Genomic DNA, 230194 nt, shown 5'->3' on the forward strand with positions numbered 1-230194 from the left:
GCCGACCTGCTCCTGGGCCTGCTTGGAGTCGGTCCCCTTGGGGATGTTGACAATGATGTTGGCGCGGCCCTGGGTCTGAACCTCTGCCTCGGAAACGCCGAGCCCGTTGACACGCCGTTCGATGATCCCGACCGCGGTGTCCATGTTGGTCGGGTTGATCGCGTTCGGCTTGCCGGGCTGGTTCTGCGCTTCCAGAGTGATCGACGTACCACCGGCGAGGTCGATGCCCAGCCTCGGTGTGGTGTGTCCGGACAGGAACATCCCGCCGGCGAGCGCGACCATGGCAATGAGGATCAGAGCCAGGGCACGCCCCGGCCTTCCATGACCGCCGGACGGCCCTCGGCCCTTGTTTGGTGCTGCCACCTTCTCGTTTCTCCCTGTCCGACCGCGCCCAGCGTCGGGTGCCCGCTCGGGCGGCCATGAAGTGATGTGGGGGCCCACCCCCCGCCGACGACCTCTACGGCCCCGGGGACGCCGCGCGCCGATGGGCGCGCGACGTCCCCGGGGCCGTGAGAACTACTTGGTGTCGGTCTCGCCGTCGGCCTTGCCCTCGCCCTTGGCGTCCTTGACGTTCTTGGCCGTCGCGTCGTCCTGGGGCTCGGCGGCGTCGGCCGCCTCGTCCTTGCCCAGGTCGATCTTGGCGATGTCCGCCTTGTCCGCGTCGGGCTCACCGGTCAGGGAGGAGGCGTCGTCGGGAACGACCGTTCCGTCCGCGTCCAGCTCGTCGTCGTCGCCGTGCACGATGCGGTTGTACTCCGCGTCGTCCAGGACGGCGCCGACCGCGTTCTTCGCGTAGATGGCGTGCACGCCGGGGGCGACCTCAAGGAGCACGGTGTCGTCGTGGACTTCCTTGACGGTCGCGTACATGCCCCCGATCGTCCGGACGCCGGTACCGGGCTGCATGTCGTTGCGCATCTGCGCGGCCGCCGCCTGCTTCTTCTTGGCGGAGCGGGTCATCAGGAACATGGCCCCGATGAGCACGATGAAGGGGAGGAGAGTCAAGATATCCACGGGACGGGAATTCCTTCGCACGACCGCGCTGGAAATGCGGCCTCTATATACGGGGGTGGGTATACCGACCTGTAAGGGCGGCATCGGCGGAGTCTAAGCGAGTCCGCATCGTTGGAACAACGCCCAGCATGGCACCCCGGTTCCGCTCGAAGCCAACCTGTGACGCATCACGCCCCGAACAGACCCTGTTGTCCCTTTGCGCCGTGCTGCGGCGGAACGAGTCCCAGGTGGGCCCAGGCGGCCGGGGTGGCCACCCGCCCGCGCGGCGTCCTGGCCAGCAGTCCTTCCCGTACGAGGAAGGGTTCGGCGACCTCCTCGACGGTCTCGCGCTCCTCCCCCACGGCGACCGCCAGGGTGGACAGGCCGACCGGGCCGCCGCCGAACAGTTTCAGCAGCGCGCCGAGCACCGCGCGGTCCAGCCGATCGAGGCCCCTGGCGTCAACCTCGTACACCTTGAGGGCCGCCGCCGCGATCTCCCGGTCGATCGTGCCCTCGGCCTTGACCTGGGCGTAGTCCCGGACCCGGCGCAGCAGCCGGTTGGCGATACGGGGGGTGCCCCGGGAGCGTCCGGCGATCTCGGCGGCGCCCTCGGCGTCGATGCCGACGTCTAGCAGGCGGGCAGAGCGGTGGATGACGCGCTCCAGCTCGGTGGGGGCGTAGAACTCCATGTGGCCGGTGAAGCCGAAGCGGTCGCGCAGCGGGGGCGGGAGCAGTCCGGCCCGGGTGGTTGCCCCGACCAGGGTGAAGGGGGGCAGCTCCAGCGGGATCGCGGTGGCGCCGGGGCCCTTGCCGACGATGACGTCGACGCGGAAGTCCTCCATCGCCATGTAGAGCATCTCCTCGGCGGGCCGGGACATGCGGTGGATCTCGTCGAGGAAGAGGACCTCGCCCTCCTGGAGGGAGGAGAGGATCGCCGCGAGGTCGCCCGCGTGCTGGATGGCGGGGCCCGAGGTGATCCGGATCGGGGCGTTCATCTCCGCCGCGATGATCATGGAGAGGGTGGTCTTGCCGAGGCCGGGGGCGCCGGAGAGCAGCACGTGGTCGGCGGTGGCGCCCCGGGCGCGGGCCGCCTTGAGCACCAGGTCGAGCTGTTCACGGACCTTTTCCTGGCCGACGAACTCCTCCAGGTCCTTGGGGCGCAGGGCCGCCTCGACCGCGGTGTCCTCACCGTCCGCGTCAGCGTCGACCAGCCGGTCGTCGAAGACGGGCCCGGTGGGCTCGTCGGTCTCGGGTCCGGTCTCGTCCCAGTTCATTTCGGGGCCTCTTCGGTGGTTCGGTGCCGGTCAGCGTGCGCGGTTGAGAGTCTGCAGGGCGGCCCGCAGCAGCTGCGGCACGGGGGGTGCGGCACCCTCGGCGACGGCCGCCTCCGCCTGCGGGGCGACGGCGGTGACGGCCTCCTCCGCCTCACGGCTCGCGTAACCGAGGCCGATCAGCGCGGCTTGGAGCTGGTCGCGCCAGCCCGAGGTCGCGGGGGTGCCGGTGCCCTGCTGGCCGATGTGCGCGCCGACCGGGGCGCCGAGCCGGTCCTTGAGCTCCAGCAGCAGCTTCTGGGCGCCCTTCTTCCCGATGCCGGAGACGGCGGTCAGCGCCTTCTCGTCCCCGGTGGAGACGGCCAGGCGCAGCGCGTCGGGGCTGTGGGTGGCGAGCATGGCCTGCGCGAGCCGGGGGCCGACGCCGCTGGCGGTCTGAAGCAGCTCGAAGACCTGCCGCTCGTCGTCGTCGGCGAAGCCGTACAGCGTGAGGGAGTCCTCGCGGACGACGAGGGAGGTGGCGAGCCTGGCCTCCTGGCCGACGCGCAGCCCGGCCAGGGTCTGCGGGGTGCACTGGAGGGCCATACCGATGCCGCCGACCTCGATGACGGCCGTGGCCGGGGCGAGAGCGGCCACCGGGCCGGAGACGAAGGCGATCATGCGGCGGGGCCTTTCAGCGTGCGGGAGATGCGGGGGGTGTCGGGTGCGCCGGAGGTACGGGGGGCGGCGGCGGACGTGGAGGGCGGCGCGGGCGTGCCTGCCGTACGGGACGGGCCTGCCGTGCCTGCCGTGCCTGCCGTACGGGACGTGGTGGGGGTACGGGAGGTGGCGGACGCGCCTGGGATGCCAGCCGTACGGGAGGCGGCGGACGCGCCCGGCGTGCGGGATGTGACAGGCGTGCCGGACGTACCCGGTGTGCGGGACGTGCCGGACGCCGTACGGGACGTGGTGGACTCACCTGTCGTGCGGGAGGCGCCGGGGTTACGGGAAGTCCCCGGCACCCGGGCCGTGCCCTGGGTGCGGTGGGCCGCTACCGCCTGCTGGAGCCTGTTCTGCGCGGGGGCCCGCCAGATGTGGCAGATCGCCAGGGCCAGGGCGTCGGCGGCGTCGGCGGGCCTGGGCGGGGCGTCCAGCCTCAGCAGCCGGGTCACCATCGCCCCGACCTGGGCCTTCTCCGCGCGGCCGGAGCCGGTGACGGCGGCCTTGACCTCGCTGGGCGTGTGCAGGGCGACCGGGATGCCCCGGCGGGCGGCGCAGAGCATGGCCACCGCGCTGGCCTGGGCCGTGCCCATCACCGTACGGACGTTGTGCTGGGCGAAGACGCGCTCCACGGCCACATAACCCGGGGCGTACTCGTCGAGCCAGGCTTCTATGCCCTGCTCGACGGCGACGAGCCGGTCCCCCAGCTCCGCGTCGGCCGGGGTACGGACGACGCCGACGCCGAGCATGGTCAGCGGGCGGCCCGCCACCCCCTCGACCACGCCGACACCGCACCGGGTCAGTCCCGGGTCAATGCCCAGAACCCGCATGGAGCCCCCTGTCCTCGCTGCTCGCCACGCCCACTCGTTCATCTGTTCCCGCAGGCTATCGGCTCGCACTGACAAACCGTCGGAACCGACAAGACGGCGGGCCGACGGGGTGTCCCCGTCGGCCCGCCGTTCCGTGCTGTGCCGGCCGCGCCTCAGGCGTCGACCTTCTCCATGACCTCGTCGGACACGTCGAAGTTGGCGAAGACGTTCTGCACGTCGTCGCTGTCCTCCAGCGCGTCGATGAGCTTGAAGATCTTGCGCGCGCCCTCTTCGTCCAGCTCGACCTGCATGGTCGGCAGGAAGTTGGCCTCGGCGGAGTCGTAGTCGATGCCCGCCTCCTGGAGCGCGGTGCGCACCGCGACCATGTCGGTGGCCTCGCTGACCACCTCGAAGGTCTCGCCCAGGTCGTTGACCTCCTCCGCACCCGCGTCGAGCACCGCGCCGAGGACGTCGTCCTCGGTCAGCTCGCCCTTGGGGACGATCACGACGCCCTTGCGGTTGAAGAGGTACGAGACGGAGCCCGGGTCGGCCATCGAGCCGCCGTTCCGGGTCATCGCGACACGTACGTCGGAGGCGGCACGGTTGCGGTTGTCGGTGAGGCACTCGATGAGCACCGCGACACCGTTGGGGCCGTACCCCTCGTACATGATCGTCTCGTAGTCGGTCCCGCCCGCCTCGAGTCCGCCGCCGCGCTTGACGGCGGATTCGATGTTCTTGTTCGGGACGGAACTCTTCTTCGCCTTCTGGATGGCGTCGACGAGGGTCGGGTTTCCATCGGGGTCCACGCCGCCGGAACGCGCCGCGACCTCGATGTTCTTGATCAGCTTCGCGAAGAGCTTGCCGCGCTTGGCGTCAATCACGGCCTTCTTGTGCTTCGTCGTAGCCCATTTAGAGTGGCCGGACATCTGCCTTCTCCTTCGCGTCACCAAAATCGAGTCGAACCCGAGAGATCCTACCGGGGTCCGCTCACTTCACCGCGCGCACCATGTCCACGAAGAGCGCGTGCATACGGTGGTCGCCGGTCAGTTCGGGATGGAACGACGTGGCGAGGACATTCCGCTGCCGCACGGCCACGATGTGGCCGCCGTGCTCCGCGATGACCTCGGCCTCGGCCCCGACGGACTCCACCCAGGGGGCGCGGATGAACACGCCCTCCACCGGGCCGCCCTCGATCCCGGCGACCTCGACCGCCGCTTCGAAGGACTCGTTCTGCCGTCCGAAGGCGTTGCGCCGCACGATCATGTCGATGCCGCCGACGGTCTCCTGGCCCGAGCGCGGGTCCAGGATCTTCTCGGCCAGCAGGATCATCCCGGCGCAGGTGCCGTAGACCGGCATCCCGGCCCGGACCCGCTCGCGCAGCGGCTCCATCATGCCGAAGAGGACCGCCAGCTTGGACATGGTGGTGGACTCGCCGCCGGGGATGACCAGGCCGTCGACCTCGGCGAGCTCCTCGGGGCGCCGGACCGGCCTGGCCAGGGCGTCCGCCGAGGCCAGGGCGATCAGGTGCTCCCGTACGTCGCCCTGGAGCGCCAGGACACCGATCACAGGGGTGTCGCTCATCAGTGGTTACCAGCCGCGGTTGGCGTAGCGCTCGGACTCGGGCAGGGTGTCGCAGTTGATGCCGACCATGGCCTCGCCCAGGTTGCGGGAGGCGTCCGCGATGACCTTGGGGTCGTCGTAGAAGGTGGTGGCCTTCACGATGGCGGCGGCGCGCTTGGCCGGGTCGCCGGACTTGAAGATGCCGGAGCCGACGAAGACGCCCTCGGCGCCGAGCTGGCGCATCAGCGCGGCGTCGGCCGGGGTGGCGACACCACCGGCGGAGAAGAGGACGACGGGCAGCTTGCCGAGCTCCGCGACCTCCTTGACCAGCTCGTAGGGGGCGCGCAGGTCCTTGGCGGCGGCGTACAGCTCGTTGTTGTCGAAGCCGCGCAGCTTGGCGATCTCGTTCTTGATCTGGCGCAGGTGGCGGACGGCCTCGACGACGTTGCCGGTGCCTGCCTCGCCCTTGGAGCGGATCATGGCCGCGCCCTCGGCGATGCGGCGCAGGGCCTCGCCCAGGTTGGTGGCGCCACAGACGAAGGGGGTGGTGAAGGCGAACTTGTCGCTGTGGTTGACCTCGTCGGCCGGGGTGAGGACCTCGGACTCGTCGATGTAGTCGACGCCGAGGGACTGGAGGACCTGGGCCTCGACGAAGTGGCCGATGCGGGACTTGGCCATGACGGGGATGGAGACGGCCCCGATGATCTCCTCGATCATGTTGGGGTCGGACATCCGGGCCACGCCGCCGTCCTTGCGGATGTCGGCCGGGACCCGCTCCAGGGCCATGACAGCCACGGCGCCCGCGTCCTCGGCGATCTTCGCCTGCTCGGCGTCGACGACGTCCATGATCACGCCGCCCTTGAGCTGCTCGGCCATGCCGCGCTTGACGCGGGCGGTGCCGGTGGCGGGGGACTCGGCGGACTGCGGGGTGCTGGGAAGCGTGGACACGGGACCTCACTCGGTGAAAGACGCTGAATTACTGCATCGCCGAGCAAACGCTGTGGCACCGGTCCACAGCAAGGGCCAATAGGGAGGCTGTGGATCGTTTTGGCCCCGTATCCGCTCCCGGCCCGGGTGCCGGGGCGGTCCGGTGTCAGGTCCCCGGGCGGGCCGGGCCCAGGCCACTGGGCAGTCGGGCTCAGGCCCCGGGCGGTCCGCTCTCAGGTCCCCGGCGGTTCGCTCTCAGGCCCCGGGCGGTTCGCTCTCAGGCCCCCGGCCGGTCCGCCAGCGCCACCGGAGGGGCGTCGTCCATCTCGAAGGCGAGCGGGAACGGGGCGTGCCCGGCCAGCCGGAACAGCCGTACCGTACGGTGCCGGCGCAGGGCGCGGGCGGCGCGTACGGAGTCGTTGTGGAAGCGCCGGGCCATGGGTACGCGGCGTACGGCGGCGGCCAGTTCGGTGGCCGCGTCCTCGCCGCCGGGGACCTCCTTCACCGCCTCCACCTGGGCCGGTTCGCCGAAGACGGCGCGCAGGGCGGCGCTCAGCTCGCTCTCGGCGACCTCGCGGTGGTCCTCCTCGGCCTGCCGGGCGGCGTGCGCGGCCTCGTACAGGACGATGGAGGCGGCCGGGTCCAGGACGCCGGAGGTGGCCAGCTCCTGGGTGACCGAGGCGCGGCGCAGGAGCTGGGCGTCGAGTGCGGCGCGGGCGGCGTCGATCCGGGAGTGCAGGCGGTCGAGGCGGCCGGCGGTCCAGCTGAGGTAGACGCCGATCGCGACGAGGGCGACGACGATCCAGACGATGAGGGTTACGGTCACGGGCCCACACGCTACCGTCGCCGGGGCCCGGTCCTTTCAACGGGAGGCCGCGCCTCCTGGTTCCCACGGAAGGCCGCGCCCCGGAAAAGCGGGAGCCCGCGCCCCGGCACAGCCCGTACGGGCTCCTCAGTCCCGCGCCAGCCCGAACCGCGCCCGCAGCCCCGACCGTTCGTCCTCCGCGACCGACGCGGCCCCGTCCGTCACCGTCTCGTACACCGCGAGGATGTCGGCCCCCACGGTCCCCCAGTCGAACCGCCGTACGTGCGCCTCGCCCCGCTCCCGCAGTCCGGCCCGGCGCTCCGGGTCGCCCAGCAGCCGGATCGCGGCGGCGGCCAGCGCGTCGGCGTCCTCGTTGGCGAAGAGGTCGCCCGCCGCCCCCTGGTCCAGCACCTGCGCGAAGGCGTCCAGGTCGCTCGCGAGGACCGGGGCCCCCGCCGACAGGGCCTCCACCAGGATGATGCCGAAGCTCTCGCCGCCCGTGTTCGGGGCCACGTACACATCGACACTGCGCAGCAGCCGGGCCTTGTCCTCGTCGCTGACCATGCCGAGGAACTCCACGCGCCCGCGCAGCTCCTTAGGCAGCGATGCCACCGCCTCCTCCTCGTCCCCGCGCCCCGCGACCAGCAGCCGGGTCTCCGGGCGGGCCGCGATAATGGCGGGGAGCGCCTTCATCAGGACGGGCAGCCCCTTGCGGGGTTCGTCGATGCGGCCGATGAAACCGAGGGTCTGCCCCTGCCACTCGGCCTTCGGCTCGGCCTTGGCGAAGAAGCCGACGTCGACGCCGTTCGGGATGACCACGGCGTCCCCGCCCAGGTGCTCGACCAGGGTGCGCCGCGCGTACTCGCTCACCGCGATCCGCGCGCTGATCTTCTCCAGCGCGGGCTGGAGGATCGGGTACGCGGCGATCATCGCCCGGGAGCGCGGGTTGGAGGTGTGGAAGGTGGCCACGATGGGCCCCTGCGCGGACCAGCAGGCGAGCAGGCCGAGCGAGGGGGAGGTCGGCTCGTGGATGTGGATGACGTCGAAGGTGCCGTCGTGCAGCCAGCGGCGGACCCGGGCGGCCGACAGGAAGCCGAAGTTCAGCCGGGCGACGGAGCCGTTGTACGGGACCGGGACGGCCCGGCCCGCCGAGACGACGTAACGAGGCAGCGGGGTCTCGTCGTCGGCCGGGGCCAGGACGGAGACGGTGTGGCCGAGCCCGATGAGGTGTTCGGCCAGGTCCCGGATGTGGAACTGGACGCCGCCGGGGACGTCCCAGGAGTACGGGCAGACGATGCCGATCTTCACGTGCGCGCTCCCCGGAGTCCGGTCCTCATGTGCTCCAGCCGGAATCCGGCCCTCACGTGCTCTCGCCGGAATCCGGCCCTCACGTGCCCTCCCCGGGCTTCGGGCTTCACGCGCTCTCCCCGGAATGCGGTCGTCACGCGCTCTCCCCCCGGGGTTCCAGGTCGTCCAGCCAGAGCCGCTGGAGCATGTGCCAGTCCTCCGGGTGGTCCGCGATGCCTCCGGCGAAGGCGTCGGCCAGAGCCTGGGTCATGGCGGCCGTCTTCTCCGCCCGGGTGCCTTCCGCCGGTTCCTCGACCGCCGGGTGGACGCGGGCGCCCATCACCGGCGTGCCGTCGTACCAGAGGGTCACCGGCAGCAGCAGCGCGCCCGTCTGCTGGGCGAGCAGGGCAGGGCCTGCAGGCATCCGGGCGGTGGCGCCGAAGAACGACACCTCGACCCCGGAGGCGGAGAGGTCCCGGTCCGCGACGAGGCAGACCAGGCCGCCCGCGCGCAGCCGCCGGGCCAGCGTCCCGAAGGCCGATCCGCCGCTGTGCGGGAGGACCTCCATGCCCAGGCCCTCGCGGTAGGCGACGAACCGTTCGTAGAGCGATTCGGGTTTCAGCCGCTCGGCGACGGTGGTGAAGGGGACCTTCAGATCGGTGGTGACCCAGGCTCCGGCCAGGTCCCAGTTGCCCAGGTGCGGCAGGGCCAGGACGACCCCGCGTCCGCTGTCCAGGCCCTCAGTCAGGAAGTGGGCATCCTTGACGTCGATGCTCGCCCTGATGCGCTCCGGGGTCCAGGTGGGCAGCCGGAACGACTCCATCCAGTACCGCATGTACGAGCGCATCCCGGCCCGGGACAGCTCGGCCAGCCGCTCCGGGCCCGCGTCCGGGACCACCCGTGCGAGGTTGGACTCCAGGCGCAGCACGCTCTTGCCGCGCCGCTTCCAGACCCGGTCGGCGATCGTACGGAACAGGGCCTCGGCGGCGGGTTCGGGCAGCTTCTTCACCGCGCCCCAGCCGAGCCCGTACAGCCCGTCGGTGATCCGGCCCCTGAGCGCGCTCACCGGTCGGCCGGTCCGTTGGCGGCGGAGGCCGCGTCGGCCTCGGCGGACTCACGGCGTACGGTCACCACGCGCTGGATCAGGGTCACCAGGGAGCCCACGGCGACAATCCACAGGGCGATCGGGAGCAGGATGTCGATGTGCGGGACGCCGAACTTGTGGAGTCCGGCGAGACCCGCCGCGACCAGCGAGATGACGAGCCGCTCGGCCCGCTCCACCAGCCCGTTCACCGCGACGGGCAGCCCGATCGACTCGCCGCGCGCCTTGGTGTACGAGACCACCTGACCGCTCGCCAGGCAGAAGATCGCGACCGCGCAGAGGATGTTGTCGTCACCGCGGCCCGCATACCAGAGGGCGAACCCGGCGAAGATCGCCCCGTCGGCGACCCGGTCCAGCGTCGAGTCGAGGAACGCGCCCCACCGGCTGGAGATCCCGGCCTGCCGCGCCATGTTGCCGTCGACGAGGTCGGAGAAGACGAACAGGGTGATGACGATGGTGCCCCAGAAGAACTCCCCCATCGGGAAAAAGACCAGCGCACCTGCCATCACGCCGGCCGTGCCGATGAGAGTGACCGCGTCGGGGCTGACCCCGAGGCGGAGCAGCAGAGCGGCGAACGGTGTGAGGACACGCGTGAAAAATGCACGCGCGTACTTGTTCAGCATGGCTTTCCCGAGGGTTCGGCTGGCCGAGCGGCCCCATCGGCCACCGGCTGGCCCATCGTAGTCACGACCGGTGCCCGCCACCGGACGGGCACCCTCCGGCAGTGGTGTCACGGCGGGCCCACGCCCCTGTCCCCCCTGTATGGACGCGTCGGCGCCCGGGTGCCAAGCTCGAAGGACCGGGGCCGCCTCGGCGGCTCTCCCCGTACCCGCCGTCCAGCGCGGTCGGCCGCTTCCCTCCCGTACCGCGCCACCCACCGGGAGGCACACCATGGGCGAGAAGACGCACGCACACCCCGGGGCCGCCGGAGGCGTACCGGCGGCCGGCCACCCCTCCGACGTACGGAACGTGGTGCTGGTCGGCCACAGCGGATCGGGCAAGACCACCCTGGTCGAGGCCCTGGCCCTGACGGCGGGGGCCGTGAACCGGGCGGGCCGGGTCGAGGACGGGGCGACCGTCTCCGACCACGACGAGATCGAGCGGCGGCGACGGCGTTCCGTACATCTCTCGCTGGTCCCGGTGGCCTGGGACGGCCGCAAGGTCAATCTGCTGGACACCCCCGGTTACGCCGACTTCGTCGGGGAACTGCGGGCCGGTCTGCGGGCGGCGGACGCGGCCCTCTTCGTCGTCTCGGCGGCCCAGGAGTCCGAGTCCGTGGCGGCGACCACCCGGGCCGTGTGGGAGGAGTGCGCGCTCGTCGGGATGCCGAGGGCGATCGTCGTCACCCATCTCGACACCGCCCGCACCTCCTTCGAGGAGATGACCCGGATCTGCGCGGAGACGTTCGGCGGGGACGACCCCGATGCCGTACTCCCGCTCTATCTGCCGGTCCTCGGTCCCGAGGCCGCCGACGGGCACGCCCCGCTCACCGGGCTGACCGGGCTGCTCACCCGGCGCGTCCTGGACTACTCCTCCGGGGAGCGGGCCGAGCTGCCGCCCGCGCCGGACCAGGAGGAGCCGCTCGCGGAGGCCCGGGACCGGCTCATCGAGGGGATCATCGCCGAGAGCGAGGACGAGTCGCTGATGGACCGGTACCTCGACAGCGGGGGCGACAGCATCGATATATCGACACTGATCGCGGATCTGGAGCGGGCCGTCGCCCGGGGCACCTTCTTCCCCGTGCTGGCCGCCGCCCCAGCCGCCGAGGGCGCCCGGCAGGGCATCGGCACGGTGGAGCTGCTGGAGCTGGTCACCCGGGGCTTCCCGACCCCGCTGGAGCGCACCCCGCCCACCGTCACCACCCCGTCCGGCGAGCCCAGGACCGCCCCGGCCTGCGCCCCGGAGGGCCCGCTGCTCGCGGAGGTCGTCAAGACGTCGTCCGACCCGTACGCGGGCCGTATCTCGCTGGTCCGGGTCTTCTCCGGCACCCTGCGGCCCGACGACGCCGTGCATCTGTGCGGCCACGGTCTCGACGCGGCGGGGCGCGCGCCGCACCCCTGTCACGAGGCGGAGCTGCGGGTCACCGCGCTGACCACCCCGTTCGGCAGGCAGCAGCACCCGGCGGACCGGTGCGTGGCGGGCGATCTGGTCTGTGTGGGGCGGCTGGGCGAGGCGGAGACCGGCGACACCCTCTCCGCCTCCGGCGACCCGGTCCTCATCGAGCCCTGGTCGACCCCGGACCCGCTGCTCCCGACGGCCGTGAAGGCGCACGGGAAAGCGGACGAGGACAAGCTCTCGCACGCCCTGGCCCGGCTGGTCGCGGAGGACCCGACCCTGCGCCTGGAGCAGAACCCGGACACCCGCCAGGTCGTCCTGTGGTGCCTGGGCGAGGCCCACCAGGAGGTCGCCCTGGAGCGGCTGCGCAGCCGGTTCGGCGTCCGGGTCGACGCCGAACCGCACCGGGTCGCGCTGCGCGAGACGTTCGGCGGGCGGGCGGCCGGGCGCGGACGGCATGTCAAACAGTCCGGCGGGCACGGCCAGTTCGCGATCTGCGAGATCGAGGTGGAGCCGCTGCCTGCGGGCAGCGGTATCGAGTTCGTGGACAGGGTCGTGGGCGGTTCGGTGCCGCGCCAGTTCATCCCGTCGGTGGAGAAGGGCGTACGGGCCCAGGCCGCCCGGGGCCTGGCCTCCGGGCATCCGCTCGTGGACGTACGCGTCACCCTGCTGGACGGCAAGGCGCACTCGGTGGACTCCTCCGACGCCGCCTTCCAGACCGCCGGGGCGCTCGCCCTCCGGGAGGCGGCGGCCGAGGCCCGTATCCAGCTCCTGGAGCCGGTCTGCGAGGTCGCCGTGCTGGTCCCCGACGACTATGTGGGCCCGGTGATGAGCGATCTGTCGGGGCGGCGCGGCCGGGTGGTGGGCACCGAGCAGAGTCCGGGCGGGCGCACCCTCGTACGGGCCGAGGTGCCGGAGACGGAGATCGGCCGGTACGCGCTCGACCTGCGCTCCCTGACCCATGGCACCGGGCGGTTCGACCGGACGCACGCCCGGTTCGAGGCGATGCCGCCGCAGCTCGCCGAGCGGGTCCGCGCGGAGCGGGGGAACGGATCACCCGGCGCGTGACCGGCGCACTGTCGCACACACCGTCCGCTTCCCGGTGGGTGACGGACGGTGCGGGCGTCCGGACGATACGCTGTGGTCGCAGCTCAGAAGGTATGCCGCGTACGGTAGTTGGGCACACCGCAGGAGCAGACCGTGCGGCGAGTGGGGGCGACAGACAGTGGCCAACGACGTATTCGACTTCTCACCCGGGGCGCAGATCCCGATCCAGGGGTCCGGCGGCCAGTCGGTGGCGACCAATGCCCTGGCCTCGGCCGCGTACCGCGACAGCCCGGTGGAGACGATCCTCGACGCCAACAGCGAGTGGCACAAATCCACGGTGAAGGCGGGGGCATCCAAGCTCTTCAAGTCCGACTACTTCAAGCCGAACCTCGGCGAGGCGTTCTCCCGTGCCGTCCAGGAGCGGATGCTCGGCGGCTCCCGCGCCGCGCTCATCCAGTCCTTCGGCACCGATCCGCAGACCGTGGTGGAGCACTGCCTGTCGGCGACCAACCTCCGCAAGGCGCGCGACACCCGGCTCACGCTGATCACCGGGGTGTTCGGCTTCCTGTTCCTGCCGGGGATGATCCTCTGGATCATCGCCTTCCGCATCAAGGACGCCCTCGCCAAGTCCAAGGACGCCGCGTTCCGGGCGGTCGGCACGGTGCTGCTCGCCGCGTTCGGGGTCGGCGCGCTGGTCCTGCTGTGGAAGCTGCCGATGGACGGGTTCCTGAACCTCTACATCCGGTGCTCGATCGTCGCCCCGGTGATCGGCTGGTTCCTCGCGAAGAGGGTCGCGGAGACCTCCGCCCAGGATCTGCGGGCCCGGTGGGAGGGGCTGCTGTCCGGCACCGGGGTGATCGCCAAGATCCCCGAGGCGGTGCCGAAGAACCCCAACGAGACCGCGCGCGAGGCGCTGCGCCAGGGACTGGAGAAGCTCTCGGCGGAGCAGCAGTCCAACGCGGTCTTCTACGCCGGTCCCAAGGGCATCCTCGGCATGGGCACCCGGTGGGGCAGCTGGCAGCTGGCCGAGGAGCTGACGCCGAAGGACCCGACGAAGGAGATCCACCAGTTCCGCAGCTGGGACCTGATCCGGATCATCCACGACCAGCTGAAGATGCTGGAGCGCGGCCCGCTGAACACCGGCGGCTTCCCCAAGCCGTCCGTGAAGCACTGGATCGTCTCCCCCATCGGCGAGGGCGCCGACTCCGTCTCCCGTCCCGACGGGGAGGATGTCGCGACCTTCCAGGTGAAGCCGCACGAGATACAGCGGATCTGCAACCACCAGCAGTTCGGCAGCGGTGACCGGCACTACCTGGGCGTGCAGTTCACGCTCTGGGACGGCCAGCTGGTGATCACCATGATGATCACGGTCACCGTGCTCCACGAGACGCTGCGCATCGAGGTCACCGGCCATGCGCTGGGCCCGGTCCACGGCCTCTTCTTCGCCAAGCCCGCCGCCCGCACGAAGACGGTCAACAAGACCGTCAAGTTCTGGGAGACCCGGGACATCCAGCTGCCGGTGGTGGAGGCCAGGGAGGTCGTCCGGCTGGCGCTGCGGGCGCCCTTCACCTGGTATCCGCCGCTGCTGGACTACCTGGGCGGGAAGATCGTGCTGCCGGAACCCTTCGGACTGCGGCACGCCTGGGCGGCCAAGCCGTGGAACCACCGCTTCATGGCGGACGACGCGATGCGCGCGGCGACCCCGGTGCTGCGGGTGGTGCACTCGGCGGCGATGCGGGTCCTCGCGGAGAACGGCGTGGACACCGAGCGCTTCGACAACCGCTCGATGATACTGAGCGGCCTCGTCCAGGACCCGTCCCCGCGCAAGGCGGACGTGTACGACGCGTAGCGGATGCGCGTACGTACGGGAAGGGCCCCGCCGGAACGGATCGGCAGGGCCCTTCTTCAGGTACGGGACGGTTCGCCCGCCCCTTCCGGGTGCGTACCCCGTCCGCTCAGCCCGTCGGCCAGGCGTCGGCCAGCATCGTGCGGGTGTCGCCCAGCAGCTGCGGCAGCACCTTGGTGTGGCCGATGACCGGCATGAAGTTGGTGTCGCCGCCCCAGCGCGGCACCAGGTGCTGGTGCAGGTGGGCGGCGATCCCGGCACCGGCGACCGAGCCCTGGTTCATCCCGATGTTGAAGCCGTGCGCCCCGGAGGCGGCGCGCAGGGCCGCCATCGCGCGCTTGGTGAAGTCCGCCAGCTCCGCCGTCTCCGGGCCGTCCAGCTCGGTGTAGTCGGCCACGTGACGGTAGGGGACGACCATGAGGTGTCCGCCGTTGTACGGGTAGAGGTTCAGCACCGCGTAGACGTGCTCGCCGCGTGCCACCACGAGCCCGTCCTCGTCGGATTTCGCCGGAATCGAACAGAACGGGCAGCCGTCCTCGGCCCCCGGGCCGCTCGGCTTGTCCTGACCCTGGATGTACGCCATCCGATGGGGCGTCCACAGACGCTGAAACGCGTCCGGCGTCCCCACGCCGATCTGCTGCTCCGGCTCACTCGTCATGCCGATCAGCATATTGCTTCACCCGCGCGGAGCGTGTCGCCGGGGCCGCACCTCCCGGCCGCCCGCGATGCTGAGGCGATGAGCGACCGAGCCGCCCCCGAGCCACCCGCCCGGCTGACCCGCTGGGAGCAGCGCACGGAGGTGCCGCTCTTCCTCGCGGGACTGCTCTTTCTCACCGGGTACGCGGTCCGGGTGCTGACCCCGCACGAGGCCGAGCCCTGGAACGACCTCGCGCTGACCCTCGTCTGGTCGACCTGGCTGCTCTTCCTCGTCGACTACGTGGCGCGGCTGCGGCTCAGCGGTCTGGGCTCGCGTTTCCTGCGGGTCCACTGGCTCGACACCGTGGTCCTGCTCCTGCCGCTGCTGCGCCCGCTGCGGATGGTGCAGGTCTACCAGGCGGTGCAGCGGCGCCACGACCGGCCCCGGCTGAACCTGTACGCGCGCGTGATGGCGTACGCGGGCATCACCGTCGGCCTGCTCGGGCTCGCCGCCTCGCTCGCCGTCTACCACCTGGAGCACCGGGCCCCGGACGCCTCGATCCGGACGTTCGGGGACGCGGTGTGGTGGGCGTGCGCGACGCTCACGACGGTCGGTTACGGGGACGCCACCCCGGTCACGTTCTGGGGGCGGGTGGTCGCGGCGGGGCTGATGGCCTGCGGTCTGGCGCTGCTGGGCGCGGTGACGGGGTCGTTCTCGTCCTGGCTGATCCAGGTGTTCGCGCGGGAGGACGAGAAACGGCCCCCGGAACGCGGGTAGCGCTCCGGGGGCCGTTGTCCGCCGTACGGATCAGACCTGGACGCGGTCCTCGACGGCCTTGGCGATCTTGGCGATGGCCTCGTCGACCGGGATGCCGTTCTCCTGCGAACCGTCGCGGTAGCGGAAGGAGACGGCACCGTTGGCCATGTCCTCGTCACCGGCGATGATCATGAACGGGACCTTGTTCTTCTGCTGGTTGCGGATCTTCTTCTGCATCCGGTCCGAGGACGCGTCCACGTCCACCCGCAGCCCCTGCTTGCGCGCCTTGGCGGCGAACTCCTGGAGGTAGGGGATGTGGGTGTCACCGATCGGGATGCCGACGGCCTGGACCGGGGCGAGCCAGACCGGGAAGGCGCCCGCGTAGTGCTCGAGGAGCACGGCGAAGAAGCGCTCGATGGAGCCGAACAGGGCGCGGTGGATCATCACCGGGCGCTGCTTGGAGCCGTCGGGACCGGTGTACTCCAGGTCGAAGCGCTCCGGCAGGTTGAAGTCGAGCTGCACGGTCGACATCTGCCAGGTCCGGCCGATGGCGTCCTTGCACTGTACGGAGATCTTCGGGCCGTAGAACGCGGCGCCGCCCGGGTCCGGGACCAGGGGCAGCCCCTGCTTCTCGGCGACCTGGCGGAGCGTCTCGGTGGCCTCTTCCCAGGTGTCGTCCGAGCCGACGTACTTCTCCGGGTCCTTGGTGGAGAGCTCCAGGTAGAAGTCGGTGAGCCCGTAGTCGCGGAGCAGGTTGAGCACGAAGGTGAGCGTGCGGTCCAGCTCCTCCGCCATCTGCTCCTTGGTGCAGTAGATGTGCGCGTCGTCCTGCGTGAAGCCGCGCGAACGGGTCAGGCCGTGCACGACGCCCGACTTCTCGTACCGGTACACCGTGCCGAACTCGAAGAGGCGCAGCGGCAGTTCGCGGTAGGAGCGGCCGCGCGCGTCGAAGATCAGGTTGTGCATCGGGCAGTTCATCGGCTTGAGGTAGTAGTCCACCCCGTCGTCGAGCTGCATGGGCGGGTACATGCCGTCGGCGTACCAGTCCAGGTGGCCGGACTTCTCGAAGAGCTTGCCCTTGGTGGCGTGCGGGCTGTAGACGAACTCGTAGCCCTCCTCCTCGTGGCGGCGGCGCGAGTAGTCCTCCATGGCCCGGCGGATGACGCCGCCCTTGGGGTGGAAGACCGCGAGGCCGGGGCCGATCTCGTCGGGGAAGGAGAAGAGGTCCAGCTCGTTGCCGAGCTTGCGGTGGTCGCGCTTGGCGGCCTCCTCCAGGAACTCCAGGTGCGCCTTCAGCTCGTCCTTGGTCGGCCAGGCGGTCCCGTAGATACGCTGGAGCATCGGGTTCTTCTCGCTGCCGCGCCAGTACGCCGCCGCGTTCCGCATCAGCTTGAACGCCGGGATGAACCGGGTGGTCGGCAGGTGCGGGCCCCGGCAGAGGTCCTTCCAGCACAGCTCACCGGTCTTGGCGTCCAGGTTGTCGTAGATGGTCAGCTCGCCGCCGCCCACCTCGACGTTCGCGCCGTCGTCCGAGGAGGCGGAGCCCTTGATGCCGATGAGCTCCAGCTTGTACGGCTCGTCCGCGAGCTCCTCGCGGGCGTCCTCGTCGGAGACCACGCGGCGGGAGAACCTCTGGCCCCGCTTCTGGATCTCCTGCATCTTCTTCTCGATGGCCTTGAGGTCCTCGGGGGTGAACGGCTTCTCGACGTCGAAGTCGTAGTAGAAGCCGTCCTTGACCGGCGGGCCGATGCCGAGCTTGGCCTCGGGGAAGAGCTCCTGCACGGCCTGGGCCATGACGTGCGCGGTGGAGTGGCGCAGGATGTTCAGGCCGTCCTCGGAGGAGATCTCCACCGGCTCGACGCTCTCGCCGTCCTGGAGCACGTACGAGAGGTCCTTGAGCTCGCCGCCGACGCGCGCGGCGACGACGGTGCGCTGACCGGGGAAGAGCTCACCGGCGGTCGTGCCCGTCGTCACCACGTGCTCTTCCCGCTCGGAATCGCGTTGGATGATCACACGGACGTCTGACACCGGTCTCTCCTGACTGAGGGGGATGCCTGCCTTCATCTGGCTAAGCACTACGAATCGTACCGAGCCCTCAGCCCCCGATGCGAACGCCTTCCGGGCCGGGCTACGGCTCCTCCCCCGCGCACGCCTCCTCGAAGAAGTCCACGTTCTCCTGGAGCGACTTCATCAGCCGGTCCCGCTCCGCCTCGTCGACCTGGACGGGCGCGACCTGCGAGGCCCCGGTGAGCCGCCGGAAGCCGCCCCGCCGCTCAAGGCGCCCTTCCACCCGCAGCGGCAGCCCCACGAGGTGGGCGTGGCCCGCGATCCGGTACGCCTCCTCGTCCAGCTCCACCCGTACGTGCGCGACCTCCGCCCCCGCCAGCACCCGCAGCCGTACGATCCCGGGGCCGCGCGGCCCCGCGCGGCGCAGCCGGACCACCGCCCCGGTGATCCGGACGGGGACGGCGGGCTCCTCGCGGAGGTAGCGGGCCCCGGCCGAGCGCAGGGCGGGGAGGTCGCCCGGGGAGAACTCGACGGGCGCGGGGCGGGCCGGGCAGCCGTCCGGGGTGCCCGCCGCGGGCGCCCACCGCACATCGATCCCGGCCCCCTCGCTGCCGCGTACCAGGGTCACCAGGGCCTCGGTCAGCTCCCGGCTGACGCCCGCCGCCACCGCGCTGTCGAACGCCTCCATGCCCCCGGTCGCCCGCTGGTAGTCCACGGCCTCGCGGGTGGCGTGCAGGGCGTGGCAGAGCTGTACGGCGACGGCGCGTCCGGAGTCGACGGGGACAAACGCGGTGAGCAGGCGCCCGCCCGGCGCGGGCCCGATGAGCGTGCCGTCCAGCGCCGCCCGGGCCTTCCTGCGGTGCCGGGCCCCGTGGTACCCGGCCCGGCCCCGCGCGGCCAGCGCCCCGGCCAGCAGGATCTGCCGGGCCGCCGCGCGCAGCTCCTCCGCCTCGGCCCACCCCGAGGCGCCCGCCGCCCCGGCCGCCGATTCGGGGACCTCGCGCCACCAGCGGACCTCGTCGCTGGGGACGGCGAGGGAGACGAGGATGGAGCGGGCGGAGGGGGCGGCGCTGCGGGAGAGCGCGGTGAGCGCCTCGGCCAGCAGGTCGTCGGTGTCGGGGAAGGCCGCGTTCTCGGGGACCAGCAGGCTGGTGCCCGCGGCCGGTCCGGGCGGGGACCAGCGGCCGTACCGCCCGGCCGCTCCGCCGCGCCGCTGCCAGCCGTACCGGTGCAGGAGCGCGGTGAGCACCGCCGGGTCGGGCAGCGGGGTGCCGTCCCCGCCGGGCCCGGCGTACTCCCCGGGCGCGGCGGGGTGCGACCGGGCGCCGAACAGCTCGGCCGGGCCCGTGGGTTCGTCCATCGACCGGTGCATCAGGGTCTCCCTCCGGCCCCGACCCGGGCCATGATGTCGCAGAGTGCGCGGTCGTCGAAGATCCGTGAGGTCGGGATGCGCACGGTGGTCCGGTACCGGCCCGTCACCGCGTGGCCGGCCAGGTTGGTCCAGTAGCAGCAGTGCCGCAGATCGAGGCTGCCGGGCCCGGCGCTCAGCCACTCGTCCTGGCTGCGCGGCACGATCATCACCACGAGGATCTTGTGGACCGAGACCGGGGTGCGGGCCAGCTTGACGAGATGGGCGTTGTCGAGCGTAAAAGAGAACGCGCCGCCCGCCGGGTGCGGCGGTATCTGATAGGTGCACTTGAGCTGCACCTTGATGGTCACTTCGTCGTCGACGGTGTGGGCGGCGGCACCGTGGCTGACGTGCCAGTCGATGCCGTTGTCGGGGAAGGGCTGGGAGAGCGAGCAGCCCGCCGCCGCCGCGACGGCGTGCAGGTAGCCCACCTGGAGGGTCTCCATACAGGCGGTGGTGGCGAGGGAGCCGCGCAGCGGTGCGTTCCGCTGCTCCGCCGGACCGAACCCTTCGGCGCGGACGGGCGGGCCCCCCGGGTCGGGCTGCGCGAGCGCCATGGCTCCGTATGCCTTCCGGACGTGCCGTCAGAAGTTCAGAGGTGATGCCGGGGAGAGTGATGCCGGGGAGACGTGGGAGACGGCGCCGAGAAGACGGACGCCGAAGATGACCGAGGAGCAACTCCCCTCCCCCTCACCTGTGTTGTCACCGCAGGAGAACGCCCGCAAACGGCGTATCAGGCAAACAGCACGGGTATCACCGATATCGGGCAGAGGAATCACTCCATCTGCCGTGCAGGTGCGAGGAGTTCGGGGATGATGCACTGGTTCGAAGGGCCACTGGCCGCTTTTGACACGGAGACGACAGGCGTGGACGTCGAGCAGGACCGGATCGTTTCGGCCGCTCTCGTCGCGCAGGACACGACGGGCGGGCGCGTCCGCACCACCCGCTGGCTGGTCAACCCGGGGATCGCGGTCCCCGCCGGGGCGACCGAGATCCACGGTCTGACCGACGACCACCTCCAGCGCAACGGCCGTTGGCCCGCGCCGGTGATGGACGAGGTGGCCCGTTCACTGGCCGAGAGTTGCGCGACCGGCCGCCCGCTGGTCGTGATGAACGCACCGTTCGACCTGACCCTGCTGGACCGCGAGCTGAAGCGGCACCGGGCCTCGTCGCTGGCCGGGTATCTGGCGGACGTGCCGCTGCGGGTGGTGGACCCCCGGGTGCTGGACAAGCACCTGGACCGCTACCGCAAGGGCCGCCGCACGCTCAAGGATCTGTGCGAGCTGTACGGGATTCCGCTCGACGGCGCCCACGACGCGGCGGCCGACGCCACGGCCTCGCTGGAGCTGGTGCGCGCGATCTGCCGGCGCTTCTCGTCCCGGCTGGAGCGGCTCTCACCGGCCGAGCTGCACACCCTCCAGGCCGGCTGGCACGCGGCGCAGGCGCGCGGTCTGGAGGCGTGGTTCGCCCGGAGCGGGACACCGGAGGCGGTCGATCAGGCGTGGCCGCTGCGCCCGCGTCCGGAAGTGCCCGCGGCGGCGGCCTGAACGGCGCTCCGCGCAACGGCCGGGCAGCGGCCCGAACATGTGAAAGCCGGTCCGCCGTGATGCTGGCGGACCGGCTTTCCCCGGTGGGCGATACTGGGTTCGAACCAGTGACCTCTTCGGTGTGAACGAAGCGCTCTCCCACTGAGCTAATCGCCCGGGAACGGGTTGAACCATACAGGGCCCGGCGGGCTTCGTTCAAACCGCTTCCGCCGGGGCGGCTCCGGAACGTACACAGAAGCCGCCCCTCGGGAAACTCAGGAACTGAGTATCCGAGCGCATGTACGGGTCCGAGGGCCGGGGCCACACTCCCGTACATGGAACATGTGCCGCCGCCCGCCGAGGAACTGGCGCTCCTCGACCGAGAACTGGCCCAGCTGGACGCCCGCCGGGCCCATCTGCTGACCCGCCGCGCCTGGCTGGTCGACGTGGTGCGGGCGCAGGCCCCGGCCGCGCCCCCGTGGGGCCAGTGGGGTGCCCCGCCCGCCGGGCGGCCTCCGGCGCAGCCGTGGGGGGTCGCTGCGCGGCACCCGGCGTCGTCCGCGCCGCGCAGCGCGCAGAACGTGCTGCTGACGCTGGGCGGTCTGCTGCTGACGGTCGCGGCCGTCGCGTTCACCCTCGTCAGCTGGGGCTCGATGGGGATCGCAGGCCGGTCCGCCGTCCTGGCGCTGGTGACGCTGGCCGCGCTCGCGGCCCCGGCCCTCCTGCTGCGCCGGAAGCTGGGGGCCACGGCGGAGGCGCTGGCGGCGCTCGCGCTGGTGCTGACGCTGCTGGACGCCTACGCGGTCCACGCGGTGGCGGCTCCGGACACGGACGGGCTCGCGTTCACGGCAGGGGCGGCGGCGGTGCTCGCGGCGCTCTGGGCGGGCTACGGCCTGGCGCTGGACAAGCTGCACCTGCCGCTGCCCGCCGCCGTGTTCTTCGCCCAGTGGCCGCTGCTGCTGGGCGCCTGGGCCGCCGGTGCCCCGGCGGTCGTCGTCGGGTGGGCGCTGCTGGCGACGGCCGTGCTGGACGGGGCGCTCGCCCTGTGGGGCAAGGGCCTGGGGGTACGGGTCACGGCGGGCATCGGTCTGGCGGTGACGGGGTCCGCCGCGCTGCTGGTGGGGCTGGCGCAGTCACTGACGGCCGACGGTCCGCTCGGGGCCGTGCTGCCGGGCGCGCTGCTGCTGACGGCGGCCGTGGCGGCGCTGGCCGGTGCCTGGCACGCCCCGAACGGCTTCGCGCAGGTGGGCGGCGCGGTGGCCGGTCTGGCCGCCGTGGCGGCGGTCGGCGGGGTGCTGCGGACGGCGGTGCCGGACACCTGGCACGTTCCGGCGTATCTGCTCTGCGGCCTCGCCCTGCTGTACGTCGTACGGGTACGGCTGCCGCGGGGCGCCGGGCTCGGGGTGCTGCTGGCGGCGGGCGCGGTGGTGGCCGGTGCGCTGGTGTGGGCGCTGCCGCCGGTCGCGGCGGTGCTGCTGGGGCCCGTCCGGCTGGTCGCCGAGGTGTGGGCGGGGGCGCCGGAGGGGTTCCGGGGTGCGCTCGGCGAGTCGATGGCGTGGTCGCGGGCGGCCGGGGCTCCGGTGGTGCTCGCGGTGGTGGCCGGGGTGCTGGGTGCGGCGTACTACCGGTGGCCGTCGCTGGTCCGGGCAGCCGCTCCGCTGCTCTCACCGGGTGCGAAGGTGCGCGGTGCGGCGGGCGCGGGGGCGCTGGGCCTCGGCTGGGGGGCGGTGCTGCTCGCGGCGGCGACGCTGGGGGTGCCGTACCCGGCCGCGCTGGTCCTGGAGACGGCGCTGGTGGCGGGGCTGCTGGTGGTGGCGGTCCAGGGTGCGGGGACGGCCGGGAGCACCGGAGAGGGCTCCGGCTCCGGTGGCGGCCGGTCGGCCGTGACGGTGTGCGCTCTGGTGGGTGCGGTGGTCGGCGCGGTGAGCGTGGGGCTGCTGTCGCTGGCGGTGGAGGCGGCCACATACGCGGTGTTCGGGGCGCTGCTGGTGCTGTTCGCGGGGGCGGCGCTGCTGACCCGGGCGGTGGTGGCGCAGGCGGTGTTCGCGGTCGCCGCGGTGGTGTGGGGCACGGTCCTGACCGGGTGCGCGGCCCGCTCCCTGGGGCTCGCGCCGCACGAGGCCGCGCCGCTGCTGCTCGTGGTGCCCGCGCTGACGGTGGCGCTGGGGGCGCGGCTGCGGCTGCACCCGGTGGCGCTGCCGGTGGAGCTGGCCGGGGCGCTGGGCGCTCTGGTGGCCGTCGGGGCGGCGGTGCCGGACGCGCCGTTCCTGGCCCTGGTGCTCGCCCTGTGCGGGGTGCTGGCGGCGGGGGCCGCGGTGCGCCCGGAGCGGCGGCCGGCGGCGGGGTATCTGGCGGCGGTGCTGTTCGTGGCGGCCACCTGGGTCCGGCTGGCGGCGTCGGAGGTGTCGGTGCCGGAGGCGTACACCCTGCCGGTGACGGTGCCCGCGCTGGTGGTCGGCGTACTGCGGCGGCGCAAGGACCCCGAGGCGTCCTCCTGGACGGCGTACGGGCCCGGGCTCGCGGCCACGCTGCTGCCGAGCCTGGCCGTGGCCTGGACCGACCCGGACTGGGTGCGGCCGCTGCTGCTGGGCGTGGCGGCCCTGGTGATCACGCTGCTGGGGGCGCGGTACCGGCTCCAGGCGCTGCTGCTGCTCGGCGGTGCGGTGCTGGCCCTGGACACCCTGCACGAGCTGGCGCCGTACGTCGTCCAGGTGGCGGGCGCCCTGCCGCGCTGGCTGCCTCCGGCGCTGGCCGGGCTGCTGCTGCTGGCGGTGGGGGCCACGTACGAGCAGCGGCTGCGCGACGCCCGGCGGCTGAAGGACATCGTGGGGCGGATGCGGTGAGCGTGTCGCCCGGTCGCCCGGTCCCCCGGCCCCGGGGACCGGGCGACGCAGAGGCCCCCGAGACTTCGGAAAGTCTCGGGGGCCTCTGTCCGGGTGGGCGATACTGGGTTCGAACCAGTGACCTCTTCGGTGTGAACGAAGCGCTCTCCCACTGAGCTAATCGCCCGGGCGCACCGCAAACATTACCCCATGTCAGCGGTGCTCCCGGACCGTCCCGGCGCTACTCGCCGACCGTCCACGGCAGGGCCAGGCCGAACTTCCAGACGTAGATCCCGACCAGCACCGCCATGATCACCAGCCCCACCGTGGTGAGGATGATGTTGCGGCGCCGGACCTTGGGGTCGAGGGCCCGCTGGGCGGCCTCGGTGACCTTGCGCTTCGTCCAGCGCAGCACCAGCTGGGCCCAGACGAACTCGGTCGCCCAGATCGCCATGCCGCCGAAGATCACCAGCCAGCCGGGGCCCGGCAGCACCAGCATCAGCGCACCGGCCACCACGACCCCCAGGCCGACGACGAAGACGCCGACCTGCCAGCTCAGGTGCAACGGCCTGGACGCCTTGATGAAGCCCGGCGCCCGCGATCCCAGCTCACGTTCCGCCTTGGCCGTGCCCCCCGAAGCGGACCCCGTGGCCGCCTCTTCGGCGGTCTCGATCCGCTCGTCACTCTCCGCATTCATGGAGCTCAACCTACCCGACCCGTCCTCGTCACTTGATTGGGCGCATGACTCAAAGTTACACACCGCTGGGCGAGGGACCCGAAGCATCACAAATGGGTCAGAGGGGTTTACAACGCCACCGTAGGTGGCATGTCGATTTCGCCGACGTGCGAATCCCCGAGCGCACACTGAGCGAAAGGCCCTGGCGCTTATGAACACCACGGTCAGCTGCGAGCTGCACCTGCGCCTCGTTGTGTCGAGCGAGTCCTCACTGCCTGTTCCCGCGGGCCTGCGGTATGACACGGCCGATCCCTATGCCGTGCACGCCACCTTCCACACCGGAGCGGAGGAGACGGTCGAATGGGTTTTCGCCCGTGACCTCCTTGCCGAGGGGCTGCACCGGCCCACCGGCACCGGAGACGTCCGCGTCTGGCCATCACGTAGTCACGGTCAAGGCGTCGTCTGCATCGCACTGAGCTCCCCAGAGGGCGAAGCCCTGCTCGAAGCTCCGGCGCGGGCCCTGGAGTCGTTCCTGAAAAGGACCGACGCCGCGGTCCCGCCCGGCACCGAGCATCGTCACTTCGATCTCGACACGGAGCTCTCACACATCCTGGCCGAGAGCTGAGCCAGGCCGAGAGCTGCGCTACGCCGTCCGACTCGGGGAGACGGCGTCGCGCGGACAACCTCATAGGGCAGACACCGGCGCCGCCGCCGCGGAATCCACCGCGGCGACGGCGCCTGTGCGTGCGCCACGGTCCCGGGGAGCGGGCCGGGGGCCTCCAGGGGCGGCCGCTCCCCCGGAGGCCCGCACCGGGCCGGGCAGCGGCCCGGCGAGCCAGTAGAGTCAGCCGCCACCGGCAGGCGCCCGCCCGCCGGAAGGCCAGGGAGCGAAGCGTGCTGATCCCTCACGACACCCGGATCGCCCTCGACACGGTGGTCGATCTGGTGAACACCGCACCGGAGAACGAGCCGCCCGGGGACGGCCCGGCGGACGGACTCGTGGACGGCGTCATGGAAGGGCCCGAGGACGGGCTCCCCGATGTCGCCGCGCTGTACGCCTTCGCCGAGCGGCACCACATCAGCGGTGTCGGCACCCTCGGCGAGAAGGACCTGGCCGCCGTGCGGGACGTACGGAGCCGCTTCGCGGAGGTCTTCGCGGCGCCCGACGCCCGTACCGCGGCCGACCTCGTCAACCGGCTCGTCGCGGCGGCCGGGACCACGCCCCAGCTCACCGACCACGACGGCTACGACTGGCACGTGCACTACTTCGCGCCGGACGCCTCGCTCTCCGACCACCTCGCCGCCGACTGCGGCATGGCCCTGGCCTTCATCATCGTGGCCGGCGAGCAGGAGCGGCTGCGGCGCTGCGAGGCACCGGACTGCGGGCTGGCCTTCGTCGACCTCTCGCGCAACCGCTCCCGGCGCTACTGCTCCAGCCGCACCTGCGGCAACCGGCTCCATGTCGCCGCGTACCGGGCCCGGCGCCGGGAAGCCGGGACGTGAGCCGCCGGGAGGCCGGGCGCTGAGCGGCCGGGGTCATAACAGGAACAAGTCATGCAGCGCCGCCATCAGCAGCAGGCTCCCGATGACCGTCAAAAAGATCATCAGGGGTGGCTGGGAGAGCGCGAAGAGGCAGCCACGGGGCTCTTCGGCAGGGGGTGCGGGGGCCTCGCCCCGGGATGTGTCCACCATCTCGAGGCGATCATGACTCACCCGGGGCCCGGTTGGCGATCAACCTTCCCCATTACACCGGGAGTTCACCGTCCCGTGGCCCCCGGAATTCGCTCCGGCGTCCGAGCGGCCATCAGACATTCGGGCCCGGCCCGGCGAAAAGCGTGCGCGTTCAGGCGTACCCCCTGTGCCGCGCGCGCCCGGATGCCGTGTCCTCGTCGTTCCTCGGTGTTCTTTGTCGTTCCTCATCGCCCCTCGGTGCTTCTCGCTGTTTCTCGGCGTTCCTCGTTCAGATGCCGTGCTTCTTCAGGATCGCCTCGATGTCGCTGAAGTCGTCGGCGGGGGCGGCGGCCTCCTGCCTCTTCCCCGGCTTCGCCGCCGTGGGCGCGGCCGTCGGCCGGGCGGTCTGGCTTCCGGCGCCGAGCGCGGGCGCGGAGGCGCCCGGGGCCACGGCCTCGTTGCGCTCGGCGGCCCGTGCCGCCTTCCGCTCGGCGCGGGTCGTGCCGCTGCGGCGCTCGATGGCCCGGGTGGTCATGAAGAGCAGCCAGGCGAGGCCGAGCACCCCGAAGCCGATCCAGACGCTCGGCTTGAACGCGATGCCCGAGACCCACTGGACGACCCCGGTCAGAACGAGGCCGACCGGCACGAGGGAGTAGGCCGCGATCCTGGTCGCGGTGAGGAACCGCTTGCGGTAGGCGGTGATCGCGGCGATGCCCAGGCCCGCCGCCGACGCCGCGGAACAGATGGTCTCGGCAAGCATCAGGGCCTCCAGGCGCAGGGGAACGTCCCTTCCATCCTGCACCGACGACCGGTGTCGGGGCCACGGCGCCGGTCCACCTCAGGGACATTTCAGGGCCGTACTCCTCCGCAGGTGCCGGTCACGGCCACCGGCCGCGGGTGCGGATTGGGAGCTCTCCGACCGGCCTGGAAGACTGCCTCCATGAGCGATTCCCCCCTTGCCGCGCCGGTCGTCCTCGACCTCTGGTGCGATCTCCAGTGCCCCGACTGCCGCCGGGCCCTCAGCGATGTGCGGGCCCTGCGCGCCCGGTACGGCGACCGCGTCGAGCTCCGGCTGCGGCACTTCCCGCTGGAGAAGCACAAGCACGCCTATGCCGCCGCGCAGGCCGCCGAGGAGGCCGCGGCCCAGGGCCGGGACTGGCCGTACATCGAGGCGGTCCTGGCCAGGACCGAGGAGCTCGGCCGGACCGGGGAGCCGGTGCTGCTCGATGTGGCCCGCGAACTGGGGCTGGACGCCGAGGAGTTCGACACCGCGCTGATCGACGGCCGCCATCTGCTGATCGTCGACGCCGACCAGGCCGAGGGCAAGGCGATCGGCGTCACCGGCACGCCCACCTATGTGGTCGGCGACGAGCGGCTGGACGGCGGCAAGAGCCAGGAGGGGCTGCGCGAGCGGATCGAGGAGATCGTCGACCGGCTGCTGGCCGCGCGGGGCTGACACCGGCCGCGCGTCCTGCCAGGGCCCGGCATCCGCCCCGGCAGGACCGGGGCCGACCCGGACCCGGGACCGACCGGCCCCGGGGAGGCCCTACAGCGCCTTGGCCAGGTTGTACCGCGTCGTCGCGTAGCCGAGGGACTCGTACAGCCGCAGCGCCGGGGTGTTGGCGGCGAAGACGTGCAGGCCCAGCCGGTCGTGGCCCCAGGCGCGGGTGACGTCCTCGGCGAGGAGCATCAGGGCCCGCCCGAAGCCGCGGCCCCGGTGCTCCTCGCGCACCTCGACGTCGAAGACGAACCCGGCGGTGCGGCCCGGCTCCAGCTCCCGCAGGGCCAGCCAGACATGGCCGACCACCGCGCCGCCGTGGAGCAGCACCCGGAACCGTACGTTCTCGGTCGCGAGCCCGTCCGGGAGGTTCCCGGCGTGGTCGGCCTCGGACTTGAGCCGGGCCTGTTCGGGCGGTACGCCCCGGTCGGTCCACTCCCGCGCGTACGCCCGCACCGCCCCGCGCAGCCACTCGGCGTACTCCTCCTCGCTCATCGCCCGCGAGCCGAGCCCCTCGGGCAGCGGAGCGGGGTCCGGGCCGAGGGTCTTGACCATGTTGCGGCTGCGTTCGGTGTAGCCGAGGGCGGCGGCCAGCCGCCGGGCGGGCTCGTTCTCCGCCGGGACCTCGGCCCGCACATGGGTGCACCCCCACCCCCGCAGCACCTCCTCGGCGGCGAGGACCGCGATGATGCCCCGCCCGCGCCTGCGCTGCGGTCCGTCGACGCTCAGGGAGCGCACCACTCCGGCCGAGGCGCCGAACGCGTCGTCGGTGCTGATCGACACGGCGCCGACGGGCCGCCCGTTGTCGCACACGTCGTAACGGCGCGCCCGCGCTCCGTCGGCGCCTTGCTGAAGCGGCCCGGACGGCCGGAGTGTCGTGGTCATCAAGGGTTTGTATCCCCTGGACGGCAGCGCGTCACGCGCTTTTCCGGCCCGTCCGGAAAGGGCTCCGGCGGGGCCCTACGGGTCCAGGTCGTTCCCGGCCCGCTCGTCGAAGATCCGCATGGCCTTCGCCGTCACCGGTCCGGGCTCCGGCGCGAGCTCCCGGTCGTCGACGCGGTGCACGGCCTGGATGTCGCGGAGGGTCGAGGTCAGGAAGATCTCGTCGGCCTCGGCGAGCACCTCCATCGGCAGGTCGCTCTCCTCCGCCCCGGTCCACTCCACGGCCAGCGCGCGGGTGATCCCGGCGAGGCAGCCGGAGGCGACCGGCGGGGTGTGGATACGGCCGTCCAGCACGACGAACACGTTGGACCCGGTCCCCTCGCAGAGCCGGCCGGCCGTGTTCGGGAAGAGCGCCTCGGAGGCGCCCCGCTCGCGGGCCCGGGCGAGGGCGACGACGTTCTCGGCGTACGAGGTGGTCTTGAGCCCGGTGAGCGCGCCGCGTTCGTTACGGGTCCAGGGGACCGTGATCACCGCGGTGGTGTCCGGGCGGCGGCTCACCCCGTCGAGCGCGACGACGAGGCTGGGCCCGGCGGTGCCCCGGTCGGAGCCGAGCGGGGAGAGCCCGCCGGTGTAGGTGATCCGCAGCCGCCCCAGGGGGACGGGGTTGGCGTCGACGACCGCCGTGGCGGCGCGCCGGACCTCGTCCAGGTCGGGATCGGGCAGGCCGAGGCCGCGCGCGGAGCGGGTCAGCCGGTCGAGGTGCCGGGTGAGGGCGAAGGGCCTGCCCTCGCTGGTGCGGACCGTCTCGAAGATGCCGTCGCCCACGGTCAGCCCGTGGTCGAGCACCGACAGCCGGGCGTCATCGGCATCCCGCAGTCCGCCGTTGACCCAGATCCTCATGAAGCGGTCCTTCCTGTCTGTTCGAACCCTGTCTGCTCGAACGCGCCCGACGCTACAGCGAGCAGCCGCGACGCCTTCAGTTCGGTCTCGTCCCACTCGCGCTCCGGGTCGGACCCCCAGGTGATCCCGGCCCCCGTCCCGAACCGCAGAAGCGGCACGGGGCCGGTCCGGTCGATCCAGAACGTCCTTATGCCCACGGCCAGCGAGGCGGTGCCCCGGTCGGCGTCGACCCAGCCGACCGCGCCGCAGTACGGCCCGCGCGGGGACCGCTCCAGCTCCTCGATGATCCGCAGCGCGCTGGACTTCGGCGCCCCGGTGACGGAGCCGGGCGGGAAGGCCGCCGTGAGCAGCTCCGGCCATCCGGCGCCCCCGGCCAGTTCACCGCGCACGGTGGAGACGAGGTGGACGAGGCCCGGGTGCTTCTCGACCACGCAGAGGTCGGGCACGGTGACGCTCCCGGTCGCGCAGACGCGGCCCAGGTCGTTGCGGACCAGGTCCACGATCATCACGTTCTCCGCGTGGTCCTTCTCCAGCAGATCGCCCTCGGTGCGCCCGGTCCCCTTGATCGGCCCGGACTCGACGGTGCGCCCGTCCCGGCGGAGGAACAGTTCGGGGGACGCGGTGGCGACCTCCACCCCGTGTCCGGGCAGGCGGATCGTTCCTGCGTACGGCGCCGGGTTGCCGCGCGCCAGCAGGGCGGTCAGGGCGTCGACGTCGGCCCGGCCGGGGTCGGGCAGCGGTGCGGAGAGGACCCGGCAGAGGTTGGCCTGATAGACCTCGCCCGCCGCGATGTGTTCACGGATGCGCCGTACGCCCGCCGTGTAGGCGTCACGGTCCAGCGAGGTCTTCCACTCCCCGGCGGCGGGCCCGCGCCAGGCTCCGGGCACGGGGGCGGGCACCTCCTCCCTGCGTACGGAGGAGAAGCGAGCACAGACCGTACGGCCCTCGAAATCGGCACAGACCGCCCAGAAACCGGACGAGTCCAGGGCCGCGGGATCGTGGGTCACGTCCTGGAGGCCGGAGGCGACGAGGCCGCCGAAGCGGGCCATGGGAGCGAGGGGGAACACGCTGATGAGTCTAGGACCGCCCGCGATGACCTGCGTCGGGGCGACGGTACGGCGGCGGTACGGCGACCAGCTGCGCAAACGCGTTTTTGTACTGGCCCGGGAATCCGCTAGAGTTCAACACGTCGCCGGGACGCGCAAGCGGAACGGGAAAGACAAGCGGACGTAGCTCAGTTGGTAGAGCGCAACCTTGCCAAGGTTGAGGTCGCCAGTTCGAACCTGGTCGTCCGCTCGCAGAAGGTGGGGGATCTTCCCGAACCCCCATCCCTGGTGGAGTGGCCGAGAGGCGAGGCAACGGCCTGCAAAGCCGTCTACACGGGTTCAAATCCCGTCTCCACCTCCAAGGACGATTAGCTCAGCGGGAGAGCGCTTCCCTGACACGGAAGAGGTCACTGGTTCAATCCCAGTATCGTCCACTGATCCGCAAGGATCACCGGTCCGTAAGGATCATCCCGCGCGATTAGCTCAGCGGGAGAGCGCTTCCCTGACACGGAAGAGGTCACTGGTTCAATCCCAGTATCGCGCACGCAGTACACGGCGGTACACGCACGGTCATCCTGCGTTCCGGCGCGATTAGCTCAGCGGGAGAGCGCTTCCCTGACACGGAAGAGGTCACTGGTTCAATCCCAGTATCGCGCACCATCGAGAAACCCCTGGTCGTCGAGACGACCGGGGGTTCTTTCGTGCCTGCGGCTCGTCAGGACGAGAAGAGCATCCGGCCGAAGCCCTTCTGGCGGCGGTGGCCGTAGTGCCCGCCGTGCTGCTGCCCGTACTGCGGGGCTCCCCAGGCGGGGGCGTGGACGGGAGGGGCCGCCGCCGGGTAGGGCTGCTGCGGGGCGGGCGGCGGGGGCGGGGCCTGCTGGGCCCACTGGGACTCCAGGCGGGTCAGCGACTCCAGCTCGCCGTAGTCGAGGAATATCCCCCGGCAGCCGCCGCACTGCTCGATCTGGACGCCGTTGCGGTTGTACGTCTGCATCTGCGCATGACACTTGGGGCACTGCATCATCGGCTCGGCTCCTCGCCCTCGTCGTGCCGCCGCCGGAACGCCTGCCCGGCCGCGGTCCGTTCAGCCTACGACGCGGACCCGGGCGCCAACTCGGGTGGGAACGTAGCGATTCGGGCACAGGAATCGATCATCAGCTGCTCCATCTCGTCCGGTTGCCGGCCCTCGGCGGCGCACTTGGCGAGGGCGACGGCGGCGGTCTGGACCGTCAGCGCGCGGGCGGGGACGTCCAGTCGGGGCCAGGGGTCGTCATCGGCCCCGGCGGGCACGGCGGGGCCTCCGGCGGACCGGTAGGCGTCCAGGAACAGCAGCCAGTCGTCGGGGGCCAGCACCCCGGCCGCGAACCAGGCGGCGGGCCGGGCGAGGTCCCAGGCCGGATCACCCTCCCCCGCGTCGTCGATGTCGATGAGCAACCAGGGCCCGTGCGGGGCGGGATGGCGGACGAGCTGCCCCAGGTGCAGGTCGCCGTGGCAGAGGAATCCGGCCCGGTCGGCGGGCGGCGCGGCCTCCCCCCGGGCCCAGGCGGGCAGGGCCTGCCAGGCGGCCTGTACGGGGAGCACCGCGCCGTCCCCGGGGAGCGCGGCCGCCATCCGGGCGACCGCCCGGGCCGCCTTGAGGGGGCCGCGCATCGGCGGGAGGGGGTGCGGGGGCGGGGTCCGGTGGAGCCGGGCGAGCAGGACGGCGGCCTCGGCCCAGGGAGCGGCGCCGGGGTCGGTGGGGTCGACGGGGACGCCGTACGGCCAGAAGGTGACGGGACGGGGGACGGCCCCCACCGGTCCGGACGGGCCCGGAGCGGAGAGCGGCGGAAGGAGGACGCCCGCCAGCTGCGGGGCGGCGGCGAGGGCAAGCCGCGCCACCAGAGCCTCGCGCTCCGCGTCGGCGGCGTGCGCCTTGGCGACGACGGGGCCGCTGCGGACGACGGTGCCGTCGGGCCGGTCCGCCAGGAGCTGGGGCGGATCGCAGGCGCAGGAGGTGCCCGACGGGTGGTGGAGACGGTGCGCCAGGACGCCCAGGTCCCGGATGACCGAGTCGCGGATGACCGAGTCGCGGATGACCGAGTCGTGGGTGGCCGGGGCGGGGGTGGCCGGTTCATGGGCCGCTGAACCGCAAGGGGTGGAGTCGTGAGCGGCCGGCTCCCGGGTTCCCAGGTCACAGGCGGCTGTGCCACGGGCCGATGGCTCGCGGGCGGCTGAGGGGGTTCGCAATGGCTCCTCCGGCGGCGGTCGGGCCCGGCCCTGCCACCGGTCCTCGCCGAGCGTACGCGGCGGAGGGGGCCCGGGGCGGTGGAGCCGCACGCATTCGGGGGCCGTGCCGGGGCGGGCGACCGGGCCGTCCGCCGGGACGAACAGGCCCGGACAGCGCGATGCCCGGTCAGCTCCCCAGCTGACCGGACAAACGCTGCCGTCCGCCGCACCCCCGTCCCCACGGGGCTGTTGGCCCGATACCAGGGTCCGGACCGCTCTTCCGGACCCCGGGCGCCGCTCAGCGCCCCAGCATCACCGCCACGGACGACGCCTGTGTGACCACCGCGTCCCAGCCGCCGAAGACGACCGCGAGCAGGGCCGCCAGGGGAAGCACCATCACCGTCGCCACCAAGGGGTGGCGGGTGCCGGACGGGCGGGGGGCGAAGGCGGCGTACGCCTTGCGTCCCTGGGTGCGGATCATCGTCCGCGCTGCCGTGTCCGACATGGTTCCTCTCCTGACCTGAAAGTGGAGCGACGGGCGTGTGACCTCGGGGGACGAGTGCTGCGCCCGCCGCTTGACCTCAACATTAGGTAACCGGTGAGCACGGGGCGTCATGCCCGCGTACCGAATCCCGGGCCTCCCGGAGGATGAGCCGTCGGCCGTCGGCGTACTCCCCTGGGTGGAGACGGCCCACCCCGTCCTGGGGTCATCCCGGAGGGGAGGCAGGGGGGACACCCCCACCGGGAAGGCCCCGCCGGGTGACTTCACTCACTTCGTCCGCCCCGCGAGGGAGGCCGCCCGTCCCTCCGCGGTCGCGCCCGGAGCCCCCCGCCCCGTACGTCCGGGAGGTATCCCCGACCGCCACCACCGAACGGGCCCGGCCGCCCCGGCTCGGTCCAACGCCCCTTGTGAGGAAGCCCCTTGGTGTCCGGTGCGGGCCGACGGGCCCGGAACCGCCGCTCCCTGACCGCGCTTCACGTCCCGGCTGCGGCCCGGACAATCGAATATCCGGCGAGGGCGCGGCCTCTGAGCGCACCGGGCGCCGGGTACGTAAGCTGTGCCTCGTCAGGCGGACCAGGCAGCGGGGATGGGCAGACGATGGCGATGATGCGGCTCCGGCGCGAGGACCCGCGTCTCGTCGGCTCGTTCCGGCTGCACCGGCGGCTCGGCGCGGGCGGCATGGGCGTCGTCTATCTCGGCTCCGACCGGCGCGGCCAGCGGGTGGCGCTCAAGGTGATCCGGCCCGATCTGGCGGAGGACCAGGAGTTCCGTTCGCGGTTCGCGCGCGAGGTGTCCGCCGCGCGGCGCATCCGGGGCGGCTGCACGGCCCGGCTCGTCGCCGCCGACCTGGAGGCGGACCGCCCCTGGTTCGCGACGCAGTACGTCCCCGGCCCCTCCCTCCACGACAAGGTCGCCGAGGAGGGCCCGCTGGCCGCCGCCGAGGTGGCCTCGATCGGCGCGGCGCTCTCCGAGGGCCTGGTGGCGGTGCACGAGGCGGGGGTGGTCCACCGGGACCTGAAGCCGTCGAACATCCTGCTCTCCCCCAAGGGCCCCCGCATCATCGACTTCGGCATCGCCTGGGCGACCGGGGCCAGCACGCTGACCCATGTCGGTACGGCGGTGGGCTCGCCCGGCTTCCTGGCGCCCGAGCAGGTCCGGGGCGCGGCGGTGACCCCGGCCACGGACGTCTTCTCGCTCGGGGCGACCCTGGCGTACGCGGCGATGGCCGACTCCCCCTTCGGGCACGGCAGTTCCGAGGTGATGCTCTACCGCGTGGTGCACGAGGAGGCGCAGCTCCACGGAGTGCACGACGCGCTGGCCCCGCTGATCAGCGCCTGTCTGGCGAAGGACCCGGAGGAGCGGCCGAGCACCCTCCAACTGTCCATGCGGCTCAAGGAGATCGCCGCGCGCGAGGCGCAGGGCCTGCATGAGGGCCGGCCGCCCGTCCAGCGCTCGGCCCAGGACCCGGACCGGCCGACCGGCCGTCTCGACGGCCCGTACACCGAGCAGCAGACCCGCCGCGCGGAGGGCCCTTCGACTGGCCGCCCGCAGCAGGGCCGGCGTCCCGCGCCCGCTCGTTCGGGTGCTCCGCGCACCGGCGGGTCCCGGCCGCAGCGGGTGCCGCGCTCCACCACGGGTTCCGGGAAGCGGCCGGGCGCGACGAACGGGACGAACGGCAGGCCGGGAACGCGTTCCGGGCCCCGGACGACCTCGACGGGGCGGCGGCCCGCCAACCCCCGGCTGCTGCGGCAGCGGCTGGTGGTGTTCGTGGTCGTGACGCTGCTGGTGGCGCTGGGGATCGCGGCCGCGCAGGGGTGCCAGGGGCCGGCGCGTGGCCTGGGCGGGAACGTACAGCAGGAGCGGACTGTGGACCGGGCGGCGGAGCAGGCAGCGGACCGGACGCCTGGGGTGGTGCGGGCCGAGCCGTTCCGAGGGCTTGGAGCCGGGGCTCTCTGAGAGGGTCTGGGGCCTGGAGCCGGGGCTCTCTGAAGGGGGCCGGAGCCCTCCGAGGGATCGGCGCCGGACTCCCCGGGGGGGCGGAACCCTCCGAGGGTTCGGCCCCGGACTCCCAGGGGGCCGGGGCCGGGCTGACTCCCGGGAGCCGTGGCCCCGTCTCAGCTCTCCGGGCGGCCCGTCGCCACCGCGTAGAAGGCAACCGCCGCCGCGGCGCCCACGTTCAGTGAGTCGACCCCGTGCGCCATCGGGATGCGCACCCACTCGTCGGCGGCCATCAGGGCCTTCGTGGAGAGCCCCTCCCCCTCCGCGCCGAGCATCAGCGCGACCCGCTCCAGCCGGTGCGGGGCCGCCTCGTCGATGCTGGTGGCCTTGGCGTCGGGGGTGAGGGCGAGGAGCCGGAAGCCCGCTTCCCGTACGGTCTCCAGCGTCCTGGGCCAGGCTTCGAGGCGGGCGTACGGGACGGAGAAGACCGCGCCCATGGAGACCTTGACCGAACGCCGGTAGAGCGGGTCGGCGCAGTCCGGGGAGAGCAGGACGGCGTCCATGCCGAGGGCGGCCGCGCTGCGGAAGATCGCACCGATGTTGGTGTGGTCGTTGACCGACTCCATCACCACCACCCGGCGTGCGGTGGTGAGCAGTTCGTCGGAGGTGGGCAGCGGCTTGCGCTGCATGGAGGCGAGCGCGCCCCGGTGGACGTGGTAGCCGGTGACGCGTTCGGCGAGGTCGGGGGCGACGGCGTACACCGGGGCCGGGACCTCGTCGATGACATCGCGCATCACGTCGACCCACTTGGCCGAGAGCAGCATCGAGCGCATCTCGTACCCGGCGTGCCGGGCGCGCCTGATGACCTTCTCGCCCTCCGCGATGAAGAGGCCCTCGGCGGGCTCGCGGCGCCGCCGCAGCTCGACGTCGGTCAGTCCGGTGTAGTCGCTCAGGCGCGGGTCGTCGGGGTCGTCGACGGTGATGATGTCTGCCACAGGGTGATACTGCCTTGTCCGGTGTGTGGTGCCAACGCCTGGGATGCGATGCGTAACCGCGGGTTACTCGGTGAGGTCCGCTGTCATGCGGCCGACGGGTCGTCCGGCTGCGGTGCCGAGTCCGGGCCGACCGCGACGACCTCTCCGATGACGATCACGGCGGGCGGGCGCACGTCCTCGGCGACCGCCCGCTCCCCGACGTCCGCGAGGGTCGCGTCGACCCGGCGCTGCGCGGCGGTGGTGCCCTCCTGGACGAGGGCGACCGGGGTGGCCGGGTCCTTGCCGTGGGCGATCAGGGCGGCGGCGATGGCTCCGATCTTGTCCACGGCCATGAGGAGGACCAGGGTGCCGCGCAGCCGGGCGATGGCCGCCCAGTCGACCAGCGAGCGCGGGTCCTCGGGGGCGACATGGCCGCTGACCACGGTGAACTCGTGGGCGACCCCCCGGTGGGTGACCGGGATACCGGCCGCTCCGGGGACCGAGATGGTGCTGGAGATACCGGGGACGACCGTACAGGGAATGCCCTCGGCGGCGAGCGCCTGGGCCTCCTCCATGCCCCGGCCGAAGACGAACGGGTCGCCGCCCTTGAGCCGGACCACGGACTTGCCCGCCTTGGCGTGCTCGATCAGCGCCTGGTTGATCGCCTCCTGGGCCATGAACCGCCCGTACGGGATCTTCGCCGCGTCGATCACCTCGACGTGCGGCGGCAGTTCATCCAGCAGGTCGCGGGGGCCGAGGCGGTCGGCGATGACCACGTCCGCCTCGGCGAGGAGGCGGCGGCCCCGGACCGTGATCAGGTCCGGGTCACCGGGACCGCCGCCGACCAGGGCGACTCCGGAGGTGTGGTTGCGGTGGTGCGGGGCGGCGAGGGTGCCGTCGCGCAGGCCCTCGACGATGGCGTCGCGGATGGCGGCGGAGTGGCGGGGGTCACGGCCCTGGGAGGTGGTGGTGAGGACGGCGATCGTGACGTTCTCGCTGCGGCCGGTGGCCGGGGTCCAGGCGGTCGCGGCCTCGGCGTCGTCGGCCCGGACGCACCAGGTGCGGGTGCGCTCGGCCTCGGCGGACGCGGCGTCGTTGGCGGCGGTGTCGGAGGAGGCGACGAGGGCGTACCAGGTGTCGGCCAGGTCGCCGTCCTGGTAGCGGCGGCGCTCCCAGCGGATCTCCCCGGCGTCCGCCATGGCCTCGACGGAGGGGGTCGCGGACGGGGAGACGAGCGTGATGACGGCACCGGTGGCGATGAGCTGGGGCAGCCTGCGCTGGGCGACCTGGCCGCCGCCGATGACGACGGTGCGGCGGCCGTGGAGGCGCAGGCCCACGGGGTACGCGGGGTGGTCGGCGCTCTCGGAGTGACCGGTGTTCCCGGTGCCACCGGTGTTCTCGGCGTGACCTGCGCTCTCCGGGTGACCTGCGTGGTCTGCGTGCTCGGCCATGGCGGTGCGGGCTCCTCGGGCGGGGTGCTGCGTAGGGGCCGCTGCGGCGGTGGAGCGGCTGTGACGTGCGGAAGTGGGGGTTCCTGGGTGGGGAACACGATACGGGGTGGTGGGGGGTGGGGCCTGGGGGCGGGGGGCCGTGGGGGGGGCGGGGTGGGGGCGCCTGCGGCGGGCTGTCCCCTACCCGCCCCTTCCCGAAACCGGGGCTCCGCCCCGGGCCCCGGTTCCTTCGTCCTCAAGCGCCGGACAGGCTGAGGTTTCGGGGCTCCGCCCCGGACCCCGCTCCTCAAACGCCGGAGGGGCTGACATGGCGAACCCCGGAGGGGCGGGGTGGCGGACCTACTTCTCCGTCACTCCCGCCGCGTCGAACGTCGCCACCTCGTGCATCGCCCGCGCCGCGCTCTGCACGATCGGCAGCGCCAGCAGCGCGCCCGTGCCCTCGCCCAGGCGGAGGTCCAGGTCGACCAGGGGGCGCAGGCCCAGCTTGTTGAGGGCGGCCACGTGGCCCGGCTCCGCGCTGCGGTGGCCGGCGATGCAGGCCGCGAGGGCCTCGGGGGCGATGGCGCGGGCGACCAGGGCCGCCGCGCCCGCGCTCACGCCGTCCAGGACCACCGGCGTACGCAGGGAGGCTCCGCCGAGGAGGAAGCCCACCATCGCGGCGTGCTCCAGGCCGCCGACCGCCGCGAGGACGCCGATCGGGTCGGCCGGGTCCGGCTGGTGGAGGTCGAGGGCGCGGCGTACGACGTCGACCTTGCGGGCGTGCATCTCGTCGTTGATACCGGTCCCCCGGCCCGTCACCTCGGAGGCGTCGATCCCCGTGTACACGCAGATCAGCGCGGCCGACGCGGTGGTGTTGGCGATCCCCATCTCACCCGTGAGCAGCGCCTTGTTGCCCGCCGCCACCAGGTCGCGGGCGGTCTCGATGCCCACCTCGATCGCGGCGAGGACGTCCTCCCTGGTGAGGGCGGGGCCCGTGGTGAAGTCCGCCGTGCCCTTGCGCACCTTGCGGGGCAGCAGCCCCGGGGTCGCGGGCAGGTCCGAGGCCACGCCGACGTCGACGACGCAGACCTCCGCGCCGACCTGCGCGGCGAACGCGTTGCAGACCGCTCCCCCGCCGAGGAAGTTCGCCACCATCTGGGCGGTGACCTCCTGCGGCCACGCGGTGACGCCCTGGGCGTGCACCCCGTGGTCACCGGCGAAGATCGCGACGGCGGCGGGCTCCGGGATCGGCGGCGGGCACATCCGGGAGAGGCCGGAGAGCTGCGCGGAGATGATCTCCAGCATGCCGAGCGCACCGGCCGGCTTCGTCATCCGCTTCTGCCGCTCCCACGCCTCCCCGAGCGCCTTCGCGTCCAGCGGGCGGATGGCGGAGATGGTCTCCTGGAGCAGGTCGTGCGGCTCCTCGCCGGGCAGCGCGCGGCGGCCGTACGTCTCCTCGTGGACGACCCACGACAGCGGGCGCCGCTTCGACCAGCCCGCCTGGAGCAGTTCGGGCTCCTCGGGGAACTCGTCGACGTAACCGACGCAGAGGTACGCCACCACTTCGAGGTGCTCGGGCAGGCCGAGCGCCCGGACCATCTCGCGCTCGTCGAAGAAGCTCACCCAGCCGACGCCGAGGCCCTCGGCCCGCGCCGCCAGCCACAGGTTCTCCACGGCGAGCGCCGAGGAGTAGGGGGCCATCTGCGGCTGCGTGTGGCGGCCGAGGGTGTGCCGGCCGCCCCGGGTGGGGTCGGCGGTGACGACGATGTTGACCGGGGTGTCGAGGATGGCCTCGATCTTCAGTTCCTTGAACTGCTTCGCCCGGCCCTTGGGGAGCGACCTGGCGTAGGCGTCGCGCTGGCGCTGGGCCAGTTCGTGCATGGAACGGCGCGTCTCGGCGGAGCGGATGACGACGAAGTCCCAGGGCTGCGAGTGGCCGACGCTCGGCGCGGTGTGCGCGGCCTCCAGCACCCGGAGCAGGACCTCGTGCGGGATGGGGTCGCTGCGGAAGCCGTTGCGGATGTCCCGGCGCTCGCGCATGACCCGGAGCACCGCTTCGCGCTCCGCGTCGTCGTAGCCGGGCGCGGGCGGGGTGAACGGCTCCGCGGGGGCCGCGTCGGCCGCGGGCTGCTCGTCCAGTTCCGGGGTCTCGATGACCTCGGGTCCGGTGCCGTCATCGGGGTCCGTGGCGTCCGTTACGGTCGCGGGCTCCGTTACGGCTACGGGCTCCGGTTCGGCGGGGAGCTGTACGGGCTCCGGCGCCACCGGGGCCACGACCGGCTCGGCTGCTGCCGGTTCGGGCTGGGGCTGGGGCTCGGGCTCGGCGGTGGCGGCGGGCTCAGGAGCCTCTGCGGCTGCCACAGCCACCTCGGGCGCCGTCGGGGCCGGGGCTGTCTCGACCGTCTCGGGCGTTTCCGCCGCCTCAACCGGCTGTACGGGGTCGGAAACGGGCTCCGGCTCGGCCACGGGGGTCTGTTGCACGGGCGCCTCGGGCTCCGGGGCCTGGGGCTCCACCGGGACGAACTGCGCTCCGGGCTCGGCCGGGGCATCGGCCACAACCTCCGGCGCCGCCACGGTCTCCTCGGCGGGCTGTTCGGCCGGGGCCACGGCGAGAGGCTCGGCCGGCTCCTCGTCCTGAGCCGGAGCCGGGACCTGGACCGGAACCGGGACCGGCTCCGGAGCCACCGCTTCCGCCGGAGCCTCCGGCTGCGGCTGGGAAACCTCCGGCTGCGGGACGGCGACCGGCTCGGGAGCGACCGTTTCTGCCGGGGCCGTCTGCTCGACCGGTTCGGGCGCGGGAGCGACCGGCTCCACGGGAACCGGGGCCGCCTCAACCGGAGCGGCCTCGGGCTGAGGGGCCGCAGCCTCCACCGGAACGACCTCGGGCTGAGAGGTCTCAGCTTCCACCGGAGCGGCCTCGGCCTCAGCGGCTTCGACCGGAGCCACAGCGACCGGAGCGGCCACCTCCGGAACGACTGCCTCCGGCTCGGCGGCCACCTCAGACGTCTCGACAGCCTCGGCAGGCTGCTGCTCAGGCGCCTCGACAGCCTGTTCCGGCTCGGCGGCGGCCCCGGGCTCCCCCGCCACCTCCGCCTGCACGGGCTCCCGCGGAACGGCGGCCTGCTCGGGCTGCTCCACCGCCTCGGGCGTAACAGCCACCTCGCCCTCGGCCACCTCCTCCGCCTGCACCGACGGCTCGGACGCGGACGCGGCCGTCACCTCCGGCTCGGGCTGCGGCGGCTGCGGCGGGGCGCCCCACATGGCCGCGCCCTGCGGCGGGATCTCGCCCAGCTGCGGCCCCGGCAGGACCGGCGCCTCCGGGGACGGCGCGTCGAAGTACTCGGGTCCCGCGGTGCTCGGCGGGCCCCCGTGGCGGACGGGGGGCGCGGTCCTGACGGCTCCCGCGGGGCCCCGGTCGGCCAGCGAGCGGACCACGCCGCCCCCCTGCGTACCGCCGCCGTACGACGGGGCCTCGGCCGAAGCCGGACCCCGGTGCAGGGGGCGGCGGGCCGGGGCGGGGGCCGCCGCGTGCGCGCCCACCGGAGCGGGCGCCTGCACCGGGGCGGGGGCCGGAGCCGGGATACGTACGCCGTTGAGGTCGACGGAGCCCGTGTCACGGCCTCCGGACTCGTGCGTACCGTGCGCGGCGCCGGGCGCCTGGACGGCCTCCTGGCTCTGCGCGGGAACCTGCGGCTGTGCCGCGTACTGCGCCTGTCCCTGCGGCTCCGGCTGCTGGGCCTGGAGCTGCGGTGCCGCCTGCTCCGGGGCGGGCGCGGAGGCGGGAACGGGGGCGGGAACCGGAGCCGCGGCGGGGACCGGAGCCTGCGCGGCCGGAGCCGGGGCGGGGGCCGCCTGGGTCTGGACCGTCTGCGGGTCGCTCCACGCGCCCTGGGAGGCAGGCATCAGCAGGAGGTCGTCGTCCTCGGGGGCGTGCTCGGAGGGGTCGAGGAAGGTGTACGCGTCCGGGGCGGGGATGCCCGGCTGCTCCACCATGCCTGCGTTCTCCGGCAGTCCCTCACCCGGGATCTGGCCGGTGTCAGTCATGCGTACCCCTCGCCCATCGTCAGTGCTCCTTCGGCCCTTCGCCCGGGACGCCGAACCACGGCACGCCGGTGCTCGTCATGAAGAACGAGCGGGCTCGCCGCGCGGCACGAAACGCCCGCGGACCTCTCCTTATTCTCGCGGTCGTTCGCCGCCGCGACAGGCAGTTCCGCCACGGCTCGCTGTGGACTGCGCCACGTCGCGCGTCCCCCGGTCGATGCCGTACCACAGAGCGGAACAAAACAGTCCACTTTTCCGGACATTGACGAACGAAGCGACGAACGTCCGGGCGCGGTACAACAATCGGCCAGCCTACCTCCCGTACCGGGCCGAAAGGTCAGGGGGCGAGCTCCGAACGCCGCGCGGAGAGAAGGAACACGACGGACCGTTCACGCTCGGTCCACACCTCGGTGTCCAGGTCGACGGACTGGAGCAGCGAGCACTCGACGGTGTAGCCGTTTCCGGTGAGGGCCGCGCCGAGCGCCTCGGCCTCGTCCCGGGTGGAGGCGTGCGTGACGATGCGCTCCGGGCGCCGGTCCATGACCGCGGTGACCACCGGCACTCCCCCGCCCCCGATCCGTACGACATCGGGTTCGGGCAGCCGTTCCAGGACGTGCGGGGCCCGGCCGCAGACGATCTGGAGCGGTACGCCGAAGGCGCGGGCGGCGGCGTCCGTACGGGAGCACGCTCCCGGGTCGGCGTCCACCGCGAGGACCGCCGCGCCGAAGCGGGCGGCCTCCACGGCCAGGGCGCCGCTGCCGCAGCCGATGTCCCAGACCAGATCGCCGGTGCGGGGGCCGAGGATGGCCAGCTGGGCGGCGCGCAGGTTGGGGAACTCCCCCTCGCCGGAGTCCTGCATGCCCTCCGCCCCGGCCTCCCGGTAGGCGTCGGCGGGCAGTGCCCAGCCCCGGGTGCCCGGGGGCTGGGCGGGGCGGCGGCCGGCGATCCAGGCGCCGGTGGCGGCGGTCTCGGAGTTGCCGCCGACGGCGATGACGACGTTCGGGTCGCGCCAGGCGTGGTCGGCGGCCTTGTCCGAGGTGAGGACGGTGACGCGTTCGCGGTCGGTGCCGAGCTCCTCGCAGATGACGAAGGTGCGGTGGACGCCTTCGAGGAGGAGGGCCAGTTCGGCGGGGCCCGCGCCCGGTGAGGTGAGGACGGCGACCTTGTGGTGGGCCCGGCAGACGTTGACGGCGCGGCGCAGGGTGCGCGGGTGGGCGACGACGATCTGGGCGTCCTCCCAGGGCATCCCGGCCCGGGCGAAGGCGGTGGCCACGGCGGAGACGGCGGGGACGACCTCCACCTCGAGGCCGTGCTCGGGGGCGCGCAGGGTGCGGACGACGCCGAAGAAGCCGGGGTCGCCGTCGGCGAGGACCACGGCGCTGCCCCGGTGGCCGGCGATGCGGCGGGCGGCCAGGTCGACGCTGCCGAGGCGGATGCGCTCGGCGCCCTCGGGCACTTCGGGCAGTGCGAGGTGGTGGGCGGCGCCCGCGACGAGCGTGGCGGCCGAGAGCGCGGCCGTCGCCGCTCCGGGCAGTGGCGAACCGTCCCAGCCGATCACCGTGACCCGGTCGGCCATCGTCGTCTGTCTCCTGGGGTGTCGGAGGGAGCGAGGGGCGCCCGTGCGCATGCGGGCAGGGGTGACAGTACCTGGTCCGGGCCGGGGTCCGGCCGGTGGCCTCGGGGAGGCCGTACCGAAGGCCCGTCGTGCTCAGTTCCAGTCGTTGTACGTGCCGTAGCCGCCTGCGTCGGCGAGCTGCTCGGCGACGCCTTCGAGGTCCTCGGGGAGGAGCCCCCAGACGATCAGGTCGGTACGGATGTCGGTCCAGCCGCCGTCCTCCGTCCGGGTCCGGGCGATCCGGGCGTTGCGCAGGACGCCCTCGCTGATGCAGCCCAGCTTCTGGGCGACCTGCTGGGCGGCGGTGTTGTCGGCGGGGGTGCGCAGCTCGATGCGTTCGAAGCCCTGGTCGCGGAAGAGCCATTCGGCGACGGCCAGCACGGCTTCGGTGGCGTACCCCTCGCCGCGCGCCCAGGGGGCGGTGATGTAGCGGACCTCGGTGGCCAGGGTGCGCCAGTCGGTGTTGAGGAGGCGGACGGTGCCGACGAGCCGCTGGGTGAGGAACTCGGTGACGGCGAGGGCGATGCCGTGGCCCGACGTGCGTTCCCCGGGGGCGATCCTGCGGACCCAGCGTTCGGCGTCGACCTGGGTGTACGGGTGCGGTCCGTCGGTCCAGGCGGTGACCGTCTCGTCGTTCATCATCTCGATGTACGCGGGGATGTCGGCCATGTCGAAGGGGCGCATCACCAACCTGTCCGTGCTGATGGAGACGGACGGAAAGGTGGTAGTCATGCGCAGCTCCATGCAGAAGACCGGGTAAAAGCGAAGACCGGGTAAAAGCACAGCATGCAGCATCGGGTGTGCGTCGCGCATGGGCGGGTCCGCACGACGGAGCCCCGCGCCTTCCGGAGAAGGGGCGGGGCTCCGTCGGTCAAGTGCCCGACAGGGGTCAGGACTTGGCCGGGGCGCCGAAGGAAGCGACGATCGAGCCCTGGTAGGTGTCCTCGATGAACTTCTTGACCTCGTCGGAGTTGAGGAGCTTCGCGAGCTTCTCGACGCGCGGGTCCTTCTCGTTGCCGTCCCTCACCGCGAGGAAGTTGGCGTACGGGTTGCCCTCGGCCTTCTCCAGGGCCAGGGAGTCCTTGGCCGGGGAGAGCTTGGCCTCCAGGGCGTAGTTGCCGTTGATGACGGCGGCGTCCACGTCGTTCAGGGCGCGCGGCACGGTGGCGGCCTCCAGCTCCTTGAACTCCAGGCCCTTCTTGTCGGTGATGTCGCTCAGCTTGGCGCTGGTGCCGACGCCGTCCTTGAGCGTGATCAGGCCGTTCTCGGCGAGCAGCTGGAGGGCGCGGCCGCCGTTGGTGGTGTCGTTGGGGACGGCGATGGTCTGGCCGGCCTTGATGTCCTTGAGGTCCTTGATCTTCTTGGAGTAGAGACCGAGGGGCTCCAGGTGCACGTTGACGACCGGGACGATGGTGGTGTCGTTCTTCTCGTTGAAGTCGTCCAGGTAGGGCTTGTGCTGGAAGAAGTTGGCGTCGACCTGGCCGGACTGGGTGGCGGTGTTCGGCAGGACGTAGTCCGTGAACTCCTTGACCTCCAGCTTGAGGCCCTCCTTCTCCGCCAGGTTCTTCTTGACGAAGTTCAGGATGTCGGCGTGCGGCGTCGGGGACGCGGCGACGACCAGGGCCTTGGAGGTGTCGGCCTTGGCGCCGCCCTCGCTCTTGGCGGCCGGGTCGGAGTCCGTACCGCAGGCGCTGAGACCCAGGGCGAGGGCGGCGGCGGAAGCGACGGCTGCGGTGATCTTGATGTTCTTACGCACGAAAAGTGCCTCTTTCTCAACTGTGGTGGTGCGCCCGGACAAGGAGTTCGGGCTTGGTGGGGACGGGAAGTTCGGGGGCCGGGGGCCTACGCGGTGCGGCCTCGGCGGGCCAGCAGGCGCACGATGAGGTCGCCGATCAGCTGGATCACGCTGACGAGCACGATGAGGAGCGCGACGGTGATCAGCATGAACTGGTTGTCGAAGCGCTGGAATCCGTAGGTGACGGCCTTGGAGCCGAGCCCTTCACCACCGACCGCACCGGCCATCGCGGAGTAGCCGATGAGCACGATGAGGGTGGTGGTGACGCCCGAGACGAGCGAGGGCAGGGCCTGCGGGAGGAGCACCTTGCGGACGATGGTGGGGATGGAGCCGCCCATCGACTGCACGGCTTCGACGAGCCCGTGGTCGACCTCCCGGATCGCCGTCTCGACGAGCCGGGCGAAGAACGGGATGGCGCCGACGGCCAGCGGGACGATCATCGCGGTGGGGCCGATGAAGGTGCCGACGACCCAGGTGGTGAAGGGGATCAGGGCGATCAGCAGGATGATGAACGGCAGCGAGCGGCCGATGTTCACGATCACGCCGGTGACCTTGTTCACCGCGGTGTTCTGGAGCAGTCCGCCCTTGTCGGTGAGGACCAGCAGAACACCGAGCGGCAGTCCGCCGATCACGGTGACCAGGGCCGACCACAGCACCATGTAGAGGGTGTCGAAGGTGCCCTGGGTCAGCAGGGGCTGCATTTCGGACCAGGTCACTTGACGACCTCCTTGGTGATCGCGGCGGGCGTCTGCTCCGGTACGGCGACGGGGGCGGCGGGGGCCTTCGGGGTCCTCGGGCCCTTCTCGTCCTCGACGACCTCGGCCTGGAGCCCCTGCTCGCGCAGGAAGCCGATGGGCACGACGTTCTCCTCGAACCGGCCGGGCAGCTCGATGCGCATCCGGCCGATCTGCTTGCCGCCGACGGTGTCCATCGCCGCGCCGAGGATCGATATGTCGATGTTGTACGTACGCGAGAGCTGGGAGATCACCGGCTGGGTGGCGGCCTCCCCGTGGAAGGTGACGTCCACGACCGTACGGTCCGGCCCGGAGGCGGTCCCGCCGACCGGGAACAGCTCGCCCGCCAGCTCGGAGCCGGGGGTGGCGAGCAGTCCGCCGACCGTGCCGGACTCCACGATCCGGCCGCGCTGCATCAGGGCGGCGGAGTCGCAGATCGTCTTGACGACGTCCATCTCGTGGGTGATCAGGAGGATGGTCAGGCCGAGCTGCTGGTTGAGGTCGCGCAGCAGCTGGAGGATCGAGCGGGTGGTCTCGGGGTCGAGGGCGGAGGTCGCCTCGTCCGAGAGCAGCACCTTGGGGTCGCCGGCCAGGGCGCGGGCGATGCCCACGCGCTGCTTCTGGCCGCCGGAGAGCTGCTTGGGGTAGGACTTCCCCTTGTCGGCGAGGCCGACCAGGTCGAGGAGTTCCTCGGCCTTGCGGGTGCGCTCCTGGCCGGAGACCCCGAGGATCTCCAGCGGGAGCTCCACGTTGTCCAGGACGGTGCGCGAGTCCAGCAGGTTGAAGTGCTGGAAGACCATGCCGATCCGGGTCCGGGCCGCGCGCAGCTCCTTGCTCGCCCGCCGTCCCCGTCCGGCGAGGGCCGTGAGGTCCTGGCCTGCCACGGTCACCGTGCCGGAGGTGGGGCGCTCCAGCAGGTTGACGCAGCGGATCAGGGAGGACTTCCCGGCGCCGCTCTGTCCGATGACGCCGTATATCTCGCCCTCGCGGACATGGAGGTCGACTCCGTCGAGTGCGGTGACCTCACGGTCGCGCGACTGGTAGACCTTCGTGAGGCCCGTCGTGGTGATCACAGGGGGTTTCCGTCACTGTCGAGTGCGCGGCGCGGTGTTCCGCCGGGCACGGGGCAATCGTCTGAAGAGACTGGTTCGGGCTGGTCGGCCGGTTCACGTCTCAGCACGGCTGGATACGGCGGTCGGCCGGGGAACAGCGCATGCTCGGGCGGCTCGTTCACCGGGGGCGAACGGCACGGGCTCGGTCTCGCTTCGGGGCGCGAGGCTCAGGCGGGGGCCCTCAGAAGGCGCGCATTCGACACATACAACGAGCACCGGGCGTACAGATCGCCTCGGTCGCAAGGGTGCGGCTGCTCGTCGTGGTCATGGGCCAAGTAAAACAGACGTCCACCTGGGCGCGAACCCGGCTGTCCGCATACCGGACAGCCGTGGATGGTCGGCGGCGGCGCTCCGGGGCGCCCCGCCGACGTACAGCCGCAAGGCTCTGACCTGCGTTTACGGGGGTTTCCCAGGAGGTCGTACGGTCCTGGGGCCGGGCGTCCACGGGGCCGGTCCGGGCGGTCGTTGTGGCCAAGGCCACGATCGCGGGCACCGGACCGGGCAGGGCGGGGCCGCACGCGGGCGGACGGCGGGGCCGTAATACCCTCGCTACATGCTTGACGCCCTGACGGTCGCGGTCGCCGTGACCGCGCTCGCCCTCGCCGCCTGGTGCGGACACGCCGCCTACAAGGACCAGCCGACGAAGGACTGGCACTTCATCGGGATGGCCGTCGTGACCGTCCTGGCCCTGGCCCAGCTGGTGGTGGGCATCGTGCAGCTGGCGCGCGGGGAGCGGCCGGAGCAGGGGACGACGGTGTTCGTCGCCTATCTGATCGGCTCGTTCGCGACCGTGCCTGCGGCCGGGTTCCTGTCGCTGTCGGAGCGGACCCGCTGGGGCTCGGTGACGGTGGCGGCGGGCGCTCTCGTGCTGGCGGTCCTCGAAGTACGGCTCTACGACATCTGGGGAAACTGACGTGAGTGACACCGACCGCCCCGAGGTGGACACGGCCACCGGGCCCGCCTTCGAGCTGGGCACCGGGCCGGGCCGGGTGCTCGTCTGGTTCTACGGGGTCTTCACCGTCGCGGCGGCCTCGCGCTCGATCGTCGAGGTGGTCCGGGGCTTCGACCGGGCGCCGCTCGCCTACACGCTCTCGGCCTTCGCCGCCGTCGTCTACGGCTTCATCACGTACTCGCTGGTGCGCGGCGGCGAGAAGGCCCGCCGGGCGGCGCTGGTGTGCTGCGCCGCCGAGCTGCTCGGGGTGCTGGGCGTCGGGGCCTGGACGCTCGCCGATCCGTCGGCCTTCCCGGACTCCACCGTCTGGTCGGACTTCGGGATGGGCTACCTGTTCATCCCGGTGATCCTGCCGGTCACCGGGATGATCTGGCTGCGGCGCGCCCGGAAGTCCTGACGCCTCCTCATCGCCTGCCGGACGCCCAATAGGGCCCGTCAGGCGCTGGCCACGAACTCCTGCTGGGCCGTCGCTTCCTTCTCCAGCAGGATGAGCCGGACGCCGTCCGTGCCCGTCACATCTCCGACCTGGGCGTATCCGGCGCGGCGGTAGAGCCGGAGGTTGCTCTCGCTGCGGTGCCCGGTGTGCAGCCGGAAGCGGGTGGCCGCGCGGTCGGCCGCGAGGGCCGCCTCCGCCGCGTTCAGCAGCCGGGTGCCGAGGCCGTGCCCCTGGAGGCGGGGGTGCACACAGAGCTTGCCGATCTGGCCCGTGCCGTCCGGATCGGTGAAACCGCGTACCGAGCCCACGACTTCGTCGCCGAGACGGGCCACGAACACCAGGTCGTCGGCGACTTCGTCCCGTACCGCGTCGAGGGTCTGGACGAGCGGGTCGATCCGGTAGTTGCCGTACAGCTCGGCCTCGCGCTGGAAGCAGAGGTACTGGAGCCGGAAGATCTGCTCCACGTCCTGTGCCGTCGCCGCCGAGATGATCACGCTCATGCCCATGTGTGCACGCCTCCCGCTCACCTGTCCGCCCGGTTGCCTATCGCCCTCTTCCCCGCAGTTCAGGGACGGCAACCTCCGCCGCGAGCATTCTGCGCAGACATCCAAGGCAACGGGAACGGATCGGGCCCAAACTCCCCTGTGACATACCCAACTCCCCTGCGATTTCTCGGTACGTCGGGTCGGTAGGCGCCAGCATCGCCTCCAGCAGCCGGGTGCAGCGTTCGGGCAGCCGGGCCAGCGCGGCGCGCAGCGCCCGGCGTTCGGCCGCGCCGAGCGCGGCCCGCTCCGGACCGCCCGTGAGCGGAGCGGCGGGCTCCGTTCCGGCGTACGGGCGTTCCCGCCGGACCGTACGGCGTCCGCGCCGGGCCTCCGCCCGTACGGTGTCGCGCACCCAGCGGGCCGGGTCGCGGGGCGGCACGGCCCCGGCGGGGCGTTCCAGCAGCCGCAGCCACACGGTCTGTTCGAGGTCGGCGGGGTCGAGTCCGGCGGCGGGTGCCTCGGCTCTCGCCTCCGCGCGCACCAGGGGGTGTAAGGCGTGGACGACGCGGGCGGTGGCGGCGGCCGGGTCGGGTCCGGCGGCGGGAGCGGACCGGCCGGGTTCATGATCGAGAAGCGTCATGTCCCGGCAAACGGGGTGGCGGCGCGCCCGGTTGCCCCGCGCGGACGGCACCACCCGACCGGGGCACGGGCGGGCCGGGCGGCTGACGCGCGGAGACGTGGGTGTGCGCGCGGGGGCCGCCGGCCCGTCCCGTACGGCCGGGAGGTCAGCGGCCCTTGAAGTCCGCCGCCGCGAGCAGGGCGGTGTCCGGGTGGTCGGTGAAGATGCCGTCGATGCCGGTGGCGAAGTACGCGGCGTAGGCGCCGAACACGTCACCGTAGGCGTTGGGGTCGGTGCCGCGCCGGAAGTCGGCGGGCAGGAAGCTGTTCTCGTTGCGCAGGGTGTACGGGTGGAGGCGCAGGCCGCGGGCGTGCGCGTCCTTCACCAGGGTGGTGGGCCGGGTGAGCCGCCCTGAGGCGTCCTTGGGGATGACCAGGTCGAGCGTGGGGCCGATGCCCTGGGCGTAGGAGGCGATCCACTTCAGTCCGGCGGGCTTGACCAGGTCGGCCACCGTGCGCGGGTCGCCCGACTCGACGAAGTCCCAGGGGCGGCTGGTGGGGCCGGAGAGCAGGACGATGCGCGGGGTGTCGACCAGGCGGGCGAGGCGCTGGATCGAGCCGGGCTCGAAGGACTGGAGAATGAGCGGGGAGTTCCTGCGGTCCCGGCCGTAGCGGCGCAGGAGCCGGGCGAGGGGCTCCTCCAGGCCGAGGCCGAGCTTGCGGAAGTAGGTGGGGTGCTTGGTCTCCACGTACAGCCAGACGGGCTTTCCGCGCCTGCGGCCCTCCTGGTCGGCCCAGCGCAGGACCTCCTCGAAGGTGGGGACGGTCCAGCGGCCGTCGTAGAGGGTGTTGTCGGGGCGGTTGCCGGGGATGCGCTCCTTGGCCCGCAGGGTCTTGAGCTCGGCGAGGGTGAAGTCCTCGGTGAACCAGCCGGTGTAGGAGACGCCGTCGATGGTCCTGGTGGTCCTGCGGCCGGCGAACTCGGGGTGGTCGGCGACATCCGTGGTGCCGGTGATGTCGTTCTCGTGGCGGCAGACGAGGTGGCCGTCCTTGGTGGGGACGAGATCCTGCTCGACGATGTGCGCGCCCAGGTCCAGCGCGAGCTGATAGGAGCCGAGGGTGTGCTCGGGGCGGTAGCCGCTGGCTCCCCGGTGGCCGATCACCGTCGGCACGGGGAGGTCCCGCAGCGAGCCGTGGCCGCCGCCGGGCCCGCCGCGTCCGCGCTCGGCGGCCTGGGCCGCCGTTCCACCGAGGCCGAGGGCCGCCGTGGAGAGGGCGGCGGCGCCCAGAAGGGCCCGTCGGCCGGGACTGCCGGTCACACGCTCCGTCATGAATACTCCTCGCTCGGTACGGTCCTGGCTCTTCGGCACTGTCCTGTTGCTCCGTCGGGCGGGGCCGATCGTAGGCAGGCGGGCAGGTCCGGGGGGCGGCTCGCGGGCGAACACGGCGGAAACACACGTCAACACCGCGTATCCGCTCCGTGAACCCGATGTGCGATCAGCCCATACCCGCGAGTATCGTCCTCACCTGCACCGTCCAACACCTGGCACCACCGGACATCGCCCCGCACCACCTCATCCGACCCCGGCCGGCCCGGCCACGACACCGGAGGAACCCGTTGTCCCGTCTCACGGTCTTCAAGGCAGTGCTCGGACCGATCCTGCGCCTGATGTTCCGCCCCCAGGTGGAGGGCGTGGAGAACATCCCCGGGACCGGGCCGGTGATCCTCGCGGGCAACCACCTCACCTTCATCGACTCGATGGTCATGCCGGTCTGTGTCGACCGGCCGGTGTTCTACATCGGCAAGGACGAGTACGTGACCGGCAAGGGCTTCAAGGGCCGGCTGATGGCCTGGTTCTTCACCGGCGCCGGGATGATCCCGGTGGACCGGGACGGCGGCCGGGGCGGAGTCGCGGCGCTGATGACCGGGCGCCGGGTGCTGGAGGAGGGCCAGGCGTTCGCGATCTACCCGGAGGGCACCCGCTCCCCCGACGGCCGGCTCTACCGGGGCCGTACGGGGATCGCCCGGCTGACGCTGATGACGGGCGCCCCGGTGGTCCCGTTCGCCATGATCGGCACCGACAAGCTCCAGCCGGGCGGCGCGGGCCTGCCCCGGCCGGGCAAGGTCACGGTCCGCTTCGGCGAGCCGATGGAGTTCTCCCGGTACGAGGGCATGGACCGCGACCGCTATGTGCTGCGGGCGGTGACCGACTCGGTGATGTCCGAGGTGATGCGGCTCTCCGGCCAGGAGTACGTGGACATGTACGCGACGAAGGCCAAGGCCGCCTGAACCGCGGAGCCGGTCACGGGGGTCGAGGAACATCCGGACGGACCGGCGCCGATCCCTGGCGGTGCCCGGCGTGCGCCGTCGGCTTCGCGTCGGCGGACGGGGTCCGGTAGGCGCGAAGGGGCCCGTTGGTCACGGCCACGGCGGCGACCGCCAGGACGGCGGACAGTCCGCCGAGAACCAGGGAGAAGGAGGCCGAGGTGGCTGACGCCACCAGGCCACCGCGGAAGTTGCCGAGCTCGGGGCCCGCGACACCGATGACGTGTTCCACCGAGGAGACCCGCCCCCGGTAGGCGTCCGGGGTCTCCAGCTGGACCAGGGCGCCCCGGGTGACGACGGAGACGGTGTCGGCGGCGCCCGCCACGGCCAGGCAGCCGAGCGCAAGCCACAAGGGGTCCGCCAGACCGAAACCGGCCAGCGCCAGGCCCCAGACCACGGCGGCGGACAGCTGCACCAGGCCGCCCCGGCTCAGCCGCGTCACCGTACCGGAGAAGAGACCGGCCGTGATCCCGCCGACCGCGACGGCCGAGAGGAACAGCCCGAGGGTCCGCGGATCTCCCCCGAACCGGACCTCGTTGACCAGCGGGAAGAGCGCGATCGGCATGGCGAGCAGCGTCGCGGACAGGTCCGTGGCCATCGAGCCCCACAGCGTCGGGCGGCGCAGGACGATCCGCCATCCGCCACGCCGCGGCCGACGTCGGCCGCCCGCCGCTTCGACGCCTTCGGGCCGCATGGCGGGCAGGCGGATCACCGCGGGCAACGCGATGACCAGGGCCACGGCCTGGGCCGCGTAGGCGGCGGAGAAGTCCCAGCGGGCGATGATCAGCCCGGCCGCCGCGGGGCCTGCCAGCATCGCCGTCTGGAACGAGACGTTGGTCAGCGCCAGTCCGGCCGCGACCTGGTCGCCCGGCAGCAGCCGGACCGGGAGGGTGCGCCGGGCGGGCGCCCCGAGAGCGCCGCAACTCGTCCCGATGGCCACCAGGGCGAGCAGCAGCACCACGTTGCGGTTGCCGGCCACGGCCTGGGCCCACAGCCCCGCGGCGGCCAGCAGTTGGCCCACCGCGGCGGCCCGCACCACCGTCCGCCGGTCGACGGTATCGGCCAGCGTGCCGCCGAGCAGCCCGAACAGCACCATCGGCAGGCCGGTGGCAAGCCCGATGGCCCCGGTGCCCACCGGGCTGCGGGTCAGGTCCCAGACCTGGGCCAGCACCGCCACGGTGGCTATCTGTCCGCCGAACTGAGAGACCGAGGAGCCGATCCACAGAGCGCGGAACGACCGGCTGCCGCGCAGCGGGCGGATGTCGAGGAAGCGGACTCGCCACTTCACCGCGGCGGCTCGGTGAGGTGGTGGAGTATCCGCTGCCGCATCGACCGCCGCTCCAACGCCTGCCGCACCTCCTCGACCACGGTGGTCATCGCGTACGGGACCTCGCGGTCCAGCTCGGCGACCGCCTCATGGGTGGCGCGCCACTCCGCCTCCAGGAACGGAACCAGCGACCGGCCCCGCTCGGTCAGGTCGATCCGCCGGGTACGGGCGTCGGGCCCCGGCTCGGAGGTGACCAGGTCCTCCTTGCGCAGGGCGGCGACGGTCTGGCTGATCGCGGAGTGCGAGCGGCCCAGGGAGTGCGCCAGCTCGCGGATGGTGAGCGGTCCGGTGTGGGCGAGCCGGATCAGCGGATAGGCGAACCGAGGCCGCACCCCCTTGATGCCGCGCTCGACGTAGAGCTGTTCGATCTCGGCGTCCATGGCCGCCAGGAGCTCGTGCAGGGAGTGCCAGGGATCGGGCACCGCTGTGGGATCTGAATTTGTCACAGCGCTAATATAACAGCACTGTGACAGTTGCGGCCGCGCCCTGACCGGTGAGGCGGGCCTGTCACACGGAAGGGCCCGCACCCCCGGGAAACGGGGTACGGGCCCTTCCTCGTACGACGTCCTACGGGTGCTCGACGCCGTCCTCCAGCTTCTGGCCGCGCAGCAGGAACCAGGCCGCGACGGCTGCCGCCAGCAGCACCACCGAGCCGACACCCGCGGCGGACCGCATCCCCTCGACGAACGCCTCCTGGGCCGCCGAGATCAGCGGGCCGGCCTGGGCGGCGGGCAGTGCGGTGGCCGCTTCGACGGCTCCGCCGAGCGACTCGTGGGCCGCCCCCGCGACATCGGAGGGGATGCCCGCCGGGGTCGGGAAGCCCCGGTAGACGCCGGTCACGATGGAGCCGAGCAGGGCGATGCCGAGGGCGGCACCGAGCTCGTACGCCGTCTCCGAGACGGCGGAGGCGGAACCGGCCTGCTCCTTCGGGACGCTGGAGAGGATCACGTCGGCGGTGACCGTGAAGGAGAACCCGGCGCCGACGCCGACGACCAGCAGCATGGAGCCGAGCAGCGGGTAGCCGGTGTGCTGGTCGAGCAGGGTCACCGTGCCCAGCGCCAGACCGACCGCGCCGAGCCCGCCCGCCACGACCGAGCGCACCGAGAACCGGCGGGCGGCGAACCCGGCCAGCAGACCGGCGGCCACCGCGCCGATGGCGGCGGGCAGTTCGGCGAGCCCGGCCTCCAGCGGCCCCCGGCCCTGCACCAGTTGCAGGAACTGGGAGAGGAAGAAGACCAGACCCGACAGACCGAGGATGGTCAGCAGGTCCGCCAGGACCGCCCCGGAGAAGCCCCGGTGGTGGAAGAGGCGGATGTCCAGCAGCGGTGCGGGCAGCCGGAGCTGCCTGCGGACGAACCAGGTGAGCGCGCCGACACCGAGGACGGCGGCCGCGCCCGGCCCCCAGCCCAGCCCGTGCGAGGCCGTCTCCTTGATGGCGTACACGACGGCGATCATGCCGACCAGCGAGAGCCCGACGCTGAGCATGTCCCACGGGCCCGGGGCCGGGTTCTTGGACTCGGGGATCAGCTTGATGCCGACGACCACGAGCACGGCCATCACGGGCAGGTTGATCAGGAAGACCGATCCCCACCAGAAGTGTTCGAGCAGGAACCCGCCGACGACCGGACCGACGGCCGCGCCCGCCGAGGCCGCCGCACCCCACATCCCGATGGCGAGGCTGCGCTCGCGCGGGTCGTGGAAGAGGTTGCGGATCAGGGCGAGGGTGGACGGCATCAGGGTGGCGCCCGCGACACCGAGCAGCGCCCGGGCCACGATCATCATCTCGGGCGTGGTCGCGTACGCGTTGAGCACGGAGACCGCGCCGAACGCCACGGCACCGATCAGCAGCAGCTTCTTGCGGCCGATGCGGTCGCCGAGGGAGCCCATCGACACGAGCAGACCGGCGATGACGAAGGAGTAGACGTCACCGATCCAGAGCAGCTGGTTGCCGGTGGGCGCGAGGTCCTCGCTGAGGAACGGGGTCGCGAGGCCGAGGACGGTGGCGTCGACGGCCACCAGCAGCACGCCGAGGACGAGCACGGAGAGCGCGATCCACCGCCCCGGGCGGCGTACCTCGTCCATGGTCTTCGGGTGCTGGTCGATGCTGGTCACTGCTCCACGCTCCGGCGGGCTCCGCCGAGCAGCAGCTCGACGATCATGTACTGGAAATCCTGTGCGGCGACCCGGCCCGCCTTGACGGACCAGGCGCCGGTGCCGACGAGCCCGTAGAGGGCCTCGGTCAGCCAGGCGGGGGTGAGGTCGATACGGAACTCACCGCGCTCCTGGCCGCGGCGGAAGAAGGCGGAGACCCGGGCATCGGCCCGGTTCCAGCCCTCGTTGACCTGGTCGCCCTCGAAGAGCTGGTTCTCGTTGACGAGGAACGACAGCAGCCCGGCACTGGGCTCGACGGCCGCGATGAGGCGGCGCAGCCCCTCCTCGGAGGTGTCCTCGTCGAGCCGGGCGGCGTCCAGGGCCGCCTCGAACTCCTGGAGGCCCAGGTTCTCCAGCGCCTTCACGAGCGCGTCACGCCCGGCGAAGTGGCGGTGCAGGGTGGCGCGGCCGATACCGGCTGCTTTGGCGACCTCGTCCATGGTGGCGGTCGATTTATGGGTCAGCAGGGCGGCGGCGCTGCGCAGCACCTGCTCACGGTCGAGAGTCATGAGACGACCATAACCCAGGTGAGACATGATTGTCTCATCGATATATATGCAGAGAGCCCGGGGGCCTGGTCGACAGGTGAGGTGCACGGCATCGGCCGCGAGTCACGCGGGGTCTGGAGCCCTCGGGCGGCGGGGATCGGCAGGAGGCCAAACCCACTCCTTGCCACTCTTAACTTATAGCGGATGGGGGGTCTTGCCGCAAGGCCCCCCAAATGCCGCAGAATCGACGGCCGAAGCCGGGATCAGGAGCGCCTGCTTCGGGAATTCGACGTCGACAGGGGCGGAATGGTGATGATCGACGTAATCGTCGTCGGCGGTGGACCGACGGGCCTGATGCTCGCCTGCGAACTGCGGCTGTCCGGGGTGCGGACCGTGGTGCTGGAGAAGCTGGCCGAGCCGACCCGGGAGAGCCGGGGGCGCGGTCTGCACGTGCGCAGCGTCGAGGTGATGGACCAGCGCGGGCTGCTGGACCGGTTCCTCGCGGTGAGCGAGAAGTTCCAGGTGGGCGGGTTCTTCGGGGGCATCCAGAAGCCGTGGCCGAGGCTGCTGGACACGGCACACCCGTACGGTCTCTCCACCCTCCAGCCGGTCACCGAGCGGCTGCTCCGGGAGCGGGCCGTCGAGCTGGGCGCGGAGATCCGGCCCGGCCGCGAGGTGGTCGCGGTGGGCCAGGACGCGGAGGCGGTGACCGTCGGACTGGCCGACGGAACGCGGCTGCGCTCGCGCTTTCTCGTCGGGTGCGACGGTGGCCGGAGTGTGGTGCGCAAGGAGGTGGGCATCACCTTCCCCGGTGAGCCCGCCACGGTCGAGACGCTGCTCGGGGACATGGAGCTGGCCGAGGACCCCGAGGTGGTCGCCGCCGTGGTGGCGGAGGTGCGCAAGAAGGAGCTGCGGTTCGGCACCATCCCCAACGGGGACGGGACGCACCGCGTCATCGTGCCCGCCGACGGGGTCTCCGAGGAGCGGGCGGGCGCGCCGACCCTGGCGGAGTTCAGGGAGCGGCTGCGGGCGGTCGCGGGCACCGACTTCGGCGTCCACTCCCCCCGCTGGCTCTCCCGGTTCGGGGACGCCTCCCGGCAGGCCGAGCGGTACCGGGTGGGCCGGGTGCTGCTGGCGGGCGACGCGGCGCACATCCACCCGCCGACCGGTGGGCAGGGGCTCAACCTCGGGGTGCAGGACGCGTTCAACCTCGGCTGGAAACTGGCCGCCGAGGTCAACGGGTGGGCGCCGGAAGGGCTGTTGGACACCTATCACGCCGAACGCCACCCGGTGGGCGCCCGGGTGCTGGAGAACACCCGGGCCCAGATCACCCTGCTGGGGACCGGACCGGGGGCCACCGCCCTGCGCGAACTGCTCGCGCGGCTCATGGACTTCGATGAGGTCAACGCGTACATGACCGGTCTGATCACCGCCGTCGACATCCGCTACGACCTCGGCGAGGGCCACGCCCTGCTCGGCCGCCGCCTGCGGGACGTCCGGCTGACGCGGGGCCGCCGCCTCTACGAGCTGATGCACGAGGGCCGCGGCCTGCTGCTCGACGGAAGCAGCGGAGGCGGCGGAGGCGATCGGGGCCGGGAGGGAGGCGGGCGGCTCCCGGCGAACGGCTGGGCGGACCGGGTGGACCACGTGGTCGACGCGGTGGAACCGGCCGAGGAGTTCGGCGTACCCGCCGTCCTGCTGCGGCCGGACGGCCATGTGGCCTGGGCGGGGGCGGGCGACGACCAAGAGGGGCTGACGGCCGCGCTGAAGCGGTGGTTCGGCGCACCGGCACCGACCGGCTGAGCGGTCCCGTACACCCGGCGGACCGCCGACCGGCTGAGCGGCCCGTACACCAGCAGACCACCGACCAGCTGAACGGCCCGTACACCAGCAGACCTCCCCACCCAGCAGAACGGAACGCACACCGTGACCCCCACCGCCTTCCATCTCCCCGACCGCCTCTCCACCAAGGCCGACCCGGCGCTGATCGCCGCCGACGAGGAGCACTTCGCGGCCCTCGCGCGGTCCCTGGAGGAGTCGGTCGCCGAGCTGACCGGCCGCCTGGACGCGGAGCGCAGAGCGCCCGGCGGCACGGGGCGGCAGGCGATGGACCGGGACGCCGAGATCCACCGGCTGACCGCCCGTCTGCGCACCCTGCACCGCTTCGGCCTCGACCTGTGCCTCGGGCGCATGGTGGGTGAGGACGGCTCCGCGCCCGTGTACGTCGGCCGGCTCGGCCTCACCGACGGCGAGGGCCGGCGGCTGCTGGTCGACTGGCGCTCCCCCGCCGCCGAGCCGTTCTTCGGCGCCACCCACGCCCGGCCGATGGGCCTGGTGAGCCGCCGCAGATACCGCTGGACCGGCGGCCTGATCAGCGACTACTGGGACGAGGTGTTCGCCCCGGACGCCCTCGCCGGACACGGGGCGCTCGACGACCAGTCGGCGTTCATCGCCAGTCTCGGTTCCCACCGTTCGGAGCGGATGCGGGACGTGCTCGGCACCATCCAGGCCGACCAGGACGCCATCATCCGCGCGGGCTCGCGGGGCGCGCTCGTCGTGGACGGCGGGCCCGGTACGGGAAAGACGGTGGTGGCCCTGCACCGGTCCGCGTACCTCCTGTACTCCGACCCCCGGCTGAGCCACCACCGGGGCGGGGTCCTGTTCGTCGGCCCGTCCCGGCCCTATCTGGGGTACGTCTCCGATGTGCTCCCGAGCCTCGGGGAGGAGGGGGTCCGGACCTGCACCCTGCTCGATCTGGTGGCGGAGGGCGCCACGGCGGTGGCCGAGACCGATCCCGAGGTGGCCCGGCTGAAGTCCTCTGCCGGGCTGGTGAGGGCGGTCGAGACGGCCGTCCGGTTCTACGAGGAGCCGCCCACCGAGCCCCTGACCGTCACGACACCCTGGTGCGACCTCCGGGTGACCGCCGCCGACTGGGCGGTGGCGTTCGGGGCGGCCGGGCCCGGGGCCGTGCACAACGAGGTGCGCGACCAGGTGTGGGAGGAGCTGCTCACGCTCCTCATGGAGAAGTACGAGAGTGACGAGGCGGCTCCCGGCCTGGTCCGGAAGGCGCTGGGGCAGGACCGGGAGCTGCTCGCCGCCTTCGACCGGGCGTGGCCGCTGCTGGAGGCGGCCGATCTCGTCGGTGACCTGTGGTCGGTGCCCGCGTACCTCCGTATGTGCGCCCCCTGGCTGAGCCGGGACGAGGTCCGGCTGTTGCAGCGCGCGGACGCGCAGGCGTGGACCGTGGCCGATCTGCCGGTCCTGGACGCGGCGCGGCAGCGGCTCGGTGACCCGGAGGCGGCCCGGCGCGGGCGTCGTCGGAGGGCGGCCGAGGCGGCCGAGCGCGCGGGCATGGACCAGGTCATCGACGCGCTGCTCGCGGACGAGACGCTGGCCGACGCCGATGTCGACAGCGAGGGCGCGTTGGTCATGCTGCACGGCCGGGACATGAGGGACGCCCTGGTCGACCCGGGCGCCTTCACCGGCACGGAACCGGACCGGCTCGCGGGCCCGTTCGCGCACATCGTGGTGGACGAGGCGCAGGAGCTGACCGACGCCGAGTGGCAGATGCTGCTGGTGCGGTGCCCGTCGCGGAGCTTCACGGTCGTCGGGGACCGTGCCCAGGCCCGGCACGGGTTCACCGAACCGTGGCGGGAGCGGCTGGAGCGGGTCGGGCTCGACCGGGTGACCCTCGCCTCCCTGACCGTCAACTACCGGACACCGGAGGAGGTGATGGCGGAGGCCGAGCCGGTGATCCGGGCCGTGCTGCCGGACGCCAATGTGCCCGCCTCGGTCCGTTCCGGCGGGCTGCCGGTCGTATACGGCCGCGTGGCGGATCTCGACGCGGTCCTGGACACCTGGCTCGCCGCGCACCCGGACGGGATCGCATGCGTCATCGGCGATCCGGCGTTCCGGGCGAGGCCCCGGGTGCGGTCGCTGACGCCGGAGCTGGCGAAGGGGCTGGAGTTCGACCTGGTGGTGCTGGTGGAGCCGGAGGCGTTCGGGGCTGGTGTGGCGGGCGCGGTCGACCGGTATGTGGCGATGACGCGGGCGACTCAGGAGCTGGTCGTCCTGACCGGCTCCTGAGTCCCGGCGGTCCGCGCTCAGTGCCAGGGCAGGGCGGCCCGGTGGCGCCAGTACGACTCCGGCTCCTCCACCAGGGCGTCCAGCCGGGCCCGCTGCTCCTCGTCCAGGTCGACGACGGGGGCGTGCAGATTTCCGGCGAGCTGGGTGGCGGTGGCGGCGCCGGAGAGGACGACCCCGGCCCACGGCTGGTGCAGGACGAGCGCCAGGGCCACCGCGTCGCCGCCCACCCCCGCGTCGGCGGCGATCTCCTGGAACACGGCGGGCGCCTCGTCCCCGGCCAGGCGCCCGTTGGCCATGCCCTCCTTGACGATCACGGTGAGCCCGGCGTCATGGGCCTCGGCGAGGGCGGGCGCGGCGGAGGTCTCCAGGGCGTTGTAGGTGGCCTGGACGGTACGGAAGAGGGGGTCGCCGTCGACCGTGAGCGCGAGGGCGGCCCGGATGGCGTCGGCCTGGGCGGGTCCGCTGGTGGAGAAGCCGATGGCGACCCCGTCGGCGGCCAGGGCGGCGAGCCGCTCGTGGAGCTCCTTGTCGGCGAGGGCCGGGCTGTCAGGGGTGAGGGAGTGGATCTGGTAGAGGTCGAGCCGGTCGCCGAGGAGTTCGCGGGTCTCGGCGCGCTGGCGCTCGAAGGTGGCGAGGCTGTGGTCCTTGACCTCGTGGGTCCCGGCGTCGGTGCGCCAGTCGGCGGTGTAGGTGTACCCCCACTTGGAGCCGACGACGAGGTCGGTGAAGGAGGGCCGGGCGTCCAGCCACTCGCCGAGGAACTCCTCGGCGCGGCCGTAGGAGCGGGCGGTGTCGACGTACCGGACGCCCTGCGCGTACGCCGCGTCCAGCAGTTCGTGCGTACGGGCGCGCAGGGCATCGGCGTCCCGGCCGTCGGGAAAGTCCCGGTCGCGGTGGAGGTTGATGTATCCGGGCCTCCCGACGGCTGCGAGACCCAGTCCGATGTGGGCGGTCGGGGTCGTCGCGGTGGCCAGGGCGGTGAAGGGCATCGCGGGCTCCTCGGGGTCGGTTGCGGATACTCCTACCCCGGTCAACGTAGCCCGCGACATCCTTCGTGCGCCTGTGGCGGCACCGTACGTACGGGGGCACCACCCCCGTACGTACGGTGCCGGGCGCGCTCCGGCCTACCGGCGGGCGTCGGCCCACGCCTGCTGGGCCTCCAGGTCCTTCTTCACCTCGGCGAGCTGGACGGCGACGGCGGAGGGGGCCGTGCCGCCCCGGCCGTCGCGGGAGGCGAGGGCGCCGCGCACGTTGAGCACCGTGCGGACCTCCGGGGTGAGGTGCCCGGAGATCTTCGCGAACTGCTCGTCGGTGAGCTCGTCCAGCTCGATGCCGTGCTGCTCGCACTCCTTGACGCAGGCGCCCGCGACCTCGTGCGCGACCCGGAAGGGCACGCCCTGCCGGACCAGCCACTCCGCGATGTCGGTGGCGAGCGAGAACCCGGCCGGGGCCAGCTCCTCCATGCGCTCACGGTTGACGGTGAGGGTGGCCATCATGCCGGTGAAGGCGGGGAGCAGGACTTCGAGCTGGTCGCAGGAGTCGAAGACGGGCTCCTTGTCCTCCTGGAGGTCGCGGTTGTACGCGAGCGGGAGCGCCTTCAACGTGGCGAGCAGGCCGGTGAGGTTGCCGATGAGGCGGCCGGACTTGCCCCGGGCCAGCTCCGCGATGTCCGGGTTCTTCTTCTGCGGCATGATCGAGGAGCCGGTCGAGAAGGCGTCGTGGAGGGTGACGAAGGAGAACTCCTTCGTGTTCCAGATGATGACCTCCTCAGCGATCCGGGAGAGGTTGACGCCGATCATCGCGGTGATGAACGCGAACTCCGCGACGAAGTCCCGCGAGGCGGTGCCGTCGATGGAGTTGCCGACCGAACCGTGCTCGAAGCCGAGGTCGGCGGCGACCGCCTCCGGGTCCAGCCCGAGCGAGGACCCGGCGAGGGCGCCGGAGCCGTACGGGGAGACGGCCGTGCGCTCGTCCCACTGGCGCAGCCGCTCGGCGTCCCGGGACAGGGACTGGACGTGGGCGAGCACATGGTGGGCGAAGAGGACCGGCTGGGCGTGCTGGAGGTGGGTGCGGCCGGGCATCGCCACGTCCGGGTGGGCCTCGGCGAGGCCGACCAGGGCGCCCTGGAGGTCGGCGATGAGGCCGCCGATGATCCGGGCGTGGTCGCGCAGGTACATCCGGAAGAGGGTGGCGATCTGGTCGTTGCGCGAGCGCCCGGCCCGCAGCTTGCCGCCGAGGTCGGGGCCGAGCCGCTCCAGGAGCCCGCGCTCCAGAGCGGTGTGGACGTCCTCGTCGGCGATGGTCCCGGTGAAGGAGCCGTCGGCGACATCGGCTTCGAGCTGGTCGAGCCCGGCGAGCATCCGGGTCAGCTCGTCCTCGGTGAGCAGGCCCGCCTTGTTCAGGACGCGCGCGTGGGCGCGGGAGCCGGCGATGTCGTACGGCGCGAGCCGCCAGTCGAAGTGGACGGAGGCCGACAGCCTGGCCAGCGCCTCGGCCGGTCCGTCGGCGAAACGCGCGCCCCAGAGCCGGACGTCACCGTTGTTGCTGCTCACTGCGTGCTCCTCAAAGGGCGAAGGTGCGGATGTGCGGCCGCCTCCCCGCCGGGTGTGCGAGGGGAGGCGGCTGTTCAACGAAGGGGGCGGGCCGAGGGTGTCCGGGCTATGCCTGGAGATCGCGCCTGGCCGCGATCTTCGAGGAGAGGCCGAAGATCTCGATGAAGCCCTGCGCCTTGGACTGGTCGAAGGTGTCGCCCGAGTCGTAGGTGGCGAGGTTGAAGTCGTACAGCGACTCCTCGGACCTCCGGCCGGTGACGACGGCGCGGCCCGCGTGCAGGGTCATCCGGATGTCGCCGGTGACGTGCTGGTTGGCCTCCTCGATGAAGCCGTCCAGGGCCCGCTTGAGCGGGGAGAACCAGAGACCGTCATAGACGATCTCGCCCCAGCGCTGCTCGACCTGCCGCTTGTAGCGGGCCAGTTCGCGCTCGACGGTGACGTTCTCCAGCTCCTGGTGGGCGGTGATCAGCGCGATCGCGCCGGGTGCCTCGTACACCTCGCGGGACTTGATGCCGACGAGCCGGTCCTCGACGATGTCGATCCGGCCGATGCCCTGCGCTCCGGCCCGCTCGTTGAGCTGCTGGATCGCCTGGAGGACGGTGACGGGGCGGCCGTCGATCGCGACGGGCACGCCCGCCCTGAAGGAGATGACGACCTCGTCGGCCTCGCGCGGGGTGGCGGGGTTCGCGGTGTACTCGTAGATGTCCTCGATCGGCGCGTTCCAGATGTCCTCCAGGAAGCCCGTCTCGACGGCGCGCCCGAAGACGTTCTGGTCGATGGAGTACGGGGACTTCTTGGTGGTGGCGATCGGGAGGTTCTTCTCCTCGCAGAAGGCGATGGCCCTGTCCCGGGTCATCGCGTAGTCGCGGACCGGGGCGATGCACTTCAGGTCGGGGCCGAGCGCGGAGATACCGGCCTCGAAGCGGACCTGGTCGTTGCCCTTGCCGGTGCAGCCGTGGGCGACGGTCCCGGCGCCGTGCTTCTCGGCGGCGGCGACGAGGTGCTTGACGATCGCCGGGCGGGAGAGGGCCGACACCAGCGGATAGCGGTCCATGTAGAGGGCGTTGGCCTTGACCGCCGGGAGGCAGTACTCCTCGGCGAACTCGTCCCGGGCATCCGCGACCTCGGCCTCGACGGCACCGCAGGCGAGCGCGCGCTTGCGGATGACGTCCAGGTCCTCGCCGCCCTGGCCGACGTCCACGGCGACGGCGATGACCTCGGCGCCTGTCTCCTCGGCGATCCAGCCGATGGCGACGGAGGTGTCAAGACCGCCCGAGTAGGCGAGTACGACGCGCTCGGCCACGGGTTTCTCCTTACGGTGCAAGCACTGGTAGGCATAACTATGCGCTCCACCGTATGTTTTGTCAAAGCGGGGGCTCAGAGTGGGGCAGGGAGGCGCGGACGGCGGCGGCAGGCTGCCCCGGACGGGCCACCGGGCCGCGCACGGGGCCGTACGGGGCAGGTCCGGTGGGCCGTACGGAACAGGTCCGGTCCGGTGGGCTGTATGGAGCAGGTCCGGTGGGCCCCCGCCCCCGGCGGCCGTACGGTCCGGAGCATGCGCCGACCTCTGCTGACCCTCGCCGTACTCCTCACCCTGGCCACCGGCTCCCTCGGGGCCGCCCCCGCCGACACCCCGCCGCCCCTCCCGTACCGCCTGGCGGACACCGGCGGCGGCTCCCAGCTCATCACCGCCGAGGCCCCGGACCCCGCCTCCACCACGGGCACGGTGACCTGGTGGGAGCGGCGCGGGGGCCGGTGGGCGGAGGCGGGGTCGGCGCCCGCGCGGTTCGGGGCGAACGGGCTGGCCGAGGGCGCCACCCGCGAGCAGGGCACCAGCACCACGCCGACGGGCCTGTACGACCTCCCGTACGCCTTCGGCATCGAGGACGCCCCGGCAGGGACCCGGTACCCCTACCGCAAGGTGACCGAGGACTCCTGGTGGTGCCAGGACAACGCCTCGCGCGCGTACAACCGCTGGGTGGAACCGCGACCGGACCACTGCCGGGCGGACGAGGCCGAGCATCTGGTCGCGTACGGGACCCAGTACGCTCGCGCGCTGGTGATCGGCTTCAACTACGACCGTCCGGTACGGGGCCGGGGCGCCGGGATCTTCCTGCATGTGAACGGGCGCGGGGCGACGGCCGGGTGCGTCTCGGTCCCGGCGGACGCCATGGCGGAGATCCTGGCCTGGGTGCGGCCCGAGCGGCGGCCGCACATCGCGGTCGGGACCTCGTCGGGCCCGACCGCGATCACGCGGTACTGAACACGCGCACTGCCGGGAACACGCGAACACGCGCTCCTGAACACGGCGGCTCAGCGGTCGTTCTGAGCGAGCCTCAGCAGATGGTCGGCGAGCGCCTGGCCGCCGTTCGCGTCGCGGCTGATGAGCATCAGCGTGTCGTCGCCCGCGATGGTGCCGAGGATGTCGTGCAGTTCGGCCTGGTCGATGGCCGAGGCGAGGAACTGGGCGGCACCCGGCGGTGTACGCAGCACCACCAGGTTGGCCGACGCCTCGGCCGAGATCAGCAGTTCGGCCGAGAGCCTGCGCATCCGCTCCTCCTTGGCCGAGCCGCCCAGCGGGGCCTGCGGGGTGCGGAAGCCGCCCTCGCTGGGCACCGCGTAGATCAGCTCGCCGCCGGTGTTGCGGATCTTCACCGCGCCCAGCTCGTCGAGGTCGCGGGAGAGCGTCGCCTGGGTGACGCTCAGCCCGTCGTCCGCGAGGAGCTTGGCCAGCTGGCTCTGCGAGCGGACCGGCTGCCGGTTCAGGATGTCCACGATCCGGCGGTGGCGGGCGGTGCGGGTCTGCGGCACGGACGGTCCGCCGTGCTCGGTCTCCTGCGCCTCGGTCATCGTCGTCGCCTCATTCTCCGGAGGGTCATGCTCCGGATCGTCCGTCCCCGTGTGCCGCGTCGAGAGCGCCCGGCAGGATCTCCAGGAACGCGTCCACCTCCGCGTCACCGATGATCAGCGGCGGCATGAGCCGTACGACATCGGGGGCGGGCGCGTTCACCAGGAGGCCGGCTCCCTGGGCCGCCTGCTGCACCTGCGGTGCGAGGGGTCCGGTGAGCACGATACCCAGCAGCAGGCCACTGCCGCGGACGTGGGAGACCAGGGGGTGTCCCAGCGCCTCGACTCCGTCGCGGATCTTCTCGCCGAGCCGCTTGACCTCGTCGAGCGCGCCGTCGGCCGCGAGCGTGTCGATGACGGCGAGTCCGGCGGCGCAGGCGACCGGGTTGCCGCCGAACGTGGTGCCGTGGTGACCGGGCTTCAGCAGGTCGGCCGCCGGGCCGAACGCGACGGCCGCGCCGATCGGCAGCCCGCCGCCGAGCCCCTTGGCGAGGGTGACGATGTCCGGCTCGACGCCCTGGTGGGCCTGGTGCTCGAACCACTGGCCGCAGCGGCCGATCCCGGTCTGCACCTCGTCGAGGACGAGGAGCGTCCCCGTGGCCCGGGTGATCTCCCGGGCGGCCTCCAGATAGCCCTTGGGCGGCACGACGACACCGTTCTCGCCCTGGATCGGCTCGATGACGACCAGGGCGGTGCCGGTGGTGACGGCCGCGCGCAGGGCGTCCACGTCCCCGTAGGGGACATGGGTGACATCACCGGGGAGCGGGCGGAAGGGCTCCTGCTTGCCGGGCTGGCCGGTCAGCGCGAGCGCGCCCATCGTCCGGCCGTGGAACCCGCCGTCGGTGGCGACCATATGGGTGCGCCCGGTGAGCCGGCCGATCTTGAAGGCGGCTTCGTTGGCCTCGGCGCCGGAGTTGGCGAAGAAGACCCGGCCCGGGCGGCCGAACAGCTGGAGCAGCCGCTCCGCGAGCGCGACGGGCGGCTCCGCGATGAACAGGTTCGATACGTGGCCGAGGGAGGCGATCTGGGTGGAGACGGCCGCCACGACGGCGGGGTGGGCGTGGCCGAGGGCGTTGACCGCGATGCCGCCGACGAAGTCGAGGTAGCGGGTGCCGTCCTCGGCCCAGACGTGGGCGCCCTCGCCGCGGACGAGGGGCAGGCGGGGGGTGCCGTAGTTGTCCATCAGCGCGCCCTGCCAGCGCGAGGTGAGTCCTGCGGTCCCGGTCATGATTCCCCCTGGTGAGGCCCTGTGTGTACGTCGATGGGGGCGTCCGGCACGACCATCGTGCCGATGCCCTCGTCGGTGAAGATCTCCAGCAGGATCGAGTGCTGGACCCGGCCGTCGATGACGCGGGCGGTCTCGACACCGTTGCGCACGGCGTGGAGGCAGCCCTGCATCTTGGGCACCATGCCGCTGGACAGTTCGGGCAGCAGCTTCTCCAGCTGGCTCGCGGTGAGGCGGCTGATCACGTCGTCGCTGTTGGGCCAGTCCTCGTAGAGCCCCTCGACATCGGTGAGGACCATCAGCGTCTCGGCGTCCAGGGCGGCGGCGAGCGCGGCGGCCGCGGTGTCGGCGTTGACGTTGTAGACGTGGTGGTCGTCGGCGGAGCGGGCGATGGAGGAGACGACCGGGATGCGGCCGTCGTCCAGCAGCGCCTGGATGGCCCCGGTGTCGATCGCGGTGATCTCGCCGACCCGGCCGATGTCGACGGACTCGCCGTCGATGGTGGGCCGGTGCTGGGTGGCGGTGATGGTGTGGGCGTCCTCGCCGGTCATGCCGACGGCGAGGGGACCGTGCTGGTTGAGGAGGCCGACCAGTTCGCGCTGGACCTGCCCGGCGAGGACCATCCGTACGACGTCCATCGCCTCGGGCGTGGTGACGCGCAGCCCGGCCTTGAACTCGCTGACCAGGCCCTGTTTGTCGAGCTGGGCGTTGATCTGCGGGCCGCCGCCGTGCACGACGACGGGCTTGAGTCCGGCGTGCCGCAGGAAGACGACGTCCTGGGCGAAGGCGGCCTTCAGCTCCTCGTCGACCATGGCGTTGCCGCCGAACTTGATGACGACCGTCTTGCCGTGGTGCCGGGTCAGCCAGGGCAGCGCCTCGATGAGGGTCTGCGCCTTCGGGAGGGCGGTGTGTTTCCGCGCGGCGCTCATGAGCTGTACGCGCTGTTCTCGTGGACGTACTCCGCGGTGAGGTCGTTGGCCCAGATGACGGCCGACTCGGTGCCCGCGGCGAGGTCGGCGGTGATCCTGACCTCCCGGTAGCGCATGTCGACGAGGTCGCGGTCCTCGCCGACGCGGCCGTTCTTGCAGACCCAGACGTCGTTGATGGCGACGTTGAGCTGGTCCGGTTCGAAGGCGGCCCGCGTCGTGCCGATCGCGGAGAGGACGCGGCCCCAGTTGGGGTCCTCGCCGTGGATCGCGCACTTGAGGAGGTTGTTACGGGCGATGGACCGGCCGACCTCGACGGCGTCGTCCTCGGTGGCCGCGTTGGTCACCTCGATCCGGATGTCCTTGGAGGAGCCCTCGGCGTCCCCGATGAGCTGCCGGGCCAGGTCGTCGCAGACGGCCCGTACGGCTTCGGCGAACGCGTCCTGCTCCGGGGTGATGCCGCAGGCGCCGGAGGCGAGGAGCAGCACGGTGTCGTTGGTGGACATGCAGCCGTCGGAGTCGACCCGGTCGAAGGTGGTCCGGGTGGCGTCGCGGAGGGCGGCGTCCAGCTGGGGGGCGGGCACATCGGCGTCGGTGGTGAGGACGACGAGCATGGTGGCGAGGCCCGGGGCGAGCATGCCCGCGCCCTTGGCCATGCCGCCGACGGTCCAGCCCTCGCCGCCCGCGACGGCCGTCTTGTGGACGGTGTCGGTGGTCTTGATGGCGATGGCGGCCTTCTCGCCGCCGTGTTCGCTGAGGGCGGCGGCGGCCTGCTCGATGCCGGGGAGCAGCTTGTCCATGGGGAGCGGGATGCCGATGAGCCCGGTGGAGGCGACGGCGACCTCGCCCGCGCTGTGGCCCTCCAGGACCTCGGCGACCTTCTCGGCGGTGGCGTGGGTGTCCTGGAACCCCTTGGGGCCCGTACAGGCGTTGGCGCCGCCGGAGTTGAGGACGACGGCGGTGACCTCGCCGCCCTTGAGGACCTGCTCCGACCAGAGCACGGGGGCGGCCTTGACGCGGTTGGAGGTGAAGACGCCCGCGGCGGCGCGGCGGGGCCCGTGGTTGACCACGAGGGCCAGGTCCGGGCTTCCGCTCTCCTTGATTCCGGCGGCGATGCCCGCCGCCGAGAATCCCTGTGCTGCCGTGACGCTCACTGCATCTCCTCGTTCGCTTCTGCGGCCGCGCGGCGCGACGGCGCGGCGTGCGTGTCCCTCCGCAGCCCGGCGGCTGCGCGCTGGTCGCTCACGGTGCGACTCCGATCGTCGAAAGACCTGTGTCCTCGGGGAGCCCGAGGGCGATGTTCATGCTCTGGAGGGCGCCGCCCGCGGTGCCCTTGGTGAGGTTGTCGATGGCGGTGACGACGATGATCCGCCCGGCGGCGGGGTCGTACGCGACCTGGACCTGTACGGCGTTGGAGCCGTACACCGAGGCGGTGGCGGGCCACTGTCCCTCGGGCAGGAGGTCGACGAACGGCTCGTCCGCGAACGCCTTCTCGTACACCGCCCGCAGCCCCTCGGCGCTCACGCCCGGCTTCGCCTTCGCGCTGCACGTGGCGAGGATGCCGCGCGGCATGGGGGCGAGGGTGGGCGTGAAGGAGACGGTGACGGGCTGCCCGGCGGCGGCGCTGAGGTTCTGGATCATCTCGGGCGTGTGGCGGTGCCCGCCGCCGACGCCGTACGGGGTCATGTTCCCCATCACCTCGGAGCCGAGGAGATGCGGCTTGGCCGCCTTGCCCGCCCCGGAGGTGCCGGACGCGGCGACGATCACGGCCTCCGGCTCGGCGAGGGAGGCCGCGTACGCCGGGAAGAGCGCGAGGGAGACGGCGGTCGGGTAGCACCCGGGCACGGCGATCCGCTTCACCCCGGCGAGCGCGGCCCGCCCGCCCGGCAGCTCGGGCAGCCCGTAGGGCCAGGTCCCGGCGTGCGGGGAGCCGTAGAACTTCTCCCAGTCCCCCGCGTCCTTGAGCCGGAAGTCGGCCCCCATGTCGACCACGAGCACCTCGTCCCCGAGCTGCTCGGCGACGGCGGCGGACTGCCCGTGCGGCAGCGCCAGGAAGACGACGTCGTGCCCGGCGAGGACCTCGGCGGCGGTCGGCTCCAGCACCCGGTCGGCCAGCGGCCGCAGGTGCGGCTGGAGCGGGCCGAGGGCCTGTCCGGCGTTGGAGTGTCCGGTGAGGGCGCCGATCTCGACCTCGGGGTGGACGAGGAGGAGTCGGAGCAGCTCACCACCGGCGTATCCGCTCGCCCCTGCCACCGCTGCGCGTACCACCATCGGAACCCTCCTCGTCGATGGCATGACTATACGCAGGACCGCAGTTTTATGCAATCCTGGAATCCTATTGGGCCGAGGAGCACTTCAGTCGTCTCGAGGGCACCACCCCCAGGATTCTCCGCCGGACCGCTGCCGACCGCCTTGTCCACTGGGTCTCCGGCGGCCCCCTGGGTGCAGCAGCCGAGTTCCTCGGGTTTTCTCCCGGGCGAATGCGGTTCACTCCGGCCAACGATGCGTACCGATGGGCACGCGTACAACAGGGCCCGGCAGCCTTCGAGTTCGCGCTTCACGGTCTCGCCGATCAGTTGGCCGCCCAGGCAGATCCGATCGGCTGTCACTGTCGTCGTTCCGTCCTTGAGGACAGGCACTCGCCCGTGGTGAGCGGCAAGCCCTGGTCAACCGTCCGCCCCCGAGTCCGGAATCCGCCCCCAGCCGGTGCTCGCCGATCTTCAAGGCTCCACTCCGCAGCCGGTGCCCGCAGCAGCCCTCGGTGAGGTCCTCGGCATCCGAGACCGTGGCGACCACACCGCGATGGCCGTCTGCCGACACACGTACGGCGTCCTCACCGAGGAAGCCCGGACGGATGGGCAAGAGACCGACTGCGCGGCCGGGATCACGGCGACCGAGTTCGAACGCGTCCGGGCCTCGGCCCGTGAAGGCATCACCTGATGGCGCCGCCGACCGAGGAGTACCCGGAGTGCACACAGGCTGCCGATCAGCGAGGCCGTCCAGTTCCCGCGGGATGAACTGGACCACGGACACCACGAGCTCGCTCGGCTGACCGCGCGCGACACCTGGCAGGCGTTCCAGAGCTTCGGGGCCTCAGCCGCGCGGGAGGGAAACGCAGATGCTGAATCCCGTCCTTCCCAGGCAAGATCTCGGCATGTCGACCGATGTCAGCGGAATGATCGAATGCCGGCCAGGCGCCCGGCTGTGGGGCCCCGACGACGAGGACTCCCTGTGGGAACCCGCCATCGATCTCTTCCTCCTCAACAGGGGCAACGCCTACGACGGCCTGGCCTGTCTCTTCGGAGTCCGCAACACCTTCGGCTTCCGCCCGCTGGCGGAAGGCCGCGGCTTCCCTGACGATGCCTCAGACGGGCTTCGAGGGGAGTTCACCGCCTATGGCGGCCCCCACGACGTGCACGGGACCACCTGGCTGACCTGGGACGAGCTGAACAACGCAGACTGGCAGGAGACCGACGCCTCCGGCACACGTAGCCGCGCCTCGGCCGCAGGGGCCGACACCGACTGGGGCCGGGTCTGGAGCGTCATGCGCATCCTCAGCGAAGTCCATGGAGCCGAGAACGTACGCCTCGTCGTCTGGTTCCACTGAAAGGCCCCGCGCCTGCTTCTGGCCGGGTCGCTCCGGATGCGGTATCCGGCTGAGCGCTCCCGCGCGAGAGGGGCTGAAGCTCGGCATAATCCGGAAGCGATCCAGGCAAGGGTGCGGAACACTCCACCGCGTGATCGTGATGCAGCCCGTCCTGGAGACGTACGCACCTGACGGCTTCGCCCTCTGGCCTGTCGCCGGGGTCGAGCCGTTCGGCTTCCTGCCTCTCAGCGGCGAACTCTCACCCGCCGAGGTCGGGTCGGCGGTGATGCGTATCACCGACTGCAACGACATCGACCCCGACGGCGACCGCCCGCCCCGTCCGGCCGACGCACATGGCTCGTTCCTCCACGGGCTGCTGACGCTCGGCCACCTCTTCGCCGCCGGTGGCCTGCGGGTCACCGACACCTCCACCGGGGTCGCCTTCCTGCCCGGCTGCTGTGACGGACTGGAGGACTGGCGCGACTGGTACCGGCTCATCGACGACGGCGGTCCGCTCGGATTCGGCCACGCCCCCGTGTCACCGGTCGCGGAGCGCTTCGGTGACACCGTCCGGCTCACGGTCAACGCCGAGCAGAGCGACAGTCCGGTGATCGAGCTGTCCGTCACCGCATTGCGCGACCTGCTCGCCGGGGCCGAACGCGATCTGGCCGAGTTCCTGGCGCTGGCAGCCGATTGGGCCTCCAGGCACCTTCCTGACCACCGCGCTCCCGTCACGGCCGCCCTCGCCCGCCTTGTCGGCCTTCCCGCGCCCGGCATACCGCCGGAGGGGTAGGGCCGGTGGGTTGGCTTCGTCGGCCTAAGAGGCCGCGCGGACAGGGATGCGGTCATGGTCGGTGGTGCCTGCCGGATCAGACTGCGTACGGTGATGGTTATGTCGGCGAGGTCGGAGAATGCCTCGATGACGGTGGTGTGCCGCTCGTAGCGCCGGGCGAGAAGACTGCTTCGGTAGCCTGGATGACAAGGTGTGCTCGTCATTCTGGAGGAGAGAATCCTCGATGGGCGTTTTCTGCGGCTGATCCGGCAGATGCTCAAGGCCGGGTATGCGGAGGACTGGCTGGCGGTGGAACGCCACGCTCCGCAGTGCACCACAGGGTGGCGTGGCCTCCCCGATCCTGTCCGGCCTCTACCCGGATCGGCTCGATCGCTCTGTTGAACAGCACCTGCTGCCGGGCAGGCCGACTACCTGGCGCGCCACGCCCACTGCTTCCTGGCGGACCGCCCGCCCGCCGTGTCCGTCCTCAGTGGACCTCCCGCACTCTCGCAGCGGTCCGCTCGGCGAGCTCGCGGATGCCGTTCGCGGCGTTCTCCGAGAGCTCGCCGAGTATGGCGTCGGCGGCCGTGAGGAAGGCCCGGGCCTCCTCGGGGCGGCCCGCGTCAGCCAGGGCGAGGGTGAGCCGGTAGTGCTCCTCGGCGATGTAGCGGCCGAGGTTGACCTGCTGCCAGCAGCGCAGTGAGTCGTCGCCCGGGGTGGCCAGGGCGGCGCGCACGGCGGCCAGGCTGTCCGCTGCCTGCGGCAGCCGGCCCGCCTCCCGCTCCAGGCGGGCCAGGGTGCACCGGGCCGAGGCCCGGTCCCATGCTGTCTCCTGAAGGGCGGCGTACAGGTGCTGGGCGCGCAGCGCCTGGGGAAGGTCGCCGAGTTCCTCGAAGTCCCGGGCGAGCCCGCTCAGCGGAGCCGTGTCCAGGCTGTGGGGCGCCTCGGGGCGGCGGAGTCTGCTCTGGTCCATGAAGATGTTGTCGAGTTCGCGGATCAGCGTGATCCGCGCGAGGTCCGTCATCCCCTGGTCCCGCGCCAGGTCGGTCCATGTGGAGACCGGCTCGTCCGACGGGTCCGTCCCGAACGTCGACTCGTCGAGTGCCCGCGCCCACTGTTGCAACTCGTCCGCGCTTGCACCCGGTTCCGGCATACCGCCCAGGCCGCACGCCGTGTCGAAATCCGTCTCCCGGACCTCAAGCAGCAGGGGCAGATCTCCGGTGTCCCCGCGCAGCCCCACCAGCACGGCCGCGAGCCGCAGTTCGTGCGTCATCGACGACCGTGTCTCGTGCCGCAGCAGGTGCCGCAGCAACTCCAGATCGCCCTCGGCGCGGTCGAACTGCGCGGCCCGGAGAGTGATCCGGCGCCGCACCGGGTCCTCGGCGACTTCACGCCATGCTGTGCGGTCGCCCTCCCGCAGCCGGGCGAGATCGGCGCGGCCCGCCGCGAGCACTGGCTCCCACAGCGGGGGACCGGCCGGGCCTATCCGGTCGTACGCACACCCCTCATCCGCGTTGAGCAGTACGAAGTCCGGCTCGGTACGCAGCAGCGCGGCACGTAGCCTGCCGACCAGCTCGACCGGGGAACGTTTCGGGAAGCCAAGCGCCGCACGGAGCTCGGCCCGCTTCTCGTCGATTCCGTAGCATTCACGGATCTCGTCCTCAGTCTCCGCGACGCACGCCAGGATCTTCTCCTCGCCGTCGTCTGGCGACAGACGTGTGTAGTCGCGCCAGCCGGGCAGGCCGATCACGAGCTCCAGGGTCTCGTCGACGCTGGAGCCGATGATCCCCGCGGCGCCCTCCGAGTCGGCGTAGAGCACTGAGCCGTCCGCGCACACGAAGTACGTACCGCCGGTATCGTCCCCGGCTACCGTCTCCAGCGGCCCGCCCGAGGCGAGGCGGACCTCCTCGACATGGCCGTGGGCGGCGCGGTCCAGGTCGAAGTCGAAGGGGAAGGCAGCCAGTTCGGCCAGGCGGCGGTCCTGCCGCAGCAGCCATAGCGCGCGATCGGTCATGTCACAGAAAGTAGCACCGCCCGCTGACAACGGACTCGCGGCTTCTGTAGGAGGCCGTGCGGATAAAGCGCGGTTATGGTCGACGGTTCGTGCGTTCGCCCCAGCGGTGGGTCGTCCATGCCTGCCGGATCAGACTACGCACGGTGATGATCGTGTCGGCGAGGTCGAAGAATGCGTCGATGACGTGGTGCGCCGCTCGTAGCAGCGGGCGAGGCGGCAGAAGGCGTTCTGCCAGGCATGGGTGCGTTCGACATGCCAACGCCTACTGGCCTGGATGGGCGCTTTCTCACCTTTGTGTGCGATGCGTCCGTGCAGGTCGCGTTCGCTGAGTAGCGTGCGGGTCTTGTCCAAGTCGTAGTCGGCGGCCGAGCAGGTCGTGTCGGCGATCGCCTCGTAAGAACAGCCGAAGCGCAGCAGTTGAAGGAGCTCGTCGAAGATGATCCGGTCGCTGATGCGTCGGCGGTGGCAGCCGAGTGGACGGTCCGGGTGGAACTCGGGGCGCTCCGAAAGGAGTGCCACGAATTGGTCCCAGAGCGGTTCGGTGAGCCTTGGTGGCAGCGCGGGCACAGGTCTCCTCGTGATCACGGAGCGTCGCAACTCAATGATCACCGGGACCTGTGCCTGTTCTGTTGCCGGGCCCCCAAACCACGCCTGTCCACGCGACCTCCAAGTGTTGTTCCGTGAATGACCAGTGATCTCGGATTCGCCTGCTCGTGCTGTGGCGCCCCCCCTGGGCCACCCATGAACTACATGGCCGAAGCCCCAGCTGTCTGGGATGCGACCTTCGCTGACGCCGACGACTGCCTGCTCTCGTCAGACCAGTGCGTGATCCAGGCGCAGCACTACTTCGTCAAGGCTTGATCGAGATACCGGTGATCGGTAGCGACGAGGTGTTCTCCTGGGGCGCCTGGGTCTCCCTCAGTCGCGAGAACTTCTCCCGCGCGGCGGACGTGTGGGAGACACCGGCACGAAGATCAAGGGCAGTGCCGTCGATGAGCTGGACCTTGACGGGTTCGAGCCGGTACCTGAGGTCCAGGGCCTCGCTGACACCTGGTGGCGGGGCAGGGATTCGCTGGTCGCCGTCCACCGCGGCGAAGCCTCAGGCTTTGACGCCCCCCACTTGCTGAGGGCCCATGTCTACGGCGGGCTCGATGCATGGGGCCTCAACGGCAGTTGACACACACATGGCCGAGCTCTCCGGGCTGGTGCCGTCAGCTGGGCAGCTCAGGTGGTGCCGTTCGCCGAGTGCGGTGCGCGGTCCGCTGCCGCGCTGTCGACCGCGCCGTCCGCCCGGCGGGATCATCCGCCGAGCGTGGTCGGGCCGAGTCCGGACGGCAGTTGGCGCACCGCCACGGCCACGGCCTCCTGCGCTGTGGCGAATCGGTCGCCATCCTGGCTCATGAGCCCGCGTACTCCGTACGTGCCGTCACTGCCGGCGCTCAGGATCGGCCCGACCAGGGTCAGGGCCGGGCGGGTGCTGGTCGAGAAGCGCAGGGCCCAGTGGCTGGTGAAGGGGTAGAGAGCGCGCAGCGCCGGAGCGGCGTACGCCGCCTCGATCAAGTTGTGGTGCGTCTCCTGCCAGTCGGTGTCCAGTTCGGCCGCCTCCTTGCGCAGGTGCTGCCATTCGGATTCCGTCAGACGCGCGGGATCGTTGTCGGGCACCTCGAACCGGCCGGTCAGGTGCGCGAAGGGGGCCACCTGGCGGATGCCGTCGAGGGGTACCCCGTCGTGCCACGCCCGGGCGGCTCCGGCGATCTGCGCCAGGTCGTCCGTCCTGCCGTCGACGAGAGCCATGCCCTGGAACGCTTCCTCGCCCCTGATGGACCACCCCCGTTCATACGACCACGCGCTGATCACCAGGAGCTTGCGGTGCGGCAGGGTGCTTTCGACGGCCACGTGGCTCAGGGGAGCGGAATCGGAGGACATGAGGGGGACGGCATCGAGGCAGCCGTCCCCCTCCGCGCGGAGTGCTGCGGCGAGGTCGCCGCAGGCCGCGATGTCGGGGTACAGGACGGCGGGATCGGGAGGAGTGGGCACGGCTCCTGATTGTGCCCGAGTCGCCGATTCCCTCAGCGGCTGGGGTGGGTGGACGGGACATAGGGAGGGAGGCAGGCAGGTCCGGACCCTGGTCGAACAGGTCGTACGTTTCCTGCCTTGGTTTCCCGGACCAGCCCTCCGCCACGGCGCGGACGCCCCGGGGCCGTCGCCGCTTTCCTCGACGGCCCCGGTCCGCCCGCACGGTGGCAATCGCTCACAGCAGCGCCGCGGCGATGTCCTCGACCGTCGACACGGGGACGAGCTCCGATGCGGCCGGTGTCCGTACGTCGGCGTCGGCGTACCAGCCCGAGCCGTGGACCACCACGTCCCGGCCCGCCTCGACCAGTCCTCGGTCGACGGCGTTGAACACTCCGGTCAGCGCCATGACCAGCGACCATTCGCGCAGCGCCCGCGGATCGGCCGGCAGGGGGCGCGGGTGGTCCGCGGTCCTGTCCCGCAGTGCCGCGTAGCGTTCGAGGCACTCGTGGCGCGAGATCACGATGCCGTCGCCGCCGTGCCGGGTGATGATGGCGTTCATCGCCGGTGAGGTGGCCGGGCGGTGGGTGTAGAAGGTCGGGTCGAGGATCTCGTCGACCGCTTCGGTGACCCCGGGGAAGCGCGGGTCCGCCTCCTGCCGCCACAGTCCGTCGGCGCCGCGCCCGTAGTGCGGCAGTCCGGCCCGGTCGAAGCTGCCCCGGCGCAGGCTGAGCACCATGTCGGGGGTCCCCAGGTGCTGGACGAGCAGGGTCGCCGGGCGGCTCTCCGGGCGCGTCGTCCCGGCGGCCTCCAGCACGTCCCGGCCCGCGTGGTAGCCGAGCATCCCGAACGCGCTCGACACCGCGTGGGCGTGCAGCCTCGGCCGGGCGGCGTCGGTCGGGTCCGCGTCCTGCTCGAAGAAGGCCCGCGCGGTGTCGGCGACGACGTAGTTGCGCAGGTCCATCGAGTACCACAGGTTCACACCGTGGCGCCGCTTGAGGTCCGCCGCGTAGGTGTCGGTGAACTGCCGGGCCAGCGCCTTGACGTCCTCGGCGCGCTCGCCGTCGTACACCATCAGCGGGTTGCGGGACCGGAGTTCCGCGTCCTCGCTCAGGCCGCCGGTCCGCAGCTTGGAGCGGCCCGAGGCCGGGGCCAGGGTGGCGATCCGCAGCTGGTCGGGGGTGGCGAGGCCCGCGGCCAGGGCCCGTGCGACGGCGTCGCGGAGCGCGGTGCCCTTGTTCGCCGACGTGGGGGTGAAGATCATGACCGGCTCGCCCGTACGGCGGATGTACTCCACGGCGCGGGCGACGATCAGCAGGGAGGGGAAGGTCTTGGTGGTGTGCGTGCCGGGGTTGCCCGCCAGGTCCAGCAGGACCAGCCGGTGGCTGTCGTACGTACCCAGCTCCCGCCACTGGGCCCGGGCCGGTTCGAAGAACTCGCGGACGGCGGCGTCCGGTTCGGGCAGCGCGAAGCCCGGGGCGAAGGCGCCCGGTTCGGTGACCGGCGCCGGGTCGTCCACCAGGGCGGCCACGGCCTGCGGCAGCCGTTCGTAGTAGTCGAGGATCAGGTTGCGTTCGGCTGTGGGTACGGTGGCTGCGGTGGTCGTGGTCATGCGGGTCCTCCCCGTGTCGTCGCCCTGCGGTCCGGCGGATCGATCCAGTGCCGTCGGCGCCGGAACGGGTGGGCGGGCAACGTACAGACCCGTCCCGGGCGGTCCTTGAGGTAACTCGTCCAGTCGGTGGACTCGCCGCGCAGCCAGGAGTCGGCCGCCGCGCGCAGCTCCCCTCCGGCCTCGTCCGGCGGTGGCGGCCCGGCCTGTGGTCCCGCCGCGACCCGGCGCAGCACCTCGGCCGCCTCGGCGGGCCTCCGGGCGGCGACCGCCGCCCTGTACGGCAGGACGCGGCGGCCCACGGCCAGGGTGTAGGCGACGTCCGCCAGGCTCAGGGCGGGTCCTGCGGACTCCAGGTGGGCGGCCAGCCGGTCACAGGCATCGGCGAGCGCCGCCGGGGAGTGCGCGGAGAGCGGCAGCAGGTGCCAGTCGGTTGGGGGCGGCTTCAGGGAGGGTGGGGGCGGTGGGGCTGGTGTGGTGTGCGGGCCGGGCGTGGTGTCCGGAGTGGGTGAAGGCGCTTGTTCCAGCACCACGTGGGCGTTGCTGCCGCCGAGTCCGAACGAGCTCACCCCGGCCAGTCGGCTGCCCGCGTGCGGCCAGGGGCCCCGTACGCGCGGGATCGTGAACGGGCCGGATTCCAGGCCGAGTCCGGGGTGCGGCTCGTGGAACTGCGCATGGGCCGGGACCGTGCCCTCCGTGACCGCTCGGACGGCGGCCACCAGTGCGGCGATGCCCGAAGCCGCGTCCAGGTTGCCGATGTTGGCCTTGGCGGTGCCGAGCGCGCAGGACCCGGCGGGTGACGGGCCGACCGCCTGCCAGACCTGGTGCAGGGCGGCGAGCTCGATGGCGTCGCCCAGGACCGTGGCGCTGCCGTGCGCCTCCAGATAGCCCAGTTCGTGCGGGCTCACCCCGGCGCGCGCGAGCGCCTCCGCGACCACCGCCGCCTGGCCGTCCGTCCCCGGCGCGGCGAACCCGGCGCGGTGCGCGCCGTCGTTGTTCACCGCCCAGCCGCGCAGGACGGCGTGCACCCGGTCGCGGTCCGGGTCGAGGTCGGCGTACCGCTTGAGGACCACCGCGCCGGTGCCGGAGCCGTACCCGGTTCCGGCGGCGGACGCGTCGAAGGCCCGGGTCCGCCCGTCCGGCGAGACCAGTCCCCCGGGCGTGTGCCGGTGGCGCGGCAGCGAGACGCTCGCCCCACCGGCCACGGCGAGGTCGCAGCCGTAGTCGAGCAGGCTCTGCGCGGCGACGCAGACGGCCGTGAGGGAGCTGGAGCACGCGGTCTGGACGGCGATCGCGGGGCCGCGCAGGCCGAGCCGGTACGCCACCCGCGCGGGCAGGTACTCGGCGCCGGGCCGGATGGCGAGCTGCGCCTCCCAGTCGTCCGGGTCGCCGTCCGCCGCCTCGGGGTTGCCGAGCAGATGGAAGAGGAAGTACCGGTTGGTGGAGACGCCCGTGAAGACCCCGACATCGCCGTCGTACCGCTGCGGATCGCAGCCCGCGTCCTCCAGCGCCCCCCACGCCGACTCCAGAAACAGCCGGTGCTGCGGGTCGAGCAGCGCGGCCTCGCGGGCGTCGAAGCCGAAGAGTTCCGCGTCGAACCCGGCGATGCCGTCGAGCGCTCCGCCGGGCAGCGCCCCGCCGGACCGCACCAGCGCCGGATCGTCCAGCAGCCCCTGGCCGGCGCCGAGTTGACGCAGCTCGCCGTCGGTGTAGTCGTGTACGGCGTCGACTCCGTCGCGCAGCAGCCGCCAGAATTCCGGCACGCTGTCCGCGCCGGGGAACCGGCCCGCGAGGCCGATGACGGCGATGCGGTCGTCGTACTCGCTCACCGCCGCCCCCTCCGTTCGCGGCGGGCCCGGCGCGCGGCCCGTTCGGTGACGCGGCGCAGGCCGGGCGCGGCGGTGGCATCGGGGTCGCCTTCGCCGTCTCCGTCGAGGTGGCGGGCCAGCGCGGCGACGGTCGGGTGCCGGTACAGGTCCGGCAGCGGCACCAGTACACCAAGGCTGTCCCGCAGCAACCGCTGCACATCGGCCAGCAGAAGCGAATTGCCGCCCAGATCGAAGAAGTTGGCGTCGGTGACGACGGCCTGCGTGTCGAGGGCCGTGCACCAGGCCCGGGCTATCGCCTCTTCGGTGGGGGTACGCGGCCCGAGGCCCTCTCCGCCCTGTCCCGTGGGCCGGGGCTCCCGCGGAGCGGGCAGCGCCCGGGTGTCGACCTTTCCGGTGCTGGTCAGCGGCAGGGTGTCGAGGACGGTCAGCAGGCGCGGCACCAGGTGCTCGGGCACCCGGTCCGCCAGCCCGCGGCGCAGCTCCCCGGGGTCGGGCCGGACGCCCGCGACGGGTTGGACGTACCCCAGCAGCTCCGTACGGCCCGTGCCGTCGGCCACGGCGACCGCCACGGCCCGCAGGACGCCCGGCAGAGCCGCGAGGTGGTACTCGATCTCACCGAGTTCGACACGGATGCCTCGGACCTTCACCTGGCGGTCGAGCCTGCCCAGATACGCCAGCCTGCCGTCCGGCAGCCATCGCCCCAGGTCGCCGGTGCGGTAGCTGGACACCGACATGCGGGGAGCGGCGGAGGCGTGGTCGGTGTGCTCGGCGTGGTCCGTGACCTCGTCCCGGCCGAACCGGTCGGCGGTCAGCTCGGGCGCCCGCCAGTAGCCCGGCGCGACGAACGGGCTGTGGATGACGATCTCCCCCTCGTCGGCCGACACCTCGCCCCCGGGGCCGAGGAGCGAGATGGCGTACCCGGGCAGCGGGTGGCCGATGGGCAGGACGTCGTGCTCCAGCTCCGCGTCCGGCGGCAGGTGGTCCTGTACGGCGAAGCTGGCCTCGGTGGCCCCGTACCCGTTGACGAACACGCAGTCCGGCGCGAAGTGGGCGCGGCAGAGCAACGCGTCGTGCCGGGTGACGGATTCACCGCCGAGCACCACCGCGCGGACCGTGTCCAGGCGCCGCCCCCCGAGCGCGTCGACGAGGTAGCGGTACACCGTCGGGGTGGAGTGGAAGAGCGTCGTCCCCCGGTCGGTCAGCGCCTGCGCCAAGTAGGCCGGGCCGTGCCGCCGTACGTCCACGACGACGGCCGCCGCCCCGGCGAGCAGGGCCGCGAACGTGTCGGTCACCGCCATGTCGAAGCTGAAGGAGGACGCCACGCTCAGCCGGTCCGCCGGGGTGATGCGGAAGTTCTCGATGTGGTTGGCGACACCGTGCAGCACATTGCGGTGCGTCTGCGGCACGCCCTTGGGTACGCCCGTGGAGCCGGAGGTGCAGAGCAGGTAGGCCAGGTCGTCGGGGGCGGTCGGGGGCTCACCGGAGTGAAGTGACCTTTCGCCGAGGCGAGTTGACTGGACGTCAGGTTCGGTCGGCCGGTCGTCGGCGCCCGTCCGGGTCGGTGGCGGTACCACGCGCAGCGGTTCCGCCCGCAGTCCGGCCGCCGGGACCGCCTCGTCCGCGATCACGATGCCGATCCCCGCCAGCTCGACCAGTTGGGCCAGGCGCGGTGCGGGATGGGCCGGGTCCAGTGGTACGTAACAGCCTCCGGCGAACAGCACCCCCAGGATCGCGGCCACGGTCTCCGGCGAGTGCTCCAGCAGGATGCCCACACGGTCGCCGTGCCGGATTCCGGCGGTCCGCAGCGCGGCGGCCGTCCGGTGCGCCGCGGCGTCGAGCATCCGGTACGTCCATGGCTCGCCCTCCCCCAGCACCGCCACGGCGTCGGGCCGACGGGCGACCTGCGCGGCGAACGCGGCCGGGATCGTGGCGTGGCCGGTGAGCGGCCGGTATCCGGGCTGCTGCCGGTGCGGGGCGGCGAAGGGGGCGAGGACGGGGGTGGTACGCGCGCCCTCCTCCGGCCGGGGCGGAAAGCTCCGGTTGTGCGGATGCGGATGTGTCGCGGTCATCTGTCCCCGCCCTTTCCTTCCGGTCACGCCGGTCCCGCCGCCGGTACGCCTGACGGCCCCTCCGGCCCGCCCGGCGGCCCCTCCGGTGCCCGGCGCAGGCGTTCACGCAACGTCAGCAGCCGGGCGCAGACCTCCGGTGTCCGCGCGGCCTCGAACTCCTCGGTCTCCTCGGTCTCCCAGCCCGGTTCGGCCTCCGCCAGGGCCGCCGCGGCGGCCGGGGCGAACCTCACCCGCCCGTTGCCGACGACGACCCCGTCGGCCCGCGACCACCGCTGGTTGGCGGCCACCGCTTCCTCCGGGCTCAGGCCGGTCGGCAGACGGAGCGTCAGGCGGCCGCCGCTGATCCGTACCGGGTAGCCGCCGGGCAGTCCGGCCACCCCGGGCAGGCTGGTGTCCAGCTCCGAGCCGCTCGCCAGCGCGTCGATCACCATCGCCCCCGCCTGGCCGGTCACCTGGTTGAGGGACGGGCGGTCGCAGGCGCGCTGACCGGCCAGCGCCGCCGTGACGCCGTCCAGCGGCTCGTCGTCCAGCCAGCCGAGGGCCTCGCCCGCCGGGCCCGGCGGGTTCAGGTGGACATGGTGGCCCACCACCCGCAGCCGCCGCTGGTCGGGCAGGCCGAGGCCGGACTGGAGGCTCGCGGCCAGCAGCGCGACGTTGCCGATGCCGCACAGCACCGGCACCCGCAGCGCGGCCAGCAGCGGGTTGACCGCGTCCGGGAAGCAAGCGTTGACGAACCAGGAGCCGGACGCGGCCGCCGCCCGGCCCGCCACCACGGCGAGGTCCGCCTGCAACGGGAGCGTCAGGCCGAAGCCGCCGCGTCCGAGGAGGGCGGTCCAGGCGGAGGGCTCCGCCCGGCGCTCCCACGGCGACTGGTGGGAGGCGCACAGCAGCACCCCGTCCGGGGCCTCCCCCCGGATCACCTCGGGCAATGCGGCCCGCAGGTCCGGTCCGGTCGTACGGGGCCGGAACCGGACCGCCCGACCGGCCAGCGCGGCGCGCGTTCCGGCCAGTCGGCATAGGTGGACGGCACTTTCCCCCCGGGCCGCCACGACCACCCGCAGCGGCGGGCCGGACGCGGTCGCCAGGGCCGCGCAGACGGCGGAGGCCAGGGAACCGCTGCCGATCACCAGGACCGTGGGCGCCGTCATGACCGAGCGCCCCGTTCGAGCGCTCGCATGGTTGCAAAAGTGATCGTCGGTATCGGCACGGCTGGATACTAACGCCCCATCGGCCTTAGTGGGGGCCCGAAAACAAGATACTCGAACACTTCCCAAGCGTCATTCCCATGGTTAGCATGCCCAAATCCGTGCGAGATCAAGTCAGTCCTGTCCGGCCGGAATCCCCGGTGCGGGCATGGTGCAGGGGGCGAACCTCCCGACGCCTGTGGGCTTTTCCGGGGGGAGCTTGAGTTGGGTGTGCCGCCGATGTCCGCGCCGGTCGGGGAAGGTGCCGACAACCAGCCGATCGGGTTGGCCGAACTGCCCGGAACCCAGTGGCGAGTGTGGCGCGAGGGTGTCCTGCGCTCCACGGGTTTTCCGGCGGAGGGGCTGCGCGCGCTGGCGTCGGCGGACGCCGCTTCGGCCGCCGAGGCCCATCTCGCCGGAGACCTCGACGCGTCCGGCTACCGCGCGGCCTTCGACAAGGCCGCCGCTGCCGCCGGTGCCCAGTTGTACGAGATAGCGGGCGACCCGCTCTTCCGTGAGGCGATCACCTGGCAGAACCCCGTTCTGCTGGCGTCCCTGGACGGGCTGCGCGCGGCCGGTCCCGATGCCCGCCCGGACCGCAAGACCCGCCGCAGGCAGGCGGTGGTGGCCCGTTACTGGCAGCGCTACTGCGCCAAGAACGACACCATCGGCTTCTTCGGCCCGGTGTGCTGGGTCCGGCTGACCGACGACGACGCCGTGGTGACGGCCCGGCCGGGGCCCGGTCTGGTCACCGGGCGGCAGGTGTATCTGGAGTGGTGGGCCCTGGCGGCGTTCGCGGACCGGCTGGCCGCCGATCCGCTCTTCCGGCCGTACCTGCCCGTCGCACTCCAGCCTCATCTCTCCGTACATGATGGGAAGTTGCACCGGCCGGTGACCCCGCCCGCCGCGCTCTCCCCCGCCGAGGCGGCGCTCCTCGGCCTGCTGGCGGGGCCGCGCCCGGCCGCCGCCCTGGTGGCCGAACTCGTCGCGGACCGCGGCAACCCCGTCCGCCGCGAAGCGGACGGGTTCATGCTGCTGGAGCGCCTCACCGAGCGCGGTGTGCTGCGCTGGGGCATCGACCTGCCGCTGAACCTGACCGCCGAACCGGCCCTGCGCGCGGGCATCGACGCGATCGCGGAGCCCTCCGTACGCGAGGCCGCCCGGGAGGAGTTCGGCCGGCTGGACGCCGCCCGTGCGGAGGTGGCCGCGGCGGCGGGCGATCCGGCCGCCCTGCGCGCCGCGACGGTCCGGCTGGACGAGGTGTTCACCGAGCTGACCGGGCACGACAGCCGTCGCAGGGCCGGAGAGACGTACGCGGGACGCACGCTGTGCCACGAGGACTCCATGCGCGACCTGGAGCTGTCGTTCGGCCGCCCGCTGCTGGCGGAGCTGGCCCCCGCCCTCGACGTACTCCTCACGGCCGCGCGCTGGCTCAGCCACACCCTGGCGTCGGCGTACCGGCGGGCGCTGCGGGAGGTCCACGCCGATCTGAGCGCCGAACTCGGCACCCGTGACGTCCCGTTGGGCGATCTGCGCTATCTCGCCAACGGCCTGTTCTTCGGCTCCGGCAGGAGGCCCGTCGACGACGTCGTGGCCGCCTTCGCCGAACGCTGGGCCGAGTTGACCGGCGGTACGGAACCGGCGCCGGGCGTCCGCCACGTACGGCTGCGCTCCTCGGAGCTGGCCGCCAGGGCCGCCGAACTGTTCGACGCACCGGGGCCCGGCTGGTCCACCGCCCGTATCCACAGCCCGGACCTCCAGATCTCCGCACCCAGCCTGGAGAGCCTGGCCGCCGGGGAGTACACGGTGGTGCTCGGGGAGCTGCACGCGGCATATCTGACCCTGTGCACCGGGGTGTTCAGCTGGGCCCATCCCCGGCCGCGCTCCCTGCGGTCCGCGATCGACCGGGATCTCGGGATGGGCCGGGTGCAGGTGCTGCTGCCGGAGGACTTCCCCCGGATGACCGCCCGGGTCGCCGATCTGCTGTGGTCGCCGGACCACTGGCAGCTCGGCTACGCCCCGGCCCACGGCGCCGAGCACTCCCGGCTGCTCCCGGTCACCGCGATGACGGTGACCGAGCGGGACGGCGACCTGGTGGCGCGCCACGCCGACGGGCAGGAGTGGCCGCTGCTGGAGGTGTTCGCCGACTTCCTGTCCATGCACACGGCGGACGCGTTCAAGCTGGCCACGGCCGGACCGCATACACCCCGGGTGTCGATCGACCGGCTCGTCGTGGAGCGCGAGACCTGGCGCTCCACGGTGGGGGCGACGGGTCTGGCCACGGCCAAGGGCTATGCCGCGCGGTATCTCGCGGCCCGGCGCTGGGCCGCTGAACTCGGCCTGCCGGACCGGGTGTTCATCCGTCTGGGCACCGAGATCAAGCCCACGTACGCGGATCTGACCAGCCCGGCGCTGATGAACTCGCTCGCGTCCATGGCCCGCCGCGCCCAGCAGGACGGAGGGCCCGACGTCGAGGTGGTGGTCACGGAGGCGCTGCCGCTCCCCGAGGAGACCTGGGTGCCGGACGCCTCCGGCCGTACCTACTGCTCGGAGTTGCGCCTCCAGTTCCGTGATCCGCTCGTCCCTCCGCATGCCGCAGGGGGCACCGATGACTGAGGCCGCGCCCGAGAGCCGGAGCAGCGTGCCCGGGAGCCTGGGCAACGTGTCCGGGAGCCTGGGCAACGTGTCCGGGAGCCTGGGCAGGGGGGAGCCGCTCCCGGCGGCCGCGCCGACCGTGGGGCATGCCGTCCTGGCGGCGGCGCGGCGGAACCCCGGCGCGATCGCCGTACGCCAGGGCCGCCACGCGGTCACCTACGCCGAACTGACCGCCTCCGCCGGTCGTTTCGCCCGGACGCTGCGCGATCTCGGCGTGGGGCCGGAGGTCGCGGTCGGGGTGTGCGGCCGACGGGGGCCGCACACTGTCGCGGCGATGCTGGGCGTCCTGCTCGCGGGCGGCGCCTATGTGCCGCTGGACCCGACGCACCCGCGTGACCGGCTGCTGGCCGTTCTCGACGACGCCGGGGCGGAGCTCGTGGTCGTCGACGGCGAGGGGCGCGCGCTGCTCGCCGACGCCGCGCCGGACCGGCTGTTCGTGACCGCACCGGCCGAGGGGCCGGTCGCGGCGGTCGCGCCGCACGAACCGCACGAACCGTCCCAGGGCCACCACTCGAACCTCGACGCGCTGCTCCCGGATGCCCTGTCCCCGGACAACTCCGCGTACGTGATGTACACCTCCGGCTCGACCGGTGCCCCCAAAGGCGTGGTCGTCACCCATCGCAATGTGACGGCGTTCCTCACCGCCGCCGCGCACCGCCTCGGGATCGGTACGGACACGGTCGCCCTGGCCACCGCCTCGTTCGGCTTCGACGTGAGCGTCCTGGAGGTCTTCACCACGCTGGCCGTCGGCGGCACCGTCGCCCTGGTGCCGGAGGCCGACCGACGGTCCCCGGAGCGGCTCGGCCGCTTCGCCGCGGAGCACGGCGTCACCTGGGCCGCCCCGCCCGTGTCGATGCTGCCGCTGCTGGACCCGGCCGACTTCGCCGCGCTGCGGGTGCTCGTGGCCACCGCCGAGCCGGTCGCGCCCGATCAGGTGCGGCGCTGGGCCGGTACCGCCGACGCGCCCGGGGTGCGTTTCATCAACGCCTACGGCCCCACCGAGACCACCGTCGAGGCCACCGCCCACGATGCCGTCGGCGACTGGACCCGGCCGGTGCCGATCGGGCGTCCGCTGCCGAACCTCCGGGTGTACGTGGTGGACGCGGCGCTGCACCGGACGCCCGTGGGTGTGGCGGGCGAGCTGTGGATCGGGGGTGCCGGACCGGCCCGGGGGTATCTGGGGCGGCCCGGTGCGACCGCGCGGCAGTTCGTCGCCGACCCCTTCTCCGGGTCGGGCGGGCGGCTCTACCGCACCGGTGACCTGGCGGCCCGGGAGGCCGACGGGACCCTGCGCTACCTCGGCCGTGCCGACCGGCAGCTCAAGGTCCGGGGCCACCGGGTCGAGCCCGGGGAGGTGGAGGCCGTCCTGACCTCTCATCCCGGGGTCCGCCAGGCGGTCGTCGATCTGGTCCCGGCTCCGGCGGGCCCCCTGCTGACGGCGTTCCTGACGCCCTCGCAGGCCCCGTCGCAGGCGCCGCCGTCGGAGACGTCCTCGCAGGCACCCTCACAGACCCCGTCGGACGCGGTCCTGCGCGAGCACTGCCGCCGGGTGCTGCCCGCCGCCCTGGTGCCCGCGCGCTTCGTCCGGCTCGGCACCCTGCCCCGTACCGCCTCCGGCAAGACCGACCGGGCGGCACTGCACGCCCTGGCGGCACCGGCCGACAACCCCGGGACCGGCGGCGGCTGGCAGCCGGACGGTGAGGAGGCGGCCGTCCTCGCCCGGGCCTGGGCCGATGTCCTCGGGGTGCCGGTGCGCTCCGGCGACGACACCTTCTTCGACGCGGGCGGGCACTCCCTCGGCGCGATGCGGCTGGTCGCCCGGTTACGGTCCGATCTGGACCGGGACGTGCGGATCGAGGACGTCCTGCGCAGCCGTACGGTCGACGGCATCGCCGCCGTCCTGGCCGCCGCCCCGCCGACCGGCCAGGAGCTGACGCTCGGCAACCCGCCGGCACTGTCGGCGGCGCAGCGGCGGCTGTGGTTCCTCGACCAGCTCACCACACGGAGCGGCGCGCACAACATCGCGCTGGCGCGGCGGCTGCGCGGCCCACTGGACGGGGAGGCGCTGCGGTCCGCGCTGGCCGAGGTCGCCCGGCGGCACGAGGTGCTGCGCTGGCGGATACCGACCGCCGACGGTGTGCCGACGGTGGTCGTCGACCCGCCCGGTGAGATCCCGCTGCCCGTCACCGATCTGACGGCGCTGCCGCCCACGGAGCGCGCCCGCGCTCTGGAGGCGCAGCTCGCGCAGGCCGCCGGAGCCCCCTTCGACCTGGCCGCCGACCGGCTCTGGCGGGCCCGGCTGCTGCGGGTCGGCGAGGACGAGCACGTCCTCGCGGTCACCGCCCACCACGCCGTGTTCGACGGCTGGTCGCAGGGGCTGTTCCTGCACGACCTGGGCACGGCCTACGCGCGCCGCACCGCTCCGCTGCCGCCCGTCGCGGCCTCGTTCGCGGACTACGTGGCCTGGCGGGCGGACCGGGCCGAGCGCCGCGCCGCGAGTGATCTGGCCTGGTGGCGGGGGCATCTGGACGGCGTACCGCCCGTGCTGGAGCTGCCCGCCGACCATCCCCGCCCGGCCGAACAGTCCTTCCGGGGCGGGCGCGTGGAGACGCTGCTCGGTACGGAGACCACGGCGGCGGTGCACGCGCTGGCCCGGGAGTGCGGGGCGACGCCGTCGGCGGTGCTGCTGGCCGTGCTCGGCCGGCTCGCCGGACTGCTCGCCGGACGCGAGGACGTGGTCATCGGCACGCCCGCCGTGGACCGGCGGCACCCCGCGTTCCTGGATCTCGTGGGCTTCTTCATCGAGGTGGTGCCGCTGCGGCTGCGCCCGGCCGCCGACCGGAGCTTCCGGGCGCAGCTGCTGGGGGCCCGCGATGAGCTGCTGGACGCCCTGGCCCACCCCGAGGCACCGGTCGAACGCCTGGTGGAGGAGTTGCGGCTGCCCCGCGATCCGTCCCGCCAGCCGCTGGTCCAGGTGCTGTTCAACGCCTACAACTTCCCGCAGCCACGGCTGGAAATGCCCGGTCTCGGTGTCACGGCGGAGCCCGTGCCCGTGCCCGGGGCGCCGTTCGACCTGACCGTGTACGCCACCGAGTCCGCGGGCCGTTACCGGATCGAGCTCGTCCACAGCACCGATCTGTTCACGGCCGCCCGCGCGGAGCGGCTCCTCGCCGCCTATGTCCACCTGCTGAACGCCTTCCTCGACGCGCCGGACCGTCCGGCCGGGGAGACCGGCCTCGGCCCGTACGCCGATCTGCTGAAGGGCACGGCCGCCGGTCCCGCCCCCGCCCCGGCCGCCCCGCAACAGCCCGCCGTCCCCGGAGGCGGCAGCGAGGCGGCCGTCCTGTCCGTGTGGCGGCAGGTCCTGGGGCGCGACGACATCAGGGCCACCGACAACTTCTTCGACGTCGGCGGAACGTCACTGCTGCTCGTCGCCGTGCGGCAGCGGCTCGAGGACGTGCTCGGACGGCCGCTGCGGGTCGTGGACCTGTTCCACCACCCGAACGTCCGCGCCTTCGCCGCCCATCTCGACGGCGTCGCCCCGACGGCCGGTGCGGACCGGGGCACCGACCGTGCGCTGGCACGCCGCCGCCGTACCCCCTCCCGCGCCGCCCGCCGACGCGGCACCGACTGACACCGCACCGCCCGGCTTCCGAACCCGAAGAGGCAGAAACATGACGACCCCGTACGACTCTCCCGGCGGCGCTCACGACGTCCTCGGCGGCGCCGACGACATCGAACCGATCGCGATCGTGGGCATGGCCTGCAGGCTGCCCGGCGCGGCCGACGTGGACGCCCTGTGGCGCAACCTGGTCGACGGTGTCGTGTCGACCCGGACCCTGTCGCGTGCCGAGCTGCTCGCCGCCGGGGTGCCGCCGGAGACAGCCGACGACCCGTCGTACGTACCCGTGGTGTCCGCCCTGGACCACCCCGAGTCGTTCGACCCCGGTTTCTTCGGCATGACCCGCCGTGAGGCGGAGCTCGCCGATCCGCAGATCCGGCTCTTCATGGAGCTGGCGAACACCGCGCTGGAGCACGGCGGTTACGACCCGAAGCGCTTCGAGGGGGACATCGGCGTCTGGGGCGGGGTGGGGCCGACCCGGTACTTCTACCGGCACCTCGGCGGCAACCGTGCCGTGCTCGACGCCCTGGACGGGTCGATGGCCCTGTCCAACGCCAACCTGGCGGACTACGTCACGACCACCACCTCGTACCACCTCGACCTGCGCGGGCCGAGCATCAGCGTGCACACGGCCTGCTCCACCTCACTGGTCGCCGTGCACACCGCGTGCGAGTCGCTGCGCGGCGGCGAGTGCGATCTCGCGCTGGCGGGCGGCGCCTCCATCGAGCTGCCGCTCCACCACGGCTACCGGCACACCGAGGGCGGGGTCGAGTCCGAGGACGGCCGCTGCCGCCCGTTCGACGCCGCCGCGACGGGCACCGTCTGGGCCTCCGGGGGCGCCATGGTGCTGCTCAAGCGGCTCTCCGACGCCCTGGCGGACGGCGATCACGTGCACGCGGTGATCCGGGGCAGCGCGGTCAACAACGACGGCGCCGACAAGGTGGGGTTCACCGCGCCCAGCGTGGAGGGGCAGGCCGCGGCGGTGACGACGGCGCTCTCCGTGGCCGGGGTCGACCCCCGGACGGTGGGCTATGTCGAGGCGCACGGCACGGCCACCGGTCTCGGCGACCCGATCGAGGTGCGGGCGCTCTCGCAGGCGTACGGGCGCGGGACCGGCGACCGGGGCTGGTGCGGGCTGAGCTCCCTCAAGTCCAACATGGGCCACCTGAGCCAGGCGGCGGGGGCCGCCGGGCTGATCAAGGCGGCGCTGTCGCTGCGCCACCGGATGATCCCGGCCAGCGTCGGCTACGAGTCGCCCAACCCGGCCATCGACTTCGACAGCGGCCCGTTCTACGTCAACGCCACCCTGGCCAAGTGGGACACCGACGGCACCCCGCGCCGGGCCGGGGTCAGCTCGTTCGGCATCGGCGGCACCAACGCGCACGTCATCCTGGAGGAGGCGCCGCCGGTCCCGGCGGGCACCCCGTCGGAGCGGTCCGCGCATCTGCTGCAATTGTCCGCGCGGACCCCCGAGGCCCTGGCGACCGCTGTGGACGAACTCGCCGCGCACCTGGCCGACCGGCCCGGACTGGCTCTCGCCGACGTGGCGCACACCCTGCGGACCGGCCGCCGCGAGCACCGGCACCGTACGGCGGTCGTCGCCACCGACACCGCGAGCGCGGTGGCCGCGCTCCGGGCGGGCAAACGCCGGCCGACCGGGGAGGCGGCCCGCCAACGCCCGCAGCTGGCCTGGCTGTTCTCCGGGCAGGGCTCCCAGTACGCGGGCATGGGGGCGGAGCTCTACCGCACCGAGCCCGTCTTCCGGGACGCCGTCGACGCCTGCGCCGCCCTTCTCGTACCGGAACTGGGCCTGGACATAAGAGAGTTGCTGTTCGCCGACGGCGGCGGCCCGGACGCGGAGGCGGCGCGGGCCGAACAGGAGGCTGCCGACGAGAAGTTGCGCCGCACCCGGTACACCCAGCCGGCGCTGTTCACCGTGGAGTACGCGCTCGCCGTGCTCTGGCGCTCGTGGGGCCACTCCCCCGACGCGATGGCCGGCCACTCCATCGGGGAGTACGTCGCCGCCACCCTGGCCGGGGTCTTCGAACTGCCCGACGCGCTGCGGCTGGTGGCGCTGCGCGGGCGGCTGATGGACGCCCTGCCGGCCGGTGCGATGCTCGCCGTGCAGCTGGGGGCGGACGAGGTGGCGCCCCGGCTGCCCGCCGCCCTGTCGGTGGCCACCGTGAACGGGCCGGGCGTGTGCGTGGTGGCCGGTCCGCCCGAGGCGGTCGAGGCGTTCGCGGCGGAGCTGAAGGCGGACGGCCACCGCAGCCGTGAGCTGCGCACCTCGCACGCCTTCCACTCCGCGATGATGGAGCCGGTGCTCGCCGAGTTCACCGCCGCCGTGGCCTCGGTGGAGCGGCGGGCCCCGCAACTGCCCTTCCTGTCCAATGTGACGGGTACGTGGTTCACCGAAGAAGACGCCGCCGACCCGGCGTACTGGTCGCGGCACCTGCGCTCCACCGTCCTCTTCGGGGAGTGCGTCGCCACCCTGCTGGCCGGGGGCGCGTGGGCGTTCGTGGAGTGCGGGCCGGGCCGTCAGCTCGCCGGACTGGTGCGGATGCAGACCGGGCGCGACGCGCTGGTGCTGCCGAGCCTGCCCGGGTCGGCCGAGTCCGCCGACGGCGCGGCCGTCTGCTACACGGCCGCCGGGACGCTGTGGACCCGTGGATTCCCGCTGGACCCGGAGGCGTTCGGGCAGCGGGCGGCCCGGGTGCCGCTGCCCGTCTACCCGTACGAGAGGGTCCGCTGCTGGATCGAGCCCGATCCGCCGCAGGCCGTGGCCGCGACGGCTGGGGACACTATCGCCGCCGACGCCGCCGACCTGGTTCCGGCCGAACCCGCCGAGTGGTTCCAGGTGCCGGTGTGGCGGCGGCTGGCCCCCACGCCCGGTGCCCGGCCGGCCCCCGCCTGCGTGCTCTTCGACCCCGAGGGCGGCTCCGACGGCCACGGCGGCGGGGACGGGCTGTACGCCGCTCTGACCCGGGGCGGTACGGCGGTGACCCGCGTACGCCCCGGCAGCGGCTACGCCCACGACGGGGCGGGCACGCACACCGTGCGCCCCGCCGATCCGGACGACTATCTGGCGCTCGTACGGGCCCTGAAGACCGACGGGGTTCTCACCGGGGCCGAGGGCGTACGGATCGTGCACGCCTGGCCGTTGGCCCCCGCAGCCGGTGAGGAGCCCGTGGCGGCGGCCTGGGCGGCCCAGGAGCGCGGCTATCTCAGCCTCGTCTGCCTGGCCCGGGCGCTCGCCGCCGAGGCCGCCGACCTCCCCGTCCACCTCGATGTGGTCACCGCCGGGGTGCACGACGTCGTCGGGGGCGACGCCCGGCACCCCGAGCACGCGACCGTGGCCGGGGCCGTGCTCGCCGTCAACCGGGAGCTGCCCGCCGTCACCGCCCGCCACCTCGACCTGGACGCCGGGCAGGCCCTGTCGGCCCGGGGCGCGGAGCAGGCGGTCGCGGCGCTGTGGCGCGACCCCGGCCCCGACCGGGACCGGCCGCTCGCCCTGCGCGGCGGCAGGCTCTGGGTGCGCGGCTTCGACCGGGCCCCGCTGCCGGAGGCCGGGGACGGGCCGTGGCGGACCGGCGGGGTCTACCTGGTCACCGGCGGCTACGACGGCCTCGGCCTGGCGGTGGCGGAGGAGCTGGCGAGCCGCTTCCGGGCCCGGCTCGTCCTGCTCGGCCGCTCCGGGCTGCCGCCGAGGGACCGGTGGGACGCGCTGCGCTCCACCTCCGGCCGCGCGGGCACGGCGGTCGCGGCGGTGGAGCGAATGGAGGCGGCGGGTGCGGAGGTGCTGACGGTGGCCGCCGACGTGTGCGACCCGGCGGCCCTGCGGCGGGTCCGCGCGGAGCTCCTGGAGCGTTTCGGGCGGCTGGACGGTGTCATCCACGCGGCGGGGCTGCCGGGCGACGGGATGCTGGAGGTCAAGCCGCTCGACGTGGCGCGCGCGGTGCTCGCCCCGAAGATGGCCGGAACGCTGGCCCTGGAGGCCGTGTTCGGGGACCTTCCCCTGGACACCGTGGTCCTCTTCTCCTCGCTGTCCTCGGTGGTCGGTGGTATCGGGGACACGGACTACATCGGCGCCAACGCCTTCCTGGACGCCTACGCCGCCTCGGCGCACGGCTGGTCGGCCCCGGTGTCGTCGCTGGGCTGGGGCGCCTGGGCGCGGATCGGGATGGCCGCCCGCTCCACCGCGCGCGCGTTCCTGGAGCGGCCGACGGCCTCCGGCGGCGTACCGGTCGCCCACCCGGTGCTGACCGAGCTGGTACCGGCCTCCGACGGCTCGCCCGCGTACTGCCGGGGCGTCATCTCGGCCGAACAGCACTGGCTGCTCGACGAGCACCGCATCGGCGGAGTGCCCGTCATGCCCGGCACCGGGCAGCTCGAACTCGTCCGCGCGGCGGTGGCCGCCTGGCGGCCCGCACCGGACGAGGACAGCGAACTGGAGCTGACCGACATCGCGTTCACCGAACCGGTCACCGCCCCGGACGGCACCCGGACGGAGGTACGGGTCGCCCTGTGGGCGGACGCCGACGGGACGGAGTTCGCCCTGTCCACCGTGCGCGACGGCACCCTGCGCTCCCACACCCGGGGCCGTGCCGCCTGGGTGCGGCCGGAACCCGCCGCGCCGGTCGACACCGTCGCGGTCCGCGAGCGGTGCGTGGCGGTGGAGCGGGCGGCCGACCTCTTCAACTCCCGGCTCGACGAGAACCCGGTCCTGACGTTCGGTCCGCGCTGGCGCTGTCTGCGCGAGGCGTGGATCGGTGACGACGAGGAGATCGTGCGCCTGGCCCCGGCCGGGGCGGACGGCCTGGGCTGGCCGCTGCATCCGGTGCTGCTGGACGTGGCGACCATGCCGCTCGGGCCGGGCGGCGGCGGCAGCCGGCTGCCGATCGGCTACGGCCGCGTACGCGTCCACGCCCCGCTCGACACGGCGGTGTGGGTCTACCGGTCGCGCGACGGCGCCCACGCCGACGACGCCTCGGTCATCTCCTGGGACTTCACCGTCACCGACGCCGCCGGACGGCCGCTCGTCACGGTCGGCGACTTCATGCTGCGCATCGTCCGGCCGGAGGCGTCCCGCGCGGCCGTCGCTGCGCCGCCGGAGCCGGTGACGCAGGACACCGGTCCGGCGGACCCCTGGGCGATCCTGCCCGCCGACGGCCTGGAGGCGCTCCACCGCGTGGTGGCCGCGACCCCCGCGGCCCATGTGCTGATCGCGCCCGGGCGGTACGACGGCATGCTGCGCGGCAGCGCCGAACGGGCCGAGCGGGCCCTTGCCGTGCTGCGCGGCGAGAGCGTCGAACCGGCCGCCGCGACCGCCGCCTCCGGCCTGCCGGGCAGCTCCGGCCCGTCCGGCGCGGACGCGGCGGACGGTGACGACCTGGTGGCGGTCATCGGCCGGATCTGGTCGGCGGTCCTCGGTGAGCAGGACCTCTCGGAGGACGACGACTTCTTCGAGCTGGGCGGGAACTCGCTCGTGGCCGTGCAGCTGGTCGCGCAGATCCGCAGGGCGACGGGGGTGCGGATGCCGATACGGACGCTGTTCGACGCCCCCACGATCGCGGGCATGGCCGCGCGCATCGCGGAACTGCGGGAACGGGACGCGCAGGAGCGGGACGCAGCGGACCGGCCGGAGCGTCCGACGCCGCCCCCGCCCGCCGCTCCGGGGGGCATGACGATTCCGGTCCTGCCGCGTCCGAGCTGAGGAGAGGGTGGGGCGGCCCGGGGCACTTCTGCCCCGGGCCGCCCCACCCCCACCCCCGACCGGCGTCAGCCCCGGCCGGACGGCTCCGGGTCGATGATCTGGAGCCGGAGCTCGGAGGAGTACCGCCGCCCCTCCCCGTCCGCCAGCCACGCGTGCTCGGCCGTGGGCAGCGCCTCCGTGACGATCACCTCGACGTCGTCGCCGCCCTTCGTCCGGGCCGCGCGCAGCATGGTGCAGAGCAGGCGTACGTACACCGGGCTGGTGAAGTCGACGAACTGCGGCTTGATGTCGGTGGCGACCCGGACGTACACCTGCTCGGGCATGTCCGCCGCCAGCCGCCAGCGGCGGGCCGCCACATACCGCTGCTGCTCGCCGGTGACGTCGGCCAGTCCGCCCGCGCCGACCGTGGTGCGCCAGGTGCGGCGTACGAGTACGAGGTCGTCGACCGTGATCCGGGGGGTGTGGCCGCCCGCCCCGGCCAGCTTCCAGGTGTCGAACGCCTGGAGGCCCAGCATGTTCGCGAAGACCTCCAGGACCGGCCATCGCCGTCCGTCGTCCGTGCGGGCGACGAGCCCGTCCGGACCGTCCTCGACGGTCAGGTCCGTGACCGGTACGAGCCGGTCGGGGTCCGCGCCGGGGGCCGGGGCGAAGCCCAGTTCCACATCGTGCGGCCCGTGCATCCAGTACGCGTTGCGGGAGCAGTGCCGGGGCCAGTCGTGCGGCAGCAGCAGGCGGACCCGGCTGCCGGGGAGGTCGGCGGCCAGGGCGTCGCGCAGCGCCTGCGGTTCGGGGTGGCCGAGCGCGAAGAACTGCGTGTCGAACGCGGCGGAGGCGATGTGCAGTTCACCGAGGACGAGGGTGTAGTCGCCACGCGCCAGCGCGTCGGCGTCGGCGGCGCAGAGGTGGACGTCGGGGCTGTGCACCCGCGCCTCGGACCAGCCCGGCCGGTCGGCGGGGAACGCCCGGGCGGTACGGGCTCCGAGCTCCTCGGCGGTGAAGCGGAGTTCGGCGGTCCCGTGGGGGACGTCCGCCAGTCCGAGCACCTCCGTCCAGCGGTCCAGGAAGTCCGCGACCACCGGGTCGGCGGGCCGTTCGTCGCCGAAGACGAGTGCCTGGGCCATGAACCACATTTCGCGCAGGGGCACATGGGGGCTGCCCGCGTCGGCGGCCAGCTCGCGGTACAGCCCGGTGAGCGCCGCCGTGTACACCTCCGCGATCCGGGCGGTCAGCCAGCGCGCGGACTGGAGCAGCGGTGCCAGACCGGCCATCCGGGCCAGCACGTCCCCGCCGATGGTGACGTCCAGGTCGCGGACGGTGTCCAGGTGGCAGAGGGTGCGGCTCGCGTACGTCTCGCCGGGCCGCCGCCGGGCGTCCCGGCCGGTGACGGCCGTGAAGGTCTCCTCCAACGCGGCCATGGCCGAGGCGAGTTCGTCCGGTCCGGTGGCGGCGGCCACCGTGTCGCGGGCACCGCACAGCCGGTCCATCGTCTCCAGCGCCCACGCCCGCGCCCCGGTGTCCCCGATGCCTTCCAGCAGCTCGCGCAGGAGCCGTTCGGCCCCCAGGTCCATCGGCAGGTCGAAGCCTGACCGGAGGGCCCCGGCGGCGGTGAGCCCGTCGAGCTGGGCGTACACGTCGGCCTCGCGGCGGAACGTACCGGCCCCGGTCAGCTCCGCCGCGAGCTCACCGGCCCGTCGGCGCCCGTCGCAGCGGGCCACCAGCGCGGCGGCGCCGGCCGTCAGGTCCTGCGCGGGCCGGTTCGGCCACACCAGCCGGCGGCCCTCCAGGCGCAGTTGCGGCTGGCGGGCCACGGGCAGCCAGGGGCGGAGCCGGTCGTCGGTGGCGAGGTGGGCGGCCAGCGCGTCGAGCGCCCACCACTCGAAGTGCACCGCCGCGTCCCGGACGAGCGCCGGTCCGTGCCGGACCGCCAGCCGTGGACCGCCGTTGTCCACCGTCGACCAGCTCATGGGGCCGAAGAAACCGATCGTGTCGTTCTTGGTGCAGTAGCGCTGCCAGTACTTGGCGACGATCTCCTCCCGCCGTCGGCGGCGCTCGTTGCGCCGGGCCGTGGGCCCGTCGCGGAGCACCCCGGCCACAGAGCTGAGGACGCCGGGGTTCTGCCAGGTGACGGCCTGGCGGAACAGCGGGTCGGCGCACACGTCGTGGACGGCCCGGCCCAGGCCGGTCATCGCGGCGGCGAACGCCTCGTCCACCCGGTCGGCCCCGGCGGAGCCCTCCAGGTGCCGGTCCACGGTCCGGGCCAGCTCCGGGGCGGCGAACGCGGCGATGCCGTCGGCGGGGAACCCGGCGGAGCGCACCAGGGTGTGCCGCCACACGCTCCACGGGGTGCCGGGCAGGGGGACGAGATGGTCGGACAAGGCGGTCACCGGCTCCTGATCAGTGGAGGTGCTGGGCGGTGGGACGGACGGCTCGGAGGGACGGACGGCTCGGAGGGACGGACGGCTCGGACGGCGGCGGTCTCAGGACGCGGCCGGTGGCGGTCCGGCGTCCTCCATCGCCCGCACCAGGCTCAGGGGCCGCAGGTCCGTCCAGTGGGTCTCGACGTAGTCCAGGCACGCCTGGCGGCTGTCCTCCGGGTGCGCCACGGTCCAGCCCTCGGGCACCTCGGCGAAGGCGGGCCACAGCGAGTGCTGGCCCTCGTCGTTGACCAGGACCAGGAAGCGGCCTTCGGGGTCGTCGAACGGGTTGGTCATGGTGGTCCTCTCCTCAGGGTCGTTCAGGGCTGTCGGTCGAAGTGGTCGTCGGAGTTCTCGTCGGAGCTCTCATCGGGAGCTCTCATCGGAAATGCCGTTGGAAATGTCGTCGGAGATGTCTTCAGGGCCGCTGTCTCAGCAGGTCGTCGAGTGCGGCGCCGATGCGGCGCAGCGGCTCGGGCCGGGTCATGTCGTCGTGCACGCACGCGATCGGGTGGACGCGCAGCTCGCCGGTGGTGTGTCCGGTCCAGGCCGCGGGCCGGGCCGGTTCGGGTTCGCCGGTCGCCGGGAACAGGTCCAGGTCCCCGTCGAAGCGCCCCGGGCGGTGCGCGGCGGCCAGCCGGGCGTTGTTGGCGACCACCCCGGCCAGTTCGGGGGCCAGTTCGGCGCCGGTCTCCGGGCCGAGCAGGCGGTGCAGCGCGGCCACCGGGTCGACGGGGGCGGCCAGTCGGCCGTCGTCCACCGGCTGGGCGTCGAGCAGGGCCAGCAGCCCGACCGGGGCTCCCTCCTGGCGGAGCCGTACGGCGATCTCGTGCGCCACCAGTCCGCCGTAGGACCAGCCGAGCAGGTGGTACGGGCCGGTGGGCCGGACGGAGCGGATCTGTTCGAGGTGGTCGGCGGCGACCTCGGCGAGCGAGCCGGGCAGCGGGCGGCCGGGGGCCGCGATCCGGGACTGGAGGCCGTAGACGGGCCGTTCGGGGTGCAGATGCCGCAGCAGGCCGGTGTAGCACCAGGCGAGTCCGGCGATCGGGGCCACGCAGAACAGGGGCGCGAGGCTCCCCGTCGTACGGATCGGGAGCAGCACGTCCAGTCCCCGTCCGCCGTCTCCCCCGCCGTCGCCGCTCTCCAGCCGGGCGGCGAGCGTGCCCGGGGTCGGGCTCTCGAAGAGCAGGCCGACCCCGAGTTCCACGCCGAGCCCGTCCCTGATCCGGCCGGCCAGCGCGGCGGCCAGCAGCGAATGGCCGCCGAGGTCGAAGAAGTTGTCGTCGGCGCCGACGTGTTCCACGCCCAGCACCTCCGCGAAGAGCTGGCGGAGCAGTTCCTCGCGGTGGCTGCGGGCGGGGAGGCCGGGGCGGGCGGGCGACGGGGCGGGCAGTGCCCGGTGGTCGAGCTTGCCGTTCGGCGTACGCGGGAGCGCGGCGAGTTCGACCACCGCGCCGGGCACCATGTACGGCGGCAGGGTGCGGGCCGCGTGCGCGCGCAGCGCCGCGTGGTCGAGGCCGCCTCCCTCCGCTGGCCCCCCTGCCGGTCCTTCCGCCGGTACGACGTAGGCCACCAGCCGCCGGTCGCCGGGCCGGTCCTCCCGTACGAGGACCGCCGCCCGGGCCACCCGGGGATGGGAGAGCAGGGCCGCCTCGACCTCGCCCGGCTCGATGCGGTAGCCCCGGAGCTTGATCTGCCGGTCGGCCCGGCCGAGGTACTCCAGCCTGCCCGCGGCCGTCCAGCGGGCCAGGTCGCCCGTGCGGTACATGCGTGCGCCGGGCGGCCCCCACGGGCAGGCCGTGAACCGTTCGGCGGTCGGCACCGGGCGGCGCAGATAGCCCTGGGCGAGGCCCGCCCCGGCGAGGTACAGCTCCCCGGTGACGCCGGGCGGGACCGGCCGGAGCCGTTCGTCCAGCACATAGGCCCGGGTGTTGGCCAGCGGGGTGCCGATGGGCTGTCCGGTGACCGGGCCGGTGAGGCGGGCGGCGGTGGACCACACGGTGGTCTCGGTCGGGCCATACAGGTTGGTGAGCTCGCCGCCGGGGCCGGACAGCCGGTCGGCCAGACCGGCGGGCAGCGCCTCCGCCCCGGTGAACTTCCTCAGTACGGGGAGGAGTTCGGGCGCGGATTCGGCGAGCGACTGCCACAGCGAGGGCGTGGCGTGCACGACGGTGACCGAGGTCTCCGCGCACCGCCGGGCCAGCGCCACCGGGTCGCGGACCGTGCCGGGACCGGCCAGGACGACGGCCGCGCCGCTCAGCAGCGGGCCGTAGAGCTCGGGCACCGACATGTCGAAGGCGGCGGTGGTCACCGACAGCATCCGGTCGCCGGGGGCCAGCCGCAGGAGGCCGCTCAGGGCACCCATCAGGTTGGCGAGGGCGCCCCGGCCGATGACAACGCCCTTGGGCGGGCCGGTGGTGGCCGAGGTGTAGATGACGTACGCCGGGTCCGAGGCGGACGGCGGCCGGACCGGGCCGTCCGCCTCGGACCCGGGGGCGGTGAGGTCGTCCTCGTACGGCACCGCCTCCAGCACCAGGTCGGGTGCGGCGTCGTCGAGCACCTGGCGCAGCCGGTCGGCGGGGTGGCCGGGGTCCAGCGGCAGGTACGCGGCCCCGGCCTTGAGCACCGCGAGCACGGCCACGAGGAACTTCTCGGTGCGCGGCAGCGGCAGGGCGACCAGGGAGCCCGGTCCGATGCCCCGGCCGGTCAGATGGTGCGCGAGCCGGTCGGACCACCGGTCGAGGTCCGCGTAACCGAGGCTGCCGTTCTCGCCGATGACGGCGTCGGCCCGCGGGGTGCGCCGGGCCTGGCGGCGGAACGCGGTGACGACGTCCGGGGCCGCCGGGGTCCCGGTGTCGTTCCACTCGTGGAGCAGCCGGTGGCGCTCGGGGGCGGTGAGCAGCCGGGGGCGGCCGATGGGCTGGTCGATGTCGGCGGCCATGGCGCGCAGCAGTGTCCCGAACCACTGGTGGAACGCGTGCGCGGTGTCACGGTCGTAGAGGTCGCCCCGGTAGCCGAGGTGGCAGTCCAGGCCCTGCGGTGCGCCGTCGCCCGCCCGCCGCTCGGTGACCTCGAAGAACAGGTCGAACTGGGCGGTGGCCGGTTCGACGGGCACCTCCTCGAAGCCGCCGTCCGCCGCCGTGGCCGTCTGGAGCGACAGCACCACCTGGAAGAGCGGGTGGCGGGCGGGGGTCCGGGCCGGGTTGAGCGCCTCGACCAGGGACTCGAAGGGCAGGTCCGCGTGCGCGTAGGCGGCCAGGTCCGTTTCCCGTACGCGCTCCAGCAGTCGGCGGAACGTCGGATCGCCGCCCGTGTCGGCGCGCAGCACCAGGAAGTTGACGAAGCAGCCGACGAGCCGGTCCAGGGACGCGTCGCCCCGGCCGGAGACGGGGGTGCCGAGCGGGATGTCGGTGCCCGCGCCCAGCCGGGTCAGCAGGGCGCTCAGCGCGGTCTGGAGGACCATGAACAGGGTGGTCCCGGTGCGCCGGGCGACGCCCAGCAGCCGGGCGTGCAGTCCGGCGTCGAGGCCGAGGGTGACGGTGCCGCCGTGGTCGCCGGTCGCGGCGGTGCGCGGCCGGTCCGTGGGGAGCGGTGTGCAGTCGGGCAGTCCGGCGAGCGTGCGGCGCCAGTGCTCCAGCTGGCGGGCGTGCGTGCTGCCGGGGGCGTCCGGCGCACCGAGCAGGCCCTGCTGCCACAGAGTCACATCGGCGTACTGGACCGGCAGCGGCTGCCACCCGGGGGCGCGGCCCGCCCGCCGGGCGGTGTACGCGGTGTACAGGTCCTCGGCGAGGACGCCCAGCGACCAGCCGTCCCCGGCGATGTGGTGCAGCACGAGCAGGACGACGGAATCGCCGGGCCCGGTGGTGAACAGGTGCGCGCGCAGCGGGGTCCGGGTCGCGAGGTCGAAGCCGTGGCCGAGCGCCTCGGCCATCGCCCCCGCCAGTTCCTCGGGGGCGCACGCGAGGGTGGTGAGCGGCGGGCGGCCCTCGGCCCGTATGTGCTGGTGGGGGACGCCGTCCGGCCCGGTGGGGAAGACCGTGCGCAGGCTCTCGTGCCGGTCCGCCACATCGTCGAGGGCCTGCCGCAGCGCGGTGGTGTCCGCTCCGCCGGGCAGCCGCAGCGCCAGCGGCATGCTGTTGTTGACCGCGCCCCCGGCGAGCTCGTTGAGGAACCAGAACCGCCGCTGCCCGTACGAGAGCGGCAGCCGCTCCGGCCGGGCGGCGGGCTCCGGGCGGGGGCGGACGGGGATGCCCGCGCGGCCGGCCAGCTCCGCCGCCAGGGCGGCCGGGGTGGGGTGCTCGAAGAGCGTACGGATGTCCGTCTCCACCCCGAGGGCGTCCCGTACCCGGCCGGTCAGCCGGGTGGCGAGCAGGGAGTGGCCGCCGAGGTCGAAGAAGTCGTCGTCGGCACCGGCCACGGGCACGCCCAGGACGTCGGCGAAGAGTTCGCACAGCACCTGTTCGGCCGGGGTGCGGGCCGCCCGGGCTCCGGCGGCGGCGGGCGGCGGCGCGGGCAGCGCCGCGCGGTCGAGCTTGCCGTTGGGGGTGAAGGGCAGCTCGGGGAGCGCCACCACGGCGGCCGGTACGAGGGCGCGCGGCAGCGTCCGGGCCAGGCTCCCGCGTACGGCGGCCCCCTCCAGCCGGGCCCCGGGCGCCGGTACGGCGTAGGCCACCAGCCGGACGTCGCCGGACCGGTCCTCGCGGACGACCACGACGGCCCGTGCCACCTCGGGGAGCGCGCCGATGGCGGCCTCGATCTCCGCGGGCTCCACGCGGACCCCGCGGATCTTCACCTGCTGGTCGGCGCGGCCGAGGAACTCCAGCTGTCCGTCCGCCCGGCGGCGGACCAGGTCGCCGGTGCGGTACATCCGCTCCCCCGGCGCCCCGAACGGGCAGGCGGTGAAGCGCTCCGCCGTCCGCGCGGACCGGCCGAGATAGCCCCGGGCGAGCCCGGCCCCGGTGACGTGCAGCTCCCCGGCCGCGCCCTCTGCGACGGGCTGCAGGGCGGCGTCGAGCACATACGCCCCGACGCGCGGCACCGGGCGGCCGATGGGGGCGACGGCCGCACCGCCGACGGGGCCGCAGTCGGCGAGGGTGACGGTGTCGGCGGCCTCGGTCGGCCCGTAGGTGTTGAGCATGCGGCGCCCGGCGGACCAGCGTTCCGCGAGCTCCCCGGGGCACGCCTCGCCGCCGACCACGAGGGTGGTGACCCCGGCCAGCGCGCCGTCGGGCAGGGTGCCGAGGACGGCGGGCGTCAGCTGGACGTGGCTGACCTTGCTCTGCTCGATCCAGTGGGCGAGGGGTTCGCCCACGAGGACGGCCCCGGCGGGGGGCAGGACGAGGGCCGCCCCGGTGAGCAGGGCGGTGCACAGCTCGGACATGGCCGCGTCGAAGCTCCAGGACGCCAGCTGCGACACCCGGGAGTCGGCGTCCACGCCGAACCGGTCGATCTGTACGGCCGCCATGTTCGCCACCCCGGTGTGGGTGACGGCGACCGCCTTGGGCCTTCCGGTGGAGCCCGAGGTGAACAGGACGTAGACCGGGTGCTCCGGGCGGAGCGGGGCGAGCCGGTCGGCATCGGTGAGGTCGGTGTCCGACAGGGGGAGGCCGGTGAGGCCGGTGTCCGCCGAGGGGAGGGCATCGGGGCCGACGTCGTACGGCACGGAGGCGGCGGCGCCGGTGAGGCCGACGAGGTGTCCGGCCTCGGACGGGCGGGTGGTGAACGCCTTGTCGAGCAGCAGCGGTTCGATCTCCGGCGGCAGGACTCCGGCCGTCGCGGCGGTGGCCACCGCCAGGCACGGGCGCGCGTCGGCCAGCATGACCGCCACCCGCCGCGCCGGGTAGTCCAGGTCGACGGGGAGGAACGCGGCCCCGGTCTTCGCCACCGCGAGGACCGCCACGACCGCGTCCACGGAGCGCGGCACCGCCACGGCCACCACCTGCTCGGGCCCGGCCCCCCGGGCGACCAGCAGCCGGGCCAGCCGGTTGGCGCGGGCGTTGAGTTCGGCGTAGCTGTAGGAGCGGTCGCCGTCCGCCACGGCGGTGCGCTCGGCGCAGTCGGCGGCCCGGGCCTGGAACAGGTCCGGCAGGAGGCCGTCCGAAGGCAGCGGCGGAGTGGCGGCCCAGGGCCGGGCCGCGCTCCCGGCGAGCCGCCGGGACCGTTCGGCGTCGGCGGGCGCCCGCAACCGCCCCACCGGGGCCTCCGGTTCGGCGACGAGGGTGTGGAGCAGCTCCACCACCTGGTCGAGGACGGCAGCGGCGGCGGCCTCTCCGAAGGTGTCCGGCCGGTGGCGGAGCACGATCCGCAGCCGCTCGTGCGGCACCACGGTGAGGTCGAGGGTGTAGTGGGTGGCGTCGTAGCCGCCCGCCCCGGCGATCCGGGGGGCGTCCGCGGGAGCGGTGCCGTCGTCGTCCGGGTCCGCCGGGAAGTTCTCCACCACGACGGCGGTGTCGAAGAGGGCGTCGTGCCCGGTGGTCCGCTGGATCTCGCTGAGCGGTACGTGGTGGTGGGCGAGCAGCTCCGCCTGTCCGGCGGCGATGTCCCGGAGGAGCCGGGTGACGGTGTCCCCGGGGCGCGAACGGACGCGGACCGGGACCGTGTTGATGAACAGTCCGAGCATCTCGCCCGATCCGTCGAGCTCGCCGGGGCGGCCCGAGACCGTGGCGCCGAACACCACGTCGTCGCGGCCGGTGAGCCGGGCGAGGACCGTGGCCCAGACGCCGAGTACGGCGGTGTGGAGGGTCAGCCCGTGCTCGCGGAGGGCCGTGGTGAGGGCCGCGGTGGTGTCCGCGTCCAGTTCGGCCGTCAACTCCCTCGGGCGGACGGGGAGATGACGCTTTCCGCTGTCCTCGGCCACCAGGGTGGGGCCGTCCAGCTCCGCCAGCGCCTCGGTCCAGGCCGCGAGGGACGCCTCGGTGTCCTGGGCGTCGAGCCAGGCGAGGAAGTCGCGGTACGGGCGGACCGGCGGGAGTGCGCCGGTGTCGCCCCCGTCGGCGGCGAGCCGGAGCAGTTCCCGTACGAACAGGGGGGTGGACCAGCCGTCGATCAGGGTGTGGTGGTGGGTCACCAGCAGCCGGTGGCGGTCGGGGGCGAGGCGGATGAAGGCCATCCGCATCAGGGGCGCCCGGGTGAGGTCGAACCGCCGGTCGCGGTCGGCGGCCTCCAGCCGGTCCAGCGCGGCCCGGCGCTCGCTCGCGTCCAGGGCGCCGAGATCGGTCTCCCGCCACGCGAAGTCCTCGTGGTCCGTGATCACCTGGACCGGGCGGCGCAGTCCCTGCCAGTGGAACGCGGCCCGCAGGTTGGGGTGGCGGCGCAGCATCAGCCGGCCCGCGCGGCGGACGGCGTCGGCGTCCACGGGGCCGACGAGGTCGACGTACAGCTGCAGGGTGTAGAGGTCGGGGCCGTCGTCGTAGCCGCTGTGGAAGAGCAGGCCCTCCTGGAGCGGGGTGAGCGGCAGGATGTCCAGGACGTCCGGGTGCTCGCGGGTCAGGAGGTCGACCTCGTCCTGGTCGAGCCGGGCGAGCGGGAAGTCCGAGGGGGTGCGGCCGCCGCCGTGGGTGCGGACGTGGGCGCACAGCACGTGCAGCGCCCGCTGCCAGCCCTCGGCGAGCTGTTCGGCGGTCCGGTCGTCGAGCGCGCCGGGGGCCCAGCTCCAGGTCGCGGACAGGGCGGGGCCGGACGGGCCGTCGACGACCATGGCGTTGAGCTCCAGGGCGTGCGGCATCGCCATGTCCGGGGCGAGCCCGCCGGCCGGTCCGCCCGGCTCCACCGTCGGGCTCCACGCCCCGGTGTCCGTCTGCCCGTCGAACCGGCCCAGGTAGTTGAAGAGGATCTCGGCCCGGGCGCGGTCCCTGAGGGCGGCGGCCGTGCCGGGGTCGAGGTGGCGGAGCATGCCGTAGCCGAGGCCGCCGTCCGGGGCGGAGCGCACCTGCTCCTTGACCCGCTTCAGGGCGCGGCCGGTGGCGGGGCCGCCGTCGGACAGCTCGGCCGGATCGTGCTCGCCGAGGTCCAGCCGTACGGGGTACATGCTGGTGAACCAGCCCACGGTACGGGTGAGGTCGACGCCTTCCGCGATCTCCTCGCGGCCGTGGCCCTCGACATCGACCAGCAGGGCTGCGCCACCGGGTTCCCCGCGCTCCCGGCGGTGTTCGGCCACGGCCATGGCCAGGGCGGTCAGCAGCACGTCCTGGACGGTGCCTCCGAAGGCGGCCGGGACGCCGGTCAGCAGGTCGGCGGTCAGTTCGGCGGGGACGAATCCGGTACGGAACCGGGCCCGGCCGTAGGTGTCGCGGGCCGGGTCCAGCGGTCGCCGGGCGAGGGCGGGGGCGGTGACCGGTTCCGTGACCCGGAGCCAGTACGGGAGTTCCGCCCGGCGGCGCGGTCCGGCGGCCTGCTCGTGGAGGAGCCGCGTCCAGCGGCGCAGCGAGGTGCCCACCTCGGGCAGCCGCACCTCCTCCCCGGCCGCCGCCGAGGTGACGGCGGCGATCAGATCGGGGACGAGCACCCGCCAGGAGTACCCGTCGACGGCCAGGTGGTGGACGGTCAGCAGCAGATGGCCGGGCTCGCCCGGACCGGCGTCGAACCACACCGCCCGCAGCACCACACCGGCTTCCAGGTCGAACCCGCCCCCGTCGCCCGCCCGTTCGGCCTCGACGGCGGTCCGCAGGGCCTCCCGGTCCAGCCCGGCCACGTCCACGCGCCGCCAGCAGTCGGCCGCGGACACCGCGCCGCGCGGGGCGATGTCCAGGGCCCACCCCGGCGAGAGCCGCAGCCGCAGGGCGTCGTGCCGGTCGAGCAGCGCGCCGATCCCCGCCCGCAACCGCGCCTCGGTGGTACCGGCGGGGGTGCCGAGGACGGTCGACTGGGCGAAGCCGTCCAGGGGCGCTCCCTGTTCGCGCAGCCAGGCGGCGATGGGCCACGCCGCCAGCGGGCCGACCGGCACGTCGGCGCCGTCCTCGGCGCGCAGGGCGGAGGCGACCGCCGCGAGGGCCGCGGGCGTCCGGTGCTCGAAGATCTGCCGGGCGGTCAGCCGCAGTCCGGCCGCCCGCGCCCGGGCCACCAGCTGGATCGAGGAGATGCTGTCGCCGCCGATCCCGAAGAAGTCGTCGTCCGGTCCCACGGCGTCCAGGCACAGGGTGTCCGCGACGGCGGCGCAGAGCACCCGTTCGCGTTCGGTGCCCGGCTCCCGGCGCGTACCGCCGCGCGGCGCCCCCGGGTCCGGCAGCGCCTGCCGGTCGACCTTCCCGTGGGCGTTGAGGGGCAGCGCGGCCAGCGGGACCACCACCGACGGCACCAGGTGGCGGGGCAGCACTCCGGCGAGCCGGGCGATCAGGTCAGCGGGCGACGGCAGCTCCCGGCCCGCGCCGGGCGCGGCGTACGCCACCAGCCGGGGCGGTTCGCCCACCGCGAGCACGGCGGCCTGGCCGACCCCGGGGCACTCGGCGAGGGCGGCCTCGGCCTCGGCCTCGGCCGGTTCGACCCGCACACCGTGCGCCTGCACCTGCCGGTCGGCCCGGCCGAGGAACTCCAGCTCTCCCCCGGCTCTCCGGCACGCCAGGTCCCCGGTGCGGTACATGCGGGCGCCCGGCTCCCCGAACGGACAGGCCATGAAGCGCTCCGAGGTGTCCGCCGGGCGGCCGAGGTAGCCGCGTGCCACGCCGGGGCCCGCCACGTACACCTCACCGGGCGCGCCGGGCGGGACCGGCCGCAGCGCGGCGTCGAGGACATGGACCGAGACGTTCGCCACCGGGGTGCCGATCGGCACCCCCGCTCCGGGGTGCTCCGGCAGACAGTCGGCGAGCGTCACCGTGTCGCCCGCCTCGGTGGGACCGTACGCGTTGACCATCCGCCGCCCGGGCGCCCAGCGCGCCACGAGCTCCGGCGGGCAGGACTCCCCGCCGACGACCAGGGTCCGCACGCCCGTGAGGGAGCCCTCGGGCAGGGTGGCCAGAACGGCGGGCGTGAGCTGGAGGTGCGTCACCCCGGCCGCGACGGCCCAGCGCGCCAGCGCCTCGCCCACCAGGGGCTCGCCCTGGGGCGGCAGTACGAGAGCGGCACCGGCCGCCATGGCGGTGAGCCACTCGGACATCGCGGCGTCGAAGGTCCAGGGGGCGAGCTGCGCCATCCGGCTGCGGGAGTCGAGCCCGAAGCGGTCCACCTGGGCGCGGACCATCGTGTGCGTGGCGCGCCGGGTGACGGCCACCGGTTTGGGGGTCCCGGTCGATCCGGAGGTGTGGAGCACGTAGGAGAGGTGGTCGGGGAGGGACGGGGGCGCGGCGGCGCGGTGGTGCGGGGCGCCGGGGAGGGCGTACGGCTCCGGGCGCTCGGCCGTGCCCGCCCTGTCGGCGACTGCGCCCCGGACGCCGTCCGGCCTCGGGGCTCCGGCCCGGTCCACCGCGTCCCAGGTGATGTCTCCCTCCGTGCCTGCGTACGTATTCGGGACGTACGACTCCGGGTCCCCGGGCCCGCCCACCGCGTCCCATGCGGTATCCCCGTCCGTGCCTGCGTACGTATTCGGGACGTACGGCTCCGGGTCCCCGGCCCCGCCCGCCGCGTCAACGTCTGCGTACGCGTCCGGGACGGCAACCGGCTCCGCGCCCCTGCCCCCGTCTGCGTACGCGTCCACGTCCGGGACGAGAGCCGCACCGTCCAGGCCGTCATCCACGTCCGGGACGAGGCCCGCACCGTCCACGCCGTCATCCACGTCCGGGACGAGACCTGCACCGTCCACGCCGTCATCCGCGTCCGGGACGGAGTCCATGTCCAGGACCGGCAGCCCGGGCGGCAGCCCCCCGCCGTGCCCCGCCGCCGTCACGGCGAGCAGCGCCCGCGCGCCGGACACCAGCAGGGCCTGCCGTGGCTTCGGCAGGGCGGGGTCCGCCCACAGGAACGCCGCGCCCGTCTTCGCCACGGCCAGCGCGGCCACGACCAGACCGGCCGACCGGGGCAGCGCCAGTGCCACGACGCGGTCCGGTCCGGCGCCGCGTGCGGCGAGAAACCGGGCGAGGCGGTCGGCGCGCCGGTCGAGTTCCGCGTAGCCGAGGACCGTGTCACCGTCGCTCACGGCGGTACGGTCGCCCGCGGCCGCGGCCCACCGGGCCACCAGTTCGGCGGGCCCCTCGACGGGGGCGGCCGGCCGGACCGGACCGGCTGCCAGGGCCAGGGCCGCCGTGACCTCGGCGGGGCCGGACAGCTCCACCCGGCCGACCGCCGTGTCCGGCGCGCCGGACACGGCGGCGACGACGCTCCGGAGCCGGGCGAGGATCGCGCGGGCCTCGGCGGCGGTGCGGAGGTCGGGCCGGTACTGCAGGCGCAGCAGCAGCCGGGGGCCGGGCACCACGGTGAGGCTCAACGGGTAGTGGGTGGCGTCCTCGACGGTCACTCCGGTGAGCCGCAGGCCGTCCGCCGCACCGCCGGCCGGGAGCTTTCCGGCGTCGGGGTAGTTCTCGACTGCCGTCATCGTGTCGAACAGGTCGCCGCCCGCGTCGCGCTGGATGTCGGCGAGGGCCGTGTGCTGGTGGGCCAGGAGTTCGGACTGCTCGTCCTGGACGCGCCGGAGCAGGGCGGCCAGGGTCTCCCCGGGCCGGATACGGACGCGTACCGGCACGGTGTTGGTGAACAGGCCGATCATGCGGTCGATGCCGGGGACCTCCGGCGGGCGTCCCGCCACCGAGCCGCCGAAGACAACGTCGTCGCGGCCGGTGAGCTGCCCGAGCACCATCGCCCAGGCGGTCTGCGCCAGGGTGTTGAGGGTGACCCCGGTGGCACGCAGCGCGGCCGTGAGCGCGGTGGTGTCCGCCTCGGAGAACGGCAGGTCCACCCTCCGGGGGGTTGCGGGCAGCCGGGTGGCGGCCTCGGCCGGTGCGACGGCGCAGGGGCGCGCTCCGTCCAGGGCGCGGCGCCAGGCCGCCCGGGACCGTTCCGGGTCCTGTGCGGCCAGCCAGGCGAGGTAGTCCCGGAAGGCGGGCGGCGGCGGGAGCTGCGGGGTTCCCGCGTAGCCGGTGAGCAGTTCGTCGAGGAGCATCGGCATGGACCAGCCGTCCATGAGGATGTGGTGGCAGGTGAGGACGAGCCGGTGCCGGTCGTCGGCCGGCCGCAGCAGGCTCATGCGGATCAGCGGGGGTGCGGAGAGGTCGAACCGGCGTGCCCGGTCCTCGGCGAGGAAGGAGCGTGCCGCCTCCTCCCGGCGGGCTCCGTCGAGCGGGCGCAGGTCGAGCTCCTGCCAGGGCATGGGCCCGGGGGCAGGGATCACCTGCACCAGCTGCGAGCCCTCGGTCCAGAACCCCGCGCGCAGGTTGGGGTGGCGGTCCAGCAGGGCGGTTCCGGCGGCGCGCAGCCGGTCGGTGTCCGGGCGGCCGGCGAGGTCGAGGACCAGCTGCACGGTGTAGACGTCGGGGGACCCGTCGTCGTACTGGGCGTGGAAGAGCAGCCCCTGTTGCAACGGCGAGAGCGGCAGTACGTCGTGGTGGCCGGGGTGGCGGGCGGCCAGCCGGTCGCGGTCGGCGGCGTCCAGGCGGACGAGCGGGGCCTCTTCGCCGCCGGTCCGCGCGTGCTCGTCGGCCCGGACCGCGACCCGGGCCAGGGCGGCGGGGGTGCGGTGCTGGAAGACCTGGCGTGCGGTGATCCGCAGTCCGGCGGCGCGCGCCCGGGCCACCAGGCTGATCGCGGTGATGCTGTCGCCGCCGAGCTGGAAGAAGTCGTCGTCGTGGCCTGCCCCGTCCAGTCGCAGGGCCTGCGCCACGGCGGCGCAGAGCACCGCCTCCTGTTCGGTGGCGGGCCTGCGGCCGGTCGCGGGGCGGGCGGGGGGCGGGGTGGGCAGCGCGGCCCGGTCGAGCTTGCCGTTGGGGAGCAACGGCAGCGCCTCCAGTACGGTGATCCGCGCCGGTACCAGGTAGCGGGGCAGCACCTCGGCCAGCTCGTCGCGGAGCCCCTCGGCATCCAGCCGGACCCCGGGTTCGGGCACCACGTGGGCGATCAGCCGTCGCGGGGCATCGGCGACGACGGCGACGGCCTGCCGGACCCCGGCGCGTTCGGTCAGCGCGGTCTCGATCTCGCCCGGTTCGATCCGGTAGCCCCGGATCTTGACCTGCCGGTCGGTCCGGCCGAGGAACTCCAGCTCGCCGTCGTGGTTGCGGCGCACCCGGTCGCCGGTCCGGTACATGCGGGCGCCCGGCCCGCCGAACGGGTCGGCCACGAACCGCCCGGCGGTCAGCCCCGCCCGGCCGGTGTAGCCGCGGGCGACATGGGGGCCCGCGACGTACAGCTCGCCGGGGACACCGGGCGGCACCGGGCGCAGCCGGTCGTCCAGGACATGGCAGGCGGTGTTCGGCAGCGGTCGCCCGATCGGCGCGACGGCGGTCGGCGGCTGCCTGCGGCCCGGCCAGGTGGTGGCGACGACGGTGGTCTCGGTCGGGCCGTAGCCGTTGACGAACGACACATCGGACCCCAGCCGTGCGACGAGCTCGGCCGGGCACGCCTCACCGCCGGTGAAGACCACCCGGAGCGCGGGCGGCGGACCGGCCGGGAGGGTGGTCACGACGGGGGTCGGGGCCAGCAGGTGCGTCACCTCGTACCGGCGCAGCCAGTCGGCCAACTCCGTTCCGAGCAGAGCTGGTTCGTGCCGGGTCACGACGAGCGCGGCACCGGCGACGAGGGTCGAGACGAGCTCCAGCACCGAGATGTCGAAGGACCAGGCCGAGCGGTTGGCCACGCGGTCGTGCGGCCCGATGGAGAGCAGGTCGATATGGGCGTGGGCGAGGTTGCTCAGCCCGGAGTGCGGGACCATCACACCCTTCGGGCGGCCGGTCGACCCGGAGGTGTACAGCACGTAGGCGAGGCCGTCCGGCCGCAGCGGGGCGCCCCGGTCGGCATCGGTGAGGTCGGCCGCAGCGGTCCCGGACGCAACGGCCCGGGGGTCGGCGGTCCGGGGGGCGCCGGTCCCGGCCGCGTCGATACCGGACGCACCGGCCCCAGCCACATCGGTCCCAGCCGCACAGGCCCCGACCACATCAGCCCCGGCCGCGCCCGCCAGCTCGGCGAGCACCGCCGGGTCGTCCAGCGCCAGCACCGGGACCCCGGACACCTCCCGGTCCGCCGTCGCGGTGCGGGTGAGGACGAGTGCGGGCGCGGAGTCGGTGAGCAGGAACTCCTTCCGGGCGGCCGGGAGTTCGGGGTCGATCGGTACGTAGGCGGCACCGGCCTTGAACACGGCGAGCACCGCGACGACCATCTCCGCGGACCTCGGGAGGATCAGGGCGATCCGCCGTTCGGGGCCCGCGCCACGCCGGACGAGCAGCCGGGCGAGCCGGTTGGCGCGGCCGTTCAGCTCGGCGTAGCTCAGCCGGAGGCCGCCGTCGACCAGTGCCGGGGCGTCGGGGTGCGCGGCGGCGCGGGCCTCGAACAGCTCCGGCACCAGCCCGGGCGGCAGCTCCCGGCGCGGCCCCCGGGCGTCCGTCGACCGCTCCTCACCGGGGCCGGTCAGCGGCAGCTCCGACAGCCGGGTGCCCGGCGAGGCGGCGGCCAGGAACCTGACGTAACGCTCCGCCAGCGCCTGGGCGGTACGGCGGTCGAACAGATCGGTGCGGAAGCTCAACCGCCCGTCCCCCGGCCCCAGTTCCAGGACGAGTTCGTCCTTGGCGGTGCCGGTGTCGATCAGCTCGCTCCCGGATTCGGGGAGGTAGTTGAACATGATCTGGCAGAGCGGGGAGACGCTGGGGTCGCGTTCCGGCGCCAGCTCCTCGGCCAGCTTCTGGAACGGCAGTTCGGCGTGTTCCAGCGCGTCGGCCACCGCGTCGCGGGTACGGGCCACCAGTTCGCCGAAGGCAGGGTCACCGGAGGCGTCGGTGCGCAGCACGACCGTGTTGACGAACATGCCGATCAGCGGGGCGACTTCGGGCAGCACGCGCCCGGACACGGGGACGCCGACCACCACGTCCGTACTGCCCGAGGTGCGCGCCAGCAGGGCCGTGAACGCCGCGAGCAGCACCGTGAACGGTGTGGTGCCGCCGTGCCGGGCGAGCGCGGCGACCGCGGCGGCGGCCTCCTCGGGCACGGCGAACCGCACGGTGTCACCGGCGTCGCTCCGGACCGGGGGGCGCCGCCGGTCCAGCGGCAGGGCGTGCACGGGCGGCAGTCCGGCCAGCCGCTCGCGCCAGTGGGCGAGCTCCGGCGCCAACTCGCCGTTGTCGTACCGGGAGCGCTGCCAGGCGGAGTAGTCGGCGTACTGCACGGGCAGGTGCGGGAGTTCGGCGGGGCGGCCCTCCGCCGCCGCCCGGCACAGCTCGGTGATCTCGTGGTCCAGCAGGGCCACCGACGCGGCGTCGAACGCGCTGTGGTGGACCACCATCAGCAGCTGCCGGTCCGTCTCGGAGAGGCGGACCAGCCGGGCCCGGAACAGCGGGGCCCGGCCCAGGTCGAAGGGTGCCGCGGCCAGCTCGGCGAGCAGCTCCCCGACCCGCCGCCCGGCCGCCGCCCGGCCCAGTGAGCGTAAGTCCTCCTCGTCCAGGGCCACTTCCACGTGTTCGTGCACGGTCTGATGGAGCGAGCCGTCCGCCGTCTCCGCCAGGGAGGTGCGCAGGGACTCGTGGCGGCGTACGACGGTACTCAGGGCCGCCGCCACGTCCTGGGCGCCGAGCGCCGCGCCGGACAGCCCGACGACGGCGGGGACGTTGAACGCCGGGGAGTGCGGATCGAGCCGGCTCGCCAGCCACACCCGCTCCTGGCCGAAGGAGGCCGGAGTACTCCAACCCGTCATGAAAGCCAACCCCCGATTTGCATATGCCCATCCGTCACACACCAGCCCCATCGGCCGGGCGACGCCCTGCACGCATCCGAACACGCATGCCCGGACGCATGGTTCCACCTGACAAAGCGCTCCCACAAGATCTGAGCACCCACAGAATCCCAGCCGTTCACGGAACCCGGTACGTTCGCAGGGGCTGGCCGAATTGCACTTAGATAATGAGCAAAACCAAAACGGTTGGCGCGCCCGACCCCGTGGGCTACTCTCCGACGCAGGGTCTGCGCCTCCGCCTCTCGGGGGCGTCCGGCGGGTCATGACGGGGGTCACGACGCCTGGGACGGCACCCTGCCGTGTTGCCGAAATGTCCGCATCGCGCTCCGCGGTGAGGGCGCTCCGGCGCCTTGCGACGCACCGCACCGGACGCCCACCCCTGCCTGGCCCTCATCCGGTGCCCGGCCCTCATCCGGCCTGCCCCAAACGGAAGGCCCCAGTCCTCCTCGCCGACGCGGAGTGCCTCGTGAACATCACGATCGTCTTTCCCCCTGCCGCCGACCCTTCGCTGCCGTACGGCGCTCTGCCGCTGCTCGGCGCGGTCCTGAAGCGGGGCGGCTACACGGATGTGTCCCTGCGCGATGTGAACCTGGAGGCGTTCGACGACCTCTGGCGGCCCGACGCCCTGTCAGAAGCCCTTCGGCGAGAGGATGTTCCCGGTCGGACGAGCAGTACGGCGGCCGAGCTGATCACCGACATCGACGCGGCGCGCGCCATCCTGCGCGACCCGGTCGACTTCTACGATCCGATGAAGCTCCTGTTCGCCAAGCGCCTGTTCCACCTCGCCGGCGACCTGCTCTCCGCCTCGCATCCGCAGGTCCGGTTCGGCAAGTACTCGTACTCGCCGAGCTCCTACGACTCCTACGAGGAGATCGAGGCGGCCGTCCGGTCCGACGCGGGCCCGCTCGCCCGGTACTTCGAGACGGCGACCGTCCCCTCGCTGCTGGCCGCGGCCCCGAAGGTGATCGGCCTGTCCGTCCCGTACTTCTCCCAGCTGATCCCCGCGTTCATCCTGGCCGACCGCATCCGCGCGGCGGACCCCGGCATCCACCTCACCTTCGGCGGCCCGGTGATCACCTGGGGCAAGGAGGTGCTGATGTCGGACGGCCGGTTCGGACGCTGGCTGGACTCCTTCTTCGTCGGTGAGGCCGACGAGACGTTCCTGCACTTCGTCGACGCGCTGCACGGCAAGCGCGACCTCTCCGCCGTCGCCAACATGGTCCGTTACGAGAACGGCCATGTCGTCAGCCAGCTCGACGACAGCTACCAGCTCCATCTGGACTGGTCGCCCACACCGGACTTCACGATGATGCCGATGGACCGCTACTTCGCGCCGAAGCGGATCATCTGCCTGATGCCCACACGCGGCTGCTACTTCAACAAATGCGCCTTCTGCAACTACGCGTTCATCAAGATGACGCCGTACCGGATGCGCTCGCCGCAGCTCATCGCCGAGGACGTGGCCACCATCCGGAAGGCCACCGGCGAGGACGTGTTCTCGTTCGAGTCCGACGTCATGCTGCCCCTGCACCTGCGACGGATATCCGAGGCCCTGATCGACCGGGGCACGGACATCAAGTGGCACGGTGTGGCCCGCTTCGAGAAGGGGATGACGGACGAACTCTTCGCCACCATGCGCAAGGCGGGCTGCGTACGTCTGTACATGGGGATGGAGAGCGCCAACGAGCGCGTGCTGGAGGCGATGGTCAAGGGCACCGACCGGCAGCGCATGTCGAACATCCTGCGCATGTGCAGCTCGGCGGGCATCTCCGTGGAGGCAGGGGTGTTCAGCGGCTTCCCGTCCGAGACGGCGGAGGAGGCGGACGACACCTACCGCTTCGTCCGCGACCACCGGCACGTCATCGCCCGTGCGGACGTGGGCACGTTCCGGCTGCTCAAGGGCGCGCCCATCGCCGACACCCCGGAGAAGTACGGGATCGTCGTCCTCGGCGACCCCAGGAAACGCTGGTACCACCTGGACTTCCGGCACACCTCACCGGAGAAGGTGTCGGACGGCGCGGCGGCCATGGAACGCATCCAGCGCCTCTACCCGGAGGTCGCCCTGATCGACGTACCGGAGGACATCCTCTACAACGCCGACGTGGGCCCGGACGCGTTCCGCCGGTTCTTCGCCGCCGCCGACGAACCGGCGGGCCCGGCGGAGGCCGTACCGGACACGGCGACGGTCGCCCTGTCCACCGACTGCGAGCTCCAGCGGGTCCATGTGGCCAACTCCGGGGCCGTGCACTTCGACGCCCCCGCCACGCAGGACACCCGCCCCGTCTTCGAGGTGTCACGCATGACGCTGACCATCGCCGTCGACCGGGCGGCCTCGGCCCTGTACCCGCTGAGCCGGGCGGAGGAGTTCGTCCTGAACCGTCTCGCGGAGGGCCCGATGTCCGCCGCCGATGTGCGCACCGAGATCGAGCGGTACGCCGCATCCGCACCCGACCGCGACGACACGGCCGACCCGAGCCTCCTGGACCATCTGGTGGCCCTGGGGGTCGTGGTCGTCCGCGCGGCGGAGGTCGTCACCGCGGCTCCCCGTTGACGCCCGGGACCACGACCGCCCTGGTGGGGACCCGCCCCGGGTGGGACGGCAGGACCGCCCCGGTGGGACGGCAGGACTGCCCTGGTGGGACGGCAGGACCGACGGGGTAGCATTCCTGATCGCGCCGACTTCCGGGGGCCCCGCGAGGGGGAAGCCTCGGCGCACCCGACCGGACCGGCGGAACGCCTTCCACGCTTCCGGTCCTCCGGCCCCTCCGGCTGTGCGCACCACGGCCGGTGACCGTTCCGGAACCCTCCCCCGCCTGTCCACCGGCCGCGCGTCGCGGTCGTCGCACCGCTATCCCGAGGGTCGGAACAACGTTCATGGCATCTCCCCCGGCCGCCCTTCGCCGTCGTGTTCCCGTCTGGCTGATCCCGGTGCTGTGGACGGTGGCCCTCGGTCTGTGGGGGCTCTCCCGGCAGAACAGCCTGTGGCGGGACGAGGCCGCGACCTGGCAGGTGGCCCAGCGCTCCACCGCCGAGACGGTGCACCTGCTGGGGAACGTCGATGTCGTCCACGGGTGCTACTACCTGCTGATGCACGGGCTGTTCGAGTGCTTCGGCCCCGGTACCACCACCCTGCGGCTGCCGTCCGTGCTGGCCACGGCGGTGGCGGCGGCCTGTGTCGCGGTCATCGGCGAGCGCTTGGCCGGGAAGCAGGCGGGTCTGGCGGGCGGGCTGGTCCTCGGGCTGCTCCCGGCGGTGCAGTTCTACCTCCAGGAGGGGCGGCCGTACGCGCTGGTCGCGGCCGGGGCCGGAATCTCCACCCTGCTGCTCGTGACCGCGCTCCAGGGGCGGGCGCGGACCGCGCACTGGATCGCGTACGGCTCCGCCGTCCTGGCGTGCGCGCTGCTGAACTGGCTCTCGCTGATGATCCTGCCCGCGCATCTGGTGACCCTGCTGTGGACGCGGGCCGGACGCGAGGTGTGGTCCCGGTGGGCCGTGGCCTCCGCCACCGCCACGGCGGGTGCGCTGCCGTTGGTCCTCTTCAGCCGCGGCCAGTCCGGGCAGGTGTCGTGGATACCGCCCCTGACCTGGCACATGCTGATCGGCCCGGCGGTCCTGCTGGCGATCGGCGGCCTCGGCGCACTGCTGGACCGCCCCCGGACGGGACAGCTGTCGGTGGCGGCGGTCGGGCTGCCGCTGCTGGCGGTGCCCCAGCTCGGCCTCCTCGGCCTGTCCCTGGTCCAGCCGCTCTTCCTGGACCGGTACGTCCTCTTCAGCCTGCTGGGCCTCGCCCTGCTGATCGGTACCACCGTCGGCCGGGCCGTGCGGGCGGCCGGAACCCGGTTCCCCCGGGCGTCGGTCTGGGTCCTCCCCGCGGTGGTCGCCGTGGCGGCGGTGGGGCTGCTGCCGCAGTCGCTGGCCAAGCGGTCCCCGGAGAGCCGGGTCGACGACGTACTGGCCATAGCGTCGGACGTACGGAGGATGAAGGCGCCCGGCAGCGCGGTGCTGTTCCTGCCCGCGGCCCGCCGGGACACCGCGTCCGTCTCCCCCGACGCGTTCTCCGGCCTGCGGGACATCGCCCTGGAGCAGAGCCCGAAGGACTCCGGAACGCTGAAGGGCGTGGAGGCCGACGCCGACCGCATACGCACCGCGATGCTGGCCCAGCGGCGGATACTGCTGGTGACCGACGCACCCCGGGTGGCACGGCCGGTGCGGGGCGCCCGGGACCGGACGAAGGCCGCCGTGCTGGAGAAGTACTTCGCGGTGGTGGGTGACCAGCAGGTACGCGGCCGGAGGGTGACGGTGTACGAGCGGCGGGCACCGGCCGGATGACGGGCGGAGCCCCGGGCCGGGACGGCGTACTACGGATACGGGCCGGGGAACTCCGCCGCGCTACCGCCCGCTACCCGCCCCCTACCGCCCGCGCGGCTTTCCGCGCTTGCCGCCACCGGCCTTGGGGGCGCCCGCGCGTCGGCCGCCGCCGCTCTGCTTACCGCCGGGTGCGGGCTTGCGCCCGGAGCCGCCCGCCGTACCGGCCCGCTTGGCCTTCGCCTTCGCCTTCTCCTTGGCCGTCGGCTGCGGAGGGGTGGCCGCGCGGCCCCGGGTGCTGTTGACCGTGCGCCCCCGGACGATGCCGATGAACTCCTCCACCAGGTCGGGGGTGGGCTCCGCCTGCGGCCACGACAGGGCGACGCGGGACTCGGGGGCTTCCAGGACCGGCCGGTAGGTGAGGTCCTTGCGGTGGTGCAGACGGGCCAGGGACTGCGGGACGAGGAGCACGCCCACACCCGCCGCCACCAGCTCGATCGCGTCCGCCGTGGTGGCCGGGCGCTCGATCGCGGGGCGGCCGGGGAGGGCCTCCCAGTCCAGGACGTCGTCGAGCGGGTGCAGGACGGTCTCGTCGGCCAGATCGGGGAGCGTGACCTCCTCCGCGGCCGTGGCGGCGTGGTCCTTGGGGATCACGACGACGGTCGTCTCGGTGTAGAGGGGGATCGCGCTGAGGACGTCCCGGTCGACCGGGAGCCGTACGAGCCCGGCCTCCGCACCGCCGTCCGCCAGCAGCGGGCCGGCCTCGGCTGCGGGGACCTGGACGAGCTCCAGGGGGGTGCCGGGCAGCCGCTCGTGCCAGACCCTCACCCACTTGGTGGGCGTCACGCCGGGGACGTACGCGAGCCTGAAGGATGAGGGGATGTCCGAGCCTGTCACGGCTCCAGGCTACCGCCAGGCGGTCGGCCGCCCCGCCGCTGGCCGGCCGCGGGTGCGTGGTCGGAGGTATGTCCTGTGGTCGATACCCTGGACCCATGACGTCGCACAAGACCACCCAGACCATGAAGCCCGCCACCGCGGCGAAGAAGCTGGGTGTGTACCTCCAGGCCACCCCCGCCGAGTTCCAGGAGGGTGCCGTCTCGCGCACCGAGCTCAACGCCCTCCAGACCGACCCGCCCGCATGGCTGGTCGAGCTGCGCCGCACCGGACCGCACCCCCGTCCGGTGGTCGCGGCGAAGCTCGGCGTCTCCATCGCGGGGCTCGCCCGGGGCGGGGTCACCGAGGCCCTCACCACCGAGCAGATCGACGCCCTCAAGGACGAGATGCCCGAATGGCTCCAGAAGGAGCGGGCCACCCAGGCGGAGGTCCGCAAGGAGGCCGCCCGGATCAAGGAGCGCAACGCGGAGCGGGCCGCACAGTCCGACGCAGAGCGCGCCTGAGTCCCGTAAGCAACGGATACCGGGCCGCCCCGTCCGTCAGGGGCGGCGGCCCCGGCCCCGGGGGAACTGGCCCAGGCCGACCGCGCGGTGGATCGTCCCGGCCAGTTCCCGCGCGTCCTCGGTGAACGTGTCCACCCGGATCTTCCGCGCGTTCCGGAGTTCGATGGTGAAGCCGAAGCCCACCCCCCGGGCCTCGGCCAGCAGGCTGCCGTCGTCGGCCGGGGCGGCGTCGATGCCCGCGATGTCCGTCCAGGGGATCAGGGTCGCGGTGCCCGCGACCCGGTGGGTCAGCCCCCGCTCATGGACGTCGAAGCACTGTTGCCTCGTACGTAACGCCTGCTTGAGCCGCCACCCTCCGAGACTCAGCCCGACCAGCCCCACCCCCAGCAGCAGGCCCGCCAGTTGGGGCGCGCCGTCGGTGGCGCCGAAGGAGGCGATGGTCACGGGTACGCCGAAGGCGAGGCCGACACCGCCGATGGCCAGCAGGATGCCGGCCAGCCGCAGGCGTCTGGCGCCGTCGGTGCGATGCTCCCGGACGAATCCCCCGAGCTCCCGCGCGGCCTCGGTGCGTCGCATCGGCTCCCCCGCAGTCGTGGACACCTCAAATTTTACGAGCGGCGGGAGCGTGTGTCAGCGAAACGGCCGGGCACATGCGGACGGGCCCGCGGCCGGTCCGCCGACGCGCAGGTCGGGGAACGGCGTGCGACGGGCCCGTCGGATGTGCCGGATGCGGTTCGGTCAGAGAACGCCGGACTCGGCGATGGTGACCTTGGCGCTGGTACGGCCGCTGGAGGAGCCGAGGGCCTCGATCTTGCGGACCAGGGCCATGCTGTCGTCGTCGGCGACCTCGCCGAAGACGACGTGCTTGCCGTCGAGCCACGGGGTGAGCACCGTGGTGATGAAGAACTGCGAACCGTTGGTGTTCGGTCCGGCGTTGGCCATCGAGAGCAGGCCCACGCGGTCGTGCTTGAGCTTGAAGTTCTCGTCGGCGAACTTCTCGCCGTAGATGCTCTTGCCGCCGGTGCCGTCACCGCGGGTGAAGTCGCCGCCCTGGAGCATGAAGTCGGTGATGACGCGGTGGAAGGACGAACCGGCGTAGCCGAAACCCTTCTCGCCGGTGGCGAGCGCGCGGAAGTTCTCCGTCGTCTTGGGGACGACGTCGTCGAACAGGTTGAACGTGATCCGCCCTGCGGGCGCGTCGTCGATGGTGATGTCGAAGTAGACCTTGGTTGTCATGGTGACATCCTCACATTCCTGGCAACCGCAGGGGAAACCCGGGTTGGGTCGACACTGCGGAATGCTCTGTTCCGACCACCTCCGGAGCACCGGAGTCAACCGGAGTCAGCGGATGCCGGACTCCAGGCTCAGGCTCCAGCGGCCGGGCGAGCCCGCGAGCGTGATGGTGGAGAGCGGGCGGACGTCGATGTTCCAGTACGCCGTCGGCGGCACGTTCAGCGCGTAGACGAGGGCGGCGCGGATCACGGCGGGTTCGGCGACCGCGACGATGAGGCCGTCGCAGGCCGGGCGGGTGTCCAGCCAGCCCCCGATCCGCCCGATGAAGCCGAGGAGGGGCTCCCCGCCGTGCGGGGCGCTGCCCGGGTCGGCGAACCAGGCGTCGACGGCGGCCGGTTCACGGGCGGCCACCTCGGCCAGGGTCATCCCGCGCCAACGCCCCATGTCGCAGTCGCGCAGGGCGGGCTGGGCCATCGGGGCGTAGCCGAGCGCGTCGCCGGTGGCACGGCTGCGCGGGGTGGGCGAGCAGTAGCGCAGTTCGGCCGCCCCGAGCGGAACCAGCGTGTGAGCGACGAGCTGCACCTCGTGCCAGCCCGCGTGATCGAGCGGCCGGTCGTCGTCGAAGCGCTCGGCCAGACGGGGCGAGGTACGCGCCGCCGCGACCAGGGTGACCCGATGCGTCATGGCCGGATGGTGGTGCCGAACGCGTGTCCGGTCAAGAGGGCGCCGGTGGGCGGGGCCGGGGAAAGCGCCCGATCGGCGCCGGGTGCACGGCCCGTACGCGGGCTCCGCTCGGCCCAGGCACACCCCGCTCCCCCGGGCCCGCAGCCCGAACGCGCCCCGCCCGGCCCGCCCCGTCAGCTCCCGGGCGTCCCCAGCCCGTCGTACGCCGTACGGAGCCGGCGCACGCCCTCCGCGATCTCGGCCGCTCCGGAGACCGCCGCGAAGCTCAGCCGTACGTGCCCGGCCGGGGGTTCGGCGCAGAAGTACGCGCTGCCCGGGGCGATGGCGACCGAGGCCCGCAGGGCGGCGGAGGTGAGGGCGGACTCGTCGGGGCCGGTTCCCGCGCCGGTCGCGGGGATGCGGAGCCAGAGGCTGCCGCCGCCCGCCGGGACGTGGGGCAGCGCGAGGGCGGGCAGGGCGGAGCGGAGGGCGGCGGCCATCACCGTACGGCGGTTCCGCAGCTCCGCCGCCACCGCCGACAGGTGGCGGCCCCAGGACGGGGAGCCGACGAGTTCGAGCGCGGCCTCCTGGAGCGGCCTCGGTACGAAGAAGCTGTCGACGACCTGGATGGCGCGGAGGCGTTCGAGGACCGGGCCCCGGGCGGCCAGGGCGCCGACCCGGAGGCTGGGCGAGGTGACCTTGGTGAGGGAGCAGACGTGGACGACCACCCCGTCCGGGTCCTCGGCGGCCAGCGGCGGCGGGAGCGGTCCGGCGTCCTCGTGGACGAGCCGCCGGGCGAAGTCGTCCTCGATGACGAACGCCCCGGCCGCCCGTGCGATCGCCAGCACCTCGGGTCTGCGGGCGGGGGCGAGGGTGGCCCCGGTGGGGTTCTGGAAGAGCGGCTGGGTGACGAGGACCCGGGCTCCGGTGGCGCGGAACGCGTCGGCGAGCAGCTCGGGGCGGACCCCGTCCGCGTCCATGGGGACCGGGATGGGCCGCAGCCCCGTGGCGCGGGCGACCGCGAGCATCCCGGGGTAGGTGGGCGACTCGACGAGGACCGGGGCGCCGGGCGGGGCGAGGGCGCGCAGGGCGGTGGCCAGCGCGCTCTGGCCGCCCGCGGTGATGAGGACGTCGGCGCCGGAGACGGCGGGGCCGATCTCGCGGGCGAACCAGGAGCGCAGTTCGGGCAGCCCGTCCGTGGGCGGGCGGCCCCAGGCGCCGGGGCGGCGGCCGGCCCTCGCCAGCGCGGCGGAGAGGGCCCGCTCGGGCTGGAGGTCGGCGTGGAGATAGCCGCCGTTGAACTCGATGGTGCCGGGCGGTGGCGCGGCGAGGGTGGCCAGGACTCCGGAGGCGTCGACCGTACGGGGCACGACCTCGGGTCCGCCGTCGCCGCTGAGGGACACCTCCTGCCAGGACGTGTCACCGGGTGCGGGCACCTCGGCACGCGGTTCGGCCCGGAAGGCGCCGGAGCCGGGCCGGGTGGTGACGAGCCCCTCGGCCGCGAGCTGGGCGATGGCACGGGAGACGGTGACCGGGCTGACCCGGAACCGCTCGACGAGCGCACGACTGGACGGCAGCTTTCCACCAGGTGAGTAGCGGTTGAGCTCGGCCCGCAGGGAGGCGGCCAGTTCGGCGACGCTGCTACGCTCTTGCATGAGAGCACAGGATAGCGCTACCGGTTCCGGAACGATAGCGGTCGACGGTGGTACGGAGACCGCCCCGGCCTCGGCCACAGCCCCGGCGCCGACCGCGGGCACCGCCCCGGCTCCGGGCACGACCCCACCCCCGTACGCGCCGCCTCACACCGCCGAGGCACCCGCCCTCCCCGGTACGGAGACCTCACCGACGCCCGGCACGGACACACCGGCACCCACCGCCAAGGACCCCGCCCGCCGCCAGGGCACGCTCCTCGCCGCACTCGGGGTCGTGGCGTTCTCGCTGACCTTCCCCTCCACCGCCTGGGGCCTGGAGAGCTTCGGCCCCTGGTCCCTCGTCGCCCTGCGCTCCACGCTCGCCGCCCTGATCGCGGGCGGCTTTCTGCTGGCCGTCCGGGCCCCGGTGCCCGAGCGCCGCCACTGGGGCGGGCTCGCGGTGGTGGCGGGCGGGGTGGTGGTGGGGTTCCCGCTGCTGACGACACTGGCCCTCCAGACCTCCACCACCTCGCACGCGGCCGTGGTCGTGGGGCTGCTGCCGCTGACCACGGCGGTGCTGGGGTCCCTGCGTACCGGGGAGCGCCCCTCCCGTACGTTCTGGGTCGCGGCCCTCGCCGGTGCGGCCGTCGTCATCGGCTTCACCGTGCAGCAGAGCGGCGGGGCCCTGGCCCCGGGCGATCTGTATCTCTTCGGCGCGCTGCTGGTCTGCGCGGCCGGGTACACCGAGGGCGGCCGGCTGGCGCGGGTGATGCCGGGGTGGCAGGTGATCGGCTGGGCGCTGATGCTGTGCCTGCCGTTCGCGGTGGCGGGCAGCGCGGTGGCCCTGCCGCTGGAGCCGGTCCACCTCACCGCCCACGGCGTCCTGGGCCTGGTCTGGGTGGCCGCCGGATCGACCTTCTTCGGGCTGTACGTCTGGTACAAGGGCATGGCCCGGATCGGTGTCCCCCGGGCCAGCCAACTCCAGCTCGCCCAGCCGCTGCTGACGCTCGCGTGGTCCGTCCTGCTGCTCGGCGAGGAGGTGTCGGCGGCGGCTCCCCTCGCGGCGGTCGCGGTGCTGGTGTGCATCGCCGCCACCCAGCGGACGGGCCGGAGCAGGGCGGCCCGGGCCCGGCGGGCAGGGGAAAGCGGGCCCGTACGGTCATAGACTTGGCCGTACGGACACGCGGACACGCGGGACATGCGGATACGCAGACCGCCACCCCGTGAGGAGGTCACCCCATGGAGGCACACGCGGGCGACCGGCTGCTGATGCACGGCAGGACCGTGGGACAGCACGACCGGGTCGCCGAGATCATCGAGGTACTCGGGGACGGGGGCGCTCCTCCGTACCGGCTCCGCTTCCCCGACGGCCATGAACACCTGATGTCCCCCGGACCCGACAGCGTCGTCCAGCACATCGAGGCGCTCAGGGACCGGCCGCAGCAGTAGCGAGGCAGCGGGGACAGGGACCGGGGTCCGAGCGGCCCCGGCCCCTCTCCTGCCGACTCAGTCCCGGCCCCTCCCCGGTCAGCGCGGCCCGGCCCCCGCCCCACGGATCAGCGCGGCGCGCGCACCCGGTCCTGGTAGTGGTCGGCGACCACCCGGGCCAGCGCGCCGATCCGGTCCGTCGCCGCGTGTTTGGCGGAGAAGAAGATGTGCCCGCCCGCCTCCTCGTGGTCCCGGGCGAGGGTGAGGTGGCGGGAGAGCTCCGCCGGGTCCTGCCAGGCGGCGGCCTGGGCCGGGTCGCCCGCCTTGTACAGCGCCTCCCCCACGTACAGCCCCACGCCCGTGCCCCGCACGGTCCGGCTCCACCAGGCGAGGACCTTGGCGTAGTCGGCGGCGGACTGGCCGATGTGCCAGTAGATCTGCGGGCAGATGTAGTCGAGCCACCCCTCCCGGACCCACTTGCGGGTGTCGGCGTACAGGTCGTCGTAGGTCTCCACGCCCGCCCGGGTGTCGGAGCCCAGCGGGTCGGTGGCCTTGTTGCGCCAGACGGCGAAGGGGCTGATCCCGAAGCGGACGCCCTGCCGGGTCGCCCGGATGCGTTCGCCCATCTCGCGCACCAGCCGGTCCACGTTGTCGCGGCGCCAGGCGGCCCGGTCCGGGAAGCCGGAGCCGTACCGCTCATAGGCGTCACCGTCCTCGAACTCCTGGCCCGCCACCGGGTACGGGTAGAAGTAGTCGTCCCAGTGCACCGCGTCGATCTCGTAGCGGCGCACGGCGTCCAGCATCGCGTCCTGGACGAAGCGGCGGACCTCCGGCAGCCCGGGGTTGTAGTAGAGCTTCCCGCCGTACGGCAGGACCCACTCCGGATGGAGCCGGGCCGGATGGGAGGCGGCGAGGCGGGCGGGGTCCGTGTGGTTCGCCACCCGGTACGGGTTGAACCAGGCGTGCAGTTCGAGCCCCCGGTCGTGCGCCTCGCGGACGGCGGTGGCGAGCGGGTCCCAGCCCGGGTCCTTGCCCTGGACCCCGGTGAGGCAGTCGGCCCACGGCTCGTACGGGGAGGGCCACAGGGCGTCCGCCGTCGGCCGGACCTGGAGCACCACCGCGTTGAGCCGGTGCTCGACGGCCCGGTCCAGATGGGCGACGAGCTCGGCCCGCTGGGCCGCCGCCGTCAGGCCGGGCCTGGAGGGCCAGTCCAGGTTGGCGACCGTGGCGATCCACACACCGCGCATCTCGCCCCGCGCGAAGGCGTCCTCGCCGCCGCCCCCGCCCCGTTCGGAACGGGCCCGCCGCGAGGCCGCCGCGTCACCGCCCGTCGCCATCGCCGCCACCAGCCCTGCCGCGCTCGCCACCAGCGCTCTGCGGGTCATCCCTCTACGTCCCATGCGCCACACTCGTCCCTTCACGTCGACCACGACCCCCATCGCTTTACGTAACAGGATCATGCCCGTCCGTAGCCGGATGACCCGCAGGTCACCGAGGCGGGCTCGCGGAGTAACGTCGTGGGGTCGAGGCGGGCACCGGAATCAGACGGACCCTGCACTGCGGAGAACAGCGAAAGGCACGAGGTGACGGACTCTATGGCCGACATTGCACGCGTCGGGGTGGTGGGCTGTGGCCAGATGGGCGCAGGTATCGCGGAGGTGTGCGCCCGCAGCGGCCTCGAGGTGAAGGTCGCCGAGACCACCGGCGAGGCGCTGGAGATCGGCCGCACCCGGCTGCACAACTCCCTCTCCAAGGCCGCCGAGCGCGGCAAGATCACCGAGCAGGAGCGGGACGAGACCCTCGGCCGCCTCAGCTTCACCACCGACCTCGGGGAGTTCGCCGACCGCGACCTCGTCATCGAGGCCGTCGTGGAGAACGAGCAGGTCAAGACGGAGATTTTCCAGGTTCTGGACCAGGTGGTGGTCCGGCAGGACGCGATCCTGGCCTCCAACACCTCCTCCATCCCGCTGGTGAAGCTGGCCGTCGCGACCTCGCGCCCGGACCGGGTCATCGGCATCCACTTCTTCAACCCGGCGCCCGTCCAGAAGCTGGTGGAGCTGATCCCGGCGCTGACCACGTCGGACGAGACGATCAAGCGCGCCGAGGCCGTGGTCCATGACGTGCTGGGCAAGCACGCGATCCGCGCCCAGGACCGGTCCGGCTTCGTCGTCAACGCGCTGCTGATCCCGTATCTGCTCTCCGCGATCCGGATGTTCGAGTCGGGCATCGCGAGCCGTGAGGACATCGACAACGGCATGGAGATGGGCTGTGCCCACCCGATGGGCCCGCTGAAGCTCGCGGACCTGATCGGCCTGGACACCGTGGCCTCGGTCGCGGACTCGATGTACGCGGAGTACAAGGAGCCGCTGTACGCCGCTCCCCCGCTGCTCCAGCGCATGGTCGACGCGGGCCGCCTCGGCCGCAAGACGGGCTCGGGCTTCTACCCGTACGACTGAGCCCGCCCCGGTGCTTCGAGGAGCCGGTCCCGGACGGTCCCGGGGCCGGCTCCTCGTGCGTACGGGAGCGGGCCGGTGCCCTCCTCGCGTACGGGAGGGAGGCACGGGCCCCTCAGCCCAGCCGCAGGTGGTGCAGCATCAGCAGCCCGGCCGCCATGTTCGCTGCGGGCACCTCGCCCCGGGCGATCATGTCCGGGATCAGCTTCAGCGGTATCCACTCACGGCGCGAGGACTCGAAGGCGTCCTGCGGCGGGCCCGTGTACTGCCCCTCCTCCGCCCAGTAGAGGTGGTGGCGGGCGTCGGTGAGGCCGTTGGCGGGCTCCACGGTGAGCAGCGGGCGCAGTTCGCCGGGGCGCCAGCCGGTCTCCTCCTCCATCTCCCGGGCCGCCGCCGTGATGTCCTCGCCGTCGTCCACGACCCCGGCGGCCAGCTCCCATCCCCAGCTGTCGGTGATGAAGCGGTGGCGCCAGAGCAGCAGCACCTCGTCCGCCGCGTTGACGACGGTGGCCGCCGCGACCGGCCGCAGCCGGATGACGTAGTGGTCGAGGTGGCTGCCGTCGGGCAGCTCCACATCCGCCAGGTTCACCCGGAACCAACGGTTCTGATACACATTCTGTTCGCTTAAGTTCGTCCACTGCACGGTTCTGCCGCCTTTCGACATGTTGAGGGCAACATGCCAGCAGGGTCGGCCATGCAGGGGAACGAACGGCGCGTGCGTGGCGGGTGCGCCGCGGAGCTCACAGAGGCACGCGGAGCGCCCCGCCGATGAGATCGGCCGTCTGTACGGCGTCGGCGCAGCCGCTCTCCGCCAGCTCCCGCCGCACCTGACGCAGCCGGTCGCGCAGCCGCTGGGACTCCATGCCCCGGGCCCGCTCGGCCATTTCGGCCGCCGTACCTGCGGCCCGGTCCGGCTCGCCCTGGAGCAGCTCGATATGGCTGAGCATCGCGAGCCGGTGCACGCGCCCCCGGTCGTGCGCCGGGGCGCGCACGGCGGAGGCCGCGTGCTCCCGTGCCGCGTCCAGATCCCCGAGGCTGAGCAGCGCCTCCGCCACCTGGACGTCGACCAGGCCCGGCTGGACGTACCCGGTCTCGTCCGGTTCCCGCCCGGTGTGGATGCGGCCCGCCTGCGCCTCGGCCCGCGCGATGCGGGCGCGGGCGCCCGCCGCGTCACCGAGCTGCGCGTACGCCTTGGCCTGCATGGCGTGGAGGTCGGCGGCGAGCGCCGGGGTGATGTGGTCCCCGGCGGCCCGCAGCGCGGCCTCGGCGAAGGCGATGGAGCGGCGGTGCTCCCCGAGGAAGAGGGACTGGGTGGTCAGCAGGGCGATCACATAGCCGCCGAGCGCCCGGTCACCGCTGGACTTGGCGAGCCGCAGCGCCTGGTGGAAGTAGCGCTGGGCGAGGCCGTGGGCGTCGGAGTCGTACGCGCAGATGCCCGCCACCGCCACCAGCGCCGCCGTCGCCCGGTGGAGCCGTCGGCCGAGCGCGTCGCTGTGGCCGCCGCGCAGCAGGGGCGCGGCCTCGGCGTTGAGGAAGCGGACGATCCGGGGTCTGGTCGCGATGCCGCCCGCCTTGCGGTACATCTGCTCGTAGTGGTCGCGCGCGGCCCGGAGCGTCTCTATGTCGGCCATGCTGACCCGGCCGGGACCGGGGCGGGAGACATCGGTGTCCTCGGGCGGGTTCTCCCACTCCCAGACCGGCATCACCGCCGTCGTCCCGGTGACGGCGGGCACGGTGGCCAGGTCGGGGCGCTGCTGTTCGTCCGAGCGCCACAGGGCGGTGGCCCGGTCCACGAAGCCGGAGAGGGAGGCGGGGTGGGCGGCCGTCTCCGTGCCGCAGCCGCCGGAGGTCCCCATGCCGATGTCGTCGAGCGTGACCGGGCGGGCCAGCCGGGCGCCCAGCACCTCGCAGATCAGGTCGGGCACCTGGCCGCGCGGGCGCTGGCCCTTGAGCCAGCGGGAGACCGCCGTATGTTCGTACCGCAGGCTCAGGCCCCTGGCCCTCCCCGCCCGGTTGACATGACCGGCGAGCCCCGCCCGGGACATCCCGGCCTCGTCGATCAGGGATTCGAGCAGGACATTCGGCTCCATGGACCCCCCAGGTGCGTGTCGCAATGAGCCTAGTGGAGCACGATTCACACGGGGTGTGAACGGAATGCCCGAACCCTCCTGCTGTGCACTCTGCCGCGCCGGGCCGGGGCTCGGTTGAATGAGCTCCTCGCAAGAGGCGGCCGGGTCGTCGGCTCCCCCTCGTAACGGTTGACGACCCGCACCGCACCGTCCGCACCGCCGGCCTGCCCGACACTCCGTGGCCGTGCGGACGACGCCGGATCGCACGACCCACTGCCCAACGACGAAGGAGGGTGGCTGCGGGCCGGGGCCGGAACCGCGCTTCCTCCCGGTTCCGTATCCGGTCCGCGCGCGATCCCCCGCCGCCCGCGAGAGAAGAGAGAAGGGGCGTATCCGGTGGCCGGATACGCCCCTTCTCGACGCCTTCGCGGGTACTACGCCCCGCGCAGCACCGCGCCCGTGCGCTCGGCGGCCAGGGCCACCGCGCTGTCGCGGGCGGCCGACGCCTCGTCCACGGTCAGCGTGCGGTCGGCGGCGCGGAAGCGGAGCGCGTACGCCAGGGACTTGTTGCCCCCGCCGATCTGCTCACCGGTGAAGACGTCGAACAGCCGCAGCGATTCGAGGAGTTCACCCGCGCCCTCGCGGAGCGCCCGCTCCACGTCGGCGGCCGGGACGTCCCCGGCGACGACGAGCGCCACGTCCTGGGTCGCCACCGGGAAGGTGGAGATCCGGGGTGCCTGGAGCGCTCCGTCGACGGCCTGCTCCAGGACGTCGAGCTCGACCTCGGCGGCGCAGGTCCGCTCGGGCAGGTGGAGTGCCTTGATGACGCGCGGGTGGAGTTCGCCCGCGTGTCCGAAGAGGGTCTCCTCGCCGTTCACGGTGACGTACAGCGCGGCGCAGCGGCCCGGGTGCCACGGGGCGTGCTGGTCGGCGCGGACGGTGACCTCCACACCGGCCTCGGCGGCGATGGAGCGGGCCGCCTCGATGGCGTCCGCCCAGGTGGCCGGGGTGCCCTTGCCCCACCAGCCGGCCTGCTCGCGGGCGCCCGCGAGGACGACGGCGGCGCGGCGCGGCTGACGCGGCAGGGCCGCGTCGAGTGCGGCGATCTCCTCGTCGGTGGGACGGCGGTCGACGGGCAGCCGGACGGCGGGCGTCTCCTCGCCGGTGGGCCGGAAGACCAGCCCGGTCTCGAAGAGCGCCAGGTCGTGGCTGCCGCGCCCGTCGTTGCGCCGCAGTGCGCCGAGGAGGCCCGGCAGCAGCGTGGTGCGGAGCGCGGGCTCCTCGTCGGAGAGCGGGTTGACGAGCTTGACCGTACGGCGGCGGGCGTCGTCCGCCTCCAGGCCGAGCTGGTCCAGGGCGGCGTCCCCGATGAACGGGTAGCTGAGCGCCTCGACGTAACCGGCTCCGGCCAGCACCCGGCCGATGCGGCGGTGCAGCCGCTGGCGGTCGGTGAGGCCCCGGCCGGAGGGGGGTGTCGGCAGGGTGGAGGGCAGGTTCTCGTAGCCCTCCAGCCGGATGACCTCTTCGGCCAGGTCGTTCGGCTCGTTGAGGTCCGGCCGCCAGGACGGGACGGTGACGATCAGCTCGTCCTGCCCGTAGACGTCGCAGCCGACCTCCTGGAGGCGGCGGACGACGGTCTCGCGCCCGTACTCCACACCGGCCACCTTGTCGGGGTGGTTCGCAGGCATGGCGATGGTGCGCGGCGCGTGCGGCGCGGTGATCTCGGTGACCCCGGCCTCGGCGGTGCCGCCCGCGAGGAGGACCAGCAGGTCGACCGTGCGCTGCGCGGCAGCGGCGGCGGCCTGCGGGTCGACGCCGCGCTCGAAGCGCTTGGACGCCTCGGAGGACAGCTTGTGGCGGCGCGCGGTGCGGGCGATGGAGATCGCGTCGAAGTGCGCGGCCTCGATGACGACCTCGGTGGTGAGGGCGGACTCGCCCTCCGCGTCGGCGATCTCGGTGTTGGCGCCGCCCATGACGCCCGCGAGGCCGATCGGCCCCCGGTCGTCGGTGATGACCAGGTCCTCGGCGTCCAGCACCCGGACGGTGCCGTCCAGCGTGGTGAGCTTCTCGCCCTGGGTGGCGCGGCGCACGCCGATGGGGCCCTCGACCCGGGTGCGGTCGTAGGCGTGCAGCGGCTGGCCCAGCTCCAGCATCACGTAGTTGGTGATGTCGACGGCGAGCGAGATCGGGCGCATCCCGGCCTTCTGCAGGCGGCGCTGCATCCAGATCGGGGAGCGGGCCTCGGGCTGGAGTCCGGTGACGGTGCGGGCGGTGAAGCGGTCGCAGCCGATCGGGTCGCTGATCTGGACCGGGTAGCCGTACGCGTTGGGCGCGGGCACGTCCAGGAGCGCCGGGTCGCGCAGCGGCAGCCCGTACGCGATGGCGGTCTCGCGGGCGACCCCGCGCATCGACAGGCAGTAGCCCCGGTCGGGGGTGACGGCGATGTCGAGGACCTCGTCGACGAGCTGGAGCAGCTCGATGGCGTCGGTGCCGACCTCGTGCTCCGGCGGCAGCACGATGATGCCGTGCGTGCCGTCGTCGCCCATGCCCAGCTCGTCGGTGGAGCAGATCATGCCGTGCGAGGTCTTGCCGTACGTCTTGCGCGCGGCGATCGCGAAGTCGCCGGGCAGGACCGCGCCCGGGAGGACCACGACGACCTTGTCGCCGACCGAGAAGTTACGGGCGCCGCAGACGATCTCCTGCGGCTCGCCGGTGCCGTTGGCGGTGCCGACGTCGACGGTGCAGAAGCGGATGGGCTTCTTGAACCCCTCCAGCTCCTCGATGGTCAGGACCTGTCCGACGACCAGGGGGCCCTTGAGGCCCGCGCCGATCTGCTCGACGGTCTCGACCTCGAGCCCGACGGAGACGAGCTTGGCCTGTACGTCACGGCCGGTCTCCGTCTCCGGCAGGTCGACGTACTCCCGCAGCCAGGAAAGCGGGACGCGCATCAGATCTCCATCCCGAACGGCCGGGTGAACCGGACGTCACCCTCGACCATGTCTCGCATGTCTTCGACGTTGTGGCGGAACATCAGCATCCGTTCGATGCCGAACCCGAAGGCGAATCCGCTGTACTTCTTGGGGTCCACACCGCAGGCGGTGAGCACCTTGGGGTTGACCATGCCGCAGCCGCCGAGCTCGATCCAGCCCTCGCTGCCGCAGGTGCGGCAGGGGCGGTCGGGGTTGCCGACGGACTCGCCGCGGCAGACGTAGCAGACCATGTCCATCTCGGCGGACGGCTCGGTGAACGGGAAGAAGTTCGGCCGCAGGCGGGTCTTCATGTCCGGCCCGAAGAGCGCCTGGACCATGTGGTCCAGGGTGCCCTTGAGGTCGGCCATGGTGAGGCCCTCGTCGACGGCGAGCAGCTCGATCTGGTGGAAGACCGGGGTGTGCGTGGCGTCCAGCTCGTCGGTGCGGTAGACCCGGCCGGGGCAGACCACGTAGACGGGGGGCTTGCGCTCCAGGAGCGAGCGGGCCTGGACGGGCGAGGTGTGCGTACGGAGTACGACACCGGACTCGTCGCCCTCGGTCGCCCTGCCGTCGGCCGTGGTGCCCTGGACGAAGAAGGTGTCCTGCATCTGGCGGGCCGGGTGGTCGGGCACGAAGTTCAGGGCGTCGAAGTTGAACCACTCCGCCTCGACCTCGGGGCCCTCGGCGATCTCGTAGCCCATGGCCACGAAGACGTCCGCGACGCGCTCCATGATGGTCGTCAGCGGGTGGCGGGCGCCGGCCGGGGTGCGGTCGTAGGGCAGTGTGACGTCCACGGCCTCCTCGACGAGCACCCGGGCGTCGCGCTCGGCCTCCAGCTCGGCCTGGCGGGCGGCCAGCGCCTTGGAGACGGCGCCGCGGGCCTGGCCCACGCGCTTGCCCGCCTCGGCCTTGGCCTGCGGGGGCAGGGCGCCGATCTCGCGGTTGGCGAGCGACAGGGGCGAGGTACCTCCGGTGTGCGCGGTCTTCGCCTGGGCGAGCGCGTCGAGGTCGCCGGCGGCGGCGAAGGCGGCGAACGCCTCGTCCCGCATGCGCTCGATCTCTTCCGGTTTCAGTGCCTCGACCTCGACTGGGTCGTACGACTTGTTCGGTGCCGACATCTCTTCCCGTGCTTCCGATTGGCTGGTGGCGCGACCCCGCTCGACGACCGGAGGACGCAAAGGTGCCAAAGGTCGAGTCTAAAGGCCGCAGGACGGTCGGGGCGCCCGTGGGCCGCTCACGCCAGGTAGGCGGGCGTGCTCACGGGCAGGATAAATCGGAACTCGGCCCCGCCTCCGGGCCCCCGGTCGACGGTGATGGTGCCGCCGTGCGCCTCGACGATGCCCTTGACGATGTAGAGGCCGAGGCCGGTGCCACCGCGCTTGCTCCCCCGCCAGAAGCGGGTGAAGACACGGCCCATCGACTCCTCGGGGATGCCGGGGCCCTCGTCGCTCACCGTGACCGCCGTTCCCGTCTCGTCGCAGGTGCCCGGCGCGGGTGCGGGGGCGATATCGATGGTGACGGTTCCCTCGCCGTGGCGCACCGCGTTTTCCAGGAGGTTCCCGAGGACCTGGTCGACCTTGTCGGGGTCGGCCCACAGATCGGGCAGCGGTCCCCGGGCGCGGACCCGGAAGCGTTCGGGGGCCTGGCCGCCCGCGATGAGGGCCTGGATGTGGCGGGCGACGGCGGCGGAGATGTCGACGGGCTGGCGGCGCAGCTCCAGACGGCCGGAGTCGATCCGGGAGATGTCGAGCAGCTCGGCGATGAGCCGGGTGACCCGGCCCGCGTCCGCGTCGACGGTCTCCAGCATCAGCCGCTTCTGGTCGTCGGTGAAGCGCTCCCATTTGGCGAGCAGGGTGGCGGTGAACCCTTTCACCGAGGTGAGCGGGGAGCGCAGCTCGTGGGCGACGGTGGCGATGAGCTCGGCGTGGCTGCGTTCGGTACGCCGACGGGCCTCGGTGCCGCGCAGCGAGACCACGACCCGGCGTACGGGGCCGGTGGGGTGCTCGCGTACGTAACGGGCGGAGACCAGCACCTCACGGCCGCCGGGCAGCAGCAGGTTCCGCTCGGGCTGGCCGCCCCGGGTGGCGAGCCCGCCGTACGGATCGGTCAGCGCCCACCAGCGCTTGCCCTTGAGGTCCTCCAGCGGGAGGGCCGCCGCCAGGGGGCGGCCGATCGCCTCGGCGCGGGGGGTGGCGGTGATCCGGACGGCGGCGGCGTTGAAGCAGATGACACGGCCGCTCTCGTCGGCGACGACGAGCCCGTCGGGAAGGTCGTCGGGGTCGATGCCGACGGAGGGGGCACCGACGTGTGCGGTGCCGGTGGTGTCCGGGGTGCCGTGGGCGGTTTCGGGACCGGCGGTGTCCGGGGTGGTCGCGGTGCCGGTGGGAGCCGGAACGGGTTCGGCGCCGGTGGTGTCGGTGATGCCGTGGGCGGCTTCGGGACCGGTGGAATGCGGATGGGCCTCGCCGTCGGCGGTGTCCGGGACGGCTTCGGGGCCGGTGGTGTCCCGGGCGGCCGAAATCCCGCCCTGGTCCCCGCCCCCGTCGCGCGCGGCGGCGGTGTGCGCCGGTCGCGGCGAGCTCATGCCGACAGCCATTATCCCGTAACCCCACCTCTCGAACCGGTGCAGTGGGCCCCCGAGTTCGTCACCCTACTAGTCGGTGGTGAACCGGCGACACCCTGCGGGGGCGCGCGGAGGGAGTGCGCCGGTGGGCGCGGAAGCGGAATGGCCGGGACCGATCGGTGACGGGCCGTCGGACGGGCGTTCCGCTACGCGTCGGGGGCGCGGCGCGGGCGTTGTGCGCGGGCGGACGCGTAGAGGCAGACGGCGGCGGCGGTGGCGAGGTTGAGGCTCTCCGCCTTGCCGTGGATCGGGACGCGGACGACGGCGTCGGCGAGCGCGCGGGTCTCCTCGGGGAGCCCCCACGCCTCGTTGCCGAAGACCCAGGCGGTGGGCCCCCCCATGGTGCCCGCGTCCAGCTCGTCGTCCAGGTCGTCGGCACCGGCCCCGTCGGCGGCGAGGATGCGCACCCCGGCGTCCCGGAGCCCCTGCACGGCCTGCTCGACGGGGACGCCGACGGCGACGGGCAGGTGGAAGATCGAACCGACCGACGCCCGTACGGACTTGGGGTTGTAGAGGTCCACCGAGGCATCGGTCAGCACCACGGCGTCGGCACCGGCCGCGTCCGCGCAGCGCAGTACCGTACCGGCGTTCCCGGGGTCGCGGACGTTGGCCAGAACCGCCACCAGGGTCGGCTTCGCGGCCAGGATCTCCGGGAAGGGGGAGTCCAGGAAGCGGCAGACGCCGATCAGGCCCTGCGGGGTGACGGTCTGCGAGACGTCGGCGAGGACGTCGGCACCGGCCAGGTGGACCCGGGCGCCCGCCGTGTGGGCGGCGCCGATGATGTCGGCGTACCGCTCGGCGGCCTCGGGGGTGGCGAACAGCTCGATGAGGGTGGGCTCGCCGTCACCGCCCCGGTGGGCGGCGGCCTCGCGCACGGCCTGGGGCCCCTCGGCGATGAACCTGCGCTCCTTGCCGCGGAAGTTGCGGCGGGCCAGCCGACGGGCGGCGGCGACGCGCGGGGAGCGCGGGGAGATCAGTTCGGGGGTGCCCATGGTCGGCGGCGAGCCTCTCTGCGTACGGGATGGGGGTCAGGGGGGTCAACGCACCGGACCCGCAGACGGCGTGCGCCTGCGGGTCCGGTTCACATACCTGGAAGGTGGGGCCTGGATCAGGCGGCCTTCGGGGCGTTGACGTCGCTCGGGAGGGCCTTCTGAGCGACCTCGACGAGAGCGGCGAACGCGTTGGCGTCGTTGACCGCGAGCTCGGCCAGGATCTTGCGGTCCACCTCGATGTTGGCGGCCTTCAGACCCTGGATGAGGCGGTTGTACGTCATGCCGTTCTGGCGGGCAGCGGCGTTGATGCGCTGGATCCACAGCTGACGGAAGTCGCCCTTGCGCTTCTTGCGGTCGTTGTAGTTGTAGACCAGGGAGTGGGTGACCTGCTCCTTGGCCTTGCGGTACAGGCGCGAGCGCTGCCCGCGGTAGCCCTTGGCCGCCTCGAGGATTGCCCGGCGCTTCTTGTGGGCGTTGACTGCCCGCTTGACGCGTGCCACTTGTTAACTCCTTGTAGCGGGGCCGTGGGTGTCTTCACACGGCCCGGAAACGAATTGGTCCCGGTGTGATCGAGGTCGTGCCCCCGGAGAAGGTCCGGGGGCCGAGCCTCACTTGCCGAGAAGCTTCTTGATCTTCTTGGCGTCGGCCGGAGCCACGACGACCGTGCCGGTCAGCGAGCGGGTCTTCTTGGACGACTTGTGCTCGAGCAGGTGGCGCTTGCCGGCCCTCTCGCGGAGCACCTTGCCGGAGCCGGTGATCTTGAAGCGCTTGCTGGCACCGCTGTGCGTCTTGTTCTTCGGCATCGCGCCGTTCTCTCCTCGTCAGTGGCGCCCCTCGCGGTGCGGGGCACCGGACTGCAGGGGCGTCAGATCTCTATGGGGTTCCGGGGGGACCCGGGGGCGCCTGGATGGCGGCCCCCGAAGGTCACGCCTCGGAAGGTGTGTCGGCCGGAGCCTCGGCCGCCGCTGCCGGGGCATCGGCGGAGTCACCCTGGGACGCGGCGTCGGTCGAGCCCTGACGCCCCGCCTTGCGGGCGGCCTGGGCCTCGCGGGCCTCGGCCATGGCTTCGGTCTTCTTCTTGTGCGGGCCCAGAACCATGATCATGTTCCGGCCGTCCTGCTTCGGGTTGGACTCGATGAAGCCCAGGTCCTCCACGTCCGAAGCGAGACGCTGGAGCAGTCGGAAGCCCAGCTCGGGGCGGGACTGCTCACGACCACGGAACATGATCGTGATCTTGACCTTGTCGCCCTGCTTGAGGAACCGGACGACGTGACCCTTCTTGGTGTCATAGTCGTGCGGGTCGATCTTCGGCCGGAGCTTCATCTCCTTGATGACCGTGTGCGCCTGGTTCTTGCGCGCCTCACGGGCCTTCATGGCCGACTCGTACTTGAACTTCCCGTAGTCCATGAGCTTGCACACGGGCGGACGGGCTGTCGCCGCCACCTCGACCAGGTCGAGGTCGTACTCCTGTGCGAGTTCCAGGGCCTTGGCAAGCGGAACAATCCCGACCTGCTCGCCGCTGGGACCGACAAGTCGGACCTCGGGAACGCGAATCCGGTCGTTGATGCGGGGCTCGGCGCTGATGGATCCTCCTCGGTAGCACCACGCGACCGCCTGGCGGACAGCCGCGTTACGTGGATAACGTCGACCACCGCACCGGAACGGCAAAAAGCCCCGGACGGGACACAGGCGGGGCTCCATGAACTACCGGAACACCGCCACGGTCAACCGCGGGGCGCATCGAACGGCTCCATCGTCCGTACGGAACGATGGGGACCGTCTGACCGGTGACCCGCCGTCCGCGAGGACGGTCAGGTGGGAGATCGGAGCCTCCACTTGTGGGCCGAGCACATAGGTGTCCGGCCGGTCGTTACACAAGGTTAGCATCCCGCTCGCCGGTGCACCAATCCTCCGTCACCCGCCCCCTACGGGCTCCCGGCGACGGGGCGGCCCGGGCCTGGCCTTATCGTGTGGGCATGAGCGACGCGACCCCCAGCAGTGAGAACCCCGGCTTCGACGACATGGCCCGCGACATCGCGGAGGTCCCCGCCGTCGAGGTCATCGTGACGGTCGCCGTCAACCTGATGAGCGCCGCCGCGGTGAAGCTCGGCCTGACCGAGGAGGGCGAGGCCCACAAGGACCTCGACGAGGCCCGCAAGCTGGTCCACGCCCTGGCCGGACTGCTGGACGCGAGCACCACGGAGATCAGCACCTTCCACGCCTCCCCGCTGCGCGACGGCCTGAAGTCCCTCCAGCTCGCCTTCCGCGAGGCGTCGCTGGTACCGGACGAGCCCGGCCAGGGCCCCGGCGAGAAGTACACGGGTCCGGTCTACGGCTAGGTCTCCGACCGTACGTACATGGCATGAGCCCGCCGCCCCTGCGTCTGCCGGGGCGGCGGGCTCACACGTGTACCTGCACCCGCGGCCTCAGCGGCTGAACAGCGGCTCCCCCGGCGCACCGGCTCCGGCCGGCAGCAGGGCCAGGTCCAGTCCGCCGACGAGCCGGGCCCGGAGCGCCTCGCTGCCGGAGAGCGCCTCGGCGACCCGGCGGGCCGCCTCGGCGGGAACAGCGTCCGGGGCGAGCACGAGGGCGAGGGTGCCGTCCGCGCGGCCCGGGCCGAGGTGGGCGCGGAGCACGGCGGGCTCGGCGGCGACGACCTCCCGTACGGCATCGAGCACCACCGGGTCCTGGAGCGGGTCGGTGCTGGTGCGGTTCTCGGCGAGGGCCAGCAGCGCCTGACCGCTCAGCTCGAAGGCGACGGGCCCGGCGAGGTCCAGCACCACGGTGTCGGCCTTCTCGTGCGCGGCGGCCTGGAGGGCCTGGTGCAGCGGTACGGCGACGGGGCGGGCCTCGGGGTCCCAGCGGGCCAGCGAGTCGGTCGAGGTGAAGGCGGGCAGCGCGCGCCGGTCGCCCGCCTGAAGGGTGGGGACGGCCATGTCGCTGGTCTTCTCGCGCCGCAGCCCCTTCTCGTCCTCCTCCACCTCACCGAGGACGGCGACGACAGGGACCAGGAGCCGGGCGTCGCGGAGCGCCGCGAGGACCGGGCCGACGGCGCTCCGGTCCCGCGACCAGGCGTCGAGCGCGCTGGTCAGGGCGGGGGAGGCCGAGCCGTCGTCGTCGGAGAAACCGGAGTCCGGGATGTTCTTGAGGGCCACGGGACGAGCGTAGTGCCTGGGGGCCGGTGCCCCGGCCGCAGGGCGGGGCTCAGGCGCGACGCCCCGGCGCGGCCCCTCGCCCGGCCGCGGCGAGAAGGGCGCGCGCCTCTTCGCGGGCGCGTGCGAAGGGATCGGGGAAGACGTTCAGACCGTGGGCGACCAGCGCGCCCTCGTGGAGCAGCATGAGCGTCCGGGCCAGGCGGTCGGCGCCGTCGGGCGCGGCCTCCTCGGCGAGCCGGGTGAACAGGGCCAGCATCCACTGCTTCTGTCCGGTGATGATCGCGTGGGCCGGGTGGGCCGGGTCGCTGATCTCGGCGTGGGCGTTGACCATGCTGCACCCCTTGGGGCCGTTCTCCGACGACCACGCCCGCGAGGCGTCGAAGACGGCCAGGACGCGCTCCGCCGGACCCGGCCCGGCGGCGTCGAGGCGCTCGGCGAGAAAGGCCCGCCAGCGCTCGTCGCGGTGGGCGAGGTACTCCACGACGATCTGCTCCTTGGAGCCGAACCGGTCGTAGAGGGTCTTCTTGGTGACCCCGGCCTCGGCGGCGATCAGATCCACCCCGACCGCGTGGATGCCGCGCTCGTAGAACAGCCTCTCGGCCGCCGCCAGAGCGCGTCGCGCGGCAGGCGTCATCGTGATCCGTCGCGTCTTCTCCGTACTGCCCATGAAGGCGAGTATACCGATCTGTATAGTCGAGAGCGGGTATACCGATCTGTTTACCGGAGGTGCGGCGTGAACGTCCTTCTCTCGGCCGCCTTCGTGCTGTGCTGGAGCTCCGGGTTCATCGGGGCCAAGCTCGGTGCGGGCAGCGCGTCCGCCGTCACGGTCCTGATGTGGCGGTTCCTGCCGCTGACCGTGGTCCTGATCGCCGTCGCGGTGACCGTCACACGGGCGTCCTGGCGGGGCCTTTCGGCCCGGGACGTGGGGCGGCAGGCCGTGATCGGCGCGCTGTCGCAGAGCGGCTATCTGCTCACCGTCTACTACGCGATCCAGCTCGGCGTCTCCACCGGCACCACGGCTCTGATCGACGGGGTCCAGCCCCTGGTGGCCGGGGCGCTCGCCGGGCCCCTGCTCCATCAGTTCGTCTCGCGGAGGCAGTGGCTGGGCCTGGGCCTGGGGGCGGCCGGTGTGGCCGTGGTGACCCTGGCCGACGCCTCGGCCGGCCCCGGGGTCGCCCGGTGGGCCTACGCGGTGCCGTTCGTCGGGATGCTGGCGCTGGTGGCGGCCACGTTCCTCGAGGGCCGCTCCCCTGCGCGGGTCGCGCCCTCGGTGTCGCTGACCGTCCACTGCGCCACCAGCACCGTCGTCTTCACGGCGCTCGCCGTGGGTACGGGAGCCGCGCGGCCGCCCGCCGAGGCGTCGTTCTGGGTCGCGATCGGCTGGCTGGTCGCGCTGTCCACCTTCGGCGGGTACGGGCTGTACTGGCTGATCCTGAGGCGCTCCGGAGTCACCGCGGTCAATACGCTCATGTTTCTCATGGCCCCGGTCACGGCGGTGTGGGGAGCGCTGATGTTCGATGAACCGTTCGGCCCCCGGACCGCGCTCGGCCTGGCCCTGGGCCTGGCCGCCGTCGTCATCGTGCGGCGCGGTGACCGGTCGTCCGGCGGCGGGCGCGACCGGCCGTGCGGTCCGGTCAGCGTCGGCCGGGGGCGTTCCGGCCCCGCCACAGGACGACGGCCGCCGCCAGCAGGGCCGCGCCGAGGCCGCCCGCCAGCGGGGCGGCCCAGTTGACCGCATCGTCCTCGGCGGGCGGCGGGGTGGGGCCCGGGCCGAAGTACTTCTTGCGGTGGCCCGCCGTGGCCGCCTGGGCGCTCAGCTCGCCGGGGCGCAGCCGGGAGCCCGCCTCGATGGCCTCCGCCGGGTCGACGATGCCGTACCCCCGGGCGTCGTCGCGGCCCTCGGCGGGGGCGTCGCGGGCGGTGTCCGCGAGGAGCTTCTTGATCTGTGCGGGGTCGAGGCCGGGGTGGGCCGCGCGGACCAGGGCGACGGCTCCGGAGACGAAGGCGGCGGCGGCCGAGGTGCCCCACTCGATGTAGTAGTGGCCGTCCGGGTTGGCGACCACGATGTCGACGCCGGGGGCGCTGACGGTGGCGTACCAGCGGCGGGTGGAGAAGGAGGCGTGGGTGCCGTACTCGTCGACGGCGGCGACGGCGATCACACCGGGGTAGGCGGCCGGGTAGGAGATCCGGTCCCCCTTCTCGCCGCCGTTGCCCGCCGACGCGACCACGGAGACGCCCTTGGACAGGGCGTACTGGATGGCGGAGTCCTCGCCCGGGTCCGGGTGGGCGGACTCGCTGTCGTCGCCCAGCGAGAGATTGATGACGTCGGCGCCGTTGTCGGCGGCCCAGCGGATGCCCTTGGCCAGCGCGGTGCCCCGGGTCTTGCGGGCCTCGGCGCGGGCGGGGTCCTTGGACTCCAGGATCACCCGCACGGGAAGGATCTTGACCTCGGGCGCGATGCCGAGGATGCCGTCGGTGCGCCCCGGGCCGTTGCCGCGTCCCGCGATGATCCCGGCCATCGCGGTGCCGTGCAGGGCCCAGGAGGGGTCGCCCTTCGTGGCGCCGAAGCCGACGAGGTCCTTGCCGGGGAGCACCTGGCCCGCGAGGTCGGGGTGGGAGCCGTCGACCCCGGTGTCCAGGACGGCGACGGTGATGCCCGCGCCCTTCGTGGTCTGCCAGGCCCGGTCGGTGTGCAGCGCGGCCAGGGCCCACTGCTGGTCGCGGATGGCGTCCGCGTGGGCGGGGGCGGCGGGGGTGAGCGCGAGGACGGCGGCGGCGCAGACCGCGGCGAGCGCGCGGTGGGGTCGTCGTCGGGTCATTCCGGTGGCTCCGTGAGATCGGTGACGGTCCTGCGCAGCCCCTGCTCCACCCCGTCCGCGACACCCTTCGCCTCGTGGCCGAGCCCGGCCTGGGCGACATCGGTGGTGGCGCCCGCCTCCGTCGCCGCTTCGGCGGGCTGCGGTTCGGCGACCCTCCGCGCGTCGGCGAAGCCGGAGACGGCGAAGACGACGACCGGGAGCTCGGTGAGCGGCCGGACGGTCCAGCTGGCCCGCTGCCGGTCGCCGAACCCGGCGGCGAGGGTGCCCTCGGGGGCGTACGGACGCGGCATCAGGTCCTTGCGCGCGGCGAGCCCCTGCTCGGTGAACCGGGCGCTCAGGGCCTGCATCCCGGGGGCGTCGGCCTCGGTGACGACCATGCCGACGGTGGTGACGCCGGAGCGGGTCGAGTCGGTGTAGGTGGCGCGGACCATCCGCTCGCAGCCGACGGACCGCAGGGTGGTGCGCAGCAGCGGGTCGAGCCCCTTGGAGCAGTCGCTGTCGGCGTCGACGGCCAGCCGGGTCCAGGTCCGGTTCGTCCCGCCGGGACCGGCCCCGGGCCCCTTGAGCGTGCGCGGGAAGAGGGTGTCGACGGGGACGCTGTGCCAGACGGTACGGGCGGTGGTGTACGGGGTCCGGGTGGGCTCGGCGGAGGAATCCCCGGTCAGCCAGGCCCCGGTGACCGCACCACCGATCAGCCCGAGCCCGAGGACGACACAGGCCGCGGCCACGGGCCCCCGCCACCGCTGCCGGGGCGGAACGGGCCGGAGCCGGGTGGTGGTCTCCACGGGCGTCTCGGGATAGCCGTAACGCGCCGGCCCCCGGTAAGCCCCCGGCGCCGACGGCACGGCTCCCGGCGCGGGACCCAGGCCGACGGCCCCCCACGGCCCTGCCCCGGGTGAAAGCGGGGGGGCGGCCCGGGATGTGTGGGGTACGGGTCGGCGGGACGGGACCCGGACGCGCCGGGGGGCGTGGGGGCGGCGGCTCCGGCGGGTGCCGGCGGCGGCGTCATCGAGGTGGCAGCCGCCGCAGGCTTGGGTGCCGTGTCCGGTTGTACGGGTGGGACGCGGGGTGCCTGCGGGGGCGGCGGGGACACCGGGGCGGGAGAGGTGCGCGGGGGCGGCGGGGACGCTGAGGCGGAAGGCCCGGGCGGGGGCACAGGGGCGGAAGAGACACCCGGGGGCTGCGGGGCGCGTGCGCTACCAGGCGCCCGCGCAGGCGACGGAATCGCCTGCGCAACGGGGGCACGCGTAGGCGCAGGAACTCCCGGCACAGAGGAGACCCGCGAAGGCGCGGGAGTCGCCGGAGCCGAAGATGCCTGCGGGGGCACAGGGGCGGAAGGCGCCCCCGGGGGCTGCGGGGCGGAGGAAACGCCCGGGACTTGCGGGGCGCCTGCACCACCAGGCGCCCGCGCGGGCGCGGGAACCGCCGGTGTCCCGGAGGACCGCGGAGGCACGGAGCCCGCCGGAGCCGCAGGGGCCGGTGAAGGCGCGGGAGGCCCCGGAACCTGAGGAGTCCGCGAGGGCGCCGGGACCGAAGGCGTCTGCGACACAGGCGTCGGCGGCACAGGCGTAGGCGTCGGCGACACGGCCGTCTGCGGCGGTGGCACAGGCGTCTGCGGCGGTGCGGAGGGGGTCTGCCTGGGTGGGGTCGTCGGGCGCGGGGGTACAGGAGCGCGTTGCGCTTCGGTACTCATCCGGCCCCCTGGTTCACGTACCCGTACCGACCACGGATCACCGCCACCGCCAGGCGCGTTGGTGCTCGCGTGCCCGTCACTCTACGGGCTGCGGGCGCACGGCGGGGAACGGGACGTCCGGCCTCGGCGGATCTGCCCCGAACGTCCCCTACCCAGGGGTAGCGCTCTCTGGCAAGCTGCGCCCATGACTGCCCGCGCCGCTGACCGGACCCGCTACAACCGGGCCACCGCCCATCTCGACGCCCCGATCGCCATCGTCGATCTGGAGGCGTTCGACGACAACGCCGACGATCTGGTGGCCCGGGCGGGCGGGAAGCCCGTCCGGGTGGCGAGCAAGTCCGTGCGGTGCCGGGCCCTGTTGGAGCGGGTGCTCGCGCGGCCCGGGTTCGCCGGGATCATGTCGTACACGCTGGCGGAGTCGTTGTGGCTGGCGCGCGCCGGGTTCGAGGACGTGCTGCTGGCGTATCCGTCCGCCGACCGGAGCGCCTTCGCCGAGCTGGCGGCCGATCCGAAGCTGGCCGCCGCCGTGACGGTGATGGTGGACGACCACTCCCAGCTGGAGCTGATCGACGCCTCCCGGGCCGGTGGGCAGGAGGAGATCCGGGTCTGCCTGGAGCTGGACACCTCGCTGCGGCTGCTGGGCGGCCGGATCAGGATCGGGGCGCTCCGTTCGCCCCTGCGCTCCCCCGCCCAACTCGCCGAGCTGGCCCGCTCGGTGGCCCGCAGGCCGGGGTTCCGGCTGGTGGGGCTGATGGCGTACGAGGGGCATGTCGCCGGGGTCGGTGACGCGGTCGCCGGACGGCCGCTGCGGTCCCGGGCGATCCGGCTGATGCAGGCCACCGCCCGCAAGGAGCTGGCCGTCCGGCGCGCCGAGGTGGTGCGGGCCGTGCGGGCGGTCGCGCCCGACCTGGAGTTCGTCAACGGCGGCGGCACCGGCAGTGTGCAGCACACGGCGGCCGAGGCCGCGGTGACGGAGATCGCGGCCGGTTCGGGGCTGTACGTGCCGCGCCTCTTCGACAACTACACCTCGTTCACCGCCCGCCCGGCGGCCCTGTTCGCGCAGCCCGTGGTGCGGCGGCCCGGCGTGGGCGTGGTGACGGTGCTCGGTGGCGGGTACCCGGCCTCGGGGGCCGCCGGGGCGGACCGATCCCCGGTTCCGTACCTCCCCGAAGGGCTGCGCTACGACCCGCAGGAGGGCGCGGGCGAGGTCCAGACGCCGCTGCTGGGCTCCCCCGCCGACGATCTGCTGATCGGTGACAAGGTCTGGTTCCGGCACGCCAAGGCCGGTGAGCTGTGCGAGCGGTTCGACGCGCTGCGGCTGATCGAGGGCGACCGGGTCACGGCGACCGTTCCGACGTACCGGGGTGAGGGGAAGACCTTCCTCTGAGCCCTGCCCCCCGGGGCGGGGTTCAGGGGCCGATCGACGCGCCCACCCCGCCGCTCGTCGCGCTGTCCCCGATCGGCCGGATGGACCGGGTGATCGTGTCCATCAGGGAGACCGGCAGCTCCGCGCGGCCCGCGTCGAAGGCGAACCGGACGATCACCGGGGTGCCGCTGCCCACCGTCGACGGGAAGGCCAGCGACTGCACGGTCCCGCCGGGGCCCTTCCCGGTGACGACCTGCCAGCGCACCAGGTGTCCGGTGCGCCCGGCGACGGTCACCGGCTTCGAGGCGAGCACCTTGTGGGACGTGATGCCGCCGTGGGTGCTGCGGCCGAGGTCGTCCTCCCCGTACGCCTTGTCGGCGGCGGTGGTGATGTCGGCCTCGGCGATGGCCTCGGGGTCGCTCTCCCCGGCCCGGGCGGTGCGGGTGGAGACGGTGCCCCGGTAGCAGAAGGACGCGTCGGTGCCGGGGCAGTCGTAGGAGACCGCCGTACGCATGGTGGGCACGGCGTCGGACGCCCTTGTCGACTTCTCCCAGCCGTCCGGCACCGCCAGTGTGATCCCGTTGAGCTGGTCGACAAGCACGGCGGGGTCCTCGTCCGGGTCGCCCGTGGACGGGGAGGGCGAGGGGGTCGCGGAGGCCGTGGCGGGTGCGGTGGGGGCGGGGGTGTCCGTCGCGGCGCCCGGCCCCGGGGCCGCTCCCGTACCGCTGTCGTCGGGGCCCAGCAGGAACACCGCGGTGACGGCCGTGGCGAGGACCAGCGCGCCCGAGAGCGCGATCGCCAGGACCCCCGTGCGGCCGCCGCCCCGGGGAGGTACGGGTGCGGTCGGAGGTCCGAACGTCTGGGGGGCGTACGGCTGTTGCGCGGGCGCGTGCGGTACGTGGTGGGCGGCGGCGGACGCGCGGGTGTGCGCGGTCCACGCCGTGCCGTCCCACCAGCGCTCGGTGCCGGGTGCCCCCGCGTCCGGATACCAGCCGGGCGGCGTCGCGAAGCTCATGGACACACCCTAGGCGGCCACCGGGCGTTCGAAGCGGTTACGGAGCACCCGGCACCCCGTCCCGCCCGGTGCGGGAGAGCAGGTCGCGGGCCGGGCCCGTGGGGCGGTGGCCCGCAGGCCAGACGGCCCGCAGCTGGCGGCGCAGCCGTACGCCCGCGACCGGGATCTTGACCAGGCGGCGGGCGGACAGCTCCTCGCCCAGGGCCAGTTCGCTCAGGACGCAGGGTCCGGCGCCGCTCTCCGCCGCGCCCTTCACGGCGGTCGTGGAGGAGAGCTCCAGCAGCGGCTGGGCGAGCCCGCCGTGGACGGCCAGGGCCGCGTCCAGGACCTGGCGGGTGCCGGAGCCGTGTTCGCGCAGGATCAGCGGGGTGGCAGCAAGTTCACCGGGCAGCAGCGGGGTGCGGCGGCGGGCCCACGGGTGGCCGGGGGCGACCACGACGACGAGGCGGTCGTGGGCGATGACGGTGCCGTCCAGGCCCTCCGGTATCGACAGGCCCTCGACGAACCCCAGGTCGGCCTCGCCGGTGACCAGCCGCCGGGCGACGTCCGCCGAGTTGCCGACGAGGAGCGAGACGGCCGTGTCCGGGCGCTCGGCGCGCAGGGCGATCAGCCAGCCCGGCAGCAGGTACTCGGCGATCGTCATGCTGGCCGCGACCCGCAGCCGGGAGTCCCGGCGGTCGCGGAGCGCCTGCGCCCCCGCGTCGAACGATTCGGCGGCTTCCACGATCCGGCGCGCCCAGTCGGTGACGAGCGCGCCCGCGTCGGTGAGCCGGGAGCCGCGCGGGGAGCGGTCGAGCAGGGCGACGCCGAGCTGCCGTTCCATGGAGCGGATGCGGCTGGAGGCGGCGGGCTGGGTGATGCCGACGTCCCTGGCGGCCCGGCCGAGGCTGCCGTGGCGGGCGACGGCGAGCAGCAGCTCCAGCGCTCCGAGGTCGGGGACCCGGTGGGAGAGGGGGGCGCGGGGGGCGTGGTCGTCGCTGGGCATAAAGCCAGCTTATGACCTCATAGGAACGGAGTCCCTGGTGGGCGGCGGCGGGCGCGCGAAGAATCGTGGCATGGCCATCTTTCCGCAGACCCGAGCCGTCCTGCCGCCCTCCGGCGCCGTCCTCCTCCCCCACCGGACGGACCGTGCACGGCGGCTGCCCGCCCTGCGGCACATCGGCCCGAACTGGTACGCGGCCGTCATGGGCACCGCGATCGTCGCGAGCGCCGGGGCGGCGCTCCCGGTGGACGTGCCCGGGCTGCGCGGCGCGTGCACGGTGGTGTGGGCGCTGTCGGCCGTCCTGCTCGCCGCCGTCCTCGCCGCCCGGGCCGGTCACTGGCTCCACCACCGCGACCAGGCCCGCGCCCACCTCCTGGACCCGGCCGTCGCCCCGTTCTACGGGTGCCTGGCCATGGCGCTGCTCGCGGTGGGCGGGGCCACGCTGACGGTGGGCGCGGATGTCGTCGGCGTACGGGCGGCGCTGGCGGTGGACGTGGTGCTGTTCACCGCGGGGACGGCGGTCGGTCTGGTGGCCGCCGTCGTGGTGCCGTATCTGATGGTCGTACGCCACCGTCCGGCGCCCGGCACCGCGTCGCCGGTCTGGCTGCTGCCGCTGGTCGCCCCGATGGTCTCGGCCTCGCAGGGCGCGCTGCTGGTGCCCCATGTGGCGGCCGGGCAGGGGCGGGAGGCGCTGCTGCTGGCCTGTTACGCGATGTTCGGGCTCTCCCTGCTGGCCACTCTGGTGGTGCTGCCGCTGGTCTTCGCCCGGCTCGTCCACCACGGGCCGCTGCCGCTCGCGCTGACCCCGGCGCTGTTCCTGGTGCTGGGGCCGCTGGGGCAGTCGACGACCGCCGTCAACCAGCTGGCCGACGCGGCTCCGGGGGCGGTGGCGGGCCCCTATGCCTCGGCGTTCGGCGCGTTCGCCGTGCTGTACGGGGTGCCGGTGATGGGCTTCGCGCTGCTGTGGCTGGTCCTGGCCGGGGCGATGGCCATCAGGGCGAGGCGTGACGGTATGGGGTTCGCGATGACGTGGTGGGCGTTCACGTTCCCCGTGGGGACGTGTGTGACGGGGGCGGCCGGACTGGCCCGGCACACCGGTCTGGCGGCCCTGACCTGGCTGGCCGTGGCGCTGTATGTGTTCCTGGTGGCCGCGTGGGCGGTGGCGGGGGCGCGGACCGTGCGCGGAGTGGTCAGCGGAGCGCTGACGGCAGCTCCCGTGCCGCCCGCGCCAGTGACGGCCCGTACCAGGTGAGCAGGCGGCCGTCGACAAGGGCGGCGGGTAGGCCGGGGAACGCCTCGGGCCCGTCGTCGGCGGTGAAGCGGTAGGGCTCGTCGGGCAGCACGACCAGCTCGGCACCGGCCGCGTTCAGCTCGGCCGACGGGATGCGCGGGTAGCGCTCGGCGTGGTCCGCGTACACGTTGCGCACCCCGAGCCGGGCCAGCAGGTCTCCGGCGAAGGTGTCGGAGCCGAGCACCATCCAGGGGCGGCGCCAGATCGGCACGATGGCGGGGCGCGGGCTCGCGGAGGGGGCGGGGAGAGCGGCCCAGGCGGCCTCGGCCTCGTCCAGCCAGCGGGGGCGGGCCAGCCCGCAACCGGTGGTGAGGACCCGGTCCAGCTCGGTGAGGGCCTGGTCCAGGGTGCGGACCTCGGTGACCAGGACGTCGAGCCCGGCCTCCCGGAGGGCGGCGAGGTCGGGGGCCCGGTTCTCCTCCTCGTTGGCGATCACGAGATCGGGCGCGAGGGCGGTGATCGCGGGGACGTCCGGGTTCTTCGTACCGCCGATCCGGGCGGCGGCGAGGCCGGCGGGGTGGGTGCACCAGTCGGTGCCCCCGACGAGCAGCCCGGGGGCGGTGGCGGCGACGGCCTCGGTGAGGGAGGGGACCAGGGAGACGACGCGCATGGGACCTGCTCTCAGCGGCGGGAGTCGTACGTGGCGTCGATGTGCTCGGCGACCGAGACGAGCAGGAGGCGGGTGCCGGGCAGGGTGGCCCGCCAGCGGTGCCGTACGCCGCCGGAGAGGAACAGGGTGTCGCCGCGCTCCAGCCGGTACGCCTGGCCCTCGGCCTCGACCTCGGCGGCGCCCTCGACGACGTACATCAGCTCGTCGTTGCGGTGCTGGAACTCGCGCCCGAGGTCCTGTTCGCCGGTGAACTCCAGGGCGCTGAGCTGGTGGCGCCCGCGCACCACCCGGCGTACGCCGTCGCCCTCCTCCCCCCGTACGACATCGACCGCGCGCGCCGAGTCGGCGGCGGCCCGCAGCCGGGAGGTGGTGGTCTCCAGCGCCTCGGCGACCCGGTCGAGGGAGCGGGCGCTGGGGCGGGCGCGCTCGTTCTCGATCTGGCTGAGGAAGGGCACGGAGAGCCCGCTCCGCTGGGCGACCGCGGCCAGCGTGAGGCCCAGGGTCCGGCGCCGACGGCGAACCGCGGCACCCACGCGCGGTGTGTCCTTGTCGTCCATGTACCGGCTCCCTCCCGCTCCGCTCATCCTCCCGGCTGCCAGCACCTTACGCACATGGTTGCGCGAGACGTCCGGTAAACGGCCCCCGGACAGCCGGAAGGGGTGGGCCCCGCCCGATGGCGGTGCCCACCCCTTCACCTGCGCTTTTCCTGCCGCGGGAGCTCTACGGGGGTGCCGGGGTGTCCGTGATGCCCCGGTTCCCGCTCAGCTCGAAGCAGGCTCGGCATCCTCGGCAGCGGCCTTGTCGGCCTTGGCCGCCTTGTCGGTCTTATCCGCCTTCGGTACCGGGGACCACTTTTCGGTGACGCCCGGGTTGTCCTTCAGCCAGCTGCGGACGGCTTCCTGCTCCTTGCCGGAGCCGGTCTTCTGGATCTGGGCCTCAAGGCTGGTGAGCTGCTTCTCGCTCATCTTGAAGTCCTTGAGCCACTGGGCGACCTCGGGGTGCTCGGCGGTGAAGCCCTTGCGCGCCAGGGTGTGGACACCGTCGCCCTCGCCCCAGAGCCCCTTGGGGTCCGCGAGCTTGGTGAGGTCGTACTCGTTGTACGCCCAGTGCGGCGACCAGAGCGGAACGACGATCGGTTCCTTCTTGGCGTACGCGCGCTTCAGCTCGGCCAGCATGGACGGCGTGGAGCCGTCGATGAGCTTGTACTCCTTGTCCAGGCCGTAGCCCGGCAGGAGCTTGTCCTTGAGGAGGCCCATCTCTCCGGCGCTCGGCTCGATGCCGACGATCCGGCCCTTGAACTCCGAGGCCCGTCCCTTGAGGTCCTCCATCGACCGGACGTCCTTCATGTACGCGGGGACCGTGAGCTCCAGGGAGGTGGGGGCGTACCAGGCGCCCATGTCCTCCAGGCGGTCCTGGTACTTCTCCCAGTAGCTGGCGTGGGTGGTCGGGAGCCAGGAGTCGGTCTGGAAGTCGATCTGCCCGTTGGCCATCCCGGTGTAGAGCGCGCCCGCTTCGTACTGCTTGGCGTCGACCTCGTAGCCGTGCCGCTCCAGCATCTCCTTCCAGAGGAAGGTGGAGGCGATGCCCTCGTCCCACGGGATGTACCCGATGCTGATCTTCTTGCCCTCGCCGATGCGCCCGCTCGCGGTGTTCTTGCCGGAGCCGCCGAAGACGCCCATGCCGCCCGCGACGAGCGCGAGGGCGAGGATGCCTGCGACCGCGACGACGGGCTGCGGGCGGTAGGTCCAGATCTTCCAGCCCTCGGCCGACGCCTGGGCCTTGGCGGCGGCGCGGCGGCCCAGCGGGGAGACCTCGCGGCCGAGTGCGCCGGTCATCCGGTCCAGGTACATGGCCAGGATGACGATGGAGATGCCCGCCTCGAAGCCGAGGCCGACGTCGATGTTGCCGATGGCCCGGTAGACGGAGCCGCCGAGGCCGCCGCCGCCGACCATGCCCGCGATGACGACCATGGACAGGCCCAGCATGATGACCTGGTTGATGCCCGCCATGATCGTGGGCAGCGCGAGCGGCAGCTGCACGCGGAAGAGGGTGTTGCGCGAGGTGGTGCCGAACGCCTCGGCCGCCTCGACGAGTTCGCCGTCGACCTGGCGGATGCCGAGCTCGGTCATCCGGACGCCCGGGGGCAGCGCGAAGATGATGGTGGCGATGATGCCGGGGACCACGCCGACGCCGAAGAAGATGACGCCGGGGATCAGGTAGACCATGGCGGGCATGGTCTGCATGAAGTCCAGGACCGGCCGGACGACGGCGCTGACGGTCCTGGACCGGGAGGCCCAGATGCCGAGCGGTACGGCGATGACCAGGGTGACGAGGGTCGCGACGAGCACCAGGGTGAGGGTGTCCATCGCCTCGGACCACAGCTGGACGGAGTCGATGAGGGCGAATCCGGCGAAGGTGAGCAGTCCGGCGGGCAGACCGCGCAGCCACCAGGCGATGATCGCGACGATGCCCGCGAAGAGGAGCGGGTGCGGGGCGGAGAGGACGGCGGCTATGCCGTCGAACATGCCGCTGACGACGGCGCTGATCGCGTCGAACAGCCAGGCGAGGTGGGTCTGGAGCCAGTCGACGGCGGAGTCGACCCATGCGCCGAGGGGGAGCCTAAACACTGGCCACCTTCTTCACGGCATCGTTGTCGGAGGACGTCGTGTGCGGCGCCCCGGAGTCCTTGAGGGCCTCGGTGGGCGTCATCGGGTCGCCGAGCACGGCGAGCAACCGGGAGCCGGGGACGACGCCCACGAGCTTGCCCTTGGTGTCGGTGACGGCCACCGGGTTCCCGCTCTGCGAGCAGGGGGTGAACAGCTCGATGATCGGCGTGGAGTCCGCGACCGTGGCGGGAGCCGCCGCGAGCACGTCCTGCGGGGTGCGCAGCTCCTTGCCGTCGTCCGTCGTGGAGCCCATGACGGTGTGCGGTTCGGCCATGATGGCGCCCGCGGTGAGCACCCGGGAGCGGTCGACGTCCTGGGTGAAGGAGGCGACGTAGTCGTTGGCCGGGGTGACGAGGATGTCCTCGGCAGTGCCGAGCTGGACGATCCGCCCGTCGCGCATGACGGCGATCCGGTCGCCCAGGCGCATGGCCTCGTTGAGGTCGTGGGTGATGAAGACGATGGTCTTCTTCAGCCGCTTCTGGAGCTCGAGGAGCTGGTCCTGCATGTCGCGCCGGATCAGCGGGTCGAGCGCGCTGAAGGACTCGTCCATGAGGAGCAGGTCGGCGTCGGTGGCGAGCGCGCGGGCGAGGCCGACGCGCTGCTGCATACCGCCGGACAGCTCGTCGGGCCAGGAGTCCTCCCAGCCTGCGAGGCCGGTGAGTTCGAGCGCCTCGGTGGCGCGCCTGATCCGCTCGGAACGGGGTACACCCTGGACCTCGAGGCCGTACGCCGCGTTGTCCAGGACACTGCGGTGAGGGAAGAGCGCGAAGTGCTGGAAGACCATGCTGATCCGGGAGGAGCGCACATGGCGCAGCTCGCGGGGGCTCAGGGCGGTCAGGTCCTGGCCGTCGAAGAGCACGCGTCCGGCGGTGGGTTCGAGCAGCCCGTTGAGCATCCGCAGCAGGGTGGACTTGCCCGAGCCGGACAGTCCCATCACAACGAAGATCTGGCCCGGCTCCACCGTGAAGGAGGCGTCGATCACCGCTGCGGTCGTTCCGTCGGCGCGGAGTTCGTCGCGGTCGGCGCCGTCCTCCAGCTTCCGGACAGCTTGATCGGGTCGTCGGCCGAACACTTTGTACAAGTTTTCGGCTTGCAGCCTTGACACATGCACCTCACGGGTTGAACTGAAAAAACGGTCTGCCACCCCCGCCCGCAGACCGTGGAGCGATGCGGATTCGGCCCGCAGGGCACGCGCACCGGTTGAAAATGCGACGTGGTTCGCTCCGATGCCGCGCCTGCCCGTACTTACGCGGACCAAACGGAAGTGTGTTCCAGGTCACGGCTGGTGTGCCCCTCGGTCACCGGGAGCCATCGGCGGCGACTGTCAGTGGCGTGGGGCATCATCGGTTCCGTGACGCGACGCCTGATGCTCCTCGACACCGCCTCCCTCTATTTCCGCGCCTATTTCGGCGTCCCCGACTCGGTGCGCGCACCGGACGGGACACCGGTCAACGCCGCACGCGGGCTCCTCGACTTCATCGCCCGCCTGGTGCAGGACCACCGGCCGGACGATCTGGTCGCCTGCTGGGACAACGACTGGCGCCCGCAGTGGCGAGTGGACCTGATCCCGACGTACAAGGCGCACCGGGTGGCCGAGGAGACGCCCGCCGGGCAGACCGACGAGGAGGAGATCCCCGACACGCTGTCCCCGCAGGTCCCGATCATCGAGGACGTGCTGGCCGCGCTCGGGATCGCCCGGATCGGCGTCACGCCGTACGAGGCGGACGACGTGATCGGCACGCTCACCGCCCGCGCGACGGGGCCGGTGGACATCGTGACCGGTGACCGCGACCTCTATCAGCTGGTGGACGACGCCCGGCAGGTGCGGGTGCTCTATCCGCTCAAGGGGGTCGGCACCCTCCAGATGACCGACGAGGCGTGGCTCCGCGAGAAGTACGGGGTGGACGGCGCGGGCTATGTGGATCTGGCCCTGCTGCGCGGCGACCCGAGCGACGGGCTCCCGGGCGTGCCCGGCATCGGTGAGAAGACGGCGGCCAAGCTGCTGGACGCCTACGGGGACCTGGCCGGGATCATGGCGGCGGTGGACGACCCGAAGGCGAAGCTCACCCCCTCGCAGCGCAAGCGGCTGGACGAGGCGCGGGACTATGTGGCGGTCGCGCCGAAGGTCGTACGGGTGGCGCGGGACGTGCCGCTGCCCGGCTTCGACCCGGCGCTGCCGCGCGAACCGCGCGACCCGGCCGCGCTGGAAGCGCTTGCGGAGCAGTGGGGGCTGGGCGGAGCGCTCAAGCGGCTTCTCACCACGCTCCAGGCATGAGGTGTTAGCTTAGGTATACCTAAGTCATCGGGGCCGGGGGTGTCCGGACCCGTGCGCCGATACGTGCGCTGCGCGCACCCGTCCACCGACGGGCGCGCCCGTACGTCACAACCCAGGGAGTACCTCGTGGCAGAGCGGCCGGCCCGGCAAGGACCCAAGGCCCAGGGGGCGCAGGTCGTGCGCACCGAGCAGATCACCCCGCACATGGTGCGGGTGGTCCTCGGCGGCGAGGGGCTCGCCGACTTCTCCCTGGACGGCTTCACCGACCACTACATCAAGCTGTGCTTCGCGCCCGAGGGCGCCGACTACGCGCACCCGTTCGACATCCCCGCCATCCGCGAGAGCCACCCGCGCGAGCTGTGGCCCACCACGCGTACGTACACGATCCGCTCGTGGGACCCGGTCGCCCGGGAGATGGCCGTCGACTTCGTGGTCCACGGCGACGAGGGCCTCGCCGGGCCGTGGGCCCAGCGCGCCCGGGTGGGCGAGCAGGTGACCTTCCTCGGCCCCGGCGGCGCCTACGCCCCGCAGGCATCGGCCGGCTGGCACCTGCTGGTCGGTGACGAGAGCGCCCTCCCGGCGATCGCCGCCTCGCTGGAGCAGATGCCCGCGGGCGCCCTGGTGCACGCGTTCGTCGAGGTGCCGGACGCCTCCGAGGAGCAGAAGATCGTGACGCCCGACGGGGTGGCCGTGACCTGGCTGCACCGCGGCGACCGCCCCGTGGGCGAGCTGCTGACCGCCGCCGTGAAGGGGCTGGACTTCCCCGAGGGCGAGGTCCAGGCGTTCGTGCACGGGGAGGCGGGCTTCGTGAAGGAGATCCGCCGCTATCTGCGCGTGGAGCGGCAGATCCCGCTCGCCCAGCTGTCGATCTCCGGCTACTGGCGCCTCGGCCAGAACGACGACGCCTGGCGCGCGGTGAAGCGCGAGTGGAACGAGCAGGTGGAGCGCGAGCAGGAGGGCCCGGCGGCAGCCGCGTAACCTCTCCTCCCGCCCAGGGCCCCGCCCACCGCACTGCCGGTGGGCGGGGTCCGTGCGTCTGCCGGGGCTCCTCATCGCGCAGTCCCGACGGCCTCAGGCCCCGGGCGCCTCCGCACCTCCCGCACGGCCGGGCACATCCGCACCTCCCGCACCGCCGGGCACATCCGCACCCTCCGCACCTCCCGCACCGCCGGGCGCCTCCGCACCGCCGGGCGCACCGCCACCGGCAGGCGCCCCGCCCCGAGGCGTCTCCCCCGCGCTCCCCTCGCCGCCGCCCCGGAGCTCGTACATCCGGAACGAGACGTCCTCATGGGCGAGCCTGCGCAGCGCTCCGAACATGGCCTCGCCCAGGACCGTCCCCACCACCACGCTCTCGACCAGGTCCTCACGGGCCACCCGGCGCTGTACGTAGCCGATGTCGGCGCGGGCCACCGACTCGGCCGCGTCCGCGTAGACGTCCAGCAGGTCCACCAGATCGCCATGACCGATCCGGCGCAGGGCGGCAATCACCTCGGCCAGCGACTCACCCGCCATCGCCTCGTCACCGACCTTCCAGCCGCGCCGCCGCACCAGCTCGGCCACCTCCGCCCTGGCCCGCCCCAGCTCCGGCCCGGCCTCGCCGTCGCCGAGCCGCGGAACGCCCTCCGAGGCCGAGCCCAGCACCTTGATCACCGGCTGCGCGGGGTCGTCGGCGGCCTTCAGGACCTCGCCGATGGCGGCGAGCGAGAGGCCGCCCACCTCCAGCAGGACCCGGATCAGACGCAGGCGCCGCTCATGGCCGGGGCCGTACTCCGCCTGGTTGGGGCTGGTCAACTCCCCGGCGGGCAGAAGCCGTTCCCGTACGTAGTACTTGATCGTCGGTACCGGAACCCCGGACCTGCGACTCAATTCACCGATGCGCACCGCGTGTTCGCCCTTCCGCCCTTGCCAGATCAGATCGCCATCATAGATAGTTCCCCTACCGGATAGCGGTAAGTGCCACTATCCATACATCACTCTCAGGGGGTCTCCCATGCCGTCATGGCGTTCCTGGCACCGCCCGTTAGTCGTCTTCTCCGCCGTGATGGCCCTCTGGGCCGTCCTGTCCGCCGTGGGTCTCGTGGTCGACGACCGGGTCCTGGTGGGCGCGCCGATCTGGGCGAAGCCGCTCAAGTTCTCCCTCTCCTTCACCGTCTACGGTCTGACCCTGGCGTGGATGCTCGCGCAGTCGACCCGGGGGCGCCGGACCGGCTGGTGGGCGGGGAACGTGGTCGTCCTCACCAGCCTCGTCGAGATGGCGATCATCACCGGGCAGGTCCTCCGCGGGAAGCGGAGCCACTTCAATGCCGAGACACCGTTCGACCAGGCCCTGTTCACGGCGATGGGGATCACGATCATCGTGCTGTGGGCGGCCACCCTGGTGATCGGTCTCCTGCTGCTGCGCACCCGGTTCGCGGACCGGGCAACCGCCTGGGCGATCCGGGGCGGTGTCATGATCGCGCTGGTGGGTGCGGGGATCGGCTTCCTGATGACGCTGCCCAGCGCGGAGCAGCAGGCCGCCGGAGACCTGGACACCGCCGACGTGATCGGCGCCCACTCCGTCGGCGTGCCGGACGGCGGCCCCTCGATGCCGCTGACCGGCTGGTCCACGACCGGCGGCGATCTACGGATTCCGCACTTCGTGGGCATGCACGCGCTCCAGCTGATCCCGCTTTTCCTGATCGCCCTGGTACTGCTCGCGCCCCGGATCGCCCGGCTGGGCGACGCCGGGCTGCGGCTGCGTCTCGTACGGGTGGTGACGGCCGGTTACGCGGGCCTGGTCGCGCTGACCACCTGGCAGGCGCTGCGCGGCCAGCCCCTGATCCGCCCGGACGCGGCGACGATCGTCGCTTCCGGGGTCCTCCTGGTGGCGGTGGCCGCCGGGGTGGGGGCGGCGCTGCGACGGCCGCCCGCGCCCACCCCCGTACGACAGGAATCCGCGCCGCGGGAGTCCGAGCCGGGGGAGTCCGAACCACGGGAATCCATCCCCCAGGAATCCGAACCGCCCTCCCCCAGCAAGGAGTTCACCGTATGACCGGCGCCGGCACCCTCTTCGACGTCACGTTCGTCCTGGCCGCCCCGTTCTGGCTGCTGATGATCTTCGCTCCGGCCTGGTCCGTCACCACCCGGATCATCTCGTCGCCGCTGACCGCGGTGCCGGTCGCCGTGCTGTACGCCGTCCTCGTCGCGCCGGTCTTCCCGGAGGTCTGGGCGGCGGTGACCGGGCCCGAGCTCACCGGCTTCCAGGAGCTGATGACGCTGCCCAACGGTGCCGCGGCCGTCTGGGCCCACATCATCGCGTGGGACCTGCTGGTCGGCCAGTGGATGTTCCTCCAGGGCCGGAAGCTCGGGTTCTCGCCCTGGCTGATGGGGCCGCTGCTGGTCCTCGCGATCCTGCTCTCGCCGCTCGGGCTGCTGGTCTTCCTGGCGCTGCGGGCCGTCCGGCGCAACGCCGCTCGTCCGGTCGCGCCGGGCGGCTGACCGCGCCGCCGCGCCGCCCGGCCGGGCTGGACGGGTTCTGGAAAGATCGCGGGCACTGGACCAATCCGCACGGCCGTCGGCTCCGAATCACTCCTGGAACCGATGACGTCCCGGGAGGAAACCCGCGTGAACGAAGCCGTACAGATCAGCGGGGTGCCCTCGCCAGGACCTGACCTCCAGGAGCTCCTGGTGCGGGTCGCGCGGGGGGACCAGGACGCGTTCGCCCAGGTGTACGACGCGGTCTCCGGGCCCGTGCTCGGCCTCGTACGGAGCATCCTCCGCGACCCCGCCCAGTCGGAGGAGGTCGCCCAGGAGGTCCTGGTCGAGGTGTGGCGTACCGCGCCCCGCTTCCAAGCCACCCGGGGCAGCGCGATGAACTGGGTGCTCACCCTCGCCCACCACCGGGCCGTCGACCGGGTCCGCTCGGCCGAGGCGTCGGCGGCGCGGGAGCACAGGGCGGCGCTCCTGGACCGTACGCCCGCCTTCGACGAGGTCTCCGAACAGGTGGAGACACGGCTGGAGAGAGAACAGGTCCGCCGCTGTCTGCGGACCCTGTCCGAACTCCAGCGGCAGTCCGTGACCCTGGCCTACTACCGGGGCCTGACCTACCGTGAGGTGGCGGAACTCCTCACCGTGCCGCTGGGCACCATCAAGACTCGACTGCGCGACGGCCTCATCCGGCTGCGCGACTGCCTGGGGGTGAGCGCATGAGCACGGCCGAACTGCACACGCTGACCGGGGCCTACGCCCTGCACGCGCTGCCGGAGGACGAGCGCCGGGAGTTCGAACGCCATCTCGCCGACTGCGAAGCCTGCGCCCAGGAGGTACGGGAGCTGTCGGCGACCGCCGCCCGGCTCGGCCTGGCCGTCGCCGAGGCCCCGCCGCGCGAGCTGCGGGAGAGGGTGCTGCGGGAGATCACGACCGTACGCCAGGAGGCTCCGCCGTCGCACGGCAGACCCGGACGCACGGGCGGCGGTGGCCGTACCGGACGCTGGTCCGTCTACGCGCTGGCCGCCTGTATCGCGGCGGCCGCCGCCTTCGGCGGGGTGGCGGTGTGGCAGAACCAGGTGGCGCAGGACGCCCGCCAGGAGGCGGACCGGGCCCAGCGGCAGAACCAGCAGCTGGCGCAGGTGCTCTCCGCACCGGACGCGAGGACCAGCTCCGGCGAGCTGACCGGCGGCGCACGCGGCACGGTCGTCGTCTCGGAGCAGGAGAACCGGGCGGTGTTCCTGGCCTCGGGGATGGCTCCGCCGCCCAGCGGCAAGGTGTACCAGATCTGGTTCAACGACGAGGGCACCATGCGGTCGGCCGGTCTGATGAACCCCTCGGCGAGCGAGGACGCGGTGCTACTGGACGGGCCCGTGGACCGGGCCACGGGGATGGGCATCACGGTCGAACCGGCGGGCGGCTCGGCCGAACCGACCTCCGACCCGGTGGCCCTGATGGACTTCCCGACCGCCTGACCGCTCACCCACTCCCCCCACACTGCAAGGAGCGCCCGTTCCATGAACGTCGCGGTGGTGCTGTTCACCTCCGATCTCCGTCTGCACGACAACCCGGTGCTGCGTTCCGCCCTGCGGGACGCGGACCGGGTCGTCCCCCTCTTCGTCCGGGACGAGGCCGTCCACCGGGCCGGGTTCGACGCCCCCAACCGGCTGGCGTTCCTCGCCGACTGCCTGGCCGACCTGGACGCCGGACTGCGGAAACGGGGCGGCCGGCTCGTCCTCCGTACGGGGGCGGTGGCCAAGGAGGTGCGGCGGCTGGTCGAGGAGACCGGGGCCGGGGCGGTCCACATGGCCGCCGGGGTGAGCGGGTACGCGGCACGGCGTGAGGAGCAGGTGCGTACCGCCCTGGCGGACACCGGCTGCGAGCTGCGCCTCCATGACGCGGTGGTCACCGCGCTCGCACCGGGCCGGGTGGTCCCGTCGGGCAAGGACCACTTCGCGGTGTTCACCCCGTACTTCCGCCGTTGGGAGGCGGCGGGGGTACGGGGCACACTGGGCGCTCCCCGCACGGTCCGGCTGCCGGACGGCGAGCTCGCCTCCGACGGCCTCCCCGCGCGGGACGACGTCAAGAACGTCTCGCCCGGTCTGGCCGACGGGGGCGAGCGGGCGGGCCGGAAGCTGATGACGTCCTGGCTCGACGGGGACATGGGCGCGTACGCGGACGGCCATGACGACCTCGCCGGGGACGCCACCTCCCGGCTCTCCCCGCACCTCCACTTCGGTACGGTCTCCGCCGCCGAACTGGCCGGCCGGGCCCGGGAGAAGGGCGGACCGGGCGGCGAGGCGTTCGTCCGGCAGCTGGCCTGGCGCGACTTCCACCACCAGGTGCTGGCCGCCCGCCACGACGCCTCCTGGTCCGACTACCGGCCGCGTGAGGACCGCTGGCGCTCCGACGAGGACGAGATCACCGCCTGGAAGACCGGGCACACCGGGTATCCCGTGGTGGACGCGGCGATGCGGCAGCTGGCGCACGAGGGGTGGATGCACAACCGGGGCCGGCTGCTCGCCGCGAGCTTCCTCACCAAGACACTGTACGTGGACTGGCGCGTGGGCGCCCGGCACTTCCTGGAGCTGCTGGTCGACGGCGACATCGCGAACAACCAGCTCAACTGGCAGTGGGTGGCGGGCACCGGCACGGACACCCGCCCCAACCGGGTCCTCAACCCCGTGACCCAGGCCAAGCGGTACGACCCGGACGGCGACTACGTACGGCGGTGGGTGCCGGAGCTGGCGGAGCTCGAGGCGTCCGAGATCCACGAGCCGTGGAAGCTGGACGGGCTGGACTATCCGGGACCGGTGGTCGATCTGGGCGAGGCCCGGGCGCGGTTCGAGAAGGCGCGCGGGCTGGACTGAGGGCCTGTACCCGCCCACCCGCACAGGCCCTCCACCGGACCTCAGCCGCGACGCGGCGGCCGGGGGAAGAACCCGCTGGTCCGGGCCTGGTACTCGGCGTATCCGGGGCGGTCGGCCAGATGGCGTTCCAGCAGGGCCGCACCGCTCCCCTTCGTCAGCAGGAAGCTCATCACCAGCGGCGCCACGACGGTCGCGGCGGCGGCGCCGGGCGCCTGGCAGACGAAGAGGAACAGCCCCCACCAGACAAGGAAGTCACCGAAGTAGTTCGGGTGCCGGGTCCAGGACCAGAGCCCCCGGTCCATGATCTTCCCCTTGTTCGCGGGGTCGGCCTTGAACCGGGCGAGCTGGTGGTCCCCGACCGCCTCGAAGGTGAGCCCGACCGCCCACAGGACCGCCCCCGCCCAGGCCCACCACGCCACCGGCCCGGTCAGGTACTGCGCGGCCTGGACCGGCAGCGAGACCAGCCAGACCAGGGCGCCCTGGAGAAGGTAGACCTTGCGCAGGGCGTAGAGCTGCGGGTGGCCGGGGGCCTTGGCGAGCATCTTCTCGTAGCGCGGGTCCTCGCCGTGGCCGCGTCCGCGCCGCCCGATGTGGACGGCGAGCCGCAGCCCCCAGACCACGGTGAGCACGGTCACCACCAGCCGCCGCACATCATCGCCGTCACCGGCCGAGAGGCCGTACGAGACGAGGGCGACGGCGGCGAAGCCGATGCCCCACGCCACGTCGACGATGCGGTGGACGCCCTTCTTCAGGGCGATGGCGAAGGTGACCAGCATGACGGCGAGGGCGGCACCGGCCGCGTACGCGAGCCCGCTCGCGAAGGCGCCCCAGTCGAAGGCGCTCATCGGTCCGCTCCGTACCAGTCACGCCGTGTCGCGGGCATCGCGGCCTTCCCCGACCGGTCAGGCCGTACGCACAGGATCTGGTCGACGCCCATCCGCCGCTCCTCGAACGCGAGGGAGCCGCCGACGAGATAAAGCCGCCAGACCCGCGCGGTCTCCTCCCCCACCAGGTCCGCGAACTCCGCCCACCGCTCCTCCAGCGTCCGCCGCCAGGCGTCCACGGTCAGCACATAGTGCTCGCGCAGGGCCTCGACGTCCCGCACTTCGAGCCCGGCCCCCTCCAGCAGCCCGACGGTCTCCCCGACGGGCCGCATGTGCATGTCGGGGGCGATGTACGACTCGATGAACGCGCCGCCGCCCGGGGCGTTCGCACCCCGCGACATCTGCTGGACCAACACCCGCCCCTGAGGCCGCAGCGAGTCGTGCAGGACGCGGGTGAAGGCAGGGTACTCGGCGTCCCCGACGTGCTCGCCCATCTCGATCGTGGAGACAGCGTCGTACGCGCCCCGGGTCTCCGGCCGCTCCGCAATGTCCCGGTAGTCGATGTTGAGAACCTCGACCAGCTCCTCCAGGCCGTGGTCGGCCACCTGTCCCCGTACGTACGCGGCCTGTTCGGCGGCGAGCGTGACGGCGGTGACCCGGACGCCGTGGTGCCGGGCCGCGTGGAGGGTCAGCGAGCCCCAGCCGCAGCCGATGTCCAGCAGGCGTGCGCCGGGGCGCAGTCCGAGCTTGCGGCAGATCAGCTCCAGCTTGTCGCGCTGCGCGTCGGCGGGGCCGTAACCGGGGGCCTCGCTGGTCCAGTAGCCGCAGGAGTACGCCATGGTCGCGTCGAGGAGCAGCGCGTAGAAGGCGTTGGACAGGTCGTAGTGGTGGCTGATCGCCGCCCGGTCCCGGGCCCGGCTGTGCAGCGCCCCGCGCAGCCCTGCCCGGGCGGCGGGAACGGGCGGTCGGGGCCCCACGGCACCGAGGCGCAGGGCAGTGCCGACGGCGGCGAGCCGGTCGGGGAGCGAGGGCGCGGGCGGGGCGAGCCCGCGCTCGCTCACCGCGCGGCGCACGGCGCGCAGCACATCGCGCAGGTCCGCGCCCCCGTCCTCCGCGAGGTCGATCTCACCGGTGATGTACGCCTCGGCGAGGCCGAGTTCGCCGGGCGCCCAGAGCAGACGGCGCAGGGCGCGCCGGGAACGTACCCGGACCGTGGGCGCGTCCTCGGGCCCGGCCTCGCTGCCGTCCCACATCCGTACGCGGACGGGCAGCGCACCGCCGAGCAGCCGCTCGGCCAGGGGGACCAGCCGCTGGGCGGCTCCGGTGCGGGTGCGCCGGGCGGCCGGTTTGACGGGGGGCCTGGTGGCGGTGGTGGTCACGGGGTCTCCCGGTGGTTCGGTTCGCGGGTCAGGAGCAGCTGCTGCACATCGAGGTAGCCGGAGCGGAAGCCCGCCTCGGAGTAGGCGAGGTAGAAGGTCCACATCCGGCGGAAGACGGCGTCGAAACCGAGGGCGTCGACCTCGGCGGAGCGTTCCGTGAACCGTTCCCGCCAGAGGCGGAGGGTCTCGGCGTAGTGCGCGCCGTAGCCGGTGCGCCGCACGGTCCGCAGCCGGGTGTGCCCGGTGGTGACCCGTTCGATCGCCTCAGTGGAGGGCAGCAGTCCGCCCGGGAAGATGTACTTGTGAATCCAGGTGTACGTGGACCGGCTGGCGCGCAGCCGGTCGTCGGGCATGGTGATGGCCTGGAGGGCGACCCGGCCGCCGGGGGCGAGCAGCCGGTCGAGGGTCCGGAAGTAGACGGGCCAGAACTCCTCTCCCACCGCCTCGATCATCTCGACGCTGACGATGGCGTCGTAGTCGCCGGTGACCTGGCGGTAGTCGCAGAGCCGGATGTCCACCCGGTCCTGGAACCCGGCCTCGCGGACGCGCGTACGGGCCAGTTCGCGCTGTTCGGCGGAGAGCGTGACGCTGACGACCCGGGCGCCCCGGGCCGCCGCGCGGACGGCGAGTTCGCCCCAGCCGGTGCCGATCTCCAGGAGCCGGGTCCCCTCGCCGACCCCGGCGGCGTCCAGCAGCCGGTCGATCTTGCGGTGCTGGGCGGCGGGGAGGAGGGCCTGCGTGGCGGGGAGGCTCCGGAAGACGGCGGAGGAGTAGGAGAGCGTCTCGTCCAGGAAGAGGGCGAAGAGTTCGTTGGAGAGGTCGTAGTGGTGGCTGATGTTGTCCCGGGAGCCCTCGGGGGTGTTGAGCTGGGCGGCGGGCCTGCGCAACGCCCAGAGGGGGCGCAGCCGTTGGAGCGGCGCGGGGACGAGACCGGCGGCGTTGTCGGCGAGGACGGTGAGGACGGCGACGAGGTCGGGGGCGTCCCATTCACCGGCCATATAGGACTCGCCGAAGCCGATGAGTCCGCTCGCCCCGATCCGCGCGAAGAAGGCGTCGGGGTCACGGATGTCCATGAGCGGCCCGCCGAGCCCGATGTCCTCCGCACCGGCGAGCCGGGCGCGCAGGGGGAGGCGGGCGAGGGCGCGGCGGACGATGCGTTCCGCGAGGGCGGTACGGAGGCGGGAGGTGACGCGGGAGGCCCGGGGGCGGGTGACGATGTCGGGCCAGCGGGTGGGGTCGGCGGCGGGGCTCGGCGGTGCGGTGGGGCCGGGGTTCGCCGGCTCGGGGGCGCGGTCCCTCGGCGCGGGGAGGTGGCCCGCGGGCTCGGGGGTCCGGTCTGCCGGCAGCTGGTGGGTGGGCGCGGTCACTGCATGCCTTCCTGTGGGCGGTGGTGGGGACGGGGTTGCACGGGGAGGCCGCGCAGGTAGAGGCGGATGCCGTGCAGCCGGATGGCGAGGGAGACGGCGAGGGTGGAGAAGGGGTGGCGCAGGGCGAGCCGGGCCAGCGCCCGGGGGGTGGCCCGGCGGCGGGTGCCCCGTACGGTCGCGGTGAACGGACGGCCCCCCGCACGCTCCAGATGAACGGTCAGATCGAGCCGCTCCCCGGGCTCGGGCAGCCGCATGCGGTAGCCGCCGTCGACGGGGAAGAACGGCGAGACATAGAACTCCTTGCCGGTCACGGCACGGCCGTCCCGGTCCGGGTGGAGCAGATAGCTGTGCCGTTCCCCGTACGTGTTGTGCACCTCGGCGACGACGCAGAGCGGGGAGCCGTCGGCGCGGCGGCACCAGTAGACGGTGAGCGGGTTGAAGACATGGCCGAGGACCCGGGCCTGGGTGAGCATGGTGACGGTCCCGTCGGCGAGGTCCACGCCCTGGGCGGCCAGGAAGCGGGCGAGCCCGGCCCGGATGGTGGGCGCGGTGCCTCCGAAGTGGTCCCGCGCCTCGAACCGGGCCAGGGGCCGCAGGGCGCGCGGCAGCCGGGGCGGGGCATCGGGGTCGATGAGCCACAGATAGGTCCGGTGCCGCAGGGCGTACCGGCCGGGCCGCGTCCGTACATGCGTGATCGTGCACGGATACAGGGCACTTACGGGACCGCTCACCGCGCCCCTTCCACGGACGCTCACCACGTCACCCCCAGGGCAGCCGCCGCCTCGGCCCCCGACCGGCACCCGTCCTCGTGGAAACCCCAGCCGTGGTACGCCCCCGCGTAGGCGGTGACGGGTCCGGAGAGGGCGGGCAGTCCGGCCTGGGCGGCGACGGACTCCGGGGTGTAGACGGGGTGTTCGTAGACCATCCGGGCCCGTACGGAATCGGCATCGACCCGGTCGGCGCCGTTCAGCGTGACGACGAAGGTCTCGGGCGCGTCGAGCCGCTGGAGCCGGTTCATGTCGTAGCTGACGGTGACGTGGTCGGCGTCGGCGGCACAGGAGGGCATCAGGTAGTTCCAGGAGGCCCTGGCGCCCCGGCTGCGGGGCAGCAGCGTGGTGTCGGTGTGCAGGAGGGTGGGGTTGCGGGAGTACGTGAAGGCGCCGAGCGTGGCGCGTTCGGCGTCGGTCGGGTCGGCCAGCAGCCGGAGCGCCTGATCGGGGTGGGTGGCGATGACGACGGCGTCGTACGGGGTGGTGGTGCCGTCCTCGGTGGTGAGCTCGACGCCGTCCGCGTGGCGGGTGACGGCCCGGACGGGGGTCGCGGTGTGGACGGCGGTGAGCTGTTTGACGACGCGCTCGACGTACGCGCGCGAGCCGCCGGTGACGGTCCGCCAGACCGGGGAGCCGCCGATGGTGAGCATGCCGTGGTGGGCCAGGAACGCGAAGAGGTAGCGGGCGGGGTAGCGCAGGGCGGTGACCGGGTCGCAGGACCAGACGGCGGAGACCATGGGGGTGAGGAAGTGGGCGTGGAAGTACGGGGAGAAGCGGCCGCGCCGGGCGAACTCCCCCAGCGTCATGTCGGTGGCCGGGCTCTCCGGCAGTTCCAGGAGCGCCCGTGCGGCGCGGTGGAAGCGCGGCACTTCGGCGAGCATCCGCAGATACGGCCCCCGGAGCGCTGACCGGGGCTGGGCGAGGAGCCCGGCGATCCCCCGGGCACCGGCGTACTCCAGGCCGCACCCTTCGCACCGTACGGACATCGACATCTCCGACTCCTGGGTGGCGACGCCCAGTTCGTCGAAGAGACGCAACAGGTGGGGGTAGGTCCGCCGGTTGTGCACGATGAAGCCCGAGTCGACGCGGTGCACCCGCCCGTCGGACGCGGCCAGTTCATGCGTATGGGCGTGGCCGCCGACGCGGTCGTCGGCCTCGTACAGCGTGACGTCGTGCGCTGCGCGCAGAACGTGGGCGGCGGTCAGTCCCGCCACTCCGCTCCCCACCACGGCTGTCCGCCGCCGCTCCCCTGCCATGTGCCGGCTCCCTCCGGTTCTCCTGCGCTGTTCGGAGCAGTGCTGGGACCGCTCCTCGCACTGCATTCGTCGCAGGTGGCCGGAAGGATTGGTCGATGATCGGAACTAACTCGATCGAGTGAAGGACCCCGTCCGACCAATCCGCCGGACGCCCCGCGCCGAATCCCTTGTGTGAGAGCAGATCGGAACACCTCGCGGACGGACGGGGCCCTCGGGCCCCGGCGGTCCCGCCCGGCGCGTGCCGTGATCGCCGCGCCCGGCGACCGGGCTGCCGGGCCCGGTGCCCGGTGCGCCGCCTCCTCGTCCACCGCGCCCCACGTGCACCGGCCGGCGCCGGTCACCGCGGTGGGCGGGGCGGGGCGGCGGTCCGCCGCGCCGGTGGTTCCGGTCTGCGATGCGGTCGGCGGCGGCAGCGCCACCCGGACGGCCGGGGAGCCGTCCGTGCGGTGCGCCGCCACCGGTCGGGGATCGCCGGACCGGCCGCAGGAGCGAGGCGGCTCCTGGTCGGACGGCCGGCTCCGGCACCGGGTCCGTCTCCCGCGTACCGCGTCCGTCTCCCGCGGCTGGGAGACGGACGCGGTACGGGGAACGCCGGAGCCCACCACGCCGTACCGGAGCCTCCTGCTCCGCCCCGCTCCCTCTCCCCGAAACACCGCTCGTCTCCTCTTCCCCCCGTTCACCTTCGATCTCGATCCAGGAGAAACACCATGAAGACCCTCCGCTTCCGCCGCACCGCCGTCGCCGTGGCCACCGCCGCCGTGCTTCCGCTGGCCCTGACCGCCTGCTCCTCCGACGACTCCTCCAAGGACGCGGCAGCAGGCTCGACGCCCAGCGCCGCCGCCTCGACGAGCGCCTCGGCCGACGACTCCATGACCATGGACGAGCCGTTCGGTCCGGCATGTTCGTCGGTGCCGAAGGAAGGCGCGGGCTCGTTCGACGGCATGGCGAAGGACCCGGTCGCGACGGCCGCCTCGAACAATGAGGAGCTGTCGACGCTGGTGGCCGCCGTCCAGCAGGCCGGTCTGGTCGACACGCTGAACAACGCCGAGAACATCACCGTGTTCGCACCGACCAACGACGCGTTCGCGAAGATCCCGAAGGCCGACCTGGACGCGCTGCTGGCGGACAAGGCCGAGCTGACCAAGGTGCTCACCTACCACGTGGTGGGCGAGAAGCTGACGCCGCAGCAGCTGGAGAAGGGCTCCTTCGACACTCTGGAGAAGAGCAAGCTGACGACGGCCGGTTCGGGCACGGAGTACACCGTGAACGACTCCTCGAAGGTCGTCTGCGGCAACGTCCCGACCGCCAACGCCACGGTCTACATCGTGGACTCGGTCCTGATGCCCCCGAAGTAACCGCCAGGGCGTGATGGGGCGGTGTGCCGCGACACCTCGCGGCACACCGCCCTTCGCCGTTCCGGACCGCTGGACCATGCCCTGCCCATGCCCGTGCCCATGCCTGGACAACGAGGCGCCCAAAACTACACATAAGGCTTAAATAAGAGCAGAATAGACATATGGGTGCCTGGCGCACACTCCGTACGGCGTCGGGGCCCGCCGGACCGAAGGAGACGAATCTCATGAGCAACGTCTCGGACGCCAGGAGCACCGTCAGAGGCGACCTCTCAGGTCACCCTGACGCCTCCGAAATGCGCGCGCGGTACGACAAGGTGATGGGCGGCCGCGATGTGGCCCTGGTGGACGCGCCGGTGTTCCTCGTCGGCCTCTACTGCGCCGTCTCCCCGTGGGTGCTCCACTTCACGGCCAGCCAGCCCGCCCTGGTGACGCACAACCTCGTGATGGGTATCGCCATCGCGGTACTGGCACTGGGCTTCACCGCGATGCCCGAGCGCATGTACGGCCTGAGCTGGGCGATGTGCGCGATCGGTGCGTGGATCATCGTGTCGACCTGGGTGGTCGGGAGCAGCCCGGACGCCGGAGTGGTGATCAACAACATCATCGTCGGCGGACTGACGGTGCTGTTGGGCATGGTCTGCGCCGGAGCGGCCATGAGAAGCCGCAGCACCTGATTTCCACCTACCCCGACCCCGCTTTTCAGCCCGCCGGAGCCTGCTTTCCAGCCCCTCCGGCGTTTGAGGAGCGGGGTCCGGGGCGGAGCCCCGGTTTCGGGAAGGGGCGGGGCGGGGAGAAGGCCCGCCGCAGGCGCCGCCCACCCGCCCCCAGCCGGACACCTCCAGCCCGGCACGCTCACCCGCACCCAGCCGGACTCCCCACCGCGCCCCACCCCCGCGTCAGCCGACAGAGCTGTACGCCACAACCCCCCGCAACACCGCATCAACCGCCTTCCGAGCATTACGCGCCACAGAACTCCCCCCACTCCCCTCCCGAGGAGCCGCCGCGGCCACCTGCCCCAGCACGTCGATCACCTGCTTGCACCACCGGACGAAGTCCCCCGCCGGCATCTCCGCCTCGCGCAGCACCTCGTCCAGCGAGCGCCCGGAGGCCCACATGTAGACCGCCCAGGCGAAGCCGAGATCGGGCTCGCGCTGCCCGACCCCCTCCGTCTGGTTGATCTTGAAGTCCTCCTCCAGGGCATCCAGCCGCCCCCAGATCCGCACCATCTCGCCCATGGCGAGCTTCGCCGGACCGGACGGCAGCTTGGGCGCGACCGCGTCGTCGGCCTGCCGCGCCTCGTACACCAGCGCCGAGACGCACGCGGCCAGCTCGGCCGGGTTGAGCCCCTCCCACACGCCCTCCCGCAGACACTCGCTGGCGAGCAGGTCCAGCTCACCGTAGAGCCGGGCGAGCCGTCGGCCGTTCTCCGTGACCTCGTTGCCCCGGAGGTAGTCCAGCTCGGTCAGGAGCGCGACGATCCGGTCGAAGGTCCGGGCGATCGTGTTGGTGCGGCCCTTGATCCGGCTCTCCAGCTGCCGGGTGTCCCGCTGGAGCCGGTGGTAGCGCTCGGCCCACCGCGCGTGGTCCTCACGCTCGTCGCACCCGTGGCAGGGGTGGGCGCGCAGCTCGGCCCGCAGCCGGGCGATCTCGCGGTCGTCGGCAGCCGGTGCCCGCCCCTTGCGGTGCCGGTCGGGCACGATGTGCCCGGCCTTCGTCCGCAGCGCGGAGGCCAGATCGCGCCGGGACTGCGGGGAGCGCGGGTTGAACGACTTCGGGACCCGCATCCGGTCCAGCGCCTCCACCGGCACCGGGAAGTCCATCGAGGCCAGCCGCTTGACCTGCCGCTCGGCGGTCAGCACCAGCGGGCGCGGGCCGTCGTGGTGGTCGAACCCACGGTGTCCGTTGGCCCGCCCGGCAGGCAGACCGGGGTCGAGCACCAGGGCCAGCCCGGCGAACTTCCCCGTCGGCACATGGATGACATCGCCCGGCTTCAGCTTCTCCAGCGAGGTGGCCGCCGCCGCGCGCCGCTGTGCCGCGCCCTGTTTGGCGAGCTCCGTCTCCCGGTCCTTGAGGTCGCGCCGGAGGCGCGCGTACTCCTCGAAGTCACCGAGGTGGCAGGTCATGCCCTCCTTGTAGCCCTCCAGCCCCTCCTCGTTGCGCTGCACCTGCCGCGAGATCCCGACCACCGACTTGTCGGCCTGGAACTGGGCGAACGAGGTCTCCAGCAGCTCCCGCGACCGGTGCCGCCCGAACTGCTGCACCAGGTTGACGGCCATGTTGTAGGAGGGGCGGAAGCTGGAGCGCAGCGGATACGTACGCGTCCCCGCGAGCCCGGCCAGGGCCGTCGGGTCCATGCCGCGCTGCCAGAGGACGACCGCGTGGCCCTCGACGTCGATGCCGCGCCGCCCGGCCCGGCCGGTGAGCTGGGTGTACTCGCCGGGGGTGATGTCGGCGTGCTGCTCGCCGTTCCACTTGACGAGCTTCTCCAGGACCACCGAGCGCGCGGGCATGTTGATGCCGAGCGCGAGGGTCTCGGTGGCGAAGACCGCCTTCACCAGGCCCCGTACGAACAGCTCCTCGACGACCTCCTTGAACGTCGGCAGCATGCCCGCGTGGTGCGCGGCGATGCCCCGCTCCAGTCCTTCGAGCCACTCGTAGTACCCCAGGACGTGCAGGTCCTCGCCGGGGATGGAGGCGGTCCGCTCCTCGACGATCTCGCGCACCAGCCGACGCTTGTCCTCGTCGTTGAGCCGGAGTCCGGCGTACAGACACTGCTGTACGGCGGCCTCGCAGCCGGCCCGGCTGAAGATGAACGTGATCGCGGGGAGCAGCCCCTCGTTGTCCAGCCGCTCGATGACCTCGGGCCTGCCGGGCGTCCAGATCCGGCTGCGCTGGCGCCGCTCGCGCTCGCGGTCGGCCTCGCGGACCATCTTGCCCCGGCGGCGGTCGCGGGGGTTGTACCCCTGCTGGTTCTCCGTCCGGGCGAGCCGGACCAGGTCGGGGTTGACCTCGCGGCGTCCGGCGCCCCGGCCGCCGTGGTCGGTGGCCTCCTCGAAGAGGTCGTACATCTTGCGTCCGGCCATGACGTGCTGCCAGAGCGGCACCGGCCGGTGCTCGGAGACGATCACCTCGGTGTCGCCGCGCACGGTGTCCAGCCAGTCGCCGAACTCCTCCGCGTTGGAGACGGTCGCCGAGAGGGACACCAGGGTGACCGACTCCGGGAGGTGGATGATCACTTCCTCCCACACCGCGCCCCGGAAGCGGTCGGAGAGGTAGTGGACCTCGTCCATGACGACATAGCCGAGGCCGGAGAGCGACTGCGAGCCCGCGTACAGCATGTTCCGCAGGACCTCGGTGGTCATGACGACCACGGGTGCCTCGGAGTTGACGCTGTTGTCACCGGTCAGCAGGCCGACCTTGTCGGTGCCGTACCGCTTGACGAGGTCGGCGAACTTCTGGTTGGAGAGCGCCTTGATCGGCGTGGTGTAGAAGCATTTGCGGCCCTGCTCCAGGGCCAGGTGCACCGCGAACTCGCCGACGATCGTCTTGCCCGACCCCGTCGGGGCCGCGACCAGCACCCCCTTGCCCGCTTCCAGGGCCTGGCATGCCTCGATCTGGAACGGGTCCAGTCCGAATTCGTACATCTCCCGGAAGGGCCCGAGGGCCGTCGCCATCTCGGCCGCGCGGGCGCGGGATGCCTGGTATCGCTCAGCTGGTGAGAGGTCCTCTGTCATCTTGGCTACGAGCCTACCCGCCACCTCTGACACTCAGCCCGATCTTTAAATCCCCTTGATCCGTCACCCCGCCAGCACCCGCACCGCCCCCGGCACACAGGTCGCGGTGAGCGGCAGCGCGCCCAGTGGTTCGCCGTCCGCGTACGCCGTGACACCGGCCGCCGCCAGCTCGATCGAGGCGACCCGGTGCGTGGTGACGGCGGGGTGGCTCAGATGCGTGCCCTTGTAGACCCTCGGGAACACCTTGAGGAGGGTGGTCCGGGAGCACTCCCCCACCACGGTCACGTCGAAGAGGCCGTCGTCCATCTCCGCGTCGGCGCAGATCCGCATGCCCCCGCCGTACGTGGTGCCGTTGCCCACCGCGATGAGGGTCGCCTCGATCTCCCTGGCCTCTCCCCCGTCGAGCCGGATGCGGTACGGGACCGGGGCGAAGGCGGCCAGTTCGGCGAGGATCGCCAGGTCGTACTTGAACCGGCCGCCGACGAGGCGCATCCGGTTGCCCCGGTCGTTGACCCGCGAGTCGAACCCGGAGGCGAGCACCGTCCCGAACCACCGCTCCCCGACCCGCCCGAGGTCGATGTCCCGGTGGCGCCCCTCCTTCAGCGCCCGCCCGGCCAGCGCTCCGGCGGCGGCCGGGTCGCGGATCGGCAGGCCCAGCGCGCGGGCGAAGTCGTTGCCGGTGCCGACGGCGACGACGCCCAGCGGCGTGCCCGTCCCCGCGACGGCCTGGAGGGCGAGGGACGCCAGCCCGTCCCCGCCCACGGCTATCAGCGCCCCGGTCCCCGCCGCCACGGCCTCCCGGGCCCGGCGCAGCGCGTCCCCGGCGTCCTCCCCGAGGACCGTACGGACGGAGAATCCGGCGTCCCGCAACGCGGAAGCGGCCGGCTGCGCGGCGTGCGCGCCCCGGCCGCGTCCCGCGGTGGGATTGACGAAGAGGGTGATCTCGCTGGTCACCCGCCGGACCTTACAAGTTCAGGTGATGTCGTCGTAACCGTTGAGGCGGTGCGAACGGGAGCCGTCGCTCTCGCCGGACGCCTGACCCGGCAGGGCCCTGCGCGGGTCGGTCACCGGCTCGACCCCGCCGACCGGTTCGGGGGTCAGGTCGAGGTGCGATGCCTCGTCGTCGCTCAGCTCGGCGTCGGGGTTCCTGCGGTTGCGGCGCTTGTCGTTGAGCAGGGAGAAGCCGACGGCGATGAAGTAGAGGAGCGCGAGCGGTCCGGCCAGCAGCAGCATGGAGAGGGGCTCGCCGCCGGGGGTGGCGATGGCGGCGAAGGCGGTGAGGCCGACGATCATGCCGCGCCACCACTTGAGCATGCGGGAGCCGGAGAGGACCCCGGTCATATTGAGGGCGACGAGCAGCAGCGGCAGCTCGAAGGCGAGACCGAAGACGATCACCATGCGGGTGATCAGATCGAGGAAGTCGTCGAGCGGCAGCAGGTTGGTCACATGCTGCGGGGTGAAGCCGAGCATGATCTCGGCCGTCTGCGGCAGGATCGCGTACGCGAGGTAGGCCCCGGCGGTGAACAGCGGGACGCCCGCGGCAACGAAGGCCAGGGAGTACCGCTTCTCCTTCCGGTGGAGCCCGGGGGCGACGAAGGCCCAGAGCTGGTAGAGCCAGACGGGCGTGGCGAGCAGGACGCCCGCCATGAGGGACACCTTCAGCGCGATGGTGAAGGGCGAGAGCAGACCGTTGGTGGTCATCTCCGCGCAGGGGCGGCCGTTGACCATCGTGTCCATGCCGTTCTTGCAGCCGACCGAGTCGAGGATCGGCTTCATCAGGAACTCGAAGATCTCCCGGTAGAAGAAGGCGGACGCGACAATGGCGATCACGACCGCCAGCACGGACTTCAGCAGACGGTTACGCAGCTCACGCAGGTGATCGAGGAGGGGCATCCGCCCCTCTGCGTCCTTCTCCTGCTTGCGGGCAGACTTGAGCAACCCACTTCCCTCGTCTCGTGCGGCGGCTGTCGGCGGAGCGTGCGGCGGTCAGCTCTGGGTGGGCTTGGGCTCGTTGACCGGGCGGGAGCTGGTGACGTCTCCCGGGGCGGCCTGGATGGTGCGGGCGGTGGTGGACTGCGGAGGGGCCGGGTCCGCGACGGTCTCCGTCGTGGGCGTGGCGGTCGCCGCGTCGTCCTTCTTCATCGCCTTGGCCTCGCTCTTGAGGATGCGGGCCGACTTGCCGAGCGAGCGCGCCATGTCGGGAAGCTTCTTGGCACCGAAGAGCAGCAGGATGACAGCGATGATCAGAACGATCTCGAGGGGCTTCAGATTGCCGATCATGTGCGACTTCCTTCTCACTGAGGCGGCTGGTGGGTGGGCTCGCTACCCGTTCGACCGGGCAGGTGTCCGATCGTTGCGCTTGCCAGCGATCGTAACCCCCGGGAGTAAACGTGAGGCAATGCCCGTGCGTACTCCCGATTGCGGCCCCCGCCCTTCCTTCCCGGGCCGACCCTTGAAGCGTACCCCTCCGTCACTCCGGGGCAGCAGGCCCCGGGGTGCGTCACCGCAGGCTGTCGCCGGTGGCCGCGAGGCGGGTCGCCGCCCGTTCGAGGTCCTCGGAGGCCCGGTTGATCCGCTCGGTGGTGGTGGCGACCTGGCGGCCGAGGCGCTGGGCCTCGACGAAGACCTTGATGCCGAGTACGCCGAGGACGGCGACCCCCAGGAAACCCAGGGCGATGGCGAGCATGGGCCAGAACATGCGGCGGTGCCTCTTCCTACGGGGCTGCGGAGCTACGGGTGCTACGGGGCGGCGTGCAGGCGCAGGGTCCGTACGCCGCCGCCGGTGAGCAGTTCAACGATGCGCTCCCCGGCGGGCTTGCGGACCGGGGCGGAGCACTCCGGGCAGGTGAAGGTGTAGAAGGTGGTGCGGCTGGTGGCGCCGATGGCCAGGCGCAGGGCTCCCGCCGCGAGCTCGAAGCGCCCGCGGCAGTCGGGGCAGGCCGCCCGGAACCGTACGGCGCCGGGTACGGGCACCGGGACGGGTCCGGTGCGGACGGCGGCCGTTCCGGAGCCCGCGGCCGACGGCCCGGTGCCGGTGGGCGGTCCGGTGCGGACGGCCGGGCCGGTGGGGGCGACGGGCGTCAGGTGCGTCGGGTGCATCTCGTCTCCGCTCCCGGCCCGCTCAGAGCGTCTCGTCGTACGCGGCGAGCGCCTCGCGGGCGGCCGTGCGGGCGCTCTCGGCCAGCTCGGGCGGGGTGACGATGCGGCCCTCGCCGCCGAGGCGCAGGGCGAGGCGGCGCAGCGAGGCCGGGTCGGGGGTGCGCAGGGTGATGCGCAGTCCGCCGTCGGACAGCTCCTCGGCGCTGTCGTGCGGGTAGTACTCGGCGACCCACCGGCCGCCGGTGGTGACCTCGATGACGACCTCGGGGTCCTCGGCGGCGGGGTGGACGAGCCCTTCGGAGAGGTCGCGCAGCTCCAGTTCCGGCGGGGCGGCGGGGGCGTCCAGGAGGCGGATCTCGGCGACCCGGTCGAGCCGGAAGGTCCGGCGGGCCTCGGAGAGCCTGCACCAGCCCTCCATGTAGGTGTGGCCGACGGCGAAGAGCCGGATCGGGTCGACCTCGCGCTCGGTGAGTTCGTCGCGGGCGGGCGAGTAGTAGCGCAGCCAGAGGCGGCGGCGCTCGGAGATGGCCCGGTCGACGTCGGCGAAGACGCCGCCCTCGGACTCGAAGGTCACCGAGAGCCGGGAGCTGGCCGCGCCGGTCTCCCCGGCCGCCGTCTCCAGCTTGGCGGTGGCCCGGAGCAGGGCGTCCCGGTCGCTCTCGCGCAGTCCGGGCAGGGTCGCGACGGCGCGGGCGGCGACGAGCAGGGCGGTGGCCTCGTCGGCGGCGAGCCGCAGCGGCTCGGCCACGTCGTCCGGGTTGTGCCACCAGATCCGGTCGCCGTCGGTGTCGATGTCGAGGAGGTCGCCGCCCCGGAAGCTGGTCCCGCACATGGGCAGCACATCGAGGTCGGAGATCAGCTCGTCCTCGGTGATGCCGAAGGCCCGTGCCACGTCCTGGACGTGGGCGCCGGGGCGCTCGCGCAGGTACGTCACCAGGGAGAGCATCCGGCGGGTCTGGTCGATCGCGTTCGTGGCCATCGCTGCGGTCCCTATGTCCTTAGTCCTTGGCCACGGCGCGCAGCCGGTCCACCACATCGGCCCGCAGATCGGCGGGGTCCTCCACGACGACGTCGGGCCCGAACTCGACGAGCCAGGCGTCGAGACCGTGCCCGTACGGGATCTCCAGCTCGTCCCAGCCGTCGCCGCGCTCCTTGACGGATATGGCCCGCGAGCGCAGCGGGTATCCGGCCCCGGCGCGGAGCCTGATCCGGGCGGTGCGGGTGGCGGTCTCACCGGCCCAGCTCTCCACGGTCTCGCGGACGGTGACGACGTCGGGCACCTCGGCGGTGAAGGCCCCGGCGCGGGAGCGGACCTTGCCGGTGATGCGGGAGAGCCGGAAGACGCGTTCGGCGCCGCGGCCCCGGTCCCAGCCCGCGAGGTACCAGTGGCCGCGCCAGCATTCGAGGGTCCAGGGTTCGACCTGGCGCTGCACGGGGGCGGCGGAGTTGGCCTTGCGGTAGTCGAAGGTGACCGGGCGACGGTCGCGGCAGGCGAGCATCAGGGGCTCGAAGGCCGCCTCGTGGACGGGGATACGGGGTTCGAGGGCGCTGTGCACCTCGTAGGCGTCCTCGGCCTCGGGCATACCGGCCGCGCGGAGCTTCTGGAGGGCGCCGCTGGCGGCCCCGGCGAGGCGGGCCTGCTGCCAGACCTTGGCGGCGAGGCCGAGGGCGGCGGCCTCCTCGGCGTCCAGGGTGATGGGGGGCAGCCGGTTGCTGTCGCGGCGGGCCAGATAGCCGGTGTCGCCGTCGAGGTTCTCGACGGTCTCGATGACGAGGCCGAGTTCGCGGAGGTCGTCCTTGTCGCGCTCGAACATCCGGTTGAAGGAGTCGTCGGAGCCCGCTTCGAGATACGCCTCGATGGAGCCGCGGAGCTCACGCTTGCTGAGCGGGCGCCGGGTGCCCAGCAGACACAGCGCGAGGTTCATCAGCCGCTCGGCCTTGGCAATCGCCATCGACGCCCTTTCTCCATGTGCTCTACGACCGTCGACCGTACCGCCCCGGGGTGTCCGGACCAAAGCGGGCCCGGGGACCGGACAGCGGTGAGGGCCCCCGCCGAGTGGCGGGGGCCCTCACTACTGACCGGAACGGGAACGTACGCGACCGGAACGGACCGGACCGTATGGCTCACACGACCGGAACGGAACAGACCACGTGGCTCACGTGACCGGAACGGAACGGATCAGACCGAGACCAGGTCGCAGACGAAGATCAGCGTCTCGCCCGGGGCGATGGCGCTGCCGGCGCCGCGGTCGCCGTACGCGAGGTGCGCGGGGATGGTCAGCTGGCGGCGGCCGCCGACCTTCATGCCCTGCACGCCCTGGTCCCAGCCGGGGATGACCTGACCGACACCCAGCTGGAAGGCCAGCGGCGTACCGCGGTTCCAGGAGGCGTCGAACTCCTCGCCGGTGGAGAAGGCCACGCCCACGTAGTGGACCTGGACCCGGTCGCCGGCCTTGGCGACGGCGCCGTCGCCCTCCCAGATGTCCTTGATCTCCAGGTCGGCCGGCGGCTCGCCGCCCGGGAAGTCGATCTCGGGCTTCTCGATGCTCACTGAATTGCTCCTACGTAAAGAATCTTGCGGACAACCGAGCAAGTCTCGCACGGCCGGGTCACCGGTCGGACGGTGTCGGCCCGGACCATGCCGGACAGTACGGCCGTACGGAGTCGTGCCGGGTCGGGCCGAGTCGGGTCAGATCGTGTCGAGGATGTCCACGACGAAGACCAGGTTGTTCTTGGCCAGCTCGCTCGTCGGGCTGGCGCCGTAGGCCAGGTTCGGCGGGATGGTCAGCAGCACGCGGTCGCCGACGTTCTTGCCGACCAGGGCCTTGTCCCAGCCCTCGATGACGGCGTTGACGCCGATCGGGAAGACGGTCGCGCCGTTGTTGTCCCAGGAGGAGTCGAACTTCTTGCCGTCCTCCCACTTCACGCCCGTGTACTGGACGACGAGGCCCTCACCGGCCTTGACCTCGGCGCCGCCGCCCTTGATCAGCACCTGCTGCTGGAGGTCCTTCGGGGCCTTCTCGCCCTTCGGGATGGTGATCGTCGCGGCCTTCTGCGACGGGGCCTTCACCTCGGGCATACCGGCCTCGGAGGCCGCCTGGTCACCCTTGGCCTCGGCCTTCTTGTCGATCTTCTTGGCGTTCACGATGTCGATGACCCAGATCAGCGGGTCGGTGGGCTTGATCCCGAGGTCCGGGTTGAGCTGGTCCCCGACGATCCCCTGGGCGGTGCCCTCGATCTGGACGCGGCTGCCGACCTTCTGCCCGGCCAGGGCGTCGGTGATCTTGCTCGGCAGCATCGCCCCCGCCTGGCCGATCTCCTGCACGATCTGGGTCCGCGGAGCCTTGGCGTCGGTCCCCGGGCGCTGGGCCCAGGTGGAGCCGAGCGCCTCGATGTTCCCGGCGTAGTCCAGACGTACGGTGTCGCCCTTCTTGACCTCGGCGCCCTTGCCCGCCAGGACCTCGCTCACCACGACGTCGTCGGACGCCTTGGCGTCGTCGGGCACGTCGATCTTGGGCTCGGCGCCGAACTTCCCGGACACCTTCGCGACGGCCCCCGACTTCTGCGCATCGGTGTCCTTGGAGTCGGACCCACCGCAGGCGGCGGTGAAGAGCAGAGCGGGTACGACCAGTGCCGCGGCGGCGCGCCGGGCAGTCTTTGTGGGGTTCATCAGTCCAACTCGCGAGTAGGGGGTCCGGACAGTTCCTCCACTCTACGACTTCGCCCCAGTGGCACCGGTGGTACCGACACGGCTGTGCGCCGGAGCCGGTCCGGCTCCGGCGCACAGCGGCCCCCGGCGGGCCGGCCGGCTCACATCCCGGCGATGAGCTTCTCCACCCGCTCGTCCACGGAGCGGAAGGGGTCCTTGCACAGCACCGTGCGCTGCGCCTGGTCGTTCAGCTTGAGGTGGACCCAGTCGACGGTGAAGTCCCGCCGCTGCTCCTGGGCCCTGCGGATGAAGTCGCCGCGCAGTCTCGCCCGGGTGGTCTGCGGGGGCACGGACTTGCCCTCGAAGATCTTCAGGTCGTTGCAGATGCGGGCGGTCTGGCCCTTCCTCTCCAGCAGGTAGAAGAGGCCGCGGCGGCGGTGGATGTCGTGGTAGGCGAGGTCTATCTGGGCGACCCGCGGGTTCGACATGGTCATGTTGTGCTTGGCCCGGTACCGCTCGATGAGCTTGTACTTCATGACCCAGTCGATCTCGGTGTCGATCCGGTCGAGGTCCTCGGCCTCGACGGCGTCGAGCGTACGGCCCCACAGCTCCAGGACCTGGTCGACGGTGCCGGTGCGGATGCCCCGGCGCTCGACGAAGTCCACGGCCTTCTCGTAGTACTCCCGCTGAACCTCGATGGCCGATGCCTCCCGGCCGCTGGCCAGGCGCACCTTGCGCCGGCCGGTGAGGTCGTGGCTGACCTCGCGGATGGCCCGGATCGGGTTCTCCAGGGTCAGGTCGCGCATCACCGTGCCCGCCTCGATCATGCGCAGCACCAGGTCGGTGGCGCCGACCTTGAGGAGCATGGTCGTCTCGGACATGTTCGAGTCGCCGACGATGACGTGGAGGCGGCGGTAGCGCTCCGCGTCGGCGTGGGGTTCGTCGCGGGTGTTGATGATCGGCCGGGAGCGGGTGGTCGCAGAGCTGACGCCCTCCCAGATGTGCTCGGCGCGCTGGCTGACGCAGTAGACGGCTCCGCGCGGGGTCTGGAGCACCTTGCCCGCCCCGCAGATGAGCTGACGGGTGACGAGGAAGGGGATGAGGATGTCCGCGAGCCGGGAGAATTCTCCGTGCCGGGCCACGAGGTAGTTCTCGTGGCACCCGTAGGAGTTTCCCGCCGAGTCGGTGTTGTTCTTGAAGAGATAGACGTCGCCCGCGATTCCCTCCTCGTGCAGGCGGCGTTCGGCGTCGACGAGCAGGCCCTCGAGAATGCGCTCGCCGGCCTTGTCGTGCGTGACCAGTTCGGTCACGTTGTCGCATTCCGGGGTTGCGTATTCCGGATGCGATCCCACGTCGAGGTAGAGGCGGGCGCCGTTCCGCAGAAAGACATTGCTGCTGCGGCCCCATGACACGACACGGCGGAAGAGGTAGCGCGCCACTTCGTCAGGTGACAGTCGGCGCTGTCCCCTGAACGTGCACGTGACGCCGTACTCGTTCTCCAGCCCGAAAATGCGGCGGTCCATGACTGAACATTACGCCTTACGGCCGGTGCTGAAACCGGGTTCGACAGCACCGTTTCGATCATTTTCCGATCCCGCCACAACGTCAGGGGTGCGTACGGGAGCCGCGAGGACCTTCCCGGTGGCCAGCAGGACCACCAGGGCGGCCACTCCCCCGGCCCCCGCGACCGCGAAGCTCCAGGCGGTCGAGCCGAGCTCGACGGCCGGTCCGGCGACGGCCGTTCCGGCTGCCGCGCCGACGCCGAAGGTGGTGACGAGCCAGGAGAACGCCTCGGTCACCGTGCCGCGCGGGGCGTGCCGGTCCACCACGAGGAACGAGCAGGCGATGGCCGGGGCGAGGAAGACACCGGCGAGGGCGGCGAGGGCGGCCATCACGGGTACCGAGGGGGTGAGCGTCAGCGGCAGGTAGCCGAGTGCCAGGAGGCCGACGACGACCCGCAGCCGCCGCTCGGGCGCACCGGCCCACTGCCGTGCCCCGTAGGCCAGGCCCCCGATGAGGGCGCCGAGGCCGAGCGCGGCCATCAGCCAGCCGTACACCGACTCCCGGCCGTGGTCGTCCGCGTAGGCCACACCGGCCACCGTGATGGAGCCGAGCGCGAGCCCGACGAAGAAGAACGCGCCGAGCAGGGCGAGGAGTCCGGGCGAGCGCAGGGCGCCGAGCCAGTGCGCCTCGCGGGGTGCGGAGCGCCAGGCGCGCGAGGGCTCCGACAGGACGACCGACAGCGCGCCCAGGACGCCGATGGCGTTGATGACGAGCAGGGCGGCGGCCGGGGACCAGAGCGAGACCAGGAGCGTCACCAGGAGGGGCCCGACGGTGAACATGATCTCCTGCGCCACGGCGTCCATGGCGTACGCGCGGTGCACCTGGTCCTCGCGCTTCAGCACGCTGGGCCACAGGGCCCGCAGCCCGCCCTCCAGGGGCGGGGTGGCGACTCCGGCGAGGACCACGGCGGCGTACGCCAGTGGGAGCGAGCCGAGCCCGGCGACGGCGAACAGGGCCATGCCGAGCGCGGAGAGCACGGCGGCCGGGAACTGGACGCGCGGCTGCCCGTACAGGTCGACGGCGCGGCCGAGCAGCGGCTGCCCCACGGCGGTGGCGAGCCCGTACGCGGCGGCCAGGGCACCGGCCAGGGTGTAGCTGCCGCCCTCGGCGCGGGTGAACAGCACGATCGCGATATGGGCGGTGCCGTTGGGCAGCCGCCCCACCAGGGTGCCCGTCAGCAACCGGGCGGCATGCCGCGCCCGGAGGATGTCCAGATATCCCGCGGCCATTCCCGCCACCCTTCCGCCGGACGGCCGCACCGCCCGAGGTTTTACGTATAACGTCGAGGTTCATACGTACCATGTGCGCAGTCCGCGGGTCCACCTCGCGGCGTCGAGGAACCATCGCGCACGGAGGCCCGAGTGACCGACCCGCACCAGCCCGCTCCGCCCCGGCCCACCAGTCGCGACGTGGCCCGCGCGGCGGGCGTCTCGCAGGCGACGGTCTCGCTGGTGCTGGCTGAGAAGTGGCCGGGCCGGGTGTCCGAGGCCACGGCTCAGCGGGTCCGGGAGTGCGCGGCGGAGCTCGGCTACCGGCCCAATCTGGCCGCCCGCAGTCTGCGGCTCGGCAGCACCAGGACCGCGCTGCTGGTGGTCCCGGCGCTCACCAACGAGTTCTTCGCCCGCGTCCACACCGGGGCCGCCGCCGTCGCCGCCGAGCACGACTTCGGCGTGGTGCTCTACCCCTCGCCGGACGGCACGGGCCCGGCCCGGGACCCGTTCGCCTCGGCCCGCGCCTCGCTGGACGGGGTGATCGCCTCCTCGATGGCCTCCGACGCGCTGAGCGCCCTGCACGGGGCGGAGCTGCCGCTCGTGATGCTGGACAGCGACCCGGCCGGTACGGACGCGGCGGCCCAGGTGAACCTGGACATCGCCGACGGCATGCGCCAGGTGGCGGACCACCTCCTGGGCCTCGGCCACCGCCGTTTCGTGCATCTGGCGTCCGCCGTCGACACCTGGACGTTCGCGGTCCGGGCCGAGGCGCTGCGGGAGGCGGTGGGCGCGGTGCCGGGCGCCTCGGTGCGTACGGTACGGGCTGCGCTCGACGTACGGGCCGGGCGGGAAGCCGCCGAACAGGCGCTGGCCGTGGCCGGGGAGCGGCCCACCGCGCTCGTCTGCGACGACGACATCCTGGCGGCCGGTGCCTGCAAGGCGGCCCGACGGCTGGGGCTGCGCGTACCGGACGACCTCTCGGTCACCGGCTTCGACGACCTCGCCCTGGCCACCGCGCTCGAACCGGAGCTGACCACCGTGCAGCTGCCCGCCGAGCAGGTCGGGGAGCGGGGCATGGCGGCGCTGCTCGCCGTGCTGGACGGCCGCGAAGCCGATGGGGGCAGCCTGCCGGTGCGGCTGGTCGTCCGTGGCTCCACGGCGCCGCCGCCCGCGTCCCCGGCATGACGGATGTCCCCGGGCCGGGGCCCGGGGACATCAGGGACGTGCTGTCTACTCCTCGGTGGAGGCGGAGGAGCTGCCGGTGCCGGTGTCCGTGCCGGTCGCGCCGTTCTCCTCGGTGTCGGACGGGGCGTCCGTCGGGGTGGCGGCCGCCGCTTCCGCCTCCAGCAGCCGGGTCAGCTGGCGGCCGACGATCCGCTTGAACTTGCGCTGCTGGGGCCGCGTACGGTCCAGCACCGCGACTTCGAGACGCTCGGCGGGAATCTCCCGCTCCCCGCCGCCCGGCTCCCGGGAGAGCGCCTGGACGGCCAGCTTGAGCGCCTCGGCGAGCGTCATGCCGTCGCGGTGGCGCTGGTCCAGGAAGCTGCTGATCTGCTCGGCGTTGCCGCCGACCGCGACCGAGCCGTGCTCGTCCACGATCGAACCGTCGTGCGGCAGCCGGTAGATCTGGTCGCCCTCGGGGGCGGTGCCGACCTCGGCGACGACGAGCTCCACCTCGTACGGCTTCTCGGCCGCGCTGGAGAAGATGGTGCCGAGCGTCTGGGCGTAGACGTTGGCCAGCCCACGGGCCGTCACATCGTCACGGTCGTAGGTGTATCCGCGGAGGTCGGCGTAGCGCACGCCGCCGATGCGGAGGTTCTCGTACTCGTTGTACTTGCCGGCGGCGGCGAAGCCGATCCGGTCATAGATCTCGCTGAACTTGTGCAGCGCGCGGGACGGGTTCTCGCCGACGAACACAATGCCGTCGGCGTACTGCAGCACAACGAGGCTGCGACCACGGGCGATGCCCTTGCGGGCGTACTCCGCCCGGTCGGCCATGGCCTGCTGGGGTGAGACATAGAACGGCGTCGACACCGGCTATCCGTCCCTTCCTGTCAGTGACGAGTGCATCTCGAAAAGGCTCGGAGTCCGGTCAGAGCAGCGCGGCGCGCGGGCCGTCGGGCTGCTCCAGGCGGCGCTCCAGGATGGAGCGCGCGATGTCGGAGGACTCCTGGTCGCTCAGCCTCCGGAAGCCTTCGTCGGTGATGACGGTGACGATCGGGTAGATCCGGCGGGCCACGTCCGGGCCGCCGGTCGCCGAGTCGTCGTCGGCGGCGTCGTACAGCGCCTGCACGACGAGGGTGAGGGCCTGCTCCTCCGTCAGATCCTCGCGGTAGAGCTTCTTCATCGCGTTGCGGGCGAAGATCGAGCCGGAGCCGGTGGCGGCGTAGCCGGTCTCCTCGGAGCGCCCGCCGGTGACGTCGTAGGAGAAGATGCGGCCCTTCTCCCGGTCCACGTCGTACCCGGCGAAGAGCGGCACCACGGCCAGGCCCTGCATGGCCATGGCGAGGTTGGAGCGGATCATGGTGGAGAGCCGGTTGGCCTTGCCCTCCAGGGAGAGCTGGGCGCCCTCGACCTTCTCGAAGTGCTCCAGCTCCAGCTGGAACAGCTTGACCATCTCCACGGCCAGTCCGGCGGTGCCGGCGATGCCCACCGCCGAGTACTCGTCGGCCGGGAAGACCTTCTCGATGTCGCGCGACGCGATCATGTTGCCCATGGTGGCGCGCCGGTCACCGGCCAGGACCACGCCGCCGGGGAAGGACGCCGCGACGATGGTCGTCCCGTGCGGCGCCTCGATGGCCCCCTGGAGCGGCGGCAGGCTCCGGTTGCCCGGGAGCATCTCGGGAGACTGGTCGGACAGGAAGTCCATGAACGAGGACGATCCCGGCGTCAGGAAGGCAGCTGGTAGACGCCCGGTGCTACGAGTGTTGGCTTCCACGCGTTTCCCTCCAGGTATGCGATGGCCCTGCGCAAGAGAGTCAGGATCATCCCCCAACTTGCCGATGGCCGAATTGCCGTTGAAGCAAGGTATGCCACGGACCCTACCCGCCCGGGGGCGGTGATCCACATGTTCGGCGGAGGGATCTGTGCCGATCCCGCGCTCGCGAACCGGGGGCGCTCCCCCGGTTGGCGAGCGGGGTGACGGCGCACCCCGTGGCGTGCGCCGTCACCCCGTCTCCCCCGGTACCGCGGTCGCCCGGAAACGCTACCGGGCGTTCACGCTCGTGAACTACTGTCCGCCCTTCTGGACGAAGGACCTCACGAAGTCCTCGGCGTTCTCCTCGAGGACGTCGTCGATCTCGTCCAGCACCGAGTCGACGTCGTCGCTCAGCTTCTCCTGGCGCTCCGCAAGATCCTCGGACGCCTGCGCGTCCTGCGCCTGCTCCTCGACCTCCTCGGTGGAACGCGTCGCCTTCTGCTGTCCGCCGCCGGTGTCCTTGGTCGCCATGTAGCTCACCCCGCTCGGTTCGAAGCAATCGAAGCTCTTGATCAGACCCTACCCACGAGGTCCGACATTTGGCCCGGTAGTTGTTCAACGCCCGGGCCTCAGGTGATTGATTCCCAGCCCGGGCACCTTTCAGCCGCCCGACAGCGTCCGGACCAGCTCCTCCGCCGTACGACAGCGGTCGAGCAGGTCCTTGACGTGCTCACGGGTGCCCCGCAGCGGCTCCAGGGTGGGCACCCGCTGGAGCGAGTCGCGGTCCGGCAGGTCGAAGATGACCGAGTCCCAGGAGGCGGCCGCCACGTCGTCGGCGTACTGCTCCAGGCAGCGGCCCCGGAAATAGGCCCTGGTGTCCTCCGGGGGCTTCGTACGGGCCCTGGTGACGTCGTCCTCGTCCAGCAGCCGCTTCATCCGCCCACGGGCCGCCAGCCGGTTGTAGAGCCCCTTGTCGGGCCGTACGTCGGCGTACTGGAGGTCGACCAGGTGCAGCCGGGGGGCGTCCCAGTCCAGCGAGTCGCGGCGGCGGTAGCCCTCCATGAGCTCCCGCTTGGCGATCCAGTCCAGCTCCCCGGACAGGCTCATCGGGTCGGTCTCCAGCCGGTTGAGCGTGTCCTCCCAGCGGGTCAGGATGTCCCTGGTCTGCTCGTCGGCGTCGGTGCCGTACCGCTCGTCGACGTACTTGCGGGCCAGCTCGAAGTACTCCATCTGGAGCTGGACAGCGGTGAGTGTCCGGCCGTTGCGGAGCGTGATCAGCTGCCTGAGGTCCGGGTCGTGCGAGACCTGGTGCAGCGTGCGTACGGGCTGGTCGACGGCGAGGTCGACGGTGATGAAGGCGTCCTCGATCATGGACAGCACCAGGGACGTGGTGCCGAGCTTCAGGTAGGTCGAGATCTCCGAGAGGTTGGCGTCGCCGATGATCACATGGAGCCGGCGGTACTTCTCCGCGTCGGAGTGGGGCTCGTCCCGGGTGTTGATGATGGGGCGCTTGAGCGTGGTCTCCAGGCCGACCTCGACCTCGAAGTAGTCGGCGCGCTGGCTGATCTGGAAACCGTGCTCCTGGCCGTCCTGGCCGATGCCGACCCGTCCCGCGCCGGTGACGACCTGGCGGGAGACGAAGAACGGCGTCAGATGGCGCACGATGTCCGAGAACGGGGTCTCCCGCTGCATCAGGTAGTTCTCGTGCGTCCCGTAGGAGGCGCCCTTGTTGTCGGTGTTGTTCTTGTAGAGGTGGATCGGCTGGGCACCGGGGATGGCGGCGGCCCGCTCGGCGGCCTCGGCCATGATCCGTTCGCCGGCCTTGTCCCAGAGGACCGCGTCGAGCGGGTTGGTGATCTCCGGTGAGCTGTATTCGGGGTGCGCGTGGTCGACGTAGAGCCGGGCACCGTTGGTGAGGATCACATTGGCCAGGCCGATGTCCTCGTCGGTGAGCTGGCTGGAGTCGGCGGTCTCACGGGCGAGGTCGAAGCCTCGCGCGTCGCGCAGCGGATTCTCCTCCTCGAAGTCCCAGCGGGCGCGGCGCGCCCGGTGCATCGCCGCCGCGTAGGCGTTGACGATCTGGGACGAGGTGAGCATGGCATTGGCGTTGGGGTGGCCGGGGACGGAGATCCCGTACTCCGTCTCGATGCCCATTACTCGCCGTACGGTCATGCGGCCCTCCTTGCCCGGCGTCGGTCCCGTCCGGGAGCGACGCTCAAGTACCGCGGTTTGTCCGGTGCGTATGCGGTGCCCGTCACCGCACTGCGCGACTCGGCGGTACCGCAGAGCCTAGAGCGCCTCTGCGCCGGTGGGGAGATCAATTACGACATTGCTCCGGCATGGCCGGAACGGGGGAAAACAACCGGCTGCGGATGCCCCTCCGGGCATCCGCAGCCGGTCGGCGTATTACAGGTACTGGCCGGTATTGGCCACCGTGTCGATGGAGCGTCCGGTGTCCGCGCCCTGCTTTCCGGTGACGAGTGTGCGGATGAAGACGATCCGCTCGCCCTTCTTGCCGGAAATCCTGGCCCAGTCGTCCGGGTTGGTGGTGTTGGGCAGGTCCTCGTTCTCCTTGAACTCATCCACGCATGCCTGGAGGAGATGGGAGACGCGCAGACCCTTCTGCTGGTGTTCGAGGAATGCCTTGATGGCCATTTTCTTTGCCCGGTCGACGATGTTCTGAATCATCGCGCCGGAGTTGAAGTCCTTGAAGTACAGGACTTCCTTGTCGCCGTTGGCGTACGTGACCTCGAGGAAGCGGTTCTCCTCGGACTCCGTGTACATCCGCTCCACGACGGACTGGATCATGGCGTGGGCGGCGGCCGGCCGGGAGCCGGCGTGCTCGGCCAGATCGTCCGCGTGCAGCGGGAGCGACGGGGTCAGGTACTTCGCGAAGATGTCCTTCGCCGCCTCGGCGTCCGGACGCTCGATCTTGATCTTCACATCGAGTCGGCCGGGCCGCAGGATGGCGGGGTCGATCATGTCCTCGCGGTTGGAGGCGCCGATGACGATGACGTTCTCCAGGCCCTCCACACCGTCGATCTCGGCGAGCAGCTGCGGGACGATGGTGTTCTCCACGTCCGAGCTGACGCCGCTGCCGCGGGTGCGGAAGAGGGACTCCATCTCGTCGAAGAAGACGATGACGGGGGTGCCCTCGCTGGCCTTCTCCCGCGCACGCTGGAAGACCAGGCGGATGTGCCGCTCGGTCTCGCCGACGTACTTGTTGAGGAGCTCGGGGCCCTTGATATTGAGGAAGTAGCTCTTCCCCGCGGGCTGCCCGGTCACCTCGGCGACCTTCTTGGCGAGCGAATTGGCGACGGCCTTGGCGATGAGCGTCTTGCCGCAGCCGGGCGGGCCGTAGAGCAGGATGCCCTTCGGCGGCCGCAGTTCGTGCTCCTTGAAGAGGTCGGGGTGAAGGTAGGGGAGCTCGACCGCGTCGCGGATCAGTTCGATCTGGTCACCCAGGCCGCCGATCTTGTCGTAGTCGATGTCCGGAACCTCTTCGAGGACGAGCTCCTCGACCTCGCTCTTGGGGACCACCTCGTAGACGTAGCCGGACCGGGAGTCCAGCAGCAGGGCGTCGCCGGGGCGGATGGTGATGTCCAGCAGGGGCTCGGCGAGCCGCACCACCCTCTCCTCGTCGGTGTGCCCGACCACCAGGGCCCGCTCGCCGTCCTCAAGGATCTCCTTGAGGGTGACGATGTCCCCGGCCCGCTCGAACTCCATGGCCTCGACCACGTTGAGCGCTTCGTTGAGCATGACCTCCTGGCCGCGCCGGAGGTCCTCGAGCTCGACGCTGGGACTGACGTTCACCCGGAGCTTGCGGCCCCCGGTGAAGATGTCGCAGGTGCCGTCCTCGTTGGCCTGAAGGAAGACTCCGAAACCGGCCGGCGGCTGTGCGAGCCGGTCGACCTCTTCCTTGAGGGCCACGATCTGGTCACGCGCCTCACGGAGCGTGTTGGCGAGCCGCTCGTTCTGTGCGGACACGCCTGCCAGATTCGTCTGCAACTCGACGATCCGCTCTTCGAGAATCCTCGTATGACGCGGAGAGTCGGCGAGCTTACGTCGCAGGACGGCGATTTCCTGCTCGAGATAGGCAACCTGGCCGGCCGGGTCCTCTGACCCTCGTGCGGGCCGGATGCCGCGGTTGATGTCGTCGTCGTGGGCTGCCACGGTCCTCACCTCCTCCATGGGGAGCTGGACGCTTCCTGACCCTACCTGGGCTGGTGGTGATTGAAACCCCTAGATCACAAAGACTGCGGGGTGTGTCCGATCTTCACCCTTGCGCTCTCCCTCACGTCAAGGGAATACCCACCCTGGGGCGCCGGAAAGCCGCCGGTTGTATCGTCGAAGCGTTCAACACCCGTCAGGGCTGGCTCCCATGGGTTCGGATACGCAGGAACGGCAGGACACATGACCGTGCAGCAGGGCTCGCCGGGCGACGGTGACACGCAGGACCTGGAGGTCTGGATCGACCAGGACCTCTGTACGGGCGACGGCATCTGCGTGCAGTACGCGCCGGAGGTGTTCGAGCTGGACATCGACGGCCTGGCGTACGTGAAGAGCGGCGACGACGAGCTCCTCCAGGACCCGGGGGCCACCACTCCGGTGCCGCTGACGCTCCTCCAGGACGTGGTCGATTCGGCCAAGGAGTGCCCCGGGGACTGCATCCATGTGCGGCGGGTGAAGGACAGCGTCGAGGTGTACGGGCCGGACGCGGCCTGACCCGTACGGTCACACGGCGCGTGCGAGGTCTCCGGAGGTGCGGACGAAGGCGTTGCCCTTCCACCGCCAGGAGACCTGTTCCTCCTGGTCGGGGCAGCAGCGGGGCACCTCCGGCGAGGAGTAGCCGAACAGGGTCGCCGAGACGCGCCCCTCGTGTACGGCGAAGTCCCCGACGGTCTTCCGGTCGGCGGGGTCCACCAGGGTCGCCACGATCCGGGGCGCGGCCCCGCTTCCCCGGGTCAGGACGTAGATGCCGCCCGGCGGGGTCCCCGAGCCCGCGTCGCAGTGGACCACGGCGACGGTTTCCGGCCGCCCGTCGCCGTCGAGGTCGCCGGGGGCCTGTTTGGCCACGGTCGTCCCGGCACCGCCGCACTCCAGGGGGAACTCCACCCCGGCCGGGTCGGGGGCGGCCACGGGCGCGCTCCGCTGGGCCGGGCGCTGCTCGGGGCCCGTGGCGGTCGCCGTGGCCGTACGGGGCTGGAGCAGTCCGGCCACCGCCACGACGCCGGCCATCGCGGCGGCCGTGGCGAGCCAGTGCACCGGCTTCGTGGCGGTGTGCGCGAGGTCCGGGAGCGCGGAGGTCTGCACGCGGTGTGTCTCCATGTGGTTCCTGGGAGCCCGGGGAGGAAGGCGGGTCCGCCCCGAGGGGTGGCCAGCATCGTGCCACACCTCACACGCCGGGGGAACGGCGGGGTGTGCGCCGGTTCCGCCTCCGGGGCGCGCGCCGACGGCAACAGGAAGGCGCCGCCGCGCAGTTCCCCGGTCGGTCGGGGAACTGCGCGGCGGCGCCGGTTCGTTGGGCGGGTCAGCCGCGGTCGGCGGCGGAGCCTCCGCGGCTCTGGCTGCCCGGTCCCTCGTAGTCCTCGCCGTAGGCGCCCTTGGAGGGGCGGCGGCGGCGCAGCGGCGGCTCGACGCCGTCCGCGAGGCGGCGGGCGGTGACCAGGAAGCCGGTGTGGCCGATCATCCGGTGGTCGGGGCGCACGGCCAGGCCCTCGACGTGCCAGTTGCGGATCATCGACTCCCAGGGCTGCGGTTCGGCGAAGCAGCCGATCTCGCGGATGGACTCGACGGTGCGCGAGAGCTGGGTGGTGGTGGCCACGTAGGCGCAGAGGATGCCGCCGGGCACCAGGGCCTTGGAGACGGCCTCCAGGCACTCCCAGGGGGCGAGCATGTCCAGCACGACGCGGTCGACGTCGGTGTCGGAGAGGTTGTCCTGGAGGTCTCCGACGGTCAGCTGCCAGGCGGGGTGCGGGGAGCCGAAGTAGCGCTCGACGTTCTGCTGGGCGATCTCGGCGAAGTCCTCGCGGCGCTCGTAGGAGTGCAGCATGCCCTGCTCACCGATGGCCCGCAGCAGGAAGGTGGAGAGCGAGCCGGAGCCGACCCCGGCCTCCACGACGCGGGCGCCGGGGAAGATGTCCGCGAAGGCCAGGATCTGGCCCGCGTCCTTGGGGTAGACCACGGCGGCGCCGCGGGGCATGGAGAGGACGTAGTCGGGGAGCAGGGGGCGCAGCGCGAGGTAGGCGACGTTTCCCGTGGTGCGGACAACACTGCCCTCGGGAGCACCGATCAGCTCGTCGTGCGGGAAAGAACCCTTGTGGGTGTGGAAGTTCTTTCCGGCTTCGAGCGTGAAGGTGTAGTGGCGTCCCTTGGGGTCGGTGAGCTGTACCTGGTCCCCGACCTTGAAGGGCCCACGTCGGCGGGCGGCACCGGTCGGTTCAGACATGTGACCAGCGTACCGGTGTTTCGGGTGCCCTTTTCCTGGGCCCTTCAGGACCCGGGGCGGGCCATGGCCTTGACGAAGGCGCGCTCGACGTCGGCGGTGGAGAGGACTCCGTAGATCTCGCCGGTCTCCTCGACGACCAGGTACTCGGTGGCCGGGGTGGCCTTGAGCCGGTCCAGGAGGGCTTCTCCGGCGAGCTCGGCGGGGACCCTCATACCGTCGGTGAGGTCCTGGGCGAGACCGCTGACGGCGACCCAGGGGCGGCGGTGCTCGGGGACGCCGACGATGGCGGCCTCGCGGACGACGCCCTTGGGGTGGCCCTGTCCGTCGACGACGACCAGGGCGCGGGCGCCCGCCTCGTTGGCGCGGCGCAGGGCCTCGGAGAGCGGGGTGGCGGACTCGACGGGGACGGCGCGCCGGGTGAGGGTGCGGGCCCGGAGGTCGGGCAGGTGCTCGCGGAGGCGGGCCATGCGCAGGCTGTTCCCGGCGCCGGTCCAGATGATGCCGGCCAGGATCGCGGCGAGCAGCGCGTCCATGACGGTCTCCACCCCGCCGATCTCCTGGTTGGCGCTGCCGACCGCCCCGGTGTGGGTGAGCAGCGGCAGTCCGATGAGGACGGTGACGGCGAGGCCCCGGCCGACCCAGGCGGCGGCGATCGTGCCGCTCATGGGCTTGCCGGTGATCTTCCAGACGATGGCGCGGAGCATCCGGCCGCCGTCGAGGGGAAGGCCGGGCAGCAGGTTGAAGGCGGCGACGATGAGGTTGGAGATCATCAGCCCGGCGAGCAGGACGCCGGGGACGGTGCCGGGCTCGACGAGCTGCATCGCGCCGTAGAAGACCCCGCCGAGGACGAGGGAGAGGAGCGGGCCCACAAAGGCGAGGATGAACTCGCGGCCGGGGGTCTCGGTCTCCTTCTCGATCTCGGAGACGCCGCCGAAGAACTGGAGCTGGATGCGGCGGACCGGGAGCTTGTACCGCAGGGCGGCGACCGTGTGGGCCAGTTCGTGGACGAGCACGGAGGCGTAGAACGCGATCGCGAAGAAGAGGGCGACGAGATAACGGGCGGCGCCGAGCTCGGGCAGGACCCGGTCGAGCTGGCCGCCGAAGACCCAGGTGATCAGCGCGGCGACGACGAACCAGCTGGGGGCGACGTACACGGGCACGCCGAAGGGGCGGCCCATGAGCAGGCCGCCGCCCGGATCGGCGGGGCGTTTGGGCTTGCCGTTCCCGGGGGCGGCGCCGGGGTCCGTTCCCCCTGCGCCGGGCTGCGGCCGCCCGCTGTCGCCGCTGTTGTCCACGTGGTCCCTTCGGTCGGGTGCGTGGCCTGGGCCACGATGATGCAGTCTGCGAGGGTCTGCCGTCGATGGTATGCCGCTGACTGTCAGTGGCGGGCCGTAGGGTCTGGAGACATGACTTCCGTGCCCCGGCCGCCGCAGCCGCCTTCGTCCCTGTCGCCGTCGCGGGCGAGCGATTTCATGCAGTGCCCGCTGCTCTACCGCTTCCGGGTCATCGACAGACTGCCGGAGAAGCCCAGCGAGGCTGCTACCCGGGGCACGCTGGTCCATGCGGTGCTGGAGCGGCTGTTCGACGCCCCGGCGGCGGACCGTACGGCACCGAGGGCGCGGGCGCTCGTCCCCGGCCAGTGGGACCGGCTGCTGGAGTCGAAGCCGGAGCTGGCCGAGCTGTTCGCCGGGGACACCGGGGGCGAGCGGCTGGCGCGCTGGCTGGGCGAGGCGGAGCGGCTGGTGGAGCGGTGGTTCTCGCTGGAGGACCCGACGCGGCTGGAGCCGGCGGAGCGTGAGCTGTTCGTCGAGACGGAGCTGGAGTCGGGGCTGCGGCTGCGCGGGGTGATCGACCGGATCGATGTGGCGCCGACCGGTGAGGTGCGGATCGTCGACTACAAGACGGGGAAGGCACCGCGCCCGGAGTACGCCGAGGGCCCGCTGTTCCAGATGAAGTTCTACGCACTGGTGATCTGGCGGCTGAAGGGGGTCGTGCCGCGGCGGCTCAAGCTGGTCTATCTGGGCAGCGGCGATGTGCTGACGTACGACCCGGTGGTGGCGGATCTGGAGCGGGTGGAGCGCAAGCTGCTCGCGCTGTGGGAGGCGATCGCGCTGGCGACGGAGACCGGTGACTGGCGGCCCCGGCCGACGAAGCTGTGCGGCTGGTGCGACCACCAGGCGGTCTGTCCGGAATTCGGCGGGACTCCCCCGGTGTATCCGCTGTCGGTCCGCCCGGCGGGGCCGGGCGAGGATGACCAGGGCAGAATGGCTCCTGTCCGGGCCGAGGCCGGCCAGATCAGTGGCTCGTGAGGGCCTGTGAGGAGTTTCCGTGGCGATCCGCGTCCTACTGGTCGATGACCAGCCGCTGCTGCGCACCGGTTTCCGGATGATTCTGGAGGCCGAGGGTGATCTCGCGGTGGTCGGTGAGGCCGGTGACGGTCTGCAGGCCATCGATCAGGTGCGGGCGCTCCAGCCCGATGTGGTGCTGATGGACATCCGGATGCCGCGGATGGACGGGGTGGAGGCGACCCGTCAGATCACCGGCCCCGGGAAGGACGGCCCGGCGAAGGTGCTGGTGCTGACCACGTTCGATCTGGACGAGTACGTGGTGGAGGCGCTGCGGGCGGGGGCGAGCGGCTTCCTGCTGAAGGACGCCCCGGCCAATGAGCTGGTTCAGGCCATCCGGGTGGTGGCGGCGGGCGAGGCGATGCTCGCGCCGAGCATCACGCGCCGGCTGCTCGACAAGTACGCGGACCATCTGCCCTCCGGCGAGGAGCCGGTGCCGGACGCCCTGCACACATTGACGGACCGTGAGGTGGAGGTTCTGAAGCTGGTGGCGCGCGGGCTGTCCAACGCGGAGATCGCCGCGGACCTGTTCGTCAGCGAGACGACGGTCAAGACGCATGTGGGCCATGTGCTGACGAAGCTGGGCCTGCGCGACCGGGTGCAGGCCGCGGTGTACGCGTACGAGAGCGGCCTGGTGCGCCCCGGCGCGCAGTAGGGGTCCCTGAGACACGGCCGTCCGGCCCGCCCCCGCGTCGGTGGGGGCGGGCCGGACGGCTTTCACGGCTGCGGGCCCGGGTCAGGCCGTCTTGTTGAGCTCCCAGAGCTGGAGCTCGGAAGTGGCGCTGATGGACCGCTCGACCCCGGCGACCCCGCTGCGGGAGGCCACGTACTGCTTGCCCTGCCAGATCGGCAGGACGGGGACGTCGGTGGCGACGATGTCCTGGAGCTTCTCGTAGGTCGTGGCGGCGGCGCTGCGGTCGGCCTCGCGGCGGGACTTCGGGATGAGGACCTTCTGCGCTTCCTGCGACCGGTAGGGGGAGTTGAGGAAGTTGTCCTTGTCCAGGAACGGTGCGGTGTAGTTGTCCGGGTCCGGGAAGTCGGGGAACCAGCCCATGCCGTAGGCCGCGTAGTCGCCGCGCTTCTGCTCCGGCCGGTACTTCGACCACTCCTTGCCCTCGACGTCGACGTCGAAGAGGCCCGAGCCGTTCAGCTGCTGCTGGAGCGCCTTGAACTCCTTGGCGGTGGCGGAGCCGTAGTGGTCGTTGGTGTAGTGCAGGGTGAACTTCACCGGCGTCTTGACTCCGGCCTTGTTCAGGGTCTCGGCGGCCTTGGCGGTGCTGGGCTCGCCGTACTTGTTGAAGAAGGCGTTGGTGTGGCCGGTGATGCTGGAGGGGATCAGCGAGTAGAGCGGCTCGGCGGTGGTGCCGTACACCTTGCCCGCGATCTCGCCGCGGTCGATGATCTGCGCCATGGCCTGCCGTACGGCCTTGTTGACGACCGGGTCCTTGGTGTTGAACCCGAGGTAGCTGATGGCGAGGCCGGGCATCTCGGTGAGCTCGATGCCGTCCTTCGGCTTCACGAGCATGTCGCGGGCCTGCTCGGGCGACATGGCCCGGGTCATCATGTGGATCTTCTTCTCGTCCAGCGCCCGGCCCATGGCCTCGGCGTCGGGGAAGAGGTCCATCTCGACCTTGTCGTTGAGGACCTTCAGCTCACCCTTGTACGAGGAGTTCTTGGTGAAGGCGATCCTGACGACCCGTCCGTCCTCGACCTGCGGCTTCATGGTGTACGGCCCCGAGCCGTCGACCTGGAAGCCGGTGCGCGCCTCCTTCGCCGGGTACTTCGCCTTGGGGACGATGCCCGCGGCGGGGGTGGCGAGCTTGTACGGGAAGGTGGCGTCGGGGGTCTTCAGGTGGAAGACCACCTGGTCGCCGCCCTTGGTCTCGATCGTGTCGATGTTGGAGAGGAGCCCGACCGGTCCGCTGTCGGAGTTGATGTCGATGACGCGCTGGATGGAGTACTTCACATCCTCGGCGGTGACGGGGGTGCCGTCGGCGAACTTCAGGCCCGCGCGCAGGGTGCAGCGGTAGCTCTCGTTCGCGGTGTCGGTGAACGTGCAGCTCCGGGCCGCCTCGGGCACGGGCTCGCCTCCGCCGCCGGGCACGGTGGTGAGGGTCTGCACGGTCTGCCGCAGGACGTTCCAGACGCCCGCCTCGTACCCGATGGCCGGGTCGAGAGGAGCGGGGTTCTCCTCGGAGGCCACGAGCTGGTCCGTGGTGCCGACGACGATGGCGTTGCCGCCATCGGCGCCGCTGTCCGTGCTGCCGCAGGCGGCGAGCACGGGGGCGAGCAGGCCGACGACGGCCGGCAGCACCAGGGTCTTGCGGTTCATACGGGCGTTCTCCCTCATCACGGTGGGTGAGGAATCAAAGTTAGTAGCCGCCGGTGGCCGCTCCGACCGCACGCGGAGCGGCCCGCCCTCCTCCGGCGGCCGGAAGGGGCGATATTTGATCACCATTCCGGACAGATCATCCGATCATGGCGGACCACCAGGGACCCTCAGGTGAGGAAGCTCACCTGTCCGGCCTCTTCACATACGTGGGCTGTGGCTGATTCACCTCCACGGAAAGTTTCCGGAATGCACACGGTGCGTTCAGCCTGTGCCGGTGATGAGCTTGCGGAGGAAGGCGAGGTCGACCTCTTCGAGGGAGCCGACGACGACCCGGCCGACGGCGGGGGCGATGGGCGCCACGGACGGTACGGCGACCACCCGGCACCCCGCCGCCTCGGCGGCGGCGACCCCGGTCGCGGTGTCCTCGATGACCGCGCAGCGCCACGGGTCGGCGCCGAAACCGGCGGCGGCGGTGAGATAGGGCTCCGGGTGCGGCTTGGTCCGGGTGACCTCGTCCCCGGCGACCGTGAGCGCGAAGTGGTGGTGGCCGACCGAGTCCAGCACCCGGTCGATGACTCTGCGGTGCGAGGCCGAGACCAGGGCGGTGGGCACCTCGTACGCGGCCAGTTCGGCGAGCAGCCGGGCCGCGCCGGGCATCAGCTCCACCCCGCGCGCGATGTGCTTCTCGAAGCCGTCGTTGAGGAGGACGCTCAGCTCCTCCAGCCGGATGTCGGCACCCGTGACATCGATGAGGTACCCCGCGCTGCGGGTCATCGGGCCGCCGACCACGACCTCCCGCCATGCCTCGTCCAGCTCGTGCCCGAGCTCGGCGAAGACCTGCTTCTCGACGTCCCACCAGAAGCCCTCGGTATCGACCAGGGTTCCGTCCATGTCGAGAAGGACCGCCTGCAGGGCGGCACCTTCGGCCGTGCGGGTCAAGGACGCGGGGACCGTACTGGTCATCCTGCACACCTTCCGTAAGGGACGAGAAGGCCGGCCGCCACTCCCGTAACGGGGAGGGCGACCGGCCTGCACTGGACCGACCAGTGTACGACGTGTCCGGCTACGGTGCGCGAACGGCGCGAGGCCGTGGTGCGACCGGGTGGTTACCGCGCGTTGAAGTACTTGGCTTCGGGGTGGTGGATGACGAGGGCGTCGGTGGACTGTTCGGGGTGGAGCTGGAATTCCTCGGAGAGTTCGACGCCGATGCGCTCCGGCTGGAGGAGGTCGGCGATCTTGGCGCGGTCTTCGAGGTCGGGGCAGGCGCCGTAGCCGAGGGAGAAGCGTGCACCGCGGTATTTGAGGGCGAACATGTCCTCGACGTCGGTGGGGTCTTCGGCGGCGAAGCCGAGTTCGCTGCGGACGCGGGCGTGCCAGTACTCGGCGAGGGCTTCGGCGAGCTGGACGGAGAGGCCGTGGAGTTCGAGGTAGTCGCGGTAGGAGTTGGCGGCGAAGAGTTCGGCGGTGGCTTCGCCGATGCGGGAGCCGACGGTGACGACCTGGAGGCCGATGACGTCGGTTTCGCCGGATTCTTCGGGGCGGAAGAAGTCGGCGAGGCAGAGGCGGCGGCCGCGGCGTTGGCGGGGGAAGGTGAAGCGGGTGCGTTCGGAGCCGTCCTCGTGGAGGAGGATGAGGTCTTCGCCCTTGGAGACGCAGGGGAAGTAGCCGTAGACGACGGCGGCTTCGAGGAGGTTGTTGGACTGGAGGTGGTCGAGCCAGCCGCGCAGGTGGGGGCGGCCCTCGGTCTCGACCAGTTCCTCGTACGTCGGTCCGTCGCCGGTCCTGGCCTGCTTCAGGCCCCACTGGCCCTTGAACAGGGCGCCCTCGTCCAGCCAGGAGGCGTACTCCTTCAGCGGGATGCCCTTGATCACCCGAGTACCCCAGAACGGCGGGGTGGGGACCGGGTTGGTCGTGGAGACGTCCGAGCGCACCGAGCCCTCGGGCTCCTCGACCTCCAGCACGGGGACGTCCTTCTTGGGGACCCGACGCTGCTTCAGCTCGGGCAGAGCCGCTCCCGGCACCCCGCGCTTGACCCCGATGAGCGCGTCCATGAGGCGCAGCCCCTCGAAGGCGTCACGGGCGTAACGCACCTCGCCCTCGTAGATCTCATGGAGGTCCTGCTCGACATACGCCCTGGTCAGCGCGGCGCCGCCGAGGATGACCGGGAAGTCTGCGGCCATCTTGCGCTGGTTGAGCTCCTGGAGGTTCTCCTTCATGATCACGGTGGATTTGACGAGGAGGCCGGACATGCCGATGACGTCGGCGCGGTGTTCCTCGGCGGCTTCGAGGATCGCGGAGACGGGCTGCTTGATCCCGAGGTTGACGACGTTGTAGCCGTTGTTGGACAGGATGATGTCGACGAGGTTCTTGCCGATGTCGTGGACGTCGCCGCGGACGGTGGCGAGCACGATGGTGCCCTTGCCCTCGTCGTCGGACTTCTCCATGTGCGGCTCCAGATGAGCCACCGCACTCTTCATCACCTCCGCCGACTGAAGGACGAAGGGCAGCTGCATCTGGCCGGAGCCGAACAGCTCACCGACCACCTTCATGCCCTCCAAAAGGGTGTTGTTCACAATGTCCAGAGCCGGGGTGGTGAGGAGGGCCTCGTCGAGGTCGGCCTCCAGACCGTTCTTCTCCCCGTCGATGATCCGCCGCTGGAGCCGCTCGTCCAGCGGGAGGGCCATCAGCTCCTCGGCCTTCCCCGCCTTCATCGACTTCATGTTGACGCCCTCGAACAGCTCCATCAGCTTCTGGAGGGGGTCGTAGCCCTCGGCACGGCGGTCGTAGATCAGGTCCAGGGCGACCTTGACCTGCTCCTCCTCCAGCCGCGCGATCGGCAGGATCTTCGACGCGTGCACGATCGCGGAATCCAGCCCCGCCTTCACACACTCGTCCAGGAACACGGAGTTCAGCACCACCCGGGCGGCCGGGTTCAGGCCGAAGGAAATGTTCGACAGACCCAGCGTGGTCTGCACATCCGGGTGCCGCTTCTTCAGCTCCCGGATCGCCCCGATCGTCGCGATACCGTCCCCCCGCGACTCCTCCTGACCCGTGCAGATCGTGAACGTCAGCGTGTCAATGAGAATGTCGGACTCGCGGATGCCCCAGTTGGTGGTGAGGTCCGCGATCAGCCGCTCCGCGATCGCCACCTTGTGCTCAATGGTGCGGGCCTGCCCCTCCTCATCGATGGTGAGCGCGATCAACGCGGCGCCGTGCTCGGCGGCCAGGGCACTGACCTGCGCGAACCGCGACTCCGGCCCGTCCCCGTCCTCGTAATTCACCGAGTTCAGCACCGCCCGGCCACCCAGCTGCTCCAGACCCGCTCGCAGGACGTCCAGCTCGGTGGAGTCCAGCACGATCGGGAGCGTGGAAGCGGTCGCGAAACGGCCGGCCAGCTCCCTCATGTCCGCCACACCGTCACGGCCCACATAGTCCACGCACAGATCCAGCATGTGCGCGCCCTCACGGATCTGGTCGCGCGCCATCTCCACACAGTCGTCCCACCGGGCCTCCAGCATCGCCTCACGGAACTTCTTCGAACCGTTGGCGTTCGTCCGCTCCCCGATCGCCAGATACGCCGTGTCCTGCCGGAACGGAACATGCTGGTACAGCGACGCGGCACCCGGCTCCGGACGCGGCTCGCGCTCGGGCGGGGTGAGCCCCTGGGCCCGCTCCACGACGGCCTTCATGTGGGCCGGGGTCGTACCGCAGCAGCCGCCGATCAGGGAGAGGCCGTAGTCGCGGACGAACAGCTCCTGGGAGTCCGCGAGGCCGTCGGGGCCGAGCGGGAAGTGCGCGCCGTCCTTGGTGAGGACGGGCAGACCGGCGTTGGGCATGCACATCAGGGGCGTACGGGAGTGGCGGGCGAGGTAGCGCAGGTGCTCGCTCATCTCGTCCGGGCCGGTCGAGCAGTTCAGCCCGATCAGGTCGATACCGAGCGGCTCCAGGGCGGTCAGCGCCGCGCCGATCTCGGAGCCGAGCAGCATGACGCCGGTCGTCTCGAAGGCGAGGGAGCAGATCAGCGGCACGTCGATGCCCAGGGCGTCCATCGCCCGGCGCGCGCCGATGATGCTGGACTTGGTCTGGAGCAGGTCCTGGGTGGTCTCGACGATCAGGGCGTCCGAGCCGCCCGCGAGGAGGCCCTCGGCGTTCCGCTGGTAGCCGTCGCGCAGGATGTCGTACGTGATGTGGCCGAGCGAGGGCAGCTTGGTGCCGGGGCCGATCGAGCCGAGGACCCAGCGCTGGCGGCCGTCCTTGGCGGCGAACTCGTCGGCCACCTCACGGGCGATCCGGGCGCCCGACTCGGAGAGCTCGAAGATCCGGTCGGCGATCTCGTACTCGTTGGCCGCGGAGTGGTTCGCGCCGAAGGTGTTGGTCTCCACGCAGTCGACGCCGACCGCGAAGTACTCCTCGTGGACCGTGCGCACGATGTCGGGGCGGGTGATGTTCAGGATCTCGTTGCAGCCCTCGAGGTTCTCGAAGTCCTCGAGCGTCGGGTCCTGCGCCTGGAGCATGGTGCCCATCGCACCGTCGGCCACCACCACCCGGGTGGCGAGCGCCTCGCGCAGGGCTGCTGCGCGGGTCCGGCTGTCGGGGGCGGGTGTCGGCAACGAGGCCATGGATGATCTCCCAGGGATGCGACGGCTGTCGGCTTTGCGTCCTTCTTGGGGAAGGCGCACTCCGTCAGCGTAGCCGGACACCTCAAGGCGTGGTCGGTCCGTCCATGAGGCGGACTGCATGCTGTGCGGGTGCGGCGCGGCCGACCGGCAGGAGGAGACTTTCCCCCGGAGTCCGGCGCAGGTCGGCATCGACCGATAGTGTTCAGCATTGTCGAACCGAGGTGGAGGAGTACGGCGCGATGGCCAAGAACATCCAGTCGCTGGAGCGGGCGGCCGCGATGCTGCGTCTGCTGGCGGGCGGCGAGCGGCGGCTCGGGCTGTCCGACATCGCCTCCTCCCTGGGGCTGGCCAAGGGCACCGCCCACGGAATCCTGCGCACTCTCCAGCTGGAGGGGTTCGTCGAGCAGGACGCGGCCTCGGGGCGCTACCAGCTCGGCGCGGAGCTGCTGCGGCTGGGCAACAGCTATCTGGACGTCCACGAGCTGCGGGCCCGCGCCCTGGTCTGGACGGACGACCTGGCCCGCTCCAGCGGCGAGAGTGTCCACCTGGGCGTGCTCCACCAGCACGGCGTCCTCATCGTGCACCACGTCTTCCGGCCCGACGACAGCCGCCAGGTGCTGGAGGTCGGGGCGATGCAGCCGCTGCACTCCACGGCGCTCGGCAAGGTGCTGTCCGCGTACGACCCGGTGGCGCACAGCGAGGTGCTGGAGGCGGAGCGCCGTGCCTTCACCGCGCGTACGGTGACGGCCACCGACGAGTTCGAGGCGATGCTCGACCTGATCCGCGCCCAGGGCTGGGCCGCCGACGCCGAGGAGACCTGGGAGGGGGTGGCCGCCGTCGCCGCCCCGGTCCACGACCGGCGCAGGATGCCGGTGGGCGCGGTGGCCGTCACGGGCGCGGTGGAGCGGGTGGCGCCGGGCGGTGCGCTGCGGCCCGAGCTGATCGCGGCCGTACGGGACTGCGCCCGGGCGGTCTCCCGGGACCTGGGCGCCGGGCGCTTCTGAGCACCGGGGCGGCCACCCCCGTAACGCATCCCGCACGCGCCCGCTCGCGCCCGCGCGCCCGTGGGCGCATCGTGGGGTAACGATCGCGTCGCGCACCGAGTCCTGCACCACAGAACCCTTGACGCTTCCTTCACTCGGGGGAAACACTGCCGTTCAACGGTCGGCATTGTCGAACGCCTAACGGCAATACGCGTTAGGGTGTGACAGTGCCAAGGGCCGGTCAAGCCCTTACAGGTGGGCTGCCCACACCTCGTGGACACCCATCTGGGGCGCGGATCACCGGAGGGACCCGGTGTTCCGCTCTCCCCTGGACGAAGGACAAAGGAGTCGCGGGTGTCCAGCTCCGACATTTTCATCGGCGAGACCATCGGTACCGCCGTACTCATCCTGCTCGGCGGCGGTGTCTGTGCCGCCGTCACGCTGAAGCGCTCGAAGGCCCGCAACGCGGGCTGGCTGGCCATCACCTTCGGGTGGGGTTTCGCCGTGCTGACCGGCGCCTATCTGGCCGGCGGCGTCTCGGGTGCCCACCTCAACCCCGCGGTCACCCTCGGCCTCGCCATTCAGGGCGGTACCGCGTGGGGCGATGTCCCCCTCTACCTCGGCTCCCAGCTGCTCGGCGCGATGATCGGCGCCGTCCTGGTCTACGCGGTGTACTACGGGCAGTTCCACGCCCACCTCACCGACCCGGAGATCGTCGGGACGAAGTCCACCGACGAGGGCATGGTCGACCAGACCGCCGCCCCCAAGGCCGGACCGGTGCTCGGGATCTTCTCCACCGGCCCCGAGATCCGCAACGGTGTGCAGAACGTCGTCACCGAGGTCATAGCCACCGTCGTGCTGGTCCTGGCGATCCTGACCCAGGGCCTCAACGCCGAGGGCAACGGCCTGGGCGTGCTCGGCGCCCTGGTCACCGCCCTGGTCGTCGTCGGTATCGGCCTCTCGCTCGGCGGGCCCACCGGCTACGCCATCAACCCGGTCCGCGACCTCGGACCGCGCATCGTGCACGCGGTGCTGCCGCTGCCGAACAAGGGTGGTTCGGACTGGGGCTACGCGTGGGTACCCATCGTGGGTCCGCTCATCGGCGGCGCGCTCGCCGGCGGGCTCTACAACCTCGCCTTCGCCTAGCCCGAGACCGGGACGCGGACCCGAGACCGGGTACCAGCGCCGTAACCCTCATCACTTCACAGACTTCCGGGAGCACACCGTGACCGACGCACACACCACCGGCACCCACGGCAGCGGGCCGTTCATCGCGGCCATCGACCAGGGCACCACCTCCAGCCGCTGCATCGTCTTCGACAAGGACGGCCGGATCGTCTCCGTCGACCAGAAGGAGCACGAGCAGATCTTCCCGAAGCCCGGCTGGGTCGAGCACGACGCCACCGAGATCTGGGAGAACGTGCAGGAGGTCGTCGCCGGGGCCATCGTCAAGGCCGGCATCACCTCCGCCGACGTCAAGGCGATCGGCATCACCAACCAGCGCGAGACCACCCTGCTCTGGGACAAGAACACCGGTGAGCCGGTCCACAACGCACTGGTCTGGCAGGACACCCGCACCGACGCGCTCTGCAAGGAGCTCGGCCGCAACGTGGGCCAGGACCGCTTCCGCCGCGAGACCGGGCTGCCGCTCGCCTCGTACTTCGCCGGGCCCAAGGTCCGCTGGCTGCTCGACAACGTCGAGGGGCTGCGCGAGCGCGCCGAGGCGGGCGACATCCTCTTCGGCACCATGGACTCCTGGGTCATCTGGAACCTGACCGGCGGCACCGACGGCGGCGTCCACGTCACCGACGTCACCAACGCCTCGCGCACCCTCCTGATGAACCTGCACACGATGACGTGGGACGAGAAGATCCTCCACTCCATCGGCATCCCGGCCGCGGTCCTCCCCGAGATCCGCTCCTCCGCCGAGGTGTACGGCAACGCCAAGGGCGGCATCCTCGACGGCGTGCCCGTCGCCTCCGCGCTCGGCGACCAGCAGGCGGCCCTGTTCGGCCAGACCTGTTTCGCCGAGGGCGAGGCCAAGTCCACGTACGGCACCGGCACCTTCATGCTGATGAACACCGGTGGCACCCCGGTGAACTCGTACAACGGGCTGCTCACCACCGTCGGCTACCAGATCGGCGACAAGCCCCCGGTGTACGCCCTGGAGGGCTCCATCGCGGTCACCGGTTCGCTGGTGCAGTGGATGCGCGACCAGATGGGCCTGATCAAGTCCGCCGCCGAGATCGAGACGCTGGCCTCCTCGGTCGAGGACAACGGCGGCGCCTACTTCGTGCCCGCCTTCTCCGGACTGTTCGCCCCCTACTGGCGTCCCGACGCCCGGGGTGTGATCGCCGGACTGACCCGTTACGTCACCAAGGCGCACATCGCCCGTGCCGTCCTGGAGGCCACCGCCTGGCAGACCCGCGAGATCAGCGACGCCATGACGAAGGACTCCGGCGTCGAGCTGACCGCGCTCAAGGTCGACGGCGGCATGACGTCCAACAACCTGCTGATGCAGACGCTCGCCGACTTCCTGGACGCGCCCGTGGTGCGCCCCATGGTCGCCGAGACCACCTGCCTCGGCGCCGCCTACGCCGCCGGTCTCGCCGTCGGCTTCTGGCCGGACACCGACGCGCTGCGCGCCAACTGGCGCCGGGCCGCCGAGTGGACCCCCCGCATGGACGCGGACACCCGTGCCCGCGAGTACAAGAGCTGGCTCAAGGCCGTCGAACGGACCATGGGCTGGATCGAGGACGAAGAAAGCTGACGAGGAGCATTCACCATGACCACCCTGCAGAGCGTTCCCGCCCTCGGAACGCACCCGGCCTCCGGCTCCCTGCCGAGCCGCGCCGAAACCCGGGAGCAGCTGTCCCGGGCGACGTACGACCTCCTGGTCATCGGCGGTGGCATCCTGGGCATCTCCACCGCCTGGCATGCCGCGCAGTCCGGGCTGCGGGTGGCTCTGGTGGACGCCGGTGACTTCGCCGGCGCCACCTCCTCCGCCTCCTCCAAGCTGCTTCACGGCGGCCTGCGCTACCTCCAGACCGGCGCGGTCAAGCTGGTCGCGGAGAACCACTTCGAGCGCCGCGCGGTCTCCCGCGAGGTGGCCCCGCACCTGGCCAACCCGCTCACCTTCTACCTGCCCGTCTACAAGGGCGGCCCGCACGGCGCGGCCAAGCTCGGCGCGGGCGTCTTCGCCTACTCCGCGCTCTCCGCGTTCGGCGACGGTGTCGGCCATGTCATCTCCCCGGCCAAGGCGTCCCGCGACGTCCCCGAGCTGCGCACCGACAACCTGAAGGCCGTCGCGGTCTACGGCGACGACCAGATGAACGACGCCCGCATGGCGCTGATGACGGTCCGCGCGGCCGTCGACGCGGGCGCGGTCGTCCTCAACCACGCGGCCGTCACGGGCCTGCGCTTCACCCGGGGCCGGGTCACGGGCGCCGAGCTGAAGGACACGGCGGACGGTACGGAGTTCGGGATCACCGCCCGCCTCGTGCTGAACGCGACCGGCCCGTGGGTCGACCACCTGCGGAAGATGGAGGACCCGAACGCGGCCCCCTCCATACGTCTGTCCAAGGGCGCCCACCTGGTCCTCAAGCGGACCCGTCCGTGGCGGGCGGCGCTGGCCACCCCGATCGACAAGTACCGCATCACGTTCGCGCTGCCGTGGGAGGACATGCTGCTCCTCGGCACGACGGACGAGGAGTACGAGGGCGATCCGGCGGACGTCTCGGTGACCGAGGCCGACACCGCGCAGATCCTCGACGAGGCGGCGTTCTCGATCAAGGACCAGCAGCTCTCGCGTGATCTGATCACCTACTCCTTCGCCGGTCTGCGGGTGCTGCCCGGCGGCCCGGGCGACACCTCCAAGGCCAAGCGCGAGACGGTCGTCACGGAGGGCCGGGGCGGGATGCTCTCGGTCGCGGGCGGCAAGTGGACGACGTTCCGCCACATCGGCCGTACGGTGATGAACAAGCTGGCCGCCCTGCCCGGGCACCCGCTGGCGGAGGACATGGAGCCGATGAACCGGCTGCCGAAGAAGCTGCCGCTGCCGGGGATCGCCAACCCGAACGCGGTCGCGCACCGGCTGCTGATCGACGGCCCCGCCCCCGGCCCCCGGATGGCGCCGGACACCGCCCGGCACCTGGCCACGCACTACGGTTCGCTCGCCTTCGACATCGCGCGGCTGGCCAACGAGAACCCGGAGCTGGCCGAGCGCGTCCACCCGGACGCCCCGGAGATCTGGGCCCAGGTCGCCTACGCCCGCGACCACGAGTGGGCCGAGACGGCGGACGACGTGCTGCGCCGCCGGACCACGCTGACGATCCGGGGCCTGGCCACGGACGAGGTCCGCGACGGCGTCGAGAAGCTGCTGGCCGACCGGGACTGACCACCCCCCACGGGGTACGGGGACGGGGGCGGCCGCCACGCGGGGGCCGCCCCCGTCCGCGTACCCGCGTGGCCCCGGCACGCGCCACACTCCCGCCATACGCGTGCAATGTGCCGCGAGGAAAGTGGGGTCATGAGATTCTCGGTGCTTTCCCTGATCGGCCATGACGCACACCCGCTGACCGGTGAACTTCCCTCGCCCTCCGACCGGTTCGAGGAAGTGATCGCCACCGCGACGGTCGCGGAGGAGCTCGGCTTCGACGCCTACGCGGTCGGCGAGCGGCACGCCGGGGCGTTCCTCTCCTCCAGCCCGAGCGTGGTGCTCGGCGCGGTCGCGGCCCGTACCACCTCGATCCGGCTGCTCACCGGGGTGACCGTCGTCGCGATCCTCGACCCGGTCCGGGTGGCGGAGGACTTCGCGACGCTCGACCAGATATCCCGGGGCCGGATCGAACTGGTCGTCGGGAAGGGCGCCGAGGCGGGCCACTTCGACCTCTTCGGGCTGGACGAGGAGCGGCAGTGGGACCTCCAGAAGGAGAAGTACGAGCTGCTGCGCAGGCTGTGGACCGAGGAAGGCGTCGACTGGGAGGGCGAGTTCAGGCCGCCGCTGAAGAACGTGACGACGGTGCCGCGTCCGTACGACGGTCTCCCCCGCGTCTGGCACGGCTCGGCCACCAGCCTCAACTCCCCCGAGCTGGCGGCGAAACACGGTGACCCGCTCTTCACCGCCAACGCCATCCAGCCGCGCGAGGCGTATGCGAAGCTCATCGCGCACTACCGGGAGCGGTTCGAGGCGTACGGGCACGATCCGGCGGAGGCACGGGTGGCGGCGGGCTCCGGCGGGCTGCTCATCGCGGACAGCTCGCAGGCGGCGGTCGCCCAGTACAAGGAGCTGTACGAGGCGCGGGTGCGGCAGACGTTCAAGCCGCATCTGGCAGGGAAGGCCGGGTACAACACCCCGTTCCGGACCATCGAGGAAGCGATCGAGAGCGGCCCGCAGCTCATCGGCTCCCCGCAGCAGATCATCGACAAGATCCTGGGGTGGCACACGGTCTACCGCCACGACCTCCAGTCGGTCACCGTGGACGGCTTCGGGCTGGGCGGGCCGGAGCAGTTGGAGACGCTCCAGCGGTTCGCGGAGGAGATCGCGCCGGTGGTGCGGCGGGAAGCTCCCTCCACCCTCTGGGAGTGAGCTGATGCACTGTTCGGCCCGATGATCCACTCCTGGTGGCAAGGTTCACCCGGCCGTGCAAACGGGCTGCGGACGGAGGGCCCCGAAGCCGTAAGGTTGCTCCGTACGTACGGAGACATCGGAAGGAGGCCCGGGTGATCGAGCTCGAGTCGGTGCCCGAGCTGATCGACCCGGTCATGGTGGCCGCGTTCGAAGGCTGGAACGATGCCGGTGACGCCGCCTCCACAGCGGTGAGCCATCTGGACCGGGAGTGGAAGGGCGAGGTGTTCGCGGCGCTGGACGCCGAGGACTACTACGACTTCCAGGTCAACCGGCCCACCGTGTGGCTGGAGAACGGGGTGCGCAAGGTCGTCTGGCCGACCACCCGGCTCTCGGTGGTGCGCGTCGGCGGGGAGAAGCCCCGGGACCTCGTCCTGGTGCGCGGGATCGAACCGTCGATGCGCTGGCGCTCGTTCTGCAACGAGATCCTCGGTTTCGCCCATGAGCTGGGTGTCGAAATGGTCGTCATCCTGGGCGCGTTGCTCGGGGACACCCCGCACACCCGGCCGGTGCCGGTGAGCGGGGTCACCTCGGACGCGGACCTGGCGCGGACGATGGACCTGGAGGAGACCCGGTACGAGGGGCCGACGGGCATCGTCGGCATTCTCCAGGAGGCGTGCACACATGCCGGGGTGCCCGCGGTGAGCCTGTGGGCGGCGGTGCCGCACTATGTGTCGCAGCCGCCGAACCCGAAGGCGACGCTGGCCCTGCTGAACCGGCTGGAGGACCTGATCGGGCTGCGCATCCCGCTGGGCGAGCTGCCCGAGGACGCGCGGGCGTGGCAGCTCGGGGTGGACCAGCTGGCGGCCGAGGACAGCGAGGTGGCGGAGTACGTCCAGACGCTGGAGGAGGCGCGGGACACCGCGGAGCTGCCCGAGGCGTCCGGCGAGGCCATCGCCCGGGAGTTCGAGCGGTATCTGCGGCGCCGGGACGGCGGTCCCGGGCAGGGGCCCGGCGGCCATGCGACGGAGAGCGGGGACTCCTCGTATCTGCGGGACCCCTCGGGCGGCCGGACCCGCCCGCCGAAGCCGCCGCGCCCGGAGACCGGGCCGGGGCAGGGCCCGGGTCCGGCGAAGAAGCCCGAGGACAGGTCCGACGGCAGGTCCGGGAACAGGCCCGAGGACAAGCCTGAGGGCAAGGGGCCTGACGAGGCGTCCGGGGAGAGTCCCGGCGAGGAGTGACGGCGGCACCGCCGTACGGCGAACGGGACCGGCCCCGGACTTCTCCACGAAGTCCGGGGCCGGTCCCGTCGGTTCGGCGCGGGCGGCGGCGGGCCGCCCTCCGTCCTACAGCGCGACTCCCAGCAGGGCGTCGACGGTACGGGAGACGAGGCCGGGCGCCCCCTCGTCCGTACCGCCCTCCGTGCTCTGGAGCTCGGCCCAGCGGTCCACGGCGGCGAGCGCCGCGGGGGTGTCCAGGTCGTCGGCGAGGGCCTCGCGGACCTCCTCGACCAGGGCGTCGGCCGACCGGCCGTCGGGGCGCGAGACGGCGGCCCGCCAGCAGGCGAGGCGCTCGACGGCGTCGGTGAGGACCTGGTCGGTCCACTCCCAGTCGGCGCGGTAGTGGTGGGAGAGCAGGGCGAGGCGGATGGCCGCCGGGTCCACGCCCTCGCGGCGCAGCGCCGAGACGAAGACGAGGTTGCCCCGGGACTTGGACATCTTCTCGCCGTCGAGACCGACCATGCCCGCGTGGACGTACGCCTTGGCGAACGGGTGCTCGCCGGTCAGCGCCTGGGCGTGCGAGGCGCCCATCTCGTGGTGCGGGAAGACGAGGTCGGAGCCGCCGCCCTGGATGTCGAAGCCCATGCCGAGGTGGTCCAGGGCGATGGCCACACACTCGATGTGCCAGCCCGGGCGGCCCTCGCCCAGGGAGGCCCCGTCCCAGCTCGGCTCGCCCGGGCGGGCGGCCATCCAGAGCATCGGGTCGAGGGGGTTCTTCTTGCCGGGGCGCTCGGGGTCGCCGCCGCGCTCGGCGGAGAGCAGGCGCATCGCCGCCGCGTCGAGGCCGGAGACCTCGCCGAAGTGCGGGTCGGCGTCGACGGAGAAGTAGATGTCGCCCTCGAGGTCGTAGGCGGCGCCCGCCTCCCGCAGCCGTTCGACGAGCGGGACGATGCCGGGTATGGCCTCGACCGCTCCGATGTAGTGCTGCGGGGGCAGCATCCGCAGGGCGGTCATGTCCTCGCGGAAGAGTGCCGTCTCGCGCTCCGCGAGCTCGGTCCAGTCCTGACCGTCGCGCACGGCCCGCTCCAGGAGCGGATCGTCCACGTCGGTCACGTTCTGGACGTAGTGAACCTGCCGCTTGGTGTCGAGCCACACGCGCTGAACGAGGTCGAACGCGTTGTAGGTCGCCGCATGACCCATGTGGGTCGCGTCGTACGGCGTGATGCCGCAGACGTAGATGCGGGCGACGGGACCGGGGTCGAGGGTGATCCGTCCGCCGGTCGCGGTGTCGTGTATCCGAAGGTCGCGGCCCTTGCCGGGCAGGGCGGGGACCTCAGAAGCGGGCCAGGCATGCATGTCATGAGCGTAACCGGACGATGCTTCCGGATACGAACCGGAGTCGCATTCCTGTCCGAAGAGGCACTCTTGCGGTAAACCTTCGAAAGGCTGTACGGATCAGGGTGTTCACCGGCGGCTGCGCGGCCCGCTCACACGGGGGGCCACGGGATCGGCGGCCACTGCCCGCTCGGCTTCGGGTGCGTCCCGGTGCCGAGCAGCCCCGCCACCCGCGCCCGCAGGGCGTCCAGTTCGGCGGCCGTGATGAGTTCCGCCATCCGGGTGGCCAGGGGCTCCCCCGGTGCCAGCTCCCCGGCGAGCGGGCCGAGCACACCCAGCGCCTCCTCGGTGAGCGGCTCGCCCGCCCAGCCCCACAGGAGGGTGCGCAGCTTGTCGTCCGCGTTGAAGGTGACGCCGTGGTCGATGCCGTACAGCCGTCCGTCGGCGGCGGGCAGCAGATGGCCGCCCTTGCGGTCCCCGTTGTTGATCACCGCGTCCAGCACCGCGAGCCGCCGCAGCCGGGGGTCGTCCGCGTGCACCAGCAGCGCCGTCCTCCCGTTCCCCACGTCGGCGAAGCCCACGGCCTTCCAGCCCTCGCCCGGCTCGTCGCCCTCGACCAGGGCCAGCAGCTCGGGCGTGTCCTCCCCGGGCTCGGGCGCGTCGATCCAGAGCTGGCACATGCCCTGCCCGTACGGCCCCTCCCGCAGCACGGTCGGCGGCACCAGGTCCCAGCCGGTCGCCCGGGAGATCTCGTACGCGGCCACCTCCCGCTGGGCGAGCGTCCCGTCGGGGAAGTCCCACAGCGGCTGCTCCCCCGCGACCGGCTTGTAGGCGCAGGTGCGCTCCTCGCCCTCGTACGCGACGGTGCAGTGCAGCACCGCGTTGGACGCCCCGCCGACCTGCCCGAGCACGGTGAGCGTGCCCTCGGTGAGCAGGGTGAGCAGCTCGGTGTCCGTCAGGCTCCGCGACGGTATCCGTTCTGGCGCGGGCATACGTGTCCTTCCGGATCGAGCGGCAGGCTGCACAGCGGGCACGGCGGCCGCCCGGCGTTGACGACGTCCAGGGCGCGCTTGGCGAACGCGCGGGCCTGGGCGCCGCTGAGCCGGACGCGGAGCATCGGCGGGCCGTTCTCCTCGTCCTGGAGGAGCTTCTCCTCGGCCTCCGCGAGGTCGTCCTCGGAGTCCGCGTCGAGCTCGACGAGGGCCTGCGCCTCGACGATCATGCGCTGTTCGTCGCCGTCCCAGGCCAGGGCCATGGTGCCGACCCGGAACTCCTCCTCGACGGGAACGTCCAGCGGGGCGGTGTCGGTGACGTCGGTGGGAGCCACGGCGGGCACCGGCGAGTTGCCCCCGGTCCGCCGGACCACCTCGTCGAGCAGTTCGTCGATCCGCTCGGCCAGGGCGGCCACCTGGGTCTTCTCCAGCGCGACGCTGGTGACCCGCCCCTTGGAGGACGCCTGGAGGAAAAACGTACGGCGGCCAGGCAACCCGACCGTACCGGCCACGAATCGGTCCGGTGGGTCGTAGAGGAACACCTGACGGGACACGTCCTGTCTCCCTTGAGAATCGTTGGGGTGGATAGCGGCGCTACGGCGCGTCCACCCTACTGCGCGCGGAGATCACGGTGCGCCCCCGCCGCCGCCCACCGCCGCGTCGGACGTGCCGTCACCCGCGCCGGACGGTACGGCGTCCGCCCCGACGGGCTGTTCGCGCGGGGCCAGCGGGGTGAGGTCGCCCGTGTCGCCGACCCGCAGGAGGAAGGGGCGCAGCCGGGTGTAGCGGATCGCGGTGACCGAGCAGGGGTCGACGTGGATGCGCTGGAAGAGGTCCAGGTGCATCCCGAGGGCGTCGGCGACCAGGGACTTGATGATGTCGCCGTGCGAACACATCACGTACGTGGCGTCCTCGCCGTGCTCCGCCGCGACCCGGTCGTTCCAGTCGCGTACGGCGTCGACGGCGCGGGCCTGCATGGCGCGCATCGACTCGCCGCCGGGGAAGGCGGCGGCGGAGGGGTGCTGCTGGACGACGGACATCAGCGGTTCGTCGGAGAGCTCGGCGAGCTTGCGGCCCGACCAGTCGCCGTAGTCGCACTCGCTGATGCGCTCCTCGGTGTGCGCGGGCAGCCCGGGGCGGGCGTCCAGGAGCGGCTGGAGCGTCTGGCGGCAGCGCTCCAGGGGGCTGCTGACGGCGGTGGCGAGGGTGAGCGCGGCCAGCCGGGCGGGCAGGGCGGCGGCCTGTTCGGTGCCGCGCTCGTCGAGGAGGACCCCGGGGGTGCGGCCCGCGAGCACTCCGGCGGTGTTGGCGGTGGAGCGTCCGTGGCGTACGAGGATCAGCGTGGGCATACCGGCCAGGGTAGATGTGCCGGACCGACGGGTGCGAGGGAGGCGTCACGGGGAAGGAGAGAGCGGTGAACGGGGCCCCGCCCACCTTGTACGTTGTGGTCCCTGACCTCCCCGAGGATGCCGAAATGATCGTGGACTGTGCCATCTACCAGGACGGCCGCCGGACCGCTGGGCCCGACGACTTCTCCCAGGCCCTCGAAAAGGCCCGGAGGTCCGACGACGCCTTCCTCTGGATCGGCCTGCACGAGCCGACGGAGCGGGAGTTCGACCTGGTGAGCCAGGAGTTCGGGCTGCACCCGCTCGCGGTCGAGGACGCGCTGCGCGCGCATCAGCGCCCCAAGCTGGAGGTGTACGACGACTCGCTCTTCGCGGTGCTGAAGCCGGTCGTCTACGAGCCGGAGAACGACGCGGTGAGCGCCGATGAGCTGATGATCTTCATCGGGGACTCGTTCGTGGTGACGGTCCGGCACGGGGAGAGCGCCCCGCTGTCGGATGTACGCAGTCGGCTGGAGGCGGAGCCGGAGATCCTGGCGCACGGGCCGACGGCGGTCCTGTACGCGATCAGCGACGCGGTGGTGGACCACTACATCGATGTGGCCGGGGAGCTCCAGGTGGACCTGGAGGAGCTGGAGACGGAGGTGTTCGCTCCGACGAGCGGTCCGGGCGGCTCGTCGAACACCGCGGCGAGCATCTACACGTTCAAGCGCCAGGTGCTGGAGTTCCGCCGGGCCACGGGCCCGCTGACGGCGCCGATGACCCGGCTGGCGGGGGCGGGGGTGCCGTTCGTCCACACGGAGGCGCAGCCGTTCTTCCGTGATGTCGCCGACCATCTGACGCGGGTCAACGAGCAGGTGGAGGGGCTGGACCGGCTGCTGTCGGACATCCTCTCGGCCCATCTCGCGCAGATGGGGGTGCGGCAGAACGACGACATGCGCAAGATCTCGGCGTGGGCGGCGATGGCGGCCGTTCCGACCATGGTCGCGGGCATCTACGGCATGAACTTCGACCACATGCCGGAGCTGCACTGGGCGTGGACGTACCCGGCTGTCGTCCTGTTCATGACCCTGGCGGTGGTCGGTCTCCACCGCCAGTTCAAGCGGCGCGGCTGGCTCTGAGGGTCACGCGTACTCGGGTTCCGGCACGGCCCGGCCGCCCAGGGCGTCGCGCCGCTCGGGCATCTCCAGGCTCACCATGCGCCGCCAGCCGCCGAGGCGCTCGTACGCGTACACCGCGTGGATTCCGGCGGCGAGCGCGGCGGCCTTGGGGCGCGGCCAGCCCAGCAGCCGTCCCATGTGGTCCATCACCGCGAGGCTGACATCGCGGTAGACCCTGATCTCCGCCAGGGCGCACTCGCGCATGGTCCGCTGGATGGTCCGGCCGTGCCCCTCACGGGCGAGCCGCAGCAGCTCCTCGTGGCAGTACGCGAGGTGGTTGTCCTCGTCGTCGGAGATCATCCGCACGGCGCGGCCGATGTCGGGGTGGTCGGCGAAGTACCGGCACAGCAGCCGCATCTGCTCGGAGGCGCGCTGTTCGGTGATCCTGCTGTGGGCCAGATAGGTGATGATGTCGCGCTCGGTGAGCCGTTCCTCGCCGCGCAGCCGGGAGTGGGCGAGGCCGATGCCCTGCTGCTCCAGGAGCATCGTGTAGTCGGTCTCCGGGGGGACATCGGCCGGTTGCAGCCCGCGCTTCTTCAGGAGGGCGTTGAAGATCCGGCCGTGCTTGTCCTCGTCGGCGCCGTGCCGGACGATCCTGGGGGCCAGGGCGCGGCGGCTCTCGGGCACCAGGGCGGCGATGCGGGCGTTCTCCCAGCCGCCCTGGGACTCGCCGCTGGCGGCGATGGAGCAGAAGAGCCGGTAGGACTCGTCGTGGTCCAGGATCTCCTGGAACAGGCTGCGGGCTGAGAGCATGAAAGCCACCTCCGTACCGGTGTCCGCGGGGCCGGGCCCCGCGGAGCAGTAGTGCGCAGAGCAGCAGTCAAATGCGCCGGGGAGCAGTCGGCAACCGGAGCAACGGCGGGGGTGACGGGGGTCAACCTGACACCCCGGCGTAACCCCGGGGCGTCAGGCGCGTTGTTCCGGGTGACGGCCGTGGCGGGGAAGACCCCCGAGCCCCCACCACGGCCGTAGTGCTGCCCTCCGGAAGCTCCGGGAAAGCCTCCGGAAGTCCTTGAGGCCCGAGCGCGGGGCCCTGGTGAAGGCTCACGCGAGTCCGGAGCGCTCCAGGGCGTCCGTACCGGCGCGCAGGGCGGTGAGCCGCTCCTCCAGGGTGAAACCGGCGGGGGCGAGGTTGAGCGTGGTGACCCCGGCGGCGGCGTACGCCTGCATCCGCTCGGCGATCCGCTCGACGGGACCGAGCAGCGTGGTCTGGTCGATGAGCCGGTGCGGTACGGCGGCGGCGGCCCCGGCCTTGTCCCCGTCCAGGTACTTGTCCTGGATCTCGGCGGCCTCCTTCTCGTACCCCATGCGCTGCGCGAGCTGGTTGTAGAAGTTCTGCTTCCGGCTGCCCATCCCGCCGACGTACAGGGCGGTGTACGGGCGGAACATGTCGGCCAGTCCGGTGACGTCGTCGCCGATGGCGAGCGGCAGCGTCGGGGAGACGTCGAAGCCCTCCATGGTCTTCCCGGCCTTCTCCCGGCCCGCGCGCAGATAGGTGAGCGCGGTCTCCTCCAGATGGTCGGCGGAGGGGAAGATCAGCAGGGCGCCGTCGGCGATCTCGCCGGTCTGCTCCAGGTTCTTCGGGCCGATCGCGGCGATGTAGAGCGGGATGTGCTCGCGCTCCGGGTGGACGGTGAGCTTGATCGGCTTGCCGGGGCCGCCGGGCAGCGGGAGCGTCCAGTGCTGCCCCTCGTAGGAGAGCCGCTCGCGGGTCATCGCCTTGCGGACGATCTCGACGTACTCACGGGTGCGGGCCAGCGGCTTGTCGAACTTGACGCCGTACCAGCCCTCGGAGACCTGCGGTCCCGAGACGCCGAGGCCGAGCCGGAAACGGCCGCCGGAGAGCGAGTCGAGGGTGGCGGCGGTCATCGCGGTCATGGCGGGCTGGCGGGCCGGGATCTGCATGATCGCGGAGCCGACGTCGATGGATTCGGTCTGGGCCGCGACCCAGGTCAGCACGGTCGGCGCGTCCGAGCCGTACGCCTCGGCCGCCCAGCAGACGTCGTAGCCGAGCCGGTCGGCCTCCTGGGCGACGGCGAGGTTGTCGCCGTCCATGCCCGCGCCCCAGTAACCGAGATTGATGCCGAGCCGCATAGCCGCTCCCCTTACTGATCAGTAACGTCCCGTCCCGGGGACTCTAGCGCGGGTGGCGGCGATCCGGCAGGCCCGCGCGACCTCGCGTTGTCCACAGGCTTCCACTCGGTGGGGCCATGGCCAGTAATCTCAGCGCCCATGGAGCAGAGGCATCTCGGCCGCACCGGCCTACGCGTGTCCCGGATCGGGCTCGGCACCCTCACCTGGGGCCGGGACACGGACGAGCACGACGCCGCCGACCAGCTCAAGGCGTTCTGGGACGCGGGCGGCACCCTGGTGGACACCGCCGATGTGTACGGGGGCGGGGAGGCCGAGTATCTGCTCGGCCGGCTCGTCGGCAGCCTGGTGCCGCGCGAGGACCTGGTCATCGCCACGAAGGCCGGGAACGTCCCCGACCCCTACCGCCGCTTCAACGGCTCGCGCGGGCATCTGCTGGCCGCCCTGGACGCCTCGCTGGAGCGGCTCGGCACGGACTACGTGGACCTGTGGCAGGTGCACGCCTTCGATCCGGCGACCCCGCTGGAGGAGACGCTCCAGGCGGTGGACCTGGCGGTCTCCTCGGGCCGGGTCCGGTACGCGGGCGTGTCGAACTTCTGCGGCTGGCAGCTGGCCAAGGCCGCCACCTGGCAGCTCGCCGCGCCCGGGGTACGCACCCGGCTGGCCAGTACGCAGATGGAGTACTCGCTGCTCCAGCGGGGCATCGAGCGCGAGGTGCTGCCCGCGGCGCTGGACCTCGGGATCGGGCTGCTGCCCTCCTCGCCGCTGGGCCGTGGCGTGCTGACGGGCAAGTACCGCCAGGGCACCCCGGCCGACTCCCGGGGCGCCTCCGAGCGGCTCGCCCCCTTCGTCGAGCCGTATCTGGACGACGCGGCGGCCCGGATCACCGACGCGGTGGCGACGGCGGCGGACGGTCTGGCGACGCACCCCCTGCAGGTGGCGCTGGCCTGGGTGCGGGACCGTCCCGGAGTGGTCGCCCCGATCGTCGGTGCGCGCAACGCCGGGCAGCTCACGGAGGCTTTGTCAGTGGAGGCGCTTACTCTTCCCTACGAGATCTGCCAGGCGCTCGACGATGTGTCGGCGCCCGTGCACCGCTATCCCGATCAGGACTGGAGCACGCTGTGACTGCGCTTCCCGGGGAGACCCCCGGCACCGTCGCCACGGACACACCGGAGGACGCCGGACCCCCGGCGGCCACCGAAGCCGAGGTCCCCGCACCGGCCGAAGCGCCCGAGGCCGCCGCCGTGGCCGGGCCCGAGGAGCCCGCGGAAGCCGAGGAGCAGGCGGAGGCAGCGGAAGCTGTGGAAGCCGAGAGGGCCAAGGAGGCCGCAGCGGACGGCTCCGGCGCGCATGCCGACGCGGACGGCCCGGCCGCCGAGGGCCCACCCGCAGACGAGGCACCGGACGAGGGCGCACCCGCTGAGAGTTCATCCGCTGAGGACGCGCCCAGCGACGAGGCGCCCGCCGGTGACGCGTCCACCGGCGAAGAGGGCTCCCCGGCCGCGCTCTCGGAGGCGCAGGCCGAGCTGGCCGCCCAGCGTGAGCTGCGCGAGCGGATCGCGAAGCGCAAGGCGGAGAAGAACGGCCCCGTCGCCGCCGGTGCGAAGCTGAGCGGCACCGCCGCCGATCTGCTCGCCGCCGTACGGGCCGTGGAGAGCGGCGAGAAGGCGGGCACGGAGTTCTTCGACTCGCCCGCCGCCCCGGCTCCCGCGCCCCGCCGCCCCGCCCCGGCCCCCGCCGGACAGCCCCACCGCCCCGCGCCGACAGCCGCCGCACCCGCCGGACGGGCCGCCTCGCCCGAGGCCCTGGACGCGGTGCGGGCGGTCCTCACCGAGGGCGGGGCCCCCGAGGCCCTGGCCCGCCCGGCCACCGGGAGGCTCGGCGAGCAGGCCGCCGGGCTGCTGCGCGCCGACCCCTGGCAGCTGCTGGCGGTGCCGGGCGTCCGGCCGGAGCAGGCGGACGGCTTCGCCCGGGCCCTGCTGGGCGCCGCGTGCGGCCCCGACGACGGGCGCCGGACGGCGGCCCTGGTCGGCTGGCTGCTGGAGCGGGCCGCCCTCCAGGGGCATACGGCACTGGAGATCGAGGCCGTCCGGGCGGCGCTCGCCGAGCGTGCGGTGAGCGACCCGGAGGAGGCCGTGCGCAACGCGGTGGACGAGGGCGTCGCCCTGCGGTTCCCGGAGGACGACGATCCCACCGGCCCCGATGCCGCGTACGAGGAAGAGGAGTACGACGGGGAGGGCGGGGCCTCCGCCGAGGGCGACGCCGACGGGAGCAGTGAGAGCACCGAGCCGGTCCAGGTGCTGCTGGGCCTGGACAGGTACGCGCTGGCCGAGGAGAGCCTCGCCGAGGGTCTGGCCCGCCTGATGAACGGCTGCGAGAAGGGGGCCGACTGGACGGCGGCCGCTGCCGCCGCCCCGTCCCCCTCGGCCGCCGAGCTGATCCGTACGACGGCCACCGCCGGGCTCGTCGTCCACAGCGGCGGCGAAGCGGCGCGGGCCGAGCCCGCCGCCCTGATCGCGGCGGCGCGGGGCCTGGGGCTGCGGGCCCTGGGCGCCACCCACAGCGCGGACGGCCGCCGTCGGCTGGCCGGAGCCGTCGGCGCCCCGGACGCGGCGGTCACCCTGGCCGGGCTGCTCTCCGGCGCCGAGGGCCCCGGGCGCGACGAGGACGGGGCGCTCGCGCTGGACCTGCTGGTGGTGCTGGACGCCCCCCAGCTGGACGTGGAGGGCGCGGCCGTCCTGGTCGAGGCGCTGGCGGACGGAGCCCGGCTGGTGCTGAGCGGTGACCCCGGGGTGCTGGGTTCGGCGGGGGCCGGGCGGGTCTTCGCCGATGTGCTGGCCGCACGGGCGTGCCCGCAGGTCGTCTCCCGTACACCCGACCCCGGGCCCATCGGGGAGCTGGTCTCCGGGATCGGCATCGGGGAGCTGAACCAGGTGGCGGCCCCCGGCAAGGAGGTCGTGATCGTCCCGGTCCGCGATGCGGGCGAAGCCGTCCACCGCACGGTGCAGCTGGTGGCGGACTCGGTGCCCCGGGCCTTCTCGATCCCCGCCGCCGACACCCAGGTCATCACCGTGGGCCACGGCGGGGCGGCCGGGACCCGAGCGCTGAACGAGGCCCTGAAGCAGCGGCTCAACCCGGGACCGGGCCGGTTCGGCGGGTTCGACCCGGGGGACCGCGTGGTCCATGTGCCCGCGCCCGGCCGCGCGGTGCCCGGGGTGGTGCGCTCGGCCGACGCCGAGGGGCTGCACCTGGACTGCTCGGGCGTCCCCGTCGTCGTACCGCAGGAGCGGGTGGAGTCGGCGGTGCGGCACGGCTGGGCGCTCAGTGCCCACCAGACGGCCGGGATGCGCTGGCCCGCCGCCGTGGTGGTGCTGCCGGGCGACGCGGCGGCGGGGCTGAGCCGGCCGTGGGTCTACACCGCGTTCGGCCGGGGCGAGCTCCATCTGTCCGTGGTGCACGGGGTGGACCAGGCGCTGCCGCACGCGGTGGCGCAGGTCCCGGCCCAGGAGCGGACGACCAGGCTGCGCACGCTGCTCGAAGCGCTCCCGACGCCCGACGCGGCTTCCTGAGGCACAGATGAGGGCGGGCCCCGGCGCAGTGCGCCGGGGCCCGCCCTCATGATCATGCGTCAGATCACGCGCGGCCCGCCGCCGGCTCGTCGAGCTCCTCGTCCAGCTCCTCCTCGTCGAAGACGGCGCTGACGTCGAAGCGGCACACCACCAGCTCGGGGTCGGCGTCCTCGAACGGGGCCCCGAGCCACTCCCCCGGCTCGGGCAGCGCCTCGGCCGCCGAGACCCAGAGGGTGGAGTCCCCCTCCTCCAGGCCGAACTCCTTGTGCCGGGAGGCGATCTCGTCCGGTTCGTACTCCCCGAAGAGCACCCCGAGCGCGGCGTGGACGCTGGTGCCGACGACCGGGGTCGTGGAGCCGTCGCCGCCGGGTCCGGCGTCGATGTCGGCGAGACGCTGGGCCTGGGCGAGCAGGCGCGGCGGCTCCGCGACCGCGTAGTCGCGCCGGATGAGCACGCTGAGCGCGCTGGGTTCGGCGGGTCCGGCGTAGGGCGGCAGGGAGTCGTCCGCGCCGGGGATCTCGAAGGGGGTGACCTCGTCGTAGCGGTCGTAGAGCAGCTCGTCGTAGACCTCGGCAGCGGCGGCCAGTGAGTTGAACGCCTCGTAGACGGCGGGGTCGTCGTCCCCGGTACGGCGTTCGACCGCGTCGAGGTGACGGTCGATCGCGGCTTTGACCGCCTCGGCGGCGGCACGTACCTCGGCAGCGGTGGGCTGCGCAGCATCAGACATAGTGCAGACGCTATCCGTACCGGGGCTCTGCCCGCACAATAGATGCGATGCCGGAATACGAATTTGTCGACGTGTATGTGCCGCGCGGGGTCTCCCGCAACGAAGCGGCCCGACTGCTGACCGACCATGCCGAGTACGGGCACTGGGAGCTGGACCGGCTGACGCTGCGCCGCGACGGCAGCCGCAGAGTGCGGCTCCGCCGACGGATCATCCGTCAGCTACGAGCCACCTGGTGACACAGGGAACGGGCCCCGCGACTGCGGGGCCCGTCCTGTTCATCCCGGTACGACCGGTGCTTCATTCCGGTACGACCGGTGCGCGCCCGGATCAGGCGGCGCTGCGGGAGCGGCGGTAGAGCACCGATCCCATCCCGGCCAGCAGCAGTCCGGCGCTCGCCGGGATGAGCATCTCCATGCCGCCCGCACCGGTCTGCGCGAGCTGCTCCTCCGGGTCGAGCTGGGGCTCGGGGATGTTCGGCTCGGGCGGCTGGTTGGCCGGGGGCTCGACCGGCGGGTCGACCGGCGTCTCCGGGGTGACCGGGGGCTTCTCCGGCTCCTCCGGCGGCGGGGGCGGCGGCTCGGCGTCGTTGGAGCAGCTGTTGCCGAAGGTCGGGTTCAGCAGCCCGATGACGGAGACGCTGTTGCCGCAGACGTTCACCGGGACGGAGACCGGAGCCTGGACCGAGTTGCCGGAGAGGATGCCGGGCGAACCCTGTGCGACCCCTTCCGCACCCGCGCCACCGGCCCGGTGGCGGCCCGTGCCGGGCTCGCCGTGCCGGTCCGACGCGGTGGTGTTCCCGGCCTGGGCCCCGTTCCCGGCCTGGGCCCCGTCGCCGGAGCCGCCGCCGATACGGTTCTGCGTTCCGGAGCCCTGGCTCGACGCCGCCGACCCGTTCTCGCAGTCGTTCCCGAACGTCGGGTTGATGAGTCCGCCGACGGTGACCGAGTTGCCGCAGACGTTGACCGGGATGTCGATCGGGACCGAGACCGAGTTGCCGGACAGCACGCCCGGCGATCCGGTGGCCGTCGAGGCCGCACCGGCGTCGGCGTGGGCGTAGCCGCCACTGAGAGCGAGGACCCCGCCCGCCGCCGCCATGGTGATCAGGCCCTTACGAGTGACCTGTCGCATAGGTTCGTTTCCTGCCTTCTGCCTTCCGAAAAACCCCCGGACATGACCGTGCGGGAGCCGAATGCCGAACGGTCCCGAAGTGCATGGGACGCACTCCGGGACCGACCGAGCTCAAGCCCTTACGGGCTGACGTTCAACGTCACGCGTTGACGCAGGTGTTGCCGAAGGCGGGGTTCAGCAGCCCGATCACGGAGACCGTGTTGCCGCACAGGTTGATCGGCACGTGGACCGGGACCTGGACGACGTTGCCGGACAGCACGCCGGGGCTGCCGATGGCGGCACCCTGGGCGCCCGCGTCGGCGGAAGCCATGCCCGCACCCGCGAGAACGAGGCCACCGGTGGCAGCCGCAACTGCGACGACCTTCTTGATCATGATTCCTCCTAGTTGGAAAGTGCGGTCCCAGCCGCGGACCGCAAAACTTGTAACGAGGAGGGTGGGGCGGGGCTACGCGTGAACGGCGCGTTTCACCCTTTCGGTCATGTGCGCACAGGCGGGCGAATACACATGCGCCCGGTCAGGAGTTCGTACGGGACCGGTCAGGAGTGGTCGATGAACCGGTCGAGCACCCGCACGCCGAACTGGAGGCCGTCGACCGGGACCCGCTCGTCGACCCCGTGGAACATCCCGGCGAAGTCCAGCTCCGGCGGCAGCTTCAGCGGGGCGAAGCCGAAGCCCCGGATGCCCAGGTCGTCGAAGGACTTGGCGTCGGTCCCCGCCGAGAGCATGTACGGGACGGCACGGGCGATCGGGTCCTCGGCGACCAGCGCGGTCTGCATGGCGTCCACCAGGGCGCCGTCGAAGGTGGTCTCCAGCGCCTTGTCCGCGTGCACGTCCTCGCGCTTCACCCGGGGGCCCAGGATGCGGTCCAGATCGGCGAGGAACTCCTCCTCGTACCCCGGCAGGTACCGGCCGTCGACATGGGCGGTGGCCTGGCCCGGGATCACGTTGACCTTGTAGCCGGCGCCGAGCTGGGTGGGGTTGGCGGTGTTCTGGAGGGAGGCGCCGATCAGCTTGGCGATGCCGCCGAGCTTGGCCAGCGTCTCGTCCATGTTCTCCGGGTCCAGCTCGGTGCCGAGCGCGTCCGAGAGCTCGTCCAGGAAGTGCCGCAGCGTCTTGGTGACCCGCACCGGGAACTTGTGCCGCCCGAGCCGCCCGACCGCCTCGGACAGCTCCGTGATGGCGTTGTCCTTGTGGATCATCGAGCCGTGCCCGGCGGTGCCGTCCACGGTGAGCTTCATCCAGTGCATGCCCTTCTGGGCCGTCTCCACCAGATAGAGCCGCAGCTTCTCGTTGACGGTGAACGAGAATCCGCCGACCTCGCTGATCGCCTCGTTGACGCCCTCGAAGAGCCCCGGGTGGTTGTCGACCAGGTAGCGGGCCCCGTACGTGCCGCCCGCCTCCTCGTCCGCCAGGAAGGCCAGCACGATGTCGCGCGGGGGCTTGCGGCCCGTGCGCATCCGTTCGCGTACGACCGCGAGGGTCATCGCGTCCATGTCCTTCATGTCGACGGCGCCCCGGCCCCAGACGCAGCCGTCCGCGATCTCCCCGGAGAACGGGTCGTGCGTCCAGTCCGCCGCATTGGCCGGGACCACGTCGGTGTGCCCGTGGATGAGCAGGGCGGGCCGGGAGGGGTCCTCGCCCTCGATCCTGGCGACGGTGGAGGCGCGGCCCTTGTGCGATTCGAAGATCTGCGGCTCCAGACCCACCTCGGCGAGCTTCTCCGCCACGTACTCGGCGGCGAGCCGCTCACCGGGGCCCGAGTGGTCGCCGTAGTTGCTGGTGTCGATCCGGATCAGGTCACGGCAGAGGTCCACGACCTCCCGCTCGGCGTTGCCGACGGCCCTGCCCGCGCTGCTCTCGCTCACGATGCTCCTTCCGCTGTCACTGTGGTGCTCCTCTCCATCCTCCCGCGCCCACCGCCCGCGCCCAAGGGCGTGCACCCCCCGTCACGCGCCGTTCACAGCCTCGGGGGCGTGATCGAGCACCCTCGAATGTTTGCTATGGTTTTCCACGTCGGAACGGGCGAGGCCCGCGAGACAGACACCTTGTCCGGGTGGCGGAATGGCAGACGCGCTAGCTTGAGGTGCTAGTGCCCTTTATCGGGCGTGGGGGTTCAAGTCCCCCCTCGGACACCAGCGGGAGCCCCACTTCGGTGGGGCTCTTTTGCGTCACCGAGCCGGGTCATCGGGCCGGGCCGGGAAAGGGGCGGGGATGAGGGGCCGCAGGAAGGCGTCCGCCGGGCCTCTCCCCCAGCGGGACGGGATCGATGCCGTGCGGGTGCGGCTGCCGGAGGACCCCGGGGGGCGCTGGGGAAGCGTCGGGGAGCATCTGGCCGACCGGTTCGGCGGGGCGATCGGGGCCGAGCGGGTCGCGGCGATGCTCGACGCGGGGCGGTTCGTGGGGGCCGACGGGACCGCCGTACGGAGTGACGAGCCGTATACCGCCGGGCGGTGCCTCTGGTTCCACCGGGACTTCGCGGCCGAGGAGCCGGTGCCCTTCCCGGTCGGGGTCGTGTACCGGGACGAGCGTCTCGTGGTCGTGGACAAGCCGCACTTCCTCGCCACCACGCCCCGGGGGCAGCACATCACCGAGACCGCGGTGGCCCGGCTGCGGCGGGAGCTGGGGGTGCCGGCGCTCCAGCCCGCGCACCGGCTGGACCGGCTGACGGCGGGGCTCGTGCTCTTCGTGGTGCGGCCGCAGGAGCGGGGCGCGTACCAGACGCTGTTCCGGGACCGGCTGGTGCGCAAGGAGTACGAGGCGGTGGCCCCGTACGACCCGGAGCTGGTCCTCCCCCGGACCGTACGGAGCCGGATCGTGAAGGAGCGCGGGGTGCTCGCCGCCCGGGAGGAGCCGGGTGAGGCGAACAGCGAGAGCCGGGTGGAGCTGGTGGAGCGGCGGGGTGCGCTGGGGCGCTACCGGCTGGTGCCCGCCACCGGGCGGACGCATCAGCTGCGGGTCCATATGAACGCGCTGGGGGTGCCGATCGTCGGCGATCCGCTGTATCCGGTGGTGGCGGAGGGAGCGGTGGAGGACTGGGAGCGGCCGTTGCAGTTGCTGGCGCGGCGGCTGGAGTTCACCGATCCGGTCAGCGGGGAGCCGCGCCGCTTCGAGAGCGGGCTGCGGCTCTCCGCCTGGCCGGACCGGTGACGTACGCGGTTCTCAGTGGCCGCGCTTGATCCAGTCGTCGAGCTGCGGGGCCTCCGCGCCGATGGTGGTGGGGTCGCCGTGGCCGGTGCGGACCGTGGTGTCGCCCGGGAGCGTGAGCAGCCGGTCCCGGATCGAGTCGATGATCGTGGGGAACGACGAGAAGGAGCGGCCGGTGGCGCCGGGGCCGCCCTGGAAGAGCGTGTCGCCGGTGAAGACGGTGGCCAGCCCGGGGGCGTACAGGCAGACCCCGCCGGGGGCGTGGCCGGGGGTGTGCAGGACCGTGAGGGTGGTTCCGGCGACAGTGAGTTCCTGGCCGTCGGTCAGGGTGCCGTCGGGGGCGCGGTCCGGGTGGGTCTGCTGCCAGAGGGGCAGGTCGTCCGGGTGGAGCAGGATCGGGGCGCCGGTGGCCTCGGCGAGGGCCGGGGCGGCGTCGATGTGGTCGTTGTGCGCGTGGGTGCAGACGATGGCGCGCAGCGTACGGCCGCCGAGCGCGGCCTCGATGGCGGCGGCGTCGTGGGCGGCGTCGATGACGATCGCCTCGGTGTCGTCGCCGACGATCCAGACGTTGTTGTCGACGTCCCACTCACCGCCGTCGAGGGCGAAGGTGCCGGAGGTGACCAGGTGGTCGATGCGGGCGGTCATCGGAAGACCACCACCGAGCGCAGCACGTTGCCGTCGTGCATCTTGGTGAAAGCCTGCTCGATGTCGCCCAGGCCGATGGTCTCGGTGACGAAGGCGGCGAGGTCGAGGCGGCCCTGCTGGTGGAGGTCGACGAGCATCGGGAAGTCGCGGGAGGGCAGGCAGTCGCCGTACCAGGAGGACTTGAGCGAGCCGCCGCGGCCGAAGACGTCCAGGAGCGGCAGTTCGAGCTTCATGTCGGGGGTGGGGACGCCGACGAGGACGACCGTTCCGGCCAGATCGCGGGCGTAGAAAGCCTGTTCGTACGTCTCCGGGCGGCCGACGGCCTCGATGACGACGTCGGCGCCGTTGCCGTCGGTGAGGGCGCGGATGGCCTCGACGGGGTCGGTGGTACGGGAGTTGACGGTGTGGGTGGCGCCCATCTGCTTCGCCGTCTCCAGCTTGCGGTCGTCGATGTCGACCGCGATGATCTTCGCCGCTCCGGCGAGCCGGGCCCCGGCGACGGCCGCGTCACCGACGCCGCCGCAGCCGATGACGGCGACCGAGTCGCCGCGGCCGACCTGGCCGGTGTTGATGGCGGCGCCGATGCCCGCCATGACACCGCAGCCGAGGAGTCCGGCGACCTCGGGGGCCACTTCGGGGTCGACCTTGGTGCACTGGCCGGAGGCGACGAGGGTCTTCTCCGCGAAGGCGCCGATGCCGAGGGCGGGCGACAGCTCCGTGCCGTCCAGCAGCGTCATCCTCTGCTTGGCGTTGTGGGTGTCGAAGCAGTACCAGGGGCGGCCGCGCAGACAGGCGCGGCACTGGCCGCACACGGCACGCCAGTTGAGGATGACGAAGTCACCGGGGGCGACGTCCGTGACGCCCTCGCCGACCGACTCCACGATGCCCGCCGCCTCGTGGCCGAGGAGGAAGGGGAACTCGTCGTTGATCCCGCCCTGCTTGTAGTGCAGGTCGGTGTGGCAGACGCCGCACGCCTGGATCTTCACGACGGCCTCTCCGGGGCCGGGGTCGGGGATGACAATCGTCTCGACCCGCACCGGCTCGTTCTTCCCGGGTGCGATGACCGCTTGCACCTGCTGTGGCATAACCCTGCTCTCCCTGCTCCCGCGTTTCGCGAAGATCGAACGCCGACCACCGTACGCCCCGGGAGACCTTCTACGGGGCGAGGACGTCCAGTTCGTGCAGGGCGCCGACCGCGATCTCCTTGGTGATGCGCTCGGCCGCTTCCGGGTCGCCCTCGCGGACCGCTTCGGCGAGGCGTACGTGGAGGGTGACGGCGGCCGGGTCGGGGTCCTCGAACATCACCTGGTGGTGGGTACGGCCCGCCAGGACCTCGGCGACGACGTCCCCGAGGCGGGCGAACATCTCGTTGCCGGAGGCGTTGAGGATGATCCGGTGGAAGGCGATGTCGTGTTCGAGGTAGCCCTCCAGCTGCTGGCCCCGGGAGGTGGCGACCATGCCGAGGGCACGTTCGGTCAGCTCGGCGCACTGCTCGGCGGTGGCGTGGCGGGCGGCGAGGGAGGCGGCGACCGGTTCGACGGCGGAGCGCAGGACCGTGAGGGAGCGCAGCTGGCGGGGACGGTCGGCGCCGGCCAGCCGCCAGCGGATGACCCGGGGGTCGTAGACGTTCCAGGTCTCGGTGGGGCGGACGGTCACCCCGACCCGGCGGCGGGACTCGACCAGGTGCATGGATTCCAGGACCCGGACCACTTCGCGGATCACCGTACGGGAGACGTCGAAGCGCTGGGCCAGCTCGTCGGTGCGCAGGACGCTGCCCGGCGGGCACTGGCCGGAGGTGATCTCCAGACCCAGGGTGTCCAGCACATGTGTATGCAGCCCCTGGCTCTGTGTGGTCATGGGGCCAGCCTACGGGGAGCCCCTCGGGAACAAAAAGTACGACGTATACGTCACAGCCTCTTGAATAAGTCGTACCTAATAGGTTTCAGTAGCGCGACGGACCGATGTCGAAGAAGACAGCGAGACACCCCCATGAACACCGCACCCCCCATGAGCACCCCCCACGTCGTCGTGGTGATGGGCGTGGCAGGAACCGGCAAGACCACGATCGGTCCCCTGCTCGCCGCCGAACTCGGCGTTCCGTACGCCGAGGGGGACGACTTCCACCCCCCGGCCAACATCGAGAAGATGTCGGCAGGCATCCCCCTGGACGACGACGACCGGTGGCCCTGGCTCGACGCCATCGGCGCGTGGGCGCGCGGGCGGGCGGGGCTCGGCGGGGTGGTCTCCAGCTCGGCGCTCAAGCGGTCGTACCGCGACCGGCTGCGGGCCGGGGCGCCCGGCGCGCTGTTCCTTCATCTGACCGGCGACCGGGCGCTGATCGAGGAGCGGATGGCGGACCGCAAGGGCCACTTCATGCCCACCACGCTGCTCGACTCCCAGTTCGCGACGTTGCAGCCGCTCCAGGCCGACGAGGCCGGGGTCGATGTCGACGTGTCCGGCACCCCTGAGGAAATCACCCAGCGAGCCGTCGCCGCGCTGCGGCGGCTCGACAGCTAAAGGATCATCACCGTGACCAGTCTCAGCGTCGAGATGCTGGCAGCGGACGCCGCCGAACCGATCACCTCGGCAGGCAACGCGCAGTTGGGCATCGCCGTCCTGGCGGGCATCGCCGTCATCGTTCTCCTGATCACCAAGCTCAAGATGCACGCGTTCCTGGCGCTGACCATCGGTTCGCTGGCGCTCGGCTCCTTCGCGGGGGCGGCACCGGCCGACACGATCGCCAGCTTCACCGCGGGCCTCGGCTCCACCGTCGCGAGCGTAGGCGTGCTCATCGCGCTCGGCGCGATCCTGGGCAAGCTGCTCGCGGATTCGGGCGGGGCGGACCAGATCGTCGACACCATCCTGGCGAAGGCGAGCCGGGGGGCGATGCCGTGGGCGATGGTCCTCATCGCCTCGATCATCGGGCTGCCGCTCTTCTTCGAGGTCGGGATCGTGCTGATGATCCCGGTGGTGCTGCTCGTCGCCAAGCGCGGCAACTTCTCCCTGATGCGGATCGGCATCCCCGCGCTGGCCGGGCTCTCCGTGATGCACGGGCTGATCCCGCCGCACCCCGGCCCGCTGGTCGCGATCGACGCCCTGGACGCCAACCTCGGGGTGACGCTGGCGCTCGGTGTGCTGGTCGCCATCCCGACGGTGATCATCGCCGGTCCGGTCTTCTCCCGGTACGCCGCGCGCTGGGTGGACATCGAGCCGCCGGAGAAGATGATCCCGCAGCGCCCCTCCGAGGAGCTGGACCGCCGTCCGAGCTTCGGCGCCACTCTGGTGACGATCCTGCTGCCGGTCGTGCTGATGCTGCTCAAGGCGCTCGTCGAGATCGTCGTGGACGACCCGGAGAACGGGTTCCAGCGGGTGACGGACGTGATCGGTTCGCCGATGATCGCGCTGCTCGCCGCCGTACTCCTCGGCATGGTCACCCTCGGCCGGGCCGCCGGGTTCACCCGGGGCAGGCTCGCCGGGACGGTGGAGAAGTCGCTCGCCCCGATCGCGGGCATCCTGCTGATCGTCGGCGCGGGCGGTGGCTTCAAGCAGACGCTGATCGACGCCGGGGTGGGCCAGATGATCCTGGACTTCTCCGAGAACTGGGCGATCCCCGCCCTGCTGCTCGGCTGGCTGATCGCCGTCGCGATCCGCCTCGCCACCGGCTCGGCCACCGTCGCCACCATCTCCGCCGCCGGTCTGGTCGCCCCGCTCGCGGCCGACATGTCGACCTCGCACGCGGCCCTGCTGGTGCTGGCCATCGGTGCCGGTTCGCTCTTCTTCAGCCATGTCAACGACGCCGGGTTCTGGCTGGTGAAGGAGTACTTCGGGATGGACGTCGGCCAGACCGTGAAGACCTGGTCGGTGATGGAGACGATCATCTCCGTGGTGGCCATCGCCTTCATCCTGCCGCTGTCGCTGCTGCTGTAGCCGCTCCCGTACGGCACAGGAGAACGCCCGCCCCGGTACGGCACCGGGGCGGGCGTTCCCGCGTACGTACGGGAGGGTCAGCGGCGGGTGGCCTCGCTCTCGGCCGCCTTCTCCAGCTGGAACGCCTCGTTGCCGAGGCCGATCCGGGCGTGCACCTCGGGCCTGGCCCTGCGCAGGACCGCACCGTAGACCAGACCGCCGACGAGGGCGGTGACGATCACGCCGGGCAGCAGCCAGTTGAGGGCCGAGCCGGAGCCGGAGCCCACGAGGACGTCGAAGTCGCGGACGGTGGAGACGGCGATCGACAGGAGGGCGACCCCGGCGAGGCCCGAGGCGATCAGGCGCCAGACCTGGGCACGGCCCGCGCCGCGCTTGACGAAGAAGGCGATGACGGCGAAGGAGGCGGCGGCCATCAGCAGGATCACGCCGAGCGCGCCGACGTTGCCCATCCAGGTGAAGAGGCGCAGGACAGGGACGGTGGGGTCCCCGATGTGGTTGCCGTCGCTGAAGGCGAAGGCCAGCACGATCACCACGGAGATGGCGGACTGGAGCAGCGAGCCGATGCCGGGGGCGCCGCTCGCCCGGTTGGTGCGGCCGAAGCGGGCGGGCAGCAGCCCCTCGCGGCCCATGGCGAACGCGTAGCGGGCGACCACGTTGTGGAAGCTGAGGAGCGCCGCGAACATCCCGGTGACGAAGAGGATGTGCAGGACGTCGGTGAAGGTGGAGCCGAGCCGCTCCTCGGTGAGGCCGAACAGCATGCCGGGGCCCTCCTTGAGGGAGGTGTCGGCGATGAAGCCGGGTCCGGCGGCGACCGTCAGGGCCCAGGAGCTGATGGCGAGGAACAGCGCGGCGTACCCCACGGCGAGGAACATGACCCGGGAGACCACGATCTGCGGGCGGCTGGTCTCCTCGGCGTAGACCGGTGCCTGCTCGAAGCCGACGAACGCGGCGATGCAGAAGCAGAGCGCGGTGGAGAGCCCGGCCCCGGTGAGGGTCCCGGGGTCGAACGCCGCGAACGAGAGCCCCTCGGGGCCCGGCTCGGAGACGGCGGCGATGTCGAAGATCACGACGAGCAGGCACTCGATGACCAGCAGGACGCCGAGCACCTTGGCGTTGAGGTCGATCTTCAGCCAGCCGAGGACGCCGACCACGACCACGGAGATCAGCGCCGGTATCCACCACTGCACATCGATACCGGCGTACGTGGAGAGGATGACGGAGACCTCGAAGCCGAGGATTCCGTAGATGCCGACCTGCATCGCGCTGTACGCCACCAGCGCCACGAGCGAGGCACCGGCTCCGGCCGTCGGGCCGAGGCCCCGGGCGATGTACGCGTAGAAGGCGCCCGCGTTGTGGACGTGGCGGCTCATCTCCGCGTAGCCGACGCTGAACAGCATCAGGACGGCGCCGAGGATGACGTAGAGCAGCGGCTGGCCGACGATGCCCATCACGCCGAAGACGGTGGGCATCACCCCGGCGACCACCATCAGGGGGGCGCTGGCCGCGAGCACGGAGAGCAGCAGGCCGGGGGTGCCGAGGCGGTCGGCGCGCAGGGCGCGTTCCTCGCCCTTGTACGTGTTGATCCCGCCGGTCCCGCCCGTCGGCCGGGGGGTGCCGGGCTGCCGGGTCCTGCCTGGAGTTGAACTGCCCGTCGACATGGCGGGGGTGGTCCCTTCTTCGGTTCTCGGTCGAACGTGGTCAGGGGGTGCCGAGCGCGTGGTCGCGTGCGGTGGTGAACGCGGTGTACGGGTCGCGGCCCGCGTACGACCAGGGGGCGGCCGTGGCGTACGGGCCGATGCGGTGGAAGAGGGCGGCGGCCTCGGCGGTCCGGCCCTCGCAGACCTTGGCGTGGGCCAGGAAGTTGAGGTCGACGCGGTGGCGCGGGTGGTCCTCGCGCTCCCACTCCAGCCACCAGTCGAAGGCGGCCTTCATCACCTGCCGGGCCCGCCGCCCCGACCAGTGGCCGGAGGCCACGGGGTCGCCCGGCTCGCTGCCCGCAGCGACGAGCACCCGGTAGCGCTCGGCGTGGGCGACGACGGGGAGGACGGCGAGCGGGGAGTCGGCGGGGGCCTGTTCGGCGGCCCAGGCGGCGAAGTCGTACACCTCGTGGAGCGGGTCCTGGCCGCTGTCGGGGCGGCTCTCGGCGAGTTGAGCGGTCATCACATGGTGGGCGTGGTGGTGCTCGGGGTGGCGGGAGCGGACCTCCTCGAAGAGCCGGCCGGTCTCGTCACCGCCGTCCTCGCGGCCCCGGTCCAGGAGGAGCAGGGCGAGCCACGGGGTGGGGTCCTCGGGGGTGGTCCGGGCGGCGGCGAGGCAGGTCTGCCGGGCGCGGGCGGCCTCCTCGGCCTTGGCCTTGGGGCGCAGGGCCCGTACGACACAGGCGCAGCCGAGGAGGGTGGCGGCGTCCGCGCTCTCGGGTTCGGCGAGCAGCCAGTCGCGGGCCCAGTCGGCGGCGGACGGGATCGCGGCGAGGCCGAGGAGGCGGTGTCCCCGGCGGTCCCAGTCGTTCCCGGTGGCCACCAGCAGGGCCCGGGCCCCGCCCCACCGTCCCTGGGTGAACTGGCTGCGCGCGTCGATGAGTTCGAGGTCGTCCAGGGCCGGGTCGAAGGTGTGGTCCGAGCGACCGCCCCGACGGCGGGAGCGGCCCAGGGGCGGCGGTGGCGGGGACATGCCGCAGGCTTCTTTCGACGCGGTGTGCGAGCAGATGATCGCGCACAGCAAAGCGGTAGGGGGCGCTCCACGTCAAGGGGAGGTCTACACCAACTCCGCTCGATGTTCGGACAGTTGGCCGGAAGTCATTGCGTGGCGTGAGGTGTTTGCGCAGCGTGCGGCGGGGTGGGCGGGGGGTGACGTGACGCCTGACACATTGGCGGTGCGGACCCCCGGGCGGATGCCCGGGCCCCGCTCCTCACATCGCCGGAGGGGCTTACGCCGTGGCCTTCGCTGCCGCCCGGCCCGCCCTACAGGGCTTTGGCCGCCGCCCGGCCCGCCGCGCGGCCCGAGAAGATGCAGCCGCCCAGGAACGTGCCCTCCAGGGAGCGGTAGCCGTGGACCCCGCCGCCGCCGAAGCCCGCCGCCTCGCCCGCCGCGTACAGGCCCGGCAGCGGGGTGCCGTCGGCGGTGAGGACCCGGGAGGAGAGGTCCGTCTCCAGGCCGCCCAGGGACTTGCGGGTCAGGATGTTGAGGCGTACGGCGATGAGGGGGCCCGCCGCCGGGTCCAGGATGCGGTGCGGTTTCGCCGTACGGATGAGGCGGTCGCCCAGGTAGGCGCGGGCCCCGTGGATGGCGGTGACCTGGAGGTCCTTGGTGAAGGGGTTGGCGATCTCGCGGTCCCGGGCGGTGATCTCGCGGCGCAGCCCGTCCGCGTCGATCAGGCCGTCGCCGGTGATCGCGTTCATGCCCCGGACCAGGGCGTCGAGGTCCTTCTCCACCACGAAGTCCGCCCCGTGGTCCATGAACGCCTTGACCGGTGCGGGCACGTCCGCGCGGGCCCGGCCGATCACGTCCCGTACCGACTTGCCGGTCAGGTCCGGGTTCTGCTCGGAGCCGGAGAGGGCGAACTCCTTGCCGATGATCCGCTGGTTGAGGACGAACCAGGTGTAGCCGTGGCCCGACCTCATGATGTGTTCGAGGGTGCCGAGCGTGTCGAAGCCGGGGAAGAGCGGGACCGGCAGCCGCTTGCCGCGGGCGTCGAGCCAGAGGGAGGAGGGGCCGGGCAGGATGCGGATGGCGTGCTTGGACCAGATCGGGTTCCAGTTCTCGATGCCCTCCGTGTAGTGCCACATCCGGTCCCGGTTGATGTGGTGGGCGCCCGCCTCCTCGGCGATGCCCAGCATCAGGCCGTCCACATGGGCGGGGACGCCGGAGAGCAGCTTCTCGGGCGGGGTGCCGAGCCGCTCGGGCCACTGGGCGCGGACCAGGTCGTGGTTGCCGCCGATGCCGCCGGAGGTGACGATCACCGCCTGGGCCTTCAGCTCGAAGGCGCCGGTCGCCTCCCGGCTGCTGGCGGTGCCGCGCTCGGCCCCGCTGGGCTCCAGGATCTCGCCGGTGACCGTGTCCAGCGCCCCGGCCGTGCGGGCGAGGCCGGTCACGCGGTGGCGGAACCGCAGCTGGACGAGCCCCTTGGCGACGCCCTCGCGGACCCGCCGCTCGAAGGGGGCGACGACGCCGGGGCCGGTGCCCCAGGTGATGTGGAAGCGGGGTACGGAGTTGCCGTGGCCGGTCGCGTCGTAGCCGCCGCGCTCCGCCCAGCCGACCACCGGGAAGATCCGCAGCCCCTGCCGGTGCAGCCAGGAGCGCTTCTCACCGGCCGCGAAGTCGACGTACGCCTCGGCCCACTTCCTCGGCCAGTGGTCTTCCTTTCGGTCGAACCCGGCGGTGCCGTACCAGTCCTGGAGGGCCAGCTCCCGGCTGTCCTTGATCCGCAGGCGGCGCTGCTCGGGCGAGTCGACGAGGAAGAGGCCGCCGAAGGACCAGTGGGCCTGCCCGCCGATGGACTGCTCGGGCTCCTGGTCGAGGAGGATCACGGAACGGCCCGCGTCGGCCAGTTCGGCGGTGGCCACGAGTCCGGCGAGCCCTGCCCCGATCACGATCACATCAGCGTCGTACGCCATGGGTTCCATCCTGTCGGGAAGGGGCGGCCGGAAGGGCTCGACGGGCGTGCAAGTTACCCGTGCGTCAGATCTTGGGTACCGGCCGCTGCCACGTCAACCACCCGGGTGCTGTTGGATGAGACGCATGACGCCCTCTGACGAGATCCTGGACATCGTCGACGAGAACGACGAGGTCATCGGGCAGGCCCCGCGCGGTGAGGCGACGGCCCGGGGACTGCGCCACCGCTGTGTGTTCATCGAGGTACGGGACGCCGAGGGGCGCGTCTTCGTCCACCGCCGGACGGCCACCAAGCTGGTCTTCCCCTCGCACTACGACATGTTCGTCGGCGGGGTGGTGGGCGCGGGCGAGTCCTACGACGGGGCGGCGCTGCGCGAGGCGGAGGAGGAGCTCGGGGTCTCGGGGCTGCCGGAGCCCGAGCCGCTGTTCCGGTTCCTCTACACGAGCGCCGAGCACACCTGGTGGTCCGCCGTCTACCAGGTGCGGTGCGAGCTTCCGGTGGTGCCGCAGGCGGAGGAGGTCGCCTGGCACACCTTCCTGGACGACAGGGAGCTGGAGGCGCGGCTCGATGAGTGGCTGTGGGTGCCGGACGGGCTGGACGCCTACCGGCGGCTGAAGGAGTTCCGGGCGCTCTGACCTCGTAAGGTGCCCT

182 protein-coding genes, 8 tRNA genes and 7 pseudogenes (1 of these 197 running past the window's edge) are annotated in these 230194 nt (G+C 72.7%); 67 read left to right on the forward strand and 130 right to left on the reverse strand.

Annotated features, from left to right (window positions below):
• From B7C62_04125 to B7C62_04180, 12 genes are all read right to left on the reverse strand, one after another.
• Nucleotides 1-363 carry the 5' end (the start) of a protein translocase subunit SecD gene (locus B7C62_04125; protein ID ARF71537.1) on the reverse strand. 1407 nt of this gene lie to the left of the window's left edge, so only the first 363 of its 1770 coding nucleotides appear in the window; the start codon lies at nt 361-363; its stop codon lies off the left edge, out of view.
• Nucleotides 364-516: 153 nt separating this feature from the next.
• Nucleotides 517-1011: a preprotein translocase subunit YajC gene (locus B7C62_04130; protein ARF71538.1), complete on the reverse strand. Its 495-nt coding sequence runs from the start codon at nt 1009-1011 to the stop codon at nt 517-519.
• Between the two features lie 167 nt (nt 1012-1178).
• Nucleotides 1179-2264, reverse strand: coding sequence for a Holliday junction branch migration DNA helicase RuvB (locus B7C62_04135; protein ID ARF71539.1), 1086 nt, complete (start codon nt 2262-2264; stop codon nt 1179-1181).
• 30 nt (nt 2265-2294) lie between these two features.
• A complete protein-coding gene (locus B7C62_04140; protein ARF71540.1) occupies nt 2295-2921 on the reverse strand; it encodes a Holliday junction branch migration protein RuvA in 627 nt (208 codons plus the stop codon).
• Nucleotides 2918-3790, reverse strand: a complete 873-nt coding sequence (locus B7C62_04145; protein ID ARF71541.1) for a crossover junction endodeoxyribonuclease RuvC — start codon at nt 3788-3790, stop codon at nt 2918-2920. Before B7C62_04145 ends, B7C62_04140 begins: the two co-directional genes overlap by 4 nt.
• A 152-nt stretch (nt 3791-3942) precedes the next feature.
• Nucleotides 3943-4695, reverse strand: coding sequence for a YebC/PmpR family DNA-binding transcriptional regulator (locus tag B7C62_04150; GenBank protein ID ARF71542.1), 753 nt, complete (start codon nt 4693-4695; stop codon nt 3943-3945).
• Nucleotides 4696-4756: 61 nt separating this feature from the next.
• On the reverse strand, nt 4757-5350 hold the full coding sequence (locus B7C62_04155; protein ID ARF71543.1) for a pyridoxal 5'-phosphate synthase glutaminase subunit PdxT: 594 nt from the start codon (nt 5348-5350) through the stop codon (nt 4757-4759).
• A 6-nt stretch (nt 5351-5356) separates the two neighbouring features.
• A complete protein-coding gene (locus B7C62_04160; protein ARF71544.1) occupies nt 5357-6277 on the reverse strand; it encodes a pyridoxal 5'-phosphate synthase lyase subunit PdxS in 921 nt (306 codons plus the stop codon).
• A 256-nt stretch (nt 6278-6533) separates the two neighbouring features.
• On the reverse strand, nt 6534-7082 hold the full coding sequence (locus tag B7C62_04165; GenBank protein ARF71545.1) for a hypothetical protein: 549 nt from the start codon (nt 7080-7082) through the stop codon (nt 6534-6536).
• A 126-nt stretch (nt 7083-7208) separates the two neighbouring features.
• Nucleotides 7209-8369, reverse strand: coding sequence for an alpha-(1-2)-phosphatidylinositol mannosyltransferase (locus B7C62_04170; protein ARF71546.1), 1161 nt, complete (start codon nt 8367-8369; stop codon nt 7209-7211).
• A gap of 133 nt (nt 8370-8502) precedes the next feature.
• A complete protein-coding gene (locus B7C62_04175) occupies nt 8503-9414 on the reverse strand; it encodes a phosphatidylinositol mannoside acyltransferase (GenBank protein ARF71547.1) in 912 nt (303 codons plus the stop codon).
• Nucleotides 9411-10073 (reverse strand): CDP-diacylglycerol--glycerol-3-phosphate 3-phosphatidyltransferase, encoded by a 663-nt coding sequence (locus tag B7C62_04180; GenBank protein ARF71548.1) that lies wholly within the window; start codon nt 10071-10073, stop codon nt 9411-9413. The genes B7C62_04175 and B7C62_04180 overlap by 4 nt, the downstream gene beginning before the upstream one ends.
• Nucleotides 10074-10341: 268 nt before the next feature.
• Here B7C62_04180 and B7C62_04185 point away from each other — a divergent pair, with 268 nt between their 5' ends.
• Both B7C62_04185 and B7C62_04190 read left to right on the forward strand, forming a co-directional pair.
• Entirely contained in the window at nt 10342-12573 is a 2232-nt protein-coding gene (locus B7C62_04185; GenBank protein ARF71549.1) for an elongation factor G-like protein EF-G2, read from the forward strand.
• Between the two features lie 157 nt (nt 12574-12730).
• A complete protein-coding gene (locus tag B7C62_04190) occupies nt 12731-14401 on the forward strand; it encodes a hypothetical protein (protein ARF71550.1) in 1671 nt (556 codons plus the stop codon).
• 106 nt (nt 14402-14507) lie between these two features.
• Here B7C62_04190 and B7C62_04195 read toward each other — a convergent pair whose 3' ends face one another.
• Entirely contained in the window at nt 14508-15068 is a 561-nt protein-coding gene (locus B7C62_04195) for an HIT family hydrolase (protein ARF71551.1), read from the reverse strand.
• A gap of 66 nt (nt 15069-15134) precedes the next feature.
• Between B7C62_04195 and B7C62_04200 the strand changes: the two genes are divergently transcribed.
• Nucleotides 15135-15812: an ion transporter gene (locus B7C62_04200; protein ID ARF71552.1), complete on the forward strand. Its 678-nt coding sequence runs from the start codon at nt 15135-15137 to the stop codon at nt 15810-15812.
• Between the two features lie 30 nt (nt 15813-15842).
• Here B7C62_04200 and B7C62_04205 read toward each other — a convergent pair whose 3' ends face one another.
• The 3 genes from B7C62_04205 to B7C62_04215 form a co-directional block, all read right to left on the reverse strand.
• Nucleotides 15843-17819, reverse strand: a complete 1977-nt coding sequence (locus tag B7C62_04205) for a threonine--tRNA ligase (GenBank protein ARF71553.1) — start codon at nt 17817-17819, stop codon at nt 15843-15845.
• Nucleotides 17820-17919: 100 nt separating this feature from the next.
• Nucleotides 17920-19170, reverse strand: a complete 1251-nt coding sequence (locus B7C62_04210; GenBank protein ID ARF71554.1) for a hypothetical protein — start codon at nt 19168-19170, stop codon at nt 17920-17922.
• Complete coding sequence (locus B7C62_04215) at nt 19170-19763, reverse strand: DUF4365 domain-containing protein (protein ARF71555.1); 594 nt, start codon at nt 19761-19763, stop codon at nt 19170-19172. The genes B7C62_04210 and B7C62_04215 overlap by 1 nt, the downstream gene beginning before the upstream one ends.
• A gap of 255 nt (nt 19764-20018) precedes the next feature.
• On the opposite strand from B7C62_04215, the gene B7C62_04220 reads away from it, so the two are divergent.
• Entirely contained in the window at nt 20019-20753 is a 735-nt protein-coding gene (locus B7C62_04220; GenBank protein ARF71556.1) for a DNA polymerase III subunit epsilon, read from the forward strand.
• 81 nt (nt 20754-20834) lie between these two features.
• Here B7C62_04220 and B7C62_04225 read toward each other — a convergent pair.
• Nucleotides 20835-20909 (reverse strand) — tRNA-Val (locus B7C62_04225).
• A 158-nt stretch (nt 20910-21067) separates the two neighbouring features.
• Between B7C62_04225 and B7C62_04230 the strand changes: the two genes are divergently transcribed.
• Nucleotides 21068-23575, forward strand: coding sequence for a hypothetical protein (locus B7C62_04230; protein ID ARF71557.1), 2508 nt, complete (start codon nt 21068-21070; stop codon nt 23573-23575).
• Nucleotides 23576-23666: 91 nt separating this feature from the next.
• Here B7C62_04230 and B7C62_04235 read toward each other — a convergent pair.
• Nucleotides 23667-23741, reverse strand: a tRNA-Val gene (locus tag B7C62_04235).
• Between the two features lie 54 nt (nt 23742-23795).
• Nucleotides 23796-24251: a TIGR02611 family protein gene (locus B7C62_04240; protein ARF71558.1), complete on the reverse strand. Its 456-nt coding sequence runs from the start codon at nt 24249-24251 to the stop codon at nt 23796-23798.
• A gap of 190 nt (nt 24252-24441) precedes the next feature.
• Here B7C62_04240 and B7C62_04245 point away from each other — a divergent pair, with 190 nt between their 5' ends.
• Entirely contained in the window at nt 24442-24855 is a 414-nt protein-coding gene (locus B7C62_04245; protein ARF71559.1) for a sporulation protein SsgA, read from the forward strand.
• A gap of 269 nt (nt 24856-25124) precedes the next feature.
• A complete protein-coding gene (locus tag B7C62_04250) occupies nt 25125-25733 on the forward strand; it encodes a hypothetical protein (GenBank protein ARF71560.1) in 609 nt (202 codons plus the stop codon).
• Between the two features lie 457 nt (nt 25734-26190).
• Here B7C62_04250 and B7C62_04255 read toward each other — a convergent pair whose 3' ends face one another.
• Nucleotides 26191-26661 (reverse strand): hypothetical protein, encoded by a 471-nt coding sequence (locus tag B7C62_04255; GenBank protein ID ARF71561.1) that lies wholly within the window; start codon nt 26659-26661, stop codon nt 26191-26193.
• Nucleotides 26662-26841: 180 nt separating this feature from the next.
• Here B7C62_04255 and B7C62_04260 point away from each other — a divergent pair, with 180 nt between their 5' ends.
• Complete coding sequence (locus tag B7C62_04260; GenBank protein ARF71562.1) at nt 26842-27357, forward strand: disulfide bond formation protein DsbA; 516 nt, start codon at nt 26842-26844, stop codon at nt 27355-27357.
• A 90-nt stretch (nt 27358-27447) separates the two neighbouring features.
• Here the strand turns inward: B7C62_04260 and B7C62_04265 are convergent, their stop codons facing one another.
• From B7C62_04265 to B7C62_04275, 3 genes are all read right to left on the reverse strand, one after another.
• Entirely contained in the window at nt 27448-28284 is an 837-nt protein-coding gene (locus B7C62_04265) for a GNAT family N-acetyltransferase (protein ARF71563.1), read from the reverse strand.
• 75 nt (nt 28285-28359) lie between these two features.
• Entirely contained in the window at nt 28360-29181 is an 822-nt protein-coding gene (locus tag B7C62_04270; GenBank protein ID ARF71564.1) for a 4-amino-4-deoxychorismate lyase, read from the reverse strand.
• Nucleotides 29178-30230 carry a chloride transporter gene (locus tag B7C62_04275; GenBank protein ID ARF71565.1) on the reverse strand — a complete coding sequence of 351 codons (1053 nt, stop codon included), beginning with the start codon at nt 30228-30230 and terminating at the stop codon, nt 29178-29180. The genes B7C62_04270 and B7C62_04275 overlap by 4 nt, the downstream gene beginning before the upstream one ends.
• A 174-nt stretch (nt 30231-30404) precedes the next feature.
• On the opposite strand from B7C62_04275, the gene B7C62_04280 reads away from it, so the two are divergent.
• The 5 genes from B7C62_04280 (at nt 30405) to B7C62_04300 (ending at nt 30887) form a co-directional block, all read left to right on the forward strand.
• Nucleotides 30405-30477 (forward strand) — tRNA-Gly (locus tag B7C62_04280).
• Nucleotides 30478-30514: 37 nt separating this feature from the next.
• Nucleotides 30515-30588 (forward strand) — tRNA-Cys (locus B7C62_04285).
• Nucleotide 30589: 1 nt separating this feature from the next.
• A tRNA-Val gene (locus tag B7C62_04290) sits at nt 30590-30661 on the forward strand.
• A 38-nt stretch (nt 30662-30699) separates the two neighbouring features.
• Nucleotides 30700-30771, forward strand: a tRNA-Val gene (locus tag B7C62_04295).
• Nucleotides 30772-30812: 41 nt separating this feature from the next.
• Nucleotides 30813-30887 (forward strand) — tRNA-Val (locus tag B7C62_04300).
• Nucleotides 30888-30942: 55 nt separating this feature from the next.
• On the opposite strand, the gene B7C62_04305 is transcribed toward B7C62_04300, so the two are convergent.
• The 3 genes from B7C62_04305 to B7C62_04315 form a co-directional block, all read right to left on the reverse strand.
• Nucleotides 30943-31251: a zf-TFIIB domain containing protein gene (locus B7C62_04305; protein ARF71566.1), complete on the reverse strand. Its 309-nt coding sequence runs from the start codon at nt 31249-31251 to the stop codon at nt 30943-30945.
• 65 nt (nt 31252-31316) lie between these two features.
• On the reverse strand, nt 31317-32285 hold the full coding sequence (locus B7C62_04310) for an aminoglycoside phosphotransferase (GenBank protein ID ARF76979.1): 969 nt from the start codon (nt 32283-32285) through the stop codon (nt 31317-31319).
• 445 nt (nt 32286-32730) lie between these two features.
• Nucleotides 32731-32937, reverse strand: a complete 207-nt coding sequence (locus tag B7C62_04315; protein ARF71567.1) for a hypothetical protein — start codon at nt 32935-32937, stop codon at nt 32731-32733.
• Nucleotides 32938-33531: 594 nt separating this feature from the next.
• On the opposite strand from B7C62_04315, the gene B7C62_04320 reads away from it, so the two are divergent.
• Entirely contained in the window at nt 33532-34890 is a 1359-nt protein-coding gene (locus B7C62_04320; GenBank protein ID ARF71568.1) for a serine/threonine protein kinase, read from the forward strand.
• Between the two features lie 158 nt (nt 34891-35048).
• On the opposite strand, the gene B7C62_04325 is transcribed toward B7C62_04320, so the two are convergent.
• The 8 genes from B7C62_04325 to B7C62_04360 form a co-directional block, all read right to left on the reverse strand.
• Nucleotides 35049-35867 (reverse strand): rRNA methyltransferase, encoded by an 819-nt coding sequence (locus tag B7C62_04325; protein ID ARF71569.1) that lies wholly within the window; start codon nt 35865-35867, stop codon nt 35049-35051.
• Nucleotides 35868-35950: 83 nt separating this feature from the next.
• Nucleotides 35951-37183, reverse strand: coding sequence for a uroporphyrinogen-III C-methyltransferase (locus B7C62_04330; protein ID ARF76980.1), 1233 nt, complete (start codon nt 37181-37183; stop codon nt 35951-35953).
• 453 nt (nt 37184-37636) lie between these two features.
• A complete protein-coding gene (locus B7C62_04335) occupies nt 37637-41320 on the reverse strand; it encodes a 5,6-dimethylbenzimidazole synthase (protein ID ARF71570.1) in 3684 nt (1227 codons plus the stop codon).
• Between the two features lie 334 nt (nt 41321-41654).
• On the reverse strand, nt 41655-42893 hold the full coding sequence (locus tag B7C62_04340; protein ID ARF71571.1) for a precorrin-6y C5,15-methyltransferase (decarboxylating) subunit CbiE: 1239 nt from the start codon (nt 42891-42893) through the stop codon (nt 41655-41657).
• 132 nt (nt 42894-43025) lie between these two features.
• The gene (locus B7C62_04345; protein ARF71572.1) at nt 43026-43664 is read right to left on the reverse strand and encodes a GNAT family N-acetyltransferase; all 639 of its coding nucleotides are present in this window, start codon (nt 43662-43664) and stop codon (nt 43026-43028) included.
• A 157-nt stretch (nt 43665-43821) separates the two neighbouring features.
• Nucleotides 43822-44688, reverse strand: coding sequence for a metal ABC transporter substrate-binding protein (locus B7C62_04350; GenBank protein ARF71573.1), 867 nt, complete (start codon nt 44686-44688; stop codon nt 43822-43824).
• An 86-nt stretch (nt 44689-44774) separates the two neighbouring features.
• On the reverse strand, nt 44775-45443 hold the full coding sequence (locus B7C62_04355; GenBank protein ARF71574.1) for an ABC transporter permease: 669 nt from the start codon (nt 45441-45443) through the stop codon (nt 44775-44777).
• Nucleotides 45440-46534 carry a methionine ABC transporter ATP-binding protein gene (locus tag B7C62_04360; protein ARF71575.1) on the reverse strand — a complete coding sequence of 365 codons (1095 nt, stop codon included), beginning with the start codon at nt 46532-46534 and terminating at the stop codon, nt 45440-45442. The genes B7C62_04355 and B7C62_04360 overlap by 4 nt, the downstream gene beginning before the upstream one ends.
• Before the next feature lie 592 nt (nt 46535-47126).
• Here B7C62_04360 and B7C62_04365 point away from each other — a divergent pair.
• Both B7C62_04365 and B7C62_04370 read left to right on the forward strand, forming a co-directional pair.
• A complete protein-coding gene (locus tag B7C62_04365) occupies nt 47127-47486 on the forward strand; it encodes a hypothetical protein (GenBank protein ID ARF71576.1) in 360 nt (119 codons plus the stop codon).
• 1 nt (nt 47487) lies between these two features.
• Nucleotides 47488-47922, forward strand: a complete 435-nt coding sequence (locus tag B7C62_04370) for a hypothetical protein (protein ID ARF71577.1) — start codon at nt 47488-47490, stop codon at nt 47920-47922.
• A gap of 38 nt (nt 47923-47960) precedes the next feature.
• Here B7C62_04370 and B7C62_04375 read toward each other — a convergent pair whose 3' ends face one another.
• From B7C62_04375 to B7C62_04385, 3 genes are all read right to left on the reverse strand, one after another.
• Nucleotides 47961-48467 (reverse strand): GNAT family N-acetyltransferase, encoded by a 507-nt coding sequence (locus B7C62_04375; protein ID ARF71578.1) that lies wholly within the window; start codon nt 48465-48467, stop codon nt 47961-47963.
• A 37-nt stretch (nt 48468-48504) separates the two neighbouring features.
• The gene (locus B7C62_04380; GenBank protein ID ARF71579.1) at nt 48505-49086 is read right to left on the reverse strand and encodes an RNA polymerase subunit sigma; all 582 of its coding nucleotides are present in this window, start codon (nt 49084-49086) and stop codon (nt 48505-48507) included.
• A gap of 145 nt (nt 49087-49231) precedes the next feature.
• On the reverse strand, nt 49232-50395 hold the full coding sequence (locus B7C62_04385) for a glycerophosphodiester phosphodiesterase (GenBank protein ID ARF71580.1): 1164 nt from the start codon (nt 50393-50395) through the stop codon (nt 49232-49234).
• Between the two features lie 287 nt (nt 50396-50682).
• Between B7C62_04385 and B7C62_04390 the strand changes: the two genes are divergently transcribed.
• Nucleotides 50683-51354 (forward strand): 1-acyl-sn-glycerol-3-phosphate acyltransferase, encoded by a 672-nt coding sequence (locus B7C62_04390; GenBank protein ID ARF71581.1) that lies wholly within the window; start codon nt 50683-50685, stop codon nt 51352-51354.
• Nucleotides 51355-51367: 13 nt separating this feature from the next.
• Here the strand turns inward: B7C62_04390 and B7C62_04395 are convergent, their stop codons facing one another.
• The 4 genes from B7C62_04395 to B7C62_04410 form a co-directional block, all read right to left on the reverse strand.
• Nucleotides 51368-52678, reverse strand: coding sequence for an MFS transporter (locus tag B7C62_04395; GenBank protein ID ARF71582.1), 1311 nt, complete (start codon nt 52676-52678; stop codon nt 51368-51370).
• Entirely contained in the window at nt 52675-53163 is a 489-nt protein-coding gene (locus B7C62_04400; GenBank protein ID ARF71583.1) for a MarR family transcriptional regulator, read from the reverse strand. The genes B7C62_04395 and B7C62_04400 overlap by 4 nt, the downstream gene beginning before the upstream one ends.
• Nucleotides 53164-53284: 121 nt before the next feature.
• Complete coding sequence (locus B7C62_04405; GenBank protein ID ARF71584.1) at nt 53285-54829, reverse strand: MFS transporter; 1545 nt, start codon at nt 54827-54829, stop codon at nt 53285-53287.
• Nucleotides 54826-55377 (reverse strand): TetR family transcriptional regulator, encoded by a 552-nt coding sequence (locus tag B7C62_04410; GenBank protein ARF71585.1) that lies wholly within the window; start codon nt 55375-55377, stop codon nt 54826-54828. Before B7C62_04410 ends, B7C62_04405 begins: the two co-directional genes overlap by 4 nt.
• A gap of 291 nt (nt 55378-55668) precedes the next feature.
• Here B7C62_04410 and B7C62_04415 point away from each other — a divergent pair, with 291 nt between their 5' ends.
• Nucleotides 55669-57159 carry an FAD-dependent oxidoreductase gene (locus tag B7C62_04415; GenBank protein ARF76981.1) on the forward strand — a complete coding sequence of 497 codons (1491 nt, stop codon included), beginning with the start codon at nt 55669-55671 and terminating at the stop codon, nt 57157-57159.
• 123 nt (nt 57160-57282) lie between these two features.
• Nucleotides 57283-59442 (forward strand): AAA family ATPase, encoded by a 2160-nt coding sequence (locus B7C62_04420; protein ARF71586.1) that lies wholly within the window; start codon nt 57283-57285, stop codon nt 59440-59442.
• 17 nt (nt 59443-59459) lie between these two features.
• Here the strand turns inward: B7C62_04420 and B7C62_04425 are convergent, their stop codons facing one another.
• The 3 genes from B7C62_04425 to B7C62_04435 form a co-directional block, all read right to left on the reverse strand.
• Nucleotides 59460-60431, reverse strand: a complete 972-nt coding sequence (locus B7C62_04425; protein ARF71587.1) for an aldo/keto reductase — start codon at nt 60429-60431, stop codon at nt 59460-59462.
• Nucleotides 60432-60566: 135 nt separating this feature from the next.
• Complete coding sequence (locus tag B7C62_04430; GenBank protein ID ARF71588.1) at nt 60567-61994, reverse strand: argininosuccinate lyase; 1428 nt, start codon at nt 61992-61994, stop codon at nt 60567-60569.
• A 106-nt stretch (nt 61995-62100) separates the two neighbouring features.
• Nucleotides 62101-63297, reverse strand: coding sequence for an argininosuccinate synthase (locus B7C62_04435; GenBank protein ARF71589.1), 1197 nt, complete (start codon nt 63295-63297; stop codon nt 62101-62103).
• A 252-nt stretch (nt 63298-63549) separates the two neighbouring features.
• Here B7C62_04435 and B7C62_04440 point away from each other — a divergent pair, with 252 nt between their 5' ends.
• Entirely contained in the window at nt 63550-64257 is a 708-nt protein-coding gene (locus B7C62_04440) for a hypothetical protein (protein ARF76982.1), read from the forward strand.
• 50 nt (nt 64258-64307) lie between these two features.
• Here B7C62_04440 and B7C62_04445 read toward each other — a convergent pair whose 3' ends face one another.
• The 5 genes from B7C62_04445 to B7C62_04465 all read right to left on the reverse strand — a co-directional run bounded on the left by B7C62_04445 (nt 64308) and on the right by B7C62_04465 (nt 69263).
• Complete coding sequence (locus B7C62_04445) at nt 64308-64844, reverse strand: arginine repressor (GenBank protein ID ARF71590.1); 537 nt, start codon at nt 64842-64844, stop codon at nt 64308-64310.
• Nucleotides 64845-64869: 25 nt separating this feature from the next.
• Nucleotides 64870-66069, reverse strand: coding sequence for an acetylornithine aminotransferase (locus B7C62_04450; GenBank protein ID ARF71591.1), 1200 nt, complete (start codon nt 66067-66069; stop codon nt 64870-64872).
• Nucleotides 66066-66995, reverse strand: coding sequence for an acetylglutamate kinase (locus B7C62_04455; GenBank protein ARF71592.1), 930 nt, complete (start codon nt 66993-66995; stop codon nt 66066-66068). The genes B7C62_04450 and B7C62_04455 overlap by 4 nt, the downstream gene beginning before the upstream one ends.
• On the reverse strand, nt 66992-68146 hold the full coding sequence (locus B7C62_04460; protein ARF71593.1) for a bifunctional ornithine acetyltransferase/N-acetylglutamate synthase: 1155 nt from the start codon (nt 68144-68146) through the stop codon (nt 66992-66994). The genes B7C62_04455 and B7C62_04460 overlap by 4 nt, the downstream gene beginning before the upstream one ends.
• Nucleotides 68147-68234: 88 nt before the next feature.
• Nucleotides 68235-69263: an N-acetyl-gamma-glutamyl-phosphate reductase gene (locus B7C62_04465; protein ID ARF71594.1), complete on the reverse strand. Its 1029-nt coding sequence runs from the start codon at nt 69261-69263 to the stop codon at nt 68235-68237.
• A gap of 435 nt (nt 69264-69698) precedes the next feature.
• On the opposite strand from B7C62_04465, the gene B7C62_04470 reads away from it, so the two are divergent.
• The 4 genes and pseudogenes from B7C62_04470 to B7C62_04485 all read left to right on the forward strand — a co-directional run bounded on the left by B7C62_04470 (nt 69699) and on the right by B7C62_04485 (nt 71768).
• On the forward strand, nt 69699-69932 hold the full coding sequence (locus B7C62_04470; protein ID ARF71595.1) for a hypothetical protein: 234 nt from the start codon (nt 69699-69701) through the stop codon (nt 69930-69932).
• A 214-nt stretch (nt 69933-70146) separates the two neighbouring features.
• Complete coding sequence (locus B7C62_04475; GenBank protein ID ARF71596.1) at nt 70147-70599, forward strand: hypothetical protein; 453 nt, start codon at nt 70147-70149, stop codon at nt 70597-70599.
• Nucleotides 70600-70729: 130 nt separating this feature from the next.
• Nucleotides 70730-71371 (forward strand): hypothetical protein, encoded by a 642-nt coding sequence (locus tag B7C62_04480; protein ARF71597.1) that lies wholly within the window; start codon nt 70730-70732, stop codon nt 71369-71371.
• A 163-nt stretch (nt 71372-71534) separates the two neighbouring features.
• Nucleotides 71535-71768 (forward strand): annotated as a pseudogene (locus tag B7C62_04485) (RNA-directed DNA polymerase).
• A 69-nt stretch (nt 71769-71837) separates the two neighbouring features.
• Here B7C62_04485 and B7C62_04490 read toward each other — a convergent pair.
• Both B7C62_04490 and B7C62_04495 read right to left on the reverse strand, forming a co-directional pair.
• Nucleotides 71838-73364, reverse strand: a complete 1527-nt coding sequence (locus tag B7C62_04490; protein ARF71598.1) for a hypothetical protein — start codon at nt 73362-73364, stop codon at nt 71838-71840.
• 73 nt (nt 73365-73437) lie between these two features.
• A pseudogene (locus B7C62_04495) lies at nt 73438-73931 on the reverse strand (hypothetical protein).
• Between the two features lie 174 nt (nt 73932-74105).
• On the opposite strand from B7C62_04495, the pseudogene B7C62_04500 reads away from it, so the two are divergent.
• A pseudogene (locus tag B7C62_04500) lies at nt 74106-74491 on the forward strand (hypothetical protein).
• A gap of 172 nt (nt 74492-74663) precedes the next feature.
• Here B7C62_04500 and B7C62_04505 read toward each other — a convergent pair.
• The 5 genes and pseudogenes from B7C62_04505 to B7C62_04525 all read right to left on the reverse strand — a co-directional run bounded on the left by B7C62_04505 (nt 74664) and on the right by B7C62_04525 (nt 82032).
• Nucleotides 74664-75401 (reverse strand): hypothetical protein, encoded by a 738-nt coding sequence (locus B7C62_04505; GenBank protein ARF71599.1) that lies wholly within the window; start codon nt 75399-75401, stop codon nt 74664-74666.
• Between the two features lie 214 nt (nt 75402-75615).
• Nucleotides 75616-76989 carry a hypothetical protein gene (locus tag B7C62_04510; protein ID ARF71600.1) on the reverse strand — a complete coding sequence of 458 codons (1374 nt, stop codon included), beginning with the start codon at nt 76987-76989 and terminating at the stop codon, nt 75616-75618.
• On the reverse strand, nt 76986-78815 hold the full coding sequence (locus tag B7C62_04515; GenBank protein ID ARF71601.1) for a hypothetical protein: 1830 nt from the start codon (nt 78813-78815) through the stop codon (nt 76986-76988). The genes B7C62_04510 and B7C62_04515 overlap by 4 nt, the downstream gene beginning before the upstream one ends.
• Complete coding sequence (locus B7C62_04520) at nt 78812-80884, reverse strand: hypothetical protein (protein ARF71602.1); 2073 nt, start codon at nt 80882-80884, stop codon at nt 78812-78814. The genes B7C62_04515 and B7C62_04520 overlap by 4 nt, the downstream gene beginning before the upstream one ends.
• A gap of 92 nt (nt 80885-80976) precedes the next feature.
• Nucleotides 80977-82032: pseudogene (locus B7C62_04525) on the reverse strand (hypothetical protein).
• A gap of 276 nt (nt 82033-82308) precedes the next feature.
• Between B7C62_04525 and B7C62_04530 the strand changes: the two are divergent.
• The 3 genes from B7C62_04530 to B7C62_04540 are packed head-to-tail and all read left to right on the forward strand — an operon-like array spanning nt 82309 to nt 94058.
• Nucleotides 82309-84684, forward strand: a complete 2376-nt coding sequence (locus B7C62_04530; protein ID ARF71603.1) for a hypothetical protein — start codon at nt 82309-82311, stop codon at nt 84682-84684.
• On the forward strand, nt 84677-88357 hold the full coding sequence (locus B7C62_04535) for a hypothetical protein (protein ID ARF76983.1): 3681 nt from the start codon (nt 84677-84679) through the stop codon (nt 88355-88357). Before B7C62_04530 ends, B7C62_04535 begins: the two co-directional genes overlap by 8 nt.
• Nucleotides 88358-88397: 40 nt before the next feature.
• On the forward strand, nt 88398-94058 hold the full coding sequence (locus B7C62_04540; protein ARF76984.1) for a hypothetical protein: 5661 nt from the start codon (nt 88398-88400) through the stop codon (nt 94056-94058).
• A gap of 65 nt (nt 94059-94123) precedes the next feature.
• On the opposite strand, the gene B7C62_04545 is transcribed toward B7C62_04540, so the two are convergent.
• The 3 genes from B7C62_04545 to B7C62_04555 all read right to left on the reverse strand — a co-directional run bounded on the left by B7C62_04545 (nt 94124) and on the right by B7C62_04555 (nt 112538).
• Nucleotides 94124-96343, reverse strand: coding sequence for a lantibiotic dehydratase (locus tag B7C62_04545; protein ID ARF76985.1), 2220 nt, complete (start codon nt 96341-96343; stop codon nt 94124-94126).
• Between the two features lie 192 nt (nt 96344-96535).
• Nucleotides 96536-96769, reverse strand: coding sequence for an MbtH family protein (locus B7C62_04550; protein ARF71604.1), 234 nt, complete (start codon nt 96767-96769; stop codon nt 96536-96538).
• 121 nt (nt 96770-96890) lie between these two features.
• The gene (locus B7C62_04555; protein ID ARF71605.1) at nt 96891-112538 is read right to left on the reverse strand and encodes a hypothetical protein; all 15648 of its coding nucleotides are present in this window, start codon (nt 112536-112538) and stop codon (nt 96891-96893) included.
• A gap of 190 nt (nt 112539-112728) precedes the next feature.
• Between B7C62_04555 and B7C62_04560 the strand changes: the two genes are divergently transcribed.
• Both B7C62_04560 and B7C62_04565 read left to right on the forward strand, forming a co-directional pair.
• Nucleotides 112729-114813: a hypothetical protein gene (locus B7C62_04560; GenBank protein ID ARF71606.1), complete on the forward strand. Its 2085-nt coding sequence runs from the start codon at nt 112729-112731 to the stop codon at nt 114811-114813.
• Between the two features lie 323 nt (nt 114814-115136).
• Nucleotides 115137-116591 carry a hypothetical protein gene (locus B7C62_04565; protein ARF71607.1) on the forward strand — a complete coding sequence of 485 codons (1455 nt, stop codon included), beginning with the start codon at nt 115137-115139 and terminating at the stop codon, nt 116589-116591.
• 81 nt (nt 116592-116672) lie between these two features.
• On the opposite strand, the gene B7C62_04570 is transcribed toward B7C62_04565, so the two are convergent.
• Entirely contained in the window at nt 116673-117464 is a 792-nt protein-coding gene (locus tag B7C62_04570; GenBank protein ARF71608.1) for a LysR family transcriptional regulator, read from the reverse strand.
• A 95-nt stretch (nt 117465-117559) separates the two neighbouring features.
• Here B7C62_04570 and B7C62_04575 point away from each other — a divergent pair, with 95 nt between their 5' ends.
• Nucleotides 117560-117964 carry a hypothetical protein gene (locus B7C62_04575; GenBank protein ARF71609.1) on the forward strand — a complete coding sequence of 135 codons (405 nt, stop codon included), beginning with the start codon at nt 117560-117562 and terminating at the stop codon, nt 117962-117964.
• A 36-nt stretch (nt 117965-118000) separates the two neighbouring features.
• Here the strand turns inward: B7C62_04575 and B7C62_04580 are convergent, their stop codons facing one another.
• The 4 genes from B7C62_04580 to B7C62_04595 all read right to left on the reverse strand — a co-directional run bounded on the left by B7C62_04580 (nt 118001) and on the right by B7C62_04595 (nt 121515).
• The gene (locus tag B7C62_04580) at nt 118001-118540 is read right to left on the reverse strand and encodes a hypothetical protein (protein ID ARF71610.1); all 540 of its coding nucleotides are present in this window, start codon (nt 118538-118540) and stop codon (nt 118001-118003) included.
• Nucleotides 118541-118702: 162 nt separating this feature from the next.
• Nucleotides 118703-119200, reverse strand: a complete 498-nt coding sequence (locus B7C62_04585; GenBank protein ARF71611.1) for a peptidylprolyl isomerase — start codon at nt 119198-119200, stop codon at nt 118703-118705.
• A gap of 105 nt (nt 119201-119305) precedes the next feature.
• Nucleotides 119306-119881, reverse strand: a complete 576-nt coding sequence (locus B7C62_04590) for a histidine phosphatase family protein (protein ID ARF71612.1) — start codon at nt 119879-119881, stop codon at nt 119306-119308.
• A 173-nt stretch (nt 119882-120054) separates the two neighbouring features.
• Nucleotides 120055-121515 carry a GntR family transcriptional regulator gene (locus B7C62_04595; protein ID ARF71613.1) on the reverse strand — a complete coding sequence of 487 codons (1461 nt, stop codon included), beginning with the start codon at nt 121513-121515 and terminating at the stop codon, nt 120055-120057.
• Between B7C62_04595 and B7C62_04600 the strand changes: the two genes are divergently transcribed.
• The gene (locus B7C62_04600; protein ARF71614.1) at nt 121514-122656 is read left to right on the forward strand and encodes an EamA family transporter; all 1143 of its coding nucleotides are present in this window, start codon (nt 121514-121516) and stop codon (nt 122654-122656) included. The genes B7C62_04595 and B7C62_04600 overlap by 2 nt on opposite strands.
• Before the next feature lie 74 nt (nt 122657-122730).
• The gene (locus B7C62_04605) at nt 122731-122940 is read left to right on the forward strand and encodes a hypothetical protein (protein ARF71615.1); all 210 of its coding nucleotides are present in this window, start codon (nt 122731-122733) and stop codon (nt 122938-122940) included.
• Between the two features lie 107 nt (nt 122941-123047).
• On the opposite strand, the gene B7C62_04610 is transcribed toward B7C62_04605, so the two are convergent.
• A complete protein-coding gene (locus B7C62_04610) occupies nt 123048-124286 on the reverse strand; it encodes a hypothetical protein (GenBank protein ID ARF76986.1) in 1239 nt (412 codons plus the stop codon).
• A 228-nt stretch (nt 124287-124514) separates the two neighbouring features.
• Between B7C62_04610 and B7C62_04615 the strand changes: the two genes are divergently transcribed.
• Nucleotides 124515-125375 (forward strand): 3-hydroxybutyryl-CoA dehydrogenase, encoded by an 861-nt coding sequence (locus tag B7C62_04615; GenBank protein ARF71616.1) that lies wholly within the window; start codon nt 124515-124517, stop codon nt 125373-125375.
• Nucleotides 125376-125487: 112 nt separating this feature from the next.
• Here B7C62_04615 and B7C62_04620 read toward each other — a convergent pair whose 3' ends face one another.
• The 9 genes from B7C62_04620 to B7C62_04660 form a co-directional block, all read right to left on the reverse strand.
• On the reverse strand, nt 125488-126015 hold the full coding sequence (locus B7C62_04620; protein ID ARF71617.1) for an NUDIX hydrolase: 528 nt from the start codon (nt 126013-126015) through the stop codon (nt 125488-125490).
• Nucleotides 126016-126112: 97 nt separating this feature from the next.
• Nucleotides 126113-127462, reverse strand: coding sequence for a transcriptional regulator (locus B7C62_04625; protein ARF71618.1), 1350 nt, complete (start codon nt 127460-127462; stop codon nt 126113-126115).
• Nucleotides 127463-127875: 413 nt separating this feature from the next.
• A complete protein-coding gene (locus B7C62_04630) occupies nt 127876-130389 on the reverse strand; it encodes a phenylalanine--tRNA ligase subunit beta (protein ARF71619.1) in 2514 nt (837 codons plus the stop codon).
• Entirely contained in the window at nt 130389-131528 is a 1140-nt protein-coding gene (locus B7C62_04635) for a phenylalanine--tRNA ligase subunit alpha (GenBank protein ID ARF71620.1), read from the reverse strand. Before B7C62_04635 ends, B7C62_04630 begins: the two co-directional genes overlap by 1 nt.
• A 116-nt stretch (nt 131529-131644) precedes the next feature.
• Nucleotides 131645-132694, reverse strand: a complete 1050-nt coding sequence (locus B7C62_04640) for a PAS domain-containing sensor histidine kinase (protein ID ARF76987.1) — start codon at nt 132692-132694, stop codon at nt 131645-131647.
• Between the two features lie 485 nt (nt 132695-133179).
• Nucleotides 133180-134025, reverse strand: a complete 846-nt coding sequence (locus B7C62_04645) for an RNA methyltransferase (protein ARF71621.1) — start codon at nt 134023-134025, stop codon at nt 133180-133182.
• 116 nt (nt 134026-134141) lie between these two features.
• Nucleotides 134142-134525: a 50S ribosomal protein L20 gene (locus tag B7C62_04650; protein ID ARF71622.1), complete on the reverse strand. Its 384-nt coding sequence runs from the start codon at nt 134523-134525 to the stop codon at nt 134142-134144.
• Nucleotides 134526-134633: 108 nt separating this feature from the next.
• A complete protein-coding gene (locus tag B7C62_04655; protein ID ARF71623.1) occupies nt 134634-134828 on the reverse strand; it encodes a 50S ribosomal protein L35 in 195 nt (64 codons plus the stop codon).
• 121 nt (nt 134829-134949) lie between these two features.
• Entirely contained in the window at nt 134950-135609 is a 660-nt protein-coding gene (locus B7C62_04660) for a translation initiation factor IF-3 (protein ID ARF76988.1), read from the reverse strand.
• 392 nt (nt 135610-136001) lie between these two features.
• Between B7C62_04660 and B7C62_04665 the strand changes: the two genes are divergently transcribed.
• Nucleotides 136002-136364 carry a DUF1844 domain-containing protein gene (locus B7C62_04665; protein ID ARF71624.1) on the forward strand — a complete coding sequence of 121 codons (363 nt, stop codon included), beginning with the start codon at nt 136002-136004 and terminating at the stop codon, nt 136362-136364.
• Between the two features lie 87 nt (nt 136365-136451).
• Here the strand turns inward: B7C62_04665 and B7C62_04670 are convergent, their stop codons facing one another.
• Both B7C62_04670 and B7C62_04675 read right to left on the reverse strand, forming a co-directional pair.
• Nucleotides 136452-137180, reverse strand: coding sequence for a hypothetical protein (locus B7C62_04670; protein ID ARF71625.1), 729 nt, complete (start codon nt 137178-137180; stop codon nt 136452-136454).
• A 49-nt stretch (nt 137181-137229) separates the two neighbouring features.
• Nucleotides 137230-137847, reverse strand: coding sequence for a TetR family transcriptional regulator (locus B7C62_04675; protein ID ARF71626.1), 618 nt, complete (start codon nt 137845-137847; stop codon nt 137230-137232).
• Nucleotides 137848-137913: 66 nt separating this feature from the next.
• Here B7C62_04675 and B7C62_04680 point away from each other — a divergent pair, with 66 nt between their 5' ends.
• Nucleotides 137914-138912, forward strand: a complete 999-nt coding sequence (locus tag B7C62_04680; protein ID ARF71627.1) for an EamA family transporter — start codon at nt 137914-137916, stop codon at nt 138910-138912.
• Here the strand turns inward: B7C62_04680 and B7C62_04685 are convergent.
• A complete protein-coding gene (locus tag B7C62_04685) occupies nt 138815-139999 on the reverse strand; it encodes a type VII secretion-associated serine protease mycosin (GenBank protein ARF71628.1) in 1185 nt (394 codons plus the stop codon). The two genes, B7C62_04680 and B7C62_04685, sit on opposite strands and share 98 nt — an antisense overlap.
• Nucleotides 139996-140844, reverse strand: a complete 849-nt coding sequence (locus B7C62_04690; GenBank protein ID ARF71629.1) for a hypothetical protein — start codon at nt 140842-140844, stop codon at nt 139996-139998. Before B7C62_04690 ends, B7C62_04685 begins: the two co-directional genes overlap by 4 nt.
• Before the next feature lie 1032 nt (nt 140845-141876).
• Here B7C62_04690 and B7C62_04695 point away from each other — a divergent pair.
• Nucleotides 141877-143079: an alanine racemase gene (locus B7C62_04695; protein ID ARF71630.1), complete on the forward strand. Its 1203-nt coding sequence runs from the start codon at nt 141877-141879 to the stop codon at nt 143077-143079.
• Between the two features lie 22 nt (nt 143080-143101).
• Here the strand turns inward: B7C62_04695 and B7C62_04700 are convergent, their stop codons facing one another.
• A complete protein-coding gene (locus B7C62_04700; GenBank protein ARF71631.1) occupies nt 143102-144073 on the reverse strand; it encodes a hypothetical protein in 972 nt (323 codons plus the stop codon).
• Nucleotides 144074-144110: 37 nt separating this feature from the next.
• Entirely contained in the window at nt 144111-145058 is a 948-nt protein-coding gene (locus B7C62_04705) for a LysR family transcriptional regulator (GenBank protein ARF71632.1), read from the reverse strand.
• 70 nt (nt 145059-145128) lie between these two features.
• Here B7C62_04705 and B7C62_04710 point away from each other — a divergent pair, with 70 nt between their 5' ends.
• Complete coding sequence (locus B7C62_04710; GenBank protein ID ARF71633.1) at nt 145129-146307, forward strand: C4-dicarboxylate ABC transporter; 1179 nt, start codon at nt 145129-145131, stop codon at nt 146305-146307.
• Here the strand turns inward: B7C62_04710 and B7C62_04715 are convergent.
• From B7C62_04715 to B7C62_04730, 4 genes and pseudogenes are all read right to left on the reverse strand, one after another.
• Complete coding sequence (locus tag B7C62_04715) at nt 146246-146956, reverse strand: cobalamin-binding protein (protein ID ARF71634.1); 711 nt, start codon at nt 146954-146956, stop codon at nt 146246-146248. The two genes, B7C62_04710 and B7C62_04715, sit on opposite strands and share 62 nt — an antisense overlap.
• Nucleotides 146957-146967: 11 nt before the next feature.
• A complete protein-coding gene (locus B7C62_04720; GenBank protein ARF71635.1) occupies nt 146968-147513 on the reverse strand; it encodes a hypothetical protein in 546 nt (181 codons plus the stop codon).
• 273 nt (nt 147514-147786) lie between these two features.
• Nucleotides 147787-149583: pseudogene (locus tag B7C62_04725) on the reverse strand (glycine/betaine ABC transporter permease).
• Nucleotides 149576-150727, reverse strand: a complete 1152-nt coding sequence (locus tag B7C62_04730; protein ARF71636.1) for a glycine/betaine ABC transporter ATP-binding protein — start codon at nt 150725-150727, stop codon at nt 149576-149578. Before B7C62_04730 ends, B7C62_04725 begins: the two are co-directional and overlap by 8 nt.
• Before the next feature lie 261 nt (nt 150728-150988).
• Between B7C62_04730 and B7C62_04735 the strand changes: the two genes are divergently transcribed.
• On the forward strand, nt 150989-151897 hold the full coding sequence (locus tag B7C62_04735; protein ARF76989.1) for a flap endonuclease: 909 nt from the start codon (nt 150989-150991) through the stop codon (nt 151895-151897).
• A 126-nt stretch (nt 151898-152023) separates the two neighbouring features.
• Nucleotides 152024-152875: an NADPH-dependent ferric siderophore reductase gene (locus B7C62_04740; protein ID ARF71637.1), complete on the forward strand. Its 852-nt coding sequence runs from the start codon at nt 152024-152026 to the stop codon at nt 152873-152875.
• 93 nt (nt 152876-152968) lie between these two features.
• Here B7C62_04740 and B7C62_04745 read toward each other — a convergent pair whose 3' ends face one another.
• On the reverse strand, nt 152969-153778 hold the full coding sequence (locus B7C62_04745; protein ID ARF71638.1) for a MerR family transcriptional regulator: 810 nt from the start codon (nt 153776-153778) through the stop codon (nt 152969-152971).
• Nucleotides 153779-153938: 160 nt separating this feature from the next.
• On the opposite strand from B7C62_04745, the gene B7C62_04750 reads away from it, so the two are divergent.
• The 5 genes from B7C62_04750 (at nt 153939) to B7C62_04770 (ending at nt 158232) form a co-directional block, all read left to right on the forward strand.
• Entirely contained in the window at nt 153939-154928 is a 990-nt protein-coding gene (locus B7C62_04750; protein ID ARF71639.1) for a hypothetical protein, read from the forward strand.
• Nucleotides 154925-155374 carry a hypothetical protein gene (locus B7C62_04755; protein ID ARF71640.1) on the forward strand — a complete coding sequence of 150 codons (450 nt, stop codon included), beginning with the start codon at nt 154925-154927 and terminating at the stop codon, nt 155372-155374. Before B7C62_04750 ends, B7C62_04755 begins: the two co-directional genes overlap by 4 nt.
• A 126-nt stretch (nt 155375-155500) precedes the next feature.
• Nucleotides 155501-156085 carry an RNA polymerase subunit sigma gene (locus B7C62_04760; protein ARF76990.1) on the forward strand — a complete coding sequence of 195 codons (585 nt, stop codon included), beginning with the start codon at nt 155501-155503 and terminating at the stop codon, nt 156083-156085.
• Nucleotides 156082-156837 (forward strand): anti-sigma factor, encoded by a 756-nt coding sequence (locus tag B7C62_04765; GenBank protein ARF71641.1) that lies wholly within the window; start codon nt 156082-156084, stop codon nt 156835-156837. Before B7C62_04760 ends, B7C62_04765 begins: the two co-directional genes overlap by 4 nt.
• Nucleotides 156838-156879: 42 nt before the next feature.
• Complete coding sequence (locus B7C62_04770; GenBank protein ID ARF71642.1) at nt 156880-158232, forward strand: deoxyribodipyrimidine photolyase; 1353 nt, start codon at nt 156880-156882, stop codon at nt 158230-158232.
• Nucleotides 158233-158273: 41 nt separating this feature from the next.
• Here B7C62_04770 and B7C62_04775 read toward each other — a convergent pair whose 3' ends face one another.
• The 5 genes from B7C62_04775 to B7C62_04795 are packed head-to-tail and all read right to left on the reverse strand — an operon-like array spanning nt 158274 to nt 163828.
• Nucleotides 158274-159077, reverse strand: coding sequence for a hypothetical protein (locus B7C62_04775; GenBank protein ID ARF71643.1), 804 nt, complete (start codon nt 159075-159077; stop codon nt 158274-158276).
• Nucleotides 159074-160435: an SAM-dependent methyltransferase gene (locus tag B7C62_04780; GenBank protein ID ARF71644.1), complete on the reverse strand. Its 1362-nt coding sequence runs from the start codon at nt 160433-160435 to the stop codon at nt 159074-159076. Before B7C62_04780 ends, B7C62_04775 begins: the two co-directional genes overlap by 4 nt.
• The gene (locus B7C62_04785; GenBank protein ARF76991.1) at nt 160432-161781 is read right to left on the reverse strand and encodes an SAM-dependent methyltransferase; all 1350 of its coding nucleotides are present in this window, start codon (nt 161779-161781) and stop codon (nt 160432-160434) included. The genes B7C62_04780 and B7C62_04785 overlap by 4 nt, the downstream gene beginning before the upstream one ends.
• Before the next feature lie 17 nt (nt 161782-161798).
• Entirely contained in the window at nt 161799-162533 is a 735-nt protein-coding gene (locus B7C62_04790; GenBank protein ID ARF71645.1) for a hypothetical protein, read from the reverse strand.
• A 20-nt stretch (nt 162534-162553) separates the two neighbouring features.
• Entirely contained in the window at nt 162554-163828 is a 1275-nt protein-coding gene (locus B7C62_04795; GenBank protein ID ARF71646.1) for an amine oxidase, read from the reverse strand.
• 707 nt (nt 163829-164535) lie between these two features.
• On the opposite strand from B7C62_04795, the gene B7C62_04800 reads away from it, so the two are divergent.
• Together B7C62_04800 and B7C62_04805 are read left to right on the forward strand one after the other, a co-directional pair.
• Nucleotides 164536-165183, forward strand: a complete 648-nt coding sequence (locus B7C62_04800) for a fasciclin (GenBank protein ARF71647.1) — start codon at nt 164536-164538, stop codon at nt 165181-165183.
• A gap of 224 nt (nt 165184-165407) precedes the next feature.
• A complete protein-coding gene (locus B7C62_04805) occupies nt 165408-165857 on the forward strand; it encodes a hypothetical protein (GenBank protein ARF71648.1) in 450 nt (149 codons plus the stop codon).
• 222 nt (nt 165858-166079) lie between these two features.
• Here B7C62_04805 and B7C62_04810 read toward each other — a convergent pair whose 3' ends face one another.
• The 12 genes from B7C62_04810 to B7C62_04865 form a co-directional block, all read right to left on the reverse strand.
• Complete coding sequence (locus B7C62_04810) at nt 166080-168917, reverse strand: RNA helicase (protein ARF71649.1); 2838 nt, start codon at nt 168915-168917, stop codon at nt 166080-166082.
• Nucleotides 168918-168980: 63 nt separating this feature from the next.
• Nucleotides 168981-169871, reverse strand: a complete 891-nt coding sequence (locus B7C62_04815) for a sphingosine kinase (GenBank protein ARF71650.1) — start codon at nt 169869-169871, stop codon at nt 168981-168983.
• An 18-nt stretch (nt 169872-169889) separates the two neighbouring features.
• Nucleotides 169890-170855, reverse strand: a complete 966-nt coding sequence (locus tag B7C62_04820; protein ARF71651.1) for a twin arginine-targeting protein translocase TatC — start codon at nt 170853-170855, stop codon at nt 169890-169892.
• Nucleotides 170856-170903: 48 nt separating this feature from the next.
• Complete coding sequence (locus B7C62_04825; GenBank protein ID ARF71652.1) at nt 170904-171197, reverse strand: Sec-independent protein translocase TatA; 294 nt, start codon at nt 171195-171197, stop codon at nt 170904-170906.
• A 220-nt stretch (nt 171198-171417) separates the two neighbouring features.
• On the reverse strand, nt 171418-171615 hold the full coding sequence (locus B7C62_04830; protein ARF71653.1) for a hypothetical protein: 198 nt from the start codon (nt 171613-171615) through the stop codon (nt 171418-171420).
• A gap of 41 nt (nt 171616-171656) precedes the next feature.
• Nucleotides 171657-171890 carry a hypothetical protein gene (locus B7C62_04835; GenBank protein ARF76992.1) on the reverse strand — a complete coding sequence of 78 codons (234 nt, stop codon included), beginning with the start codon at nt 171888-171890 and terminating at the stop codon, nt 171657-171659.
• Nucleotides 171891-172038: 148 nt separating this feature from the next.
• Nucleotides 172039-172995: a WYL domain-containing protein gene (locus B7C62_04840; protein ARF71654.1), complete on the reverse strand. Its 957-nt coding sequence runs from the start codon at nt 172993-172995 to the stop codon at nt 172039-172041.
• A 19-nt stretch (nt 172996-173014) separates the two neighbouring features.
• The gene (locus tag B7C62_04845; protein ID ARF71655.1) at nt 173015-173968 is read right to left on the reverse strand and encodes a WYL domain-containing protein; all 954 of its coding nucleotides are present in this window, start codon (nt 173966-173968) and stop codon (nt 173015-173017) included.
• A 227-nt stretch (nt 173969-174195) separates the two neighbouring features.
• Nucleotides 174196-174567: a peptidylprolyl isomerase gene (locus B7C62_04850; protein ARF71656.1), complete on the reverse strand. Its 372-nt coding sequence runs from the start codon at nt 174565-174567 to the stop codon at nt 174196-174198.
• 138 nt (nt 174568-174705) lie between these two features.
• Nucleotides 174706-175686 (reverse strand): peptidylprolyl isomerase, encoded by a 981-nt coding sequence (locus B7C62_04855; protein ID ARF71657.1) that lies wholly within the window; start codon nt 175684-175686, stop codon nt 174706-174708.
• 140 nt (nt 175687-175826) lie between these two features.
• Nucleotides 175827-177188, reverse strand: coding sequence for a Pup--protein ligase (locus B7C62_04860; protein ID ARF71658.1), 1362 nt, complete (start codon nt 177186-177188; stop codon nt 175827-175829).
• A gap of 9 nt (nt 177189-177197) precedes the next feature.
• Nucleotides 177198-178457, reverse strand: a complete 1260-nt coding sequence (locus B7C62_04865) for an MFS transporter (GenBank protein ARF71659.1) — start codon at nt 178455-178457, stop codon at nt 177198-177200.
• Nucleotides 178458-178589: 132 nt separating this feature from the next.
• On the opposite strand from B7C62_04865, the gene B7C62_04870 reads away from it, so the two are divergent.
• On the forward strand, nt 178590-179624 hold the full coding sequence (locus tag B7C62_04870) for a LacI family transcriptional regulator (GenBank protein ID ARF71660.1): 1035 nt from the start codon (nt 178590-178592) through the stop codon (nt 179622-179624).
• A gap of 45 nt (nt 179625-179669) precedes the next feature.
• On the opposite strand, the gene B7C62_04875 is transcribed toward B7C62_04870, so the two are convergent.
• The 6 genes and pseudogenes from B7C62_04875 to B7C62_04900 all read right to left on the reverse strand — a co-directional run bounded on the left by B7C62_04875 (nt 179670) and on the right by B7C62_04900 (nt 185529).
• Complete coding sequence (locus B7C62_04875) at nt 179670-180473, reverse strand: proteasome subunit alpha (GenBank protein ID ARF71661.1); 804 nt, start codon at nt 180471-180473, stop codon at nt 179670-179672.
• Nucleotides 180474-180531: 58 nt separating this feature from the next.
• A complete protein-coding gene (locus B7C62_04880; GenBank protein ARF71662.1) occupies nt 180532-181377 on the reverse strand; it encodes a proteasome subunit beta in 846 nt (281 codons plus the stop codon).
• Nucleotides 181329-181515, reverse strand: a pseudogene (locus B7C62_04885) (recombination endonuclease VII). Before B7C62_04885 ends, B7C62_04880 begins: the two are co-directional and overlap by 49 nt.
• Before the next feature lie 153 nt (nt 181516-181668).
• Nucleotides 181669-181887, reverse strand: coding sequence for a prokaryotic ubiquitin-like protein Pup (locus tag B7C62_04890; protein ARF71663.1), 219 nt, complete (start codon nt 181885-181887; stop codon nt 181669-181671).
• A 129-nt stretch (nt 181888-182016) separates the two neighbouring features.
• Nucleotides 182017-183528: a proteasome accessory factor PafA2 gene (locus tag B7C62_04895; protein ID ARF71664.1), complete on the reverse strand. Its 1512-nt coding sequence runs from the start codon at nt 183526-183528 to the stop codon at nt 182017-182019.
• Between the two features lie 234 nt (nt 183529-183762).
• Nucleotides 183763-185529 (reverse strand): proteasome ATPase, encoded by a 1767-nt coding sequence (locus B7C62_04900; GenBank protein ARF71665.1) that lies wholly within the window; start codon nt 185527-185529, stop codon nt 183763-183765.
• Here B7C62_04900 and B7C62_04905 point away from each other — a divergent pair.
• Nucleotides 185518-185732 (forward strand): annotated as a pseudogene (locus tag B7C62_04905) (hypothetical protein). The gene B7C62_04900 and the pseudogene B7C62_04905 sit on opposite strands and share 12 nt — an antisense overlap.
• Before the next feature lie 37 nt (nt 185733-185769).
• Entirely contained in the window at nt 185770-186081 is a 312-nt protein-coding gene (locus B7C62_04910; protein ARF71666.1) for a ferredoxin, read from the forward strand.
• Between the two features lie 9 nt (nt 186082-186090).
• On the opposite strand, the gene B7C62_04915 is transcribed toward B7C62_04910, so the two are convergent.
• The 3 genes from B7C62_04915 to B7C62_04925 form a co-directional block, all read right to left on the reverse strand.
• The gene (locus tag B7C62_04915) at nt 186091-186669 is read right to left on the reverse strand and encodes a hypothetical protein (GenBank protein ARF76993.1); all 579 of its coding nucleotides are present in this window, start codon (nt 186667-186669) and stop codon (nt 186091-186093) included.
• Nucleotides 186670-186886: 217 nt separating this feature from the next.
• Nucleotides 186887-187804: a transposase gene (locus B7C62_04920; protein ID ARF71667.1), complete on the reverse strand. Its 918-nt coding sequence runs from the start codon at nt 187802-187804 to the stop codon at nt 186887-186889.
• A 44-nt stretch (nt 187805-187848) separates the two neighbouring features.
• Entirely contained in the window at nt 187849-189099 is a 1251-nt protein-coding gene (locus B7C62_04925; protein ID ARF71668.1) for a site-2 protease family protein, read from the reverse strand.
• A 111-nt stretch (nt 189100-189210) separates the two neighbouring features.
• Between B7C62_04925 and B7C62_04930 the strand changes: the two genes are divergently transcribed.
• The gene (locus B7C62_04930) at nt 189211-190113 is read left to right on the forward strand and encodes a recombinase RecB (protein ID ARF71669.1); all 903 of its coding nucleotides are present in this window, start codon (nt 189211-189213) and stop codon (nt 190111-190113) included.
• A gap of 19 nt (nt 190114-190132) precedes the next feature.
• A complete protein-coding gene (locus tag B7C62_04935) occupies nt 190133-190804 on the forward strand; it encodes a DNA-binding response regulator (GenBank protein ID ARF71670.1) in 672 nt (223 codons plus the stop codon).
• 81 nt (nt 190805-190885) lie between these two features.
• On the opposite strand, the gene B7C62_04940 is transcribed toward B7C62_04935, so the two are convergent.
• The 3 genes from B7C62_04940 to B7C62_04950 form a co-directional block, all read right to left on the reverse strand.
• Nucleotides 190886-192481, reverse strand: a complete 1596-nt coding sequence (locus B7C62_04940; protein ARF71671.1) for a peptide-binding protein — start codon at nt 192479-192481, stop codon at nt 190886-190888.
• 261 nt (nt 192482-192742) lie between these two features.
• Nucleotides 192743-193444, reverse strand: a complete 702-nt coding sequence (locus B7C62_04945; GenBank protein ID ARF71672.1) for a hydrolase — start codon at nt 193442-193444, stop codon at nt 192743-192745.
• 143 nt (nt 193445-193587) lie between these two features.
• Nucleotides 193588-197100, reverse strand: coding sequence for a methionine synthase (locus B7C62_04950; GenBank protein ARF71673.1), 3513 nt, complete (start codon nt 197098-197100; stop codon nt 193588-193590).
• A 239-nt stretch (nt 197101-197339) separates the two neighbouring features.
• Between B7C62_04950 and B7C62_04955 the strand changes: the two genes are divergently transcribed.
• The 6 genes from B7C62_04955 to B7C62_04980 all read left to right on the forward strand — a co-directional run bounded on the left by B7C62_04955 (nt 197340) and on the right by B7C62_04980 (nt 204890).
• The gene (locus tag B7C62_04955) at nt 197340-198104 is read left to right on the forward strand and encodes an IclR family transcriptional regulator (protein ARF71674.1); all 765 of its coding nucleotides are present in this window, start codon (nt 197340-197342) and stop codon (nt 198102-198104) included.
• A gap of 333 nt (nt 198105-198437) precedes the next feature.
• The gene (locus B7C62_04960) at nt 198438-199229 is read left to right on the forward strand and encodes an aquaporin family protein (protein ID ARF71675.1); all 792 of its coding nucleotides are present in this window, start codon (nt 198438-198440) and stop codon (nt 199227-199229) included.
• 79 nt (nt 199230-199308) lie between these two features.
• Nucleotides 199309-200853 (forward strand): glycerol kinase, encoded by a 1545-nt coding sequence (locus tag B7C62_04965; protein ARF71676.1) that lies wholly within the window; start codon nt 199309-199311, stop codon nt 200851-200853.
• A 15-nt stretch (nt 200854-200868) separates the two neighbouring features.
• Complete coding sequence (locus tag B7C62_04970; protein ID ARF71677.1) at nt 200869-202479, forward strand: glycerol-3-phosphate dehydrogenase; 1611 nt, start codon at nt 200869-200871, stop codon at nt 202477-202479.
• Between the two features lie 132 nt (nt 202480-202611).
• Nucleotides 202612-203670, forward strand: coding sequence for a luciferase (locus B7C62_04975; GenBank protein ID ARF71678.1), 1059 nt, complete (start codon nt 202612-202614; stop codon nt 203668-203670).
• A 134-nt stretch (nt 203671-203804) separates the two neighbouring features.
• Nucleotides 203805-204890, forward strand: a complete 1086-nt coding sequence (locus tag B7C62_04980; protein ARF71679.1) for a hypothetical protein — start codon at nt 203805-203807, stop codon at nt 204888-204890.
• 105 nt (nt 204891-204995) lie between these two features.
• Here B7C62_04980 and B7C62_04985 read toward each other — a convergent pair whose 3' ends face one another.
• The 4 genes from B7C62_04985 to B7C62_05000 form a co-directional block, all read right to left on the reverse strand.
• Entirely contained in the window at nt 204996-206225 is a 1230-nt protein-coding gene (locus tag B7C62_04985) for a cysteine--1-D-myo-inosityl 2-amino-2-deoxy-alpha-D-glucopyranoside ligase (GenBank protein ID ARF71680.1), read from the reverse strand.
• A gap of 131 nt (nt 206226-206356) precedes the next feature.
• Complete coding sequence (locus B7C62_04990; protein ARF71681.1) at nt 206357-207196, reverse strand: phosphatidylinositol kinase; 840 nt, start codon at nt 207194-207196, stop codon at nt 206357-206359.
• Complete coding sequence (locus B7C62_04995; GenBank protein ARF71682.1) at nt 207160-207750, reverse strand: hypothetical protein; 591 nt, start codon at nt 207748-207750, stop codon at nt 207160-207162. Before B7C62_04995 ends, B7C62_04990 begins: the two co-directional genes overlap by 37 nt.
• 72 nt (nt 207751-207822) lie before the next feature.
• The gene (locus B7C62_05000) at nt 207823-208545 is read right to left on the reverse strand and encodes a phosphoglycerate mutase (protein ID ARF71683.1); all 723 of its coding nucleotides are present in this window, start codon (nt 208543-208545) and stop codon (nt 207823-207825) included.
• Nucleotides 208546-208670: 125 nt separating this feature from the next.
• On the opposite strand from B7C62_05000, the gene B7C62_05005 reads away from it, so the two are divergent.
• Nucleotides 208671-209660 carry a magnesium and cobalt transport protein CorA gene (locus tag B7C62_05005; protein ARF71684.1) on the forward strand — a complete coding sequence of 330 codons (990 nt, stop codon included), beginning with the start codon at nt 208671-208673 and terminating at the stop codon, nt 209658-209660.
• A gap of 3 nt (nt 209661-209663) precedes the next feature.
• Here B7C62_05005 and B7C62_05010 read toward each other — a convergent pair whose 3' ends face one another.
• Entirely contained in the window at nt 209664-210452 is a 789-nt protein-coding gene (locus B7C62_05010) for a hypothetical protein (GenBank protein ID ARF71685.1), read from the reverse strand.
• 291 nt (nt 210453-210743) lie between these two features.
• Nucleotides 210744-211793, reverse strand: coding sequence for an LLM class F420-dependent oxidoreductase (locus B7C62_05015; protein ID ARF71686.1), 1050 nt, complete (start codon nt 211791-211793; stop codon nt 210744-210746).
• Nucleotides 211794-211931: 138 nt separating this feature from the next.
• Between B7C62_05015 and B7C62_05020 the strand changes: the two genes are divergently transcribed.
• Complete coding sequence (locus B7C62_05020) at nt 211932-212915, forward strand: aldo/keto reductase (protein ID ARF71687.1); 984 nt, start codon at nt 211932-211934, stop codon at nt 212913-212915.
• Nucleotides 212912-215359 carry a DNA helicase RecD gene (locus B7C62_05025; protein ARF71688.1) on the forward strand — a complete coding sequence of 816 codons (2448 nt, stop codon included), beginning with the start codon at nt 212912-212914 and terminating at the stop codon, nt 215357-215359. The genes B7C62_05020 and B7C62_05025 overlap by 4 nt, the downstream gene beginning before the upstream one ends.
• Before the next feature lie 64 nt (nt 215360-215423).
• Here B7C62_05025 and B7C62_05030 read toward each other — a convergent pair whose 3' ends face one another.
• Nucleotides 215424-216086 carry a hypothetical protein gene (locus B7C62_05030; GenBank protein ARF71689.1) on the reverse strand — a complete coding sequence of 221 codons (663 nt, stop codon included), beginning with the start codon at nt 216084-216086 and terminating at the stop codon, nt 215424-215426.
• A 47-nt stretch (nt 216087-216133) separates the two neighbouring features.
• On the opposite strand from B7C62_05030, the gene B7C62_05035 reads away from it, so the two are divergent.
• A complete protein-coding gene (locus B7C62_05035; protein ARF71690.1) occupies nt 216134-216322 on the forward strand; it encodes a hypothetical protein in 189 nt (62 codons plus the stop codon).
• Nucleotides 216323-216413: 91 nt separating this feature from the next.
• Here B7C62_05035 and B7C62_05040 read toward each other — a convergent pair whose 3' ends face one another.
• The 3 genes from B7C62_05040 to B7C62_05050 form a co-directional block, all read right to left on the reverse strand.
• On the reverse strand, nt 216414-217214 hold the full coding sequence (locus B7C62_05040) for a hypothetical protein (GenBank protein ARF71691.1): 801 nt from the start codon (nt 217212-217214) through the stop codon (nt 216414-216416).
• Nucleotides 217215-217353: 139 nt separating this feature from the next.
• On the reverse strand, nt 217354-217587 hold the full coding sequence (locus B7C62_05045; GenBank protein ID ARF71692.1) for a chaplin: 234 nt from the start codon (nt 217585-217587) through the stop codon (nt 217354-217356).
• Nucleotides 217588-217751: 164 nt separating this feature from the next.
• Entirely contained in the window at nt 217752-219080 is a 1329-nt protein-coding gene (locus B7C62_05050; GenBank protein ARF71693.1) for a hypothetical protein, read from the reverse strand.
• Nucleotides 219081-219262: 182 nt separating this feature from the next.
• On the opposite strand from B7C62_05050, the gene B7C62_05055 reads away from it, so the two are divergent.
• Both B7C62_05055 and B7C62_05060 read left to right on the forward strand, forming a co-directional pair.
• Nucleotides 219263-219350 (forward strand) — tRNA-Leu (locus tag B7C62_05055).
• A gap of 76 nt (nt 219351-219426) precedes the next feature.
• Nucleotides 219427-220362, forward strand: coding sequence for a pseudouridylate synthase (locus B7C62_05060; protein ID ARF71694.1), 936 nt, complete (start codon nt 219427-219429; stop codon nt 220360-220362).
• Nucleotides 220363-220374: 12 nt separating this feature from the next.
• Here B7C62_05060 and B7C62_05065 read toward each other — a convergent pair whose 3' ends face one another.
• The 3 genes from B7C62_05065 to B7C62_05075 all read right to left on the reverse strand — a co-directional run bounded on the left by B7C62_05065 (nt 220375) and on the right by B7C62_05075 (nt 222861).
• Entirely contained in the window at nt 220375-221004 is a 630-nt protein-coding gene (locus B7C62_05065; protein ARF71695.1) for a Zn-dependent hydrolase, read from the reverse strand.
• Complete coding sequence (locus B7C62_05070) at nt 221001-222089, reverse strand: S-(hydroxymethyl)mycothiol dehydrogenase (GenBank protein ARF71696.1); 1089 nt, start codon at nt 222087-222089, stop codon at nt 221001-221003. Before B7C62_05070 ends, B7C62_05065 begins: the two co-directional genes overlap by 4 nt.
• A gap of 70 nt (nt 222090-222159) precedes the next feature.
• Nucleotides 222160-222861, reverse strand: coding sequence for a GntR family transcriptional regulator (locus B7C62_05075; protein ID ARF71697.1), 702 nt, complete (start codon nt 222859-222861; stop codon nt 222160-222162).
• Between the two features lie 132 nt (nt 222862-222993).
• Here B7C62_05075 and B7C62_05080 point away from each other — a divergent pair, with 132 nt between their 5' ends.
• Both B7C62_05080 and B7C62_05085 read left to right on the forward strand, forming a co-directional pair.
• Nucleotides 222994-223521, forward strand: coding sequence for a gluconate kinase (locus B7C62_05080; GenBank protein ID ARF71698.1), 528 nt, complete (start codon nt 222994-222996; stop codon nt 223519-223521).
• 12 nt (nt 223522-223533) lie between these two features.
• Nucleotides 223534-224931, forward strand: a complete 1398-nt coding sequence (locus B7C62_05085) for a gluconate transporter (protein ID ARF71699.1) — start codon at nt 223534-223536, stop codon at nt 224929-224931.
• 77 nt (nt 224932-225008) lie between these two features.
• Here the strand turns inward: B7C62_05085 and B7C62_05090 are convergent, their stop codons facing one another.
• The 3 genes from B7C62_05090 to B7C62_05100 form a co-directional block, all read right to left on the reverse strand.
• Nucleotides 225009-226589 carry an amino acid permease gene (locus tag B7C62_05090; GenBank protein ARF71700.1) on the reverse strand — a complete coding sequence of 527 codons (1581 nt, stop codon included), beginning with the start codon at nt 226587-226589 and terminating at the stop codon, nt 225009-225011.
• Between the two features lie 40 nt (nt 226590-226629).
• Nucleotides 226630-227601 (reverse strand): hypothetical protein, encoded by a 972-nt coding sequence (locus tag B7C62_05095; protein ARF71701.1) that lies wholly within the window; start codon nt 227599-227601, stop codon nt 226630-226632.
• A 290-nt stretch (nt 227602-227891) separates the two neighbouring features.
• Entirely contained in the window at nt 227892-229544 is a 1653-nt protein-coding gene (locus B7C62_05100) for an FAD-binding dehydrogenase (protein ID ARF71702.1), read from the reverse strand.
• A 124-nt stretch (nt 229545-229668) separates the two neighbouring features.
• On the opposite strand from B7C62_05100, the gene B7C62_05105 reads away from it, so the two are divergent.
• Nucleotides 229669-230178 (forward strand): NUDIX hydrolase, encoded by a 510-nt coding sequence (locus tag B7C62_05105; protein ARF71703.1) that lies wholly within the window; start codon nt 229669-229671, stop codon nt 230176-230178.
• Nucleotides 230179-230194 lie beyond the last annotated feature (16 nt).

The sequence above is a fragment of the Kitasatospora albolonga genome (genome assembly GCA_002082585.1).
GTDB lineage: Bacteria > Actinomycetota > Actinomycetes > Streptomycetales > Streptomycetaceae > Streptomyces > Streptomyces stephensoniae.

What these genes read in the sequence shown, in the direction of transcription:
- B7C62_04930 (ARF71669.1), top strand. Translation starts at nt 189,211, where the DNA reads ATGACTTCCGTGCCCCGGCCGCCGCAGCCGCCTTCGTCCCTGTCGCCG.
- B7C62_04750 (ARF71639.1), top strand. Translation starts at nt 153,939, where the DNA reads ATGGCCCTCTGGGCCGTCCTGTCCGCCGTGGGTCTCGTGGTCGACGAC.
- B7C62_04315 (ARF71567.1), bottom strand. Translation starts at nt 32,937, where the DNA reads ATGTCGGACACGGCAGCGCGGACGATGATCCGCACCCAGGGACGCAAG.
- B7C62_04605 (ARF71615.1), top strand. Translation starts at nt 122,731, where the DNA reads ATGGAGGCACACGCGGGCGACCGGCTGCTGATGCACGGCAGGACCGTG.
- B7C62_04825 (ARF71652.1), bottom strand. Translation starts at nt 171,197, where the DNA reads ATGATCGGCAATCTGAAGCCCCTCGAGATCGTTCTGATCATCGCTGTC.
- B7C62_04860 (ARF71658.1), bottom strand. Translation starts at nt 177,188, where the DNA reads ATGGACCGCCGCATTTTCGGGCTGGAGAACGAGTACGGCGTCACGTGC.
- B7C62_04655 (ARF71623.1), bottom strand. Translation starts at nt 134,828, where the DNA reads ATGCCGAAGAACAAGACGCACAGCGGTGCCAGCAAGCGCTTCAAGATC.
- B7C62_04530 (ARF71603.1), top strand. Translation starts at nt 82,309, where the DNA reads ATGTCCGCGCCGGTCGGGGAAGGTGCCGACAACCAGCCGATCGGGTTG.
- B7C62_04520 (ARF71602.1), bottom strand. Translation starts at nt 80,884, where the DNA reads ATGACCGCGACACATCCGCATCCGCACAACCGGAGCTTTCCGCCCCGG.
- B7C62_04685 (ARF71628.1), bottom strand. Translation starts at nt 139,999, where the DNA reads ATGACCCGACGACGACCCCACCGCGCGCTCGCCGCGGTCTGCGCCGCC.
- B7C62_04575 (ARF71609.1), top strand. Translation starts at nt 117,560, where the DNA reads ATGACGTCGCACAAGACCACCCAGACCATGAAGCCCGCCACCGCGGCG.
- B7C62_04955 (ARF71674.1), top strand. Translation starts at nt 197,340, where the DNA reads ATGGCCAAGAACATCCAGTCGCTGGAGCGGGCGGCCGCGATGCTGCGT.
- B7C62_04920 (ARF71667.1), bottom strand. Translation starts at nt 187,804, where the DNA reads ATGTCTGAACCGACCGGTGCCGCCCGCCGACGTGGGCCCTTCAAGGTC.
- B7C62_04805 (ARF71648.1), top strand. Translation starts at nt 165,408, where the DNA reads ATGAGCAACGTCTCGGACGCCAGGAGCACCGTCAGAGGCGACCTCTCA.
- B7C62_04150 (ARF71542.1), bottom strand. Translation starts at nt 4,695, where the DNA reads ATGTCCGGCCACTCTAAATGGGCTACGACGAAGCACAAGAAGGCCGTG.
- B7C62_04615 (ARF71616.1), top strand. Translation starts at nt 124,515, where the DNA reads ATGGCCGACATTGCACGCGTCGGGGTGGTGGGCTGTGGCCAGATGGGC.
- B7C62_04565 (ARF71607.1), top strand. Translation starts at nt 115,137, where the DNA reads ATGGCATCTCCCCCGGCCGCCCTTCGCCGTCGTGTTCCCGTCTGGCTG.
- B7C62_04440 (ARF76982.1), top strand. Translation starts at nt 63,550, where the DNA reads ATGCGCCGACCTCTGCTGACCCTCGCCGTACTCCTCACCCTGGCCACC.
- B7C62_04475 (ARF71596.1), top strand. Translation starts at nt 70,147, where the DNA reads ATGTCGACCGATGTCAGCGGAATGATCGAATGCCGGCCAGGCGCCCGG.
- B7C62_04215 (ARF71555.1), bottom strand. Translation starts at nt 19,763, where the DNA reads ATGGCGCTCGCGCAGCCCGACCCGGGGGGCCCGCCCGTCCGCGCCGAA.
- B7C62_04795 (ARF71646.1), bottom strand. Translation starts at nt 163,828, where the DNA reads ATGGCAGGGGAGCGGCGGCGGACAGCCGTGGTGGGGAGCGGAGTGGCG.
- B7C62_04265 (ARF71563.1), bottom strand. Translation starts at nt 28,284, where the DNA reads ATGACCACGACACTCCGGCCGTCCGGGCCGCTTCAGCAAGGCGCCGAC.
- B7C62_04865 (ARF71659.1), bottom strand. Translation starts at nt 178,457, where the DNA reads ATGGCCGCGGGATATCTGGACATCCTCCGGGCGCGGCATGCCGCCCGG.
- B7C62_04135 (ARF71539.1), bottom strand. Translation starts at nt 2,264, where the DNA reads ATGAACTGGGACGAGACCGGACCCGAGACCGACGAGCCCACCGGGCCC.
- B7C62_05010 (ARF71685.1), bottom strand. Translation starts at nt 210,452, where the DNA reads ATGCTCTCAGCCCGCAGCCTGTTCCAGGAGATCCTGGACCACGACGAG.
- B7C62_05005 (ARF71684.1), top strand. Translation starts at nt 208,671, where the DNA reads ATGATCGTGGACTGTGCCATCTACCAGGACGGCCGCCGGACCGCTGGG.
- B7C62_04590 (ARF71612.1), bottom strand. Translation starts at nt 119,881, where the DNA reads ATGACGCATCGGGTCACCCTGGTCGCGGCGGCGCGTACCTCGCCCCGT.
- B7C62_04455 (ARF71592.1), bottom strand. Translation starts at nt 66,995, where the DNA reads ATGAGCGCCGCGCGGAAACACACCGCCCTCCCGAAGGCGCAGACCCTC.
- B7C62_04765 (ARF71641.1), top strand. Translation starts at nt 156,082, where the DNA reads ATGAGCACGGCCGAACTGCACACGCTGACCGGGGCCTACGCCCTGCAC.
- B7C62_04970 (ARF71677.1), top strand. Translation starts at nt 200,869, where the DNA reads ATGACCACCCTGCAGAGCGTTCCCGCCCTCGGAACGCACCCGGCCTCC.
- B7C62_04375 (ARF71578.1), bottom strand. Translation starts at nt 48,467, where the DNA reads ATGGGCATGAGCGTGATCATCTCGGCGGCGACGGCACAGGACGTGGAG.
- B7C62_04385 (ARF71580.1), bottom strand. Translation starts at nt 50,395, where the DNA reads ATGACGGAGCGTGTGACCGGCAGTCCCGGCCGACGGGCCCTTCTGGGC.
- B7C62_05105 (ARF71703.1), top strand. Translation starts at nt 229,669, where the DNA reads ATGACGCCCTCTGACGAGATCCTGGACATCGTCGACGAGAACGACGAG.
- B7C62_04595 (ARF71613.1), bottom strand. Translation starts at nt 121,515, where the DNA reads ATGCAAGAGCGTAGCAGCGTCGCCGAACTGGCCGCCTCCCTGCGGGCC.
- B7C62_04755 (ARF71640.1), top strand. Translation starts at nt 154,925, where the DNA reads ATGACCGGCGCCGGCACCCTCTTCGACGTCACGTTCGTCCTGGCCGCC.
- B7C62_04345 (ARF71572.1), bottom strand. Translation starts at nt 43,664, where the DNA reads ATGACTACCACCTTTCCGTCCGTCTCCATCAGCACGGACAGGTTGGTG.
- B7C62_04260 (ARF71562.1), top strand. Translation starts at nt 26,842, where the DNA reads ATGAGCGATTCCCCCCTTGCCGCGCCGGTCGTCCTCGACCTCTGGTGC.
- B7C62_04630 (ARF71619.1), bottom strand. Translation starts at nt 130,389, where the DNA reads ATGCGCGTCCCGCTTTCCTGGCTGCGGGAGTACGTCGACCTGCCGGAG.
- B7C62_04220 (ARF71556.1), top strand. Translation starts at nt 20,019, where the DNA reads ATGATGCACTGGTTCGAAGGGCCACTGGCCGCTTTTGACACGGAGACG.
- B7C62_05045 (ARF71692.1), bottom strand. Translation starts at nt 217,587, where the DNA reads ATGATCAAGAAGGTCGTCGCAGTTGCGGCTGCCACCGGTGGCCTCGTT.
- B7C62_04275 (ARF71565.1), bottom strand. Translation starts at nt 30,230, where the DNA reads ATGGCCCGCTTCGGCGGCCTCGTCGCCTCCGGCCTCCAGGACGTGACC.
- B7C62_04830 (ARF71653.1), bottom strand. Translation starts at nt 171,615, where the DNA reads ATGTTCTGGCCCATGCTCGCCATCGCCCTGGGTTTCCTGGGGGTCGCC.
- B7C62_04185 (ARF71549.1), top strand. Translation starts at nt 10,342, where the DNA reads ATGGGCGAGAAGACGCACGCACACCCCGGGGCCGCCGGAGGCGTACCG.
- B7C62_04975 (ARF71678.1), top strand. Translation starts at nt 202,612, where the DNA reads ATGAGATTCTCGGTGCTTTCCCTGATCGGCCATGACGCACACCCGCTG.
- B7C62_04810 (ARF71649.1), bottom strand. Translation starts at nt 168,917, where the DNA reads ATGACAGAGGACCTCTCACCAGCTGAGCGATACCAGGCATCCCGCGCC.
- B7C62_04155 (ARF71543.1), bottom strand. Translation starts at nt 5,350, where the DNA reads ATGAGCGACACCCCTGTGATCGGTGTCCTGGCGCTCCAGGGCGACGTA.
- B7C62_05060 (ARF71694.1), top strand. Translation starts at nt 219,427, where the DNA reads ATGAGGGGCCGCAGGAAGGCGTCCGCCGGGCCTCTCCCCCAGCGGGAC.
- B7C62_05090 (ARF71700.1), bottom strand. Translation starts at nt 226,589, where the DNA reads ATGTCGACGGGCAGTTCAACTCCAGGCAGGACCCGGCAGCCCGGCACC.
- B7C62_05030 (ARF71689.1), bottom strand. Translation starts at nt 216,086, where the DNA reads ATGTCTGATGCTGCGCAGCCCACCGCTGCCGAGGTACGTGCCGCCGCC.
- B7C62_05015 (ARF71686.1), bottom strand. Translation starts at nt 211,793, where the DNA reads ATGCGGCTCGGCATCAATCTCGGTTACTGGGGCGCGGGCATGGACGGC.
- B7C62_04270 (ARF71564.1), bottom strand. Translation starts at nt 29,181, where the DNA reads ATGAGGATCTGGGTCAACGGCGGACTGCGGGATGCCGATGACGCCCGG.
- B7C62_04950 (ARF71673.1), bottom strand. Translation starts at nt 197,100, where the DNA reads ATGGCCTCGTTGCCGACACCCGCCCCCGACAGCCGGACCCGCGCAGCA.
- B7C62_04945 (ARF71672.1), bottom strand. Translation starts at nt 193,444, where the DNA reads ATGACCAGTACGGTCCCCGCGTCCTTGACCCGCACGGCCGAAGGTGCC.
- B7C62_04180 (ARF71548.1), bottom strand. Translation starts at nt 10,073, where the DNA reads ATGCTGAACAAGTACGCGCGTGCATTTTTCACGCGTGTCCTCACACCG.
- B7C62_04700 (ARF71631.1), bottom strand. Translation starts at nt 144,073, where the DNA reads ATGAGCTTCGCGACGCCGCCCGGCTGGTATCCGGACGCGGGGGCACCC.
- B7C62_04320 (ARF71568.1), top strand. Translation starts at nt 33,532, where the DNA reads ATGGCGATGATGCGGCTCCGGCGCGAGGACCCGCGTCTCGTCGGCTCG.
- B7C62_04990 (ARF71681.1), bottom strand. Translation starts at nt 207,196, where the DNA reads ATGCCCGCGCCAGAACGGATACCGTCGCGGAGCCTGACGGACACCGAG.
- B7C62_04465 (ARF71594.1), bottom strand. Translation starts at nt 69,263, where the DNA reads ATGGTGGTACGCGCAGCGGTGGCAGGGGCGAGCGGATACGCCGGTGGT.
- B7C62_04940 (ARF71671.1), bottom strand. Translation starts at nt 192,481, where the DNA reads ATGAACCGCAAGACCCTGGTGCTGCCGGCCGTCGTCGGCCTGCTCGCC.
- B7C62_04800 (ARF71647.1), top strand. Translation starts at nt 164,536, where the DNA reads ATGAAGACCCTCCGCTTCCGCCGCACCGCCGTCGCCGTGGCCACCGCC.
- B7C62_04720 (ARF71635.1), bottom strand. Translation starts at nt 147,513, where the DNA reads ATGGACGACAAGGACACACCGCGCGTGGGTGCCGCGGTTCGCCGTCGG.
- B7C62_04855 (ARF71657.1), bottom strand. Translation starts at nt 175,686, where the DNA reads ATGAACCCCACAAAGACTGCCCGGCGCGCCGCCGCGGCACTGGTCGTA.
- B7C62_04245 (ARF71559.1), top strand. Translation starts at nt 24,442, where the DNA reads ATGAACACCACGGTCAGCTGCGAGCTGCACCTGCGCCTCGTTGTGTCG.
- B7C62_05065 (ARF71695.1), bottom strand. Translation starts at nt 221,004, where the DNA reads ATGACCGCCCGCATCGACCACCTGGTCACCTCCGGCACCTTCGCCCTC.
- B7C62_04195 (ARF71551.1), bottom strand. Translation starts at nt 15,068, where the DNA reads ATGCTGATCGGCATGACGAGTGAGCCGGAGCAGCAGATCGGCGTGGGG.
- B7C62_04445 (ARF71590.1), bottom strand. Translation starts at nt 64,844, where the DNA reads ATGACCGAGGCGCAGGAGACCGAGCACGGCGGACCGTCCGTGCCGCAG.
- B7C62_04550 (ARF71604.1), bottom strand. Translation starts at nt 96,769, where the DNA reads ATGACCAACCCGTTCGACGACCCCGAAGGCCGCTTCCTGGTCCTGGTC.
- B7C62_04240 (ARF71558.1), bottom strand. Translation starts at nt 24,251, where the DNA reads ATGAATGCGGAGAGTGACGAGCGGATCGAGACCGCCGAAGAGGCGGCC.
- B7C62_04645 (ARF71621.1), bottom strand. Translation starts at nt 134,025, where the DNA reads ATGGGCACCCCCGAACTGATCTCCCCGCGCTCCCCGCGCGTCGCCGCC.
- B7C62_04140 (ARF71540.1), bottom strand. Translation starts at nt 2,921, where the DNA reads ATGATCGCCTTCGTCTCCGGCCCGGTGGCCGCTCTCGCCCCGGCCACG.
- B7C62_04145 (ARF71541.1), bottom strand. Translation starts at nt 3,790, where the DNA reads ATGCGGGTTCTGGGCATTGACCCGGGACTGACCCGGTGCGGTGTCGGC.
- B7C62_04705 (ARF71632.1), bottom strand. Translation starts at nt 145,058, where the DNA reads ATGCCCAGCGACGACCACGCCCCCCGCGCCCCCCTCTCCCACCGGGTC.
- B7C62_05080 (ARF71698.1), top strand. Translation starts at nt 222,994, where the DNA reads ATGAACACCGCACCCCCCATGAGCACCCCCCACGTCGTCGTGGTGATG.
- B7C62_04675 (ARF71626.1), bottom strand. Translation starts at nt 137,847, where the DNA reads ATGGGCAGTACGGAGAAGACGCGACGGATCACGATGACGCCTGCCGCG.
- B7C62_04380 (ARF71579.1), bottom strand. Translation starts at nt 49,086, where the DNA reads ATGACGCTTCTCGATCATGAACCCGGCCGGTCCGCTCCCGCCGCCGGA.
- B7C62_04625 (ARF71618.1), bottom strand. Translation starts at nt 127,462, where the DNA reads ATGGAGCCGAATGTCCTGCTCGAATCCCTGATCGACGAGGCCGGGATG.
- B7C62_05020 (ARF71687.1), top strand. Translation starts at nt 211,932, where the DNA reads ATGGAGCAGAGGCATCTCGGCCGCACCGGCCTACGCGTGTCCCGGATC.
- B7C62_04255 (ARF71561.1), bottom strand. Translation starts at nt 26,661, where the DNA reads ATGCTTGCCGAGACCATCTGTTCCGCGGCGTCGGCGGCGGGCCTGGGC.
- B7C62_04210 (ARF71554.1), bottom strand. Translation starts at nt 19,170, where the DNA reads ATGCACCGGTCGATGGACGAACCCACGGGCCCGGCCGAGCTGTTCGGC.
- B7C62_04490 (ARF71598.1), bottom strand. Translation starts at nt 73,364, where the DNA reads ATGACCGATCGCGCGCTATGGCTGCTGCGGCAGGACCGCCGCCTGGCC.
- B7C62_04340 (ARF71571.1), bottom strand. Translation starts at nt 42,893, where the DNA reads ATGGCCGACCGGGTCACGGTGATCGGCTGGGACGGTTCGCCACTGCCC.
- B7C62_04510 (ARF71600.1), bottom strand. Translation starts at nt 76,989, where the DNA reads ATGACCACGACCACCGCAGCCACCGTACCCACAGCCGAACGCAACCTG.
- B7C62_04580 (ARF71610.1), bottom strand. Translation starts at nt 118,540, where the DNA reads ATGCGACGCACCGAGGCCGCGCGGGAGCTCGGGGGATTCGTCCGGGAG.
- B7C62_04305 (ARF71566.1), bottom strand. Translation starts at nt 31,251, where the DNA reads ATGATGCAGTGCCCCAAGTGTCATGCGCAGATGCAGACGTACAACCGC.
- B7C62_04600 (ARF71614.1), top strand. Translation starts at nt 121,514, where the DNA reads ATGAGAGCACAGGATAGCGCTACCGGTTCCGGAACGATAGCGGTCGAC.
- B7C62_05000 (ARF71683.1), bottom strand. Translation starts at nt 208,545, where the DNA reads ATGCCCACGCTGATCCTCGTACGCCACGGACGCTCCACCGCCAACACC.
- B7C62_05100 (ARF71702.1), bottom strand. Translation starts at nt 229,544, where the DNA reads ATGGCGTACGACGCTGATGTGATCGTGATCGGGGCAGGGCTCGCCGGA.
- B7C62_04410 (ARF71585.1), bottom strand. Translation starts at nt 55,377, where the DNA reads ATGACTCTCGACCGTGAGCAGGTGCTGCGCAGCGCCGCCGCCCTGCTG.
- B7C62_04335 (ARF71570.1), bottom strand. Translation starts at nt 41,320, where the DNA reads ATGACTGACACCGGCCAGATCCCGGGTGAGGGACTGCCGGAGAACGCA.
- B7C62_04840 (ARF71654.1), bottom strand. Translation starts at nt 172,995, where the DNA reads ATGGCCACGAACGCGATCGACCAGACCCGCCGGATGCTCTCCCTGGTG.
- B7C62_04735 (ARF76989.1), top strand. Translation starts at nt 150,989, where the DNA reads ATGCTCCTCGACACCGCCTCCCTCTATTTCCGCGCCTATTTCGGCGTC.
- B7C62_04635 (ARF71620.1), bottom strand. Translation starts at nt 131,528, where the DNA reads ATGTCGGCACCGAACAAGTCGTACGACCCAGTCGAGGTCGAGGCACTG.
- B7C62_04365 (ARF71576.1), top strand. Translation starts at nt 47,127, where the DNA reads ATGCTTGACGCCCTGACGGTCGCGGTCGCCGTGACCGCGCTCGCCCTC.
- B7C62_04710 (ARF71633.1), top strand. Translation starts at nt 145,129, where the DNA reads ATGGCCATCTTTCCGCAGACCCGAGCCGTCCTGCCGCCCTCCGGCGCC.
- B7C62_04985 (ARF71680.1), bottom strand. Translation starts at nt 206,225, where the DNA reads ATGCATGCCTGGCCCGCTTCTGAGGTCCCCGCCCTGCCCGGCAAGGGC.
- B7C62_04200 (ARF71552.1), top strand. Translation starts at nt 15,135, where the DNA reads ATGAGCGACCGAGCCGCCCCCGAGCCACCCGCCCGGCTGACCCGCTGG.
- B7C62_04665 (ARF71624.1), top strand. Translation starts at nt 136,002, where the DNA reads ATGAGCGACGCGACCCCCAGCAGTGAGAACCCCGGCTTCGACGACATG.
- B7C62_04845 (ARF71655.1), bottom strand. Translation starts at nt 173,968, where the DNA reads ATGGCGATTGCCAAGGCCGAGCGGCTGATGAACCTCGCGCTGTGTCTG.
- B7C62_04425 (ARF71587.1), bottom strand. Translation starts at nt 60,431, where the DNA reads ATGCCCTTCACCGCCCTGGCCACCGCGACGACCCCGACCGCCCACATC.
- B7C62_04415 (ARF76981.1), top strand. Translation starts at nt 55,669, where the DNA reads ATGATCGACGTAATCGTCGTCGGCGGTGGACCGACGGGCCTGATGCTC.
- B7C62_04230 (ARF71557.1), top strand. Translation starts at nt 21,068, where the DNA reads ATGGAACATGTGCCGCCGCCCGCCGAGGAACTGGCGCTCCTCGACCGA.
- B7C62_05040 (ARF71691.1), bottom strand. Translation starts at nt 217,214, where the DNA reads ATGCGACAGGTCACTCGTAAGGGCCTGATCACCATGGCGGCGGCGGGC.
- B7C62_04775 (ARF71643.1), bottom strand. Translation starts at nt 159,077, where the DNA reads ATGAGCGCCTTCGACTGGGGCGCCTTCGCGAGCGGGCTCGCGTACGCG.
- B7C62_05070 (ARF71696.1), bottom strand. Translation starts at nt 222,089, where the DNA reads ATGCCACAGCAGGTGCAAGCGGTCATCGCACCCGGGAAGAACGAGCCG.
- B7C62_04535 (ARF76983.1), top strand. Translation starts at nt 84,677, where the DNA reads ATGACTGAGGCCGCGCCCGAGAGCCGGAGCAGCGTGCCCGGGAGCCTG.
- B7C62_05035 (ARF71690.1), top strand. Translation starts at nt 216,134, where the DNA reads ATGCCGGAATACGAATTTGTCGACGTGTATGTGCCGCGCGGGGTCTCC.
- B7C62_04585 (ARF71611.1), bottom strand. Translation starts at nt 119,200, where the DNA reads ATGACAACCAAGGTCTACTTCGACATCACCATCGACGACGCGCCCGCA.
- B7C62_04895 (ARF71664.1), bottom strand. Translation starts at nt 183,528, where the DNA reads ATGACCGTACGGCGAGTAATGGGCATCGAGACGGAGTACGGGATCTCC.
- B7C62_04715 (ARF71634.1), bottom strand. Translation starts at nt 146,956, where the DNA reads ATGCGCGTCGTCTCCCTGGTCCCCTCCCTCACCGAGGCCGTCGCCGCC.
- B7C62_05075 (ARF71697.1), bottom strand. Translation starts at nt 222,861, where the DNA reads ATGACCACACAGAGCCAGGGGCTGCATACACATGTGCTGGACACCCTG.
- B7C62_04695 (ARF71630.1), top strand. Translation starts at nt 141,877, where the DNA reads ATGACTGCCCGCGCCGCTGACCGGACCCGCTACAACCGGGCCACCGCC.
- B7C62_04450 (ARF71591.1), bottom strand. Translation starts at nt 66,069, where the DNA reads ATGACCGGGACCGCAGGACTCACCTCGCGCTGGCAGGGCGCGCTGATG.
- B7C62_04540 (ARF76984.1), top strand. Translation starts at nt 88,398, where the DNA reads ATGACGACCCCGTACGACTCTCCCGGCGGCGCTCACGACGTCCTCGGC.
- B7C62_04890 (ARF71663.1), bottom strand. Translation starts at nt 181,887, where the DNA reads ATGGCGACCAAGGACACCGGCGGCGGACAGCAGAAGGCGACGCGTTCC.
- B7C62_05095 (ARF71701.1), bottom strand. Translation starts at nt 227,601, where the DNA reads ATGTCCCCGCCACCGCCGCCCCTGGGCCGCTCCCGCCGTCGGGGCGGT.
- B7C62_04770 (ARF71642.1), top strand. Translation starts at nt 156,880, where the DNA reads ATGAACGTCGCGGTGGTGCTGTTCACCTCCGATCTCCGTCTGCACGAC.
- B7C62_04910 (ARF71666.1), top strand. Translation starts at nt 185,770, where the DNA reads ATGACCGTGCAGCAGGGCTCGCCGGGCGACGGTGACACGCAGGACCTG.